The organism is Bradyrhizobium sp. CCGUVB23, assembly GCF_024199885.1.
Classification (GTDB): domain Bacteria; phylum Pseudomonadota; class Alphaproteobacteria; order Rhizobiales; family Xanthobacteraceae; genus Bradyrhizobium.
In genome coordinates, this window is the sequence record NZ_JANADQ010000001.1 from 8,174,702 (window position 1) to 8,401,792 (window position 227,091).

Genomic DNA, 227,091 nt, shown 5'->3' on the forward strand with positions numbered 1-227,091 from the left:
GCGGTGATCAGCGCCGCGCGGATGTTGCCGAGAACGAGAAACAGGACGGCAATGACGAGGGCGGCCCCCTCCAGCAGGTTCTTCTGAACGGTCTCGATCGTCGCTTCCACCAGATGCGTACGGTCATAGACCGCCCGCGCGACGACGCCGTCCGGCAGCGACTTGGCGATCTCGCCAAGCCTGGCCGCGATCCGCTGCGCGACCGAGCGGCTGTTCTCGCCGATCAGCAGCATCGCGGTGCCCAGCACGGTCTCCTTGCCGTCCACGGATGCCGCGCCGGTCCGCAGATCCTTGCCTTCCTGGACGTCGGCGACGTCGCGAACGCGAACCGGCACGCCGCCGCGGGAGCCGATCACGACGTCGCGGATCTCCTCGATCGTTGCGACCTGGCCGGGCGCGCGGACCAGATATTGCTCGCCGTTGCGCTCAATGTAGCCGGCGCCGACATTGGCGTTGTTGGCGGCGAGGGCGCTCAGCACATCCCGGAAGCCGAAATTGTAGGCCATCATCCGGCCGGGGTTTGGAAGCACGTGGAATTGCCGTTCATAGCCGCCGATCGAGTTGACCTCGACCGCCCCAGGAACAGTACGGAGCTGCGGCTTGATGATCCAGTCCTGGATGGTCCGGAGTTCGGTGGGCGTGTATTCGCGGCCGCTCGCGGATTTCGCGCCCGGCTCGGCACTGACCGTGTACATGTAGATTTCGCCGAGACCGGTCGATATCGGTCCCATCGCGACCTCGGTCCCTGCGGGCAGTTGATCCTTCACCTGCTGGATGCGCTCGCCCACGAGCTGGCGGGCGAAGTAGACGTCGGTGCCTTCCTGGAACACGACCGTGACCTGGCTCAGGCCATAGCGGGAGATCGAGCGCGTATAGTCGAGCCTTGGCAGGCCTCCCATGACGGCTTCGATCGGAAAGGTAATGCGCTGTTCGGCCTCGAGCGGAGACAGGCCTGGGGCGTTCGTATTGATCTGGACCTGGACGTTGGTGATGTCAGGGACCGCATCGATCGGCAGACGCGTGAAATTCCAAACGCCGAAGATCGCGGCCACGAGCGAGAGGAGAACCACCAGCCAGCGCTGTTGAAGCGAGAAGGCGAGGCTGCGTTCAATCATGATCGGCGTCTCCCTTGCCCATCTCCGCCTTCACGACGAAGCTGTTTTCGGCAACGTAGCGCTCGCCGGCCGACAGCCCCGCCTTGATCTCGACGTAGCGCGGATCGGACTCGCCGAGCTCGACCGGGCGGGCCTCGATCTTGTCGCCGTCCTCGCGGACGAAGACGATGGTCCGGTTTTCCAGCGTCTGGATGGCGCTGGCTCGAACCGCCACGGCGACGTTACGCGCGGCGAGGATCAGCCGCGCGGTGACGAAGAGGCCCGGCCGCAGGCGTCCGTCGGCGTTCTCCAGCACGACGCGCGCCAGCGCGGTCTGGGTCTCGCTGACGCCGACCGGGGCCAGATAGGAGATCGCGCCCCTGATCTCGCCGCGGCCGTCGTCGGGATCGATCAGCACCTCGTCGCCGAGGCGCACGCGCTTGATGTCCTGGCGATAGATCGAGAGGTCGACCCAGATCGTGGAGAGATCGGCGACGACGAAGGCCGGCTTCTGCTCGGAGGCGTATTCGCCGAGCGAGATCTGCCGGTCGATGATCGTGCCGCCGATCGGCGCCTTGAGATCATAGGCCGTCAGGCTCTGGTTGCTTTCGATCGATGCCAGGAGGTCATCCCTGGCGACGGTATCGCCGATCCGCTTGCGGATCGATTTGGCGATGCCGGGGAAGCGCGGCGTCACCTGCACCACGGCCTCCTGGTTGGCGCGCAGCACACCGTTGAAGGAGAGGGTGTCGGTCAGCGTCGCGCTTGCGGCTTCCGCGAGCGCGACGCCCGCGGCGGCGAGCTTGACGTCGGAGATCCTGATGCGGTCGGCGCCATGCTCGTCCTGCTCGACATGCTCGTTCGCCGGCTTCTTCTCGTGCGCCTGCTCCGTCGTCTCGACCCTGGCGGGTGCGAGCATGGCATAGCCATAGGCGCCGAGCGCGGCGGTGATGAGAGCCACGAGGATGGTTGAGGATGTCTTCATCTGGCGCTCTCCCGGGCGAGCGTGAAGGGATTGCCGACGAGACCTTCGATGGTCGCGACCGCGGCGTGGAAATTTTGCTGCGCTTCCTGCTCGCGCAGCCGCGCCTGCGTCACGCTTGCCTGCGCATCGAGCACCTCGAGCAGCGTGAAGCGGCCCTGGCCGTAGCCCTGCGAGATCGCCTCGGCGGCCTCCTGGGCCTTCGGGATCGCGGTCTCGCGCAATATCGCGAGCTCGCGCAGCGATCCTTGCAGCGAGTCGTAGGCGCGGCCGGCAATCACGATCAACGCGTTGCGATTGGCTTCGCGCTCGGCTTTCGTCCTGGCGAGACTTTCCTGCGCCGAGAGGATGTTGCCCTGGTTCTGGTCGAACACGGGGATCGGCACCGAGACGGTGAGGCGTACCGCGTCGTCATTGGTCTCGTTGAAATGACGCCAGCCGGCGGCGATCCGGACGTCCGGATATGGCTTCAACCGCGCCAGCAGCAGCTCGGCATTTCGCTGGGCGTAGACTGCGGTCCAGCGCACAAGTTGCGGGTTGGCGTCGATCGCGGCAACCACCGACTGAAACGAGGGCGGACGGCCCATGGCGTCAAGCCGTCCGGAGACGTCGGCGAATTTCGGCGTGGGATCGCCCATCAGCAGGGCGAGCTCGCGCCGGGCGCTGGCAAGCGTCGCCTTGAAGCGCTCGCGGTCGGCCTTCACCAGCGCGGAGGCGACCTCGGCCCGGCCGGTCTCTGCGGGTGAAGACGCGCCGGCCTCGACACGGCGGCGGAGCAGGGGTGTCAGGCGATCGATCGCGGCGACCTGCTCGTCGAGGATCTGGATGCGGCGCTGGGCGCCGAGCACACTGAGGAAGGCGATCGCCGTCTCCGACAGCACCTCGAGCCTGACAGCCTTGCGCTGGATCGCGGCGACCTCGACACCGGCGCTACCCGCAGCGATGCGTGCCTCGCGCTTGCCGAACAACTCGAACGCCTGGCTGATCTGGAGCGTGGTTTCGGCCGATTTTGTCCCGCGGTAGATGCCGGAGCCGAAGGAATTGTCCTGCTCGTAGGAAAGCTCGGGATTGAGCAGCGCGCCCGCCTGGATGCGCTGGCCGGTGGCGATGCCGACGTCGCGCTCGGCGGCCGTCAGCCGTGGGCTGGCGGCCAGCGCGCGCGTCAGCGCGCTGCGCATGGTTAGGGTCTGGGCCTGCGCGGCCAGCATGAGCGGCCCGCCGATGAGAATCGCCGTCGCGCACGCCAAGCGCGCGGCAGTTCGCCTGCAAAACATGGAATCGACCTGTGAAGGATGAAGCTAGGAGGCGCGCGAGCGCCCGACCAATCCGTTCAGGCAATAAGTTTGGGAGGCGGGGAGTCCGTATCGAGCACCACGCCGGCGATGGCAGGCAGGCGCGGTGGCTCGGGAGCGGCGACGAGCGCAGTCAGGGTCTCGGCCTGCGCCGGCTGCGCAACCGTCACCGAGAAGCAGCCATGGCAATGATGGCCGGCGAACGCCTTGTTATGGCCGGCGGCCCCGTCCAGCACGGAGGCGATCTCCGCCTTGCTGGAGGGGTTGGTCACATCGAGTTCGTGCGCGCCGTGCAGCAGGCACGACAGCAGGTAGATGGTTGCGACGAGCACGGCCAGCAGCCCGCGCAGATGGCGCGTGCGAAACATCCCGAATGGCCAGCGGATCGCGGACACGAGGTCACTCTCGTTGCGGTTCGTGTCCCGCCTAGCACGCCTGCGGGAACAGTGTCGACCCGCAACATTGTTACGTCCCGAGAATAAACGCCGCAGCGACGACAGCCTGTCGCGATTGGTTCTCACGTGCGGGTGTGATCAGGACCTGCGCGTCAGGCTGATGCGATACGACGGTGTCGGCCGCCGCCGCCAGCTGCGGAACGGTGCAGCCATCACTCGCTTCGACCGTCACCGCGACGTGGCAGCTCGCTTCCATCGCCAGTTCCAGCCATTTGATGGCTTCATCGATCCATTGATCGTGGTGCTCGGGATCGGCGAGCGCCTTTTCCCGGAATGCGTTTGCCTGGTTCAGGCACGCCGTTCTGCGATCCACGCCGCTCTCCCGCTCCTGGAGGTTCCACCCCGACCGCATCTTTGATGATCCGCGCGACGGCGTCGTTAACATAGGAGAGCCAAAGCTGCGCAAAAGCAGAAGTCCCCAGCTTCCCGGGGGTGACCGGGCTCGGGCCTTTGTGCTCACAATCATCTTCCTTGGGACTTGCGCGGATGGCGACCGTGTCGGGCAACCCGCGCCTAGCGCCGTGGGCTCGGGTTTGGCGGGGACCGGCCAGCCTTGATCGTGGATGAATCGAAGGTCAGGGGCCGGCTTCATCGTGCGACGCCGCCGATCGCATGGCCGGTCGGTATCGGAACAGGCGCGGCTCGGCGCCTCTGTTCAGGTTCTGGAGTTAGCAGCGTAGCATCCGCGATATCGATTGGCGGCTGCACGTTTCCGCCGCCGCCGGACGGCAGCCCAAATCCCTTGATCAATCCGAAGATCGCGGGGATCACGATCAGCGTCAGCAGCGTCGACGAGATCATGCCCCCGATCATGGGGACCGCGATGCGCTGCATGATCTCGGAGCCCGTGCCGGTGCTCCACATGATCGGCAGGAGCCCGGCCATGATCGCCACCACCGTCATCATCTTGGGCCGGACGCGCTCGACCGCGCCTTCCATGATCGCCGCGTAGAGATCGTTGCGGGTCATTGTGCGACGCTCGCGGGCGCAGTGCGCCGTGGTTTTAGCGAAAGCCTGGTTGAGATAGATCAGCATGACGACACCGGTCTCGGCGGCCACGCCTGCAAGGGCGATGAAGCCGACGGCGACCGCGACGGAGAGGTTGAAGCCGAGCCACCACATCAGCCAGAGGCCGCCCACGAGGGCGAACGGCAGTGAGAGCATGACGATCATGGTCTCGGTGACCAAGCGGAAGTTGAGGTAGAGCAGGAGAAAGATGATCAGCAGCGTCACCGGCACGACGATCTTGAGCCGCGCAGTGGCGCGTTCCAGATATTCGTACTGTCCGCTCCAGACCACGTAAGAGCCTGCTGGAAACTGGATGCTCGCCTGCACCGCGCGCTGTGCATCAGCGACGTAGCCGCCGAGGTCGCGGTCGCGGATGTCGACATAGATGTAGGTCGCGAGTTGCCCGTTCTCGGTCCGGATCGATGTCGGCCCGCGCGCGGGCGTGGCGCTTGCAACCTCGCCGAGCGGGACGGCGCCGCCGGCCGGCATCGGGACGAGGATGTCGCTCTCGATCGCCTTCGGATTGTCACGAAGATCGCGCGGATAGCGCATGTTGACGGTGAAGCGCTGTCGGCCCTCCACGGTCGTCGTCACGGTTTGGCCGCCGAGCGCGGTCGCGATTGTGTCCTGCACGTCCTGCACCATGATGCCGTAGCGCGACAGCGCCTCCCGGTTCGGCGTGATTTCGAGGTAGTAGCCGCCGAGGCCGCGCTCGGCGTAGGCCGAAGAGGTGCCGGGGACCGCCTTCAGCACCTGCTCGACCTGCCGGGCAAGCTTGTCGATGCCGGCAAGGTCGGTGCCGATGACCTTGACGCCGATCGGCGTGCGGATGCCGGTGGAGAGCATGTCGATGCGCGCCTTGATCGGCATGGTCCAGGCGTTGGATACGCCGGGAAATAGCAGCGCCTTGTCCATCTCGGCGATTAGGCTGTCGATCGTCACCCCAGCGCGCCACTGCTCCTTCGGCTTGAGATTGACCACAGTCTCGAACATCTCTGGCGGCGCGGGATCGGTCGCGGTGGCCGCGCGGCCGGCCTTGCCGTAGACCGAGGCGACCTCAGGGAACGAGCGGATGATCCGGTCCTGGGTTTGCATCAGTTCGGCCGCCTTGGTCACCGAAATCCCCGGCAGGGTGGTCGGCATATAGAGCAGGGTACCCTCGTTTAGGTTCGGCATGAATTCGGTGCCGAGTTGCCGCGCCGGCCAGATCGAGGCGGCGAGCACGCCGATCGCGAGCAGGATCACCACTATCTTGGCGCGCAATACCCCCTTGATCACCGGGCGATAAATGAAAATCAGGAAGCGGTTGATCGGATTTCTGTGCTCCGGGATGATCCTGCCGCGGACGAAAATCACCATGAGCGCCGGCACCAGCGTGACGGACAGCAGCGCCGCCGCCGCCATCGCAAAGGTCTTGGTGAAGGCGAGCGGGCTGAAAAGCCGACCTTCCTGCTGCTCCAGCGTGAAGATCGGCATGAACGACGCGGTGATAATGAGGAGGCTGAAGAACAGCGCCGGGCCCACCTCCGATGCTGCGTCGATGAGGATCGCGACGCGCGAGCGGCCGGGCTCGGCGCGCTCCAGATGCTTGTGCGCATTCTCGATCATGACGATGGCGGCGTCGATCATGGCGCCGATCGCGATGGCGATGCCGCCGAGGCTCATGATGTTGGAGCCGATCCCGAGCAGCTTCATGGCCCCAAATGCCATAAGCACGCCGACAGGAAGCATCAGGATGGCGACGAGGGCGCTGCGGACGTGCAGCAGGAACGCGATGCAGACCAGCGCCACCACGATGCTCTCTTCGACGAGCGTGTGCCTGAGCGTCTCGATCGCCGCCTTGATGAGATTCGAGCGATCGTAGACCGGGACGATCTCGACCGATTTCGGCAGGCTGGTCGCGATTTCCTTGAACCGCTTCTTGACGCTCTCGATCACGTCGAGCGCGTTCATGCCGAAGCGCTGGAGCACGATGCCGCTCGCCACCTCGCCCTCGCCGTTGAGCTCGGCGATGCCACGGCGCTCGTCCGGCCCGAGCTCGACGCGGGCGACGTCGTGCAAGAGTACGGGCGTTCCGTTCTCCGCCTTCAACACGATGTTGCCGAGATCGTTGATACTCTTGAGGTAGCCTTTGCCGCGAATGACATACTCGAATTCGGAGAGCTCGACGGTGCGCCCGCCGACGTCGGCATTGCTGGCGCGGATGGCGTCGCGCATCTTCTGCATGGTGATGCCGAGATCGCGCATGCGCTGTGGATCGAGGATGACGTTGTACTGCTTCACGAAGCCGCCGACGCTTGCGACCTCCGCGACGCCTTCGGCCTTGGCGAGCGCGAATTTCAGATTCCAGTCCTGGATTGTCCTGGTGTCCGCGAGGTTCAGCTCCTTGGACATCACGGCGTATTGGTAGACCCAGCCGACGCCTGTCGCGTCCGGGCCGATCGTTGGCGTAACGCCGGCGGGCAGCCGGGGCGCTGCGCTGTTGAGGAATTCCAGCACCCGCGAGCGCGCCCAGTAGATGTCGGTCCCGTCCTCGAAGATGACGTAAACGAAGGAGACACCGAAGAAGGAGAATCCGCGCACCACCTTCGATTTCGGTACCGTCAGCATCGCGGTGGTGAGGGGATAGGTGACCTGATCCTCGATCACCTGGGGCGCCTGTCCGGGATATTCCGTGTAGACGATCACCTGGGTGTCGGAGAGGTCGGGAATGGCGTCCAGCGGCAGGTGGATCAGCGCATAGAGGCCTGCAGCGGCGGCGAAGCCCGTGCCGAACAGCACAAGGAGCAGGTTGCGCGCCGACCATGCGATGACGCGCGCGATCATGGCTTGCCTCCCACGGTCTTGTCGTCGGAGGGATCGGTACCTTGCGCCTTGCCAGGCTCGGTAAATCCCTTGAGCGCGGCTTTCAGGTTGCTCTCGGCGTCGATCAGGAAGTTGGCCGAGGTGACGACTAATTCGCCTGCGGTGACACCATCGGTGATTTCAACGAAGCCACCCCCGCGACGGCCGAGCTTGACCTCGCGCGGCTCGAAGCGGCCATCGCCCTTGTCAATCAGGACGGCTTGGCGCGTGCCGCTGTCGAGGACAGCACCTTCCGGCACGGCCAGGACCGGGCCGGGTGTGCCAGTTTGAATCTCCGCGTCGACATACATTTCGGGCCGCAACACCTCATCCGGATTTGGTACTTCGACACGGATGCGAGCGGTGCGGGTCTGTGCGTTCAGGTGCGGATAGATCAGCGCCACCACTCCGGTGAAAGTCCGGTCAGCCAGAGCGCGCGGCCTGATCGTCACGTTGCTTCCAACGGAAACCTGACTGAGATCGCGTTCCGCGACGTCGATGACGACCCAGACCAGGCGGTGATCGGCGATCCTGAAAAGAACGTCGCCCGGTCCCGCGCGCATCCCGTTTACCGCGTTACGCTCGAGTATTTCGCCTTCCTGCGGAGCGATCCAGGGGATGGATAGCGAGATTTCGCGCGTGCGTTCGAGCTCCCTGATGGCCGACTCCGGCGTAGCGAGATTTTCCAGTCTGCGGCGGGCACCCTTGAGCGCTTGGCCGGTTGCGCCGGCATTAATGGCGGAAAGATATTCGGCCGCAGCACTGGATAGCGCCGGGCTGTACACGTTCATGAGCGGCTGCCCCTTATGGACATGGTCCCCAGTTGTGACGTTCGCGACGCTTTCGACGAATCCCTCGAAGCGCAGGGCGACCACTGAAACGCGCCGCTCGTCTTCCTGAACTCTTCCCGGTGCGCGGATCACCGACTTGACGGGGTGCTGCACGACCGGCTCGGATTTGACGCCTGTGCGCTGGATCTTGCCCGGCGACAGCTTGACCGTCCCGTCGTCGCTGTCGTCATCCTCGTAGACCGAGATGTAGTCCATCCCCATCGAGTCCTTCTTCGGCACCGGCGAGGTGTCGGGCAGGCCCATCGGGTTGCGGTAATATTTGATCTTGCGATCGCTCGTATGATCGCTGTTGGCGTCGGCAGCCTTCGTGTCCGAAGGCTGATCGGGCTCGTCGAAGCTGATATCCGCGCCGGCAGGCACGGCGCGGTAGTCGCGGCCATCCGGCGTCTTCTTTGGCGTGAGCGAGTAGAACGGCTTGCCGTCCGGATCCCGGAAATAGATCGGTGCGCCCGCATCTGCCGCGCGCGCGGCGGATGAAAGGTGGTCGGCGTCGAACTGCGGGCGCGCACCGATGCCGGCCAACAGCGCGACACCTGCCGCTGCGAGAATCGCAGCGGCAGTGCCCATGGCGGCGAGGCGGGTCATTTCTCGGCCGTAACGACGAGCTTGTTTTCCACCGTGCCGGTTTCGCCCTGCACCTTGGCGCCGAGCGAAAGCTGCCAGCGTCCGGCCATGCCAAAATTGGCCTTGAACCGGTAGGTCCCCGGCTCCGTGCCCGGCATTGCCGTGACCTTGGTGACCATCTCCTGCATGCCGTCCGGGGCCATGTCGAGCCGGCTGGCGAAGATCACCGCGTCGGGCACCGCCTTGCCGGTAGTCTTGTCGACCAGCCGCACCGTGACAATGCGATCGGCGCCGGCCTTGACGGTCGGCTGAACGAGCTGGAATTCGTAGTTCTTGATTTCGGCATGTGCCGTCAGGGTGGTTCCTGCGAAGGCAGCACCGATCAGCGCAGCCTTAGCGGCGCGCGCAACGTTGGAAGTCGTCATGAATTCAATTCCTCGATAGGTCTGGTGAGCCGCCACTGCGACGTGCAGCAAGGCGGCATGCGACGATGCGCGTGCCTCTGCAGGCACGCGTCAGCGATCAGGCGCTTCCGCGCCGGTCAGACGTCGGTTCGAGGAGGATGGTCGGGGGGCTTTGCCGCGAGCCCATCGCGCAGGAGATCATCGCGCGGCGCAAGCGCGTTCCGCCGCGGATGCCGCTCGATAAGCGAGCTCGCTCCGGAAGGAGCGGGGAGCGTGAGGTTCAGCATGCACAGCGCCACGAACGGACAGGTGTCGCAGTTCTTGCTCTTGGTCTGGTCCGGGCAGCAGGGCATTTCTTCGGACACAGCCTGCATGTCATCCGACATCACCTGCATGATATTGCCGGCGCCGCCGGACACCGGCATGGCAGATGCCGGCGTCGACAGCGGCGAGAGCAGAAGCCCGACCGCGACGAGCAGCATAACCAGGCCGTTGATGAACCGTTTTGGGTGCATGCGCGTTTGTTGCACGTCGTTGCGGAACCTGTAAACCGGGGCGACATCACGATGTCGACAAACGTGGTCAGCGCGGCGCTGCCTGCCCTTCATACATGAATGCCATCGGTTTCGGTCCCGGTGCATAGCCGAGATGGAGGTCTTCGACGGCGAATCCGTTGCTGCCGATCAGGTCGGCAATGGCGCGATTGAGATGGCAGCCGCCCGAGAGGCGCTTCCAGGGCGGGGTCAAACGATCCTGCCACCATTGCACGCGCGGCTCCGGCGCGCGGCCATGCTCGACGAACAGGAACTTTCCGCCAGGCCTCAGGACGCGCCGCGCTTCCAACAATGCGCGACTGACGTCCGGGATGCTGCACATGGTCCAGGTCGTCACCACCGTGTCCACGCTCGAATTCTCCAGCGGAATTGCCTCCGCCGAGCCTTCGATCAGCTCGAGCGGTGCCATGCTCTTTCGGCTGGCATCGCGCGCGATCTCCAGAAGCTTTGGTGACGGATCAAGGCCGATGACCTCGGTCACATCAGGCCCGTAGAACGCGAGATTGAGCCCGGGACCAATTCCGATCTCGAGCACGCGGCCGGTCGCGCCGGAGGCAACGCGTGTTCGATACGGCACGAGTTGGGCCTGGCGCATCGCCAGATGCGTCAGCCAAGGCACGATCCTGTCCTGGTAGAAGCCCATGCGAGATCCTCGGACGCTTGGCGCGGTCTAAGGCGCGATGAGATTTGGATGAATCGTCATCGCACTTTAGGTCATTGTTTGAGCATGATAACCGCTTCGCATTTTGCGCTAACGCGGCCCTTCGGGTCCGGATCATGGCTTAGGAACAGCAGTCACCCGCCTGGACGGGTGGACAGGGGACCGATCCGAACGAGCAGAATACGCAGCAATCGCCCACCTTCGGTTTCAGCCTCCTGCCGCAGCTCTTGCAGTCATAGAAGAACTGGCAGGCGTCCGTCGGCATGGCCTCGCGCATGCGATGGCCGCATTCCGGACAGGTGAGAGTCGATTCAAGCTGCATTCGCGATGAACTCCAGGGCCGGTCGTAAGTCCGGTCGTCCCAGCACCCGACAGCAATCGTCGTGGCCGCATCCAAGGCCGAACGGCCTACGCCCGTTCCTCCCAGATCATCGCGAGATGCACGATGGTCTGCACTGCCTTCTCCATGTCCTGCCGGCTGACCCATTCCAGCCGCGAGTGAAACGCGTGCTCGCCGGCAAAAATGTTGGGGCAGGGCAGGCCCATGAAGGAGAGGCGCGAGCCGTCGGTGCCGCCGCGGATCGCTGTGCGCATCGGGCGTAGCCCGGCGCGGCGGATCGCTTCGATCGCGTATTCGAGGATATGCGGGTGACGGTCGATCACCTGCTTCATGTTGCGGTACTGCTCGCGCACCTCGAACTTGTAGGTCGAGCGCGGATAGTCTTTCATGACATCCTTGACGATACCCTCGAGCAGCGTCTCCTTCTCCTTCAACCCTTCCTCGGTGAAGTCGCGCACGATGAAGGAGAGCGTGGCCTGCTCCAGCGCGCCGGAGATGCCGATCGGATGCAGAAAGCCCTGCTTGCCCGAGGTGGTCTCGGGCGAGCAGCCTTCCCTGGGCAGGCGCTCGACGATAGCGGCTGCGATCTTGATCGCATGCTCCATCTTGCCCTTGGCGTAACCGGGATGGGCGCTGACGCCGGTGATGGTGATGGTCGCGCCATCGGCCGAGAAGGTCTCATCCTCGACGCTGCCGGCGCTTTCGCCGTCCATGGTGTAACCGAAGTCGGCCCCGAGCTTCTTGAGATCGACATTGTCGACGCCGCGGCCGATTTCTTCATCGGGCGTGAACAGGATCTTGATGGTGCCGTGCTTCACGTCGGGATTGTTGATGAAGAAATGCGCGGCATCCATGATCTCGGCAACGCCGGCCTTGTTGTCGGCGCCCAGCAGCGTCGTGCCATCGGTGGTGACGATGTCGTTGCCGATCTGGTTCTTGAGCGCGGGATGCTCGGCGAAGCGGATCACCTGGGTGGGATCGGCTGACAGCGTGATGTCGCCGCCGCGATAATTCTTCACGACCTGCGGCTTGACGTCCTTGCCCGAGCAGTCGGGCGAGGTGTCCATGTGCGAGCAGAAGCAGATCACCGGCACCTTCTTGTCGGTGTTGGACGGGATCGTCGCATAGACATAGCCGTAGTCGTCGAGATGGGCGTCTTCGACGCCCATCTCCCTGAGCTCGGTGACGAGCACGCGGCCGAGATCCTTCTGCTTCTCGGTCGAGGGCGATGTGGGGGATTCGGGATCGGACTGGGTGTCGATGGTGACGTAGCGCAGGAAGCGCTCGGTCACGGTGTGGGTAAAGGTGAGGGGCATTTCTTCTCGTAACCGCCGGAGTCGGATGAGCTGGCGGTATACCAGAAAAGCGTCATTCCGGGGACCGCGTGTCGCCGCGCAAGGAGGCGTGATCAGGCTTAATGAAGCGTAGGCCTCGGATCGATTCCAGAAGTTCCCCCGGTGGCGGGCGGCCCGTCCGCGCGGGGATTGGGCGGCTTCCTGCCGCCCGACGATTCGGGACCCGGCTTGACGTTGGCATCCGGGGCTGGATTCGGTGAAGTCTCGCAGAAACACCCGATGTTTACGGGAGAGGCGCAACGTCCTTGACTTCACCAGATCGCGCCTTTAAGTCCCCCTCGTTCCGCATGGCTTTGCCCAGCACGCGGGAGTAGCTCAGTTGGTTAGAGCGCCGGCCTGTCACGCCGGAGGTCGCGGGTTCGAGCCCCGTCTCTCGCGCCATTGAATCAATGGCTTAGCCCTAAATTCTCCACAAAACGCCGCAAACGAAAAAGCCGCCCGGAGGCGGCCTTGGCGTCTGTCCGAAACGGACCTTTTTCCTTACCGGATCTCCGACGTACCCGAGCTCGTCACCACCACCGGCTTGCCGGCCTTGATCGTGTGGGTGGCCTGGGCGGTCTCGCTGAGGTCGACGCTGGTCCGCGCCGCGATCCCGAAGGCTGCCACTGCGATACCGGCCACCAGCGCCACCACCACGATCTTCAGGTGTGTCGCACGATCGGCAGAGTGAATGGAGTGGTTCATCTGGGCCTCCCGACGGGCTTTCCCGCCCGTCTGTTGGCCCACCTTCTAAGGACGATCTGTTTCCGGATGGTTTCGCGCCTTCGGCAAAATGGTTTCATTTGCCAGGTTTCGTCCGGAGGGCCGTTTCAGGCCGCCGCCCGGGCAATATCGGTCCGGATCGTCCGGGCAGCCCGCAGGAAGAGGAGGGCACCCACGGTGGTCGTGACCGCCGCCGACAGCAGGGAGTAGCGGACGGCGTCCGCGCCGAAGCCGGCTTTCAGCGCGTCGTTGATCACGCCGACGATGAGCGGGCCAAGCCCCTGGCCGAAGCAGGTTGCGGTCAGGGCAATGAGGGCCGAGGCGAGCGCCCGCATGCTGGGCTTTGCCACCGTCTGCGCGATCGCAAAGATCGGCCCGAGATGAAAGCCGACCAGGAACGAGGTCAGCGCCAGCATCGCGACCATGGTCGCGAAATCCTGCGTCAGCATGCACAGCGCGAACACGGGGCCGGCCAGCCCCGAAGTCACCGCGGGTGCCCACAGCTTCCAGCGATCGTCGCGGCGGCTGACCTGCGCCACCACGAAGCCGCCGAGCAGCGTGCCCGCCATCCCGGCGAGCCCCTTGAAGGTCCCTGCATAGGTGCCGATCTCGGCGCTCGACAAATGGTGCACGCGCGCCAGGAACGGCGGGATCCACGCCGCGGTTGCGTAATTCGTATAGGTCGTGAGGCAGAAGCCGATCAGCACGACGATGAAGCTCTGCTGGGAGGCGAGAAAGCGCAGCGTCGGTCCGAGCGGCTCGGGCGTGAACGTTTCCTGCATGGCGCCGCGCTTCGGCTCGGAGATCGTCAGCCACAAGACGGCGGCAAGGAGGATGCCGGGCAGGCCCGCGACGTAGAAGGCCATGCGCCATCCATAGTGCTGGTTGACATAGCCGCCGACGAAATAGCCGAGGAACACGCCGAGATAGGTGCCGATGGCATAGATGCCGAGCGCGCGGGGCCGCTCATTCTTGGCAAAGAGATCGGCGACGATCGATTGCGAGGCCGGCGAGCCTGCGGATTCGCCGATGCCGACGCCAATCCTGGCAAGCGCCAGCGAGGTCACGCTCGTGGCCATACCGCACAGCGCCGTCATCGCGCTCCAGAACGCGAAGGCGAGCGCGACGATGTTGCGCCGGTTCAGCCGGTCGGCCATGCGCGCGATGGGAATGCCGAGCAGGGAATAGAACAGCGCGAAGCCGAAGCCAGCCAAAAGACCCATCATGGTGTCGCTGAGTTGAAACTCCTTCTTGATCGGCTCGATCAGGACGTTGAAGATGGTGCGATCGAGGAAGTTCAGCGCGTAGATGATGGTGAGCAGGCCCAGCACGTAATAGCGCCGCGCGGACGGCTTTGCGGCGGCGGCCGCCGGCGTCGGCACGTCTGACGTCACATCGACCATCGCTTCCCCCGATACGTCTATTTTGTTGTCGTTGGTACGTCTCGTCTAGGCGTCGCGGATGTAATTCCCTGCTTCGAATGCGACCGGCGGCGCGCTGCGATCGAAGGAGACTCCGATCGGGTCGCGGCCTGCGGCGAGTGCCTCGAGTTGATCGGTCAGCATGCGCCGGATCATCAGGATGCCGCGGTCGCTCTGGCCAAAATGCTCCTCGGAGTGGATGGTCACCGGGCCCTGGCCGACCTGAGCCTCATAGTCGCCGGGAAACTGCTGGTGCTCGGCCTCACTCATGTCCCACCAGAATTTTCCGTTGAACTTCGAGCGCATGCGGCCGATGTCGCCGGCATTCTTCACTCGGCCGGCGACATAAATGCGGAAAGAAATGTCGTCGATCGGGAGCACCCAGCCGATCGATTCGACGCGGGCGAACTGCGCGACGCGCGGGTTCGGCACGACGCGTAAGGTCGGCAGCGCCGCCTCGCTGACGCGGTAAAACACCTTGCCGTCGTCCTGCTTGCGCTCCGAACGCACGAGGACCCCGCGCGGCGATTTCTCGAACTTCACCTCCGGCATCGAGGCCATCATGTTGGTGAATTGCGGGCCCGAGAACGAGCCGTGCAGCACCGGCACGTGGTAGGGATCGACCACGTTCTCGAAATGCTGGAGCCAGTTGCAGGGGATGATGGCTGGTCCCCCGCCGCCGATCGAGGAATCATCGGCCTCGACGAGTTCACCCTCGTCCATGGTCTCCAGGCATTCATAAGCCGGCAGGACCGGGCGTTTCTCGGCGGGGCCCATATAGGCGAAGATCAGCCCGTAGCGTTCCTGGACCGGATACCAGGGCTGGCGCACCTTGTCCTTGAACTGCCCGCCGTCGGGCTCGCAGGGTTGCTCGAGGCAGTGGCCTTGCGCGTCGAACTTCCAGCCGTGATAGCAGCAGCGGATGCCGTCCTCCTCGACCTTGCCGTAATACAGCGTGGTGCCGCGGTGGCAGCAGCGTGCGTGCAGCAGGCCGGGCCGGCCGTGCTTGTCGCGGAACAGGACGAGGTCCTCGCCGAGCGCGCGGACTTTCCTGGGCGTATGGGTGGCGTCACTAACGAGACCGACGGGGTGCCAGTAGCGGCGGAGCAGTTCGCCCATCGGCGTGCCGCGCGCGACCGAAGTCAGCTCGGTGCGCGTGCTTGCTTCCCGCATCGCGTAGGCCGTGCCGAGATCGCGATCCCGCTGGGTGATGGTCATGATGCTCCTCCCGCCTGCGGCTCGCCGGCCGCCAGGTCGTGTTCTTGCCCGTTGAGGCAGTCAACGATAGATCGATGACAGTGTCAACGATCTTGCGAATGCCTCTGACAATCATTTTAACCACCGGTCCTTGCGCCCCTTGGCAGGCCGTTTGTTTGTTGGCAGAGGTGGCGCATGAGCCAGAAGCCGAGCAGGGGCGGGCGAATGCCGCCTGACGTTGAGGACGAGGCGCCGCCGGCACCGATCACCGTGATGCTGTCGTCGCGGCTGATGGTGCTCGCCAATCTGCTCAGGCGCGGCGCCATCCTCCGCTACAAGCGTCTCGTCGGACTGAATTCGGTGGAGTTCGGTCTCGTCGCCTCGCTCGGCCGGCGTCCGCCGATGAGCGTGGCGCGGCTCGCCGAAGCCGTCGGTCAGGACAAGGGGCAGATCAGCCGCGCACTCGCGGGCCTGTCGTCACGCAAGCTGATCGCGAAAACGGCCAATCCGCACGACAGTCGCGAAGTGCTGATCTCGCTGACCAAGGCGGGACTCGCCGCCCATGACGCGATCGTTGCCAGCGCGCAAGAGCGCAATCGGCGCCTGCTTGAGCAATTGAGCAAGGACGAGCTCGATACGCTGCTGGTGCAGATCGATCACCTGACGGTCACCGCCGAAGCGATGTTAGAGGCGGAAAAGGATCCCGACTGATCGCCGCGCCGATTTTCGAAGCGCCCATTTTGGAAGAGTTCTTGGAGGATCTCTAAGAAATTTTCTAAGAGGTATTCAATTAGGTTTCCCGCACGCGCGCGCTTAAGCGTCGCCGCAACGCATGTCGTCATTCGCACTGACGGCATGGAACAACAAACGTTGCAGGTTGGGGTGGTGCGTTGAACTGTCTTGGAATGCTGCGGTCGGCGGGACTTGCGACCGCGTCCGCTTTGGTGCTGTTGCCGCAAGTTTCGATCGCTCAATCCTCGGGATCCTCGTCGCAGAGCGGTGCGCAAGCCTTGCCGCCGGTTACCGTGGCTTCGCCTGAGCCCCGCCGCCGCGCGGCCGCCGCGGCGCCGCGTCGAACGCCGCGCGCGGCGGCGCAGAGCGCGAGCGAGAGAAAGCCGCAGCCTGAGCGCAACGTCGGATTCGTCGAGACGCCGCGCGGTCCGGTCCACGGCTATGTCGCTAACCGCAGCTCGTCCGGCACCAAGACCAACACGCCGATCATGGAGACGCCGCAATCGGTGTCGGTCATCGGCGCCGAAGAGATCCGCGACCAGAAGCCGAACAAGCTGGATGAGGTGCTGCGCTATTCGGCGGGCGTGCGCGCCGGAACCTTCGGTGCCGACACCCGCAATGACTGGTGGCTGATCCGCGGCTTCAAATCCGACGATGTCGGCCTGTTCCTCGACGGCATGCAGCTCTTCTACACGTCCTATGCAAGCTGGAAGCTCCAGCCCCTCAACATGGAGCGCGTCGAGGTGCTGCGCGGTCCCTCGGCAGTGCTCTATGGCGGCTCGAGCCCGAGCGGCATCGTCAACGTCATCAGCAAGATGCCGCCCAGCGAGCCGATCCGCTACATCGAGACCGGCGTCAACAATTTCGGCAACGCCTATGTCGGCTTCGATGTCGGTGGTCCCGTCGCGACGAGCCCTGAGAACGGAAAGCTGTTCTATCGCGTCGTCGGTCAGGTCCAGAACGGCGGCACCCAGGTCGACTTCACGCCCGACAACAACTACTTCATCGCGCCGTCGGTCACCTGGAAACCGGATGCCGACACGACGTTCACCGTCCTGGCTTCGGCGTCGAAGCAGGATACCCGCGGCATCAACTTCCTGCCGTATCAGGGCACGGTGACCAACGCAGCGTTCGGCCGCATCCCGACGAGCACGTTCCTCGGCGATCCCAGCATCGACAAGTTCACGCGCGAGCAGGAGATGCTCGGCTATCAGTTCGAGCGCAATCTCAACGACAGCCTGACCTTCCGGCAGAATGCGCGGTTTGCGCATGTCGACGTGACCTATCGCGGCCTCGTCGCCAACGGCTATTCCAACGCCACGACGGGCGATATCGCGCGCTACAATTGGTATGCGAAGGACACCGCCAACCAGGCCAATCTCGACAACCAGTTGGAGTATCGTTTCGACACTGGCCTGTTGAAGCACACGATGCTGTTCGGCGTCGATTTGCGGGGCTACCAGATCGACGACTACCAGCAGTTCCAGTTCGGCACCACGCCGTCGATCAATGTCTTCAGTCCGGTCTACGGTCTCAATGTGCCATTTACGAACGGGCCGTTCCGCAACTTCCTAATCACGCAGAAGCAGGCCGGCACTTACCTTCAGGACCAGATCAAGCTCGGCAATTTCACGCTCGTGGTGAGCGGCCGCAATGATTGGGTCGAGACGACCCAGGCCGCTCGCGACACGGGGGCCATAGTCGCCAGCCGCGATGACAGCAGGTTCAGCGGGCGCGCGGGCCTCATCTACAATTTCGACAACGGCCTTGCGCCCTACGTGTCCTATGCGACGAGCTACAATCCGGTCATTGGCCTCAATGCCAACAACCAGTTGCTCCTGCCGGAAACCGGCAAGCAGGTCGAGGTCGGCCTGAAGGTGCAGCCGAAGTGGTTCGACGGTTACTTCACGGTCTCGGCCTTCGACCTGAAGCGTCAGAACGCGCTGACCACCGATCCGTCAAATGCGCTGTTGCAGAACCAGACCGGCGAGGTCACCTCGCGCGGCATCGAGCTCGAGGCGGTAGCCAATGTCACGAAGGAGTTGAAGCTGATCGGCGCCTTCACCAGCTATCATCTCTTCACCAGCAAGGATCTCGATTCATCGCTAATCGGCAAGACGCCGACCAACACGCCTGAGCTCCTGGCCTCGGGCTGGGCCGACTACACGTTCAAGGAGGGACCGCTGGCGGGGTTCGGCTTCGGCGGGGGCGTGCGCTATGTCGGCTCGTCCTGGGCTGACACCGCCAACACGCTCGAGGTTCCCGCCGTCGTGCTCGGCGATCTCGCGCTTCACTACGAATGGCAGAATTGGCGCACCGCGCTGAACGTGATCAACGTGACCGACAAGATCTATGTCGCCAGTTGTGCGTCGGTGACGTCCTGCTTCTACGGCGATCGCCGGCGCGTCACAGCCAGCGTGTCGTACAAATGGTGAGGGCAGGCGAGGGGATCGCGTCGTGAAGGCGCGCACCGTCAGGGTCTGGTCCGTGGTCCACACCTGGACCAGCCTGATCTCGACCGTGTTCCTGCTCCTGCTCTGCCTGACCGGCCTGCCGCTGATCTTCCATCACGAGATCGATGAGCTTCTGGGCTATGCCCCCCGCCCCGAAGCTCATGCGGGCGCGGCGCGTGCGACCACCCAGGAGGTCGCCGACGCCGCGCTTGCAGCCGATCCGGGGCGGGTGCTGCAGTATATCTCCTGGGACAAGGACGAACCCGGGATCGTGTTCGCATTCACCAATAGCGCGCCGGACGGCCCGCCGGACAATGCCACCGTGCGTGCCGTCGATGCGGTCTCGGCCAGGCTGCTCGGACCCGTCGGCGTCGGGCCGATGCTGATCGTGCTCAAACTGCACACGGACATGTTCGCCGGCCAGGCCGGAAAGCTGTTTCTCGGCGCGATGGGGCTCATGTTCGCGGTCGCGATCATCTCCGGCGTGGTGCTGTACTGGCCGTTCACCCGCCGCCTGCGCTTTGCGACCATCCGCGCTTCCGCCGCGCGCCGCGTGGTCTGGCTCGACTGGCATAATCTGATCGGCGTGGTGACGGTTGTCTGGGCGCTGGTGGTCGGGCTGACCGGTGTGATCAACACCTGGGCCGAGCTGATGCTCGATCAATGGAAGGCGACCGAACTGGCGAGCATGGTCGGGCCCTATGCCGGCAAGCCGCCGCCGCTGCGTCTGGCCTCGCTTGACGGCGTCGTCGCCCGCGCCAGGGCGGCCGCACCCGGCATGGACATCGCCTTCATCGCCTTCCCGGGCACCCCGTTCACGTCATCGCACCATTTCGCGGCGTTCATGCGCGGCGATACCGCGCTTACGGCGCGCCTGCTGAAGCCTGTGCTGCTGGACGGGGAGACCGGGGAGGTCGCCGACAGCCGGGCGCTGCCGGTCTATCTCCAGGCGCTCTTGATTTCGCAACCGCTGCATTTCGGCGACTATGGCGGTATGCCGCTGAAGGTGATCTGGGCCGCGCTCGACGTGCTCACGATGATCGTGATCGGCAGCGGCCTCTACCTTTGGCTGGCGCGGCGGCGGAAGCGGGGACCCGCCCGCGCCGACGCATTCGCCAAACGAGCCCCGGTCCCGTCATGATGCATGGCTCGTCCGGCCGCTGGCGTCCGTGGATACGGGTCTTCGGCGCGCCGATTCTGATTGCGGTGGCGACCTCGATCGGCCTGTTGGCGGCGCTGCTCTGGGGCGAGATCGGCAAATATGTCGCTTGGGTGACGGTCGGCTTTCCCGTGCTCGTCATTCCCTGGGCCTGGCTGCGCCGCGGCAGGACAGCAAAGCCGTCCTAGACACCCCGAGACGCGGTCCGACGTGCTCCGCGCGGAGCATCCGCCGACGGCGGGGAGACCGACATGGATGCCCTTGCTGGGGCGGCCGTTCTGCTCCATACCAACCGCGGGGCGATTCCGGGATTACCACTGTTCTGGGGGCGGCAAAGGGCCTAAAAACAGCGCGTCTTGCACCCTTTGGTGCACTGCGCTAAGGCTCAGAACAATTCCAAATTGGGACGAATCCGCGAGCCACCCGAGGCTTGCGGGAAAAAGGGCTCGCCAATGAGCGGCATTCTGCAGAACTATCTTCCACTTGTGGTCTTTATAGGGGTAGCGGGCCTGATTGGCCTCGTGCTGCTGATCGCGCCCTTCATCGTGGCGTTCCAGCAGCCGGATCCGGAAAAGCTGTCGGCGTATGAGTGCGGTTTCAACGCCTTCGACGACGCCCGGATGAAGTTCGACGTCCGCTTCTACCTGGTCGCCATTCTCTTCATCATCTTCGACCTCGAGGTGGCGTTCCTGTTCCCCTGGGCGGTAGCGTTCGGCAAGCTTGGTGCGACAGGCTTCTGGTCCATGGTGGTGTTCCTCGCCGTGCTGACGGTGGGGTTTGCCTATGAATGGAAGAAAGGGGCACTCGAATGGGATTGAACCCTGCCACACAGTCCTCCGGTCCGGTTCTAGCGCCGGCCCCCAAGGGCATTCTCGACCCGTCGACCGGCAAGCCGGTCGGAGCCAATGATCCGTTCTTCCTCGAGGTCAATCACGAGCTGTCCGACAAGGGCTTCTTCGTTGCGGCCACAGACGATCTGATCACCTGGGCGCGCACGGGCTCGCTGATGTGGATGACCTTCGGTCTCGCCTGCTGCGCGGTCGAGATGATGCAGGTCTCGATGCCGCGCTACGACGTCGAGCGCTTCGGCTTTGCGCCACGTGCCTCGCCGCGCCAGTCCGACGTGATGATCGTCGCAGGCACCCTGACCAACAAGATGGCCCCGGCGCTGCGCAAGGTCTACGACCAGATGCCAGAGCCGCGCTACGTCATCTCCATGGGCTCCTGCGCCAATGGCGGCGGCTACTATCATTATTCCTACTCGGTCGTGCGCGGTTGCGACCGCATCGTGCCGATCGACATCTACGTGCCGGGCTGCCCGCCCACGGCGGAAGCGCTGCTCTATGGCGTGCTGCTGTTGCAAAAGAAGATCCGGCGCACCGGCACCATCGAACGCTAAGGTTTTACGTCATGGACGACGGCAAGCTCGACGCCCTTGGGCAAACGATCGTTAGCGCGCTTCCGGGCGCCGCCACCGGTCACGCGGTGGCCTTCAACCAGCTCACGGTGGACGTCGAGGCCGCCAAGATCGTTGAGGTGGTTAAGTACCTCCGCGACGATCCGAACTGCCGCTTCGTCAACTTTACCGACGTGACGGCGGTGGATTACCCGTCGCGCGAGAAGCGCTTCGACGTCGTCTATCATCTGATGTCGCCGACCCTGAACACCCGGATCCGGCTCAAGGCGCAGGCCGATGAGACCACGCAGGTGCCGTCGCTGATCGAGGTGTTTCCCGGCGCCGACTGGTTCGAGCGCGAGACCTACGACCTCTATGGCGTGATCTTCGTCGGCCATCCCGACATGCGCCGCATCCTCACCGATTATGGTTTCGAGGGGCACCCGCTACGCAAGGACTTCCCGCTCACCGGTTTCGTCGAGGTCCGCTACGACGACCAGGAGAAGCGGGTTGTGTACGAGCCGGTCCGGCTCAACCAGGAATTCCGCAAGTTTGATTTCCTGTCGCCGTGGGAAGGGGCGGACTATCCGCTGCCCGGCGATGAGAAGGCGGGGCCGAAGGTCTGATCATGAACGAACAACCTGAGAACCTCCGTAATTTCACCATCAACTTTGGTCCGCAGCATCCGGCGGCACATGGCGTGTTGCGCCTCGTGCTCGAACTGGATGGTGAAATCGTCGCGCGCGTCGATCCCCATATCGGTCTGCTTCACCGCGGCACGGAAAAGCTGATCGAGCAGAAGACGTACTTGCAGGCGATTCCTTATTTCGATCGCCTGGACTACGTCGCGCCGATGAACCAGGAGCACGCTTTCTGCCTTGCGGCGGAAAAGCTGCTTGGCATTGAGGTGCCGCGCCGCGGCCAGTTGATCCGCGTGCTCTATTGCGAGATCGGCCGCATCCTCTCGCATCTTCTCAACGTGACCACGCAGGCGATGGACGTCGGCGCGCTGACCCCGCCGCTGTGGGGCTTCGAAGAGCGCGAGAAGCTGATGGTGTTCTACGAGCGCGCCTCGGGCAGCCGTATGCACGCAGCTTTTTTCCGCGTCGGCGGCGTGCACCAGGACCTGCCGCCCAAGCTGATCAACGACATCGAGGCCTGGTGCGATCCGTTCCTGAAAGTGGTCGACGACCTCGACCGCCTGCTCACCGCCAACCGCATCTTCAAGCAGCGTAACGTCGATATCGGCGTGGTGCCGCTGAAGGAAGCCTGGGAGTGGGGTTTTTCGGGCGTGATGGTGCGCGGCTCGGGCGCGGCCTGGGACCTGCGCAAGGCGCAGCCCTATGAATGCTATGCCGAGATGGAATTCGACGTTCCGATAGGCAAGAATGGCGACTGCTACGACCGCTACCTGATCCGCATGGAAGAGATGCGCCAGTCGGTGCGGATCATGAGGCAGTGCATCGAGAAGCTGAAGGCGCCGGACGGGCAGGGGCCGGTCGCGGTCGAGGACAACAAGGTCTTCCCGCCGCGCCGCGGCGAGATGAAGCGCTCGATGGAAGCGCTCATCCATCACTTCAAGCTCTACACCGAAGGCGTCCACGTGCCGGCGGGCGAGGTCTATGCCTCGGTCGAGGCGCCGAAGGGCGAGTTCGGCGTCTATCTCGTCTCCGACGGCACCAACAAGCCCTACAAGTGCAAGATCCGCGCGCCGGGATTTGCCCATCTGCAGGCTATGGATCACATCTGCAGGGGCCATCTGCTCGCCGACGTCTCGGCCATCCTCGGCTCGCTCGACATCGTGTTCGGAGAGGTCGATCGGTGATGGCGCAGGCGCCAATCCAGTTTGACCGCGGCTCGGGGGCCCTTGAAGGGGCCAACCTGTGGGAGCGGACGGCTGCCTTGGCGCTGGTGACGGGATCGAAGATCTCCTCGCACTTCTCGCATATGGGCTACATCGCCTGCGCGAACCTGCTGCGGAAAACGCTGCCCGACCGCAACATCGCGATCAAGCTCAACCCCGACGCCGTGTTCGAATTCCCTTACGGCGACGGCTATTGGAGCAAGCTGCTCAACCGCTCCTACAATTACGAGGACGAACTGGAGCTGTTGTTCGCGGACTCCGTCGACGTCGATTACACGCTGCTCGATTGCGGCGCGAACTACGGCTACTGGTCGGTGCTGGTGTCGAGCAAGCCGTTCGGCGCGCACAAGGCGATCGCCATCGAGCCGTCGGGTCAGAACTATCCGAAGCTTGCGAACAACGCCCGCATCAACGGCAACCGTTTCGAGACCATGAAATGCGCGATCGGTGCCGAGCGCGGTACCGCGCGGCTGTCCGGCACCAAGCACGAGGCCTTCAGCATCGCCGGCGCCCCCTCGGCGGGCGGCGAGGAAGTGCCGGTGATTGCGCTCGACAATCTGCTCGATGACGGCAAGGTCGAGGCTGGCGGCAAGTATCTGATCAAGCTCGACGTCGAGGGCGTCGAGATCGAGGCCATCAAGGGCGGCAAGCGGCTTCTTGAAGGCGACAGCGTGATCATCTGCGAGGAGCACGGCAGCGACCGTTCGCACGCGGTGTCGCGCTACATCCTCGAACAGACCCCGCTTAAGCTGATTGTCTACGATCCTAGCACCAATCGCATGGAGACGGTGACCGAACTCTCGATCCTCGATCGCATCAAGGTCTCCACCCACGTCGGCTACAACGTTTTCGGCACCGCAAGCGCATTCTGGCAGGACAGGATCGATGCCCTGAATGCGAAGGCTGTGCGCCGTATCCAGTGAGAGATTGAAGAGATGTCCGTTCGCCGCCTAGCGCCCAAGGAAGTCCAGCCCGCGAGCTTTGCGTTCACGGAGGAGAACCTCGCGTTCGCGAAGCAGCAGATCGCGAAGTATCCGGCCGGTCGCCAGGCCTCCGCCGTGATTGCGATTTTGTGGCGCGCGCAGGAGCAGAACGACGGCTGGGTGTCGGAAGCCGCAATCCGCGTGATCGCCGACATGCTCGACATGCCCTACATCCGCGTGCTGGAAGTTGCGACCTTCTACACGATGTTCCAGCTCGCGCCCGTCGGCAAGAAGGCCCACGTCCAGGTCTGCGGCACCACGCCGTGCCGGCTGCGCGGCGCCGAAGACCTGATCCACGTCTGCGAGAGCCGGATCCATCACGAGCCCTTCCACCTTTCCAAGGACGGCAATTTCAGTTGGGAAGAGGTCGAGTGCCTGGGCGCCTGCGTGAACGCGCCGATGGTCCTGATCGGCAAGGACACCTATGAGGATCTGACCAAGGACAGCTTCGGTAAGGTGCTCGACGGCTTTGCCTCGGGCAATCCGCCCAAGCCCGGCCCGCAGAACGGCCGTCAGTTCTCGGCCCCCATCACCGGACCGACCACGCTGAAGGAGACCACCTGATGCGTGATCTAGCGTCACCGGCAGCGGAGAGGAGCGGCGCCGTGAAGAAGTGGGGCATCGCGATGCATGCCGCTGTCGCGGCCGCCTTCATCTTCCTGCTGCAGCGCTTCACCCTGAACGCGTCGCTGGAAACCAGTCTGCTCTGGGCGCTGACCTTCGCTGTCTGCGCCGCCTGGCTTGCCTACAAGCAAGCCAACCGTTGATCGGAAAGCACTGAAATGCTCGAGGACAAGGACCGCATCTTCAAGAACCTCTACGGCCTCCATGATTGGGGGCTCGAGGGCGCGCGGCGCCGCGGCGCCTGGGATGGCACGAAGGCCATCATCGACAAGGGCCGCGACTGGATCATCAACGAGATGAAGGCATCGGGCCTGCGCGGCCGCGGCGGCGCCGGCTTCCCGACGGGCCTGAAATGGTCGTTCATGCCGAAGGAATCGACCGACGGCCGGCCGAGCTATCTCGTCGTCAACGCCGACGAGTCCGAGCCCGGCACTTGCAAGGATCGCGAGATCATGCGGCACGATCCGCATCTCCTGATCGAGGGCTGCCTGATCGCGAGCTTCGCGATGAACGCGCATGCCTGCTACATCTATGTCCGTGGCGAGTTCATTCGCGAGCGCGAGCACCTGCAAGCCGCGATCGACCAGGCCTATGACGCCAAGCTGATCGGCAAGGACAACGTCAACGGCTGGCCGTTCGACCTCTACGTCGCCCACGGCGCCGGTGCCTATATCTGCGGCGAAGAGACCGCGCTGCTCGAGAGCCTGGAAGGCAAGAAGGGCCAGCCGCGGCTGAAGCCGCCGTTCCCGGCGAATGTCGGCCTGTTCGGCTGCCCGACCACGGTCAACAACGTCGAGTCGATCGCGGTGGCGCCAGACATTCTGCGGCGCGGTGCGGCGTGGTTCGCTGGCATCGGTCGTCCCAACAATGTCGGCACCAAGCTCTTTTGCATTTCCGGCCATGTCGAGCGGCCCTGCAACGTCGAAGAGGCCATGGGGATTCCGTTCCGTGAGCTGATCGAGAAGCATTGCGGCGGCATCCGCGGCGGCTGGGACAATCTGAAGGCCGTGATTCCTGGCGGCTCGTCGGTTCGCATGGTGCCGGCTGAGCAGATCATCGACTCGCCGATGGATTTCGACTCCTTAAGCAAGCTGCGTTCGGGTCTCGGCACCGCGGCCGTGATCGTGATGGACAAGTCGACCGACTTGATCCGCGCGATCGCCCGCATCTCCTATTTCTACAAGCATGAGAGCTGCGGCCAGTGCACGCCGTGCCGCGAGGGCACGGGGTGGATGTGGCGCGTCTTGACCCGCATGGCCGAGGGCCGCGCCCACAAGCGCGAGATCGACATGCTGCTGGAAGTCACCAAGCAGGTCGAAGGCCACACCATCTGCGCGCTCGGCGACGCAGCCGCCTGGCCGATCCAGGGCCTGATCGCGCATTTCCGTCATGAGATCGAAGCGCGCATCGACCAGTATTCGCACAAGGCCGACATCGACGATGCCGGCGTCCGCGATCCCGTGAACATGGTCGCGGCGGAGTAGGAAGAATGACAAAGCTCATCATCGACGGCAAAGAGATCGATGTCCCGCCGGAGTACACGCTGCTCCAGGCGTGCGAGGCTGCGGGCGCCGAGATTCCGCGCTTCTGCTATCACGAGCGGCTGTCGATCGCCGGCAACTGCCGGATGTGCCTCGTCGAGGTGAAGGGCGGCCCGAAGCCGGTCGCGAGCTGCGCCTGGGGCGTGCGCGATTGCCGTCCGGGTCCCAAGGGCGAGCCGCCGGAGATCTCCACGCGTTCGCCGATGGTGAAGAAGGCGCGCGAAGGCGTGATGGAGTTCCTTCTCATCAACCATCCGCTGGACTGCCCGATCTGCGACCAGGGCGGCGAGTGCGACCTCCAGGACCAGGCGATGGGCTATGGTGTCGACACCAGCCGCTTCGCCGAGAACAAGCGCGCCGTCGAGGACAAATATCTCGGTGCGCTGGTCAAGACATCAATGAACCGCTGCATCCAGTGCACGCGCTGCGTCCGCTTCTCGGCGGAAGTTGCCGGGGCCCCCGAGATGGGCGCCACGGGCCGCGGCGAGGACATGGAGATCACGACCTATCTCGAGCACGCACTGACGTCCGAGCTTCAGGGCAATCTCGTCGACATCTGCCCGGTCGGCGCGCTGACCTCGAAGCCATACGCCTTCGCGGCGCGGCCGTGGGAGCTCGGCAAGACGCAGTCGGTCGACGTGACGGACGGCATCGGATCGGCGATCCGCGTCGACACCCGTGGCCGCGAGGTGATGCGCATCCTGCCGCGCGTCAACGAGGCCGTGAACGAGGAGTGGATTTCCGACAAGACCCGTCACGTCGTCGATGGCCTGCGGACCCAGCGGCTCGACCGGCCCTATATCCGCGAGGCCGGCAAGCTGCGTGCGGCTTCGTGGACCGAAGCCTTCGCCGCGATTGCCGCCAAGGCGGGCCGCACCGACGGCAAGCGCATCGGTGCGATCGCAGGCGATCTCGCCGGCGTCGAGGAGATGTTCGCGCTGAAGGATCTGCTCGCCAAGTTCGGCTCGGCCAATCTGGCGGTGCAGGGCGGCGATGGCTTCGATCCCGCGCTCGGCCGCGGCTCGTACATCTTCAATCCGACGCTGGTCGGCATCGAGCAGGCCGACGCGCTCCTGATCATCGGCGCCAATCCGCGCAAGGAGGCGGCCGTGTTCAACGCCCGCATCCGCAAGCGCTGGCGCGGGGGCGGCTTCAAGATCGGCTTGATCGGCGCCAAGGCCGATCTGACCTACGACTACGATCATCTCGGTGCCGGTACAGAGACGCTCGCCGACCTCGCAGCCGGCAAGCACTCCTTCGCCGACGTCCTGAAGAACGCCAAGCATCCGGTCATCCTGGTCGGCGCGGGTGCGACCTCGCGTCACGACGGCGCGGCGATCCTCGCGCAGGCGGCCAAGATCGCGTTCGATGTCGGCGCGGTGAAGGACGGCTGGAACGGCTTTGGCGTGCTGCATGAGACGGCGTCGCGCGTCGGCGCGCTGGATATCGGTTTCTCGGCGGGCGCTGGCGGCCTGAACGCCGCGCAGATGACGACCTTCGGCACGCTGGACCTGTTGTTCCTGCTCGGCGCCGACGAGATCAAGGCGCCGGACGGCACCTTCGTGGTCTATATCGGCACCCATGGCGACCGTGGCGCGCATCGCGCCGACGTGATCCTGCCGGCGGCGGCCTACACCGAGAAGTCGGCGATCTACGTCAACACCGAGGGCCGCGCGCAGATGACGGGACGCGCCGCGTTCCCGCCGGGCGAGGCCCGCGAGGACTGGGCGATCGTCCGCGCGCTGTCAGAAGCGCTCGGCAAGAAGCTTGGCTATGACTCGCTCGCAGCCCTGCGCCAGGCGATCTTCAAGGCGGTGCCGCATCTGATCCGTCTGGACCAGATCGAGACGGGCAGTGCCGACCAGGTCAAGGCGCTCGCGGGCAAGGGCGGCACGCCGGAGAAGGCGCCGTTCAAGGCCCTGATCGAGGACTTTTACCTGACCAACCCAATTGCGCGTGCGTCTGCCGTGATGGCGGAATGCTCGCGGCTTGCCTCCGGGCAGATGCTGACCGCAGCGGAGTAAGCGTGATCTGATGGCATTCTTCGAAAGCGCATTCTGGACCGGGTTCCTCTGGCCGCTGATCATCATGGTCGCGGAGAGCGTGTTGGTGCTCGTCGTCCTGCTGGTCGCGATCGCCTACATCCTGCTCGCCGACCGCAAGATCTGGGCGGCGGTGCAGATCCGCCGCGGCCCGAACGTGGTCGGCCCCTGGGGCCTGTTCCAGTCCTTCGCCGACCTCCTGAAGTTCGTGCTGAAGGAGCCGATCATCCCGGCCGGCGCCAACAAGGGCGTCTTTCTCCTTGCTCCCTTGGTATCGTGCGTGCTCGCGCTCGCGGCCTGGGCGGTGATCCCGACCAACCTCGGCTGGGTGATCTCCGACATCAACGTCGGCATCCTCTACATCTTCGCGATCTCGTCGCTGTCGATCTACGGCATCATCATGGCCGGCTGGTCGTCGAACTCGAAATATCCGTTCCTGGCTGCGCTGCGATCGGCGGCGCAGATGGTGTCCTACGAGGTCTCGATCGGCTTCGTCATCATCACCGTTCTGCTCTGCGCCGGCACGCTGAACCTCTCGGCCGTGGTCGAGGCGCAGAAGCTGCACGGCTTTGCGAGCCTGATCGGCCTGCCGCAGCTCACCATCCTGAACTGGTATGTGTGGCCGCTGTTCCCGATGTTCGTGGTGTTCTACGTCTCGGCACTGGCGGAAACCAACCGCCCGCCGTTCGACCTCGTCGAGGCCGAGTCCGAGCTCGTCGCCGGCTTCATGGTCGAGTACGGCTCGACGCCGTACCTGCTGTTCATGCTCGGTGAGTATGTCGCGATCGTCACGATGTGCGCGATGGCGACCATTTTGTTCCTGGGCGGCTGGCTGCCGCCGGTCGATCTGCCGCCGTTCAACTGGGTGCCGGGGATCATCTGGTTCTCGCTCAAACTGTTCTTCATGTTCTTCCTGTTCGCGATGGCAAAGGCGATCGTGCCGCGCTACCGCTACGATCAACTGATGCGTCTCGGCTGGAAGGTGTTCCTGCCGCTGTCGCTCGCGATGGTGATCGTGGTGGCCGGCGTGCTGCATTTCGCCGGCATCGCGCCGAAGTGAGGTCCGCCATGGGTATCAACATCAACGCCACCGCGCGCTCGCTGCTGCTGTCGGAATTCGTCTCGGCGTTCTTCCTCGCCATGCGCTACTTCTTCCAGCCGAAGCCGACGCTGAACTACCCCTTCGAGAAGGGCCCGATCTCGCCACGCTTCCGCGGCGAGCACGCGCTGCGCCGCTATCCGAACGGCGAAGAGCGCTGCATCGCCTGCAAGCTGTGCGAGGCGGTATGCCCTGCGCAGGCCATCACCATCGAGGCCGGTCCGCGCCGCAACGACGGCACCCGCCGCACCGTGCGCTACGACATCGACATGGTGAAGTGCATCTATTGCGGCCTCTGCCAGGAGGCCTGCCCGGTCGACGCCATCGTCGAAGGCCCGAACTTCGAGTTCGCGACCGAGACCCGCGAGGAACTGTTCTATGACAAGGCCAAGCTGCTCGCCAATGGCGATCGCTGGGAACGCGAGATCGCGAAAGCGATCGAGCTCGACGCGCCGTACCGGTGAGGTGAGGGCATGATCCTTCCCGCGCTGTTCTTCTATCTGTTCGCCGGCATCTGCGTCGCCTCGGCGGTGATGGTGATTGTCTCGCGCAATCCCGTGCACTCCGTGCTGTACCTGATCCTGGCCTTCGTCAACGCCTCCGGCCTGTTCGTGCTGATGGGCGCCGAGTTCCTGGCGATGATCCTGATCGTCGTCTATGTCGGCGCGGTCGCGGTGCTGTTCCTGTTCGTGATCATGATGCTCGACGTCGATTTCCTCGAGCTGCGCGAGGGCTTCATCGAGTACCTGCCGGTTGGCCTCGTGATCGGCGGCATCTTCATGTTCGAGCTGTTGCTGGTCGTCGGCGCCTGGGTGATCAACCCGACCGTGTCCAAGACGATCACGGCGGCGATCCCGACCAACGTCTCCAACACCGAGGCGCTCGGGCTCGTGCTCTATACGAAGTACATCCATTACTTCCAGCTCGCCGGCATGGTGCTGCTGGTCGCGATGATCGGTGCCATCGTGCTGACCCTGCGCCACAAGGCCAGCGTCAAGCGGCAGGACATCAACGTTCAGAACGCGCGCACGCCCGACATGGCGATGGCGCTGCGCAAGGTGGCGCCGGGGCAGGGGCTCCAGGATGCCGATGCGGCGGAGTGGGTGAAATGACGATCGGGCTCGGACACTATCTTGCCGTCGGCGCGATCCTGTTCACGCTCGGCATCCTCGGCATCTTCCTGAACCGCAAGAACATCATCGTCATCCTGATGTCGATCGAGCTGATCCTGCTCTCGGTCAACATCAACTTCGTGGCGTTCTCGACCTTCCTCGGCGACATCGTCGGCCAGGTCTTCGCGCTGCTGGTGCTGACGGTCGCAGCTGCCGAAGCCGCGATCGGTCTCGCCATCCTGGTGGTCTATTTCCGCAACCGCGGTTCGATCGCGGTTGAGGACGTCAATCTGATGAAGGGTTAACCCAGCTATGGTCCAGGCAATTGTCTTTCTGCCTCTGCTGGGCGCCATTCTCGCCGGCCTGATCGCCATTTTCGGCGCGCATGCCCGCAACCCCAGTGGCGATACGGTCGAGCATCACGGTGACGATCACGGTCATGGCGACGCCCATGCTGCGGCCGCCCACGATGACCACGCCCACGACGATCACGGCCACGACGACCACCACGTTTCCGAGCCGCCGGCTCAGGGCTCGCGTGCGGCCGAGCTGATCACGACCGGGCTGCTGTTCGTCTCGGCGGCCCTGTCCTGGTTCACGCTGGTCGACGTCGGCTTCATGCACCACGACGCGCGGATTCCGCTGCTGCCCTGGATTCTCTCCGGCGACCTCCAGGTCTACTGGGCGCTGCGGGTCGACACGCTCACCGCCGTCATGCTGGTGGTGGTCAACACCGTGTCCTCGCTCGTGCACCTCTATTCCATCGGCTACATGGACGAGGATCCGTACCGTCCGCGCTTCTTCGGCTATCTCTCGCTGTTTACCTTCGCCATGCTGATGCTGGTGACGGCCGACAACCTCGTGCAGCTGTTCTTCGGCTGGGAAGGCGTGGGCCTCGCCAGCTACCTGCTGATCGGCTTCTGGTACCAGAAGCCGTCGGCAAACGCGGCGGCGATCAAGGCCTTCGTCGTCAACCGCGTCGGCGACTTCGGCTTTGCGCTCGGCATCTTTGCGGTGTTCGCGCTGGTCGGCTCGACCGATTTCGAGACCATCTTCCATGCGGCGCCCGGCCTCACCGGCAAGACCATCAACTTCTTCGGCTGGCACGCCGACGCCCTGACGTTTGCCTGCGTGCTGCTGTTCATGGGCGCGATGGGCAAGTCGGCGCAGTTCCTGCTGCACACCTGGTTGCCGGACGCGATGGAAGGCCCGACCCCGGTGTCGGCGCTGATCCACGCAGCGACCATGGTGACGGCGGGCGTCTTCATGGTGGCGCGGCTGTCGCCGCTGTTCGAGCTGGCGCCGAACGCGCAGGCCGTCGTGATGTTCTTCGGCGCGACGACGGCGTTCTTCGCCGCGACCATCGGCCTCGTTCAGAACGACATCAAGCGCATCGTCGCTTACTCGACCTGTTCGCAGCTCGGCTACATGTTCGTGGCGATGGGCGCGGGGGCCTATTCGGTCGGCATGTTCCACCTGTTCACCCACGCCTTCTTCAAGGCGCTGTTGTTCTTGGGCTCCGGCTCGGTGATCTACGCGATGCACCACGAGCAGGACATCCGCAACATGGGCGGCCTGTGGCGGAAGATCCCGTATACGTTCGCGGTGATGACCGTCGGCACGCTGGCGCTGACCGGCTTCCCGCTGTTCGCGGGCTACTTCTCGAAGGATGCGATCATCGAGTCCGCCTATGCCTCGCACAACCCGTTCGCGACCTATGCCTATCTCCTGACGGTCGCAGCCGCGGCCCTGACCTCTTTTTATTCCTGGCGCCTGATCTTCAAGACCTTCTTCGGCGAGCCGCACGACGAGAAGCACTACGAGGCGGCGCATGAGAGCCCGATGTGGATGCTGGTCCCGATCGGTGTCCTAGCAGCCGGCTCGATCCTTTCGGGCTTCCCGTTCAAGGAGATATTCACCGGACCTCACGGCGTGGAAGAGTTCTTCCGCGAATCCGTGAAGATGAATCCGCATATCCTCGAGGACATGGAGCACATGCCGCCCCTGCTGGGATGGCTGCCCTTCGTGATGATGGTGGGCGGCTTCGTGGTGTCCTACCTGTTCTACATCCGCTGGACCTATCTGCCGGTCGAGCTCGCGAACACCCAGCCGATGCTGTACCAGTTCCTGCTCAACAAGTGGTACTTCGACGAGCTCTACGACACCATCTTCGTTCGTCCGGCGAAGTGGATCGGCTACCAGCTCTGGAAGAAGGGCGATGGCTTCATCATCGACGGCTTCGGCCCGGACGGCGTCTCCGCGCGCGTCCTCGACGTCACCCGCAATGTCGTGAAGATCCAGACCGGCTATCTCTATCACTACGCATTCGCGATGCTGATCGGTGTCGCCGGCCTGATCACCTGGTTCATGTTCGGCTTTGGAGGCCAGTAAATGACAACCTGGCCCATCCTCTCCGTCACCACCTTCCTGCCGCTGGTCGGCGCGCTGCTCGTCTACCTCGTCCGCGGCGAGGATGAAGCGGCCAAGCGCAACTCGCGCTGGATCGCGCTGTGGACCACGCTGATCACCTTCGCGGTCTCGCTGCTCCTGGTCGCCCGCTTCGATCCCTCGATCGCCGACTTCCAGTTCGTCGAGAAGGCCAATTGGCTCGCCGCCGGCATCACCTATCACATGGGTGTGGACGGCATCTCGCTGCCCTTCGTGATCCTGACCACCGCCCTGATGCCGCTCTGCATCATCGCGAGCTGGAAGGCGATCCAGAACCGGGTGCGCGAGTACATGATGGCGTTCCTGATCCTGGAAACGCTGATGATCGGCACCTTCTCGGCGCTCGATCTCGTGCTGTTCTACTTGTTCTTCGAGGGCGGCCTGATCCCGATGTTCCTGATCATCGGCGTCTGGGGCGGTCCGCGCCGGGTCTATGCCTCGTTCAAGTTCTTCCTCTACACGTTCCTCGGCTCAGTGCTGATGCTGCTCGCCATCATGGCGCTGTACTGGAACGGCAACACGACCGACATCCCGACCCTGATGCATACCGCGGTGCCGCGCAGCTTGCAGACCTGGGCGTGGCTGGCCTTCTTCGCCTCCTTCGCGGTGAAGATGCCGATGTGGCCGGTGCACACCTGGCTGCCGGACGCGCACGTGGAGGCGCCGACCGCGGGCTCGGTGATCCTGGCCGCGATCCTCCTGAAGATGGGCGGCTACGGCTTCCTGCGCTTCTCGCTGCCGATGTTCCCGCTGGCCTCGCATGACTTCGCGCCGCTGATCTTCACGCTCTCGACCATCGCCATCATCTACACCTCGCTGGTGGCGATGATGCAGGAGGACATGAAGAAGCTGATCGCGTACTCCTCGGTCGCGCATATGGGCTTCGTCACCATGGGCATCTTCGCCGGCACCATGCAGGGCGTCGCAGGCGGCGTGTTCCAGATGATCTCGCACGGCATCGTCTCCGGCGCGCTGTTCCTCTGCGTCGGCATCGTCTACGACCGCATGCACACCCGCGAGATCGCGGCCTATGGTGGCCTCGTCAACCGGATGCCGCTCTACGCGCTGACCTTCATGGTCTTCACCATGGCCAATGTCGGTCTGCCCGGCACCAGCGGTTTCGTCGGCGAGTTCATGACGCTGCTCGGCACCTTCAAGGTCTCGCTCCCGACCGCGTTCTTCGCCACGACAGGCGTGATCCTGTCGGCATGCTATGCGCTCTGGCTCTACCGCAAGGTCGTGTTCGGGGCGCTGGTGAAGCCGTCGCTGACGACCATCAAGGACCTCACCTTCCGGGAGTGCCTGACGCTGTTTCCACTGATCGCGCTGACGATCCTGTTCGGCGTCTATCCGAAGCCGGTGCTCGACATGTCGGCCGCCTCGGTCCAGCAACTCGTCAACAATTACAACACCGCGGTGACGGCCGTGAAGGCCGCCGCTCTGCTCCAGTGAGCGGGCAGGTCAGGATATCGCCATGAGCTTTGAGACTGCAGGTTATCAACTGGCGCCGGTCGTGCCCGAGCTTGTGCTCGCGGTCGGCAGCATGGCGCTTCTGATGCTGGGTGCGTATCGCGGGCAGGGGACCACGAAGGCGGTCACTACGCTCGCGATCCTCCTCCTGATCGTGACCGGCATATTGGTGTTGCTGGTGCCAGCGGGCAAGCAGGTGACCTTCGGCGGCAGCTTCATCGTCGACGACTTCGCGCGCTTCCTGAAGATCCTGGCGCTGATCGGCTCGGCGGTGACGCTGATCCTGTCGACGGAGTTCCTGTCCGATCCGTCGCGCCGCATCTTCGAATATTCGATCCTCGTCCTGCTCTCCACCCTCGGCATGATGGTGCTGATCTCGGCCGGCGACCTGATCTCGCTCTATCTCGGCCTCGAGCTGATGTCGCTGGCGCTCTACGTCGTGGCGGCCTCGAACCGGGACAACGCAAAGTCCAACGAAGCCGGCCTGAAGTACTTCGTGCTCGGCGCCCTGTCGTCCGGCATGCTGCTCTACGGCGCCTCGCTGATCTACGGTTTCACCGGCACGGTCAGCTTTACCGGCATCGCGGCATCTGCGACGACCGCCAGCGTCGGCCTGGTCTTCGGTCTCGTCTTCCTGCTCGCCGGCCTGTGCTTCAAAGTCTCGGCGGTGCCGTTCCACATGTGGACGCCCGACGTCTATGAGGGCGCGCCGACGCCAGTGACCGCTTTCTTCGCGTCGGCGCCGAAGGTGGCGGCCATGGCCGTCTTCACGCGCGCGACGCTGACGGCGTTCCCCGGCATCGTCTCGCAATGGCAGCAGATCCTGGTGTTCGTGGCGATCGCCTCGATGGCGCTTGGCTCCTTTGCCGCGATCGGCCAGACCAACATCAAGCGCCTGATGGCCTATTCTTCGATTGGCCATATGGGCTTTGCGCTGGTCGGCCTTGCCTCGGGCACGGTCGAGGGCGCGCAGGGTGTGCTGATGTACCTCGTGATTTACATTGCGATGACGCTCGGCTCCTTCGCCGTCATTCTCGCCATGAAGCGCAACGGCCAGGCGGTCGAGCAGATCAGCGATTTCGCCGGCCTCTCGCGCACCAACCCGCTGCTCGCCTTCTTCTTTGCGATGCTGCTGTTCTCACTCGCGGGCGTTCCGCCGCTCGCCGGCTTCTTCGCCAAGTGGTACGTGTTTGTCGCAGCGATCAAGGCCAACCTGTTCACGCTCGCCGTCATCGGCGTGCTGACGAGCGTGGTGGGCGCCTACTACTATCTCGCCATCGTCAAGACGATGTACTTCGACGAGCCTGCCGGGCAGATCGATCCGGTACGCATCGAGGTGAGGGCCGTGCTGGCGGTGGCAGGCCTGTTCACCATCCTGTTTGCGCTGTTTGCGGGACCCGTCGTGAGTGTCGCCAGCGCAGCAGCAAAGTCGCTGTTCTAGGGATGGGCTTCGCGCTCGGTCATCGCGCTCTCAACGCGGGCTACCGCCTCGCAGCCTTCGACCAGATCGGCTCGACCAATACGGAAGCCCTTGAGCGCGCTCGCCAAGGCGAGCGCGGCCCGATCTGGTTCGCGACCTCAGAGCAGACCGCGGGGCGTGGCCGCCGCCAGCGCGCCTGGATCGCGCCGCGGGGCAATCTCGCCTGTAGCATCCTCGAGGTGATGGACGTCGCGCCGGCCGTTGCCGCCACGCTCGGCTTTGCGGCGGGGCTGGCGGAGGAGGCGGCGCTGGAGCGGGTCAGCGTCGAGGCCGCGCTTCGCCTGGGTCCCGACCGGCCCCGATACACCCTGAAATGGCCGAACGACGTGCTTGCCGGCGGCAAGAAGCTCGTCGGCATCGGCCTCGAAGCCGAGGCCATCGACAACCGCCTTGCCATCGTGGTCGGCATTGGCACCAACGTCGTCGCGGCCCCCGAAGGCATGCCGACGCCTGCGGTATCGCTGGCCGCCCTCGGGATCCATATCAGCGCGGAAGAGCTGTTCGCCGCCCTGTCGGACGCCTGGGTTGAATTCCGGGGCATCTGGGACGCTGGTCGCGGCTTTGCGGAGATCCGCCGCCTCTGGCTGGAGCGCGCCGCCGGCCTCGGTGAGAAGGTCGCGATCCAGACCGGGAAAGCGACGCTCGAGGGCATCTTCGACACCATCGACGAGACCGGCTGCCTGATCGTCCGCACCGCCGACGGCCGGCGCGTGCCGGTGGCCGCCGGCGAGGTGTTCTTCGGCGCGGCCGCATCCATGGGAGCGGCATGATGGCAAGGCCCGACGAACTGGTGTTTGCCCCGCTCGGCGGCGTCGGCGAGATCGGTATGAACCTGTCGATCTACGGCCTCGGTAACCGCCACCAGCGTGCCTGGCTCGCGATCGATCTCGGCGTCTCCTTCGGCGACGAGGAGCACCTGCCGGGCATCGATCTGATCATGCCCGACATCAGCTTCCTGGAGAAGGAACGCAAGAACCTGATGGGTCTGGTGCTGACCCATGCCCACGAGGACCATTTCGGCGCGATCATCGATCTATGGCCGAAGCTGCAATGTCCGATCTACGCGACGCAGTTCAGCGCAGCGCTGTTCGAGGCCAAATGCGCGGCCGAGCGCAATCCGCCAAGGATCCCGGTCACCGTGATCCCCTCCGGCGGTCGCGTCGACATCGGCCCGTTCAACGTCGAGTTCATCCCGGTCGCGCATTCGATTCCGGAATCTCATGCGCTGGCGATCCACACCGAGGCCGGCACGGTGCTGCACACCGGCGACTGGAAGATCGATCCGACCCCGATCATCGGCCGTCCCACCGACGAGCGGCGGCTGCGCCAGCTGGGTGAGGAGGGCGTGCTTGCCCTGATCGGCGATTCCACCAACGCGGTGCGCGAGGGCCGCTCGCCCTCGGAAGCCGAAGTCGCCAGGACCATCATCGAGCTCGTCAAGGAAGCCAAGGGCCGCGTCGCGGTGACGACCTTTGCTTCAAACGTCGCGCGCATCAAGGCGGTGGCGGAGGCGGCTCGCGCCGCCGACCGCGAGGTCGTCGTGGTCGGCCGCGCCATGGACCGCGTCGTGCAGGTCGCGCGCGAGACCGGCTATCTCGAGGGCGTCCAGAACTTCCGCTCGCCCGAGGTCTATGGCCATCTTCCGCAGAACAAGGTGCTGGCGCTGTGCACCGGCAGCCAGGGCGAGCCGCGCGCGGCTCTGGCGCGCATAGCCAATGATGACCATCCCGAGATCACGCTGAACCGTGGCGACTGCGTGATCTTCTCCTCGCGCACCATTCCCGGCAACGAGAAGGCGGTCGGCTCGATCATCAATAATCTGGTCCTCCAGGGCGTCGAGGTCATCACCGACCGCGACCACCTGGTCCACGTCTCCGGCCATCCCCGCCGCGACGAATTGCGCGACATGATCGCCTGGACCAGGCCGCAGCTCCTGATCCCCGTCCATGGCGAGGCCCTGCATCTCCACGAGCACGCCAAGCTCGCGCGCGCCGCCGGCGTGCCGCGGGTGCTGGTTTGCCGCAACGGCGATCTGGTCAAGCTCGGCCCGGGCGACCCCGGCATCGTCGGCGAGGTGCCTTCGGGCCGCCTCTACAAGGACGGTACGATCCTGGAGGATTCCAAGTCGCGCGCGGTGGTCGAGCGGCGGCGGATGGCTTTCTCCGGTTGTGCTTTCGTCGCCATCGCCATGACCGCGCAGGGCGAGCTTGCCGACGAACCCGAGGTCGATCTCGTCGGCATCCCCGAGAAGAACAAGGCGGGCGAGCTATTCGACGACCTGGTCTTCGACGCCGTGGTCTCGACGATCGAAGGCCTGCCAAAGCCGCGCCGCCGCGACCCGGACGCATTGGGCGAGTCGGTGCGACGGGCGGTCCGGGCCGTGATCAATGAACATTGGGGCAAAAAGCCCCCCTGTCTGGTACATGTACTGACAGTCTGAATTTTTTGAGCAGATCCCTTCGCAAAACCGCGTCACACTTTGCGCTAACGCGGCCCTTCGGGTCCGGATCATGCTCTAAGGGAGAGAACCATGCTGGGCCGGCTCAACCATGTCGCGATCGCGACCAAGGACGCCGCCAAGGCGGCAAAGATCTATGGCGCGGCGTTCGGCGCGCAAATTTCCGAGGCCGTGGCTCTGCCCGAGCACGGCGTGACCACCGTATTCGTGACGCTCCCCAACACCAAGATCGAATTCATCGAGCCGCTGGGCGAAGCGTCGCCGATCGCAAAGTTCCTTGAGCGCAATGCCGACGGCGGCATCCATCATATCTGCTACGAGGTCGCCGACATCATCACCTCGCGCGACGTGTTGGTGAAGGAGGGCGCGCGGGTGCTCGGCGACGGCGTGCCGAAGATCGGCGCGCATGGCAAGCCGGTGCTGTTCCTGCATCCGAAGGACTTTTCCGGCGCGCTGGTCGAGATCGAACAGGCGTAGGGCAGGGCGATGGCCTACCAGATCTCCACCGCGCTCGCGATCTACTTCGTGCTCTGGTGGGTCACGCTGTTCGTGACCCTGCCGTTCGGCGTGCGCAGCCAACACGAGGACGGCGTCGGCGCCCCCGGCACCGATCCCGGCGCGCCGATCCTGACCGGGATGCGCCGCAAGCTGATCTGGACCACGCTGATCTCGGCGGTCGTCTTTGCGATCGGCATGGCCGCCTATCATGCCGGCTATCTCTCGATCGAACGCTTGTCGAAATTGATGGGAATGCCGTTCTAGAGTTTTCGAGACGACGCTTTGGGGGAAGAAATGACATTTCAACGGATCGTCATTGCGCTCTTGATATTGATCGTCGCAGGGCTTGCCGCGATAGGTTATTTCGAATGGAAGATGGCCGTGCAGGTCCGCACCATGAAGGCCTTCGTCGAGGGCTACGTCTTCAACGAGGCGGTGATGGCTTGTGAGCAGGCGCAGAGCTCGACGCCGTTCAAATGGAACGGCGGCAAGAGCACCGCGATCGCCGGACTGCATTCGATCAAGCTCGACAAATATACGGTCGTTGCGAGCTACACGCTGGTAGCGGACGGCGTCTATTGCGATTACGATCCGATCAAAAGAAAGGCCGATATCGGTTCGAGCTTCCTGGAGCGCGACTGACGATCCGGCCAAAATCATGGGCAGGAATCGTCATGACGCAGGGGCAGGCGGAGAGCTATCGGATTCTGCATGAGGTGGATCTGCGGGACTATCTCGCGGGCCGTCCGAAGCTGGTGACGGTGCTGGGTGGCGCACCGGGCGACTGGTCGATCACGGAAGTCGGCGACGGCAATCTCAATCTCGTCTTCATCGTGAAGGGAGCGCGCGGTGGCGTTGCCGTGAAGCAGGCGCTGCCCTATGTCCGCCTGGTCGGGGAAAGCTGGCCGCTGCCGCTGTCCCGCGCGCATTACGAATACCTGGCGTTGACGCGACAGGCCGAGCTTGCGCCTGGCCTCGTGCCGTCGGTGCTGCATCACAATGACGCGCTTGCGCTCACGGTGATGGAGCTGCTCGAGCCGCACATCATCATGCGCAAAGGGCTGATCGCCGGCACGCAATATCCGCGCTTCGTCGATGACGTCACCACCTTCATGGCGCAAACATTGTTCTTCACCTCCGATCTCGCGCTTACCGCCGCGGAGAAGAAGGAGGGCATCGCGGCCTTTGCCGGCAATCACGCGCTCTGCAAGATCACCGAAGACCTCATCTTCACTGATCCCTATCGCGTGGCCGAGCAGAACCGATGGACCGCGCCCTACCTCGACGCGACGGCCGCGGCCTTGCGCGATGACATGGAGCTGCATGTCGCGATCTCCCGGCTGAAGCTGAAATTCATGGCGAGCCCGGAGGCGCTGATCCATGGCGATCTCCACACCGGTTCGATCATGGTGACGGGGAGCGAGACGCGGGTGATCGATCCCGAATTCGCGTTCTACGGCCCGATGGGGTTCGACGTCGGCGCCGTGCTGGCCAATCTCCTGATGGCCTATTTTGCCTCCGCCGGCCACGAGCGCGCGCCTGGCGAGCGCGCCGCCTTCGAGGCCTGGGTGCTGGAGACGGTCGAAAGCGTCTGGAACGGGTTCGCCCGCAAATTCCTCGACCTCTGGCGCGCCGGCGCCACGGGCGATGCCTATCCCGTCTCGCTGTTCGCTGGCGAGCAGGGCGCCGCGCGGCTGGAGGCCGAGCGGCAAACCTACATGCAGCGCCTGTTCGCCGACACCGTCGGCTTCGCCGCCGCAAAAACCATTCGCCGCATCTTCGGTCTTGCCCACAACATCGATTTCGAGCTGATCGAGGATCCGAAGCGGCGTGCGATCAGCGAAGCCCGCGCCGTCCGTCTCGCGCGCGGAATGATGGTGGAGACGGCAGCGTTTCCTGCTATCGCGGACGTTACCGGCGCTGCGCGAAAGCTGCGCGATTGGCAGGCGGAATTGTCAGGCTAAAGACGTCGCGCGAGGCGCACGCTCCGCTCGCAATGACGGGAGGGGCTGTTGCGGAACGCTAATACAGGCGCATCGGCAGCAGGGCGCCGTCCGTGCCGACCAGCAGACCCCAGGTCTCACTGGCCGCGACCTCGAACTCCCGGCTCTGGACCTTGCCGCCCTCGACCTTGAGGGTGACCTCGTACTTGCCGGGCGGCAGGTCGATCCTTTGGCCGTCCGGCAATTCGCCTGCAGCGGCGTCGGAGTCAGTCAATTTCTCGCCGGCGTGCGCCGCAAGCCTGATCGCCTGCTCGGCAACGGTGATGACTGCCGCTTCATCCGTTTTGTTGCCGAGCAGCAGCCTCACTTGCCCCGGCTTCGGCAGAAGGCCGGCAGTCGCCGGGGCGAATTTGCGCCTCGACAGCTCTGCGACTGTCTTGTCATTCTGACGGGAGAGCCGGAGCAGGACCGGTCGTGCGGCCGTCGTGAAGGTGATCACCGCCCTATCAGGTGCGACGACCGCTCCGTCATTCTCGGCCCAGCCACGCTTGCCGAGTGCGTCGCGGTAGAAGTCGAGCACGGCTGCGAGATCGCGCGGCGTCTCGGCGTAGACCGAATTGATCTGCGGCGAATTCTTCGCCGTCGTGAGGACCCAGCCCTCGGGCAGCGGCAGACCGGTGTCTGCGGAAACCTTGGCCTCGAACCCCCGGCTTGTGGCCTCTGTCAGGACTGAAATGGCGGCGCAGAGCAGGCGCTGGGCGACGTATTCCGGGGTGCAACGGCCCTTGACCGCCCACCACGTCACGTCGCCGTGGTCGTCCGACCCCGATGTGCGGGTCCAGCCCGTGTGGATTTCGCCCGTCGGACTCGCCCCGGCAGGGCTTGGCGTGACTGGGATTGCCAGCACAGCCGTCGCCGCGACCAAGCTGCCGACGAGCGAAATGCCCAGCGTTCGGCTTTTCATCTCCGGATTTCCATCTCTACGAGATCCCTGGGCTAATGGCCCTCGTCCTGAGCTTGGTCGCATCGATCTCGGAAGACGTTCACTGCTCGTATAGCGTTGTTTTTTCAGCGGATTTTGAGTTCGCGCCCGGCCCGGGCCGTCGTTCGGAACCGGCGTCGCTCCTGGCGACTGTCATTTGTCTCCCGAGCTCCGGCTTCAGGAATTCAGGACGGAGCGCGTGCCGCGACTGCGCAAGGTTTGGTCTCGATCAAGACGAAAAGAGGAGCTTGCGTTTGGCGTGCCGCGAATGGTCAACTCGGAATAGGCCTGCAGTGTCGGAGGGGAATATGATGTTCAGGATAATGGCAATCGTCGCGGGTTTAGGGCTGGCGCTCGCCGCCACGGCGGAGGCCCAGACACCGCGCAAGGGCGGAACCATCCGCATGACCGCGCCCTACGGTTCGAGTTTCACCAGCCTCGACATCCACACCACCCAGCGCGCCCAGGACGAAATCTACGCCAAGGCCCTGCATCGCTCGCTCTACATCTGGGACTCCGCGGAAGGAAAGCCGGTTCCTGAACTTGCGAAGGAGGTCATCGTCTCGGGCGGCGGTCTCGTTCAGACCTTCAAGCTCCGCGACGACGCCTATTTCCATAACGGCCGCAAGATGACGGCCGACGATGTCATCTGGTCCTTCAATCGCATCATGGACGGCGCCAAGGCCTATCCCGGCGCGCGCTATGTCCGCATCATCGAGGGCGCGGCCGCGCTGGAGAAGGGGCAGGCCAAGGAGATCTCCGGTCTGAAGAAGATCGACGACTTCACCGTCGAGATGAAGCTGACCGAGAAGGTCGATCCCGGCTTCTATTTCTTCACCGCACTGACGTCGATCTATCCCGCCGACGAGGCCGCCAAGGACAGCTTCATCCAGCATCCGATCGGCCTTGGGCCATTCAAGTTCGTCGAGCACGTGCCGGGATCGCGCATCGTCATGGAGCGGTGGGATAAGTTCTACAAGCCGGGCAAGCCCTATGCCGACAAGGTCGTCGTGTCGATCATGGCCGAGGCGGCTGCGCGCGACGTCGCCTTCCGCAACAAGGAGATCGACACCTCCGTGCTCGGGCCCGCGCAATATGTCGCCTATCAGGCCGATCCCAACCTCAAGGGCACCATCGCCGAGGTCGCCGAGGTCTTTACCCGTTACATGGGGATGAATCCGGCATTCAAGCCGTTCGCCGACAAGCGTGTCCGGCAGGCGATCAACTACGCGATCGATACCGACCTGATCATCAACAAGCTGGTCAAGGGCAAGGCCTATCGCGCTACAAGCTGGCTGCCGCTGACTTCGCCGGCCTACGACAAGAAGATGAAACCGTACGCTTACGATCCCGCCAAGGCCAAGCAGCTGCTCGCCGAGGCAGGCTATCCCCAGGGCTTCGAATTCGAATGGACCACCAGCCAGAATGAAAGCTGGGGCCTGCCGATCGTCGCGGCCGTGATCCCGATGCTGGACAAGGTCGGCATCAAGGCCAAGGTCAAGCAGGTCGAGGCCGCGGTGCTGGCGGAGGTGGTTCGCTCCGGCGACTACCAGGCCTTCATCTATTCCCAGCAGACCGGCCCGGATCCCCAGGCCGCGCTGAAATGCTTCCATTCGTCGACGCCGCAATCGGCCTGCAACTACATGAACTTCAAAAACGCCGACTTCGACAAGATCCTCGACGAGGCCGGGCAGGCCGACGACACCGCCAAGCGCACCCAGCTGCTGCAAAAGGCCAATGCGCTGCTCTATGACGAGGCACCGGTCTGGTTCTTCAACTACAACAAGGCTGTTATGGCCGTGCAGCCCTGGCTCCACGGAATTCAGCTGAACGCGACAGAGCTGACCCACCAGAACGTCGAGGACGTCTGGGTCGACGAGACCTCGCCCGCGAAGTGACACGCGTTCTCGTGCTCCCTCCGTCGCGATGAGCGATGGAGGGAGGGAAGAAAGTGCCGATGCTCTCCTTCCTGATCCGTCGCCTCCTGCAAACCATTCCGACGGTGCTCGCTGTCGTGCTGCTGGTCTTCGTGCTGTTCAGCGTTGTTCCCGGCAGCATCGCCTCGACCATGAGCGACGACGTCGATCCCCAGGTCGAGCTGCGCCTGAAGCAGCAACTCGGCCTGAACGATCCCGTCTATGTGCGCTTTGGCAACTACATCGCCAAGCTCGCGACCGGCGACTTCGGCACGTCGTTCCGGACGCGCGAGCCTGTGACGACGATGATCGCCAAGCGAGCATGGCCGACGCTGCAATTGATCTTCACGGCCATGGCGTTTTCCGTTGTGGTCGGCGTGCCGCTCGGCTTCATCGCCGCATTGCGGCCGGGCGGTCTCGTCGACAGCGCGGCAATGGTCGTGGCGGTGTCGGGGCTATCCATCGCCAAATTCTGGCTCGGACTGGTGCTGATGTATCTGTTTGCGTTGAAGCTCGGCTGGTTGCCGAGTTTCGGCTATGGCGATGGCGGCCTGAAATATCTGCTGCTGCCGGCCGTGACACTCGGCGTCTCACCTATGGCGTTATTTGCCCGGACGACGCGTGCTGCGGTCCTCGAGATCATGACGGCTGATTTCGTCCGCACCGCGCGCTCCAAAGGCATGAGCGAGACCCGGGTGGTGAAGTGGCACGTGATGCGCAACGCGCTTGTCATCATTCTCACCACTGTCGGCCTCCAGTTCGGCGGGTTGATGGGGCAGGCGGTCGTCGTCGAAAAACTATTCTCCTGGCCGGGCATCGGCTCGCTGCTGGTAGACAGCGTCTTGCAGCGAGATATTCCGGCCGTCCAGGGCTCCATTCTCGTGGTGGTGCTGGCCTTTCTCGCGATCAACTTGCTGGTCGACGTGCTCTACGGCGTGATCGATCCCAGGATCAGATACGCATGAAGCTCCGCGCCAATCTCATCATCGGTGGCGCGTTGTTCGCGCTCGCGATTGTGGTCGGGGTACTGGCGCCCTGGCTCGCGCACACCGATCCCGTCCTCGACGCCAATCTGATGAATGCGGAGGAACCGCCGAGCTGGACCTGGTGGTTCGGCACCGACGACCAGGGGCGCGACATCTATTCCCGCGTCGTCTACGGGGCGCGGGTCTCGCTGACGGTCGGCATCGCCTCGCAGCTCATCAACAGCGTCATTGGCGTAGCGCTGGGTCTGAGCGCCGGCTATTGGGGCGGCTGGTGGGACGATTTCGTCAACGCACTGACCAATGTCATGCTCGCGATCCCCTCGCTGATCTTCGCGCTCGCCATCATGGCGGTGCTTGGACCGGGCCTGACCAGTCTCTTGATCGCACTCGGGCTGACCAATTGGTCCTTCACCTGCCGGATCGCACGCGCCTCAGCACTGTCGCTCAGAAGCCAGGGCTATGTGCAGGCCGCCACCGTGCTCGGCTACGGCGATCTGCGCATCATGATCACGCAGCTCCTGCCGAACATGCTCGGGCCGATCGTCGTCATTGGTACGCTTGGCATGGGCAGCGCGGTCCTCTCTGAGGCCGCCTTGTCGTTCCTCGGCCTCGGCGTCCGCCCGCCGTTTCCGAGCTGGGGCAGCATGCTGTCGGATGCCCGCGACCAGATCACGACGGCGCCATGGCTCTCGGTCTTTCCGGGTCTCGCGATCTTCCTGACGGTGCTCGGGCTCAATCTGCTCGGCGACGGCCTGCGCGACATCCTCGATCCCCAATCGCGGAGCCGGCGGACATGACCGGCACACCGCTGATCGAGGTCGAAGACCTCCGCATCGATCTCGACGATGGATCGCGGCGCGTTGCGGCGGCGGAGAGCATCTCCTTCCGCATCGATCGCGGCGAGACGTTCGGCCTAGTCGGTGAATCCGGCTGCGGCAAGAGCATCACGGCGCTGGCCCTGATCGGCCTGCTGCGGCAGCCGCTGCAGATCGGAGGTGGCGTCATCCGGTTCGACGGGCGAGAAATTCAGCACCTTTCGGCCGCCGCCCAACGGGATCTGCGTGGCAATCGCATCGCCATGATCTTCCAGGAGCCGATGACGGCGCTCAATCCGGTCTCGCCGGTGGGACGGCAGATCGCCGAGATGTTCGTGCTCCACAAGGGCAAGAGCTGGCGCGAGGCCAACCAGCTAGCCGTCGAAGCGCTGGCGAGTGTCCGCGTCCCCGCGCCGGAGCGGCGCGTGAACGATTACCCGCACCAGCTTTCGGGCGGCATGCGGCAACGCGTGATGATCGCCATCGCCCTCGCATGCGGTCCGGATCTTCTGATCGCCGACGAGCCGACCACCGCGCTCGACGTGACCGTGCAAGCGGAAATCATCGAGCTTATGCGCAATCTGTGCGCCGAGAGAGGAACGGCTATTCTGATGATCAGCCACGATCTCGGCCTGGTCGCCAACGTCTGTCGCCGCGTTGCCGTCATGTATGCCGGCCGCATTGTCGAGGAGCGCGGCTCGGCCGATATCTTCCGGGCGCCCTCGCACCCCTATACGCAGGGCCTGGTCGACTCGCTGCCGCGGCTGGGCAGCCGCGCGGCGCTTGGCCGTAACAGGCTCAAGGAGATCGCGGGCGTCGTTCCGGCCATCACGAATTTCCCGGCCGGGTGCCGTTTCAATCCGCGTTGCGCGCAGGCGACCGATATTTGCCGGACAGTCGCGCCGGAGGCGACATTGCTGGAAGCGGGCGGTTTCGTCAGGTGCCATCACCATGCATGAGCCACGGGGCAGGCCGAACGACGATATCGTTCTCAGCGTCGAGGATCTCGCGGTCCATTTTCCGGTGGGAGGCGGCTTGCTGGGCCGCGGCCGGCGGCTGCTCCGTGCCGTCGACGGCGTCGATCTCAGCTTGAGGCGAGGCGAATGCCTCGGCCTCGTCGGCGAGTCCGGCTCGGGCAAGTCGACGGTCGCGCTTTCGATCCTTGGTCTGCTGAGGCCGACGCGCGGCCGCATCGTGGTGGACGGACAGGTCGTGACGGGCCGGCAATCCGGCGATCGCAAGGCGCTCGCCCGCATCGTGCAAATGGTTTTTCAGGATCCCTACGCTTCTCTCAATCCACGCCAGACCGTTCGTCGCACGCTCGAAGATCCCCTGCGCGTGCATGGGGTGACCGCCGCAAGCGAGATCGAGGACCGTGTTGCGACGATGCTCCGGCATGTGGGCCTGCGGCCCGAACAGGCCGACCGCTACCCGCATGAATTCTCGGGTGGCCAGCGCCAGCGTATCGGCATTGCGCGCGCGCTGATCCTCAATCCCAGGATCGTCATCTGCGACGAACCGGTGTCGGCGCTCGACGTCTCGATCCGCGCCCAGATTATCAATCTGCTGCTGGAATTGAAGGAAACTCTCGGCCTCTCATACATCATGATCAGCCACGACCTCGGCGTCGTCGAACACATGAGCGACAGGGTCGCCGTTATGTATCTCGGCCGCATTGTGGAGAACGGCGATTGGCGCGAAATCTTCGAACGGCCGGCGCACCCCTATACGCAAGCCCTGATCTCCGCCATTCCCGATCCGCTCCGTCACGCACCGTTAGCTACGACAGGCGGCGACCTTCCCAATCCGCTCAATCCGCCGAACGGATGCGCCTTCAGCCCGCGCTGTCGTCACGCCGAAGCCGTGTGTCGCCGTGAGCCCGGTCCGTCACTTGAAACGCGTCCCGACGGACACTCGGTCCGGTGCTGGCGGAGTGACGAGATTGCCGGTCAGACGGCTTTGGCCTCGAGCGAAAGCGGACATGCTGAGCACGGAGCATCCTGATCTGCGCGGCTCGCCGGTCTGAGGCCATTGTCAGGCCAGTCCCACCACTTTGGATGCGGTGTTGCCGAGGCGCAATGATTTGCACCCCGCGCCCTTACTGGCACGTGACAGCAGGTCAGCAGGACTCTAGACTTTCGGCTAGGACCAAACTGGGCACAGCACGGTCCGGATTAGCAGGTGGATATGCTCTGCTCCCGCTGTGGATTGCGTGTTGCTACTGGCTCAAAGTTTTGCCGTGACTGCGGTATGCCCCTTTCATGGCAATGCGGTTCATGCGGACACCAAAACGCTGCGGGCGCGCGATTTTGCTCTGAATGCGGTCAGACGAGCGCCAAAGAATTCCCCGAAGAACGCGGTGCAGCCGGTGCTCCCGAAGACGGGGCAAAGCCCCAGATTGAGCGGCGTCGGCTAACGGTCATGTTCGTCGACCTGGTCGGGTCGACCGCGCTTGGAACGAGATTGGATCCAGAAGATCTGCGCGAAGTGATCTCCGCTCACCACCAATGTGTTACGAATCTGGTCTCAAAAAATGGAGGATATGTCGCTCGCTACATTGGCGATGGCATACTCGCGTATTTTGGCTATCCACGCGCACACGAGGACGACGCCGAGTGCGCCGTGCGAAGTGGCTTGCTCGCGGTTGAGGCCGTTCATCGTCTGAGCAGCCCGGCGGGGCCTCCCGGTTCGCTTAACTGTCGTGTCGGAATCGCGACGGGTATCGCCGTTATCGGTGCTATCGTCGACGGGGACAGGGATTCTCAAACTGCGGTCGGCGAAACTCCGAATCTCGCAGCGCGACTGCAATCCATCGCCGAGACAGGCGTGGTGGTTATCGACGAGGCGACACGTCGACTTACCGGTGAGATGTTTCAGTACCGACGCCTGGGCCCCTTGGATCTGAAAGGTCTGAAGGGGCCAGTAACTGCCTGGGCGGTGACCAAGGAAAATATCATCGAGAGTCGTTTCAAAGCTCTTCGTTCGAGTGAGACGCCTCTGATCGGCCGCGCGGAAGAGAAGGGCCTGCTTCTGCGTCGATGGGAGCGGGTTATCGCCGGTCAAGGGCTGGTGTGTTTCTTGATCGGTGAAGCAGGGATTGGGAAATCCAGGCTCATTTCAGTCCTTGAAGATGCAAGTCAGGGAGGAGATCGACTTCCTCCGCTGCAGTTTTCGTGTTCAGCCCACCAGCAGGACGCGCCGCTTTACCCAATCATCCGCCACATCGAGCTCGCAGCGAAGATTGAAGGCGGAGATTCCATGCCGGTAAGGTCGGAGAAACTGGCGCTTCTCCTCGAGGAATACGGTGCTACGGAGCTTGATGGTTTCTTGATTGGTGATCTCCTTTCGATTGCCATGCCAACGCCAGGCCTGCCGCTCGATTTATCGGCGCGCAGGAAAAGAGACATGACCTTGGCTTCGATTATTCGGTTGCTAAGAATGCAGACGTCTCAATCCGCCAGGCTGGCTGTCTTTGAAGACCTGCATTGGGCGGATCAAGTTACGTTGGATCTGATAGACAGGCTGATCGATGAAATAGACCAATTTCCTCTGATGTTGATCGCCAGCAGTCGTTTGGAGTTCCGGCCGCCCTGGATTACCCGTCCACAGGTAACCGACTTGATCCTGACGGGGCTTGATCGGCGGCACGCAGCTTTGCTCGTCGATGCCGTATCTGGCGAGCATGCTCTATCGGCAGAGGTGGTCGATGAAATCATATCCCGCTCTGATGGCGTGCCGTTGCATATTGAGGAGCTGACCAAGTCAGTTTTGGAAAGCCAATTAGACTGGCTTAAAGTTGGTGTGAGGCGTTCGGCGCTGGTCCCTCCGTCGCTCCATGCATCTTTGACAGCGCGATTGGATCGTCATCCAAATGCCAAAGAAGTGGCTCAGACGGCATCGGTCATAGGACGGGAGTTTTCATTCGAAGTTCTAAGAAGCATTAGTGACTTGGATGAGAGCATTCTGATTGCGGCGCTCGACGAGCTGACGGCGGCGGGGCTTGTGAATGGTCGCGGGCGCGCGCCCGACAGCTCGTATTCATTCAAGCACGCTTTGGTTCAGAATGCGGCATATGACTCCATTTTGCGTAACCGCAGACGCCACCTGCATCTACGCCTTGCTACGCTTTTGGAAAGAGCCGCTGAACATAGTCCGATGACCAACGCCGAGGTTCTGGCGCTTCATTTTGAAGAGGCCGGTGAGCCGGACCGATCGATAAAATACTGCTTGCTCGCCGCGGAAAAAGCATCCGGTCGCTCCGCGCTGGCCGAGAAAGCCAGCCATTTGAAGAATGCGCTTCGTCAGCAAGACCTGCTTCCATCGGGGGCAGAGAGCGCTGAGCGAGAGCTGTTTTTGCGATTGCAGCTCGGGCGGGCACTCATAGATCTTCGAGGATCGGGCAGCGAAGAGGTCCTGACCTGTTATGAGCGAGCTCGCACACTGAGCCTGCATACCGGTGACACCGTATCTCTCCTGAGAGTCTATGACGGTCTGATCAATTATCATTTCACTCACTCGGATGCAGAGAGCTTGTCTCGCTGCGCCGCTGATATTCGCGAGCTTCACCAGGATGCAAAACTAGCCGACTCCCAATCGAAAATGATGTCGTTCCGGGCCGCCGGATTGGCGCATTTCATTCGTGGACAGTTTGGCGAAACCTGCGACATCCTCTCCAGGTTGCTGACCGACTACGAAGTCGATCGGGATGGCCCTGATGCCAATTTGGCCAGCAGGGACATGAAGGCGTCCATGTATACGATAGTCGGAATGTCGCAGACCGCCATGGGCTATCCGGAATCCGGCTGCGAAACGGCAATGAAAGGCGTAAGGCATGCGGAATCGCTCAAACATGTCATAACGCTGGTGCTTGCCCTAAGGAGGGCTTGCGTACAGCGCATCATGTGGCGAGACGTGGAAGGCTGCGCAGCGCTTTCCGGACGACTTCTGGAAGTAAACAGAGACCACGAGACCTTTCTGGGGACGCGTGAAGGTGGCTTTTTTCACTCGTGGGCATTGTCGCGGGCTGAAGCCTCTGTAAGTCACCTGGAAGCCATGAGGAGCCATATTGAGGAGCTGCATGAGGCTGGTCACTCGGTGATCCTGCCGTTCTTCATGGCAGCAGCTGCGGAAGTGCACCACGAGCAGGGGCAGGGTGCCGAAGCGTTCATGCTGTTGGAGAGAGCGTTCCAGCTGGCGGAGGAAACGGGTGAGATCTGGTGCAAGTCAGAAATCATGCGGATGCGGGCTCTGGTTTGCTCCGCAAATGCCGGTGAAAGAGACCAATGGCTTGCCGAAGCTGCAGCGATGGCCAGGAAGCAGGGAGCAAGGCTCTGGGAGTTGAGGGCCGCCGCCGCCCAGGCAACATGCTGGCATGCGGAAGGCAAAGACGACGCCGCGTACAACGTCCTTTTGCCGGCTCTATCCGGCCTGACCGAAGGTCAATCGACGACGGATTTCAAAACGGCCTCAAAGCTTCTCGCAGATATAACGGCCGTCATTGGCGCACCGCGCTTGTCCAGAAATCCTGCCGAGGATTGAGGCATTCCCATGCTGAAATCGACAGGAGTCATGATCCGCAGCGGCACAGACGCAATCAAGACGTACTACAAGCATCGAGCGTTTGAGTACGATGACATTTACAAACTGCGCCGGCGTCAGGCAGATCTTGCCTGGCTACGGAGATGGGTCACGCGGCACGTCAAGGGGAAGACCGTGTTGGAGGTAGCTGCAGGCACGGGCTATTGGACGCAAGTGTGTTCTCGATCGGCCAGGCAGGTGGTAGCCACCGACTACAACGCCAATACATTGACCGTTGCAGCTGGGCGGCGCCTCGGTTCGCAGGTCTCGTTTGTAACCGCCGATGCATTTCGCTTGCCCGCATTCGAGACCAGATTCGAGGTCGGAATGGCCGTCCTTTGGTGGTCGCATCTGAAGCAACGGGAGCAAGAAAAGTTCATTGCGCAATTCTTGTCGCGGCTTGCGCCGGGCGCAAAGCTCCTGCTGGTTGATGAAGTCTACCGCAGAGGTACGGCGAAGAACCCAATCTCGAGGCTTGATCGCTTCGGAGATAGATACGAGATAAGGGTGGGTAAGGACGATGTTCTCTACGAAATTGTTAAGAACTATCCTGCCGATGATGATCTGAAGCGCGCACTTTCAGATCATTGCGACCAAGTACGCATCACGCGACTAAGACATTTCTGGGCGATCAGTGCACGCGTCAAGGTGCGTCAGTAGGCCCGAGGAGCCTGAGCCGACATCAAAGAGCGCCGCCAGAGACGTGGCCCAACATGTTCATCGCTCTAATCCCACACAGTTTCTGTGTCCTCTCCAGCAGAGTCGGCGTGTCGGTGCAGGGGCCGGTCAGCAGATCCACCGCGAAGCCCAGTTTATCCAGGATACGGAGCCCGCCAAACGCCGCCAATGAGTCCGGCGCGGCGAGCACGAGCTTATCAACGGCCCGCGTTCGCTTGAGACGTTCGAGGAAGATCGGAACGTTTGCGCCCAGGATGTCTCCACCGCACTCAATCAACACGGCTTGAGCGGGCAATCCGAGCATGTACTGAATTGCGCGATCGAATACCGGTGCAATGTCCTTTCTCTCGGAGGGGTAGGTCGTCGGAAGGCCAAAGTCGACGCAATCCAGCGCGCTGTAAGCGCCGAAATCCCGATACGTCAGGAGCTCGACGATGGACGAGGTCCCGGTGGCTTTGAGGACTGCGACCTTTGAATAATCCTGATGAAGAAGCGACCGCAAGATCGTGAGCCCGGCCGTCGTTTTTCCGACTTCTGCGGAAGTGCCGACGATCAGGTAGAGCTCGGCGCCTTTGTCCGAGCTTTCCTCGCTGCTGATTGCCGAGAAATCCCGAATATTTGCTTTGTTCGATCCCAACGTTCCAAGAAATTCGACTTTACCGAGGGGGTTTTTCCTTTGTGAAGACGAGCCGACGAGCTCGCCGATAATTCCGCAGCTCGATAGTATCGAATACTCCTTGTCTGGAAGAAGCCCTTCCTTGGGAACGCCGCCCACGACCCATCGGGTCGACTCTCGATGGCCTGGCGTCGCAAGAAAAATGTCACCCGGCAGGATTGCCATCGACCTGCCGGATGGATGCTCCAAAGAGATGGGCGCTTCACTCGATAGCAGCTTGAACGCGCCAACATCTCCCTCAAAGGCTGGAGACTTTATCCATCGAGACCGTTTGAGAGATCCCGAGCGTCTAAGAACCGAAGTAAGCTTCCAGTCACTCGTCAATTTCGGTCACGCCTACTTCTTTTTTGCTGGTCGCCGTTGCGATTTCTTTTTCGCCGCCGCCTTCCTCTTTTGCACGATGAACACGCTGCCAGCAGCAAAATTGGCCCTATGCTTCTTTGCAATGCCGAGCGCCGTCAGGACCTGGTCCAGTTGAGACGAGGTCACATTGACACGAACTGCAACGAAATCCTTGGCTAGGGGGCTGCCGCCCTCGTCTTTTACCTTCGCCATATTCCCCTCATGGTTGAATGTCGCCTAAAGATACTATGACCTCTGCTCGCAGAGGAATACCCCGTCGTCGACCTAACGTTCGCTGCGCCGCAAAGGTAGTCGTGGCCCAGCTCCGTCTTCGTCGCCCCCGAACCGTACAATCGATAGTGCGGGGCGTTCCTCACAGTGGAGAGGTGAGCACGTATAAGTTGATCTATCTTTATGCGTCATGCTATGCGAGAAGCCAATACATTCGCAACCCTTGAGCGATAATATGCTAGTTTGAGGGAGATTCAAATGACGACGTTGTCTCGGCCTGGCGAACGGTGGGAGCACTGAGAGCCCGACGAATATCGTAGGATGGTCGTGGCCGATGTCCACGCAAGCGCTGATCTCCGCCATCCCCGATCCGCTGCGCCATGCACCGCTCGCGACGACAGGGGGCGACTTCCCAATCCGCCCGCCGGACGGATGTGCGTTCAGCCCTCGCTGTGATTACGTCGAAGTTGTGTCGCCGAGGCCCATCGCTTGAAACGCACCCGACGGGCATTCGGTGAGGTATTGGCGAAGTGAGGAGATTGTCGGTCAGACGGTCATTGGCTTCGAGCGAGGGGAGACGTTTGTAGGAATGAGGGGCGTCCGTTGTGGTGCACTTCCGGACGTTCGACGCCGAATTCCTACTGCCTCGCGGTCGTCTCAACTTCCGACGATGCCCACGAGACGAGGGCCGCGGTGGTTTGCGAGCGGGGCCTTGGCTGGCAGGGCGCGCAGCCATTCGCGGAAGCTGACGATCTCGGGACAATCCGCGGTGCCTTCAGGGGCGATCAGCCAATCGCCCAGACCGGATCCCTCATTGACACGGTCGCAGCGATAGCCCGGATGGTGGCCGAGACCGCGAGCAATCAGCAGGTCGATCTTGCCCTCGACCAACTCGTGCAAGCCGGCAGGCTGCAGCACCTGCAAACCGATGTCCGTATGCGCGTTGCGAAACTCCGCCAATTCGAGGCGGCGCAGGTCGAAGCTGCCATGGACCCCCAACTGCAGTAGCACCGCGCCTGCCGGCTTCAATTGCGAGGTTGCCTCCGCAATGCGACGAAAGCCATCGGATATCCCGGGCAGATAGGCCTGACCGGCCGCGGTCAGGATGAGTTGCTTATGCAATCGCTCGAAGAGCCGTACGCCGAGGCGCGCCTCCAGCGCCTTCACCTGCTGCCCCACGGCGGCGGGCGTGACGTGCAGCTCATGCGCGGCCAGTTTGAAGCTGAGGTGCCGCGCGGCGGCCTCAAATGCGCGGAGCGCGTTAAGCGGCGGAAGGGCGTAGGTCATCGCGCTGCAGTTTGACACGGATGGGCTGTGCCCTTGCAATAGATTTTCTAGTGCTGAACCGCAGCAACAATGCTTTGCCCCACGGCGATATCGCCGGATACGCTGGAATCGTCGAACAGGAGGTAAACGGAGATGGCTCACATCGTCAGCCACAATCCCGCAACGGTCCACGCTCCCGCCGGTGGCTACAGCATGGGACTTGAACTGAAGCAGCATCGCCGCCTGCTGTTCATCAGCGGCCAGGTGCCTGAGACATCCGATGGCACCGTGCCTGAAGGTTTTGAGGCGCAATGTGAGCAAGCCTGGCGCAACGTCATCGAGGTGCTCGCTGGCGCCGGCCTCGGCGTCGAGCATCTGGTGAAGATCAATACGTTTCTGACCGACCGGGATCAGGTGGTGGCCAACCGCACGGTTCGTCGCAAGATGCTCAAGGGACATGAACCCGCGTCGACGGTCATGATCGCTGAAACCGTCGACAGCAAATGGTTGCTGGAGATCGAGGCGATTGCTGCGGAATGAAGCCAGCTCTCGCCGACTTTGCAATAGGCCAATTGTGTCAGGTGTCCGATGACTGAGATCATTCATCCTTTTTACGAGTCGCATCGCGGTGCAATGGAGGCCGCCATGCGCCATCGCCTCGATCTTGCCGAAGCGATGTTGTGCGAGCGTGCGCATCTATCCAATATCGATGGGATTAGGCAGGAGGTGATGGACGAATTCGAGATCGTGCTCACCCAGATGCCCTATGTCGGAGGCGCGGCAAGTCGCATGAGCGATTTTTTCATGCGTCTCATGGGCTTTATGGCCATCAGCCGAGTGCTCCGGCGACACGGCGTGCCGCTGCCCGTGATCGGCGAAATCGAGCGGGAAACCTACAAGGCTCAATTGCTCACAGTACCCGAAGCGGAACGTCTCGCCTCGGGGCGTCAGTTCATGTCGTCAGAGAATCAGGCATTGCTGCGCGAGCAGGCGACAAAAAGCACCACCAATAGCCATCAGGAAGAGTTTCCGGAAGACTTCGTCTACGATTTCGTCGAGCCGGGCCCGGGCGACAACTTTGAATTCGGCATCAACTACAAAGCTTGCGGCTTTTGCAAATTCGCGGCTCGTCATGGAGATAGAGAAATTTTGCCGAACATTTGTGGGCTTGATTTTGACGCCTATGCAACGCGTGGCATCCGCCTGGAAAGGACACAAACGTTGGCTGGCGGCGCGAACAACTGCAATTTCCGATTCTCCCGGCTGACGTGTCAAATGATTTCGTAAAATACGAAATTTGCCTCTACCGTCACTCGCTACTTTGCATGGGGTTGTTTTCGACATTTTGAAGTGACGCCGATCGCGCCGCTACTCCGCCGCTTTCTCCCTGAGCCGCTGCGCGTAGACGTTGATGATAAGCGCCGCCAGGAGGATCAGGCCGCGGATCAGGATCTTCAGGAAGCTGTCGATGTTGACGTGGTCGAGGCCGTTGTTGAGCACGCCCAGCACGAACAGGCCGACGATGGTGTTGCCGATGCCGCCACGGCCGCCGAACAGGCTGGTGCCGCCGACAACGACGGCGGCGATGGAGTCGAGCAGATAGGTGTCGAACTCGTTCTGCTGCGCGCTGCCGAAATGGGCGACGCCGAGCATGCCGCCGATCCCTGAGCAGACCGCCGAAATGACCATCACGACGCCGAGGATCAGCTTGACGTTGAGGCCGGAATATTCGGCCGCCTCGCGGTTTCCGCCGACCATGTAGACGTAGCGGCCGAAGCGCGTGTACGTGAGCACGAGGTGTCCGGCGAGCAGCATCACCGCGGCGACGATGACGATCCAGGGAATGCCGCCGATCGAGCCGGAGCCGAGGGTAGCGATCAGGTCAGGCACCTTGTAGGCGATCTGGCCGCGCACCAGCAGCGCGGAGATGCCGGCCGCGATCTGCATCATCGCAAGCGTCATGATGAAGGAGGGGATGCCGATCACGGTCAGCCCCAGCGCGTTGACGAACCCGAGAGTCGCGCAGAGCAGCAGCGAGAGGAGGATTGCGGCGGCGCCGGGGAGGGGGATGTTGGCGATGTTGACGTAGGATTCCTGCACGGTGAAATAGGCGACCGCAATGCCCGTGACGTTGGCGATGCTGGCGATCGAGAGGTCGATCTCGGCGCAGAGGATCACGAAAGTGAGGCCGACGGCGATGACGCCGGTCACCGAGACCTGCGTGAGGATGTTGCCGAGATTGTCCAGCGTGGCGAAGGAGGGGCTTGCGAAGGCGAAGAACAGGCTGAGGAAGATCAGCGTCAGGAACGGCGCGATGTTGCGCATCTGCGAGCGCAGGAAGGAGCCAATGCCGCGAGGCCGGCGGGCCGCTCCGGAAACTGCTTCACTGCTCGCCATTGTGCTTCTCCGTCACGCCGCCTCCAACAGGCGGTCTTTGCTGACCGGCTCGTTCTTGAATTCGCGCACCACCGTGCCGCGCTTGAGCACGAGGATGCGGTCGGCCAGCGACAGCACCGTCTCCGGCTCCGTCGACAGCACGATGATGGCAAGGCCCTTGGCGCGAAGGTCGCGCACGATGTTGATGACGTCGTTCTTGGCGCCGACATCCATGCCGCGGGTCGGCTCGCACAGCACGAGCAGCCGCGGCGGATAGGTCAGCCATTTTGCCAGCGCCACCTTCTGCTGATTGCCTCCAGAGAGCATGCCGAGGTCGAGGCCGACCACCGGCGGCCTGATCTGCAACTGTTCGACCTGACGCCTGGCGATGTCGCGCTCCTGCGCCGGCTTGAGCAGCATGGCCGAAATGCGATCCAGAATGCTGATCGAGATGTTCTTGTAGACCGGCTCCTGGTGGAACAGCATGGCGCGCCGGCTTTCGGGCACAAGCGCCACGCCCGCGCGCCGCGCGGCCGCGGTCGAGGCAAACGATTTTTGCGATCCGTCGATGATCAGCGCGCCAGAGTCCGGCTTGAGCTTGCCGAACAGGATGCGCGACAGCTCCTGCTGTCCGCAGCCCATGAAGCCGTAGATGCCGAGCACCTCGCCTGAACGCGCCTCGAACGAGACGTCCTGGAGGCTGCGCGCCAGCGAAAGCTGATCGACCTTCAGGACGACCGGGCCTCCGTTCGCGGCCGGCAACATGAGATCGTCGGTATAGCTGTGCTCGAGTGCCTCGCCGCCGCGGCCGATCATCGCTTCAATCAGGGCACCCTTGGTGGTCGCGCTCGCCGCGGTCTCGGCGACCTTCCGTCCGTTGCGGAATACGGTCACCGTGTCGGACACGCGCAAGATGTCCTCGATGAAATGCGAGATGAAGACGATGCCGGTGCCCTCGTCGCGCAATCGGCGGAGTGTCGCAAACAGGCGCTCGACCTCGGGCGGGGAGAGGGCGGAGGTTGGCTCGTCCAGGATGACGATGCGCGCGCCGGAGAACAGCACGCGGGCGATCTCGATGAGCTGCTGGAGGCCGATCGGGAGGTCGCCGAGCCGCGACATCGGGTCGACGTCGATGCCGAAGCGGGCGAGCTGCTCGCCGGCCTCGCGCGCCATCCGCCGCCATTGCACGAGGCCAAGGCGGCTGGTGGGCTGGTTGCCGAGGAAGACGTTCTCGGCGACCGTCAGGTCGGGTGCAACGCTGAGCTCCTGATGCACCATGGCGATGCCGGCCGCGTGCGCGTCGCGGGCCGAGCGAAACCGGGTCTCCTTCCCTTCGACGAGGAAGCGCCCCGAGAATTCCGGGTGCACGCCGGCGATGATCTTCATCAGCGTGCTTTTTCCGGCGCCGTTCTCGCCGACGAGACCATGGATCTCGCCGGCGTACAGCACGAAGTCGACACCACGAAGCGCTTCGACGCCGCCAAAGCTCTTCGTGATGCCCTGTAGTTCCAGAATCGGCGAACGGCCTTGAGGCATGGAGGAATCAGATCAGGAAGTGATCCTCCATCCACTGCATGCCGGCGGCATTCGCCTTGGTCACGACCGGGCCATCCGTCACCACGCTCTTCGGAATGCCCTGGCCGCTCTTCTCCCCGCCGACGACCGCGGCGACGCCAGCGATGATGGCGCCGCCATGGATGCGGCAGGAGGGATTGCGCACGGTCGCGAACATGCGGCCCTCGCTCACCGCCTGGATCGCGGGCGGCATGGCGTCGACGCCTCCGATCAGGATGTTTGCACGGTTGTGCGCCTTCATGATGTTGGCGGCCGCGAGCGCCATGTCGTCATTGTGGAAGAAGGCCGCATCGATCTGCGGGTATTTCGTCAGATACGTCTCCCACAGGCGCGCGGTCTTGGAGACGTCCCAATCGGCCGGCTGGGTGTCGAGCACCTCGATGTTGGGGAATTGCTTGACGACCGAGTTGAAACCCTTGGCACGGCCTTGCGCGCCGGTATGGCCGAGCGCGCCTTGCGTCATGATGATCTTGCCCTTGCCACCCATGGCGTTGCACAGCGCCTGCGTCACGGATGCGCCCATGAACTCGTTGTCCGGCGCCAGGAAGGAATGCACGTTGATCTGATCGAGCGGGGCGATCAGCGTGTCCATGTCGATGACGGGCGTGCCGGCATCGATCATCTTCTGCACGGGCTGGGTGAGCGTGCCGATGCCGAAGGCCTGGATCGCCACGAAGTCCCACTTCTGCGAGGCCATGTTGTCGATCGCCGCGCGCTGCTTCACCGCATCGAGCTGACCGTCGAACCAGGTCACATCGACGTTGAACAGCTTGCCCCAGAATTCCGCTGCCTGCTTGCCCTGCGCACACCATGTGGCCTGCAGGCCTGCATTGGAGAATGCCGCCTTCAACGGCTTCTCCGAACGTCCCATCTCGGCTGCAAGTGCAGGGTTGATCCCCATGCCGCCGAGGATGGCCGCCGCGGCGCCGGCGGTCGTTGCCGCCTGAAGAAGATCGCGCCTGGTTGTCGAGAAATCTTTCGTCTCGGACATCGCTCGCTCCCATAACTTTATCGTTGGCAGCGTCATTGTTTGCGCTACCAAGGCGGGCAGTGTCTCACAATCGACGAGTTCACGCTACCCGTTCTGCAATGGCGACAGCGACGCCTGCCTTGGTGCAACGCAAAGAGAGTTACGCGGGACTGCCGACAAGGCCCGCGATCTCCAAGAGTAGTTTCTTCCAGGCCTCATCCGTATCAGGGGACCATTCGTTGCCCAGCAGCTCGCGCAGCACATCACGGATCACGCGAAAGAACTCGATGAACAACTCTTGGGGTGTGCCGTAGGCGTCGTGCGAGGATAATTCGCACTGGATCATGCGGAAATGTCCACGGCGCTCGCCGGCGAAATCGAGGATCGCCTCGATCGTGAGCGCAAGCATCGATCCCCGGACCAGGTCGCCGCCGTCTTTGCGAAACATCACCTGTGCTTCGGGATGCTCGGCAAACAGCCGCTGATAGACGAGTGGTGTCAGATCGTCGCAGCGCGTCGCTGCAAGTTCGAAGCTTCTCTCGATCGGATTGGCTGAAGCGTTCATCCGCGTTGGGTGCCCGCACAAAAAAAGAGAGCGGGGCCCTAGCCCCGCTCAAAAATTGTGTCGACCCTATTATCCCCGATCTCTGAGATTTGATCTTGATTGACGGGGCGACGCTGCGTTTTGCGCGCCAGGGGCTCCTCCCGAGACTTGGACCACCAGACTTCGACCTCGCGGCCAGCCTGAGCAAAGAGATGCTAGATCAACTTTTCTCACTTGTCATCATTTTCGGCAACGATTGTTCAAAATTCGAGCAGTTCACGAAATGATCGGGCTTTTTGCCCCCCTAAGTATATGACAAATATATGAAATCTGTGGATATAGGGCGGCCTCGCTTCTGCCTCAAACGCCGGACCGTCACCCGTCGGGCGGGCGGAGCGAACACAGTTTTCCAGAAATTTGTGATCGCGCAAGCAGACCGGCGAAGTGACCTCGACTCGGGTTCGGCGCGGTGTTTAGTTGTTAGGCGAACGAATGGTTCTGCAAATGCGCGCGCGGCTGCAAAAATTCCTGCCCCTGGTCCTGCTGGCTCTCGCGATGCAGGTGCTCGCGCCGGTTGCCGCCTGCTGGGCCGCGGATCTTGCGGTCGCCGATCCGCTCCAGAGTGCGGTGATCTGCCACAGCGCTGATGCACCGGGCGCAGGTGCGGCCGGCCAAACCAATGTGCCGGCGACACATGCCGGAAGCTGTTCGATCTGCTGCCTGGCGCAGCCCAATACGTCGCTTGATTCGCCGCAGGCCACGTTCGCGAATCTGTTCCGGCTCGCTGAACCTGTGGTGTGGCATGAGCAGGCTGCACCCGCGGTCACATCGCACGGCGGATCCAACGCACGCGCACGAGCGCCTCCGCAACTGACGTGAGCCTGGCGGCCAACCGGCCGCCGAATTCGCACGTCAACATCGCGGAGATTCTCAAATGTCCATCTGTCTTACACGTGCGGGCCTTCTGGGGCTCGCCCTTGCGCTCGTCCCTCATTCGGGAAGTGTTGCTCACGAGATCGTTGGCAACCGCTTCTTCCCGGCAACGCTGGGCATCGATGATCCCGGCGTCAACGATGAACTGTCGATCCCAACGGTCGACAGCTTCAAGACCGGCGATGTCCCGCCCGTTCGGCAGCACGACATCTCCGGCGAGTTCTCCAAACGCATCACCGAAGATTTCGCGATCTCGTTCGGCTCGACTTACACGTTTCTGAATCCTACCGATCCAACTATCCCCGGAGCCAATGGCTTTCAGAACCTGGAGACGACGTTCAAATATCGAGTCTTCAGGGATCCCACCCATGAGTTCGTGATGTCGGTCGGCCTCAGCGTCGAATGGGGCGGCACCGGCGCGCAAAACGTCGGCGCCGATCCGTTCCACACCTACTCGCCGATGCTGTGGTTCGGCAAAGGCTTTGGCGACCTGCCGGACACGTTCTCGTGGCTGCGCCCGGTGGCTATCACCGGCCAGTTCGGTTACGCGATTCCGGCGAGGAATTTTACGACGACGTTCGGGATCGACCCCGATACGGGCGACCTGACGGCCGATACCGAATTCCACCCCCGCGTTTTGAACTGGGGCGGAACGATCCAGTACAGCATGCCGTACCTGAAATCTTCGGTCATCGATCTCGGTCTTCCGGAATTCATCAATCATCTGATCCCGCTGGTCGAGTTCAACCTGCAAACGCCGGTGGCGAACACGCTCACCTCGGGCACGATGACGACAGGCACCATTAATCCCGGCGTGCTCTGGATCGGCAGCAAGTATCAGGTGGGTATTGAGGCGCTTATTCCGATCAATCGGCAAAGCGGGACGCATGTCGGCGTGATCGGACAGTTGCACTTCTATCTCGACGACATTGATCCTCGCGGCATCGGCAAGCCGCTATTCGGTGGCCCGGTCCAATCTGCCAACCCCTTCGCAAGGAATTGACCGATGCGACGCTCATCTTTCAGTTCAATGATAGTGTTCATGGTCCTCCTGCTGACGCCTGGCCAAGCAAGCGCCCATGCCGAACTCGACCACGCCGAGCCGCGCGTCGGCAACAAGGTGGCAAGTCCCCCGAGAGAGGTCACGCTCTGGTTCACGCAGAAGCTGGAGGCCGCGTTCAGCTCGATAAGCGTCACGGGTCCCTCCGGTCAACGCGTCGAAGCCGGCAAGGCGCGCGTCAGCGGTAACCAGATGTCGATCCCGCTGAAGTCTGGAGGGGCAGGCACGTACCACGTGAACTGGCGCGTGCTGTCCGTGGACGCCCACACGACGGACGGCAGCTTCACCTTCCAGGTCGGTCCATGAAGGCCTGACCGCCGATGGACTGGTCAGCAGCGGAAGCACCGTTGGTCGCGACGCGCGCCGTGCACTTCGCGGCAACCGCGATCACGGTTGGAGACGTCATGTTTCGGACCGTCATCGTTGCGCCCGTCGCCCGCTCGGAGCGGGCCGCGGCCGTGTCGTTCGAGGCTCCCACCTTGTGGGTTTCGTGGCTCGGTCTTGGCTTCGCGGTGATCTCCGGCGCGATCTGGCTATTGCTTCAGGCTGCCTCGATGAGCGGGATGCCGCTCGATGAAGCAATGTCGGCGGATGTGTTGTCGACGGTGATCAACGAAACGCAATTTGGCCTGGTGACGACGCTTCGAGCAGGTCTTGCGATCTGTCTGGCGGCTTGCCTGACCTATGATCGCATGGCGATCGCGCGGTGGGGTGGATTTGCCGCTGCGCTAGCATTTGCCGCAAGCCTCGCCTGGAGCGGCCATGCCGGCTCGACCACCGGCGAGGCAGGGTACCTGCATCTTGCCGCGGATGCGCTGCATTTGGCGGCCAGCGCGGCCTGGATCGGTGGCTTGGCGCCATTCATCCTGTTCCTGGCTGCGGCCTGCCGAAAGAAGGCGATTGCGCTCGCCCGCGACGTCGTGAGCCGATTTTCGATCATGGGCATGGTCAGCGTGGCAACGCTGCTGCTCACGGGATTCATCAATGCTGCCATCCTGGTGGGCTCGGTGCACGCACTGGTCGTCACCGAGTATGGACGGCTGCTGCTGCTCAAGCTTGTCCTGTTCGCGATTATGCTGGTGCTTGCTTTGGTCAACCGGCTTGTGCTGACGCCGCGGCTTGTCCAGGACGGGCACGCGTTGCGCTGGCTTACGGGCAGTAGCACGATCGAGCTTGCTCTCGGCCTTGCCATCCTCACCATTGTTGGGATGCTTGGCACGATGCATCCCGCGATACACCTGGTGAACTGATGGTTGTTCTGCGTCAATCTGGTGAAAGAGCGATCTCGACTCCACGGCGGATCGTGTCTAGGTAGTAAGCGAACGAATGGTTCGGCGGATGCGGGCGCGGCTTCAAAAATACTTACCTATCGTCCTGATCGCCTTGGCGATGCAGGTGCTGGCGCCGATCGCCGCCTGCTGGGCAGCCGGTATTGCGGTCGCCGATCCCCTTCAGAACGCCGTCATCTGCCACGCTAGTGGCGATTCAGGCGCGGGCATTGACCACCGGACCAGTGTGCCCGGCTCACATGCTGGCGCTTGCTCGCTCTGCTGCCTGGCGCAGGCGAGCGCGTCTCTCGATGCGCCGCAGACCGTCTTCGCAGCACCCGTCCGACCTGCCGAACGCGTGGCGTGGCACGACGTGGCAGATCGTGTCGCCTTGCCCCACGCCGGCTCCAACGCGCAGGCGCGCGCACCCCCTCAATTTTCCTGAAGACCCCTCGTGACCGCCGCGGCTCGTCCGCCGGCGATTGATGCCGCCGAAGGGCCGGAGAGAAAGCCGGCGTCAGGAAATTCCCATGTTACCTCGTCATGCCCGCTGTGGTGTGAGTGTCGTTGCCGTTCAGGTCGCGCTGCTCGCGTCGACGGGCGGAGCCGCCGCCCAGAGCAGCGAAAGCGCCCTGCCGCCGGTGACGGTCGATGCGCCAATTGTGGCACCACATAAGCCGCGCAAGCCGGCCGTCCAATCCGCGGCAGCGCGAAACCGGAGCGCGAAACCTGCGAGCTCCGCGGGAGCGCCTCCTGCGGCCGTCGCCACCAGCGGGCAGGGCGCCGGCACCGCGCGTGCCTCGCTGGAGATCCCGCCGGCAGCGGTGCGTTATCAACTGCCTCAGCGTTCGTTCAGCATCACCGCCAAGGAGATCGACGAGACGATCGACCTCAGGGATCCCGAGGATGCCGTCAAATACATGCCGAGCCTGTTCGTGCGGAAACGGCACGACGGCGATAACCAGGCGGTGCTGGCGACTCGAAGCTGGGGGCTGAATTCCAGCGCGCGCACGCTCGTCTACTACGACGAGCTCCTGATCTCGGCGCTGATCGGTAACAACAACTCGGGCGCCTCGCCGAAGTGGAATCTGATCGTGCCGGAGGCGATCGGCCGGGTCGATTACCTCAACGGTCCGTTCGCCGCGGCCTATCCGGGCAATTCGATCGGCGGCGTGCTGCTGATGACCTCGAAGATGCCGGACAAGTCGTTTGCGACGGCCAAGGAAACGGTCTCGGTGATGCCTTGGAGTCAGTACGGCACCAAGAGCACCTACGTCACCAGCCAGACCAGTGCGGCCGCAGGCAACCGCGATGGTGCGCTCTCGTGGCTCATCAGCGCCAACTATTGCGACGGCTATCAGCAGCCGCTGAGCTACGTGACGAATGGCTCGGTCCCGGCCAAGACGACAGGCACCTTCATCGCACCGAGTCGGACCGGCGGGGTGGCTGACGTCGTCGGCGCCGGCGCGGTGGCACACTCTCAGCAGACGTCAGCGAATATCAGGCTGGCTTACGACCTGACCCCGCTGGTGCAGGCGACCTATTCGTTCGCAGTCTGGAATAATCACCAGACCTCGGAGCCGCAGACCTATCTGCGATCGACCGTGACGGGCCAGCCGACATTTGCAGGTCTCTCGGGATTTGCTCCCAACAAATACACCTGGGATGAGCTTCATGTGAGTAACGCGTTCTCACTCCGGAGCGATACCAAGGGCGTCTTTGATTTTGATCTTTCGGCATCGAGCTACAATTACCTCCAGGATATTCTTCTCAATCCGTACACCGTCGTGGCGTCGCCCGGGCTCGGCTACTCGCTGAACGGCAAGGTCACGCGGATGGACGGTACCAACTGGCAGAACGCCGATGCCAAGGGCGTCTGGCGTCCCGACGGGATTGACGGTTCACATGAGGTCAGCTTCGGCGTTCACGGCGACCGCTACAGGCTCGAGAACCCCGTCTACGCCTCCACGGTTTGGTATACGGCTCCTTCGACGGGGAACGGGCTGCTCTACTCAACGGGCGTCGGCGAGACGCGGACCGAGGCACTCTGGGTTCAGGACGCCTGGAAGATCACGCCGAAGGTCAAGCTGACCCTCGGTGGACGATTGGAGACCTGGCAGGCGCTCGACGGCCTAAACGTCAACACGACGGCGACGGGCGCCGGCGCCATCACCTCGGTGACGACGAGGCATCAGCCCTCGCTCTCGTCGACCAATTTCTCGCCGAAGGCTTCGCTGTCGTATGATCCCAACAAGGACTGGAACATCACCGCGAATTTCGGCGAGGCATATCGCTACCCGACGGTGACGGAGCTTTATCAGAACATCTCCGTCAGCAACATCACTTACCTTGCCAACCCGCGGCTCGCGCCCGAGCAGGATTTCACCGGCGAACTCAATCTTGAACGACATTGGCAGGACGGCCGGATCAGGTTCACGGTCTTCGGCGAACGCACGAACGACGCGCTGATCTCGCAGACGACCACCGTGACTGATGTGGCCGGAAACCAGTCGTTCCAGACGGCGGTCAGCAACGTCGCCGCCATTCGCATGCGAGGGGTCGAATTGTCGGCCGACAAGGACAATGTCCTGTTCAGCGGGCTGCAGCTCTTTGGCAGCGTCACTTACGTCGATTCCAGGATCATCTCGGATCCGAGCTGGACGGGAACGACCACCGTCGTCGGCAAGCGCGTGCCGTATGTTCCGGACTGGCGCGCGAAAGTCGGCGTCAGCTATCGTCCGAACGAGGGCTGGGTCTACACCGTTGCCGCGCGCTACACCGGCAAGCAGTATGCGACCCTCGACAATACCGACGTCGTTCCCCACGTGTACCAGGCGTTCGATCCGTTCTTCGTCGTCGACATGAAAATCCACTACAATGCTACGAAGAATTTCTCGCTCGATTTCGGCATCGATAATCTCTTCAACTACCAGTACTTCCTGTTCCATCCGTTCCCGGGACGTACCTTCGTTCTTGCCGGCAAGTACACGTTCTGACGGGTGGGATGGACGCAACGATGAAAAGAAAGACTAGCCACATGAACAAGCTCTCACGCATCCTTGCGCTCGCAGCGCTCTCGGCACTGGCTTTCGCCGCACCCGGCCGCGCCGACGACGTCAAGGTCGGCGATCTCGTCATCACGCAGGCATGGAGCCGTGCCACGCCCGGCGGCGCAAAGGTCGCCGGCGGCTATCTGACGATCGAGAACAAGGGGAGTGCGCCGGATAAATTGGTCGGCGTCTCGGCCGAGATCGCCGGCAAGATCGAGGTCCACGAGATGGCGATGGACAACGGCGTGATGAAGATGCGGCCGCTCGATAAGGGCCTCGCGATCGAACCGGGCAAGACCGTCAAGCTCGCACCGGGCGGCTATCATCTGATGATGCAGGAGCTGAAAGGGCCGCTCAAGCAGGGCGACAGGGTCCCGGTCACGCTTCAGTTTGAGAAGGCCGGCAAGGTGGCCATTACGCTCGACGTCCAGGCCGTCGGCGCGCAGGCACCGGGTGGCGGCGAGCATGGCGGACACATGGATATGAAAAAAATGCCGGATCATTCGGGAATGAAGATGTGATGAGCTTGATCTGCTCTTTCGGGAGACCGAACATGAACATGTCAATGCGATCCTGCCTGATCCTGATTGCCGCGCTGGCCGTATCGCCGGCGGCAGCGCATGTCTCGCTGGAGACCAAGCAGGCAACAGTCGGCGCCTCCTACAAAGCCGTGTTCACCGTGCCGCATGGCTGCGCCGGCTCACCGACAGTGAAGATTCGCGTGCAGATCCCCGAAGGCGTCATCGCCGTGAAGCCGATGCCGAAGTCCGGCTGGAGCGTCGACGTCGTCGAGGGCAAGTACACTGGCGAATACGATTACCATGGCAACAAGGTCTCGTCCGGGCCGAAGGAAGTGGTGTGGTCGGGCGGCAAGCTGCCGGATCACAACTATGATGAGTTCGTGATCAGCACGTTTCTCACCGACAGCCTGAAGCCGAACACCACGCTGTATTTCCCGGTCGTGCAGGAATGCGAGAAGGGCGTCAGCCGCTGGATCGAGATCCCTGAGGGGGCGGCCCCTTCGCATGAGGGCAAATCGCCCGCGCCCGGCGTGAAGCTGCTGCCAAAGTCCTGATGCGTGTCCTCGCCGCGCTTGCGACGCTGCTGCTCTGCATCGGCTTTGCGACCGGTGCGTGGGCGCATGCGGCGCTGGTCTCGGTCGAGCCGGCCAACGGCAGCATAGTTGCGAGCGCGCCGAAGCGTGTCGAGCTGCGCTTCAATGAGGCGGTGACGCCCGGCGCGATCCGGCTGATCGACGGGACCGGAGAGGTGCGCGAGGAGGCCCGCGTCAGCGTGTTCGGCGAGACCATTTCGATCGCAGTGCCGCCGGATCTGCCGCAAGGCACTGCGGTCGTCAGCTATCGCGTGATCTCGCAGGATGGCCATCCCGTGGCGGGATCGGTCATCTTCTCGATCGGCGCGCCGTCCGCGACGCAAGTTCCCGCGGGTGTGGATAGCGGTGTGAACGCGCTGATCTGGCTGACCCGGATAGGGCTCTATCTCGGGCTCTTCGCGGGCGTCGGCGGCGTGTTCTTTGCGATCTGGATCGCGCGATCGACGAATGGAATGGTTTTGCCGCGCACGGCGCTTGTCGTGGGCATGCTGAGTGCGATTGCCTCGCTTCCCCTGTTGGGGCTCGATCTCCTCGGTCTGTCGCTTACCGCACTTCTGACATCAGCGCCCTGGACGATTGCATTCGCGACGAGTGCCGGTCTTGCGCTTCTGGTCGCGATCGCCGCCATGCTGGTCGCCGGCATCGCGCTGCGCGGAGGGCAGGGCGCGCGCATTCTCTCGGCCATCGCACTCGCCGGCGTCGGCCTGTCGCTCGCCGGTACCGGCCACGCCGCGACTGCGCCGCCGGAGGCGCTGACGCGGCCGGCGGTCTTCCTCCACGGCCTCGGCATCGCATTCTGGACCGGCGCGCTGGCGCCGCTGGCCGTTTTGGTGTCGAGGCCTACCTCCGCCACACTGCCGATCCTGAACCGGTTCTCCCGCATTGCGCTGCCGGTCGTCGCCATCCTGGCGCTGACGGGACTGACACTGGCGATCATTCAGCTCGAGAGCTTTGCTGCGCTGGTCGAGACCGGATACGGCATCATCCTATCGATCAAGCTCGCGCTCGTCGCCGCGCTGCTGGCGCTCGCCGCACTGAACCGCTTTCGCCTCACGCCGGCGCTTGCCAAGAACCTCAAGGCAGCCTCCGCTCTCAGGCGCTCGATCCTTGCTGAATGCGTGCTTGCGCTTGCCGTCTTCGCCGTCGTCGCCGGTTGGCGCTTCACGCCGCCGCCGCGCACGATCGTCCCGGAGACGCCGCTTGCGGTCCATATCCACGGTGAGAAGGCGATGTTCCAGGTCCTGGTGTCGCCCGGCAAGGCCGGCACCGACGACTTCGTCCTCCAGCTCATGACAGGCGAGGCGGCGCCGCTTTCCGCCAAGGAGGCGACGCTGACCCTGAGCCTGCCTGAGCGCGGCATCGAGCCGATCGAACATGACGCCGAGATCGGCACTGACGGCTACTGGCACGTGCGCAACGTCGAGCTGCCGTACCCCGGCCGCTGGCATCTGCGTATCGACGCGCTGGTGACCGATTTCGAGAAGGTCACACTCGAGGACGACCTCGACGTCGCGCCGCGCTGAAGACCTCGCCTCCGGGTTCCGAAAACGGCCCCCTGCGTGTTCAAGCGGCACTTCAAGAAAACAGAAAAATGACAGGAATTTCGCCGCGTTAGCGGGTTTTCTTCGAACCCGGTCTTGTGTTTTCGCTCCCAATCCGGTTTCACTGCAACCCCTCACTGATTCTTCGAGTGTATCCATGCGGTTGTCCCGGTTCTTTCTGCCCATCCTGAAAGAAAATCCGAAAGAGGCGGAGATCGTCTCGCATCGCCTGATGCTGCGCGCAGGCATGATCCGGCAGGAGGCTGCCGGCATCTATGCCTGGCTGCCGCTCGGCTTCCGTGTGCTGAAGAAGATCGAGCAGATCGTGCGCGAGGAGCAGGATCGCTCCGGCGCGATCGAGGTGCTGATGCCGACCTTGCAGCTCGCCGATCTCTGGCGCGAGAGCGGCCGCTACGATGCCTATGGTCCGGAGATGCTGCGCATCGCCGACCGCCACAAGCGCGAGCTCCTGTACGGGCCGACCAACGAGGAAATGATCACCGAGATCTTCCGCGCCTACGTCAAGTCCTACAAGAACTTGCCGCTCAATCTCTATCATATTCAATGGAAATTCCGCGACGAGCAGCGTCCGCGCTTCGGCGTGATGCGCGGCCGCGAATTCCTGATGAAGGATGCCTACTCCTTCGACCTCAACGAGGCGGCCGCGCGCGTCGCCTACAACAAGATGTTCGTCGCCTATTTGCGCACCTTCGCGCGGATGGGGCTGAAGGCGATCCCGATGCGTGCCGAGACCGGCCCGATCGGCGGCGATCTCAGCCACGAGTTCATCGTGCTCGCCGAGACCGGCGAGTCCGGCGTCTTCATCAATCGCGACGTGCTCGATCTGCCAGTGCCGGGCGAGGACGTCGACTACGAGAGTGATCTCACGTCGATCATCAAGCAGTGGACCTCGGTCTATGCCGCGACCGAAGACGTGCACGACGCCGCGCGCTTCGAGCAGGAGGTGCCCGAAGCCAAGCGGCTCAACACCCGCGGCATCGAGGTCGGCCAGATCTTCTATTTCGGCACCAAATATTCCGAGCCGATGAAGGCGACGGTGGCGGGTCCCGACGGCGTCGACGTGCCGATCCACGGCGGCTCCTACGGCGTCGGCGTCTCGCGCCTCGTCGGCGCCATCATCGAGGCCTGCCATGACGAGGCCGGCATCAAATGGCCCGAGGCGGTGGCGCCGTTCCGCGCCGTCGTGCTCAATCTCAAGCAGGGCGATGCCGCCGTCGATGCGGCCTGCGAAAAGCTCTATGCCGAGCTCCAGGCCAAGGGCGTCGACGTGCTCTATGACGACACCGACCAGCGCGCCGGCGCCAAATTCGCTGCCGCCGACCTGATCGGCATCCCCTGGCAGATCATGATCGGGCCCAAGGGCCTCGCCGACGGCAAGGTCGAGATCAAGCGGCGCGCCGACGGCTCGCGCGAGACCATGTCGCTGGCCGACGCGGTCGCACGCCTGACCGGCTGAATATTATCCACCGCGCCATTTGCGGGGCAGGCAATCCGGCCACAATTGACCCCGAATCATGGGATTATCGAGCGATGGATGAGACCATGACCGAGCCTGTGCAAACCGCGCCCTTCGCGCCGTTCGAATGGATGTTGTCGGCGCGCTACCTGCGGGCGCGCCGCAAGGAAGGATTCATCTCGGTCATCGCCGGATTCTCCTTCCTCGGCATCATGCTCGGCGTGGCTACGCTGATCATCGTCATGGCCGTCATGAACGGCTTCCGCAAGGAACTGCTCGACAAGATCCTCGGCCTCAACGGCCACATCCTGGTGCAGCCGCTGGAATCGCCGCTGACCGACTGGAAGGACGTCGCCGAGCGCATCAGCCAGGTCGACGGCGTGCGGCTCGCGGCACCCGTGGTCGACGGCCAGGCGCTGGCCTCATCGCCGTTCAATGCCTCCGGCGTGCTGGTGCGCGGCATCCGTGCCGATGACCTGAACAACCTCACCTCGATCGCCAAGAACATCAAGCAGGGCTCGATCGAGAATTTCGACGAAGGGCAGGGTGTGGCGATCGGCCGTCGGCTCGCCGACCAGTTGTCGCTGCATGCCGGGGACAGCGTCACGCTGGTCGCGCCGAAAGGCGCAGTCACGCCGATGGGCACGACACCGCGGATCAAGCCGTACAAGATCGTGGCGGTGTTCGAGATCGGCATGTCCGAATATGACGCCGGCTTCGTCTTCATGCCGCTCCCCGAGGCGCAGGCCTATTTCAACCGCAACAACGACGTCACCGCGATCGAGGTGTTCACCACCAATCCCGATCGCATCGACGCATTTCGCAAGTCGGTGACTGAAGCTGCCGGCCGTCCGGTGTTCCTGGTCGACTGGCGGCAGCGCAACTCGACCTTCTTCAACGCGCTTCAGGTCGAGCGCAACGTGATGTTCCTGATCCTCACCATGATCGTGCTGGTGGCCGCGCTCAACATCGTGTCCGGCCTGATCATGCTGGTGAAGGACAAGGGCAGCGACATCGCGATCCTGCGCACCATGGGCGCCTCGCAAGGCTCGATCATGCGGATCTTCCTGATCACGGGCGCCTCGATCGGCGTGGTCGGCACGCTCGTCGGCTTCTTCGTCGGGCTCGTCATCTGCCTCAATATCGAATCGATCCGGCAGTTCCTGTCCTGGCTCACCAGCACGGAACTGTTCTCGCCGGAGCTCTATTTCCTGTCCCGCCTGCCTGCCGAGATCGATGTCGGCGAGACCACGGCGGTGGTCATCATGGCGCTGACGCTGTCGTTCCTTGCGACGCTCTACCCGTCCTGGCGCGCCGCGCGTCTCGATCCCGTCGAAGCGCTCCGGTACGAGTGAGGGGCTGATGGAGCAGGGGGCGGAAGATGTACCGGTCATTTATCTCCACGAGATAAAGCGGCAGTACGTGCAGGGCGAGAACGTGCTGACCATCCTCGACGGCGCCAAGCTCGCGCTGTGGGCCGGACAGTCGGTGGCGCTGGTGGCGCCGTCAGGTTCGGGCAAGTCGACGCTGCTGCATATCGCTGGCCTCCTCGAGGCGCCCGATTCCGGCGAGGTCTATGTCGGGGGCTCCCCGACCTCGCAACTGCCCGACATCGAGCGCACGCAGCTCCGCCGCACCGAGATCGGCTTCGTCTACCAGTCGCACCGGCTGCTGCCGGAGTTCTCGGCACTGGAGAACGTCATGCTGCCGCAGATGATCCGCGGCCTGAAGCGGTCCGAGAGCGTGAAGCGCGCCAAGGAGATTCTGGGCTATCTCGGCCTCGGCGACCGCATCACCCATCGCCCGGCCGAGCTGTCGGGCGGCGAGCAGCAGCGCGTCGCGATCGCCCGTGCGGTCGCCAACGCGCCGCGGGTTCTGTTTGCGGACGAGCCGACCGGCAACCTCGATCCCGGCACCGCCGAGCACGTGTTCCAGGCCCTGATGCAGCTCGTCAAGGCGACCCATGTCTCGATGTTGATCGCGACCCACAACATGGAGCTCGCCGGCCGCATGGACCGGCGGGTGTCGCTTTCCAACGGCCAGGTGGTCGAGCTCGACTAAAAACCTCGAAAACAACCCCATGCAAAGTAGGGTGACCGCCGGCGCCTTGCTGATTTTGCGAAATCGGTTGACGCGTCGGGCAAATCAGCGCGATAAATCCATCATCGCGGTCGCTGTTCAACGCCGCTCACATTGATAAGGGCGAGCGCCTGATGGCTCATCGCCCCCAGGCGCACGGGCGGCGGGACCGGCACAACGGCGGCCTGTGCTACTGCTTGTTTCGATTCTTGCTGGCGCCTCTGAGCGGCGGTGCGGGGGACAACGCACTTGCCGAGTCCGTCATCTGAATGCAGGTGAGCAGATCGACATAGCTTTGCATTCCACCCGAACTGGCCTCGCCTTCGCAAGCATCGCGGACAGTGGCTCTCGTCGTCGACCATACTGTGCCGAGCTGCTGCTGCGCTGCGGTTTCGTCGCGCATGCAGTCGGCAACACTCTGCGCCAGCGCCAACCCCATGGCCTTGTCCGTTTCGGACGTCGCCTTGCAGAGCGCCTCGACCTTCAATTCGGGAACACGATCGGAGACTGGTATGGGCGCGGTGCTCGCGAGCAGCGCAAGCGACAACAGGGCGGTCTTCATCTGAAGCTCCTTATTATCTCACCGGTCACATCGACGGAGTGCGCCTGTACTTCCTGCAATTGGGCAGGCTGCGCGGGTGCACTATGCCAACGCTTGCTCCACGAAGTTATGGTCAGGCAGCGTGTGAGGAAGGATTCTTGCGCCGGGCTCTTCGCTTTCGCCAACTTTTGCTCGAAAGTCGCGAACAGGCGGGATTGCGAAGTATTGTCTCAACAGCCGGTCGAAAGCAGATTGGGATTCAAGACCAGGTGTCCCGCCGCGGAGATCCTGAACAATCTCACATCGTTGCGTCATGGCCCGCCTCCTCTGAAGCAGAGCATACGAATGCGTTCCTGCCTCTTTAAAGAGGGGGCGGCCGTGCTTGCTTGATCTATCGCAAATGATTCGGACGTTTTGGACGAACAGCGAAACGGCCGCCCGCTCTCTTCGGGCCGGTTTTCGGCAGCGAATTCCGGTACTCGGCTGCGGACTCACCCTGCGTGCTGCGCAATCCGATAGCGCGGCGTGTCGATCTCGTCGAACCTATCAGCATTCCGGAGTAACTCCGTTGGAATGGTTGATCTGTGTCAACGCGTGCGGCACGAAAGGGCTCTTCAGACTGTGTGCGTCCGTGTATCACGGAGGATTTTGCAATGAATATTCGCAAGACCTTTGCCGCGCTGATCCTGACATCAGCCTTGTGTACGCCGGCAATCGCACAGCAAGCACAACCACAACAAGGTGCGCCACCGCCCGGATCTCCCGCGGCGACGATCACCATCCCCGGCGATCAACTTCCGCCGCCACCGCAGAAGTTCGGTGGCAAGATCGAGCGCGATGCCAGAGATTCAAAGCCGTACTGGCCAGCACGCGTGGTGCCCCCCAAGGGCGCACCGAATGTGCTGCTGATCATCACCGACGATGCCGGCTATGGCGTTGCCAGTACATTCGGAGGTGTCATCCCGACGCCCGCGCTTGATCGCATCGCACAAAACGGCTTGCGTTATACCAACTTCCACTCGACCGCATTGTGCTCCCCGACGCGCGCAGCTTTGATCACCGGGCGCAATCATCATTCCGCCGGCTATGGCGTCGTCGCCGAACAGGCGACCGGCTATCCCGGTTACGACAGCGTCATCACCAGGGACAAGGCAACGATCGGCCGCATCCTGACCGACAACGGCTATCACACCGCCTGGTTCGGCAAGAACCACAACACGCCGGAATATCAGGCGAGCCAGGCCGGCCCGTTCGACCAGTGGCCGACCGGCATGGGTTTCGAATATTTCTACGGCTTCATGGGTGGCGACACCAATCAATGGGAGCCCGGCAATCTCGTCCGTAACACCACGCCGATCTATCCCTTCCAGGGAAAGCCAGGCTGGAATCTGGTGACCGCGATGGCGGACGAGGCGATCGATTATGTGAATCGCATGAACGCGCTATCGCCGGACACACCGTTCTTCGTGAAATTCGCCCCCGGCGCAACCCACGCGCCGCACCACCCGACGCCGGAGTGGGTCAAGAAGATCAGCGACATGCATTTGTTCGACCAGGGCTGGAACAAGCTCCGCGATACGATCTTCGAGAACCAGAAGCGGCTCGGCGTCATTCCCCAGAACGCGAAGCTGACGCCGTGGCCAAAGGATCTGATCAAGGAGTGGGATCAACTCTCAGCCGACGAGAAGAAGCTGTTCATCCGTCAGGCCGAAGTCTTTGCCGCGTTTGCCGCCTACGCCGACAATGAAATCGGTCGTGTGATCCAGTCCATTCAGGACATAGGCAAGCTCGACAACACGTTGATCATCTACATTGAGGGCGACAACGGGACGAGCGCGGAAGGCCAGCCGAACGGCACACCGAACGAAGTGGCCATGTTCAACCAGATCAACCCGTCGGTCGAGGAGCAGCTCAAATATTTCTATGATGTGTGGGGCACCGATCGCACCTACAACCACATGTCGATCGGCTGGGCCTGGGCTTTCGACACGCCGTTCTCCTGGACCAAGCAGATCGCCTCCCACTTCGGCGGCACGCGCCAGGGCATGGCGATCTCCTGGCCGGCGGCGATCAAGGACAAGGGCGGCATCCGGACCCAGTTCCATCATGTCATCGACGTCGTTCCGACCATTCTCGAGGCAGCTCAAATCAAGCAGCCGGAATTCGTCGACGGCATCAAGCAAAGCCCGATCGAGGGCGTCAGCATGACGTATACGTTCGATGCCAAGAACGCGAACGCGCCCTCCACTCACACGACGCAATATTTTGAGATGTTTGCGGATCGCGCCATCTACAACGACGGCTGGATTGCGAGCACAAAAGTTCAGCGGCCGCCGTGGGTGACGATTGCGAAGACACCGGCCCCGCAGGATTACCCCTGGGAACTCTATGATCTCCGCAACGACTGGACGCAGGCCGAGGACGTTGCCGCCAAGTATCCGGACAAGCTGAAGGAATTGCAGGCGCAGTTCTGGAAGGAAGCGGAAAAATATCAGGTGCTGCCGCTCGACGCGTCGGTGGCGACCCGGATCATCACGCCGCGTCCGAGTCTCAGCGCGGGACGCACGAACTTCGCGTGGACCCAGCCGATAACCGGCACGCCAAATGGCGATGCGCCCAGCCTGCTCAACTCGTCCTACAACTTCAAGGCCGACGTGGACATCCCGCAGGGCGGCGCCGAAGGCATGCTGGTGACCCAGGGCGGCCGATTCGCCGGCTATGGCCTCTATCTCCTGAAGAACAAGCCCGTGTTTACGTGGAATCTCGTCGATCTCAAGCGCGTGCGCTGGGAAGGGCCTGAGCTGACGCCCGGCAAGCACGTGATCGAGTTCGACTTCAAATATGACGGCCTCGGCGCTGCCACCATGGTGTTCGGAAACTATAGCGGCATCGGACAGGGCGGCACCGGAACGCTGAAGGTCGATGGCAACGTGGTGGCCACGGAGAAGATGGAGCACTCGCTTCCCTTCATCCTGCAGTGGGACGAGGCGTTCGACATTGGTTCCGACACCGGCACGCCGGTCGATGACAACGACTATCAGACGCCATTCGCCTTCACCGGCAAGATCAACAGGATCACGCTGGACATCGATCGGCCAAAGCTGAGCCCGGACGACATCAAGCGGCTGCAGGAAGCCGCGCGTGCGGCCGGCGATGGCCCGTCGACCGACGATGGAAAGACGGCTTCGGCCGAACCGCAGGTGGGCACGGTCGGTGTGAGCCTGGTCGAGAAGATCCAGTTGCGGATCGACAAGCGCGAAGGCTGCCGCAAGCAGGCCGAGGCGCAGGGGCTCGGCATGGTGGACCGCATCAAGTTCGTCCAGCAATGCGTCGGGCAGTGACGCCGGTGCGCGACAATGCGCATCCAATCAACGAGGGCTGGCGTTGCCTCCCCTCGTCTCGACGAGAGCTGCGTCGTTGAACGGCCGCGGCCGGCTGGTTTCATTCCGCGCAGAGCTGTGTCGGCTACGGCCGGATCACCGTCATCTTGAACGGAGCCGCATGGGCCGCGGCATGCGCGACGGCCTCGTTGGCATGGTCGAGATCGAATTCTGTCGTCTCGTAATGGTCGAGCCGCAGCAGCCCGGCGCGCACGAGCGCGACCAGGCGGACCGCCGCATCGGGCGGATACATCCAGACGCCGTGGATGGTGACGCAATTGCGCATGATCCAGGGGTAGGGGAGCTCAAGCCCCACGCCGCCGGCCATGCCGACGCCGCCCATCAGTACGACACGGCCGTGGGCGCGCACCGTCATGATCGCAGCGCGCACCACCGTGGGACTGACCGAGGGCGGCATGATGTCGAACACGCAATCGATCGGGCCGGGTGCGGCGCACTTCATCTGCTCGCGGTCGTCGCTCTCGTTGCCGGAGAGCTTCACGGGCCTCACGCGCGCGCCGAAACGCCGCACGAGATCGGCGAGGATCTTCTCGTTGCGCCCTGGCGCCACGACGCAGGCCGCGCCCATGGCGAGCGCCACCGCCACGGCAGCGCTGCCGAAATTGCCGGTGGCGCCGCTGACCAGCACGGTCTCGCCGGGCTTGAGGTCGGCCGCGAGGAAGCCGCCATAGGGCACGAGCATGGTACCGAGTGCGCACCACCGCGAAGCCTCGGCCGGTGTGATCTCGCCGAGCCGCTTCACATTCTCCGTCGGCACCCTCATCCGCTCGGCGAACGAGCCGTGACGAAAATGCTTTTGCAGCTTCATGCCGCCTTCGTCGCGTGCACTCAGGGCTTGTAGCGTGATGTCGGGCGAGATCGCGTCGTCGCGTGAACGCACGGTCGGATCGCAAAACACCCAATCGCCGACGGCGAGCCTGGTCGCATCCGGCCCGATGGCGCTGATACGGCCGATGCCGCCGGGACCGGGGATCACGGGCAGATCGAGCGCGTAGTTGCGTGCCTCGTTCAGATAAGGCAGCACGCGGGTGGCGACGACGTCGACGATGACCTCACCGGTGCCGAGCACGGGAGCAGGGACATCCTCGATGACGAGCCGTGTTCCCAGGGATTTGAGGATAGCGGCTTTCATGATGTTCACCTCATATTCGAGCTGAACGGAATATGAGCTCGCCTTGAAGGTGTAGGAAGGCCTGGTATTATCCTAGTATTGTGAAGGCCCTGCATAACAAACGGAGAGAGATCATGGCCGATCCCCGACGTGTCGAATTCGGCGATTTCCTGCGTTCGCGCCGCGAAAAGCTGACGCCGAAATCCGTCGGCCTCCCGGTAGGCCAAAGGCGGCGCACCGCGGGGCTGCGGCGCGAGGAGGTGGCACAGCTCGCCGGCATCGGCGTCGACTGGTACATCCGCCTCGAGCAGGGGCGCACCGTCAGCCCGTCGGTCACCACGATCGATGCGCTGGCCCGTGCGCTGCGCCTTTCCAGGACCGAGCACGCGCATCTGAAGGTGTTGGCGCGCGACGGCGCGAGGGGCGCGTTCGCGCGCGAGATCGTGCCGCCGCCGATCCAGCGCCTGATCGAGAGCCTGAACCAGCCGGCCTATATCACCGGGCGGCGCTGGGACGTGCTGGCCTGGAACGATGCCGCCGAGGAGGTCTTCGCGTTCGGTCGGTTACCCGAAGAAGATCGCAACACGATGCTTCTCATGATGACCAACAAGCAGACGCGAAAGGCTTACGGTGCGGGCTGGGCGGACGTGGCCAAGCGCATGGTCGCGATGTTTCGCGCGACCCACGACGTCTGGGCGGGCGATCCGGCGTTTGCGGAATTGCTGACGCGGCTGCGGCAGGGCAGTCCGGAATTCGTCAAATGGTGGGAAGCGCACGAGATCCGCAGCACCGCCTCGGGCCTCAAGACCATGTCTCATCCGACGCTCGGCGTGCTGCATTTCGAGCACACGAGCTTTCAGGCCAATGACGATCCCGCGTTGAAACTTGTCATCTACACGCCGGTCTAGGGCGTAAGGGCAAGCGCTAAGCGTGAAGGCCGAGCGGAATGTTGCGATCAGTCGGAGCGACCCTACGCCGTTGATTTAGATCAAACGAGGCCGATGCGTTGCAGCGATACTTACCGACGAGCGCCGGACAAAGCAGCGGGTTTTCAGGATGTGGGAACAAATTCGCGCCGTCTGGCGGGCATCGTCCGTTTTCATTGTCGGGCTGGCCGTGATTTTCGGCGGGATCTATCTGGTCGGACGCCTGTCTTCATCGACGAACCCGCCGCCTGCCGCAGCCCCCACCTCGGATCAAGCCGCCTCATCGGATCAAGGTCGCAATCGGGGCCAGCCGGCCGTCGCCTCGACCGAGACGCCGTCGCCACAAGGCGGCAGCGCGAAGCAACCTGCTCAGCAGCTCGCTCAATCAGGCAAGGCGCCTGCTCAGTCGCCGGCCGATCAGAACAATCCCGCGCCGACCGCAAAGCCAACCGCGAACGCAGCCGCGTCATCTCCGGCCGTTGCTGCCTCGCCGTCCGCTCATGACCACATGGCGGCGGACACCCTGTCCCCAGGCGCAGCGCCACCACTGCCCGCCAGCCCGTCACCACCCGCTCCTGACCATATGGCACAGGGCAACAGGCCGCAGGCGAGCGCAACGACCGGACAGTCACCTGCGGCGCCCGCGTCCAATGCTGCAACGGCCGCCTCGAACGCCGTGCGGGGAATCGGCGATGCCACGGCAGGTCGTCTGGTCTTCAGGAAGTGCCAGGCCTGCCATTCTACCGAGCCCGGCAAGAACATGCTCGGCCCGTCGCTCGCCGGCGTCATCGGCCGCAAGGCCGGCTCGGAGGCTGGTTACAACTATTCGCCCGCTATGAAATCGGCTGACATCGTGTGGAGTGCGCAGACGCTCGACCAATACCTGACCGACCCGGCGAAGGTCGTGCCGGGCAACAAGATGCCGTTTCCCGGCCTCAAGACCGATCATGACCGCGCCGACGTGATCGCGTATCTCGCAGGCTGCGGCGTCGCCCACGCCACAGCCGGCCCAGACACAGGTGGCGCAAGCCGCACCCGGTCCCTCCGTCACCTACATTCCCGACGCTCGATACACCTTGCGTTCGGGGATCGCGGAAGGGCGGATGGTCTATATCGGCGAGGGCGGCGAGATCGACGGCAAGGTCAATCCGGTCCTGACCGCGGTTGAGGGACAGGTGGTTCAACTCACTCTGATCAATGGCGAAGGGGCACAGCACGATATCGCCTTTCCCGACCAGAACACCACCTCGCCACGCGTTACCGGAAAGGGCGCGAGCACGACGATCGCATTCCGCGCCGATAAGTCCGGAGACTTCGTTTATTTCTGCAGCGTGCCCGGCCATCGGCAAGCCGGGATGGAAGGTCAATTCCTGGTTACCCCGCGCCCGCCGCCTCAGGCGGTGGTGGAAGCCGATATTTCGCGTGAGCCCACTGACGTGCCGCCGCCGATCGGCAAACGCGATCCGCAAACCGTGCGTGTCGACCTCTTGAGCGTCGAGCTCGAAGGCAGGCTCGCGGAAGGAACGACGTTCGGCTACTGGACCTTCAACGGCAAGGTGCCGGGCCCGATGATCCGGGTGCGTGTCGGCGACACCATCGATATTCATCTGAAGAATTCCGCCGACAGCTCGATGATCCACTCGGTCGACTTCCATGCCGCAACCGGCCCGGGTGGCGGCGCGGCTGCTCTTCAGGTCGATCCCGGCCAGGAGAAATCAATGACGTGGAAGGCGCTGGTGCCGGGACTCTATGTCTATCACTGCGCCACCCCAATGGTCGCCGAGCACATTGCAAATGGCATGTACGGCATGATCCTCGTGGAGCCTGAAGGCGGCCTGCCGCCGGTGGATCACGAGTTCTATGTCATGCAGGGCGAAATCTATTCCGACATGCCCTTCGGCCAGCGTGGAAGCGCGGAGTTTAGCGTGGAGAAGCTTCTGAACGAACGCCCGGAATACTTCGTCTTCAACGGTTCAGTCGGAGCGCTGTCCAAGCTCCACCCGCTGCACGCCAAGGTCGGCGAAACCGTGCGCATTTTCTTCGGCGTCGGCGGGCCGAACTACACATCCTCATTCCACGTCATCGGGGAGATACTCGACAAGGTCTACACGTTTGGCGGACTTCAAAGCCCGCCGCATGAGGGAATCCAGACCGTCACCGTGGCCCCGGGCGGCGCGGCTATCGTTGACTTCAAGTTGGAGGTGCCGGGCAACTACACGCTGGTCGATCATGCGATTTCACGATTGGAGCGTGGGCTGTCGGGCATCCTGAGCGTCGAGGGTCCCCCGAACCCCGAAATCTTCAACGGTCAGGTGATGCCGGGCATGGGGCACTGACCACGCCTCTAGTGACGCTTCCACTTAGAAACTTGTGATCCACACGCCGTTGTGAACGGGCTGCATTGTGGAACCGCGCTGGCGCGATTGTGGCGGCAATGCGGAGACAAAAAGTTTGCGCGCCACACTCGCGTTCACACCAAGATGTGAACGCGTTTTCTGTGAACAGAGGATCATGCGATGAACGCTGGAACCACTGCAAAAACAGGGATCAAACGAGCTCCGGTTGCGCGCGAGAAACATCCATTAACGTAGCAGGTCCTTTCGATAGGACTGTTGCGTCATGGCTACAGCAATTCCGTCGATCGCTGTTAAGAGGTGCCCACGGCCCGGGGGCCTTTACGAAGAAACTGGAACGGGAATCAAATGAAGAAGAGTTTGTTGCTTGTCACTGCTAGCCTCGTTGCGCTCAGCGCGGCTGCGCCGGCGGTGGCTGCTGACCTCGCAGCACGGCCTTACACGAAGGCTCCGCCCGCGATGGTCGCCGCGATCTACGACTGGAGCGGCTTCTACATCGGTATCAACGGCGGTGGCGGTTCGGCTCACACGACCTGGGACTTCGTCGGTACGGGCACTGAGGGTTCGCACAACGCGACCGGCGGCACCGTCGGTGGTCAGATCGGCTATCGCTGGCAGACCGGCCAGTGGGTGTTCGGCGTCGAAGGCCAGGGCAACTGGGCCGACTTCTCCGGCGACAACATCAGCGCACTGTTCGCGGATCGCAACCGCACCCGCATCAACTCGTTCGGTTTGATCACCGGCCAGGTCGGCTACGCCTGGAACAACGTGCTCGCCTATGTGAAGGGCGGCGCGGCCGTGGTCGGCGACAAGTTCGATGTGTACAGCACCGCCACCGGCGCGCTGCTCGCCTCGACCAGCCAGACCCGTTGGGGTGGCACGATCGGTGCCGGCCTCGAAGTCGGCTTCGCGCCGAACTGGTCGGTTGGCGTCGAGTACAACCACATCTTCCTGCAGGACAAGGACGTCACCTTCGTTGGTCTCGTGGGTACCGACCGCATCCGTCAGGACGTCGACATGGGTCTCGTCCGCCTGAACTACAAGTTCGGCGGCCCGCTCGTCGCCAAGTACTGATATCGATCGCTCCCTCGGAGCGGTTACGAAAGCCCCGGCCTTGCGCCGGGGCTTTTTCTTTCTGGAATTCATCGAGTTAACCATTGGCTGTGAAGCCGCGCTGCGACTGCCACTGCGCCGCTTGACTCTTAGAACAAAAATAGAACAATGTTCTCTCTATGTTCTAGCGAGGGAGCAAGGCCATGTTGAAGATCTTCGTGGAAGAAGCCGCTGCACTGGCGTCGATCACGCTGTTCGTCGGGATGATCGCGATCTGGGCGCAGGTGATTCCGCAGCTCTGATTCGCCAGCTCTGAGGGGGATCGGTGGCTCCTCTGTTGAAAAGCGGGACGGCGCGAGGAATGTGCGCTCCTGCCGTGGACTCTCCGTAGACTCTTGGGGGCCGAGGCACCACCATTGTCGGGCGAGTCGGGCCAGCGAAGTGCAGCATCCTGCGCCCTGGTCCGGCTGGTGTCCCCACGATGCTGAGAGGCCCTAAGCGACCATGCCGAGCGCCGGATTTGTCCATCTTCACGTTCACTCGGCCTATTCGCTGCTCAAGGGCTCGATCAAGATCGCCAAGCTCGCCGAGCTTGCGAAAAAGGACCATCAGCCGGCGCTGGCGCTGACCGACACCGACAACATGTTCGGTGCGCTGGAGTTCTCCGACAAGATGGCGGGCTCCGGCATCCAGCCGATCGTCGGCTGCGAGCTCGCGATCGATTTCGGCGACCAGGATCCGAATGCGCGCAATGCGATTCTGCCGTCGCGGGTCGTACTGCTGGCGGCGCAGGAGCGCGGCTATCGCAGCCTGATGCGGCTGAACTCGCGCGCATTCCTCGAGACGCCCGACAGCCACGCGCCGTTCATCAAGTTCGATTGGCTCGACGGCGAGACCGACGGCCTGATCGCGCTCACGGGCGGTCCGGACGGGCCGATCTCGCTTGCGCTTGGGGCCGGCCACGCCGAGCTCGCAGCTACGCGCTGCGAGCGGCTCTCGACCCTGTTCGGCGACCGCCTGTACATCGAGTTGCAGCGCCATGGCATCGACAAGGAACGCCGCATCGAGAGCGGGCTGATCGACATCGCCTACACAAAAGGCCTGCCGCTGGTCGCGACCAACGAGCCGTACTTCGCCTCGACCGACGACTACGAGGCCCACGACGCGCTGCTCTGCATCGCCGGCGGCCGGCTGATTGCCGAGACCGAGCGCGAGCAGCTCACGCCCGATCACCGCTTCAAGACGCGCGCCGAGATGGCCGTGCTGTTCGCCGACATTCCGGAAGCGCTGGCCTCGACGATCGAGATCGCCGAGCGCTGCTCGTTCCGACCGATGACGCGCAAGCCGATCCTGCCGTTCTTCACCGTCGGCGCCGCAGGCAGCTCCGATGCGGCCGCGGTCGAGGCGGGCGAATTGAAGCGGCAGGCGGAGGAGGGGCTCGCCAACCGCCTGCGCGTGCACGGCCTGTCGCAGGGCACTACGGAAGAGGACTACAACAAGCGGCTCGCCTTCGAGCTCGACGTCATCACCCGCATGAAATATGCGGGCTACTTCCTGATCGTGTCCGACTTCATCAAATGGGCGAAGTTGCAGGGCATTCCGGTCGGGCCGGGCCGCGGCTCCGGCGCGGGCTCGCTGGTTGCTTGGGCGCTGACCATCACCGATCTCGATCCGATCAAGTTTGGCCTCCTGTTCGAGCGCTTCCTCAATCCGGAACGCGTCTCGATGCCGGACTTCGACATCGACTTCTGCCAGGACCGCCGCGGCGAGGTGATCCAATACGTCCAGCAGCGCTATGGGCGCGACCAGGTCGCGCAGATCATCACCTTCGGTACGCTGCAGGCGCGCGGCGTGCTGCGCGACGTCGGGCGCGTGCTGCAAATGCCCTATGGCCAGGTCGACAAGCTGACCAAGCTGGTGCCGCAGAACCCGGCCGCGCCGGTGACGCTGGCCGCCGCGATCGAGAGCGAACCAAAACTCCAGGCGTTCCGCGATGAAGACCCGGTGGTGGCGCGCGCCTTCGACATCGCCCAGCGCCTCGAAGGCCTGACGCGGCATGCTTCGACGCACGCGGCCGGCATCGTGATCGGCGATCGCCCCTTGAGCGAGCTCGTGCCGCTCTACCGCGATCCCAAGTCCGACATGCCGGTGACCCAGTTCAACATGAAATGGGTCGAGCCCGCGGGCCTCGTGAAGTTCGACTTCCTCGGCCTGAAGACGCTGACCGTGCTCGATGTCGCGGTGAAGCTGCTCAAGCCGCGCGACATCCATGTCGATCTCGCGACGCTGCCGATCGACGATGCCGAGAGCTACCAGATGCTGGCGCGCGGCGACGTGGTCGGCGTGTTCCAGGTTGAAAGTCAGGGCATGCGGCGCGCGCTGATCGACATGCGCCCCGACCGTTTCGAGGACATCATCGCGCTGGTCGCGCTCTATCGCCCGGGCCCGATGGCGAACATCCCGACCTATTGTTCGCGCAAGCACGGCGACGAGGAGCCGGAATATCTCCACCCCGTCCTGGAGCCGATCCTGAAAGAGACGTTCGGCGTCATCATCTACCAGGAACAGGTGATGCAGATCGCGCAGGTGATGTCGGGCTATTCGCTCGGCGACGCCGACCTCCTGCGCCGCGCGATGGGCAAGAAGATCCGCGCCGAGATGGACAAGCAGCGCGACATCTTCGTCGCGGGCGCGGTGAAGAACGGCGTGCCGAAGGCGCAGGCCGAGACCATCTTCGAGTTGCTCGCCAAATTCGCCGACTACGGCTTCAACAAGAGCCACGCGGCGGCCTATGCGCTGGTGTCCTACCACACCGCCTACATGAAGGCGCATTATCCGGTGGAGTTCATCGCGGCGTCGATGACGCTCGATCTCAACAACACCGACAAGCTCTCCGAATTCCGCTCCGAGGCGCAGCGCCTCGGCATCAAGGTCGAGCCGCCGAACGTCAACCGCTCCGGCGCGACCTTCGAGGTCGGCGAGAAGACGATCTATTACGCGCTCGCTGCGCTGAAGGGCGTCGGCCTTCAGGCCGTCGAGCAGATCATCGAGGAGCGCACGAAGAACGGGCTGTTCACTTCGCTTGCCGATTTCGCCGCGCGCGTGTCGCCGCGTGCGATCAACAAGCGCATCATCGAAAGTCTCGCCGCCGCCGGCGCCTTCGACACGTTGGAGCCGAACCGCGCGCGCGTCTTTGCCGGTGCGGATGCGATCCTCGCCGCCTGCCAGCGCGCGCATGAGGCCGCGACCGTCGGGCAGAACGACATGTTCGGAGGCGCAGCCGACGCGCCGACCATCATGCTGCCGCAGATCGAGCCATGGCTGCCGGCCGAGCGCCTGCGCCGCGAATACGATGCGATCGGCTTTTTCCTGTCGGGCCATCCGCTCGACGATTACGCCACTGTGCTGAAGCGCCTGCGGGTGCAGAGCTGGGCGGAGTTCTCGCGCGCGGTGAAAACCGGCGCCACCGCCGGCAAGGTTGCGGCCACCGTGGTCTCGCGCATGGAGCGGCGCACCAAGACCGGCAACAAGATGGGCATCATGGGGCTCTCTGATCCCACGGGCCACTTCGAGGCGGTGCTGTTCTCCGAGGGGCTTGCGCAATATCGCGACGTGCTGGAGCCCGGCGCTGCGGTGCTGCTGCAGTTAGGTGCGGAATTGCAGGGCGAGGACGTCCGCGCGCGCGTGCTGCACGCCGAGCCGCTCGATGACGCCGCCGCCAAGACGCAGAAGGGCCTGCGCATCTTCCTGCGCGACACCAAGCCTCTGGAATCGATCGCGAGGCGGCTTGCAGGTCCGGATGCGGCGCCCTCGAACGGTGGCGCGCCGAAGGTCGGCAGCCCCGGCATCGCGCCGCGCTCCAACGGCGACGGCGAGGTCTCGCTGGTAATGATGCTCGATCTCGAGACCGAGGTGGAGATGAAGCTGCCCGGCCGCTTCAAGGTCTCGCCGCAGATCGCAGGCGCGATCAAGGCGGTCGCGGGTGTCGTCGACGTGCAGCAATTGTAGTCACGGTCGCCCGCGTCTGCGGTGCTCCGCATGGCTCTGCACAGGTGTTGTGCCCGTCCAGTTGCAACCATGCGGTGTTTCTGGCAAGCATGCCCCGGGGATGATTTTGGGGGCGTAATGTTACTGCGTGGGCTGGTGCTGCTCGTGGCCGCGGCGTTGCTGTGCGGCTGCGAGACGGCCGCGAGGAGCGGGGTGGATTATTCGGAGACGTTGCGGAAGGTCGGGCCGCCAAAGGCCGGCCAGGCGCGCATCGTCGTTCTGCGCGAAAAAGGCTATGGCGGCCTCGCCGATGCAGGCTGGGGATTTACCCTGGATGGCAAGCCACTCACAGGGCTGAAGACCGGGACCTATGTCTATGCCGATCGTCCGGCCGGCCCGCATCAGTTCGTCGCGGAGGAGGCGGGCTTCCCCGGCGTCACGCACGTCGATTTCGCCGCGCAATCGGGCCAGACCCTGTTTTTTGTCGCGCGCGTGAGCGAGCGCAAGAATGCGGTGATCGCCAACGCGAGCACGGGACTGCTCGGCTATGGCCTCACCCTCGCGATGACTGCCGGCTACAAGAACCAGGGGCCGGTGGATTTCCTGCCTCTGGATGAGACCGCTGCGAGGACGACGATCGCGGAGCTGAAGCTGGCTGAGTAGGGCGCGCCACGGCTTCATGTTTCGTGACGCTGTCGCAGCCGGCGTGTAAAACAGCGCGTCTGCGCTGATCCGCCAGACTGGCTGAGGCAGGGAACGAACCATGTGCGACCAGTGCTCCAACAATCGCTTCGATCACGTCGTGCCGTCACGGCGATCCGCGATGATTTTTGCCGCCTCCACGCTGGGGCTAGCCTTCACCGGCACAGCGTTCGCCAAAGAGACGAAAACGCCGCCCAAGCCGCAGAACGTGGTGTCTCCCGATGCTGCGCTGAAGCGGCTGATGGACGGCAATGCGCGCTATGTCGACGGTGTGACGCGGCGCCATGACTTCAAGCACGAGCGAGGAGCTCTTGCTGCGGGACAGAATCCATATGCGGCGATCCTGAGCTGCGCGGACTCGCGCATCGCGCCGGAATACGCCTTCGACACCGGCCGCGGCGATCTCTTCGTCTGCCGCGTTGCCGGCAATTTCGCCGGCAACGAGACGATTGCGAGCATGGAATATGCGGTCGCCGTGCTCAACACGCCGCTGATCCTGGTACTGGGCCACGACAGTTGCGGCGCCGTCGATGCGACGCTGAAAGCGCTCAAGGACAACAAGCCGCCGCCGGGACACATTCCCTCGCTGGTCGAGGCGATCGCACCGGCCGCCAAGGCGGCGATGCAAGAGGGCAGTGACGTCCTCGACAAGGCGATCCGGCAAAACGTGATCGACAACGTCGCCAAGCTGAAGTCTGCGGCGCCGATCCTTAATGCGGCGACCGAGCAGGGCAAGCTCAAGGTCGTCGGCGGCATCTACCGGCTGACCACGGGCACCGTCGATTTGCTCGGGCAGAGCTGATTGCCTGCGTCGCGTCCGGAGCTTTCGGGTGGAGGCCGGAAGCAGCCGGACGATGTTGCAACCCCTCCGTGCTTTCGCTATGCAGCATCAGGGCATGTGCGGCGCTTGAGGCCGCCACGAGGTGCCGACGAATGTCGGGGGCTGGGGGACTTGCGTAGCTATTTTGTCGGCGCGCTGTCGCGCGCGATCGGATTATCACTCGCGATCGCCGCGTCCGCATCGGGCACGGTGTGGGCGGCACAGGGCGAGTCGGCGGTGGCCGAGCGCATCTATGCTTCCGCGCCGCCGCGGCTCTTGCAGATCCGCACATTGGTCGCCGATGCCGGGCGCCAGACCTCCAACGGATCGGGCTTTCTGGTCTCCGCCGACGGATTGGCGATCACCAACTATCACGTGGTCTCGTAGGCGGCACTGGAGCCTGCGACCTATCGGCTCGAGTACACCGCCGCCGACGGCAGCCAGGGCGACGTCACCTTGTTGCGGGTCGATCTGCCGAATGACCTCGCGCTGGTCCGCGTCGACAAGAAGGACGCTCCGTTCTTCAGGTTCGACCGGGCCGCGATCGAGGGCAGGCTGGCCAAGGGCGAACGGCTCTATTCGATGGGCAATCCGCTCGACCTCGGCTTCACCATCATCGAAGGCACCTATAACGGGCTTGCCGATCACAGCTACACCGAACGCATCCATTTCTCGGGCGCGCTCAATCCCGGCATGAGCGGCGGTCCGGCGGTCACAGCGGACGGCGACGTCATCGGCATTAACGTCGCAACCCGCAGGGGAGGTCAGCTCGTGAGCTTCCTGGTGCCGGCGCGGTTTGCGGCGGCCCTTTTGCAGGCCGGCGGCGACGAGAAGCCTGCGGACATCAAGGGCGATGTCGGGCGGCAACTGGTTGCCTGGCGCTCGGAACTCTACAAATCGCTGAGTGCGGCGGGTTTCAGGTCGGATGCGCTCGGTCCATACCGTGCGCCCGCGACCCAGGTGCTCTGGTTCAACTGCTGGGCCAGTACAAATGCCGGCGCCACGCCGAAGCCGCGCGCCAGCGTCAATTCGACCGAATGCGGCAGCGACACCAGCGTATTCGTCGCGTCGGATCTCAATATCGGCGCGATCAACATCAATCATTCCTTCGCCAGGACAATCGATCTCAATCAATTCCAGTTTGCGACCTATCTCACGCAACTGAGCCAGCCGCGGCTCAGCGTCGGCGGTCCGTTCAAGAAGTGGTACACGCCGCAACGCTGCCATGAGGACTTTCTCCAGGTCCCGCCGCAGCCGCAGCATCCGCCGCTGCGGGTCGTGTGGTGCGCGCAGGCCTACAGGCAGTTCGAAGGGCTTTACGACGTGTCGCTGATCGTGGTGACGCAGGACCAGGCGCTCGAAGCGCTGGTGTCGCGGCTGAACATGCAGGCCGTCGGTTATGACGATGCCGTCGCGCTCGGCAAGCGTTTCCTCGAAGCTGTGCAGGTCGGCAAATGATCTGGATCGAGATATTGTCGCGGCAGCGCGAGGTCGCCGCACGCTTCCGGATCACCGCTGCGGAGGTGCGCATCGGGCGGGGCTATGACAATGATGTCGTGGTCGATGATCCCTACGTCGCAGCGCAGCATCTGCGGGTGTTTCGGCATGACGATGGCCATCTGGTCGCCGAGGACGTCGGCAGCGCCAATGGTACGTTCATCGACGGCAACAGGACCAGGCTGTCGGGCTTCATCGTGGACGGCAAGCAGCCGATCCGCATCGGGCAGACGTACCTGCGGATTCGCGACGTCAATCACGCGGTCGAGCGCGAGCGGCTGGCATCGCCGGAGCGGCACGTCCTGCCGATCGTCCTCGCCGTCGTTCTCGGCCTGTCGCTTCCGGCGATCGATGCGCTCAAGATCTGGCTGACCCAGACCGGCGAGCCGCGCGCGTCGACCTATCTCTCGCCGCTGCTGATGCTGATTACGAGTCTTCTTGTCTGGGTCGGGATATGGGCGCTGCTGTGCCGGATCTTTGCGGGGCGATCGCACTTTCTGCGCAACCTGCTGATCGCGCTCATCGGCACCGCCGTCTTCACGCTTTACCACGAGTTAGTCCAGTACCTCGCGTTCGCCTGGACCTCGTCGAGCGGCGTCAACTACGAATATGCGGTCATCTGGCTGATCTTTGCAGCCATCTGCTTCTTCCATCTGCGCGAGATCGGTCGAACCCGGCTGTGGCTGAAAGGTGCGGCCATGACCGCCGTGGTGGTAGTCGGAATTGCGCTCCAGGCATTGCAACAGTCCGAGGCTTTCTCCGATTCCGGACGGCAGAGAACCGTGCACTGGCTGATGCCGCCGATGTTGCGCGCGGTTCCCTTGAAGGATCAGAGCACGTTTTTCGGGGCTATCGGCGATCTGAAGGGGCGTCTCGACGGTGATCGCAGCTAGGCCGGCCGGAGGCCCCTCTCGAGCTTTCGTCCTGCGCGTCCGCGTACCTTACGTGAGCCTGACCGCTGGTGCCATTCCGTCGCCTCAATCCAAGCGCTTTCGTTCAAGCGCCGTTCAGCCAGCCGCGCGCCCAATTGCGCGCAAGCGCGCTCAACAACAACAGCGGGGCTAGCAAGCCATGCGTGGGACACCAAGAACGTTCATCTCATTCCTGCTGCCGATCCTGTTGCTCGTCGCGGCCGGGACATTCCCTGCCTGTGCCCAGCAGCAGGAGAAGCGCATCGCGCTCGTCGTCGGCGACGGAGCCTATGCGAAGTCGCCGCTGGCAACGACGGCCAATGATGCCGGCCTGATCGCGCAGACGCTCCAGGCCGCCGGCTTCGACGTCGTCGGCGCCCGCGACCTCGACGGCGACACGCTGCGCAAGAGCTTTCGCGATTTTCTTCAGAAGGCCCAGACATCGGGACCCGGCACCGTCGCGATGATCTATCTCGCCGGCTATGGCGTGCAGCTCGCCGGGGAGAACTACTTCATCCCGGTCGATTCCAACATCACGCGCGATACCGACGTTCCGACCGAGGCGCTGCGCATCAGCGACTACGCCCGCCAGCTCGCGGCGCTGCCGCTGAAGGCGAACATCGTCGTGCTCGATGCCGCCCGGGCGCAGCCCTTTATCGAGGGCGGCCAGCCGATCGCAAGCGGGCTCGCGCTGGTCGAGCCCGACGCGAACATGCTGATCGCCTACAACGCCGCGCCCGGCACCGTGGCGCCGGAGGAGCCGGGGCCCTACGGCATCTACGCCCAGTCGCTCGCCGAGATGATCCGCACCGGGGGCCTGTCGCTGCCGGAGGTCTTCGACCGCGTGCGCCTGCGCGTCAACGACGCCAGCAAGGGCGCGCAAGTGCCCTGGGACGACCAGAAGATCAGCGCGCAGTTCTCGTTCTTCGAGCGTGGACCCGACGCGCCGCCGCCGCAGGCCGCGCCCGACCAGGTCGCTGCGATCCGCAACAAGCCGATCCGCGATCTCGGCGTGCAGGACGCCTATGCGGCCGCGCTCGAGCGCGACACGCTGCCGGCCTATGAGGAATTCCTCGCCGCCTATCCCGGCGATCCTATGTCCAAGCGCGTAATGGCGATCGTCGCGGCGCGCCGCGAGGCGATCACCTGGCGGCGGACCTATCGCGCCGACACGCCGGACGCATACTGGTCCTATCTGCGCCGCTATCCGCGCGGGCCGCATGCTGGCGACGCACGGCGCAGGCTTGCGATCCTGACCGCGCCGCTCGAGCCGCCGCCGAGCTTTGCCATGATGGATTACGACGTGCCGCCGCCGCCGCCGGAAGAGATCGTCTATGTCGACCGGCCGGTCCTGCTGTTCAGTGATCCCGTGTTCGGCTTCGTGCCGCCGCCGCCGCCGCCGATCTATTTCTGCCCGCCACCGCCGCCGGATTTCATCGTGCTGCCGCCGCCGCTGCCCGTGGTCGGACTGTTCGTGCTGCCGCAGCCGGTGTTCGTGCCGATCCCGGTGTTCGTCAGGCCGCCGATCTATGTCGCGCCGCCGCCGAACAACATCATCTACCAGAACATCCACAACACCACGGTGATCAACACCGTCATCAACCGGCCGTCCGCGGCCGCGGCGGGCCTTGCGCCCGGCAGCCTCGCGCCGGCCGTCGCCGGCCGCGCCACGCCGGCGGCACCTGCCGTGCCGCAGGCCGTTGCGCAGCGCGCCGCCTTGATCCAGCAGGGCAAGCTGCCGATGCCGCAGAGCGCCACCATCACGCCGACGGCGAGGCCGGGGATACCGGCCGCGACGCCCGCGAATGTGGCGCCGACTGCCGCCGCGCCGCCGAGCAGGCTGCCCGAGGCCAATACGCTGCCCGTCCCCGGCACCCATGGGACGCCGCCGGCACCCTCGGCTGCCCAGACCCCGAATGGCAGGCTCGCGCCAACTGCGACGGCGCCGGCCAATGGCACGCAAGCAGGCCATCCAAATGCCGCGACTGCAACGGCTCCGCTCACCACCACGCCTGCCGGAAATGCGGCCACGGCGCCGGGCCAAAAGCCGCCGATCGCCGGAACGCCGGCAGGGACGGCTCCGGATAGCCGCGCGAAGTCGGCCATCCGCGAGCAGGGCACCACGCCGCCAGCCGGGGCGGGGACAGGCGGCAAGCCTGCCATCACTGCGGTGCAGCCCACGGGCCGTGAGCCGTTGAAGCCTCAGAATCAGATCGCCCCGCTGCCGCAGGCGGCCAAGCCGGCCGCTCCGCCGCCGCGCCCGCAAGCCATTGCGAAACCGGTGCCCTCGGCACCGCCGCCGCGGGTGGCCTCGCCGCCGCCGCACGCCGCGCCTCCGCCCGTTGCTGCGGCCCGGCCGGCACCGCCGCCGCCAGCCGCGAGGCCGGCCCCACCCCCGCCACCGCGAGTGGCGGTCGCGCCGCCCCCACGTCCAGCCGCACCGCCGCCACCGCGCCCGGCACCGGCCGCCGCGAAGAAATGCCCCCCGAACCAGCCAAGGTGCTAGGGAGGGGCGTGAAACGACGGAAAAAGGGCCTGAAAAAGGGCTTGAAAAAGGGCTTGGGGCAGGGCGCCAAAACGCCCCTCCATGGCCCTTATTTCCTTGCTTCTGGCGGAAATCGCGCTATATAGCGCGCCATCTCACACGGAAACATGGCTCAAAAGGCCGTCCGGTGGCAACCGGGGCGAGAACGCTCCGTTTTGCTCACACGTTTCCGGAGGAACCAACCGGAGAATTATCACTATGGCGCTACCCGACTTCACCATGCGTCAGCTGCTCGAAGCTGGCGTGCACTTTGGTCACCAGTCCCACCGCTGGAATCCGAAAATGGCGCCGTTCATTTTCGGGACCCGCAACAACATCCACATCGTCGACCTCGCGCAGACCGTGCCGATGCTGCACCAGGCCCTCCAGGCCGTCAGCGACACCGTTGCGAAGGGCGGCCGCATCCTGTTCGTCGGCACCAAGCGTCAGGCGCAGGACGGCGTTGCCGATGCTGCCAAGCGCTGCGCGCAGTACTTCGTCAATTCGCGCTGGCTCGGCGGCACGCTTACCAACTGGAAGACGATCTCGGCGTCGATCAAGCGCCTGCGTCATCTCGACGAGGTGCTGTCCGGTGGCGAGGCCAACTCCTACACCAAGAAAGAGCGCCTGACGCTCCAGCGCGAGCGCGACAAGCTCGACCGCTCGCTCGGTGGCATCAAGGACATGGGCGGCCTGCCCGACATGATCTTCGTGATCGACACCAACAAGGAAGACATCGCGATCCAGGAAGCCCAGCGGCTCAACATCCCGGTCGCGGCGATCGTCGACACCAATTCGGACCCCAAGGGCATCACCTATGTGGTGCCGGGCAATGACGACGCGGGCCGTGCGATCTCGCTGTATTGCGACCTGATCGCGCGTGCGGCGATCGATGGCATCTCGCGCGCCCAGGGCGATGCGGGCATCGATATCGGCGCTTCGGTGAAGCCGGCTGCTGAAGAGCTTCCGTCGACCAGCGGTTTCCAGGGCCTTGCCGGTCCGCGCGGCACCGCCGACGACCTCAAAAAGCTCCCGGGCGTGTCGGGTGCGATCGAGAAGAAGTTCAACGACCTCGGCATCTTCCATTACTGGCAGCTCGCCGAACTCGATCACGCCACCGCGCACAAGATCGGCGAAGAGGTCGGCCTGCCCAGCCGTGCGGATGCCTGGGTGGCCAAGGCCAAGGCGCTCACCGCGGAAGCGGAATAACAGTCGAGAGGTGGCCGGATCGCTCCGGCCGCCATTTCAGTTGACGCGACGTCCTGTGATGGACCGCGGTGAGGCGAGACAGCGCCGCGCCGCGGGTCAACCGGCAGGCAAGAAGGATTTTCAACGATGGCTACGATCACAGCTGCGATGGTCAAGGATCTGCGCGAGTCGACCGGCGCAGGCATGATGGACTGCAAGGTCGCGCTCACCGAAAACGACGGCAACATGGAAGCGGCGCAGGATTGGCTCCGCAAGAAGGGCCTGTCGAAGGCCGCGAAGAAGTCTGGCCGCGTCGCGGCCGAGGGCCTGATCGGCGCGCTCACCAAGGGCACCAAGGGTGTCGTGGTCGAGGTCAACTCCGAGACCGACTTTGTCGCGCGCAACGGCCAGTTCCAGGGCCTTGTCAAGATGATCGCCCAGGTCGCATTCGACGCCGGCGCCGATGTCGAGAAGATCAAGGCCACCAAGGTCGGCGACGTCACGGTCGAGGCTGCGATCAATGATGCGATCGCCACCATCGGCGAGAACATGACGCTGCGCCGCGCCGCTGCGCTCGAAGTGAAGCAGGGCGTGGTGTCGAGCTACGTCCATGGCGCCGTCATCGATGGGGCCGGCAAGATGGGTGTTCTCGTCGCCCTCGAATCGTCCGGCAAGGCCGACGAACTCGCTGTGCTCGGCCGCCAGCTCGCCATGCATGTCGCGGCCGCCAATCCGCTCGCGCTCGAACCGGCCGGTCTCGATCCGGCGATCGTGAAGCGCGAGAAGGACGTGCTCGCCGACAAGTACCGCCAGCAGGGCAAGCCGGAGAACGTGATCGAGAAGATCGTCGAGTCCGGCCTGAAGACCTACTACAAGGAAGTCTGCCTGCTCGAGCAGGCCTTCATCCACGACACCGGCAAGTCGGTGGCGCAGGCGGTGAAGGAAGCTGAGGGCAAGGTCGGGGGCCCCGTGAAGATCGCCGGCTTTGTGCGCTATGCTCTCGGTGAGGGAATCGAGAAGCAGGAAAGCGACTTCGCGGCGGAAGTCGCGGCCGCCAGCGGCAAGAAGTAAGCGCCGGGACGTTTCCTTCCGGCGTGCCGCCGGAAGCGGCGCCCGGAGAAGGAAAGTGCTCATGACTGATCCGGTCTACCGTCGCGTGGTGATCAAGCTGTCCGGCGAATATCTCGCGGGACCGCAGGGATTTGGGATCGACCAGCCGACGGTTGACCGGGTTGCCGACGATCTGATCGCCGCCCGCCATCTCGGTGCCGAGGTCGCGGTGGTGATCGGCGGCGGCAATATCGTTCGCGGCGTCGAGGTGTCCTCCCGCGGCGTGTCGCGCCCGACAGGCGACACCATGGGCATGCTCGCCACCGTGATGAACTGCCTCGCGGTGGAAGCGGCGATCGAACGCAAGGGCGCGCCGGCGCGCACTCTGTCGGCTTTCGTCATGCCCGAGATTTCCGAGCTGTTCACCCGCGCTGCGGCGCACAAATACCTCGCCGAGGGCCGAATCGTGCTGCTCGGCGGCGGAACCGGCAATCCGTTCTTCACGACCGACACCACGGCGGTGCTGCGCGCCGCCGAGATCGGCGCCGAGGCCGTCCTCAAGGCGACCAATGTCGACGGCGTCTATTCGGCCGATCCCAAGAAGGATCCGGCCGCCAAGCGCTTCGACCGGCTGACGCACAAGCAGGCGATCGAGGGCGACTATAAGGTGATGGATGCGACCGCCTTCGCGCTTGCCCGCGAGACGTCGCTGCCTATCATCGTATTCTCGATCGCGGAGCCCGGTTCAATCGGCGCGATTCTGCGTGGCGTCGGCCGCGGGACGATCGTCGCTGGCTGACGGCCTAGCGGGCGTCCTCGGTGAGGATGCGGGGCGCGGCGCCAGGTTTTTGAAGGAGAAGCGTGATGACCACGGGTAATTTCGACCTCAACGAATTGAAGCGCCGTATGCAGGGCGCCGTCCAGTCGCTCAAGCACGAGCTCGGGGGCCTGCGCACCGGGCGCGCCTCCGCCTCGATGCTCGATCCGGTCCAGGTCGATGCCTATGGCAGTCACATGCCCCTCAACCAGCTCGCCACTGTCAGCGTGCCGGAGCCGCGCCTGATCTCGGTGCAGGTCTGGGACAAGAGCATGGTCAAGGCGGTAGAGAAGGCGATCGTCGATTCCAACCTCGGCCTGTCGCCCGCCACCGAGGGCCAGGTGCTGCGCCTGCGCATCCCCGAGCTCAACGAGGAGCGCCGCAAGGAGCTGGTCAAGGTCGCGCACAAATACGCCGAAGCGGCCAAAGTCGCCGCGCGCCATGTCCGTCGCGACTGTCTCGACGTGCTCAAGAAGCTCGAGAAGAATCACGAGATGTCGGAGGACGACCAGAAGCGTCACGCCGACGAGGTGCAGAAAGCGACCGATGGCACGATCACCGAGATCGACCAACTGCTGGCGGCCAAGGAAAAAGAGATTCTGACGGTCTAGAGAAGCCTTCATGTCCAACGCCGCCGCGCCCGTCACGGAAGGACCGGAAAGGTCCGAGGCGCCCGCGCATGTCGCCATCATCATGGATGGCAACGGGCGCTGGGCGGCTGCGCGTGGCCTGCCGCGCGCCGAGGGCCACCGCCGCGGCGTCGAAGCGTTGCGCCGCGTCGTCCGTGCCTCGCATGAGCTAGGCATCCGCTACCTCACCATCTTCTCCTTCAGCTCCGAGAACTGGTCGCGTCCGGCAAGCGAGATCGGCGATCTCTTTGGCCTGTTGCGCCGCTTCATCCGCAACGACCTCGCGAGCCTGCACCGCGATGGCGTCAAGGTGCGCATCATCGGCGAGCGCGAGGGACTTGAAGGCGACATCTGCGCCCTTTTGAACGAGGCCGAGGAGCTGACGCGCAACAACACGCGTCTCACGCTCGTCGTCGCCTTCAACTACGGCTCACGGCAGGAGATCGCGAAAGCCGCGCAAAAGCTCGCGCGCGAAGCTGCCGAGGGCAGGCGCGATCCGGCCTCGATCGATGCCGAAACGCTCGGGCAATATCTCGACGCGCCCGAGATTCCCGATCCCGATCTCATCATTCGCACCTCTGGCGAGCAGCGCCTGTCCAATTTCCTGATGTGGCAGGCCGCCTATAGCGAGCTGGTGTTCGTGCCGATTCATTGGCCGGATTTCGACAAGGCTGCGCTGGAAGGCGCGATTGCCGAATTTGCCAGGCGCGAGCGCCGTTTCGGCGGCCTGGTCGCGAAAACCGCCTCGTGACCGAAAACGACGCCGCGCCGGCGGGCTCAACGCCGGCTTCAAGCAACCTGATGATGCGTGTCCTCGCGGCCCTCGTGCTGGCGCCGCTGGCGATCGCGCTCGCCTATGCCGGCGGCTGGATCTGGGCGTTCCTGGTTACGCTCACCTCGATCGGGTTGTTCGTGGAATGGCTGACGGTGGTCGGGGCAGGGCGGGTTGTCCTGACGGCGTGCGGGACGATCGTTCTCGCCATCATGGGGTTCTGTGTCGCCTTCGGGGCGCTCAAGGCGGCGGTCGTGATTGGCGTCGTCGGCGGCGTCGTGATCATGTTGCTGGCGAAAGACAAGTTCATCTGGGCGGCGACCGGCTTCGCCTATGCGGTGGCTGCGCTGCTCGCCTCGATCCTGGTGCGGCAGGATCCGGTCAACGGATTCGTCGCTCTGATGTTCGTGTTGCTGGTGGTGTGGGCGACCGACATCGGTGGCTATTTTGCGGGCCGGAGCATCGGCGGTCCAAAATTGTGGCCGCGCGTGAGCCCCAAAAAGACCTGGGCCGGCGCGCTCGGCGGCTTCGTCGCGAGCCTGGCGGTCGCAGGCGGTTTTGCCGCCTCCGGGTTCGGCAAGGCGGTTCCGCTGCTGGCCCTCGGCGCGATCTTGTCGGTGGTCTCGCAAGCCGGCGATCTCTTCGAATCCGCGGTCAAACGCCGGTTCGGCGTCAAGGATTCCAGTCACTTAATCCCCGGCCATGGGGGGCTGATGGACCGCCTGGACGGCTTCATCGCGGCCATTCTGGTGGCCTGGATTTTCGGCTACCTGCGCCATGGTGTGCATAGCGCGGGAAGCGGTCTTATGGTTTGGTGAAACAATGAGCCCAGTCCCTTTGCGTAACAACAAGCCCGCGGCCTCCGCGGTGCGCAGCGTCACCGTCCTCGGTGCCACCGGCTCGATTGGCGACAGCACGATGGATTTGCTTCGCGCTTCGCCCGAGCGCTATCGCGTCGAGGCGCTGACCGCCAATGGCAATGTCGGCGCGCTTGCAAAGCTTGCGAAAGAGTTTTCCGCGCGCTTCGTCGCCATCGCGGACACCTCAAAGCTTGCCGAGCTCAAGGACGCGCTCGCCGGCACCAAGACCGAATGCGGCGCCGGCGAGAGCGCGGTCATCGAGGCTGGCGCGCGGCCGGCCGACTGGGTGATGGCGGCGGTGAGCGGTGCGGCCGGACTGAAGCCCGCGCTCGCCGCGGTCGATCGCGGCGCCCATGTTGCGCTCGCCAACAAGGAATGCCTCGTCTGCGCCGGCGATTTCTTCATGCAGCGCGCCGCCAAGGCGGGTGCGTGCATTCTGCCCGCCGATTCCGAGCACAACGCGCTGTTCCAGGCGCTGAGCTCGGGCAATCGTGACGAACTCGTGCGCGTCATCATTACCGCCTCGGGCGGCCCGTTCCGCACCTGGAAGAGCACGGACATCGAGCAGGCGACGCTGGCCCAGGCGCTCAAGCATCCGAACTGGAGCATGGGCCAGAAGATCACGATCGATTCAGCCTCGATGATGAACAAGGGCCTCGAGGTGATCGAGGCGTCCTATCTGTTCGCCTTGAAGCCGGACGAGATCGACGTGCTGGTGCATCCGCAGTCGATCATCCACGGCATGGTCGAATTCTCCGACTGCTCGGTCGTTGCCCAGCTCGGCGCGCCCGACATGCGCACCCCGATCGCGCACTGCCTCGGCTGGCCCGACCGCATCAAGGGACCGGCCGCCAAGCTCGACCTCGCCAAGATCGGGCAGTTGACGTTCGAGGCGCCGGACTTCGAACGCTTCCCGGGACTGCGGCTTGCTTACGATTCGTTAAGGACCGGACGCGGCGCGACTACGGTATATAATGCTGCGAACGAGGTCGCGGTGGCGGCCTTCACCGCCGGCAAGATCAGATTCGGCGCCATTGCGCGGCTGGTCGAAGCAACGCTCGAAGACTGGATCAAGGGTGGCAATCTGGCGCCCTTGTCCTCGGCGGATGATGCCATCGCCGTTGACCATAGTGCGCGAAATAAAGCAGCCACCCTATTGCCTCAAATTGCCTTAAAGGCATCCTAGTAGGTTCGGAACCGGGGCCGCGAGGCCCCGGGTTAAGAGGAATCAATGACTGAGTTTTTCCTCCATAGCTTCAATACGTTGAGCCATGGGCTCATCGGTTACGCGATCCCCTTTTTATTCGTCCTGACCATCGTCGTTTTCTTCCATGAGCTCGGCCATTTCCTGGTCGCGCGCTGGGCCGGCGTGAAAGTGTTGACCTTCTCGCTCGGCTTCGGCCCCGAACTCGTCGGATTCAACGACCGCCATGGCACGCGATGGAAAATCTCGGCGATCCCGCTCGGCGGCTATGTCAAATTTTTCGGCGACGACACCGAGGCTTCGACGCCGTCGGCCGAGACGCTGGCTGCGATGTCGGCGGAGGAACGCGCCGGCAGCTTCCATCACAAGAAGGTCGGTCCCAGGGCAGCGATCGTCGCGGCCGGACCGATCGCGAACTTTCTGCTCGCGATCGTGATCTTCACCTGCCTTTTCACCTTTTTCGGCAAGCCATCGACCACGGCGCGAGTCGACAAGATCGAGGCCGGCAGTGCGGCGGCTACGGCCGGCTTCCAGGTCGGCGACGTCGTGACCGCCATCGACGGAACCAAGATCGGAAGCTTCTCCGACATGCAGCGAATCGTCGGCACGCATGCCGGCGACAAGCTGACCTTCACCGTGAAGCGGGGCGATTCCCAGGTCGATCTGGCCGGGACGCCGGAACTGCGCGAGGTGAAGGATCCGTTCGGCAACGTACACCGGCTCGGCGTGCTCGGAATCACCCGGCAGACAGCCGCTGGTGACACCGTCACCGAGCGGGTCGATCCGGCCACCGCGCTGTGGCTGGGCGTGAAGGAAACCTGGTTCGTGATCGACCGGACGCTGGCCTATATCGGCGGGGTCTTTGCGGGCCGCGAGGCCGCCGATCAGGTCGGCGGTCCCCTGCGAATCGCCCAGATCTCCGGGCAGGTCGCGACGATCGGGCTCGCGGCGCTGGTGCATCTGGCCGCAGTGCTGTCGATCTCGATCGGGCTATTGAACCTGTTTCCCGTTCCGCTGCTCGATGGCGGGCACCTTTTGTTCTATGCGGTGGAGGCGGTACGGGGCCGGCCTTTGTCGGAGCGCGCGCAGGAGATGGGGTTCCGAATCGGGCTCGGCTTGGTACTGATGTTGATGGTGTTCGCCACCTACAACGACATCCTTCATCTGGCGGCATCGTGAAGCGGGCTTTTTTGTGACGTTGCTCTTAGGCAACGTCCTGGACTGAAATTGAAATTACGGCGCGCTCGGCCGTTTGCGGCGTCGGTGAAATTAGCTACAAGCGGCATGAAACTTGGGGAATCTCCCAGACCGGCGTTGGGGTTGGGTCTGGCACTGGAATGATAAGGGCGTCGTTGCGCATGATTTTTGGTATGAAGGTCCGGGGGGGCCTGCTCGCCACCCTGATCATGTTCGGCGTGCCGGTGCTTGCCCCGGTCGGGGCCGCTCTTGTGTCTTCGCCTGCTGCGGCCCAGACCGTGGATTCGATTGCGGTAGAGGGGAACCGCCGTGTCGAGGTCGAGACCATCCGTTCCTATTTCAAGCCGGGCCCGGGTGGGCGGCTTGACCAGGCGGCCATCGACGACGGCCTCAAGGCGCTGATCGAGACCGGCCTGTTCCAGGACGTGAAGATCAACCGCGTCGGCGGCCGGATCGTGGTTTCGGTGGTTGAAAACGCCGTGATCGGCCGCGTCGCCTTCGAGGGCAACAAGAAGATCAAGGACGAGCAGCTCACCGCCGAAGTCCAGTCCAAGCCGCGCGGCACGTTCTCTCGCGCCGTGGTGCAGTCGGACACGCTGCGCATCGCCGAAATCTATCGCCGCTCCGGCCGCTATGACGTGCACGTCACGCCCGAGATCATCGAGCAGCCGAACAACCGCGTCGATCTGATCTTCACGATCGAGGAGGGCGCCAAGACGGGCGTCAAGTCGATCGACTTCGTCGGCAACGTTGCCTATTCGAGCTATCGCCTGAGGGACGTCATTAAGACTCGTGAGACGAATCTCCTGAGCTTCCTCGGCAGTGCCGACGTCTACGATCCGGACCGGGTCGAGGCCGACCGCGACCTGATTCGCCGCTTCTACCTCAAGCACGGCTTCGCCGACGTGCAGGTGGTCGCCGCGATCACCGAATACGATCCGGAGAGGAAGGGATTCCTCGTCACCTTCAAGATCGAGGAAGGCCAGCAGTACCGCGTCGGCTCGGTCGACTTCCGCACGAGCATCGCCAACTTCGATCCCAACGTGCTGCGCACCTATTCGCGCGTCAATGTCGGCTCGCTCTACAACGTCGAGTCGGTCGAGAAGTCGGTCGAGGAAATGCAGATCGAGGCCTCGCGCCGCGGCTTTGCCTTCGCCGTGGTTCGGCCCGGTGGCGACCGCAATTTCGATGCGCATACCGTGTCGGTCGTGTTCAACATCGACGAAGGTCCGCGCACCTATATCGAGCGCATCAACATTCGCGGCAACAGCCGCACGCGCGACTACGTGATCCGGCGCGAGTTCGACCTCTCCGAGGGCGACGCCTATAACCGCGCGCTGGTCGATCGCGCCGAGCGCCGCCTGAAGAACCTCGACTTCTTCAAGACCGTCAAGATCACTACCGAGCCGGGCTCGTCCAGCGACCGCGTGGTCCTGATCGTCGATCTCGAGGAAAAGTCCACCGGCGACTTCTCAGTGTCGGGCGGCTACTCCACGACCGACGGCGCGCTGGCCGAAGTCTCGATCTCCGAGCGCAACCTGCTCGGCCGCGGGCTGTTCGCCAAGGCCTCCGTCACCTACGGCCAGTATGCGCGCGGCTATTCGCTGTCGTTCGTCGAACCGTACCTGCTCGACTACCGCGTCGCGCTCGGCCTCGACCTCTATCAGCGTACGCAACTGTCCAACAGCTTCATCTCCTACGGCACCAAGACGCTGGGCTTCAGCCCGCGGCTCGGCTTCAGCCTGCGCGAAGATCTGGCCCTGCAGCTGCGCTACTCGGTCTACCGTCAGGAGATCACGCTGCCGTCCTACCTGACGGACTGTAACAACACGCTGGGCGACCCGAACTTCATGAGCCCGGCGTTTGCAAATGCGAATGGCATCAGTCTGGCGGGCACCACCAACAGCCTCGGCTGTTACGCCAACGGCGAAGCCTCGCTGCCGGTGCGCAAGGAACTCGCTGGTGGCAAGACGCTGACCTCGGCGATCGGCTACTCGCTGAACTACAACACGCTCGACAACAACAAGAACCCGACCGACGGCCTCCTGGTCGACTTCAAGCAGGACTTCGCCGGCGTCGGCGGCGACGTCACCTATCTGAAGTCGGCTGTTGATGCGAAGTACTACCAGTCGCTGGTCTCCGACCTCGTCGGCCTGGTCCACTTGCAGGGCGGCATCCTGAACAAGATCGGCAACAACGACATCCGCATGCTCGATCACTTCCAAATGGGCCCGAACCTCGTCCGCGGCTTTGCGCCGAACGGCATCGGTCCGCGCGACCTCAATCCCTACGGCACTCAGGACGCGCTTGGCGGCACGAAGTACTGGGGCGCTTCGCTCGAATTGCAGATGCCGTTCTGGTTCCTGCCCAAGGAAGTGGGCCTGAAGGGCGCGGTCTATGCCGACGCCGGCGGTCTCTACGACTACCAGGGCCCGACGACCTGGGCGTTCACCGGCGAAACGACGACGACGAAGAACTCGAACTGTACGCCGTCAACCGTCAACCCGGCCACGCCTGGAACTTGTACCGGATTGGTGTATGACAACGGTAACGTCGTCCGCTCGTCGGTGGGTGTTGGTCTGATCTGGCAGTCTCCGTTCGGACCGCTGCGCTTCGACTACGCAGTGCCGCTCACCAAGGGCGCGTATGACCGCGTGCAGCAGTTCCGGTTCGGCGGCGGTACGTCGTTCTAAGCTGATCTCCGGCCGGACCTCGACGGGGTGGAATGGCGCAGCCGACCTTCTTCAAGAAGCCGCCTGCGTCGGCGCTGGCTGATATCGCCACGCTGACGAAGGCGCAGCTGGTCGACCCGGCCCGGGCCGGCCACATCATCACGGGCCTGGCTTCGCTCGACGAAGCCGGCCCGATGCATCTGACGTTCTTCGACAACCTCAAATATGTCGACCAGCTCAAGGCGACCAAGGCCGGAGCTTGCCTCGTCAGCCCGCGCTTCGAGGCGCAGGTGCCGGCCCACGTCGCCGCGCTACGCGCGGCGCAGCCGTTTCGCGCCTTCGTCAGGATCGCCCGGGAATGGCACGGCGATGCGCTGAGGCCGCAATCCTCGGTCGGCAATGACGGCATTGCGCCGTCGGCGATCATCGATCCGACCGCGCATCTCGAGGACGGCGTCGTGGTCGATCCGCTGGCCGTCATCGGCCCCGAGGTCGAGATCGGCAGCGGCACCGTGATCGGCGCCGGCGCGGTGATCGGCCCCGGCGTCAAGATCGGCCGGGACTGCGACGTCGGCGCCCGTACGGCCATCCAGTGCGCCCTGATCGGCAACAACGTGCTGATCCACCCCGGCTGCTCAATCGGCCAGGACGGCTACGGCTTCGTCTTTTTCGGTCCCGAGGGCCATCTCAAGGTCCCGCAGACCGGCCGGGTGCTGATCCAGAACGACGTGGAGGTCGGCGCCGGCACCACCATCGATCGCGGGTCCTTGCGTGACACCGTGATCGGGGAGGGCACCAAAATCGACAACCAGGTCCAGATCGGCCACAATGTGACCATCGGCCGGAACTGCCTGCTGGCGGCCCAGATCGGCCTCGCCGGCAGCCTGACGATCGGCGACAACGTGGCGCTGGGAGCGAAGGTTGGCATCAACAATCACCTCAAGATCGGCGATGGGGCGCAGGTCACCGCGATGAGCGGCGTCAAGGACGACATCCCGGCAGGCGGACGCTGGGGCGGCTTTTTTGCCAAGCCGACCAAGCAGTGGTTCAAGGAGATCATCGCGGTGGAGCGTCTGGTGCGCGACAGCAAGGCCGATAAGGACGAGGGACAGGAGTGATGGAGGAAGCGCCGGTCAGGTTCGAACTCGTGGACATCAATGCGATTCTGCGCACGCTCCCGCACCGCTTCCCGATGCTGCTGATCGATCGGGTGATCAACATCCGCACCGATTACAGCGGTATCGGCATCAAGAACGTCACCTTCAACGAGCCGGCGTTCCAGGGGCATTTCCCCGAGCGGCCGGTCTATCCCGGCGTGATGATGATCGAGGCGATGGCGCAGACTGCCGGCGTGATCGGCATCACATCGGTCGATGGCACCGAGAAGCCGCGGGCGGTGTATTTCCTCACCATCGACAAGTGCAAATTCCGCAAGCCCGTGCTGCCCGGCGACACCATCGAATACCACATGCGTTCGATCGGTCGGCGCAAGGCGATGTGGTGGTTTCACGGCGACGCCAAGGTCAACGGTCAGGTCGTCGCCGAAGCCGACGTCGGCGCGATGCTGACGGACTGAGGCCAGCCGGCCCGCGGCGCTATTTCACTGGCTTTTGCGTCGGACAGTCATAGCGCTCGCCAGAGGCTGGTCGCCGGATCGTCCGGTTGAAGAATTGGCCCATCGACGGCGCGCCCATCAGAGCCGCAACGGTGTCGGCTGGTACGCTGCAATAACGATCATAGGTACCGTTGACGGCGACGATCAGATCGTTCTCCGAGACGTCGTAGCAAACGCGCTGGAGGACGGTGCTGCGGCTGATGTCGCGGCACGCGAACGCCGCGAGATCGACGCGGCCGCATCCTCTGATCTCGACCGTTTCAGATACGATCGGCGCAGCCATCAACTGCGAGAGCAGGATTGCTATGGTCCTGACCACGTTCTGTTCAAGCTCCGTGTGAAGTCGTTAACGAGCCGAGGAGGCTTGCTCCTTCCGAACTTGAAACAAGCCGAGATGATACGTCACTGGACAGATCACGCAAAGTCGCGCTAACCACCGGAAAACCGAACGACTTCAACGGATAGCCAGACCTTCTTAATGAGCAAGATTGATCCCACCGCGCGCGTGGAAGACGGCGCCGTGATCGGCGAGGGCACAGAGATCGGGCCCTACTGCATCATCGGCCCGAACGTCGTGATCGGCAGAAATTGCAAGCTGATCGGGCATGTGCACATCACGGCGCAGACCACCATCGGCGACGATTGCACCATCTATCCGTTCGCCTCGCTCGGCACGCCGCCGCAGTCGCTCAGCTATCGCGGCGAGCTGACGAAGCTCCGGATCGGCTCAGGCTGCACCATCCGCGAATCCGTGACCATGAATGCAGGCACCGTCGCCGGCGGCGGCATCACAGAGGTCGGCGACCGCGGCTATTTCATGAATTGCAGCCATGTCGGGCACGACTGCCACGTCGGCAACGACGCGATCTTCGCGACCTCGGCGACGCTCGGAGGTCACTGTGAACTCGGCGACTTCGTCTTCATCGGCGGGTTGTCTGCGGTGCACCAGTTCACGCGCATCGGTCCGCAGGTGATGGTCGGTGGCGTTTGTGGCGTGCGCGACGACATCATCCCCTTCGGGCTCGTCAACGGCCAGTATGCGGTGCTCGAAGGTCTCAATATCATCGGCATGAAGCGGCGCAAGTTCACCAAGCAGCGGCTCGCGAGCGTGCGCGCGTTCTATCAAAAGCTGTTCCATGGCCCCGGGATTTTCGCCGAGCGGCTCGCTTCGGTGCAGCCGCTTGCGGCCGAGGATCCCGCGATCGCCGAAATTCTCGATTTCATCGGCAAGGGCAAGCATCGCCCGCTCTGTCTTCCCGCGATGGGGCAGTAAGCACGGGGATGGCCGCGAGCATGACATCGGCGGCTCCAGAGATTTCGTCACCGGTCGGCGTCATCGCCGGCGGCGGCGCCATGCCGTTTGCGGTTGCGGAGTCGCTCGCCGCACGTGGCATCGCACCGGTGCTGTTTCCGCTCCGCGGCGCCTGCGATCCTGTCCAGGTGGAAAAATTCCGACATCGCTGGATCTCGGTGGGGCAGCTCGGCCGCGCCATGCGCCTGTTTCGTGAAGAGGGCTGCCGCGACCTGATCTTCATCGGCACCTTGATGCGGCCATCGCTGTCGGAAGTGCGCTTCGATCTCAAGACACTCCGGCTTCTCGGGCACGTCGTCCGCGCGTTTCGCGGGGGCGACGACCATCTGCTCTCCGGCGTCGGTCGCATGCTCGAGCAGGACGGCTTTCGCATGGTCGGGATCAAGGACGTCGCGCCTGATCTGTTGATGCCCGAGGGCTGCATCACCCGTGCCTTGCCGGCAGACAACGCCAGGAGTGATATCGAGCGCGGCCGCGCGGTGCTGGCTGCGCTGAGCCCGTTTGACATCGGCCAGGCCGTGGTCGTGATCGACGGCCATGTGGTCGCGGTCGAGGACATCGAGGGCACCGACGGGCTGCTCCAGCGTGTGGCGCGGCTGCGCAGCGAGGGCCGCATCCGCGCGGCGCGCGGGCGCGGCGTGCTGGTCAAGGCGCCGAAGCGCGGACAAGATCTGCGCTTCGATCTGCCGACGATCGGCCCGCGCACCGTTGAAGGTGTCGCCAGCGCTGGCCTTTCGGGCATCGCCGTGATCGCGGGCAACACCATCGCCGCCGAGCCGCAGGCGATGATCGAGCGCGCCGACGCCAATTACCTCTTCGTCATCGGCCTGCAATCGTGATGTCTGGGCGCGATCCAAAGCGAAGGATTTTTCTGATCGCCACGGAGGAGTCCGGCGACCGGCTGGGAGCTGCGCTGATGAAGGTGCTGCGCCAGCGGCTCGGCGATGGCGTGCAATTCGAGGGCGTCGGTGGCCGCACCATGGCGCGCGAGGGGCTGGTCTCACTCTTTCCGATCGAGGAGCTCTCGATCGTCGGCTTTGCTGCCGTCGTGCAGCAGCTGCCAAAAATCCTGCGCCTGATCCGCAAGACCGCAGATGCCGTGACGGAAGCTGCGCCCGACGCGCTCGTCATCATCGACAGTCCCGACTTCACCCATCGCGTCGCCCGCCGTGTCCGCGCACGCAATCCGGCGATCCCGATCGTCGACTACGTCTCGCCCTCGGTCTGGGCGTGGCGGCCGGGCAGGGCGCGGGCCATGCTGTCATATGTCGATCACGTGCTCGGCCTGATGCCGTTCGAGCCCGAGGAATACCGCAAGCTGCGGGGCCCGCCGTGCAGCTATGTCGGCCATCCCCTGATCGAACAATTGTCCTCGCTGCGACCGAATGCGGAGGAGCAGAAGCGCCGCGATGGCGAGCCGCCGGTGCTGCTGGTCTTGCCCGGCAGCCGGCGCAGCGAGATCAGGCATCATCTCGAGGTGTTCGGCGCGGCGCTCGGCCGATTGGAGGCTAGCGGCCAGCGCTTCGAATTGGTGCTGCCGACCATGTCGCATCTCGAACCAACGGTGCGCGAGGGCACCGCAAGCTGGCCGGTCAAGCCGCAAATCGTGGTGGGCGAAGCCGAGCGGCGAGCCGCGTTCCGGACCGCGCGCGCGGCGCTGGCGAAATCCGGCACGGTGACGCTGGAGCTTGCGCTGTCGGGCATTCCCATGGTGACGGCCTATCGCGTCGGCGCGATCGAGGCCTTCATCCTGCGCCGCGCCATCAGTGTCTCCTCCGTGATCCTCGCCAATCTCGTAATCGGCAAAGAGGTGATCCCCGAGTTTCTGCAGGAGGACTGCACGTCCGAGAAACTTGCGCAGGCACTGGCCGAGGTGTTGACGGACTCGCCGCTGCGCAAGCAGCAAGTCGAAGCCTTCGCCCAGCTCGACACGATCATGTCGACCGGAAATAAGTCGCCGAGCGTGCTGGCGGCGGACATCGTGCTGGCGACGATGCGGAAGGGGCGGGCGGGGAAGCTGGGCTAAAGCGGGATGGGGTTAGGTTGAATCGATTTGGGATTCCCAAATCAGGCTGTTTCTGATTCACCATGCTGGCTGGGCGGAGGCCAGCATGGATGGGCAAGCCTTATTCTCTGGATCTTCGCAAGCGTGTCGTGGCCGCGATCGAGGGCGGGATGTCCCGCAATCAGGCAGCCAAGCAGTTTGGGGTCGCGATCAGCACGGCAATTGGCTGGATGAAGCGGGTCGATGAGACCGGCAGCGTTGCTCCGGGCCAGATGGGCGGTCACAAGCCGAAGGCGGTTTCGGGAGACCACGCGGTCTGGCTGTCGCAACGGATCAAGGACGGCGATTTCACCATACGCGGGCTCGTTGCCGAGCTTGCCGGACGCGGTCTGAAGATCGACTACCACTCGGTGTGGGACTTCGTGCATGCCGAGAAGCTCAGCTTCAAAAAAAAGCGTGGCGGCTGGCGAACGCGATCGTCCCGAGGTCGCGCGGCGGCGAGCCCAGTGGGCAAAGTATCAAGGTCGCGTCGAAGCTGAGCGGCTGGTCTTTATCGACGAGACCTGGACCAGGACCGACATGGCTCCGCTGCGGGGATGGGCCCCACGCGGGCACAGACTTCCGGCCAAGGTTCCTCACGGACGCTGGAAGACCATGACCTTCCTGGCCGCCTTGCGCCATGACCGGATCGATGCGCCATGGTTCATCGAGGGACCAATCGATGGCGTAAGCTTTCGGACTTATGTCGAGAAGGTTCTTCTGCCGACCCTTCGCCCTGGCGATATCGTGGTCATGGACAATCTCGGCAGCCACAAAAGCAAGCTCGTGCGCCAGCTCATTCGCTCCGCCGGCGCCAAACTGTTCTTCCTGCCAAAATACTCGCCCGACCTGAACCCGATCGAACAGGTCTTTGCCAAGCTCAAACATCTGCTCCGAAAGGCCGCCGCCCGAACCGTCGATACGGTCTGCGCCGCCATCGGTGAAGTTCTGACGGCATTCACCCCTGGAGAATGCGCGAACTACCTCGAAAATTCAGGCTATCGAACCTAATGCCATCACGCTTTAGCGGCGATCACAAACAAAAACGGCGCCATCCACAATCGCGCCGTTTCGTTTGGCCTTGGAGCCGACCTTACTTCCGCTGGTCGATCGGCACGTAGTCGCGCTTGGTGACGCCGGTGTAGAGCTGGCGCGGGCGGCCGATCTTCTGCTGCGGATCCTCGATCATTTCGCTCCACTGGCTGATCCAGCCGACGGTGCGCGCGACCGCGAACAGCACGGTGAACATCGAGACCGGGAAACCCATCGCCTTCAGCGTGATGCCCGAATAGAAGTCGACGTTCGGGTAGAGCTTGCGGTCGATGAAGTACTGGTCGCTGAGCGCGATCTTCTCGAGCTCCAGCGCGACCTTCAGCATCGGATCGTCGCCATGGCCCATCTCCTTGAGCACGGCGTGACACATCTTCTGCATGATCTTGGCGCGCGGATCGTAGTTCTTGTAGACGCGGTGGCCGAAGCCCATCAGGCGGACTTCGCTGTTCTTGTCCTTCACCTTGGCGATGAACTCGGGAATCTTGTCGACGGTGCCGATCTGGTAGAGCATGTTCAGCGCGGCTTCGTTGGCGCCGCCATGCGCCGGGCCCCACAGGCAGGCGATGCCGGCCGCGATGCAGGCGAACGGATTGGCGCCGGACGAGCCGGCGATGCGCACCGTCGAGGTCGAGGCGTTCTGCTCGTGGTCGGCGTGCAGGATGAAGATCTTCTCCAGCGCGTCAGCGAGCACCGGGCTGACCTTGTACTCCTCGCAGGGCACCGCGAAGCACATGTTGAGGAAGTTCTCGGCGAAGCCGAGCGAGTTCTTCGGATACACGAAGGGCTGGCCGACGGTGTACTTGTAGGCCATCGCCGCGAGCGTCGGGATCTTCGCGATCATGCGCATGGAGGCAATCATGCGCTGCTTCGGATCATTGATGTCGGTGGAGTCGTGATAGAAGGCGGCAAGCGCGCCGACCGCTGCCACCATGATCGCCATCGGATGGGCGTCGCGGCGGAAGCCCTGGAAGAAGCGGGCCATCTGCTCGTGCACCATTGTGTGGTGCGTGACGCGGTAGTCGAAATCCTTCTTCTGCGCCGCCGTCGGCAAATTCCCGTAAAGCAGGAGGTAGCAGGTCTCCAGGAAGTCGCCGTGCTCGGCGAGCTGTTCGATCGGATAGCCGCGGTATTCCAGCACGCCGGCGTCGCCGTCGATATAGGTAATCTTGGACTGGCAGCTCGCGGTCGAGGTAAAGCCCGGATCGTAGGTGAAGAGGCCGGATTGGCCATAGAGCTTGCCGATGTCGACGACGTCAGGCCCGACGCTGCCGCTCAGGATCGGGAGATCGTAGTTCTTGTTTCCGACCGTCAGCGTTGCTGTTTTTGTGGATTTTGCGTCCATCGTAAGTCCCCGATGAATTGTGAAACGGGCCGGACCTGATCGTCCCCCAAAAGATGGCGGGGCAAGCCGGATATTCCAGAAGGTACGGGTGAGATGGGTATATTATTGCTGTGTGCGCTGCAAGATGGGCACCGCACAGGACTTAGGTCGTAGATTGATCCTTCAGCCGGCCCAGGCTTTCCTGGCGCCCCAGGACGTCCAAAACCTCGAATATACCGGGTGAAGTGCTTCGTCCGGTCAGCGCTGCCCGCAGCGGCTGGGCGACCGCGCCGAGCTTGAGACTATTTTCCTCGGCATAGGCGCGCAGCGCGGCCTCCGCGGTGGCCGCGCTCCAGCTCTCGACATTCTCCAGCGCGGAATGAAGCCGGCCGATCAGGGCCCGGTTCTCCGGCGTCAGCAGGGCTGCGGCCTTAGGATCGAGCTCCAGCGGGCGGTCGGCGAAGATGAAATAGGCACCGTCGATCAGCTCGATCAGCGTCTTGGCGCGCTCCTTGAGGCTCGGCATGGCCTTCAGAAGCTGCGCGCGCGTGGCATCGTTCAGCTTGGCCTTGAGTTCGGCACGTCCCGGAACGTGGTCAAGCACGTCCTCGAACATCCTCACGAGCGATTGATCGTCCGCGTTACGGATGTAGTGGCCGTTGAGGTTCTCGAGCTTGGCAAAGTCGAAACGCGCGGCAGCGCGGCCGACGCTGGCGAGGTCGAACGCGGCGATCATCTCCTCGGTCGAGAAGATCTCCTGGTCGCCATGGCTCCAGCCGAGGCGGACGAGGTAATTGCGTAGCGCGGCCGGCAGATAGCCCATGGCGCGGTAGGCATCGACGCCGAGTGCGCCATGCCGCTTGGAGAGTTTTGAGCCGTCCGGGCCGTGGATCAGCGGGATGTGCGACATGCTCGGCAGCGCCCATCCCATCGCATCGTAGATCTGCTTCTGGCGCGCGGCGTTGATCAGATGATCGTCGCCGCGGATCACATGCGTGACGCCCATGTCGTGGTCGTCGACCACCACCGCGAGCATATAGGTCGGCGTGCCATCGCCGCGCAGCAAGACGAGGTCGTCGAGGTTCTCGTTCTGCCAAACCACGCGGCCCTGCACCTGGTCCTCGATCACGGTCTCGCCGGTCTGCGGCGCGCGCAGCCGGATCGTCGGCTTGACATTGCCGGGCGCGGTTGCCGGATCGCGATCGCGCCACATCCCGTCATAGAGGCGGGTGCGGCCCTCGGCGCGCGCCTTCTCGCGCATCGCGGCGAGCTCCTCGGCGGTGGCGTAGCAATGATAGGCCTTGCCGTCGGCGAGCAGCTGCTCGGCCACCTCGCGGTGGCGGGCAGCGCGGCTGAACTGGTAGATGACGTCGCCATCCCAGGAAAGCTCCAGCCATTTCAGCCCGTCGAGGATGGCGCCGATCGCCGCCTCGGTGGAGCGCTCGCGGTCGGTGTCCTCGATCCGGAGCAGCATCTTGCCGCCATGCTTCTTCGCATAGAGCCAGTTGAACAGCGCCGTGCGGGCGCCCCCGATATGGAGGAAGCCGGTCGGCGAGGGGGCGAAGCGCGTGACGACGGAATCGGTCATGAGTGGAACGGCCTATGCATTGGAGGCGGTGGTGTATAGCAGGAACGGTGCATAACTAAAGCCTGCCGGCGGACCGCATCGGACCGGGCTGAGGGCTTGGCTCAGCCTTCCGAAACTGGCAGAAGGACCGCTGATTTCCCTACAGGATTTTCGGCATGACGACAGAACCGGTGGCGACTGAGGCGGGGCGCGATTTCATTCGTGACATCGTCCAGGCCGATCTCGATGCGGCGAAGTACAAGGAGATTGTGACCCGGTTCCCGCCGGAGCCGAACGGGTATCTGCATATCGGCCATGCCAAGTCGATTGCGCTCAATTTCGGCATCGCCGAGGAATTTCGCGGCCGCTGCCACCTGCGCTTCGACGACACCAATCCGGTCAAGGAAGAGCAGGAATATATCGACTCCATCCAGGCCGACGTGCACTGGCTCGGGTTCGACTGGGGCAAGAACCTGTTCTACGCCTCGGACTATTTCGACCGCCTGTACGAATGGGCGGAGAAGCTGATCCGCGACGGGCTCGCTTATGTCGACGACCAGACCCAGGACGAGATCCGGCTTACCCGCGGCACGCTGACGGAGCCGGGCAAGAACTCGCCGTTCCGCGACCGCACGGTCGAGGAGAACCTCGACCTGTTCCGGCGCATGAAGGCCGGCGAATTCCCGAACGGCGCGCGCGTGCTGCGGGCCAAGATCGACATGGCCTCACCCAACATCAACCTGCGCGATCCCGTGCTCTATCGCATCCTGCATGCGCATCATCCGCGCACCGGCGACAAGTGGTGCATCTATCCGAGCTATGACTACGCGCATGGCCAGTCGGATGCGATCGAGGGCATCACGCATTCGATCTGCACGCTGGAGTTCGAGGACCACCGTCCGCTCTATGACTGGTTCATCGAGAAGCTGCCGGTGCCCTCGGAGCCGCATCAGTATGAATTCGCACGGCTGAACCTGACCTACACGGTGCTGTCGAAGCGCGTGCTGACCCAGCTCGTGCGCGACGGCCATGTCGCGGGCTGGGACGATCCGCGCATGCCGACCATGGCGGGCCTGCGCCGCCGTGGCGTGCCGCCGGCCGCACTTCGCGAGTTCGTCAAGCGCATCGGTGTGGCGAAAGCCAACAGCGTGGTCGATGTCGGCATGCTCGAATTCTGCATCCGTGAGGAATTGAACCGCACGTCGCAGCGGCGCATGGCGGTGTTGCGGCCGCTGAAGGTCGTGATCGAGAACTATCCGGAAGGGCAGGTCGAGGAGCTCGAGGCGATCAACCATCCCGACGATGCATCGGCCGGCACGCGCAAGATCGCGTTCTCTCGCGAGATCTATATCGAGCGCGACGACTTCATGGAAAACCCGCCGAAAAAGTTCTTCCGCCTGTCGCCGGGCAACGAGGTGCGGCTGCGCTACGCCTATTTCATCAAGTGCACCGGCGTGATCAAGAACGACGCCGGCGAGGTGGTCGAGCTCCGCTGCACCTATGATTCCCTGACCAAGGGCGGCAACGCGCCCGACGGCCGCAAGGTCAAGGCGACGATGCACTGGCTGCCGGCGGCGCAGTCGGTGTCGGCGGAGATCCGCCTCTACAACCAGCTGTTCTCGAACCCGAGCCCGAACGCTGCCAATTTTGCCGCCGATCTCAATCCGCAGTCGCTGGAGATCCTTCCCGACGCGCGGATCGAGGTGTCGGTTGCCGAGAGCAATGCGACCGAGCCGATGCAGTTCGAGCGGCAGGGCTACTTCGTGCGCGACAAGGATTCGACGCCGGGCAAGCCGGTGTTTTCGCGGACGATCGGATTGCGCGACACCTTTGCCAAGGAAGTCGCCAAGGGCTGAGAAAGGGCTGACAGAGGCTGAGCTGTCGCATGCAGGAGGAACCCGACGCCATCGTTTCCGCCATCATCGCGAAATGGTCTGCCGGCTTCGCAAGGTTGGATGCGGCGGCGCTGTCGTCGCTGTATTCGAGGAACGCGTTCTTCTATGGCTCCAATCCAACGCTCTATCGCGGCCGCGACGGCGTTGCGGCGTATTTCAAAGGTCTGCCACGCTGGCGAGCGCCGAGCGTTTCGTTTTCGGACGTAGCTTGCGCGCACGTCACGCCTGAGGTGGTCAACATGGCCGCCATCGCTTCGTTCGACCTCGGCGAGGAAGCCCCGCCGCTCTCGGTCAAGATCACCTGGGTCATCGTCCGCGAGGATGGCGACTGGAAGATTGCGTGCCATCACGTCTCCGCGAGGACGGCGCTCATCGCGCAGTAGCGCCTCTCGAAGCTGTTGGCCTTAACGCCTTACGATGGACCCCGAGCGGCCGACGAGGCGGGCGAGCTGCTTGAAGCGGCCGCCGACGCGGTCGGCGACGAGATCGCCGAGGCGGTGCTCGAACACCAGCATCAGCTTGCGGCCCGTGCTGCGGAAATGGGTGGCCGGCAGCACGCCGGGCCGGGCCGCCGAGATCAGATGTGCGACGCGGAACGCGGCGCCCAAGAGCCGGGCGCGCTCGAGATGCGCAGGCGTGAGCAGCTCCTGCATCGTCAGCGGCGGCTGGTTCTCTTCGCTCAAGCCCGCATAACGATAGAACACCGACAGGCCGACGAAGGCGCGGCCTTCATGGCTGACTGCGCCGAAATTGCCGTTGACCACGAGGCTCAGCGTCTGCTCGCCGCGGTGGTCGGGATGGACGCGCCAGCCGATGTCGGAGAGCAGGCACGCGGTGTGGCGCAGCCTGCGGTCCTCCTCGGTCTCCCGTAGCTTCACCACGCGCACGAAGCGATCGGTCCATTCCATCAGCTCGCGGGCATGGCGCGCCGAGCGTGACATCAGCTGGTTCAGCTCTTCCGCGGCGCAGATCAATCCGTCCTTGGCGCGTTCGGCTTCCGACAGCTTCTCGTGCAACAGGCCTTCTCGCACGCCGAAGGTCGAGAACACGATCGTCTTCGGCCGTGCGACGCGGATGATGTGCTCGAGCACCAGCGCGGCATAGGCGAGGAGAGGCCGCCGCGCATCGGCGACCAGTTCGATGTCGGCCAGCATGTTGGACGCAGCCAGGCGCCGCAGGCGTCGCGCGAAATCCAGTGCGTCCGCCGCCGGTATCGAATAGCCGTGCATCACCTGGAGCGGATAGCCGCTCTGGATGATGTGGATGCGGGCGAGTGCGCGCCACGTGCCGCCGACGGCATAGAAGGTGCGTCCGCGCCCGGCCTTGAGCTGCTCCACCGCGTCGAGCTCCTCCTGCACGATGTGGTCGGCGCGCTTCAGCGATTTATGCGCGAGATCCTGCAGGGCGAGCCCGCCGAGGGGCAGCGTCACGCCGCTGCGCACGCTGTTGCGGTGGACCTCGACGAGCTCCAGCGAGCCGCCGCCGAGATCGCCGACGATGCCGTCGGGATGATGGATGCCGGAGACGACGCCGAGCGCCGAGAGTCGCGCCTCGCGCGGGCCCGACAGGATCTCGATCTTTACCGCGCAGATGCGCTCGGCCTTGGCGATGAAGTCGGGGCCGTTCGAGGCGTCGCGGCACGCGGCGGTCGCGATCGCAAAGACGCGGCCGACCTGCATGACGCGACAGAGCGCGCGAAATCGCTTCAGAGAGGTCAGCGCCTTGTCGACCGCGTCGGGCGCGAGCAGACCCGTGCTCTGCACCTCGCGGCCGAGACCGCAGAGCGTCTTCTCGTTGAAGATCGGAATGAGGCTCCGCGCCAGTTCCTCGTAGACGACGAGACGCACCGAATTGGAGCCGATATCAATCACCGCGACGCTTGCGCCACGTTTGCGCGGCCGTGTCACGGCAACAATCTCCGATCAGGACTGATGACGTTCGTTCCGGCGCGTGAGACGCCGCGGCGAGGATTCCTTGAGCGACTTTCCACGGCCAGACAGACTCGGATTTGTCATGAAGTAGTTGTGCACGTTGAAGGGCTCCTCGCCCTTCGCGGCCTTCATACGCGTTGACGATCCGTCGGGCAACAATTGCCAGCTCTGCTCATTGTCCTTCAGGTTGGCGACCATGATCTGCTCGAGAACCTGCTGATGTACCGTCGGATTTTGCAGCGGGCACAACACCTCGACACGGCGGTCGAGATTGCGCGGCATCATGTCGGCTGACGAGATATACACAGCCGCTTTCGCGCTCGGCAGGCCCTGGCCCATGCCGAAACAGTAGATACGGCCGTGTTCGAGGAAGCGCCCGATGATCGATTTGACGCGGATGTTCTCCGACAGGCCGGGGATACCCGGCCGCAGGCAGCAGATGCCGCGCACCACGAGCTCGACCTGGACGCCGGCTTGAGATGCCTCGTAGAGCGCGTCGATGATGTCGGGGTCGACCAGGGCATTCATCTTCATCCAGACCGCGCCGGTCCGGCCGTGCCGCGCATGCGCGGTCTCGCCCTGGATGTGCTCGATGATGCGCTTGCGCAGCGTCAGCGGCGACACCGCCATCTTGTCGAGATCGCTCGGCGCGGCATAGCCGGTGATGAAGTTGAACACGCGCGCAGCGTCGCGGCCGATAGTCGGGTCCGACGTGAAGTAGGAGAGGTCGGTGTAGATGCGCGCGGTCACCGGATGGTAGTTGCCTGTGCCGGTGTGAACATAGGTGGTGAGGCTGCCGCCCTCGCGGCGCACGACCATCGAGAGTTTTGCGTGCGTCTTGAGTTCGAGGAAGCCGTAGACGACCTGCACGCCGGCGCGCTCGAGGTCGCGCGCCCAGCGGATATTGGCCTCCTCGTCGAAGCGCGCCTTGAGCTCGATCAGCGCGGTGACGGACTTGCCCGCCTCGGCGGCCTCGGCCAGCGCACGCACGATCGGCGAGTTGTTGGAGGTGCGGTACAGCGTCTGCTTGATCGCGACGACGTCGGGGTCGCGCGTGGCCTGCTGGAGGAACTGCACGACGACGTCGAAGGATTCGTAGGGATGATGGACGATGAGGTCCTTCTGCCGGATCGCGGCGAAGATATCGCCGCCATGCTCGCGCACGCGCTCGGGATGACGCGGCACGTAAGGGGTGAATTCGAGGTCGGGGCGATCGAGGCGGGTGAGTTGCGACAGCTCGTTCATGGCGAGCACGCCGTCGACCAGGAACACTTCGTCTTCGGCCGCAGAGAGCGCGTGCTGCACGAAGCTGCGCAGTTGTTCAGGCGTCTTGGCGTCGACCTCGAGCCGGATCACCGATCCGCGGCGGCGTCGCTTCAGCGCGGTCTCGAACACGCGCACGAGGTCTTCGGCCTCTTCCTCGATCTCCATTTCGGAGTCGCGGATGATGCGGAAGGCGCCCTGGCCGTGGACGTTGTAGCCGGGGAACAGGCGGTTGATGAACAGGGCCGTCATCTGTTCCAGCGAGATCAATCGCACCACGCCATCCGCGGGCAAGCGGACGAAGCGGTCGATCTTGCCGGGCATGCGGATCAGCGCGTTCATCTGCTTGCCGTCAGCGGCGCGCGTGAGCTGAAGCGCGATGGTGAAGCCCAGGCTCGGAATGAACGGGAAGGGGTGGGCGGGATCGATTGCGAGCGGAGTGAGCAAGGGAAAGACGTTGTGGAGGAAGTGGTCCTCGAGCCAGTTCTTCTCCGCCTTGGTGACGTCCTTGCCGTCGACCAGCACGATGCCGACGTCGGCGAGCGTACCGCGCAGATCGCGCCAGATCGCCTGCTGATCGCTTGCGAGTTGCGAGACGGTGCGGTTGATCAGCGCGAGCTGCTCGGACGGGGTCAGGCCGTCGGGGCTGCGCTCGGGAATGCCCTCGCGGACCTGCGCCTTGATGCCGGCGACACGGACCATGAAGAACTCATCAAGGTTATTTGCCGAAATCGACAGGAATCGCACCCGCTCCAGCACCGGATGGTGGGGATTGACCGATTCCTCCAGGACCCGGCGGTTGAAATGCAGCCAGGAAAGCTCGCGATTGATGAATCGCTCCGGGCTCGTGGCGATCGCAGGCAGGCCTGTCGATTCCGGTTCTTTTTCTTTGATTTCAACAGCTTGCGCGGAGTCCATGAGAAGTCGATCCATCTTCTTTCGCCTTATCTTGCGACTTATGCGCAAAACCGGCGCAGAGCATGTGTTAGTGCGATGACGTTTCGATGACATTGATGTTCCGCCGCCCGGCGCCGTCAAGCGGCTGCGGCGGACCAAGCCTGGAAGGATCAGGCGTCGCGCAGCAATTCGACGGCAAGCGCCCGGGTCACGGGCCGGCCGAGCCGCAGGGCTTCGCTGTCGAGCAGCTCCACGGCCCGCCGCGCCGCGGCGGAGGAGCGCTCCAGGCGGGTCGCCAGATAGCCGACCACGCTCTCATCGACGTTCAATTGGCGGTCGGCGCAGAACTTGACGATCAGGCCGCGGAAGAGCTGGTCGTCGGGGGGTAGGAGCGACACCACCGGCACGGCGCGCAGGCGCGAGCGGAGGTCGCGCAGCTCGATCTCCAGCGCCGCCGGTACCTCGCGGCCGGTGAGCAGGACGTAGGCCCCGTCCTCGCGCGCGAGGTTCAACAGATGGAAGAGCGCGCGCTCGTCGAGGTCCTTCGATTTCAGGTCCTCAACGACCAGTGCGCCCGTGGCGAGCGCTCCGGGCACGGCGGCCGCGGTCAATGCATTGGCGGTGGTGGAACGGGCGCCGGCCTCTTCAGCCCAGATGGCGGCGAGGTGGCTCTTGCCCGAGCCTTCGGGCCCGGCCAGCCACATGACCCGGTTTGGCCATTCGGGCCAGCCGTTGATCAGGGCGAGACCGGCGGCGTTGGCGGGGCCTTCGAGAAAATTGTCCCGGCTCAGGCTTTCCGCATGCGGAAGCGAAAACGCCAGTTGTCGGGGATGAACGCGGCCTGCCACGCTTGCTTTGCTCCATGCCGGGCGAGCCGGCTTCGTTTGAAGAGATTCGACGTATCGAGCGGGAGTTGGCCTTTTGCGGGACCGCATCCCCCTCATTTGGCCTCGATCGTGCTCATGTGCCGCAGCCACTCGACGAGATAGAGCGACACGGAGGAGAGTGTGAAGACCGTGACGAGGCCCATCAGGATTATATCATAGGGGCCGGGCTTGAAGCCGAAGGCGAGGGAGGCCAGCACCAGCGCCGCATAGGCCACCTGGGCTGCAGTGTTGAGCTTCGACACCTTCGACGGCTTCATCTCGACCGGCTTGTCGAACAGCCAGGAGACGATCACGGCGGCGACGATCATGATGTCGCGCGAGACCACCAGAATCACGATCCAGCGCGGGATGTCGCCCCAGATGCCGAGCGCCAGATAGATCGAGACCAGCAGCGCCTTGTCGGCGAGCGGATCGAGCAGGGCTCCGAGCTCGCTCCTCATGTTGAAGCGCTTTGCCAGGAAGCCGTCGACAGCGTCGCTGATGCCGGCGATCAGAAAGACGGCGAACGCCACCTCCATCTGGCTCGACACAATCGCCCAGACGATGATCGGGACCAGCATGATGCGGCCCAGGGTAATGATGTTTGGAATACTCACGCGGCGCTTCCCGGCACCCGGTGTGACCCCGAATCCGGCCCTTTGGAGGCTGAACCGGTTGATATGTCTACATAGTATAGCCTCAGGCCCCTTGCGAGCCATTGCGCGGCCCTCGAATTCGACGTAACCAGCCGCAAATCCACTGGAAATCCGGCATGACCGACCGCAAAAACGGCCTTACCTACGCCGATTCAGGCGTCGACATCGATGCGGGCAATCGCCTGGTCGACCTGATCAAGCCGATGGTGCGCGCCACCGCGCGTGCCGGCGCCGATGCCGAGATCGGCGGTTTCGGCGGCCTGTTCGACCTCAAGGCAGCCGGGTTCAAGGACCCGGTCCTGGTCGCCGCCACCGACGGTGTCGGCACCAAGGTCAAGATCGCCATCGAGACCGGCCTGCATGGCGGGATCGGCATCGACCTCGTTGCCATGAGCGTCAACGACCTCGTGGTGCAGGGCGCCGAGCCGCTGTTCTTTCTCGATTATTTCGCCTGCGGGAAGCTCGATCCCGAGGCTGCCGCGTCGATCGTCGCGGGCGTCGCCGAAGGCTGCCGCGAGTCCGGCTGCGCATTGATCGGCGGCGAAACCGCCGAGATGCCGGGCCTCTACAAGGACGGCGACTATGATCTCGCCGGGTTCGCGGTCGGCGCCGCCGAGCGCGGGACGCTGCTGCCACGAAAGGATATCGCCGCGGGCGATGCCGTGATCGGCCTGGCGTCCTCCGGGGTGCATTCCAACGGTTTCTCGCTGGTGCGCAAGATCGTCGAGCAGTCCGGCTTCAGCTTCGAGGCCCAGGCGCCGTTTGCGCCCGTCATGACGCTCGGGGGCGCGCTGCTCGCGCCGACCCGGCTCTACGTCAAATCCTGCCTGCGCGCGATCCGCGAGACCGGCGCGGTGAAGGGCCTTGCCCACATCACCGGCGGCGGCTTTACCGACAACATTCCGCGCGTGCTGCCAAAGCATCTCGGCGTCGGCATCGATCTCGCGAACCTGCCGGTGCTGCCGGTGTTCAAATGGCTGGCGGCGCAAGGCGGTATCGCCCAGCTCGAAATGCTGCGCACCTTCAACTGCGGCATCGGCATGATCGCGATCGTCGAGCCGGATGCCGCCGACAAGGTGATGCAAGTCTTCACCGACGCCGGCGAGACGGTGGCGCAGCTCGGCACTGTGATCCCGGCCGAGGGCGAGCATCGCGTCGTCTATAACGGCCACCTCGACCTGTCGCTGTAAAACTCATGAAGCGCCGCGTTGCCATCCTGATCTCCGGCCGAGGCTCCAACATGGCGGCGCTGATCAAGGCCGCCGCCGCGCCGGATTTTCCAGCGGAGATTTCGCTCGTCATCTCGAACAAGGCCGACGCGCTGGGCCTGGAGAAGGCGAGGGCGAGCGGCGTGAAGACGCTATTGGTCGAGAGCAAGCCATTCGGCAAGGACCGCGCCGGCTTCGAGGCGGCGCTGCAGGCTACGCTCGACCAGCATGGCATCGAGCTGATTTGTCTGGGCGGCTTCATGCGGCTGTTCACGGCCGAGTTCACGCAAAGCTGGTACGGGCGGATGCTCAACATCCATCCCTCGCTGCTGCCGTCGTTCCCCGGCCTCGACCCGCACGGCCAGGCCTTGCGCGCCGGCGTCAAACTGTCCGGCGCGACGGTGCACTTCGTGATCCCCGCGACCGATGCCGGCCCGATCGTGATGCAGGGCGCGGTTCCAGTCAGTGACAACGACACGCCGGATACGCTGTCCGAGCGCATCCTCGAAGTCGAGCACCGCATCTATCCCGAAGCACTGCGCCTGCTTGCAACCGGCAAGGTCCGGATCGACGGTGACGTCTGCAAGACCGTGGGGAGCGGGGGCTCGGAGAATTTCCTGATCTCGCCGGTGGTGGGCTGAAGCGCCATCCAGGCTTGAGCCACAAATGAAATCCCCCGGGCGGAGCCGGGGGGATTCATGCTTGTCTATGTCGATCGTTGGCAGAAAGTCAGTGAACTCTGAGGTTCTCCGCGGAAGTCTTGCCGCGGTTCTCCACGAGATCGTATTCAACCACCTGATTTTCATTAAGGGTCGTCAGCCCAGCGCGCTCGACCGCGGAGATGTGGACGAACACGTCCTTGTCGCCGCCGTTCGGCTTGATGAAGCCATAGCCCTTTGTCGGGTTGAACCATTTGACGGTGCCTTTTTGCATCGCCAGTCTCCTCCTTTAGACATAAAAAAGACGCGGCCACGTCTTTGCGCGTGCCACGCCACAAACGGGCTTCCGGAAGTCTGTTCGAGTCTTGAGTCTCAATGTCGCGAAACGCACAGTCGAGCGGCCAAATCCGATTGTGCCGGATATTGCAACATGAAAATCGCGCGCTAGCAAGCAGCGTGCAAAATTCAAGTCCCGATCCAAATCGCGGTGGCACAGTTTGCGACCTGTGGCAGCGGTACCACAGCGCGGGTATTCCACCCGTTCAACGCCGCCCAAGCGATTGACCCTTCACGCCGGTTCAGCGCAAATCGTTCCAGGTGCCGCGATGCGTGTTGCATTTTTGCGTGTCGCCATTTGCTTTGGGAATTGTGTCGTTATGCGCTGCCTATCGCAGCCTTCAGGGACATGGCGGACGCGCCGGCCGGGTGTTGTCCGGCGGGCCGCGAGCGTCATGGCGGTCGCCTTTGCGTTCTTCCTGATGATCATGGCTGCCCCGGCGCATGCGCAGTCGCCTACACCGACGCCGACCCCCACGGCGACCCCGACGCCCACCCCGACACCTACACCGTCACCAACGCCGACCGCGATGAACTACGGGCGGTCGACGGGCAACACCACGCTCAACCTCGGCTCCAATTTTCTGGAGCGACTGGGCAACCAGGCTTCGAACGGCTTCGACCGGACCTCCCGCACCAACCCCGGCGGCGGCGGCGCAGCGGAGGCGGCGGAAGGGCCGCGCTACCGGACCTGGTTCGAGGGCTATGGTATTTCGATGCGGACCGAGGCGCAGGGCGACTTCGTCGGCGACAAGCGCAAGACCGTTGGCGGGGTGGCCGGCTTCGGCGCGCGGCTCGCGCCGGGGGTCAATCTCGGCTTCTCCGTCGACCAGAGCCACACCGACATCGATGTGCCCCTGGCGCTGCAATCGGCATCGCTGGATCTGACCCAGCTCGGCATCAACGGCTCGGTCGACAAGGGGCCCTGGACCTGGGCCTTTGCGCTCGTGCATGGCTTCGGCAACGTCCATTCCAGCCGGGACAGCGGCTTCGGCTTTGCGACCGCGGGCTATCGCGCCACCATCGACGGCGCGCTGACCGAGATCAGCTACTACTGGACCCAGGACCAGACCCGCTTCGTCCCCAAAGGTGCGCTGGAATATGTTCGCGCCACCAGCGCCTCGTTCCAGGAGACGGGCAGCCTCTTTCCCCTGACCGTCGGCTCGTCCGCACTCGCACGCGCGCGCGTGATGCTCGGCGCCGAGGTTGGGCGCTACTTCATCTTCGACCAGAAGATTCTGGATCTGTCCGCCTACGGCAAGTTCGTCGACAATTTCTATCAGGACCTGGGATCGATCCAGGTCAGCCTGGGCAGGCAGAGCCTCGTGGTGCCAGGCATCGGCGAGAGCCGCTACGGCCTCGACGCTGGCGCGTCGGCCTCGCTCAGCCTGACCAACACCGCGCGACTCTACGTCAATTATGACGGCAAGTTCCGCAACGAGTTCACCTCGCACCAGGGCACGGTCGGCTTCGAATACAGATGGTAGCCGCTGCCGATCACCTCGGCGTCGTCGCGACATAGCCCGTCAGGCCAAAGCTCTCTCGAGCCGACGCCATCATCGGCACCAGCGCGTTCGGGTGGATGAACTCATCGCGGAAGCAGGGATAGGCACGCGGATCGAAGATCTTCTTCAGCCACTCAACCACGATCTTGTGCCGCTCGGAGGCGCGGAATTCCTTGTGATAGGTGAGCCAGAGATCGGCGTGGTGACTGACGCCGAGATCGACTGCGACGAGCGGCGCGCCGAGTGCGATCGACACCGTCGGCAGAAAGCCGATGCCGGCCCCGCGTTCCACCGCATAGAGCACGCCGACCGATGAATTGGTCTTGATCCCGACGATGCCCTCGAGCGACTTGAGCCCCAGGATGCGGGCATAGGCGGTGTCGTCGACTTGCGGTGCGCTCTGCTTGATGATCCGGTGGTTCTGCAACTCGGCAAGCGTGCGGGGCACGCCGTGCAGGCTCTCGTACTCCTTCGAGACGAAGGGATAGATGTGCAGCCGGCCAAGCTTGGCCACGATCAGATCCGGATTGGTCGGCGGCTCCAGCTGGATCGCGATATCGGATTCCAGGCGCGCAACATCGGCCTGCTCCATTGCGCAGCGCAGGTCGACGGTGATCTTGCGATAGGTCTTTTGGAAGTCGATCAGCCGCGGCAGGATCCAGAAATTGCCGGGCCCTTCAGTGACTGCGACGCGCACGGTGCCCGTCGCATCGCTCGAACTGCGCGAGGCGCGGCGAAACACATTGAAAGCGTGACGCTCCATCAACGTAACGTCGGAGATCATCGCCGTGCCTTCGTCGCTCAGCGTCAATCCACTCTGGTCGCGCAGAAACAGCTTGCAGCCGATGCTCTCTTCGAGCCGGTCGATCCGGCGCATCAGCGTCGTCGAGGTGAGGCCGAGCTCCTCGGCGGCGTTGCGGAAACTTTTATATTTTGCGCAAGCTAAAAACAGCTTCAAATCGTCCCAGGATGCATCGAGGGACTCGTCGCTGCGGTGCTGCGTCATCGCAGCACCCCGGTGCAATAGTTGCTGCATACACTTGTTCCTTACCCGGTAAGCTCCTCATCCTAACGGGATGGGGCGAAACGATAGAGGGGCAAGATGGCTATGGAAAGGGGCTCGTTTGCCGCAAGGCATGAATTTGACGCGCTGCCGCTCAGTCCAGACATCGATGTCCATTGTGCGCAATTTTCCGAAATTGCCGCGCTTGCCGACATGGCGCACCGGTTAGTCCCCGGCGTGCGGATCGGCGAGCAGGAACTTGCGCGCTATTTCACCTTCGATTCCCAATGCCTTCTGACCTTCACCCGTAACGGTGCGCTGGTCGGTGGCATGGCCTTCCTGTTTCTCAATGAGCGCGGCCATGACGCGTTGCTGCTCGACGAGATCTGTCTGACCGAGCCCGACATCCGGCATCTCGCATCCGGCAACGAGGAGGTCTCGGCCACCTACATCTGGGCCATCGCAGCCACCGGCCGCGGCATCGCTGGACTCGGCAAGGCGGCCGCGCATCTGCGGCAGCCGCGGTTACGAAGCGCCGATTGTTTCGCGCAGCCATCGACGGCGGCCGGACGCGACATCATGAAAGCGACGGGTTTCGAGCCTATCGCGAGCTTCCAGCCTGACCTCTGGTGCTACGAGCGGCCATGGAATCGACTGCCTATGCGCAGGCCGGGGGCTAAGATCGAAGCAGGGAGTTTTGCAGATGCACGGCACTAGAATTCCTTTAGCCAAACCCGACTCGCGTGCCATCACGATCCGCATCGCGCGCGATCCCAGCGACCTCATGCTGGTCACGGCCATCCGCTCGGCGGTCTATCTCGCCGAGCAGGACTGTCCTTTCGAGGAAGAGTTCGACGGCAACGATTTGGTCGCCGCGCATTTCATCGGCTTCATCGGCAATGAGCCCGCCGGCTGCCTGCGGGTTCGCTTCTTCGGCGAGTTCGCCAAGGTCGAGCGGCTCGCGGTGCGGCACCAGTACCGGCGCTCGCGCGTGTCGTTCAAGCTCGTCCAGGCGAGCGTCGAATATGTGAAGCGCAAGGGCTTCCGCAAGATTTATGGGCAGGCGCAGGACCGGCTGGTCGACTTCTGGGCCCATTTCGGCGCCAAGCCGCTCGGCCACAATCGCAAGATCACCTTCTCGGATTTTTCCTATACCGAGATGGTGCTCGAGATCGAGCCGGGGCCGGACGCGATCACGCTGGACAGTGATCCTTACGTGATCATCCGCCCCGAGGGCGATTGGGATCGGCCGGGGGTGCTCGATGCCTCAGCTGGACGGGCGGTGACATCGCCGCTGCGTAACCTCTCGATGGCCCGCTGAAATTGGTGCAGCTACGAACAAGAAGATGCCGGACTTCATTCACGACGATCCGCCGATCCTGGTTTGCGCCGATCTGCAGGTCGAATATCTGACCCCCGGGCGTCGCCATGTCATTCTCGACGGCGACGCCACGACCTCGCGCTGCCTGGAGTTGTTGACGCTGTGGCGCGACAATCTCTGGCCGGTGATGCACCTCAAGCGCATTGCGCAGGCCGCCTGGTTCAATCCGGCATCCAAGCTGACCGATTGGATTGTCGAGCTGAAGCCGCGACCGGGCGAGATCACGTTCGAGCATCCGCTGCCGTCGGCCTACAGTTCCGCGCGGTTTGCCGACTACAGCGCGAACATCCGGAACATCCGCTGCGTACTGCTCGGTTTCTCGCTCGACGAGACGATTTTGGCGACAGTGGTCGACGGTTTTCACAGGAGCCATCGCTACCAGGTTGTCACCGACGCCGTCGCCTGCCGCCATCCGGGCCATGGCGATGCAGCCGACTACAAGCAGTCGGTGGTGAACGTGATCAGCAATTTTGCTACACTTCGTCCCAGCGCCGAGCTCATCAGGACCAGCGGCGCCATCGCGGTGTAGACGGGCGCGGTCCGCGACGAGGGTGATTGACGACATTGTCCCGGGGGCAAGAGCTGGAAAGTCTCGTAGGCGATCTGTCGCTCGCCCTTGAAACGGCGCGCCGGCTGGGCCTGTCGACGACCGTCTATCTGCTCTCGATGGCGCTCGTCGAGGTGCGCGAGGCGGCCGAGGCTGCCTCGGATGGCGGCGACGATGACGGAGCCGCCTGAACCCACGCTTTATCCGTTTCCTGCAACGCTGCTGTGCTGCCGACGAATTGACGTTGCAAGTTGAGCCGCGCCGCAATAGCCAAGTGACGATGTAGTCGACAGACGAGCTCCGTTTCGGCGCGCGCCGAAGGCTGAAGGAATGATGTGATGACCATGCTGCCCAATTCGCAAGAAGCCCGGGATGTCGCCTACCAGCTCCATCCCTATACCAACGCGCGCACCCATCAGCAGAATGGCCCGCTGGTGATCGAGCGCGGCGAGGGGCCCTATGTCTTCGACGCCGCGGGCAAGCGCTATTTCGAGGCGATGGCCGGCCTGTGGAGCGTCGGGCTCGGCTTCAACGAGAAGCGGCTGGTCGAGGCCGCGTACCGGCAGATGCAGGCCTTGCCGTTCTATCATACGTTCTCCGCGAAATCGCACGGGCCCTCGATCGATCTCGCCGAGAAGCTCGTCGCGCTCGCGCCGGTGCCGATGAGCAAGGTGTTCTTCACCAACTCCGGCTCGGAGGCGAATGACACGGTGCTGAAGCTGATCGCCTATCGTTCGAACGCGCTCGGACAGCCGCAGCGCAAGAAGGTGATCAGCCGCATGCGCGCCTACCACGGCGTCACGATCGCCTCCGCAAGCCTCACGGGCCTGCCGAACAATCACCGTTCCTTCGATCTTCCGTTGCCGAACATCCTGCACACGGGCTCGCCGCATTTCTACAAGGACGGCCAGGCCGGCGAGAGCGAGGAAGCCTTTGCGACGCGGCGCGCCGAGGAGCTGGAAGCGCTGATCGTGAAGGAAGGTCCGGACACCATCGCGGCCTTCTTCGGCGAGCCGGTGATGGGGGCAGGCGGCGTGATCGTTCCGCCCGCGACCTATTGGGACAAGGTCCAGCAAGTCCTGAAGAAGTATGACATCCTGCTCGTCGCCGACGAGGTCATTTGCGGCTTCGGCCGCACCGGCAAGATGTTCGGTTGCGACACATACAACATCAAGCCCGACGCGATCGTCGTCTCCAAGCAGATCACCTCGAGTTATTTCCCGTTCTCGGCGGTCCTGATGAATGACCGGATGTTCGAGCCGATTGCGGACGAGAGCAACAAGATCGGCGTTCTCGGCCACGGTTTCACGGCAGGCGGTCACCCGGTCGGCGCGGCAGTCGCGCTGGAAAACCTCAAGATCATCGAGGAGCGCGGCCTGGTTGCGCATGCTGCGGAGACGGGAGCCCATCTGCAGGCGCGGCTGCGCGAGCTTTCGAGCCATCCGCTCGTCGGTGAGGTCCGAGGCGTCGGGATGATCGCCGCGATCGAACTCGTGCTCGACAAGCAGCGCAAGACGGCCGCGGCGACGCCGGGCGCAGTCGGCGGCATCGCGGCGCGCATGCTCCAGGAGCGCGGCGTCATCTCGCGCAACATGCTCGAGGCCATCGCCATCTGCCCGCCGCTGATCGTCACCAAGAGCCAGATCGACGAGCTCGTGGGCACCATCGCGGGCGTGCTGGACGACATGAAGACGGAGGCTGCAAAGCTGACGCCGGCCTAGGGGAAGAGCGTCATCGTGAGCGAAGCGCGTTGGTCACGCCTTCGGTGTCGTCCTGGCGAAAGCCAGGACCTCAGACTTGGCAGATTGCCTGTTGCTGCTCCGCCGGCGGTCGGACATCCGCCGCGTGACGCTCCAGTTCTCGAGGTAGCCGATTGAGCACACTTTCCCAGTCCCCGGGGCGATGTTGACGAAACAAGCGAGTAGTCGGGTACCACGGACTATCTTCCCGCTCATAGAACCACCGCCAGTCCAGAATATGCGGCAGCAGAATCCAGGTTGGCTTGCCAAGTGCGCCTGCCAGATGTGCGACCGCTGTATCCACGGTGATTACGAGATCCATTACGCTCGCAGCAGCCACCGTCTCCGCGAAGTTCGTCAGGAGAGGCTCCAAATCAACAACCCTGTCCTTCAGCTGTTCGAGTACCGGACGGTCGCTCGTGCGGACCTCCTTTTGCAGGCTGAAGAGTTGGACGCCGGGAATCAGAAGGTTTGGTAGAAGAGCTTCGGCCGGCAGAGACCGCTTCCGGTCATGCAGATGGCCGGGGTTTCCTGCCCAAACGACCCCGACCTTGAGGCCTGAGTATTTGGCAAGCCTCCGTTGCCAAGCAGAAATTCTTGCCGGCGCAGCCTTGAGATACGGTCGTTCTGCCGGGATCGTCTCGATGCTGGTACCGAGCTCATAGGCGAGGCTCATTAGCGGCACGTGCAGGTCAAACGGTGGCGCTGGCTCGTCGCGCGAGATCACGGTCACGTCGAGACTGTCTCGTAACAACTCAACCAATTGGGGCTGAACCTGCAGAACGACCGGGCCTCCTGTTGCGGCTGCTGCAGATACGAAGCGAGCAAAGTGCAGGGTGTCGCCAAGTCCTTGCTCGGCATGAATCAACAGGGTCCGGCCGTTGCGACATTCTCCCCTCCAGCGAGGGACATCGAATGCGCCAGGCCTGAACCGCGGAGCTGGGTGAGAATGCCTCCACTCGAACTCTCGAAAGCCCGCTTTGAGATCACCAGCCAAGAGGAGAAGCATCGCGTGATTGTAGTGAAGCATCGGGTCGCCGGGCCTAAGCTCAATTGCGCGACGGGACGTCGCTATCGCCGCCTGGCTCAAGCCTAGATTGCTCAACGCCACGCCCAAATTCGTCGAGACTTCGGGCGAATTCGGATCGATGCTGATCGCTTTTCTGTAGATCTCGACTGCGCCTTCGAAATCGTCTCTCTTGCTGTGAACGATCCCGAGGTTGAGATACGCGCCGACGTTTTGCGGGGAGAGTTCAATTGCCTTTTGGCACGCTGCGCTCGCCTCATCCAGCCGTCCCTGCCGGGTCAACGCGGCCGCCAGGCTGGCTTGGACATCGGATCGGCCAGGCGCCGCCAAGGCGGCAAGTTGGTACATGGAGACCGCTTGATCTGTCCGCTCAAGCCTGAGCAACAGGCTGGCCATAATCAGATAGGCTTCGAGATCATCGGGCTGAATCTCTACCGCATGGCGGCATACCGATAGCGCTTCAGCAAGCTCTCCGACCTGTTCGAGCGCCAATGCGAGATTGCGATGTCCCGGACCAAATTGAGGAGCAAGGGTGATCAGTTCGCGATAGGCCTCGATCGCTTTGGCCAACTCGCCCTGATCCATCATGTGATTGCCACGGTTCAGAAGGGCGACCATCGCTTCTGCGCGCGCGGCCTCTCCAGTTTGCCCTTTCATACCTGCCCTTTCCGGTTGGACGGTTTGTTCCGCACCGTGTGTTAAACGGGCGCAAGCCGCGTTTCGGGCAAACGATTATGCTTCGGCGAGCAAATTTGGCTCTGGGGCAGGTGGAGGTCACGGCCGTGGGTAGTGGGTCGCATACCGCCAGTCGCATATCCGCGGCCTGCGGTACCCACCCGAGGTGGGAGCCGTATGTCTCAATCGGGCACGTACGGATCTGTGGGGAGGGCGTCCAGCAAAGGGCTACCTGGCTTTCGCCACGACGACTTTGCGAGAGTCGCCGGCTCCTACGCCCGGGTGACGCCGACCACGCGGCCCTTGTCGATCGCGAGCGCGAGCTGGCCGTGCTTCAGCTTCAGCGCGGCGTCGCCGAACAGCTCGCGGCGCCAACCGCGCAGCGCGGGCACGTCGGCCTCGTCGTCGGCGGCGATCTCTTCGAGATCGTCGACGGTCGCGATGACCTTGCTCGCCACCGCATGGCGCTCCGCGGTCATCCGCAGCAACACCTTCAGCAGCTCGACGATCGCCGCGCCGTTGGAATTGTTGCGCGGCTTCTCCAGTTTCGGCAGCTTCGAGAGGTCGCGCGCCAGCCCGCGCTCGACCGCGGCGATGATGTCCGCGCCCCACCTGGATTTTTCAAACCCCTTCGGCACCGAGCGTAGATGAGCAAGCTTCTCCACCGTGGTCGGGGCGTGGGTCGCGATGTCGCTGATCGCATCGTCGCGCAGCACGCGGCCACGCGGCACGTCGCGGCTTTGCGCCTCCTGCTCGCGCCAGGCCGCGACCTCCATCAGCACCGCCAGATCCTTCGGCTTGCGCACCCGCGTCTTGAGCCGCTCCCAGGCGCGCTCGGGGTGGAAGTCGTAGGTGCGGGGCGAGGTCAGGATCTCCATCTCGATGGAGACCCATTCGTTGCGGCGGCGCTTCTTCAGGTCGGCGTCGAGCGCGGCGAACACCTCGCGCAGGTGCGTGACGTCAGACACCGCGTAGTGCATCTGCTCCTTCGTCAGCGGCCGGCGCGACCAGTCGGTGAAGCGATGGGTCTTGTCCGGCCGGTGGCCGGTGACCTTCTCGACGAGCTGGTCATAAGCGATGCTGTCGCCATAGCCGAGCACCATGGCCGCGACCTGGGTGTCGAACACCGGATGCGGGATGATGTTGGCCTGGTGCCAGATGATCTCGATGTCCTGGCGGGCGGCGTGGAAGACCTTCAGGACCTTCTCATTGCCCATCAGCTCGAAGAAGGGTTTGAGGTCGATGCCCTCGGCGAGGGCATCGATGACCACGGCCTCCTTCGGGCTCGCCATCTGCACCACGCACAGGAGCGGGTAGTAGGTGGTCTCGCGCAGGAACTCGGTATCGACGGTAATGACGGGGTGCTCGGCCAGACGGCTGCAGGCAGCGGCAAGGTCAGCGGTGGTGGTAATCAGATCCATGAACGGCCCATGACACGTACATCAGCCGTTCTGCCGAAAGTGCTGTGATGTCAAGGGGGTTGGAACGAATTCGGGCCTTGAATTCGGGCGGAATCGCTCTGACCGGCTTAAAATCCTACTCGTAGCGGATCCGCTGCGAGGGCTTGCGTCCGCACGGCAGCGCCACCACGACCACGCACATGGCGAGCATCGCCAGTCCCAGAAACTCGAAAACCAACAGATCCACGGCCAAACTCCCCGAAAGATCGCTAGACTTGTCGGGGCCGAATTGACGGTCTGTTAATTGTCGTGGTTACCGGCGGCTGGGCGGGCCGGATGGTGGACGGGGAGTTAACTCAGGGCCCGCACCGGCGCTGCTCCCCAACGGAAAAGCCCCGGACGATGCCGGGGCTTTGATGTTCGAGATGCTGATCGGATCAGTACTTCGCGACCACCGCGCCATCCGAGTTGAAGCGGTAGACCAGCGAGGTGCTGATGGTCTGGACCCAGGGCTTGAAGGTAAGCGCGCTGCCGCCCGGTCGGCCAAATACATCGGTGGTGGGCAAGCTGATGCGATCGTAGAACGCCGAGCGATACTCGGTCTTCATGAACCAGGCGGGGGCAGCGATACCGAAAAGGTTGAGACTGTTCTCCACGCCGCCTCCGACGAACCAGCCGTCACGATGAAACGAAGGCGTGGTGTGGTAGGGCGTGCCGTCGTCGAAGGCGGATAGAGTGGTCCCGGACCACTGCGAGCCCGAGTAACCCGCGTTGACGTAGGACAGTACGTTCGGCGCGACCAGATAACCCAGACGAGCGCCCGCTGCGTAGCTGGTGCGCAGCTTTTCGCGACCTTCCGCGAAAACGATGGTTTCGCTCAACGAACCCCGGATATCGCCGAACTGACCGTCGCCAAAGATACCGGCCACCCAGTTGGAGCTGAACTGCCAATCATAGCCGGCGCCGACCGTACCAAACCAACCGCTGCCGCCCAGTCGCTGGTCGCGCGCTAGCACGGTGCCGGCCGGTCCAAGGCCGCCGGTCGAGGTGGCGACGATGTTGCTGTCAGCATTCCACAGGCCGCCGCCAGCGCCGCCGAAGCCATAGAAGCCGGTCCAGCTCGGCTCGACAACGGCCGCCGGCGCTTTCACATAGGGCCGGGCTGCGAGGTCGGTTGCCGCAACGATCGGGCCGCCCGAGTTGAAGCGGTAGACCAGCGAAGTGCTGATGGTCTGCACCCACGGCTTGAAGGTGACGGCGGTGCCCGTCAGCAGGCCGTTATCGGTCCTGGTCTCAGGCAAAGCGATGCGGTTGTAGTAGGCCGAGCGGTACTCGGTCCTCATGAACCAGCCGGGGGCGTTGATGCCGAAGATATTGAGGTTGTTCTCGACGCCACCACCGACAAACCAGCCGTCACGCCGAAACGACGAGGTCGCCGTAGTGACAGAAGGTACGGGCACTGCGTACAACGTGGTCAGAGTGGCTCCCGACCAATCCGAGCCGGAGTAGCCCCCATTGACATAGGACAGCACATTCGGCGCAACCAGATAACCAAGGCGCGCGCCGGCCGCGTAGCTGGTGCGCAATTTTTCACGGCCCTCCAGGGCGAAGTAAGCGTCGGACAGCGAACCGCGGATGTCGCCGAATTGGCCGTCGCCAAAGATGCCGACCACCCAGTTGCTGGATTGCCAATCGTAACCGGCACCGACAGTACCAAACCAACCGCTTCCGCCGAGGCGCTGATCACGCGTGAGCCTGGTCCCAGCCGGAAATCCGCCAAATCCAGCTCCTACCGCCACTTCATTGCTGTCGGCGGCCCACAGACCACCACCACCGCCGCCAAACACATAGAAACCGGTCCAACTCGGTCCGGCGACGGGCGCCGGTGCTTTCAGATAGGGCTTGGCCGCGAGGTCGGCCGCCGAGGCCGACCCGGTCATTGCCGTGACCGCGCTCAGAGCGAGCACAAGCTTCTTCATTTCAATCCCCAACCCAAATCCGTTTGGCAGGCTCCGACGCGGTCGCGGCCGATTCAGATTCCCCTCGCATGGTCTTGCCGAAGCGCGCGCAGGAAGACCAGTCCGAACAACGAGCGGTCGTCAAATCGGAAAAATCAGGAAGTGAAACAGGAAATCGCGGGAAGGATGCCTGCAACGAAAAAGCCCCGGCTCGGCCGGGGCTTTCGCGATCAGGCGCCGCAGCACGATCAGATCAGCCGCCGAACTTGTAATTCACGCCGACGCGGACGATGTTCGATTTGAGATCGACCGAGTGGGTGAACACGTTGGAGGAGGTCGATGCGCCCGTGATGTTCGTGCTGGTCGTCGTGGCGCGGCCGAGATCGACGTAAAGATATTCCGCCTTCAGCGACCAGCCATTGCCGACCGCATACTCACCACCGACGCCGGCGGTCCAGCCAACACGGGTGTCGCGGATCGTCCCTGATTCGGTTGCAGGATAGAACGTTTCGGTGAAGTTGAAATTGGCCTTCACGTCAGCAATGGCCGCGCCGCCGGTGGCGTAGAGCAGCCAGTTCGGCGTGGCGAGGAAGCCGATGCGGCCGCGGATGGTGGCGAGCCAGTCGGCCGACACCGAGGAATTCACCGTGAAGGTGTCCGGCGCACAGCAGGGATACGTCCCCGTACCGCTCGAGCTGCCCTTGAAGCCGAAATAGTTGATGTCCCCTTCGAGGCCGAACACGGCGTTGTTGACCTGCCAGTTGTAGCCGGCGGTGAAGCCGCCAGTCACGCTCGAGCTGTTGATGTGCTGGGCACCAACGGCATTGATGGCGGGAACGCTGGTGGAGCCGAAGTAGCCCGGCGAAGCGTATATGGTCGAGGTGCTCGGATCCGAGCTGCCCCATTGTCCGCCGGCATTGCCGCCGACGTAAAAGCCCGTCCAGCTATAGACCGCCGCTGGAGCCTTTGTGTAGACCGGCGCGAGGTCCGCCGCCGAAGCCGACCCGGTTATCGCCGTAACTGCGGCCAGAGCGAGCAGAAGTTTCTTCATTTCAAAATCCCCAACCTCAATCTATTTGGCAGGCTCTGCCGCGGTCGCGGCCGATTCAGATGTCTCTCGTATGGTCTTTGCCGAAGTGCGCGCAGGATGAACAGGCCAAACGACGGGCTGTCGCGAAATCGGAAAAGACAGGAAGTGAAACAGGAAGGCGCGGGAAAGGGAGGCCTGCCTGTCCACCGATCACGCGCAAGCCCCTTGGGCGGCATCCCTGTCACCACTGATACCGAACCACTCCCTTACCCGCATAGGAGCGGGTCACGTTCGAGAACTCGCCTTCGAACGTTGCCGCGGCTGCCCAGCCGTTCAGCCACTTCTTCTCCGCCGCGGCCGTGACCAGCGCAGCATCCGTGGCCTGCGCGGCGCCGTTCACGACGAAGCTTGCACCGGGCAGCGCCTGGAACGTCGCGGCCACCGAGCGGTCCGGATTGAAGTCGTGCGCCCAGGCGAAGCGGCTGCGCAATGTGAGGACACCGTCCTGCGCGGCGAACGACTTGTCCATGCGTACGCCGAGCTCGCTACGGGCATCCGTGACGCTCTTCGCCGCGTAGGTGAGGGCGGAGGTGCCGGTGCCGACCAGGACCGTCTCGGCGTAGCCGGGCAGGTCGAACATCGTGACCTGCGCCGCGGCATAGGGCGTGATGCCGATGCCGCCCGTCCATGGGGCGATGACGCGATAGCCGCCTTCCACGCGGCCCGAATAGGCATTGGCTTTGAAGTTGGCTTGCAGGCGATCGATGCCCGCGACGGTCACGGTGCGATCGGTGGTGATATCCTGCCAGCCATAGGCGAGCGCGGCCGTGACGTAGGCTGGCCCGTTGGTGTGACGCACATAGGCGCCGGCCTGGAAGAGATCCGAGCGGCCGTAGCCCGATCCGGTGACGCTGAAGTTGGTGCCGCCGCCGGCGAGCGCGAAACCGGCATACGTGTTCGGCGAGAACAGATAGTCCGCGCCGACCGCGCCGCCGAAGATGCGGCTGGTGGTATCGTTGGAGCCGATGGTCGCGCGGCCGTCCGTCGACTGCGAGCCGCCGAATGCCGAGGTCCAAACGCTCCAGCGCGGCTCGTACAGAGCTCGCGACGTCGGATTGAGCGCCATGGCGAACGCGTCGCCGGTCCGGCGTCTTGCCGCATCGCCGGCTTCGTCGGCATATCCGGTAGCGACTGGCGCGGCAGCCACGCCGCCGTCGCCTCGTGCGACCGGATCGGTCAGGAGACCCAGGAACAGGCCCATCGCGTTGAAGGTGGCCTGCTGCGAGCCGGTCGCGACTTCACCGGACAATTGCGTCAGCCCGGCCGGCGTCAACCCGCCGAACGCGATCGGCACGCTGCCGCCCGCGTTGAAGAAGTTGGTAATGGACGTGGCGACGTTCTGCTGGTTGACGTTCAGTCCCGACGTGGAGGGCAGCGCGAAGTTCAGGGTCAGATTGAGATATGCGTTGGTCGCGTCTTGGCTCAGGCTGCTGGTGAAGCCCGACGGCAGGTTCGTGTTGACCAATGTCGCGAAGGTGCCGCTGACGCCGCCGGCCGCGTGGACGATGGTGTACTGCTTCGTGACGTAGGAGCCGGCTGCGAAAACCGCATTCACCGTCGCGCCGCCAAGATCCGCGGTGCCCGTGACGTTGGTGAGATTCGCGCTCGTCGGCGAGACCTGGACCAGATAGGTCGCGGCCGCCGAGAGCACGAGATTGCCCTGCACGGTCAGCGTGCCGATCGAACTGATCGAATTGCCCGGCGCCAACGTGCCGCTGTTGACCGTCGTATCTCCGACCGTGCCGAACCCTCCCAGCGTACCGCCGTTGACCGTCGTCGTGCCGCCGAGCGTTCCGTTTACCAGCAGCGTGCCGCCCGATACGTTGGTCGTTCCGGTGAAGCCGGAGGAATCGCCCGTCAGAGTGGTTACGCCGCCGCCATGCTGGATGGTGCCGCTGCCGCTGATCGCGGGGCTGAACACGTAGTTCGTGCCCGTGTGATTGAAATCGAGCTCCGCGGTACCCGCACCCATCGTCATGGTCGCCGCGTTGATCGTTCCAGGCGCCGACGCGGGGGAGCCAATGTCGTTGCCGATAATGAGCGTACCGAAAGAACCGGCGTTCTGGGCCAGGGTGATGTCGCCTGTACCGTTATTGATCGAAAGCGATCCGCCGGACAAGTAGAGAGAGGCAGAGCCGCTCGCACCGACAGTCAAACTCTGGGCCGTCAAGGTAGAGCCCGGGAGAGAGATGAAGACGGTGCCAAAGGAGCCAGCTTGCGAGGCGACGACAATTCCGGCGGAGGAGCCGACCGTGACACTGCCACCGTTAACGACGGACAGCTGGCCCGTGCCGGCATCGCCGACAACGAGGCCGTTATTGATCTGGGCGCTTGATCCGCTTCCAGCAACGGAAAGCGTGTTGAGTGCAAAACTAGTCGACTGAACGCCGAGGTCAATCGTGTCGCTTGTCAAGCTGCCTCCGCCGGACACGTTGACGGTGCCTTGACCAAAATAGCCGACATACATCGCGCCGCTGTTCACCCAGCTTGTACCGGGATCGCCGATGTTAATAACGCCCCGACCACCTGAACCAAGCCCGACAGTCGTCGTCCCGGTTTGAACGGAACCAGCATTGAAGAGCGAAAGAGTCGCTGAGGTTAGTGAGCCAACAGTGATGCCGGTGCTCGTTAGGCTGGCGCCATTGACGGTGAGGATGCTGTTGGCGCCATTGCTCGTTTTGCCGACTATGATGTTGGCTGCGGTTGCGACCCCGCCCACGATATCGGCCGGCTTCGAAGAGCCAGTGTCGATGGTCACGATGTCGCCCGAATTCGGCAGCGCGGTATTTGGATTCCAATTGCCGGTGTCGTACCAGTCCGAGGAATTGGTCCCGGTCCACACCGGAGTTCCGGCCTCAGCCGGTTGCGCCGCGATCAAGGCGGTCAGCGCCGTCGATGCCAGCAGCAGCGAAAGCGCATGCGAGCGCTTCATCGACCGCGGACGTGGCGATCCCGGGATGAAGCGGGAGAAGGGATGGGCTGGCTTTCGCGCGCGTCCTGTCGAGATCATCTGCAATTCCGTCATTCATTCCGCAGGCACGACTGTGGCCTGTCTCATGTCTGTTTGACGGAAGGCGAGCAGAAAGGACAGATTGAGTAACGAATTGCCGCGAAATCGGAAATGACAGGAAATGAAAAAGGAAATTAAGGGAAGAGGACAGCGCGCATATTGCCTTAGGGGATGGCGAGCAATCGTGCGCGACGAGATCTGGATTGAAGCAGCGATTCCGCGCGTGGCGCTGCAAACATGTTCTCCTCGATTCATGTCGCGGCGGGCCGCAACTATTGCGGTGCAGTCGCGGGGCTTGGCGACCCCGTCACTTCAGGCCTTTGATCCAGTGAGCCCAGTCTGCGAGCCTGCTGTCCGGTGCTGACGGCAGGGCTTGGCCCTCGTGCGCCAGTGTGCGCACCTCGCGTGGCGTAAGACCGAACTGCCGCTGAAAGGCGAGAGCAAAGCTGCGGTAGTGGTTGAAACCATGCGCTTCGGCGATCGCCTCGATCGACTGTGCCTTGTGCGCCGGATGCGCCAAGGCCATACGGATCAGGGACAGGCGCTTGCGTCTGATATAAGCGGCAACGCCACCATGAGACTCGAAGAGATAGCCGAGATTGCGCCGTGTCATCCCAAATCGGCCGGCAATGGTTTCCGGATTGAGGCCGGGATCACGGATGTTGGCATTGATGTACGAACTGATCTGCTCGGTCATGGCCATGCGCACGGGTCCGGCCTGTTCCTCCTGAACCGTGCCGTTGAGCGTCGCGGCGATCAGTTGCACGGTCGTGGGTATGAGCGCCTGGGCCTGATCCAGCGACATTGCAGGCAAAAGGGAGTGAAGCTCGGTGAGATGGGTCCTGAGCAGCGTCGCGAGCGGGTCCATCGACGACAGCACATGGTGGTTGTGTTCGTCCGGCGCCTTGAGGTGAGGGCCGAGCAGATTGCGCGGCAGCATCAGGATGAGTGCCTGGTTGTCGGCGCCACGTCTGTCTATCGGCTGCGCCATGTCATAGACCATGATGTCGCCGGCGCGAACCATCCCCCCGCCGTCCCGTTGGAGATTCCAGCCCTTGCGAAGAAGCTGCACCATGAACAGATCCATTCCATCGCGAGCGATAGACGCGCGGGAGCGGCTCCAATCCTGGGCGGGTACGTGGACATCGCCGATGAGAACGTTGCCGACTTGCCAGGCGTCCACGCGCACGTCGTAGGCCTGCGGATACTCTTTCGGTGTGCGCACGTCGTAGATGACGCTTGCGTGCTCCTGCCAGAGGGTGAGTGCCTGTTTTCCCGGGAGACCGCGCGTGTCGAGAATCGAGCGGGGTATGTGTTTGTCCTGCTGCTCTGCCATCACGGTCTGTTTGACGGAAGGCGTGCGGAAAGGACAGATCGAGCAACGAATTGTCGCGAAATCGGAAATGACGGGAAACGAAAGAGGAAACGGCGGGAAAAAGCGCGCAGCTAATCACTGACAGAAGAGAGGCGACTCGTGCGCTACGTGCGGGAGCCAAAGATCGGCTGACGCATGCGTGACGCGTTGCGCGTGGTCTCTCCGGTTCATGGCGCGGCAAACAAATGCATTGCGCGCCCGCGACGACCGTCTGCTCGCTTCAGAGTCAGTATAGGCCAGCACCGCAAACCGAAGCCGGTTGGCGAAGGTAGCGCTCGCACCCGCACCGAGCGCGGTTGCACCGACGCCTGTCGCGCTCGCTGTCGTGCCGATTGCGGTCGCATTGTCGGCGCCGGCGATGCTGCCCGCGCCGAACGCAGCGGCGCTCACGCCGCTCGCCTGGCTTGCTTGGCCGACGGCGGTTGCGCCGACGTTGGTCGCGCTCGCAGTCATGCCGACAGCGGTCGTATAGTCGGCACTGGCGACGCTGCGGGAGCCGTATGCACTGGCTTCCACGCCGTTCGTGCTGCTTGCTATGCCGGAGGCAATTGCGCCGAGGCCGGTCGCAGAGGCTCTGGCACCAACAGCGATTGAGCCGGCCGAAGCTGCGACCGCGGAAGTGCCCACGCCGATCGCGCCGGTGCCGTTGGCGGCCGTATTCTCGCCAATCGCGGTCGAGGAGACCCCACTCGCGGTGCTCCCTGCTCCCACGGCGATCGTTCCAGCGGCGGTTGCAGATGAGTTGACCCCGACGGCCGTACTCGAGGCTCCGCTAGCCGTGTTCAAAGTTCCGACAGCAGCACTGAACTGACCGCTTGCCGTGTTGGCGCTGCCAATGGCCACACTCTGTTGGCCGAGCGCCTGGTTGCCGGCGCCAACAGCCACGCTGCTCGGGCCGAAAGCGGTCTGGGAAACGCCGCAAGCCATGGCACTGGTTGCCGCGGTTGATCCGCCATTCGAGGCTGATCCGTCAACGCAAATGAACTGCGCGGAGGCCGTGCCGGGTGCGAGGAGCAGGAAGAGTCCGCCGAGGGCGGCCCCAACTGTAGGCAGGCACCCGCGCCTCAATTGCAGTAGACCAGAGCTTGCGACAGCCGCGGATGCGGCTTGGCATGTCCGTATGCGTTTCAACATTGTCGTCTCCTCATGTCCCTCAGACAGCAAGCTCGCATCATTGCCAGGGACGCATCACGCTCGTTCGCGTGCGCAGCCTGACTCGTGCTTCTTCTTTGGCGGAAGGCGTGGGGAAAGACAGATCGGGTAACGAATTGTCGTGAAATTGGAAATGACAGGAAATGAAACACGAAATTGAGGGAAGACACGGCATCCCTGCTCACCGTAGATCTACCGGAGAATCGCGCGCTGCATGAGCGCGGCAGAAGTCAGCTATCGTGCGCGTGGCGTCGCGAACATAACCGTTCCGATTCATGTCGCTATAGGCGCATCTTCATGCGGCTGTTCGGCCGACAGCTCACTTCAAGTCCCTGATCCAGCGCGTCCACTCCGCGAGCCCTAAGCGTCAGCTCGCGCGGTAGATCGCCGCGCGAATATCAGACGGTTTCGTGCCGTAGGCCCGGCGGAAACTCCGGTTGAAGTACGAGATGTCGCTGAAACCGCAATCGAACGCGATGGCCCTGATCTCATGACCCGCAAATTCGGGGTTCTTCAGCATCTCCAGTGCACGTTGAAGACGGAGCGCCAGCACGAACTGCGACAAGCTCGTGCCGTCACCTTCGAACAGCTTGCGCACGTAGCGCGGCTTGACACCGTGGCGAGCCGCGATCGTCGTGGACGACAGGGTTCGATCGCCAAGACAGTTGCGGATGTCGGCCTTGATGGCCCGCAGGCGCGCCGCGCCATCCCAGCGCTGCCGGGGCTCGTGCGCGACGTCTGCGCCAGTGCCGATTGCAAGCCCGACGAGATCGATGATCTGGTTTGCGACGGCCTGCGCGAGCGCCGCGTCGTCGAGCGGACCGTCGTCATGCAGCATTTTCACGTAACGGATGAGGAGCTGAAGGGCGTTGTTGTCGGCAGCGATCTGACTTGGATAGGGTGAATCGAGAACCTGCACCAGCGCCGGGAGACTAGGCCCGGCGAGCACGATCGTCAGGAAACTCCAGTGGCTGTGCATCGTATTGGTGGACGGTTCGATCCCGGAGATGGCGGCCGATTGGAAGCGAGTGACGAACTCGGTGCTCGGCAAAGCCTGGAACGTCACGCTGGCACGAAACGGCTCGTCGTCGATCAGCTTGATGTCTACTCCAGCGATGCTGCGGCCGTAGATTTTGCGCCACTGGATGAGGCGCTGGTGGGGCGGGATATCTTCCGTCGAGATCGCGATGGGGGAGGAGGTCGGCTTCGTCGCAGTCATGGACGGTTGTTACGATCAATCTATGCCGGATCATTCCGATCCGATTTCAACGCCGGTCTCATGGTTCTGCCGGAGCGCGCGCAGGATGAACAGATCGAATGACCTGCCGTCGCGAAATAGGAAAAATCGGGAAGTAAAATGGGAAGGGGCGGGAAAACGATGGGCCTGGGCATGCAGCGTTTCAGCCGCCAGCTCACTTCAAGTCTCTGATCCACTGCGTCCAATCCGCAAGCCTGCTGTCCGATACTGGCGGCAGGGCTTGCCCCTCGTGTGCCAGGGCGCGCACCTCGCGTGGCGTGAAACCAAACTGCCGCTGGAAGGCGAGGGCAAAGCTGCGATAGTGATTGAACCCATGCGCTTCGGCGATCGCCTCGATCGACGCTCCCTTGCGCGCCGGATCGACCAGGGCCGTGCGGATCAAGGACAGGCGCTTGCGTCTGATATAAGCGGCAACGCCACCGTAGGATTCGAAGAGATAGCCGAGATTGCGCCGGGTCATGCCAAATCCGCTGGCGATGGCTTCCGGATTGAGGTTCGGATCGAGGATGTGAGCGTTGATATGCGTGCAGATGCGCTCGGTCACGGCCATGCGTACGCTGCCAGCCTGCTCTTCGCGAACCGTGCCGTTCAGTGCTGCGGCGACCAGTTGCACGGTGGCAGGCATGACTGCCTGAGCCTGATCCAGCGACATACTGGGCAGACGCGCGCGAAGACCTATGAGATGTTCCCCGAGCAGGCTGGTCAGCGGGTTGCCTACCGCCAATTGGTGGATGCTGTGCTCGTCCGGCGCCTCGAGATGAGGCGCGAGCAGATTGCGCGGTAGGATCAGGCTGAACACCTCATTGTCGCCTCCGCGGCTGACGGATGGTTGTGCCAGGTCATAGATCATGATGTCGCCGGTGCGCGCCGTCGCGCCGCTGTCGCGCGCGCCGCTCCAACCTCTGCAAACGATCTGAAGCATGTACACGTCCGCCCCATCGCGTCCGATACACGCGCGAGAACGGCTGTAATCCTGGCCAGGCACCTGAAAATTGGCGAGCAGAACGTTGCCGAGATGCCAGGCATCCACGCGTACGTCGAAGGCTTGCGCATGTTCCTTGTGCGCGCGCAGGTCGTAGTACAGGCCTCCATGCTCCTGCCAGAGCTCAAAACCCTGCTTTCCCGGGAGACCGCGGGTGTCGAGGACCGAATGGGGGATGCTAATGTCTGTGTGCTCTGTCATGCCTGAACGAATTTCTAACCTGCCGCGAGCAGTTGGTCTCTATCCAATCGAGCAAGGTTCGTGTGGGGCAGCCGTTCGGTCGCCAACTCACTTCAAGCCTCTGATCCATTGCGTCCAGTCCGCCAGCCTGCTGTCGGGCGCTGACGGCAGCGCATGGCCCAAGTGCGCCAGTGCGCGAACCTCGCGTGGTGTGAGACCAAACTGTCGCTGAAAGGCGAGGGCAAAGCTGCGATAGTGATTAAATCCATGCGCTTCGACGATGGTTTCGATCGACGCTCCCTTGCGCGCCGGATCGGTCAGGGCCGCGCGTATCAAGGACAGGCGTTTGTGTCGGATATAAGCGGCAACGCCGCCATAGGATTCGAAGAGATAGCCGAGATTGCGCCGGGTCATGCCAAATCGGCCGGCGATGGATTCCGGATTGAGGTTCGGCTCGAGGATGTGGGCGTTGATGTGCGTGCAGATCCGCTCGGTCATGGCCATGCGTACGCTGCCAGCCTGTGCTTCGCGAACCGTGCCGTTCAGTGCTGCCGCGACCAGTTGCACGGTGGCAGGCATGGCCGCTTGAGCCTGATCCAGCGACATACTGGGCAGATTCGCGCGTAGGCTTACGAGATGCTCTCCAAGAAGGCTGGTAAGAGGGTCGCCCGCCGGCAATTGCCGCAGACTATGCTCGTCCGGTGCCTTGAGATGAGGCGCGAGCAGATTGCGCGGCAAGAGCAGGGCGAACAGCTCATTATCGCCCCCGCGGTTGGCCGATGGCTGCGCCATGTCATAAATCATGATATCGCCGGCGCGAGCCATTGCGTCGCTGTCACGCGAAGCGGTCCAGCCTTTGCGAATGATCTGCAGAATGTAGGCGTCCGTCCCATCGCGTCCGATACACGCGCGAGAACGGCTGTAATCCTGCGGAGGCAGCTGAAAATTGGCCAGCAGAGCTTTGCCAAGATGCCAAGCATCCACACGCACGTCGAAGGCTTGCGCAGAGTCCTTGTCCGCGCGCAGGTCGTAGTACAGACCCATATGCTCCTGCCAGAGCTCGAATCCCTGCTTTCCAGGCAGGCCGCGCGTGTCGAGGACCGAATGGGGGATGTCGCCGTCTGTGTGCTCTGTCATGCCTGAACGAAGTCCCAATCACCCCCGAACGATGAGTGCCTTTCCGATTGAGACCGGCAGCGCCGCCGTTGGCACGATATGGGACAAGCTGAGACGCGACAAGAAATCAGAAATTGCACGACGTGAATCAGGATATCGCGAGGACGGGAGCGTCTTCGCCGCGCAGGTTCGCCAGCCCGTCACGTCATGCTCCTGATCCAGCGCGCCCACTCCGCAAGCTTGTCGCCCGGTGTTGACGACAGGGCTTGGCGCTCGACCCCTCGCGCGCGCACCTCGCGTGGCGTGACACCAAACTGCCGCTGAAAGGCGAGAGCAAAACTGCGATAGTGATTGAATCCATGCGCTTCGGCGATCGCTTCGATCGATTGTCCCTTGTGCGCCGGATCACTCAACGCCGCACGGATCATCGACAGGCGCTTTTGCCGGATGTAGGCGGCAACGCCGCCCTGGGATTCGAAGAGATAGCCGAGGTTGCGCCGTGTCATGCCGAAGCGGGCGGCGATCGTCTCCGGATTGAGGTCGGGGGCGAGGATATGGGCGTTGATGTAGGAGCCGATCCGCTCGGACATCGCCATCCGTACGCCGCTGGCCTGTTCCTCGCGAACCCTGCCGTTGAGGGCCGCGGCGGTCAATTGCACGGTGGCGGGGAGAACCGCTTGAGCCTGGTCAAGCGACATCTCGGGCAAGCGTGCGTGAAGGCCTACGAGATGATCGCGGAGAAGCGCGGCCAGCGGGTCGCGCGATGACAATAGCTGCAGATTGTGTTCATCGGGCGCCTTGAGATGCGGGCCGAGCAGGCTGCGCGGCAGGAACAGAGTGAGCGTGTCGTTGTCGCCGCCACGCCTGTCCGATGGCTGCGCCATGTCGAAGATCAGGATGTCGCCAGCGCGGGCCATCGTTCCGCTGTCGCGCGGGCCGTTCCAGCCTTTGCGATAGAGCTGCACCATGAACAGGTCCATCCCGTCGCGTCCGATGCAGGCGCGGGAGCGGCTCCAGTCCTGGGAAGGCACCTGAAAATCGCTGAGGAGAACGTTGCCGAGCTGCCAAAAGTTCGCGCGGACGTCGAAGGCCTGCGGATATTCCTTCTGCGCGCGCAGGTCGTAGTGCCGGCTCAGGTGCTCCTGCCAGAGGGTGAATGCCTGCTTTCCCGGGAGACCACGCGTGTCGAGGCCCGAATGGGGGATGCCGCTGTGTGGGTGCTCTGCCATGTCTCGACGTTTTTCCGATCTGCCACGCGCGCAGTTGGTGCCCTTCCGACGTAACCAGGTTCGCGTGCGACAAACCTGCCGCTAGCACGATATGGGCCCAAACGAGCAGGCGACAGCAGAAAAGGAATTTTTGGGAAGAGCTGTCGGAAGTTTTGGGAAATGCGCGGTCGGGCCCACTTGACCATGTTCAGGGGCTCAGGCTCAAGACCGGCTGTTACCGGGGGCCGGAATCAGTACGGCGCCCCAGGTCCTGGGGCGCCGATGTCTTCTGTTTCGTGCTCGCTGAAGTTTACGGCAGCTTCAGCGCGGTCTCCGCGTTGTAGGGCTTGAGCAACTCGTCGGCGGCTTTCTGAGCGGCGGCGAGCGCGTCCTTCGGCTGCTTCTTGGCGTTCAGGACCAGCATCACCTCGTCCTCGAGGGTCTTGCGGACCGGCACGGTCTTGTACGTCGCGAACCAAGGTTTTGCGACTTCGAGCTGGTCGACCGCGGTCTTCGCGTCCGGATTCTTGCCGAGGAAGTCGAGCATCTCCGGCGTCTTGTAGGCGGCCATGTTCGGGGCGAAATAGCCCGTGGCGCGGCTCCACCAGCCGCTCTTCTCCGGCGAGGTCATCCATTTGATCAGCGTCCAGGCTGCCTTCTGCTTGTCGGCCTCGAGGCCCGCCGGAATGATCAACGAGGCGCCTCCGATCGGCACGGCATTGCGGACGTTGCGCGGGATGAAGGCGACCTTGTAGGGGAATTTGGCGTTGTCGCGCACGTAGGTGAGCGAGCCCGTCGAGAGCATCATCATCGAGGCGTTGCCGGAGATGAAGGCGGTGCTCACGGCCGGGCCGGGCGTTGCGCCCGGCGGATGCACCTTGTGCTTGGCGATGAGGTCGTTCCACCAGGAGAGCGCGCCGAGCATCGAGGGCGTGTCGTAATAGACCTCGCCGCCGAACTCCTCGTTGTAGTAGCGCCCGCCATTGGACATGGTGAGCGTCTCCATCATCCAGCCGCAATAGTCGTAGGCGCAGGGAATCTCGATGCCCCAGCGCGTGACCTTGTCGCCCTCGCGCTTGGTGAGCTTCTTGGCCCACTCGGTGACCTCGGCCCAGGTCTGCGGCGGCTTGTCCGGATCGAGGCCGGCTTCCTTGGCGTGCTCGGCGTTGATGTAGAGCAGCGGCGTCGAGTTGTGAAACGGCACGCCATAGACCGAGCGGTTGATCACGGCATTGCCGTGCAGCGCGGGGAAGAACTGGCCGAGAAATTGCGCCTTGGTGGTGCCGTCAGCTGCGATCAGGGAATCGAGATTGGTGAGCTCGTTCTCGATCTGCATGTCCAGGAGGAAGTTCGCCGACATGATCACGGCCGCCGGCGGCTTGCCGGCCTTGATCGCGGCGCGCGTCTTGATCAGCGTGTCGTCATAGGAACCGGTATAGACCGCGGTCGCCTTGACCTCGGGATGGGTCTCGTTGAATTCCTTGATCATTGTGCCCATGTCGCGGGCGAGCTTGCCGTCGACGGGGACGGGGAAGAACAGGTCGATCTCGGTCGGGCCTTCGGCAAAGGCCGGAAAGGCGAGGGCGCCTGCGATGGTGAGGCCGAGCGCAAGCCGGCGGGAGAGCAGCATCGAAAATCTCCTATTTGATGCCTGAGGTGACGAAAGAGCTGATGAAGCGCTTCTGGAAGATCAGGAAGGTGACGAGCAGCGGCGCGATCACGATCAAGGTGCCGGCGGCGATCGTGCCCCAGGCCTGGGTGCCTTCCGCGGTCTTGGTGAAGACGGAGAGTCCCACGGTGAGCGGCCGCTTGTCCGGCGAGTTGATCACCATCAGCGGCCACAGGAAGTCGTTCCAATGGCTGGTGACGGAGACGATGGCAAACGCCGAGAAGCTCGGCAGGGACAGCGGCACGTAGATGTGGCGGATGCGGGCGAACACGCCGGCGCCGTCGATCAGGGCTGCGTCCTCCAGCTCGGTTGGAATGGCCTCGAAGGCCTGGCGCATCAGGAAGGTACCGAAAGCCGAGGCGAAAAACGGCATCATCACGCCGGTCAGCGTGTCGTAGAGCCCGAGCTTTGCGACCAGCGTCAGGTTCGGCACGATCAGCAGCACCGGCACCAGCATGAGCTGGAGCAGGAAGAGATAGAAGATCAGCGACTTTCCGGCAAAGGAGAGCCGCGCAAAGGCGAAGCCCGCCAGCGTCACCGTCACGAACTGCACCAGCAGGATGCCGGTGCAGATGATCGTGGTGTTGAGGAAGTAGCGCGGGAAGTCGCCGATGTCCCAGGCGTCTTTGATATTGTCGAGCGTGGGTTTCAGGCTCGGCATCAGCTCGGCCATCGCGTTGATGCCGTCCGAGGGCGGTCGCAGCGTCGCCACTACCATCCAGAGGAACGGGATCAGCCAGACCAGCGCGAGCAGCACCACGAGGACGAAGCCGAGCTTCGGCGTGATCTCGTCGCGGGTCGCGAGCGGGGCGTCCTTGAACAGTTTCATGGCCCGCCCTCGCGGTTGGCAAGCGTACGGAAGGACAGCGCGGTCAGTCCCATCAGCACGCCGAGCGAGAGCAGTGTCGCCGCCGACGCCTTGCCGACATCGTAATGCTCGACCGCCTGCTCGTAGATGTAGAACAGCACGAGATTGGTTGCGTTCGACGGCCCGCCCTGGGTCAAGACGAAGACGTGGTCGACCTGTGTCACCGCGTTGAGGCCGGCGATCACGGTGACGAACAGAAAGGTGGGCTTAAGCTCCGGCAGGATGATGTAACGCAGGCGCTGCCACGGGCCGGCGCCGTCGAGATAGGAGGCTTCCATCGCGTCCTCCGGCACGGCCTGGAGGCCGGCGAGGAAGAACAGCATGTAGTAGCCGGCGTTCTTCCAGATCGTGATCACCATGATCGCGACGAGTGCGATGTCGGGATCGCCGAGCCAGTTGGGCAGTACCGGAAGCAGGCGGCCGATATAGTGGTCGAGCAGCCCGACGTTGGGCAGGAAGATGAACAGGAACAGCGCCGATGCCGCGACCATCGGGATCAGCACCGGCAGGAACAGCGCGGCGCGCAGTGCGCTGGTCACCGCATTGGTGCGCGACAGCGCCAGCGCAAAGAGGAAGGCGAGCGCCATGCTCGGCACCACGGTGCCGACTGCGTAGAGGAGATTGTTGATAACAGCGCCTGTGAACGCGGGGTCGGCGAGCACGGCCACCAGATTGTCCAGCCCGACGAAGCGGCTTGGCGCCCGCGGCGTGGCGCGCTGGTAGAGCGCATCGACGATCACCCGTCCCACCGCGCCATAGGTGAAGGCCGCGAGGAAGATGAGCGACGGCAACAGCAGGAGGTAAGCCGGAAGCGAGGCTTTGAAGCCGGCGATAAACCTTTGGAGGACGTTGAGGCGCGGTGGCCCTGATCTGGTGACGGCGAGAGGTGCTGGTTCGGCCAGGCTCATCTCACCGCGCCGGAAAGTTGAGCGCATAGTCGCGATCGTCCATTCCCTCTGGTGGGGAGAAGGGGAAGCGCAGGCTGGTGTCGAGGAAGTCGTGGCTGTGCACGACCAGGTTCTCCTGGTCGATCAGCGCCACGCCATAGGCCGGCGGCTCGTGGCTTGCCAGATGGGGAGCGTTCGCATCGAGCTCGAACCAGACCTGGTGATTGGTGCCGCGCAGGGTGGAGAAGGGGATCTTGCCGTAGCTGCCCGAGATCGGCCGGTGCACATGGCCGAAGAACAGGTGGCGGATGCGGGAACGATAGGGCGCGATCACATCGGCAAATTCAGCGCTCTGCTTCAGCGCGATCTCATCCATCGCGTGAACGCCGACCGGGAAGGGCGGATGATGCATGAAAAAAACGAACGGCACATCAGTCGGCGCCTTGGCGAGCGTCTCCTCCAGCCAGCCGAGGCGCTTTGCGCACATCTCGCCGGCGTCGCTGGTCTCGTCGAGCGTGTCGAGGAAGACGAACAGTCCGTGATCCGTGGTCCGCGTGCCCTGCACGAAACCGTTGGCATCGCGCGGCGCGGCCTTGAGCCCGTCGAGGCAGGCGACGCGCCGGTCATGATTGCCGACCATGGCGACGTGGGGAATCCTGAGCGGGGCCATCGCAGCTGCGAAATCCGCATAAGCCGCGGCGTCACCCCAATGGGTGAGATCGCCGGTCACGACCGCGAAGGCGGCGTCGGAATGGTGCTTGTTGATGTCAGCGATGGCGGCGTCGAGGCGGGCACGCGGATCGAGGCCATAGAGTTTCAGGCCCGGGCCCGCAAGATGCGTGTCGGTGAGGTGGATGAATTTGAAAGGCATGGCGCGTGTGTCAGGTCTCTGGGAGGACGGTCGCCTCCGGCAAGACGGCCCGCCAGCCGGTTAGAGTGCGAGTGTTTCAGTTTGATGACAGTGGTTGCCGACGTCGCAAATTGTTGGGCAGAACGGCAGACCGGGTCAACCGGGTCGTCTCGCGGTGCGGTAGGGAGTGGATCGCGCGAAGCGTAGCAGCGAGCGCCCGCCGCTCACGTCCCGCAGAACGTCCGCAGCACGCGCTGGTCCGGCAACGGCGGGTCCTGGTAGGCGGCGTACTCCGGCTGATCGTCGTAGGGCTTGGCCAGCACCTTCACCAACTCTTCGAACGGCGCGTAGTCGTCGTTGTCAACGGCGGCGCGGATCACCGCTTCGACGCGGTGATTGCGCGGGATGAAGGCGGGGTTGACGGCGTGCATGGCGGCCTGCCGCTCGGATGCGGACTGCGGCTCTGCGGCGATACGCTCGCGCCAGCGCTTGGCCCATTCGTCGAAGGCGGCCGGGTCGATGAACTGCGCGCGGACGTGCTCGTCGGCGGCCGCATCGCGCGCGGCATCGCCCAGCTTGCGGAAGGTGAGGGTGAAGTCGGCGGCGTTCTTCGCCATCGCGTCCAGCAGGTCCTGGATCAGCGCCTCGTCGCCGTCACGCTCGGTGAACAGGCCGACCTTCATGCGCAGGCCCGCCTGATAGGCTCTGGTGAAGGCGTCCGGGAACGCGCCAAGAATTTCCTGCGCCTGTTCGATCGCCTTCTCCTGGTCATCGGAGAACAGCGGCAAGAGGCATTCGGCGAGCCGCGTCAGGTTCCATAAGCCGATGCGCGGCTGGTTGGCATAGGCGTAGCGGCCCATCTCGTCGATCGACGAGAACACCTGCGCGGGATCGTAGGAGTCCATGAAGGCGCAGGGGCCATAATCGATCGTCTCGCCCGAGATCGAGGTGTTGTCGGTGTTCATCACGCCGTGGATGAAGCCGACCAGCAGCCAGCGCGCGACGAGATCGGCCTGGCGTGCGACAACGCCCGCGAGCAGCGCGTGATAGGGGCGCTCGGCCCCCGACAGCTCGGGATAGTGGCGGGCGATGACGTGATCGGCGAGGCGGCGGATCGCGTCGGTGTCGCGGCGCACGGCAAAATACTGGAAGGTGCCGACGCGGATGTGGCTCGCGGCCACGCGGGTTAGGACTGCGCCGGGCAACGCGGTCTCGCGGATCACATGCTCGCCGGTGACGACGGCGGCGAGCGAGCGCGTGGTCGGGATGCCGAGTGCGTACATCGCTTCGCTCACGACGTACTCGCGCAGCACCGGACCGAGCGCGGCGCGGCCGTCGCCGCGGCGAGAGAATGGGGTGGGGCCCGACCCCTTGAGCTGGATGTCGCGGCGGACGCCGTCCTTGTCGATGACCTCGCCGAGCAGGATCGCCCTTCCGTCACCGAGTTGGGGCACGAACTGCCCGAACTGGTGCCCGGCATAGGCCATGGCGATGGGGTCCGCGCCGGCAGGAACCGTTTTGCCGGCCAGGATCTCCGCCCCCTCCGGTGTCTCGAGGAGGTCCGGATCCAGCCCGAGATGGACGGCAAGCGGCCGGTTCAGCTTGATCAGCCGGGGCGCAGCGACCGGGGTCGGCGCCACGCGGGCGAAGAAGGTGTCCGGCAGTGCCGAATAGGAGTTCTGGAACGGGAAATGGACGGTCATGGCGGTAAATGTAGGGCTGGAACGCCCATCAGCAAAGGCTCAGGCCCAGCTTGAGCAAAAATGGACGGTTCGGGCCCAAAACAGGCCGTTCCCTTGGTTGCCGCACCCGGCCTCGTCGGGTAAACCCACCCGCAACTTCGGACCGGCCTTTTGGGTCGTCCGATTCGATCCTCCGACATCATTTTTGGGACTACCATGCATCGCTACCGGTCACATACATGCGGCGCGCTCCGCGAGAGCCACATCGGCGAGACGGTCCGCCTTTCCGGCTGGGTCCATCGCGTCCGCGACCATGGCGGCGTGCTGTTCATCGACCTGCGCGACCATTACGGCCTCACCCAGTGCGTGGTGGACCCGGACTCGCCGGCGTTCTCGCTGGCCGAGAAGCTGCGCTCGGAATACGTCGTGCGGATGGACGGCAAGGCCCGCCGCCGCCCGGAAGGGACCGACAATGACGATCTGCCGACCGGCAAGGTCGAGGTCTACGTCAGCGAGATCGAGGTGCTGGGACCGGCCGGCGACCTGCCGCTGCCGGTGTTCGGCGACCAGGAATACCCTGAAGACATCCGCCTGAAGTACCGCTTCCTCGACCTGCGTCGCGAGAAGCTGCACCAGAACATCATGACGCGTGTCGCGATCATCGATTCCATGCGCCAGCGCATGAAGGCGCAGGGCTTCTTCGAGTTCAACACGCCGATCCTGACCGCGTCCTCGCCGGAAGGCGCGCGCGACTTCCTGGTGCCCTCGCGCATCCATCCCGGCAAGTTCTACGCGCTGCCGCAGGCGCCGCAGCAGTACAAGCAGCTGCTGATGATGTCGGGCTTCGACCGCTACTTCCAGATCGCGCCCTGTTTCCGCGACGAGGACCCGCGCGCCGACCGTCTGCCCGGCGAGTTCTACCAGCTCGACGTCGAGATGAGCTTCGTCACGCAGGACGACGTCTTCGCGGCGATGGAGCCGGTGATCACTGGCGTGTTCGAGGAATTCGCCAAAGGCAAGCCGGTGACCAAGGGCTGGCGGCGGATTCCGTTCGCGGAAGCTCTTCGCAAATACGGCAGCGACAAGCCGGACCTGCGCAACCCCATCGAGATGCAGGACGTCTCCGAGCACTTCCGCGGCTCCGGCTTCAAGGTGTTCGCGCGCATGCTCGAAGACCCCAAGAACCAGGTCTGGGCGATCCCGGCCCCGGGCGGCGGTAGCCGCGCCTTCTGCGACCGCATGAATTCGTGGGCGCAAGGCGAGGGCCAACCCGGCCTCGGCTACATCATGTGGCGCGAAGGCGGCGAGGGCGCAGGTCCGCTCGCGAACAACATCGGGCCGGAACGCACGGCTGCGATCCGCACGCAACTCGGCGTGAAGGAGGGCGATGCCGCCTTCTTCGTCGCCGGTGATCCCGACAAGTTCTGGAAGTTCTCAGGCCTTGCCCGCAACAAGGTCGGCGAGGAGTTGAACCTCACTGACAAGGAGCGGTTCGAGCTCGCCTGGATCGTCGACTTCCCGATGTACGAGTACAACGAGGACGACAAGAAGGTCGACTTCTCGCACAACCCGTTCTCGATGCCGCAGGGTGGTCTGGAGGCGCTGAAGGGCCAGGATCCGCTGACCATCAAGGCGTTCCAGTACGACATCACCTGCAACGGCTACGAGATCGCCTCGGGCGGCATCCGCAACCACGTGCCGGAAGCGATGGTGAAGGCATTCGAGATCGCAGGCTATGGCGAGCAGGAAGTGGTCGAGCGTTTCGGCGGCATGTACCGCGCCTTCCAGTACGGCGCGCCGCCGCATGGCGGCATGGCGGCGGGCGTCGACCGCATCGTCATGCTGCTCTGCGGTACCACGAACCTGCGCGAGATCTCGCTGTTCCCGATGAACCAGCAGGCCATGGACCTCCTGATGGGCGCGCCGTCGGAAGCCACGACCAAGCAGCTTCGCGAGCTCCACGTCCGGGTGAACCTGCCGCAGAAGTGATTTGGTCTCGTGCCCCGGACGCAGCGCAGCACGCAGTGGTGCGCTGCTGAGCCGGGGCCCATGTCTCGGCAAACACAGGCTTTCTGGGTCCCGGCTCTGCGCAGCAACGCTCGCGCGTTGCAGCGCGTCCGGGACACGAGACCGCAACCGCCCGAGTTAAAGCCCCGTCGATGCCTCGATGCGGAATTGCGCCAGCGCGCTCTGCGGATCGGTTTGCAAAAGCTGCATCAATTGCATCAGCGGCACCTTGGCGCGGGGCGTGAGCTTGATGACGAGCGTCTGACCCGGCGTCCCGACAAAACTTGCGATCGCATCCACGGCCGTGCCCGCATCCGGATTGGCGGCGGCGACTTCCTCGCGGTGCACCCTGACGCTGTCGGCGAGCGCCTGACGGGCGGCCTCGCGGCTGACATTTTGCCCCCGTGCGTACTGCGCCGCCGCGGAATCGACGCCGCCATTGTCGCGCAGCGAGAACTCGATGGTACCGGCCTCGATTTGAGCCGCCTGGCCCATGACCTGCGCCAAGTCGGCAGAGAACAGCCCACGCGGCACGTTGCCGAGTGCGATGCGCAATTGCGCTTTTGCGATTCCTCCGATGTCGAGCGTCGCCGGCGCCAGCGCGAAACTGTTGGACTGCTCGGTCCAGGTTGCGCCGAGATCGAGGTCGATTGGAAGCTTGTCGATCCCGCCGAGAACCAACGGAAGCTGCTTCGGATCGGATGGATCGGTAGGCGTGACGAACTTCGCAACCACATGCGCCTTGCTCGGGATCGAGCCGATCAGCTGCCCCCAGTCCAGGCTCAGCGTGTCGATCGTGACGAGCTTTTTGGAGTTCTTGAAGGGCGCGGCCACGCCCTTGACCTCTGCGCCTGCGAGCACACCGAACAGCCCGAGCATCTGGTCGGGCGAGGGCGCCCGCCCGGGAGTGGTCAGACTCGCCGCCCAGCGCATCAGGTTCGTCACGCTGAAGGACTTCAGCGCGAAGCGTTCCATCTTGAATTGCCCCTGTGGAGATGGCGTGTCGACGCCTTCGACCGCGAACTCGCCGTCCTTGAACCTGACCACATTGATGCTGCCCGTTCCTTGCGGCGTCGCGATCGACGTCTTGCCGATCTCGAGCCTGCCGACGTGGAGGCCTTCATAGAAGCCGGCAAGCTTCTCCATCATCTCTCGCGCCTGAGCCGGCGTTGGCGGCGCCGACTGATCTTGGGGCAGCATCGCAAGCATCTCGGCCATCCGGAACTTCGACGGCTGCACTCCAATATCGTCGACGGCGAAGCTGTCGATCTGGAGACGAACATCCCCGGACGTCACCGTGTAAGGTCCCGCCGAAACCTGCCTGTACATCTGATGGGTGCCGTCGTCATTCGCCTTTTCCGGGTCAAGCGCGGCGAGCATGCTGCCTGCATCGAAATCGCTCATGACCAGGTTCGACAGTTCTCCCGTGAACTGGCCGGACTTGCCCGGCTGCGCCGTCTTGAACGTGAAGGCAAACCGGTCCGCCTTGGTCGCTTCGACCTTGCCGTGCCTGAGATTTTTCATGGCAAGGCCCGAATAGGTGAGATCGCCACCCTCGGGTTTGGCAGTATCTGGCTTGGTGACGATGGTTGCGGCAATAGTCGGCACCTCAATTGCGGATGCCAAGACGCTGGTGAACTGTTCGAGGCCAAATCGATAGAGGTCGGTGATGGCGTTTGACGGCGGCAAGGCCCGAGCCCCGATCGCTCCGGTGTAATCCCGTATCGTGGCCTGTGCGATCTTGTAGGCGGCCTTCATCTGCGAGGGGCCGACAGCACTGTCGATCGCAAACTCGATGCCCGAAAACTCGATGGTATCGGCAGAAAACTGCCCCTGGTCGGCTTGGCGCATACCGGTCGCCCTGACGCCGGCAATCTTGATATGCATCTGCGACTGCTGGCCCGGCTCGACGGCGATGTCCTCGACCGTCAGGGTCCGCGTCATCAAATCGAACGCCACTTTGCCGTGGCTCGCTTTGCCGCCGCGGCTGCGGATCTGGTCGAACGCGGCCTCGACGTCGGCCGTGGCGCGGTGCTGAGCGTAGAGATTGAAGCCGAGCCAGCCGCCGCCTGCGAGCAACGCAAGCGCGATCAGGCCGATCAGGATTCGTCTCATGCGGTTAGCTCCAGTTGCTGGCTCGGGGCGGAACAACCTGCCATATTCGCGAAACGCCGCGCGGTCCAGGGAAAGCTATGGTTTTCAAATGTTTGACGGCGCCGTCTGTTGATGGGGCCGCAATCGGATGTTGCCACCAAGCCGCCGGCCGTGCTTGATCCCGTTTCCATGATCCGGAATACCGCCTTCGGGCCGGGGCGGGTCCGGGGGAAGAAAGTTTTGAGGCCGCAAAACGCGAGGCGAGGCAGGGCATGTCGTCTTATTCTGAAGATCTCCACCAGGCGGCGCTGGCCTATCACCGCCTGCCGCGTCCCGGAAAGCTAGAGATCCAGGCGAGCAAGCCGCTCGCCAACCAGCGCGACCTCGCGCTTGCCTATTCGCCGGGCGTCGCCGCCGCCTGCACCGAGATCGCCAAGAACCCGGCGGAGGCCGCCTCGTTGACGACCCGCGCCAACCTGGTCGCCGTGGTCTCCAACGGCACCGCGGTCCTGGGCCTCGGCAATATCGGCCCGCTGGCCTCCAAGCCCGTGATGGAAGGCAAGGCGGTGCTGTTCAAGAAGTTCGCCGGCATCGACGTCTTCGACATCGAGATCGCCGCCGATACCATCGAGCGCGTGGTCGAGACGGTGGCGGCGCTGGAGCCGACCTTCGGCGGCATCAATCTCGAGGACATCAAGGGCCCAGAGTGTTTCGAGATCGAGGCGCGGCTGAAGGAGCGCATGAAGATCCCGGTCTTCCATGACGACCAGCACGGCACCGCGATCATCGTCGCCGCCGCGATCACCAACGGCCTGCGGCTGAACGGTAAAAAGCTCTCGGACGTCAAGATCGTGGCGTCGGGGGCAGGGGCGGCTGCGCTCGCGACGCTGAACCTCCTGGTTTCGATGGGCGCGCAGCGCAAGAACATCTGGGTCTGCGACATCGACGGCCTCGTCTATGACGGGCGCAACACGCTGATGGACCGCTGGAAGGCGGTCTACGCCCAGAAGACCGACAAGCGCACGCTCGGCGACGTGATCGGCGGCGCCGACATCTTCGTCGGGCTCTCGGCACCGGGCGTGCTGACGCCCGACATGGCCAAGGCGATGGCCGACCATCCGCTGATCATGGCGCTTGCGAACCCGACGCCGGAGATCATGCCGGAGGAGGCGCGGAAAGCGCGCCCCGACGCCATGATCTGCACCGGCCGATCCGACTACCCGAACCAGGTCAACAACGTCCTGTGCTTCCCCTTCATCTTCCGCGGCGCGCTCGATGTCGGCGCCACCGCGATCAACGAGGAGATGAAGCATGCCGCGGTCGACGCCATCGCGCAGCTCGCGCGCGAGGCGCCGTCGGATGCGGTCTCGCAAGGCAGCTTCGACAGCGGCGAGGCGGGCGGCTTCGGCCCGGGCTCGCTGATCCCGAGCCCATTTGATCCCCGCCTTATCCTGCGCATCGCTCCGGCGGTCGCCAAGGCCGCGATGGAATCGGGCGTCGCAACGCGCCCGATCACCAATTTCGACGAATATGCGGCCCAGCTCATGCGCTTCGCCTTCCGCTCGGGCATCGTCATGAAGCCGATGTTCGCCAAGGCCAAGACCCAGCCGGTGCGCGTGATCTACGCCGAGGGCGAGGACGAGCGCGTGCTGCGTGCCACGCAGGTCGTGCTGGAAGAGAAGCTGGCGCGTCCCATTCTGGTCGGCCGCCCGTCGGTGGTCGAGGCGCGCATCAAGCGCTTCGGTCTCTCGATCAAGGCGGGCAAGGATTTTGACCTCGTCAACCCCGAGGACGATCCGCGCTACCGCTCCTATGTGCAGTCCTATGTCGAGGTTGCCGGCCGCCGCGGTGTTACCCCGGAGGGAGCGCGCACGGTGGTCCGCACCAACAACACGGTGATCGCGGCGCTTGCCGTGGGGCGCGGCGAGGCGGATGCGATGCTCTGCGGCGTCGAGGGGCGCTACATGAGCCATCTGCGCCACGTTCGCGAGATCATCGGCTTCTCGAGCGGGATCAGCGACTATGCGGCGCTGGCGCTGATGATCACCACCAAGGGCGCGTTCTTCATCGCGGACACCCAGGTGCGGCCCAATCCCAGCGCGGAGGAGCTGGCCGAGATCGCGGCGCTCGCGGCAATCCACGTGCAGCGCTTCGCACTGAAGCCGAAGGTCGCCTTCGTGTCGCATTCCGACTTCGGCAGCTATGACACGGACACCTCGCGCAAGATGCGCCGGGCGACGCAGCTGCTGAAGGAGAAGCATCCGGAGATCGAGGCCGATGGCGAGATGCAGGCCGATACCGCGCTGTCGGGCGCGGCGCGCAAGCTGGTGCTGCCGCACTCGAACCTGGAAGGTGAGGCCAACATCCTGATCATGCCGACGCTGGACGCGGCCAACATCGCCTACCAGACCATCAAGGTGTTGGCCGACGCGCTTCCCGTCGGGCCGATCCTGATCGGACCGGCGCGCCCGGCGCACATCCTCACGCCGGGTGTCACGGCGCGGGGCATCCTCAACATGACGGCAGTCGCGGTGGTGGAGGCCCAGGAACGCGCGGCACGGCAGCAGCCGAGTTTGTTTACGTAAGCTCGTAGTCTAGCCGCATTGAAGCTGCAAATCCTCTCCCCTTGTACAAGGGGAGAGGGGAAGACATTTCCCCGTTTGAAAACCGCGGGCGGAATCTTCATAATCGCTTCGTGTCCCGCCCTTAAAGCATTGCCAAGAGGCCGACCATGCCAGCGTTCGTGACTTTCGGGCGAATCCTGTTCGCCGTGCTGTTCATCTATACGGGCGCGACGAAGCTGTTCGCGATACAGACGACTGTCGATTTCATCGCCAGCAAGGTCACTGTTCCAGAGATGATCGCGCCCTATGCCCAGCAAGTGGAGCAGGCCACCAGCATGACGACGCCGCAGTTGCTTGCGATCGCGGTCGGCGGGCTCGAGATCATCGCAGGGCTGATGATCGCGCTGAATTTCGCCGCGCGCTTTTTCGCGATGCTGCTGGTCATCTATGTCGCGGCCGCGACCTTCCTGTTCTACGACTTCTGGAACCAGACCCCGCCCGAGAACGGCAAAATGCTGGTGGACGCGCTGAAGAACCTCTCGATCATCGGCGCGCTGTTCATGATCATGGGCTACGGCCGCGCCACCCGTCCGGCCGAGGCGGCCTACGGGGACGTGTAGTCCAGTTAGCGGCGTTGGCTGCGGACAGACGTCCTGCTCTCCGACATGAGTCGGAGGCTCGCAGCGCGAGCTGACCATTCTCGCGGTCTGTGATGATCGCGTGAACCGTCATTCACACATTATGGCTTTGGGATCACAGGGTTTCTGCAAAATCGCGACCGCTGTGAAGCAAGCGCATCTCTCGGCTTGTCGGAGTGCGCCGGCGCCGAATACTACCGGTTGTGCGGTTGTGAAGGGGCGGCCGTCGTGGTTCGAGGCAATTGGGGGCGGGCTTGGTTCATTCGAAGCGAGGCGCGGCTGCGCGCGCGGCCGTGGTTTTCTGTGTGGCACAGGTCTTGGGTTTTGCCGCGCAGCCGGCAAGTGCCGCCGATCTGCCCGTCAAGGCGCGGCCGCAAGTGAGGCCCCTCGTTCACTGCGCAGGAATCGACGCTGACGTCGCATGGTTACACGGTCGGTGCCGGCGCTGAATATCGCCTCGCTGACAACGTGTCGCTGCGCGGCGAATACCGCTACGTCGCGCTCGGCCGCAACACGACGGTCGATCCGCTTGGCGCGGTCTGGACCACGGACCTGTCCGAGCATGTGGTCCGGATCGGCGCGGCCTATCGTTTCGGCCAGTTCGGCGGGCCAGTGACCGCATCGGCGGCGCCGGTGTTGAGTCCGACATGGACAGGCCTCTACGTCGGTGCGGGCTTGGGGGGCGATGTCATCGCGCCTCATGTCGCGGGCTCGTTCGCAGGCGTGCTGGATTTCAACGCGTCCGGTCTCGGTGGCGCCGATGTCGGCGGTACTTTCACGATCGGCTACGATCGCCAGATCGCGCCGAAATGGGTCGTCGGCGCGTTCGGATTGATCGATGCCGGAACGAATGGCGGCGCCAAGGTCAGTGCATCGACCGGGGCAGGTGGTGTGGCGATCTCCTCGGATCTCGCTGCGATGAAGTGGGGTTGGACCGTCGGCGGACGTGTCGGCTATCTCGTTGCGCCGGAGACGCTGGTCTATCTGCTCGGCGGCTACAGCGGAACGACCGCGCAGTCGATCACGTACAACTTCCTGGGATTTCCCGGCACCGCTCCGACGCGGGAATATCACGGCGCGACCTTCGGCGGCGGCTTCGAGCGCTTCTTCAGCGACAGGATCTCCGCCCGTGCAGAGTATCGCGTGACGCATCTCGAGGCGAGAGACGATTTGGCGTCTGATTTCATGACCAGCTTGAGCGCTGGCGGTACGGTGCACACGCTGCGCGGCGTGCTGGCCTATCACTTTCCGACGCCGTAACCGTTCCTTGCGGTCGGCGGTGGCCTGGGGCTTGAATGGCGCACGCGGAATGTCTCGCTGTTTTCGACAGCCGAGTACCTCGCGTTGTCGGACAACAGCTCGCTCGTGAGTGGGCGCGCGGGGCTGCGCGTCGGTTTCTAGCCTAAGGCACTTGTTGCAAAATCGAAAAAATTGGGAAGCGAAACCAGAATTCCTGAGAAAAGGAAGCGAACTAGTTCGCTTCAGGCACAGTATCTGTCATGCAGAGATATTCTCGCTCCCCGAGAATGGGTGCAGGTGAATCGACGAAGGCGCAAGCCCGCTCGGTTCGCCTTCATCAGCATCCGTCCTCAGGAGAACTGCGAATGTCTGCCTCCTCAAGCTTTGCTCGCGTAGCTGCGGTATCCCTCTTGTTCGTCGGCATCGTCTCGGCCGCGCATGCCGCGATTACGGGCAACACACTCACCACGAATTCCCTTACTCAGAATTCACTTAGTCAGAATGGACTGTTGACCTCGGGTACGCTCCACGACCTGAACGGCGTTCAGGTCGAATTCGTCGTCGTCCCGGAAGGCAAGACTCGTTGAGACGAAAGACGCTTCGCTCACGTCGCAGCGCGGTGCGTCGCGTCGCCGGCACCGCCGCGCTGCTGGCGCTTGTTGGCCTGTTTCCGTCGTCGAGTTGCGGTGGCGAGGTCGGCGAAGCAGTCCGCGTGCAGGGCGTCGCAGTCGATGGAACGCGCTTTCGCGTCATGCTCTCCGATGGCCGGATCATGGCGCAAACTGACTTGCCCGGTACGATTCTGGCGTTAGGTGACCGGACTGGAGCGCGTCGTCTGGTTCGTATCGACGCGGTGGAGCACGATCCCAAGGACCAAAGCGGAGAGGTCGTTCTGTACCAGCTCTCGGAACAGGAGCCTGCGAGCGGAGAATGGCGCAATCTCTGCCAGCCCGATCCGGAGGGAAGGCGGCTCGGATTCCCGCTTGCCGGTTCGTTCACCCAGGACGGGCGGTACCTGCCTCCCTCGGGAGAAGCCGAACGAAGCCGGCTGTTGATCACCTGTACCGGCGGCGCCGAAGGCAAATGCGTCCGTCTTGGCTATAAGCCCTGGGGCTCGACGCCCGATGGCTCTTCGCTTGCGCCTTATTATCAGGCTTGCGTTCGGCTGATACGGGCCGATTACTGCGGTGACGGGCAGGGGCATACGCGCAACGGCACCGCGATCGACATCTTCGACAAGATCGGTATCGTCGCCGACGGGAAAGTACCGGAGATGACCTTCGAAGCGGCCTGGGCGCCTGCGGGCGGTCTGTGTGCGACATACGAGGCTGCCTGACATCCTGGACAACGCGATGCTCGGCAAAGCGTGCCCGCGTCTTGCCGACCAGATCGGCGAAAGTTGCGACGAGACGAAGCCGGCCTTGTTGTTCAATCGCTCCGTGGCGCGTTGAGCTGCCTGCGGTGCATTGAGGGCCCGAGCGTAGTCTCGATCGGCAATTGGTGCCCTTGTAGCTGGAATCCCAAGATCGTAGCAGAAATCGCGGGTTGGCTACTTCTGACGCGTGGACGCGCGTGGTGCGTCCCAGCTTCGCGCAAGGTCGTTGCTGTAGAATGATGGGGAGCGAGGCGTCAGGCAAATTCGAGAGTTGCTCAGCGTTCTGGCGGCTTGTCTGGCTGTGCAGTTCGTAGGGGGACTCAGGCGCGTTTCATAGAGTCTGCATGAGCGGCAAACGCACGAAGGGGCATCTGTCTCGCACCCTACGTAATCGCATCGATGATGGGGCCCATCGTAATGTTTGCTGATAAGTCGTCAGGTTCTGTAGCATTCGAGGCCGGTCTTGCGCACCATTGCGCAGGCCGCTTGCCGCAAGCAGAGGCGATTTATCGGCAGATACTGGCATCCGAGCCGGATCATGCGGACAGTCTTCACCTCCTGGGCCTTGTTTCGCTCCAGGCTGGTCACCCCGACAGGGCGCTCGATCTCATCATCCGTGCCGTCAAGCTCCAGCCTCGCGACAGCGTGTATCATAGCAGCATGGCTGCCACTCTGCGCGCTCTCGGACGAAGGGGCGAGGCCATCGCGAGCTACCGGGAAGCGCTGCTGCATAAGTCCGACGATCTGGATACGCACATTCAGCTTGGTATCCTGCTGGGTGAATGCGAAGACGTCGCGGGTGAGGAAGCCCACTACCGGCGCGCGCTGCAATATGCTCCCGATCATGTCGATGCTCGTTTCCATCTCGCCAATCTGCTGATGAGACGGAAGCATTTCGATGATGCGATCAGCGAGTTTCGGCAGGTGCTGCGGCAAAGACCGGATTTTGCGGCGGCCCACTGCAACCTTGGGGCAGTGTTATTCAATCTGTCCGCTTTCGAGGAATGCGAGCGTTGCTATCGTGAGGCCCTGCGCCTCAACCCGACATTTGCGGAGGCCCATAACAATCTTGGTGGTCTTCTCATCAAATTGGGGCGCCTCGACGAGGCGGAGGTCAATCTTCGCGAAGCTTGCAAACTGAACTCATGTTTCCCCGAGGCATTGAACAATCTCGGTGACTTGCTGCGACTGCGGGGCCAGCTGGAAGAGGCGGAAGCATGCTGCAGGGAAGCTTTGCGTCTGAAGCCGGACTATGTTCCGGCGTACCTGATCCTGGGCAACGCCCTTCGCGAGTCCGGCCGCTTCCACGAAGCGGAGTCTTGCTATCGGGCAGCTCTTGATCGCAATCCGACCTGGCTGGAGGCGCTCAACAATCTTGGCACCCTGCTGTTTGATCTCGGGCGGCCTGAAGAAGCCATCCAGAGCTTCCGAACGGCGGTGTCGCAAAAGCCGGATTATGCCCACGCGCATTTCAACCTTGGGATCACGCTGTTGCTGGCCGGCCAGTTCGACGAAGGATGGCGGGAATATGAGTGGCGGTGGAAGCAGGACACGAAAAAGCAGCATCTGCGCGGCTTCAGCCAGCCTCTCTGGGATGGAGGAGATATCGGTGATCGGGTCCTGCTGCTGCATGCGGAGCAGGGCCTGGGCGACACGCTCCAGTTCTGTCGCTTCGTGCCGGCAATTGCGGCGGGGCGGCGGGTCGTTCTCGAGGTTCAGCGGCCGCTGGTGCCGCTGCTGGCGGGGCTGCCGGGAATTGAGAGCATCGTTGCCCGCGGCGATCCCCTGCCGCCGTTCGACCTGCAATGTCCGCTGTTGAGTCTGCCGCGGGTCCTTGGCACCACAATCGAAACCATCCCGCAGCAGGCATCCTATCTCCGGGCCGATCCGCAAGGCGTGGCGGCCTGGCGCCATCGCGTCCGGCAAATCGATGGCGTGCGGGTCGGCCTCGTCTGGGCCGGCAATCAGACGATGAGCGGCGACCGGCGCCGATCCATTCCGCTTGAACGATTCTCGGAGCTGGCGGACCTGCCGGGGGTGAGTTTCGTCTCATTGCAGAAGGGATCGGGAGCCAGGCAGTCGCCGCCGCCTGGTCTGTCCTTGCATGACTGGACGGAAGATCTCCACGACTTCGGTGAAACCGCGGCGCTGATCGAGGCACTGGATCTGGTCATCAGTGTCGATACCGCGGTGGCGCATCTTGCAGGAGCGCTTGGCCGCCCGGTCTGGCTGCTCAATCGCTTCGATCGGTGCTGGCGGTGGTTGCTGAACCGCGACGACAGCCCCTGGTATCCGACGCTGCGGCAATTCCGGCAACCTCAGCCCGGCGATTGGAGCAGCGTTCTCCACGACGTGCGGGCCGAACTCGAGAAGTGCAGTTTGCCCCGATCCACCGTCCAGTAGCGCCACGTACTCTCGAATATCACACGCTCTTATGTGGGTGAGGGCGTCGTTATGCCGGTAAAGGCGCGTCGTTCGTTATGCGTGGCAAACGCATGCGCAGGTATTAAAACACCGGTACTGTGCATGGGGTTGTCTTTCGAGTTTTATTGGGACCCTCTCGCGGGCCGCCACGGGGTCACAGTCACGCCATGCGCCGCGTCAAGCAAATACGGTGTGCCCGGATTCATCCCGTGTGAGGTCAGCACCTCCTGCGGCGTTCGCTTTGGCACACCGACGAAACAGCCTTCGCCGCCAGGCAGGCGCACCTTTGGGGCTTCCGAGAGCCAGAAGGTGTCGTAGCGGTCCATGAACATGTCGAACACGACGGGGCCGCCGATGATCGCGACCGTGCCGGAGGCAACGTCGGCAAAAGAGCAGGCTTCCTCGAAGCTCGCGCCGAGCGGATTCCACAGTGTCGCGTTCGGCATCTCCGGATCGACCACGAGCGCTGCGATCTTGCGGGTCAGGATCAGCCGCTTGCGCTTGGGTGAATTCGGCTGTCCCTCATGCGAGTGCCGGCCGTGCACGATCAGCGCAGTGCGATCGAGCGCCTGCTCGAAGAACCTCTTGTCGCCCTCGAACTTCAGGCTGTCGGGCATGACGTGCCGCGCGTCGGCAAGCATGCCGTCGGCGGAGACGATGACGTAGCCTTCGAAACGGAAAGACAACGGCGCGACTATTCCGAGACCGTCGTCACCACGCTGTTGACCGGGCGCTGGCTCACAGTCGGCAGCTTGACGTCCTTCAGCAGCTCCTGGTCGTACTCGGGCAGCGTCGACACCGGGCTCTTCGCGCGCATCGCCACGACCTTGTAGCCGCCGGCCTTGAGCTGCGCGAGCAGCGCGGGCAGGGCCTCAGCGGTGTGCTTCTGGAAGTCGTGCATCAGGATGATGCCCTTGCCGAGCTTGGTGAGCTTCTTCATCACGGTGTCGATCACCTTCTCCGGCTTGGAGGCCTTGAAGTCGAAGGAGTCGAGGTCGCAGGAGAAGATCGCGATGTTGCGGTTGCCGAGATAGGTCACCATCTCCGGCGGGTGCTGGAGCGCCGGGAAGCGGAAGAACGGCGAGGGCGAGATGCCGCCGAGCGCCCATTTCACCGCTGAGAAGCCCTTCTCGATCTCGTCCTTCTTCTGTTGATCGGTGAGCTTCTTGTTGTTGAGGTTGGCGTGCGACCAGGTGTGCGCACCGATGGTGTGGCCGGCGGCATAGACCTTCTTCAAGATCTCCGGCTCGTAGGTCGAGTGCTTGCCGATCGGGAAGAAGATGCCGGTGGTGCATTCATCGGCGAGCGCCTTCAGCACCGCAGGCGTGTTGTTCGGCCACGGGCCGTCGTCGAAGGTCAGCACGACCTCGTGGTCGCGCAGGAAGTCGAGCTCCTTGAAGTGCTCGAAGCCGAAGCCTGGACCACCCGTGGTGTCGATCTCGACGGTGCGGGCGACGCCGAGCGCACTGGGATTGCTGCAGGCGGCGCGTGCCGGCTGCGCGCCCTGTGCCGCTGCTGGCGGGCTGGCGGCCGCGGCAGGGGCCGCTGCCGGCGCTGCGGCGGGGGCGGCCTGCGCGGCTGCCGCGGGCTTCGCGGCTGGGGTCTGCGACCATGCGGCGCTCGCCATCGCAAGAGAGATCGCGCTCGCCAAAATCAGTCCTGCCGCAACACGCATGATGTTGTCCTCGATAGATTGATCCCGTTGTTCGGCCGTAGCTTTTTTGCCCCTGTCCGAACCTGTCCGCCCCAGACAATCCTAGCCTAGTTGGTGGGCCATCACCAATGCAACGGCTGTTTGGCTCAGCTAGGCAATTGTGCCCAGGCGCGTGAGACCAGCTCAGCTATCCGCGAGCGCCTTCGCGACCGCGGTCTTGACCCGCGTGTCGGTCGGCTCGACAGCAGAGGCGAAAACCTCGGCGATATAGCCGTCGCGGCCGATGAGGTATTTGTGGAAGTTCCAGCGCGGAACTTCCTTCGGCCGGGCTTCCGCCGCCCATTTGTAGAACGGATGGGCCTTGGGACCGACCACGACGGCCTTGGCGGCGATCGGGAAGGTAACGCCGTATTGGTGATGTGCGGTCTCCGAAATCTCGGTTACGCCGCCCGGCTCCTGGCCGCCGAAATCGTTCGAGGGCACGCCGATGATGGTCAGTCCGCGTTCGCGGAACTCGTTCCAGAGTTCCTGAAGACCAGCATATTGTGGAGTGTAGCCGCACAGCGAGGCTGTGTTGACGATCATCAGCGGTCGGCCGGTAAACGCGGCAAGCCGGATATCGTCGCCGGAGAGCGCGGGGAAGGAGAAGGCGTAAGCCGAGATCTTGCTCATCGACGCTTGCGCAAGGGCGCGAGTCGCGACGGGGCTGGTGATCGCGGCAAGCGCCGCGGTGAGCATTGTCCTGCGGTTCAGCATGGCGATGTCCCCGAAGGTGATCCGGGGACGATGATACTCCGCGCGCGCGACCAAGCGCGCTCAACACCGCGTTATGCGGAGGCCTAGCGCAAGCGGACGATGAAATCCGTGCCTTCGCCGGTTTCGCCCTGATTGATGCCCTGGTCGGAGACGATGATCGAGCTGCCGGTGGTCAGCATCTCGCCGATCTTCGCCATGGTGTCGGCGGGGATGGAGATGCGGTCGAGCGCCTCGGCCGGACTGTCCGGTGTGATCACAGGCTTTGCGGCGATCGGGATGACGCCGGCCATGCGCTGGCGGCGAGTCATGCGGCTGTCGTCGTCACGCTCCACCGAGCGGACGGCGACGGGCACCGACACCACCGACCAATGCAGCGCGTTGGCATCGCTCTTGTCGGCTTCCGCGGTGAAGACATGCGTGCCGAGCGGACGGTCGCTGGCCGCGATCGTCACGGGCGCATCGAACAGCGGCGAAAAGTTCTGCCGCACATAGATCTTGGAATCCTTGCGGCTGATGAACACCGCGATCTGGCCGGTACGCTTCGGCGGTTCGGGCTTTGCGGCTGGCGCGGGCTCGGTGATGCGGGTCTGATCCTTTTTCGCATCGGCGGCGGGCTGTGCTGCAGGCGTCGGCGCCGTCACGGTGACATCGGGCTTCTTGGCCTCGGTCGCTTCGGCCTTTGCCGGTTCAGGCTTGGCAACGTCAGCCTTAACAGCTTCGGGCTTGGTGCTCGCGCTCGCAGCAGGCTTGGCGGTCGCTTCGTCCGTTTGCGGTTTTGCCGGCTCGGATGCGTCAGCGATTTTCGCACCGTTCGTCTTTGCGTCTTCGTTCGGAGGGGCCTTGTCAGCGGGGGCCTCCTCGCGCGCCATCGCGTTGCCAATGGTTGCGTCCGACATCACGGTATGGCCGACGGTCGAGCGCAGCTCCATCGCCGGCTCGGCGTTCACACTCTTGACCTCAGCAGCCTTGACCTCCGCGGCTTTGCTCTCTTCGGCCTTGCTCTCAGGAGACATGGCCTCGGGGGCGCCCTTGTCCGCCTTGTCGGCGACGGTTGTCGCAGGCTGCTCCAGGCTCGCCGTCGGCTGCGGCGGGACGCGCAGGCTCGCGAGCAGGGGATGCGAGAAACTGTGCGGGGTCATCTCGCCGGGCGTCACGATCACGCGCGCGCCCATCTTGGTCCAATTCCACATCTTCACCGCGAACGCCATCGGCATGCGGATGCAGCCATGGGAGGCGGGATAGCCGGGCAGCACGCCGGCATGCATGGCGACACCCGACCAGGTGATGCGCTGCATATACGGCATCGGTGCGCCGCTATAGATGTTGGAATGGTGGAATTTGTGTTTCTGGATGACGCTGAACACGCCCATCGGCGTGGGATGCCCCTTCATGCCGGTCGACACCGGCGATTCCGCGAACACGCCGTTGGAATCGTAGACCGTCACCCTCTGCCGGTCGATCGAGATGGCGATGACCAGAGGCCCTTGCGGCTTGGCGCCGGTCTCCTTCTCGCCGCTCTCTTTCTTTTTCTTGCCCAGAACAGTGGCGCGCTTGCGCGGATTCGCACGCTCGATCCGCGGCTGCGGCTGGTGATAGTAAGAACCGTCGGTGTAGTCCGACCAGTAATACATCGCGGCTTCCGCATGGGTCGTGGTGCCAATCGCACCCGCCGCCGTCAAAATGGCGACCCGCCACAACCGCGCCCTTGCGCCAGAAGAACCGGTCACGCTCACGCTATTCATCCTCGAATCCGTCTTCCAAATCAGTAGTTAGTCTCGCAAAGGGGATACGCGTTCACCACTATAGCGGTTCTGATATCAGCCAATTTTGTCGAAGCCGTAGCAAAAAAGCCTCACAGACCGGTAAACGGAGGCTGCGCGGGTCAGCCGGTCGCCTTCCTGATCAGCTCTCGCATCCCTACATTGCGGGGACTTGTTACCGGAGAGCTTCATGTCATCTCGTTTCCCCGGTCTTTCTGGCATGCACTTGAAAGGCCTCGCTTTATTCCTCCTGCTCATGGCCGTGCCGGCCAGCTTCGCCCAAGCCGCCGATGAGCCCGATCTGATCTTCCGCCGCTCCACCGTGTTCAAATGGCTGAGCCCGAACGACAAGCTCGCGACCTATGGCCTCGACGATCCCGAGGTCGAGGGCGTGGCCTGTCATTTCACGGTACCGGAGAAGGGCGGCTTCAAGGGCTGGTTGGGGCTCGCCGAGGAGGTCTCTGACATCTCGCTCGCCTGCCGGCAGGTCGGTCCCATCAAGTTCAAGGACAAGCTGGAGCAGGGCGACGACATGTTCCGAAGGCGCCGTTCGCTGTTCTTCAAGAAGATGCAGATCGTGCGCGGCTGCGATACCAAGCGCAACGTGCTGGTCTACATGGTCTATTCCGACAAGCTGATCGAGGGCTCGCCGAAGAACTCGACCTCGACCGTGCCGATCATGCCGTGGGGGCCGACGGATACCAGCATTCAGAAGTGCGGCGACTTCTTCACTCAGTGACGAGTTTGCGGCTGGCGCGCGGCCTTGCGAGAAGCGAGCCGGTCAGCCGCACGAACGCCTGCGGTGCCGCCTCATAGCCGCGGTCTGATTGCAGCGCCATCGCGCCGGTGGCGCCGCACTGCCTCTGTCTCTTATTGGCGCGGTCCGAACCCTGGTCCGCATCGCGCGCCATTGCGCGATCTAAAGCCATCATGATGGCCATCCCTCAACCCTGAGCCTCGGTTTGATGCCGGGCTTATCGATGTTCGAAGGCGTCGGTCGTCGCTGGAACAACCCCGGTTCAGCGGAACTTCGCGCTTCTTTGCGCTCCTGTTCAGCAGAGAAACGTAAAATGCGTGTGAAGCGGCTGCTTCGGGACGGTGACCGCAAGCGCGCGCGGGCAGCTGCGGGAACGCCGGAGAGGGCCGCGAAGCAGCCGTCGGCCACGAGGCGACTTCACTGAAATAATTGGGGTTTTTGACTTAATGTTTCGTCGCATCGGCGCCGACGAAACAATTCTCACGAAGATGAAACCATTTTCCGCATTTGGCGCATCACGGACGAAACCGCCCATGGTTATCACCCCCATCAGCGGTAGCGACGCACAGCCGCGGGAACTGGAGACTTCACATGTGGGCGCTCCGCTTCATCCTCGCTTTCGGCTTCGTCCTCGCCGGATCCTCGCTGGCCGGAACGAGCGACAGCGGACTGCCGGGCGTCGGGACCTTTGCCTATAGCGGCTCGCCGGTTGGGGCCAAGGCGCCTCAGCCGATCGTGATGGCCGCGCGTCTCTGATCGCAGAAAAAAAGACCGGTAGGATCAAGAAAAGCCATCATGTTTCGCATCTGCGCCGCAGCTTTCCTCGCGTCCGTCCTCACGATCACCGCTGCCCAGGCTCAGGTGCGCTCTCCCAACAGGTTGCCGGATCCGCGCACCGATTTCGTGCGCCAATGCGCGCCGCACATGCTTGGGCGTTGGGCGCACCCGGAGGAAGTCTGTGGCTGCCTGCATGATCATGCCGCCGCCGTCGTCGAGGACCGCGACCTGCGCGAAGCGCTGCTTCGCGGCATCAGCGAGACCGGCGTGCCGACCATCGAGAACGAATGGGTGCCGGCCGCCAAGCAGTCCGAGATCGGACCGACCTTCACCAAGATCGCCAAGCCGACCCTTCAGTGCATGTTCGACCCGGCGAAGTAGACCGCACGCTATTTCGACTTCGGTCCAAACCGCGGCACGCAGGTGCGTGTCGCCGTGATGCCGCTTTCGGTCATCTTAGCACCGCGCACTTCCTTGATCTGCCCGGCGGGGCAGGTGCCGTCATCGACCATCACGCGCTGGCCAAGCCGCAAGCCGACGATATTCTGCTCGCGCCCGACCGTGTCGGCGCGCGCCAACGTTATTGTTGCTGCGGCAAACAGCGCGCACAGGCTCATCGCGCGAAAATGGGTCATGACGAAAAATCCAAACCTCGATGCGGCGATGTTAGAAAGCCGCGCGCGATTCTCATAGTGAACCTTCGTCACGCGCGCCGTGCCGGCATGTCGCTGCCGCGAAGCGCGGCCAGCGATTGCGTCGCGAGCTTTTCGGCTGACGCCACCAGTTGCGGAACGGAATGGCCGGAAAAGCCGAGGACGAAACCGGGCAGGGGACGGGCGCGCGCATAGGTGTCGGCCAGCAGCCAGCCTTCCGCGCCGGCCGCGTGCTTGGCCTGCGAGGCGATGCGCAGATCCACCGACGGCTCGAACCGCGCGACCAGATGCAGGCCTTGCGAGGGCACGGGAACAGACAGCCGGCCGTCGGACGCGGCCTGAAGCGTCGCAGCCAGTGCATCGCGCGCCTCACGATAGAGCTTTCGCACGCGCTTCAGGTTCGCAGCGAAGGCACCGGAGTTGAGCATGTCCGCGACCGCGCCTTCCATCAGCGTACCGGGAAAACGGTCGAGCGCGGCCCGCGCAGTCGCGACCGTGCCGATCAAGCGCTCCGGCAGCGCGCAATAGCCGATGCGCAGGCCCGGAAACAATGTCTTGGCAAATGTGCCCATGTAGATCACGCGCTCGAGCTGATCGATGCCGGCGAGCGACATCAGGGGTGCGCCGTCATAGCGGAACTCGCTGTCGTAATCGTCCTCCAGCACGAAGGCGCCAGCCTCCCTCGCCCAGTCCAGGAGCTCGAGCCGGCGCGGCATCGACATCTGCACGCCCAGCGGAAATTGATGCGACGGCGTGACATAGGCCGCGCGCGCCCTTGGTGCCGCCGTCCGGCCCTTGGCGACACGCAGGCCGTGCTCGTCGACCGGCGCGGAGACAGCGCGATATCCGCAATGGAGGATCGTCGCGCGCGCGGTGGGGTAGCCCGGATCCTCGCACCAGATCTGGTCGTTGGTTTTGAGGATCGCGCCGAGCACGATGCGCAAGGCGTGCAGCGTGCCTGAGGTCAGCATGATCTGGTCGGGATCACAGCGCAGGCCCCGCGCCGCGAGCAAATGATCGGCAACCGCAACGCGCAACTCGCGGCTGCCGCGCGGATCACCATAGTGCAGATGTTCACTTCCGAAGGCGCGCATGCGCCGGCCGACGAAGCCGCGGAAGCGTTGCAGTGAGCGCTCGTCGATGTGGGTGCAGCCGAGTGCCAGCGTGCCCTGCCGCGGCGCCTCGACGATGATCTTCGCCTTGCGCGCATCGCTCACGCGCGCGGGAATTTTTGCAGAGACGAACGTCCCGGAGCCGACGGTTGCTTCCGCAAACCCGTCGGCGATCAGCCGCTCATAGGCCGTGACGACGGCGTTGCGCCGGAAACCGGTTTGCTTCGCCAGCGTCCGCGATGGCGGCAGCGGCTCGCCCGGCCTGACCAGGCCTTCCACGATCGCGTGGCAGAGCGCCTGGTAGAGCCGGTGCGCCGAGGGAGCGCTCGCCGTAATGTGCGCTCCCGAAAAATCGAGCGGCAGCTCGGCCCTGCGCGGCGCGGCTTTCGGGGGCGGTTTTGAATTGGTCGGAATTTTTCGCATGGAATTGGCACTATCGCAGACCAAATGGGGCGCTACAACTCCTTCCAGATTCAATTTCACGACAGGAGCCGCCGTGTCCGACGGTATCGCCACCACGTCCTATCCGGTCTCGTCCCGCAACCAGGTGAAGCGCCGCCATGATCGCGGGTCCTATGATCACGCCACCGTTCACCGCATCCTGGACTCCTCGATGCTGTGCCACGTCTCCTATGTGATCGACGGCCAGCCCTATTGCACGCCGACCTTCTTCTGGCGGGAAGGGACCAAGCTCTATTGGCACGGCTCCAGCGCGAGCCGCATGCTGCGCAACCAGTCGAGCGGGCAAAGGGTCTGTCTCACCGTTGCGCATCTCGACAGCCTCGTGCTGGCGCGCTGCGGCTTCAATCATTCGGCGGATTATCGCGCGGTGATGGCCTTCGGGACCGCTTACCTCGTGACGGACGCGGAGGAGAAGCAGCGCGCGCTGGTCGCCATGGTCGACCGCTTCTTCCCGGATCGCACTGCGGGCTTGCGCCCAAGCAGCACGCAGGAGGCCAAGGCGACGTCCTTCATCGCGATGGAGATCGAGGAAGCCTCCGCCAAGGTTCGCACCAAGGGCCTTGCAGACGACGATGAGGACTACGCACTGCCAATCTATGCGGAGCGGATCCCCGTGCGCACCGTGCTTGGCGCGCCGGAACCTTGCAAGCGCCTGCTCGACGGCGTCACGCGGCCAGCGACGTTGAATGGTTATTCGGAGGGCCGACTGCTCGAAGATGCATTGCTGGATGCCTATTTTGAGGAGTACCCGGAGGGCTGAAATCGGCTAGCTTCGCGGCGCTCTTGGGAATGCCTGACGGAGTTGCCAGCATGAATGCCGATACGCAGCAGAGGATTCTCGACGCCGTCGATGCCGGCTTCGAGGCCCAGCTTGCGACCACCCGCGATTTCGTTGCGATCCCCTCGACCCGCGGCGCTGAGGGGCCCTGTCAGGACATGATGGGTGATCTGCTCCGCGCGCGGGGTTATGAGGTCGACGACTGGCACATCAATGTCGACGAACTCAGGGATCTGCGCGGCTTCGGTCCGATCGAGCATGATTTTTCCAAGGCGCGCACGGTGGTCGGCACCTACCGCCCGCAAACGAGTGGCGGCAAATCACTGATCCTGCAAGGCCACTGCGACGTCGTGCCGGCGGGACCGCTGGAGCTCTGGGACACCCCGCCATTTGCGCCGGTCATCAAGGACGGCAAAATGTACGGCCGCGGTGCCTGCGACATGAAGTCCGGCACCATCGGCGCACTCTATGCGCTCGATGCGATCAAGGCCGCAGGCCTTCGGCCCACGGCGCGGATCCATTTCCAGTCCGTGATCGAGGAGGAGAGCACCGGCGTCGGCGCGCTCTCGACGCTCCAGCGCGGCTATCGCGCCGATGCCTGCTTCATTCCGGAGCCGACGGGCGGCAAGATGGTGCGCTCGCAGGTCGGCGTGATCTGGTTTCGTCTGCGCGTGAAGGGCCATCCGACCCATGTGGCGTTTGCCGGCTCCGGCGCGAATGCGATCATGGCCGCCTATCATCTGATCCAGGCGTTGCAAAAGCTCGAGATAGAATGGAACGAGCGCGCCAAGAGTGATCGTCACTTCAAGACGCTCAACCATCCCATCAACTTCAACCCTGGCATCATCAAGGGCGGCGACTGGGCCTCCAGCGTGCCGGCCTGGTGCGACGTCGATTGCCGTATCGCGGTTCTGCCGGGCTGGTCCATCGCCGATCACCAGAAGGAGATTCTGGCCTGCGTCGCGGCCGCGGCGCGAAACCACCGCTTCCTCGCCAACAATCCGCCCGAGGTCGAATGGTCCGGCTTCCTGTCGGAAGGCTATGAGCTGACCAACGCGGCTGCGCCCGAAGCCGCCTTCGGCAAGGCCTTCAACGCCGTCTATGGCGGCGCGGTCGAAGACCTCGTCTTCACCGCGCTCACCGACACCCGCTTCTACGGCCTCAACCACGGCATCCCCAGCCTCTGCTTCGGCCCGAGCGGCGGCGAGATCCACGGCTTCAATGAATATGTCGATCTGGAGTCGCTGAAGAAGTCTACCAAGGCGATGGCGCTGTTCATCGCGGAATGGTGCGGGGTGGAGAAGGGGTAGCCCTTTGCCCCCTCCGCCGTCGTTGCGAGGAGCGAAGCGACGAAGCAATCCAGACTGGTGCCACGGAAAGAACTCTGGATTGCTTCGCTGCGCTCGCAATGACGGAGTGTGGTGGCACTCCCTCACCTGAGGAGCTTGCGAAGCAAGCGTCACGAAGGATGACGGCGCGGCCGGTGGCCCCGCCCTTCGAGACGCGCGCCAGGGCGTGCTCCTCAGGGCGAGGAGCGGTGCCCGATATAGGTGCGCCTTTAAATGCTTTAAGCTTAAAATAAAGACTAGGATGGCGGCGCGGCCGGTGGCAGACTGGCGACCTGTCGCCTGCGAGTCTGGGAGTAACGATGCGCGATTGGGATGATGCGTATGCCAACTCGGCTCATGTGCCGGGATCGGACACACTGCCCGCGCTCTGGGCCGAGCGCGCCGCGTCCTATCGCGCGGGGCTCAGGGCATTTCGTCCGGACATCGCCTATGGCTCAGGCGAGCGCCAGTGTCTCGACCTGATCCTGCCCAATGGCGACACAAAGGGCCTCGTCGTCTTCGTCCATGGCGGCTACTGGATGCGGTTCGACAAATCGTCGTGGACCGACCTTGCTGAAGGCGCGCGCCACCATGGCTTTGCCGTCGCGCTGCCGAGCTACACGCTGACGCCGGCCGCGCGCATCTCCGACATCACGGCCGAGATGGCGGCTGCCATCGCCACCGCGGCCGCGCTCGTCGCCGGACCGATCCGGCTTGCCGGCCACTCCGCCGGCGGCCATCTCGTCACCCGTATGCTCTGCAAAGACAGCCGGCTTGAGCCTGCAGTCTACAACCGCATCGCCGGGACGCTGTCGATCAGCGGTCTGCACGATCTGCGCCCGCTGCTGAAGACCAAGATGAACGCCACGCTTGGCATGACTCTGGAGGAGGCGACGCTCGAAAGCGCCGCGCTGCATCTGCCGCGCGGACACGTGCCGCTCACGGCCTGGGTCGGCGGCGCCGAGCGGCCCGAATTCGTCCGCCAGGCCGAGCTGATGGCAAACGTCTGGACCGGTTTTGACGTGCCGACGCGTCTGGTGGTCGAGCCTGGCTACAACCATTTCACGGTCGTCGACGGGCTCAAGGATCCCTCGTCGAAAATCACCGCGAACCTGGTTGGCCTGGACTGACGCAGATCTGAGAGGGGATGTCATGACCAGCAACGACTACGATCCCACCGCCGAGGGCGCCGAGACCGATTTCGCTCGGCGGATGTCCTACGGCGACTATCTCCAGCTGGATGCGATCCTTGGCGCGCAGCATCCGCTGTCGGATGCGCATGACGAGATGCTGTTCATCATCCAGCACCAGACCTCGGAGCTCTGGATGCGCCTTGCCATTCACGAGCTCAGCGCCGCCCGTCGCGCCATCGCGCGTGACGAGGTATCGCCGGCGATGAAGATGCTGGCGCGCGTCTCCCGCATCTTCGAGCAGCTGAACAGCGCCTGGGACGTGCTGCGCACGATGACCCCAAGCGAGTACACGCATTTCCGCTCCAAGCTCGGGCAATCCTCGGGCTTCCAGTCGAGCCAGTATCGCCTGATCGAATATCTCCTCGGCAACCGCAATCACGCGATGCTGAAGCCGCATGCGCATGACGCCGAGGTCACGCATCTTCTCGAGGCGGAGCTGGCGACGCCGAGCCTATATGACGAGGTGCTGCGCCTCGCCGACCGCAAGGGGCTCGCGATGCCGCCTTCTGTCCTGGCGCGTGACGTCCGCGAGACACACAGCCTGAACGAAGGCGTGCTGGAGGCGTGGCGGGAGGTCTATGAGGCGCCGGAGACGCATTGGATGCTCTACGAGCTCGCCGAAAAACTCGTCGACTTCGAGGATTATTTCCGCCGCTGGCGCTTCAATCACGTCACCACCGTTGAGCGGGTCATCGGCTTCAAGCGCGGCACCGGCGGCACCGGCGGGGTCAGCTATCTCAAGCGCATGCTGGAGGTCGAGCTGTTTCCCGAACTTTGGCGCGTCCGCACCATTCTTTGAGCCAGCCATGACCAAGACCCGACTTCGCGTCTACGACGACACCAGAGCGCTCTTCCATCTGCCCGAGGGCGTGATCTATCTCGACGGCAATTCGCTCGGCGCGCTGCCGCTGGGCGTTGCCGAAAAGGTTGACCGCGTGATCCGGCAGGAATGGGGCGATGAGCTCATTCGCGCGTGGAACACGGCGGGCTGGTACGTGCAGCCGCGCAACGTGGGCAATCGCATCGGCCGGCTGATCGGCGCGGAGGCGGGCTCGGTGATGATGGGCGACACGCTCTCGCTCAAGGCCTACCAGGCGCTCGCCGCCGCGCTCGATATGAAGCCTGAGCGCAAAATCGTGCTCTCCGACACCGGCAATTTTCCGACTGATCTCTACATGGCCGAAGGCCTGATCGCGACGCTCGGGCGAGGGCACCAGCTGCGCCTCGTGGCGCCGGAGGCGGTCCAGGCCGCGCTGTCGGAGGAGATTGCGGTGCTCTACCTCACGGAGGTCGACTACCGCACCGGTCGCCGCCATGACATGGCGCAGCTCACTGCAAAGGCGCATGCGCTGGGCATCGTGACCGTCTGGGACCTCGCGCATTCGGCCGGCGCACTGCCGGTCGATCTCGCCGGCGTCGACGCCGACTTCGCTGCGGGGTGCACCTACAAATATCTCAACGGCGGTCCCGGTGCGCCGGCCTTCCTTTACGTCGCGCCGCGCCACGCCGATCGGGCGCGCGCCGCGCTCTCGGGCTGGATGGGCCACGCAAAGCCGTTCGCCTTCGATCTCGGCTATGCGCCCGCGGGCGGCGTGGAACGCATGCGCGTCGGCACGCCGCCGGTGCTCGCGATGGCTGCGCTGGAGGCTTCACTCGACATCTGGGACCGCGTCGATCTTGGCGAAGTGCGGGCCCGCTCGCTGGCGCTCGGCGATCTCCTGATCGCGGAGGTGGAGCGCCGCTGCCCGGAGCTTAAGCTCGTGACGCCACGCGCGCACGAGATGCGTGGCTCGCAGGTTTCCTTCGCCTTTGACGGCGGCTACGCCGCCATGCAGGCCCTGATCGCCCGCGGCGTGATTGGCGACTTCCGCGCCCCCGACATCATGCGCTTCGGCCTGACGCCGCTGTATATCGGGGAGGACGAGGTGATGAAGGCGGCCGAGATCATCGAGGAGGTGATCGTTGGCGAAGTATGGAGGCGACCGGAATTCCAGGTCGTGAATGCGGTGACGTAGCCCGCGCTGTCTCCACAACGTCATTGCGAGCGCAGCGAAGCAATCCAGACTATCGCCGCGGTGGGATTCTGGATTGCTTCGTCGCTTCGCTCCTCGCAATGACGAGCTTGTGGCAAGCGCTATCCACACTGTCGTATCCCAATTGTTCAAGCCAGGGCATGACTGAGATTGTGTATCAACCCGCCTTGCGCGCTTTCGTGCGCGCTGCCGGCGCTTTCTTCTTCGCCTTGCCCTGATTGTATTCGATCGCTGCACGCACGAGCTGTTTCAGCGCCCGCGCGTTGATCTTGTCACCTTCGAGGAAATCGATTGCGCGGCGTTCGTTGCCATCGAGGCCGGCGTTGAAGAGTTTTTCGGGATCGGCGAGACGCGCTCCGTACATGAAGGTCAGCTTCACCTTGCCCTTGTGGGCATTGGCGACCGCGATGATGCCGTCGCGCTCCCACACCGGACTGCCCATCCACTTCCATTCCTCGACGATCTCGCTGTCGGCCTCGAGGATGGCGTTGCGCAGGTTCGCAAACATCTTGCCGCGCCAGTCGGTGATCCCGGCGATCAGTTGGTCGATTTTTTCCGATGGAGTCATTTGAGGTTCTGTGCTCCCAATTCTGGTCCTGTTCTACGTCGGGCGAGCGATCGCCGTCAGCCACTTCGCCATTTGGTGGCATAGGGCAGGGCGAACAGATAGAGGCCGGAGAGCAGAAGCAGCATGAGCGGGAACAGCGCCAGGAGGCCGATCCAGACCGCCTGCATCTCCAGCCCCATGGCGAGGACATTGACGATGACGGCCACCGTGAAGCCAATCGACAGCCAGCGGTGAACCTGCCGAATCCACATGTTCCAGTTCAATGAGACCTCCTGTCCTAGAGTGCAACGGCGGCGTCAGTCTGCCTGCGGCAGGACCTCTTCCAGCTTCGCCAAGAACTGCTTCCATCCGGCATGCGCGCCGCCATAGGCCTGCTTCTGGTCCGGGCGGAATCCCACCTGCTCGACGCGGAGCAGAGTTCCGCCGCGCGTCGGGGTGAGGGTAAAGGTCACCACGCTCTCCAGATTGTAGGCCGCATCCTGATGCGCAAAGTTCCAGGTGTAGGCGAGCGCCTTGTTCGGCTCGATCGTGAGGACCTCGCAGTCGAGCACGCCGCCCCACTCGCCGGTGAGCTTGAAACGATGGCCCGGCACCGGCACAAAATCGTTCTTCATCAGCCACTCCGAGATCAAATGCGGCTGCGTCAGGGCCCGCCAAAGCTTCTCGGGCGGATGTGCGAACTCGCGCTCGACGACGACGGAACGGGTCTCGGTCTTGTTCATTGGTCCATCCTCTTGAGAAGATCCTCGAGGTCATCGAACCGGCTTTGCCAGAAGCCGGTCATCTTGCTGGTCCAGTCGATCAGCGGGGCGAGCGCGCGAAGCTGCGCGCTGTAATGCGTCTGGCGGCCCTCGTGGCGGTCGCGCACGAGGCCCGCTTGTTTCAACGCCATCAGATGCTTCGAAACGGCTGGTTGCGACACGCCGGCCCGCGCTGTCAACGCGCCAACGGTCTGCTCGCCGTGGCGGCACAGCCGTTCGAAGATAGCCCGCCGGGTCGGATCGGCAAGGGTCCGGAACAGCACATCGTGGGTGTTGGCCATGTGAGATTGATAACTCGTTGGTTATGAATGATCGTATAACCCGATAGTTATGAATTCGTCAAGCGGGGATGCGCCTGACGTCGCTCGCGCCTGGACGGAACGCCTCTAGCTTGAATCAATTCAAGCCAGGCGCGACAGCTCCAATCGCACCTCCGCTCGTGCCGGATGGCTGGGCTGCATGTTTCCGTATGGGTTGTAAGTTGACTTGCTCCACACGCCGGCGCTGAGTCAGTCCCAAGGCATCGCTGCCGGGGAACGAGCAGACGTGCCGGCAGGAGGGCGGAAATGTTCGAAGTGCGCAAGCCTGGTGGCATCTTCATCGTCTTTGTGTTGCTCGTCGCAATTGGCGTGAGCCTTGTTGCTTCGCGGCCTGCGCAGGCGCAACAGAACTCCGCGGTCCTTTTCCAGAACGTCCGCATCTTCGATGGCCGGAACAGTGCGCTCTCGTCGCCATTCAATGTGCTCATCCGCAATGGCAAGATCGAGAAGATCTCGGCCGCACCGCTGACCGCGGATGCGCGGGCGATCGATGGCGGCAATCGCGTGCTGATGCCCGGGCTGATCGACGCGCATTGGCACGCGATGCTGGTGCGCCCGACGCCGGCGGCTGCGATTGCGGGCGACGTCGGCTACCTGAATCTGCAGGCGGCCACAGAAGCCACCGCCACACTGATGCGAGGCTTTACGACGGTGCGCGACATGGGTGGTCCGAGCTTCGGGCTCAAGCGCGCCATCGACGAGGATCTCGTGGCAGGTCCCCGCATCTATCCCTCCGGCGCCATGATCACCATCACCGGCGGCCATGGTGACTTCCGGCAATTGTCCGACCTGCCGCGGACCATCGGCGGCATGCTGAGCCGCATGGAGCTGATTGGCGGCAGCATGGTCGCCGACAGTCCGGACGAGGTCCGCGTGCGCGCCCGCGAGCAGCTCATGCAGGGCGCGACGCAGGTCAAGCTCACGGCGGGCGGCGGTGTGGCCTCGCCGTTCAGCCCGCTCGACGTCTCCACCTTCACCGAGACCGAGCTGCGCGCGGCGGTCGAGGCGGCCGAGAACTGGGGCACTTATGTGGCCGTGCACGCCTACACGCCGGTGGCGATCCAGCGCTCGATCGCGGCGGGCGCGAAATGCGTCGAGCACGGCCATCTCATGGACGAGGCCTCGGCGCGTCTGATGGCCGAGAAGGGCATCTGGCTGAGCACGCAGCCGTTCCTCGATCTCGCCGGTGCCGCCGCGCTGGGGCCCTCGGAGCAGGACAAGATGCAGCAGGTGGTCACCGGCACCGACAGGGTCTATGCACTTGCCAAGAAGTACAAGATCAAGACCGCCTTCGGCACCGACGTCCTGTTCTCCAAGGCGCTCGCCGAGCGGCAGGGCGCGATGCTCGCCGACCTCACCCGCTGGTACACGCCGGCCGAGGCGCTGGCGATGGCGACATCGGCGAACGGCGAGCTCCTGAGCCTGTCCGGTCCGCGCAATCCCTATCCCGGCAAGCTCGGCGTGGTCGAGGAAGGCGCCTTGGCGGACCTGCTGCTGGTCGATGGCAACCCGATCGAGAACATCAAGCTGGTCGCAGACCCCGCGAAGAATTTCGTCGTCATCATGAAAGGCGGAAAGATCTACAAGAATACGCTGGCCGGCGACAGCAGAAGATAGCGACGTCGATAGTGTGGTGCGCCTGCGCCCACACCCCGTCATTGCGAGCGCAGCGAAGCAATCCAGGCTGTCTCCGCCGAGGCAGTCTGGATTGCTTCGTCGCAAGAGCTCCTCGCAATGACAGCGTTGATAGAGCTGCGCGCCTAACCTCGACGCTCGTAGGGTGGGGTAGCGAAGCGTAACCCACCATGTTGGCCGTAACCACCCCTAGCCCCCATGTCGCAGCACCTCGATGGGATCGAGCCGCGCGGCGCGCCAGGATGGGTAGAGCGTTGCGAGAAACGAAAGCGTCAGCGCCATGATCACGACTGCCGAGGTTTCTCCGACCTCGATGTCCGCCGGTAGCTTCGAAAGAAAGTAGAGCTTTGGCGGAAACAATTCGGTCCTGGTCAGCCAGGACATGAATTGCCGGATCGACTCGATATTGAGGCAGGCCAGAAGCCCGACTACGAAGCCGATCAGCGTACCTGCGACGCCGATCGAGGCGCCGGTGATCAGGAAGATCCTCATGATCGAGCCCTGCGAAGCACCCATGGTTCGCAGGATCGCAATGTCGCTGCTCTTGTCCTTCACCAGCATGACGAGGCCCGACACGATGTTCAGGGCAGCCACGAGGACGATCAGGGCCAGGATCAGGAACATCACGTTGCGCTGGACCTGAAGCGCGCTGAAGAAGGTCGAGTTGCGCTGTCGCCAATCGACCAGGAAGATCGGCCGGCCGGCCGCCTCCATCACGTTCCTGCGAAACATGTCGATGCGATCAGGGTCGGTCGTGAACACCTCGATTGCCGTGACATCGCCGCTGCGGTTGAAGTAGGACTGCGCCTCCGCGATCGGCATGAAAACCATGCTCGCGTCGTACTCCGACATGCCGATCTCGAACACGGCCGTGACCTTGTATTTCTTGATACGCGGCATGACGCCCATTGGCGTCACCGCGCCGTGCTGCGCGACGAGAGTGATGGCGTCACCGTCATGCAGCGAAAGCTGATCGGCGAGGCCCTGGCCGATCGCAACGCCCTGATCGTCGTCAAAATGCTCGATCGACCCCTGCTTGATGTTGCCGGCGACCGAAGCGAGCTTGTTGAGATCGACCCCTCGGATCCCGCGCACCAGAACGCCGGAGGCGTTTGCGGATGATGCCAATGCCGTCCCGTCGACGACGGGCGCCGCCAGTCGAACCCCCTTCAACTGGTTGATCCGTTCGGTCACGTCCTTCCAGTCGGTCAGAGGCGATTCCAGCGGCTGAACCAGAACATGCCCGTTGAGCCCAAGGATCTTGTCCAGAAGCTCTTTGCGGAAGCCGTTCATGACCGCCATCACGATGATGAGGGTCGCGACGCCCAGCATGATGCCGAGAAACGAAAACCCAGCGATGACCGAGACGAAGCCTTCCTTGCGCCGCGCGCGCAGGTAGCGCGCAGACAGCATCCATTCGAACGGCGCAAAGGGAGCGGTCTTCCGCGGCGCTGTCATGATCCTCAAGGCTCGTCAGCCTCGTCATTCTGTCCGGTTGCAGCCGGTTTGGCGACACCCGAGTCCTCGGGCAAAAAGTGGCGCGTGGGAGCGGCATCGATATCATCGCGGCTATGACCTCGGACGTCATTGCTTTGCGCCGCGGGACAATTCACGTTGAGAATTCAAGACACTGGGAGGAGATCCGATGACGCCGCTCGAAAGACTTCATGCGATGAAGATGCCGTTCGCCGAGCTCAAGGGTGTGGAGTTCGTCGCGGCTGAGCCGGATCGCGTGGTGGCGAGAATGACGGTCAGGCCCGACCTTTGCACGCTCGGCCACATCGCGCATGGCGGCGCCATCATGGCCTTGGCCGATTCGGTCGGGGCGGCCGCGACCGTGATCAATCTGCCGGCGGACGCCAAGGGCACGACGACGCTGGAGAGCAAGACCAATTTCATTGGCGGGGCGATGGAGGGGGCGACGGTGGTCGCCACGGCGACTCCGATCCATCGGGGGCGGCGGACGCAGGTCTGGCAGACCCGTCTCGAGACCGAGGACGGCAAGCTGGTGGCGCTGGTGACCCAGACCCAGATGGTCCTCGTATGATTACGGGGCTTTGATTTTGTTAACGAATTGGTCGTTTGCCATGCCTCTAACTTGGGCAGGTTCCCGTCTTGCAAACCATGCTGCGACGCACAATATAGGAGGCCTAGGGATTCGAACGCCTCCTCGAGGGACACCAAGAGGAGTTTTGACGTGGCACTTGAAGAGACCATCCACACAGAGTCGGTTCGGGGCTATGTGCGGACCCTGATCCAGCAAGAGGAATTGCCGCTCCTGCGCGATCATCTGCTGAGGCTCGATCCCGAGAGCCGGCACGACCGCTTCAACGGTTTTCTCGACGACAGCTTCATCGAGCGTTACGCCGCGCGCTGCGCGGACGACGGTACCGTGATCGTCGCCTACATCGTCGAAGGCGTGGTCCGCGGCGCGGCCGAGCTGCATCCGCCGGAAGGCGATTCGCTGCCCGAAGTGGCGTTCAGCGTGGAAGCCTCCGCGCGCCGCCAGGGCGTCGGGACCGTGCTGTTCCGGCGGCTGATCGCGGAAGCGCGCTGGAAGGGTTTTGGTCGCCTGCGCATCACGACGGGCGCGGAGAATCACGCGATGCGGGCGCTGGCGAAGAAATTCGGCGCGCATCTGGCATTCCGGCACGGCGAGTCGACCGGCACGATCGATCTCACCAAGACGCCGGAGGCGGAGCTTGCGGATCTCGCTGCTGCGCCATTCAAGGCCGGCCGCGCGCTGCTGAGCTTCAACAGCACGTGGTGGAAGCTGTTTTCCAGCATGTACGGCAATCGCGCTGCCTGAGCACGATTCGCAAAAGTGCGCGGCGGTTTTGCCTCGCGACAAACGCGAAGTGTTTGCACCGAGATCGTGCGCAGACAAAGAGAATCAAAAAGCGGACCGGCGAGGCCGGTCCGCTTTCGTATCTTCAAAGACTAGAGCGCTTCAGGTGCCAGTACGCTTGTCGTTGCCGAAGCGGCGCACGACGCGGCGCTCGACCACCACCGAGCGCTGCGCGCCCTGTTCGCCGGCGATGACGCGCGTGGCGGTGATACGGCTGTTGGTACGGGCCTGCTTCTTCACCTCGGCCTGTACGACGTCGAGCGGCATGCCCATCAGGGACGCGGCGATCTCGGCCTGCTGCTCCTGATCGTCGGTGATGCCGATCGCGGCGAAAATCGCCTCGTCCAGGGTCGGCGGATCGTGGCGGACGCGCCGCGTGCCATATTTGGTATTCCAGTCTGCGCTCATGGTAGCCTCATTTCGATCCGGGATACCTAGTGCCGCCTATGTTGCATTGCAATATGAATTTGGTGTGGCATCTCAGTTATTCGCCTCTTGCATTGATCCCATGTCAGGGCGGTGACGGCTGACCGGCGTCGAGCGCGATCTTCGGCTGCGGCCAGCGTTTAAGTGCTGCATGTCCGGCGTCGGTCAATCCGTAGATTCCCCGCTCGGCCCGTGCGAACCAGCCATAGACGTTGTGCAGCAGGATCTTGCCGGCATCAGGACACCGCGCGCGCAGATCGCGCACCGCCCGTGGGCCGTCGGCGAGTGCCGAGGCACAGGCCAGCGCCTGCTGGCGATAGGCAGTCATGATCGGCGCGCGCGTGCTGCCGCCGAGGACTGGATCGCCGTGGCGGCGCTGATGTTCGGCGACGAGTCGCGAGCGCTTCTTCGGCTCGCGGCGCGGCGCCGCGGTCGGCGGCTTCACCAGCACCTCGACCTGGCCGCGCTCGGTGACTCCAAGCATGCCGAAGCCGAGGCGGCGGCAAAGATTGCGATAGCGCGCATCGCTCTCGCGCCCCTTGCCGCGCGCGGACATTTTTGCGGCGATCCAGATCTCATCGCCGGCCGGGGCGCGATCGACCGCCTGCAAGATCAGCTCGAGATTGAAGGCGAGCTTGAGCTCGCCGATCACCACGACCGGCGGATCGCCGGCGCTGAGACCAACGAGATCGCAGCCGCCGATCTCGCCCTTCACGGTGAAGCCGAGCTCTTCGAGAAAGCGTTTGACAGGCAGATAAAGCGCGGTTTCCAAAGGCCGTTCCGTCGGAGAATCAGTTGCGGTCAGTCTAGCCCGGATCTGAGGCGCTTCTCGCGCCATTTGATCGGGGGTGGATGGGCCGGCTATCTTGCCAGCGGGACAGTCGGGTGCTTTGCAGAAGATGACAATCAGGAACGGGCTCTATCACATCCGGATCGAGATGCTGGATGGCGTGCAGGGCGGCAATCAAGGCGTCATGGTGCTGCGCGACGGCGCCATGCGGGGCGGCGATTCTTTTTTCTTCGCCTACGGCAGCTACACCTCGGCCGACGGCAAATGGAAGGGCGAGTTGACTAACGAAGAGCATTCGCACTCGTTCGACGAGCGGCCGGTGTGGGGCCGCAAGGTCGTGACCATGGGCTTCAGCGGCACCTACGCCGACGAGACCGCCTGTGGCGAAGGCATCGCGCTCGCCGGCAAGCAGAGCATCCGCTTCAAGGGCAATCTGCGGCTACTGGTGCCGGATTAAACCCGTCCGCTCACCGGGATCAGTGCGCCCGTCACGGCGCTTGCGGCGTCGCTTGCGAGGAACAGGATCACCTCGGCAAGTTCCTCAGGTCGCACCCATTTGGAAAAATCAGCATCCGGCATGCTGGCGCGGTTGGCCTTGGTATCGATGATCGAGGGCAGCACCGCGTTCACTGTGACCTTGCCTTTCCACTCGTTGGCGAGTGCCTCTGTGAGGCGGTGCACGCCGGCCTTCGAGGCTGCGTAGGGACCCATGCCGGAGCCGGCCTGGAGCGCGCCCATGGCGCCGACATTGACGATGCGCCCGGCCTTCGAGGCCGCGAGATAGGAGAGCGCTGCGCGCGAGGTGTTGAGCGCAGTCAGCACGTTCAGCGCATACATGCGCTGCCAGGTCTTGATGTCGCCGTCGGCGACGGTCTCGAAGGCAAAGCCGCCGGCGATGTTGATCAATGCATCGAGGCGGCCGAAATGTTTTGCCGCCGCCGAGACCGCCGTCTTCGCCTGCGCCTCGTCCGAGAGATCGACGCCGCCGAGCTCGATATGCTGCGCTGTCGCGGGCGCCTGCGAAGGTGCGTAATCGATGCCGGCGACGCGCGCTCCGCGCGCCAGCGCCGTCCCCGCCACCACCTTGCCCAGCGCCCCGAGCGCACCGGTCACGACAATGACTTTTCCCTGCACGATGCTCTCCGTCGGTTTAGTTCCCGCCGACTATTGCGCCGAGCGAATTGGACTTGCAATGACGGCGGCTTCAAGACTGGCTTAGATGCAACGTTAGATCGTGGAGGAGGTTGTTTCATGTCTGACAATTTGCCGGCCATCGAGTTTCCCGCAGCGATCGTCGACCTAAAATACCCGCTGATGCGGCTTCGGCAGGCGTTGGACGGGAAGGGCCAGGTGCGCATCGTGGCCATGGGATCATCCTCGACTGCCGGACGAGGCGATGTCGTCCCGTATCCTTATCGGCTCGAGATGTATCTGCGACAATACTTCAAGGATGTTGTCCACCGGCCGGACATCCGGATTGACGTGCTCAATCGGGGCAGGGGCGGAGAAGAGGCAAACGAAGAACTCGGACGCTTCGACACCGATATTTTCCATGATGATCCGGCACTGGTCATCTGGCAGGTTGGAACGAACGCGGTCTTTCACAACGACATATACGACGTGGACGTCGTTGCCGGGAACATCAGGAAGGGCCTGGCGCAATTGCGCGCTCGCGGCTTCGAGGTTCTGGTGATTGATCCGCAGTATACGACGAAGATGCTCTGGGATGATCGAGCCGAGCTCTCGGACAAGATGGTCCGGCTGATCCGCGATGCGGCCAATGAGGCCGAGGTCAGTCTGTTTCAGCGCTGGGCGCTCATGCGGCATTGGCACGTGCAGGACAACGTGTCGTTCGAGCAATTGATAGACACGAGCGATCCTGACAAGCTGCATCAGGGCGACTGGAGCACTCAGCAGATCTCTTTCGCCCTCAAGAACGCCATCATCAAGGCGACCGGGCTGATGGCTTGAGAGGGCCGCTGTGGCTCACGCTTGCAGATAGCGCTCCTTCAGTGCGATGCGCTCGGCGGTGCCGAGCCTAAGGCCGTCGCGCAAATAGGTTTCGAGATCGCCATAGTCAGCGCGCACGGCTTCGAAGCCGGCCTCGAGATAGGAGGCCTCCACTGAACCGATCGCGTCGCGGACGTCCTGCGGCAATTCAGATGCCGCCGACGCATCGCGGCGGTAGAACCGATTCGTCAGCAGATAGTCTTCCGCGATGGTCTCCTCGGGCACGCCGAGCGCATGAAGGATCAGCGCGCAGGCAAAGCCGGTGCGGTCCTTGCCGGCGGTACAGTGGATGACGAGTGGCGCGCGGTCCTCCAGGAGATGACTGAACAGCGCGCGAAAACTGTGCGTGTTGTGGCGAACATAGTTGCGGTAGGACTCGCGCATGATCTCGAGCGCAACGGGCGCGGTCAACGTGCCCTCGGCCATCTGCGCCCTGAGCGCTGCTACAACTGTCGGCTCGATCGGCAGCGAATGCGTGGTGATCTCGCGCACACCGCATAGCGCGTCGGCGCGCTCCTCGACGCCGCGGAAATCAAACGCGCTTCTCACACCCAGGCCGCGGACGATCTCGACATCGGCCTCGGTCAGCAGGCCAAGATGATTGGAGCGGAAGAGGCGCCGCCAACGCGTCTGCCGGCCGTCGGCGGTGGGATAACCGCCGAGGTCTCGAAAATTGCTGGCGCCTTGCAAGGCGAGGTGGCGGGCAGGGGAGTCTGACATAAGATCAGCCTGGGCTATGTTGCCGGCAGAATCGGTCGCCCGGCTCGTGCGCGATATACTTGAGCTCTACTACAGGGGACGAACATGGACCGGCACAAGGCCATTATTTTGGCTGTCGCCGTCTCGGCAGGCGGAACCTTCCTTGCGACCGGTGCGAACGCGCAGACGTTTCAGGGCTACCGTTGCGCTGACGGTACGCAGTTCATCGTGGCATTCTACGCGGACGACAAGCGCGCCTTCATGCAGATCGATGGTGGTGCCATTCCGCTCGCCAAGCGACCGACGCTGTCGGGGGCGCGTTACTCGGGCGCCGGGATCACACTCAAGATCGGCAAGACCGGTACCACGGTCAAGCATCTGAAGCGGCCGGTCACAGCCTGCGAACTGAGCTGAGCGCAAGAATCAAACACGAATCAAAAAGGGCCGAAACGATTTCGTTTCGACCCTTTTTCAAACTTCCGCCGGACGCTTGCGAGCGCGGGGCGGTACCGAAGGCAGCGCAGGCATCAGCGATCCCATTTCGGCTTGGCTTCCTCGATCGCCTCCTGGTGATACCAGCTGCCGCTGCAGATCGTCTCGACGACGGGAGAAGAGACGTGATCGGCCGGCAGACCGGCCTCGCCGTAGCGGCGACCGCCGAGAGCCGCACGGCCCCCGACGGGGAATTGGTAGATCGTAGCCGACCCTTGGCCCAAGTTACTGTTCATCATTGCGGTATCTCCTTCAGCCGGAGCGCTTGACCTCCATGGTGCGCCCGACTCGTTCGCTTATGGTTACTGGGTCACCCCATATTGGCCCTGCTTGTCGAAATGCAAAGTGCCGAAAACGACATCATTATTGGCCTAATTTGTAGGCAGTGGCGCGTCTGCACCCTGCAAGGCAGGTTCCGTGTGATGAACGCGTGGGCCATTGCGAAGGTTGCGAGGAGATGGCCAAGGGCTTCGCGAAAATTGCGGGCAATTGGCGCTGCTTTAGCCGGTGGCCGGGTGCAGCGCGGCACATGCTGTCAAATCGGGCGTTTTCTGCAGTTTTTTACGGTGCGCGGTAACGTAAAGGTGCGCTGCTTTGACGCACGCATCCGTGAATCGCCGCCGAGGTTTGCAGCCTGACGGCTGGCGGTGGAAAACCTCCCGCAGTGCGGCGTTTTGGCACGCGAAATGCTTGTTAAGCGCCGGCCGATGGTGGCCGGGTACAACGTGCGGGGGCCACTGGTCCCCACCTTTCGCATCATCTACAGAGAGGCTCAATGACCAAGTACAAGCTCGAGTACATCTGGCTCGACGGATATACGCCGACTCCGAATTTGCGCGGCAAAACTCAGATCAAGGAATTCGCGTCGTTCCCGACGCTCGAGCAGCTTCCGCTCTGGGGCTTCGATGGCTCCTCCACCCAGCAGGCCGAAGGCCACAGCTCCGATTGCGTGCTGAAGCCGGTCGCGGTGTTCCCGGATGGCGCCCGCACCAACGGCGTGCTCGTGATGTGCGAAGTCATGATGCCCGACGGCAAGACCCCGCATGCGTCCAACAAGCGCGCCACCATCCTCGACGACGCCGGCGCCTGGTTCGGCTTCGAGCAGGAGTATTTCTTCTACAAGGACGGCCGTCCGCTCGGCTTCCCGTCGTCCGGCTATCCGGCGCCGCAGGGCCCGTACTACACCGGCGTCGGCTTCTCGAACGTCGGCGACGTCGCGCGCAAGATCGTGGAAGAGCATCTCGACCTCTGCCTCGCGGCCGGCATCAACCATGAAGGCATCAACGCGGAAGTCGCGAAGGGCCAGTGGGAATTCCAGATTTTCGGCAAAGGCTCCAAGAAGGCCGCTGACGAAATGTGGATGGCCCGCTACCTGATGCTGCGCCTGACCGAGAAGTACGGCATCGACATCGAGTTCCACTGCAAGCCGCTCGGCGATACCGACTGGAACGGCTCCGGCATGCACGCCAACTTCTCGACCGAGTACATGCGTACGGTCGGCGGTAAGGAGTATTTCGAGGCGCTGATGGCGGCCTTCGATAAGAACCTCATGGACCACATCGCCGTCTACGGTCCGGACAACGACAAGCGTCTGACCGGCAAGCACGAGACCGCGCCCTGGAACAAGTTCAGCTATGGCGTGGCCGACCGCGGTGCTTCGATCCGCGTTCCGCACTCTTTCGTCAACAACGGCTACAAGGGCTATCTGGAAGACCGTCGTCCGAACTCGCAGGGCGACCCATACCAGATCGCTTCGCAGATCCTGAAGACGATCTCGTCCGTGCCGACCGACAAGAAGGCGGCCGCCTAAAATCCTTCCGGCCCGGACCTTGGGGGCTTGGTCCGGGTTGGCTCTCAAATCCGCCGAGGCCGAGAGGCTTCGGCGGATTTATGCATTTCGATGACAGTTGGCGATATCGAGCGTTGGGTCCGGGTGCACGAAACTTGTCTGTCACGGCCGAAAGCGGGATAGACTGGCGCCTCGGATGCGCGCAGGCCGGGGACACGGCTGGTGTTGGAAGGTTTCTACAAGGTACGGTTTCAGCTCGGCGAAGCTGTTGGCCGCAGCGTCATGCATGTCGGCGGCGGCAAGATGCTGGGCGGCAACTCGGCCTTTGCCCATATCGGCACTTATGAGAAGACGGGCGAGGAGGTCGCGATCGTCATCAAGACCGTGCGCCATAATCCCGATCCGAATTATCGCGCGATGGCCGGCACTGATGATGCGACCCTGATAGCGAAGGGCTGGCCGGACGGCGATCTCTTCCGTTTCAAGGGCGAGCTGAAGGAATTGCCAGGCGTGCCCTTCCAGTCGGTGATGATGCCGATCAGGGAGGACGAGATCGCCGGCGGCGTCGGGGAGGGCGGCATCGCCAATGGCCTCTATTCGATCCATCTGCGGATGCTGGACGGCATCGAAGGGGGCCTCACCGGCGTCATGCTGCTCAACCAGGGGCGCATCCTCGGCGGCGATGCCTCGTTCTACTATCTCGGCAGCTACACGGCTGCGAACGGCCGCTGGAAGGGCCAGATCCTGAACCAGGAGCACACGCCGGCCCGCGATGAAAACCCGGTGTTCGGCGGCCATGAGGTCGGCATCGGCTTCTCCGGCACCTATGACGACGAGCAGGCGGTGCTCGAAGCGACGGCGCTCGCCGGTAAACGCAGCCTGCGGCTGACCGCGACGCTGAAGCTGATGCATCGCGCCTGATTGATCGACGGGGACCATGGAAAACACCGTTCGCATGCTCTCGACGCTCGGCCTGATGGGGGCGATGCGCAGCCTGTCCGCCGCTTACGAAGCCGGGACCGGTGTCCACATCGACGCCGACTTCGCGCCGACCCAGGCGCTGCTCAAGCGTTTGCGGGATGGGGAGGCCGCCGATCTCGTGATCCTGACGCGTGAAGGCCTCGACGAGGTCATCGCCGAGGGCCGCGTGGTGGCGGACAGCGCGGCTGACCTCGCGCGCTCCTATGTCGGCATCGCCGTGCGGGCAGGCGAGGCGCATCCTGACATTTTCAGTGAAAGCGCCTTGCGCAAGACGCTGCTTGCGGCGCGATCCGTCGCCTATTCGCGGCTGGGCGCGAGCGGGATCTACTTTGCCGAGCTGATCGGACGAATGGGCATTGCGGCTGAGATCACCGCCAGGGCGACCATCGTGCAGCAGGGCTTTACCGCGCAACGGCTGGTCAGTGGCGAGGCCGATCTCGCCGTGCAGCAGATCAGCGAGTTGAAGCAGGTCGAAGGCATCGAAGTGGTCGGGCCGATCCCGCTCGACCTGCAGACGCCGGCGCTGTTCTCGGCCGGCCGCATGGCGAGCGCGAAAAATGCTGAGGCCGCCGATCGGCTGTTGCGCTATCTGGCCTCGCCCGAGGTTGCGCCCGTGCTGCGGCAGTCGGGCCTCGAGCCTTGAATTCGCCAACGCCCGGACGCAACCTTCTGGCCATGCGGAAAGCTCTCTGCGCCTTTTTCCTGACGTTCGCGGCACCGCTCGCCGCACATGCGCAATCGGCCGATCTCGTGCTGTGTGATCGGCTGGCGGCCGATCCCAGCGATCCGGATAAGCCGGCCGACGTGAAGGGGGTGGCCGAGGTCGCGAGCGCCGACATCGCGACTGCGATCAAGTTCTGCAAGACGGCCGCAGGCGGCTCGCGCCGCGCGATGTACGAGCTCGGGCGCGCCTACGCCGCCAATCGTCAGGCGGGGGAGGCGATGGCAGCGTGGCGCAAGGCGGCCGACAAGGGCTCGAGCGCGGCAATGGTCGAGCTTGGCGTGCTCTACGGCACCGGCGCAGGCGTCGCCAGGGACGAGGCGCAGGCGCGAAAGCTGTTCGAGAAGGCGGCGCAGGCCGGCAATCCCCGCGGCGTCAGCAATCTTGCCGCGCTTGGCGGTTCGCCCGGGGCAGCTCCGGCCGATCCGGCGCGGGCGCGCGAACTGCTCGGCAAGGCCGCCGAGACCAACGCGGAGGCGCAATATCAGCTTGGCCTGATGCTCGCGAGCGGCGATGGCGGTCAAAAGGACGATGTTGCGGCGCGCGCTCTGTTCGAGAAGGCGGCCGCGCAAAACCATCCGGGCGCGCTGGAGCGGATGGGCGCGTTCGCACAGGAAGGTCGCGGCGGTCCGAAGGATGCGACCGCCGCGAAGGCCTATTATGAGCGCGCCGCCGCGCTCGGCGATGAAGACGCCAAGAAGGCGCTGGAGCGGATCCGCTGTCCCTATGCGATCAAGAACAAGCAGGGCCAGCTCGTCACCACTCTGTGCTTCTGATCGCGGCACGCGTGTGACGCGTGCAATCCCGCAAGGTTGATCGAGCGCAACGAAATGCGACGACACGCCACGATAGGCTGTGCCGCAAGGCGGCCGGTCGCGCCGACCGCTGCCGCAAGAAGAACAATGGAGTTAGCAAATGCGACGGCGAAGCTGGGCGCTGGCCTTGGCGTTGATGGGCACTTCGGTGGTGCCGGCAATGGCGCAGGACCTGAAGTCTCCAACCGCTGGCGACTATGTGCCGCGGCTCGGCGACATCATGGGCGCGGCACAGACGCGGCATCAAAAGCTCTGGTTGGCCGGCAAAGCGCAGAACTGGGAGCTCGCCGCCTATGAGCTGCGCCAGCTGAAGGCCAGCCTGGTCGAGGCCGCGTTGCTCTACTCCGGCATTCCCGTCAGCAACGTCACGACGCTGGAAGCGCCGTTGCAATCAGCGTCGGATGCGATCTCCGCGAAGGACGGCCGCAAATTCGCGAAGGCCGTCGGTGATCTGACCGAGGGCTGCAATTCCTGTCATCGGTCCATGAACCGCAGTTTTGTGGTGATGAGAGTTCCGACCGATCAGCGACCCTACGGAAATCAGCAGTTCTCGCCGCAGGGCAGGCCGTGACGGAACCTCGTTCGCGCCCCCGTCGTTGAGACCTGAACGAACAGGAGTCGCGACATGATCCGCAAATTGGCGTCCGGCGAATACCGGCTCTACTCACGCAAGGTGAACCCGAAGACCGGCAAGCGCCGCAACCTCGGAACGTTCAAGAGCCGCGCGGCGGCCGAGAAGCACGAGCGCGAGGTGCAGTATTTCAAGCGGCACTAGAATGCCGTCCCGGACCGGGCAACAAAAAGATCGAAAACAACCCCATGCAAAGTAGCCGGCACAACGCTGGCGGAATGCGGATTTAGCGAAATCTGTTGACGCGTCGGGCAAGTCAGAGGCATGATGGCATCATCGGAGCGGAAAGCGCCTCTCCAACGGAGCGGCCTGCGCGGAAAAGCCGGATGGCCTCGGCGAGGCGGCGGTGCTAGATAACCCGCGAGTAGAAATCGCTTTCCGGGATTTCCTTCGTTGCTGAACGGGCTCTACAAGGTCGAATACGGCGTCAACGACGCGTTCGGCCGCAGCATCATGTGCATGCACAACGGCAAGCTGCTGGGCGGTAATTCCGCCTTCGCGCATCTCGGCACCTATGACGAGCGTGGCGGCGAGATCATCGGGGAGGTGATCACCGAGCGTCACAACAACGATCCCTACTACAAGCCGCTGATGGGCACCGATGTCGCCGCCATCAGCGTGCGCGGCCGGACCACCGGCAATGGCATCCGTTTCGAGGGCGAAGCCGCTCCGGTGCCGGGCGCGATGTTCTGGGCCGAGCTGACGCGGCTCGATGACGATGCGTTGCCGCCGCGGGGCATCGTCGGAGCAGGCGGCATCGCAAACGGGCTCTATGCGATCCATTTGCGCGCGCTCGACGGGGTCGATGCCGGGCTCTCGGGCGTGATGCTGCTGATGGACGGCCGCATCCTCGGTGGCGACGCGTTCTTCTATTATCTCGGGTCCTACTCCTCAGCGGATGGCCGATGGAAGGGCGAAATCGTCAACCAGGAGCATACGCCGGCGAAGGGCGAGAATCCCGTCTTCGGCGGTTACGAGGTCGGCATCGGTTTTTCAGGGAGCTGCACCGCGGACAGCGGTGAGCTCGAAGGCATCGCGCTCGCGGGCAAGCGCAGCCTGCGCCTTGCGGCTTCGCTCAAGCTGATGCGGCGGGCCTAAGGCATGATCCGGAAAAGTGTGAAACGGTTTTCCCTCGCGACAAACGCGGAACGCGTTTGCGTGGAGATCATGCTCAAACAACAACCTAAAGCGCGATGACGATTCAGACTAATCTCATCGCGCTTAAGGGCGTGCACTCATAAATTCGTCGTGTCCGCTTTGCGGTTTGAAGGCGACGTTGAAGCCGATGCGCCTGCATGTCGGCCTTGGCCATGAGCCGACAGTCCCGCGCTTGATCAGACGCGGTTGGCAGAGGAACTGATTGTTCGTTTCTTGCCGAGTCCTGCTCACGATGCCACGCGCAGGAATGATGGTCGGGCTTCGTTCAGTTCAGCCATCCAGTAGCGCGGCCATCCGATGTCGATCGATGAGGCTGGGGTCTTGCGGCAATTGATGACCGTCCAATTCGGCGAGTTTTGCGGCTATATGCGGTCTAGCGATGACTTCCTGAGGCAGCGCAAGGCACATCGCGATTTCAATGATGCCACGGAGGACGTCTGCGTCTTGGGATGATGCAAAAAGAAGCTTGGCCATGACTGGGTTGGGTGCGGGGACCGGCATGCCCTCTTCCAGTGCGCTCATTTCAGCGATCCGCGCGCGGTCCGCGGCGATCTGATTTCGATAGAACGGTCCGACTTGCCTTTCGGTCTCAGCGTCGTATTCCCGGGAGAACGCTCCGGGGTCGTCGATGTGTCGGCGGGCAACATTACGGAGCACCTGTGCATGCAGAAGGCCGACGCTCAAGCCCCTTCCTGCGGATGGGTTGGTACATGCCCATGCATCACCTACAGCGGCGAATCCGGTGATGACGGGCTGACCATCGACGACAAACCGTCGGTACCGGTCGATAACCCCCGCCATCAGAAGGACGGGTGTTATTGGCTCGCCATCGAGCCAATGGGCTTGCCGCGGGCACGCGGAGACGACGCGATGGAATGTCGCCGTATCACGCAAGGCTCGCATCGCCTTGTTCTTCGCCGAGGTATACAAGGTAATTGACCAAGTATCATTGTCCCCGTCCAAGGTAAGGATCGAGAACAAGCCCATCGGCGTGAGCGCGCGACCCATCCTACGGGGCCGCTGCTGCCCGGAGAAATATCGCGTAAAATAAGCGAAGTTGCTGTCTTCGGCTTCCTCGATCGGGCTGCGGGCTCCCGCGCTGACGATCCAATCGCAAGCCGGGCTTCGCCGTCCCATGGCGTCGATTACCAGATCGGCGCGAATTTCTTCGCCAGACGTCGTACGTACCCCTGCAACGTGCGGCACACCAGGGATCGCCGAAGCGCCCGTAATCAATTCGCGAACCTTGGTCCCCCGACGGATCCTCACGTTAGGCGCGGCTTGCGCCATTGCAGCCACGGCCCACTCTACGATGGGTCTCCGACCAGTGACGAAGCGTATGGTCTCGTCGCCCGGACGCGGTGTCCGGTCCGTTATGGATCTGGGAAGAGATTGGCTGTCGAGATAGTCCACCCAAACGCAGCCGGCTCGAAGCAGATCATCCGTCAAGCCCGGCAATTCTTGATCGCTGATCATCCGAAATCGCGAACTGAGGTTATGAGGTTGCCTGAATTGGGCAACTCCGGGGCGTTCCCACGAATCCCATCCCTCGGCAGATGCCATGGGTTGACCTGTCGGGTCAGCCTCCAGGACTGTGACGTGGTGGCCGTCGCGACCAAGCATCATCGCTGCGCATAATCCAATCACGCCTCCACCGCAAAACAGGATTTTGCTCATCCCTCTCTCCCTAGAGGTCGGCCGACGTGGAAGCGGACGGAATCCTCATCGTTTCCCGCGGCGAAACGACAACGACCGCCAATCACGCGGGCAGGACCGACTCAAGACATAGGTCTATATGGAGAACCGGAGGTTCAAAGCCCTCGTCAGCTCACCTTCGTGGAAACCGCCTTTCTTGGGCGGACTTGAATGCCAAACCCCAGGTACGATTGTTTCTTGAGCGGATCGTCTGCGAATGGCACAGGTCTTCGCCAACAACGGAGCTCTCGCATGACCATGAACAGTATCGGTATTCCCGAAGGTTTCGAGCCTCACTTCCGCAAGAGCCCTTTCACCGATCCTTGGGAACCGCTCTATTCGAAGCGGACGGATAAAGCCGTGATCATCGGATTACGGCTAGCCAAGCCGCACACCAACGCGCGTGGCAACGTTCATGGCGGGCTGATCTCAGCGCTTGCTGACAACGCGATGGGGTATAGTTGCGCACAGGCGATTGGCTGGGCATCGTCGCTAGCGACGATCACTCTTGCGGTCGACTTCACTGGCATCGCCCAGATCGGGCAATGGCTCGCTGTGGACAGCGAGGTGATCAAAACCGGCAGAACGGTCTGCTTCGCGCAAAGCCTAATCAAGGCCGACGACAGTATAATCGCTCGGGCAAACGCCACGTTTCGAGTGGTGCCGAAGCATGAGGGTGACACTCATCCCCGTTAGCCGTTGACGCCCGCGCCAAACAATCGGTCTGAGAGAGCTTTTAGATCGATCCAGATCTGCTCCGGTCAACATGCGAAGAACTCAATATGAGCAGCTCGGGTCCGCTATACACCGCCGTCCGGACTTCAACGAGGCGCGCAACCACGTCGCTGATCGGCCATCACCGGACTCATGTGCCGCAGCAGTCCGACACGCATTGTGGTCCAGCGGCGCCTGCGATGAAGCAACCAAACGAAGGCACTTCAGACTGCGAACAAAAGCGTCATATCCCGATTTAGAAAGCCTTAAGGTCTCTCCTTCATATCGCGGGTTCGATGGTGCCACCGGCACGGCGGATGCCCGGTACCGTCTGGATGCCTATCCAACGCTCTCGAATAGAGCACTCTAACAAAGCCAGCGCGACTAACCGAAGACCTTCGGGGGACCTGCCTCATGGGGCGAAGACGCGCGTCGACTTACCATATCCAACGCAAACTGCTGATTACTCGCGAATGGCGGCGTTGGCTTCAGACTCATTCGATCGATCGCGGGGCAGCCACCGCCCGCGATACGTTGAGGTTCTTTTGCGAACTAGAGGACAAGCGCTCCCCGCTCCTGAAATTCCAAGCGAGGGGGCGAGACAAGTGGAAAATTATCAGCGGCTGGTTGCTCGCTTGCGGCCAGCATGGGGACGGACAATGCCCGCAGTCTTAGACCCCGAAGAGATTGTTGTCTTGGCCAACCACGGAGTGATGAGACTGCGCTCTGCAGTCGCGAGAGCGATGGCGATGCTGCCCGAAGATCGCGATGTGGCGACAATAGTCCGAAAAGGCCAGCTGTCGCAGTCGATCCTTGGTTTCGAGCAAATCAAGCAGCTTGCGGCGCAGTGGGAGCGAGCGGAGCAGCCTGCACCTCCGGAGACTGCCTCAGCGGGTCCGTAGCCATCTGGCGGCCTCGCTGCTGAAGAGGAAGCTTCCGGGGCCCACCAGGGATGATGCGTTCTCGTAAGTCGAGACTGCCGTGCGTCCTGCTCAATGTCCGCTAGGCCCCCGATAGCGAACCAGCTTCCGCATCGCCGCGAAATGACGCGATGGGCCATCAGTCGACATTTCGGCAGGGCTGCTCAACGTCCGCTGTCGCCAACAGCGGACATTAAGCAAACGTATCATTACCCTCGCCATGGCCGGATGCTTCCGGTTCTTTACCGTCACCCGGTGCTTCGACCGTTCGCCCCAATAGGAGGGCGGTCGCGGTGCTTCGACACTAAACTCTAAAGGCCGAAACCTGCACGCGTTGCAAGATGCTTCCGGGAGAATGGTTGTTAAACCTTAGTGCTTGTTCGAATGAATTTTCGTGGGAATCACTCGCGCAAAATCAATGCATCATTGGCGCGATTCTATAGATAACTTGTAAACGTTCGGATCGAATTTGTCGCCGCGCTCTCTACCAACGACTGGACGGCGGAGCTGGATGGATGCCATTTTTTCCTGAGCCGTGGGATCCGCGCACCTTCATCCCAAGACCAGTGTCGAGCGGAACCAAGGCAGAGGCGTTCGAAGTTGCTGCGTTAGTGTTCACGGGGGATCGCGATGATGAGACGAGCAATCCCGGCTTTTGTAGCATTGATTGCGCTCAGCCAAACGGCCACAGCCGGTGTCTCTTGCGCCGTTGTCCGTTTCTATGTCGCCAAATACTCGGAAGCGGCCGCTGAGACCTGGGCACGAAGTCACGGCGCCAGCGATGCCGAAATCGAAACGGCGCGTCGTTGTCTGCATCATAGCGCTAACGTGCAGACTGCAACCTCGGCTGCGAGGTCACAGGTGCTCGCTCCTGTAACCGAGCAGGAGCGGGCCCGGCGCGAACCAAACGAACGCGATCCAGATCAGGAAGCGTCGCTCGTCGTATCTGTACAGGATCAGCGCGCCGACCCCGAGAAGGATAGTCATGACGACAAACCACGCGTTCAAGGCATCATCAGTCCGAAGGATATCGAGGATCCTTCCGCCGGGCATGTGAGCCACGAGGTCAAGGATCTCGTTCCCTCCGATAGAAAGACTATCACGTTGCGTCCACGCGTGGGCTCTATGCATCGCGCCGACGGTAGGGGAGTGTCGGGCCATGTGGCATGGTTCAAGCGACTCTGGGGTCACCTAGTTGGGCAGCGCCGATCCAGCATCGCTTTTTTTGCATTTCCTCGATGGGGATCGAATAAGGTACGGCGTCATCTCAGCGGGACCGTACCAGGCCGTCGCGCTTGATCGATGCCAGACGATGATGCGTCGGTCGAACTCCAGGATTTGGGCCTTCAGCGCCCGCAATTGACTGCCGACAGCTGCAAGACGTGCGCGGGCCACCTCTGGGAGCCGGCGGTCGGCTGTATCGGCGACGACTTCCAGCAATTGCTCGACACCCCGGCGCCCGACGAGAGCGACAATCCCGAATTCGGCAAGATAGGCGCGGATTGAATTGATGACCGCAGTCTGCTGGCGGATGAAGAGATGGCGCGCTCGATGCAGCATCAGGCCGCTCTGTTGCTCGACCGTCTTGGTCGGCACGAACCGCATGTTGGGTCTTGTGACCGCCTCGCAAATCGCCTCCGCATCGGTGGTGTCGTTCTTCTGCCGCTTGACGTAGGGCTTCACATAGGCCGGAGGCATCAACCGCACCGTATGCCCCAACGCCTGCAGTTCGCGGGACCAATAATGGAATGACGCGCAAGCCTCGATCCCTACCAGGGACGGCGACAACTTCTCAAAGAAGGACAGCACGAAACGGCGCTTGAGCTGGCGGCGGATCACCACCTGACCCGTTCCATCGACGCCATGCACTTGAAAGACCGACTTCGCGATATCCGGACCAATCGTCGAAATTGACTGCATAGGCTGCTCCTCCGAATCGTGGGAGCCTCAAACGGCGCCCACTCCTTGGCACTCTCGTGCCCGTGGAGGAGCCGTCCACAGCATCAAAACCGGAACTCAGCCAGGCAGTCACGGGGCGAGGCCGCTAGGCGGGCTTGCTACGCTTCGCCGTCTCGCACTGCTTGTTGCAGCCGGCATCGAGCCGCTTGCAGCGATTCCTTTATGCGGCTCGCCATGGCGTCAACCGCGGAATCCAGCGCGGCACATTAGTCCGAAAGCTCTCGTACTCCGTGCCGAATGTTTGCTTGAGCGTCGGTTCTTCGTACATCACCACAAAGAGATGAAAAAACAGCCAGAGTAGCGCGCCGTACCAGAGGAGACGCCAGTCACCAAACAAAAGGGCCTGACCAAAAATGATTGCGACGACCGCGATGTAGATCGGATTTCGCACGTAGCGATAAAGGCCAGTCACTACGAGCTTTTGTGTCGGCGCGATCGGGGCGGGCGTCCCCAGCCCCTCCAGCGCAAAACGGGCAAATGAATCCACAAGTCCGGGCACTCCGACGATGATCAATATACCGCCGAGGATGCGGGTTAGATCGACGCCGAAAAAAGCTGGCCGAAATTCCCACTGCGTGACCCACCAGGGGACGAAGCCTGCCAGCACCAACGGCGCAATGACGAAGAACAGAGCGGAGCCCAAGATAGCAATCGCTTTCGACATTGCGTACTCCTACGACCCGACAAGAATAGCTCAGCAAATCACTTTCTGCTTCGAGCGTTGAACGTGGCTCCACAATTAGTTGTGCCGGCCGTCGAGTTCTACAGCAGCCGCTCCCAGAGCCCTCAGGAGTCCGCCGGGAGCCTTTCCCTCCACCAGTTAGGGGGCCTCGATCCACACAAACGCACCCATGGACTCCGCTGGGTCACTGAGAGGCATCGTAGTCGGAAACTACCCAGCATCCCGCACTTAGACCCGGCTCGCGATCTGGAGGCGAGGGGGTTAGGTCATGATGGCCTATCCGAGCGGCAGCGGATTACGACGCCTGGCGTGAGAAGCGCGACGGGACCGCCTGGAAGGATCGGATGCACGAACTTGCGATGCCGCTGCCGACGCAGAGGCTCGACGGAACGGCGCGCTGCTTCTGTGGCGATGCGATCACAAACGCCACGGTCGGCGCTCATGTCCGCGCCGCGCACTCCGCAATCGGCGAGCGGTAATACGTTACTGGATCAAGGATGAAGAACGCACGATGAGGTGTGATGGTTCGGTCAAATGAAGAGTAGCGCGAGCGCCATCAGTGCCGCCGTTAGCACGGACAGCGAGGTGACAGACACGATGAACGACCAGTCATTGTCCATGCCCGCACGCTACTCGTTTCCGAGAGGCGCTGGATTCACATGCGATAATGCGCAGGGGCCGTGAGTAGGCAATGGTTTGCGTGACCAGTGCCACTAGCAGCCTCGGCCTAACCAAGCCTCCAGCCGGTTGCCGGGGCTGCTAGCCCTTTGGGCCGATTCGCGTTTTCCGCCGGAGTGCCTATCTTCCGCTCATGCGTAGCGCCTTTCAGCTTTGCCTGGCGACCGCCGGGAAGCAGGTCCCCTCGGGGCCGGAGTGGTTTCACGAAGTCAAACACGACGGCTACCGGATGCTGGTGATCCGGGAGAACGCGCGCGTGCGCCTGCTGTCCCGCAACGGCAGCGACTGGACGAAACGTTATCCGTGGATCGCCGAAGCCGCGCTGAAGAACCGGCAGAGGCACTTCGTCATCGACGGCGAGGTCGTGATCCTCGGCGTTGACCGCATTTCCGACTTCAATGCGCTGCACTCCCGCAAGCACGATCACGAGGTCCAACTCTACGCCTTCGATGTTCTGGCCATCGGCGGCGACGATCTGCGCGATTTGCCGCTGCATCTGCGCAAGACCAAACTGGAGACACTGTTGGCACACAGGCCGGACGGGATCACCGTTGCCCCGTTCGAGCGCAGCGAGATGACCGGCCTTACCGGGGCGGGCGACAGAAGCACTGGATCAAGGTGAAGAACCGCAGCCATCCGGCGATGGAGCGAGAACTATGACCGTCTTCGTCTACGTCAACGCCGCCAACCAGGTCGGCGACAAGGAGCACATCAAGGTGTTCACCAATGTGGATGCCGCCGAGAAATGGTTCGAGGAGAACGACCCCGAGGGCATCGCGTTCGAGTACGAGGTTCTGGAGTGAGAGCTGCCGCTACTGTGGCGCTGGATCGCGCCCAGCCGAGGAAAAGTCGTAGCAATTAGGTGGGGTCAAGAAAATAAGCGTCAGTAACCTGTACCAGTACCTGATCGCACTCGATCCCGGCTGGCCGGGGCGGGGACCCGCCCCCCTTGTGATTTCGCGGTGGCGCTGTGTGTTCCGCTTCGCCGTCCAGCACGAATTGCTTCTGGCGGAGCTTGCGCGCCGACTCCAGGATCGACGGATAGTATCTGCCGCGCATGATCAGGCATGCTTCAGGATGCCAGTAACCCGCATCGTTTCCAGTGCATCCTCCCTATTTTGGTCACCTTTTGATCGCGATGTGAGTAGTCCAGATTGCGCGCAGCTAAGGTGTCTGTGATTTCAACAGCGAAGCGGATTGCAGAATGCGATTGAAAAGCGCTGCATTATTTGGCCTCGGTTCGTTGTTTGTCAGTTTTTGGCTGCATGGCGGCGCTCGATGTCAAACCTCGCTGGCCCCGCCGCCCTTGGCGACCGACCAAGGTTCGCCACCAGCGGCTACGTGTCACTGGGGCGGTCTCAATATGTGCAGCACCCGGGCGACAGCCAAAGGTTCGACACCTCCGCCGACAATGGCGCCAGAAGTCCCGATGTATCCGCCGCCCGTTATCCTTGCCTCGCCGCCATCGGCGACCGCCAAAGGTTCGCCGCCACCGGCCACCAAAAACGTTTCTCCACCAATGGCGACCGACGACGCTCCAGCGCGAACAGCGACCGCCAAAGGTTCGCCACGATCCGCAGCCGCCAAGAACTCGCCACCGCCTGCCAATGACAAAGACGCGCCGGCACCGGCCATCGAGAACATTTCGCCCACGCCGGCCATCGACGATATTTTGCCCAGGTCGCGCATGGGCAAGCTGTCTCCGGCACGGGAGCCCGGTCCCGATGGCTTTACCGTAGGTATCGACGATGGCGAGGAGACAGGCGAGCCGCTGCCCATTAGACCTCGCCCAAAAAAGTCCAAGGTCAGGCAAAAGGCCGACGTTGCCGAGAGACCATCGGCGATACAGTCGCTGGGCGATCAAGAAGAAATTGAGAAACTGAAGCCCAATCTCTCGATCTGCCGAGGCTGCTAAAGGGTAAGGTGCTGTCGCAGGGCACGCCATCTGGGCGCGCCGCCGCCATTAGCGATGAACGCCCAGTCCGTTGTCGCGCCGCCGCCCCAAGAGCTTCCACTCGCGACCGAAGATGACCTCCGGCAGGCGGAGGCCCGAGCATCAACGCCATCGCGCCTCAGAACTGCATCGTCGAACCTTGAACGCTCGGCCAGCGGCGTTGCCTCCGCAGTCACAACATTCGCACGCGCCATCGTGACAGCACGATCTAGCTCCCAGAAAGGCAACAAAGATCATTGAACTCCACGCACGGCGTCGCTGACCCTGACAAGGCCGTCCCGCATAATCTTGCAGTACAGCCCACCGCGATTGATCAGGTGTTTGGAGATCTTCTTGCCGGTGATTTTCTCGACGTGCCCACACGGGTCCACAAGCCCGGCCCCTTCCAACATTGTCTCGCCGAGCCAGAAGCGACCGCCCACAAGGTGGTTTAGCGGAACGCCCTCGACTGTCACGTTGCGCCGGTGCTCCTCTGGGCCGAGTTCGATCCCGGCCTCGTGCTTGAGTGCAATCAGCGTCTCAAACTCGAACAAGGTGATCTGGTCGCCCTCCTTGCGAAGGGGTGAATAAAACCCTTCCTTCATCAAGTAGCGATCGCCCTCAATGCCTTTGCCAGCGATCAAAGTAACCTCGGACACAGAGCGCATTGGCAGAAACGCGCGCGAAGTGATGTGGATGAAGCGGGCTACGCTGGTCCATCCGAGTTTGACAGATGTCTTCGCCGGTCCGTCGGTGGTCTTGTCCAGCATCGCAACGTCCCCTCAGAACAGTAGCTTACGCGCAGCCGCCACCAGCGCAGAGAAAATAGGTATGCGGCACCGGCGCGTCGGGTTGTCTCCTTCCCGGCGCGCTGCTGCCTGTGGAGGACCCGCGCAGACGTACCGGCCGGAACCACGACCTCCTTCGATGCGACGAAACAGGGATGAAACCATTTTCCGGCTTTCACGAAGCCAAGGTGAAATCTTCGGCAATTAGGGAAGACGACGGGCCAAGGGCGCTGCGTAGATGGCGACAAATCGCCATCGAGCGAGGGACAGAATGTCACAGCTTCGTAAAGCTCTCTTAGGCGCTGTCGCGATCACATTGACAGTCGGCGCTGTGCAGTTCGCTTCAGGTCACGACCTCGTAGACCGCTGGCAGGCCGAACGGCCAAGCGACGTCGTCAACCGCGCCAGCAAGACAGATCGCCTCGGCGACCTCAAGCGGCTTGCAGTTCCGATGGAAACGGTTTCCCTGCGCCCGAACGATCTCGCCGATACCTCGGTCCTGCTGCGCCTTCCGTCTGCGCAGACCCGCGTCACCAAGCCAACGCGGAATCAAAGCAGCAAGCCGACACTCGCCTGCGAGCCCATGGTCAGCGTGCTCACGGAAGTCGCGAGGATTCTGCCGCCCGGCCGCTGCGTGACCTGATCGGCGGCATTGCGCGCTGCTTCTGCGGCGAGACGCTCACCAACATCACGATCGATAGGCACGTTCTCGCTGCCCACCGCCATTGGCGCATAACTGGCCGGTGCGATGTACTATTCTATGTCCGCTTTCGCTCCACAAGCCGTCGATGACGACCAAGCGGGGCGACTTCCGCTTTACCCTCGGAAGTCGACGTTTATGAGTACTCGCCCTGGCGCCTTGTCACGGTGTGGGGCATGCAGCACCCGTCTTCACCCAGGCTTCGACCAGCGCACCGGCCTGCGCCTGCTTGCCGGGCACCGGCGAGCGGCCGAAGCCGGGCTTCCAGGCCCAGCCGACCAGAGTGTCCTTGCCGATATGGTCGATCAGCGCCTCCACCTTGCGCCCGCCGTTGCGCGCGGGATCCCTGATCTGCTCGCAGATCTCGCCGAGCGTCTTGCCCTCCCAGGCCATCTCGCGCGGCGCAAGATGCCATTCGGGATGGCCGGGCACGCGGCCGGGCTCGAAATTGGCCTTCTGGTGACAGGTGTGGCAGCGCATCGACTCCAGGCCATGGCCGTCGGCACCGCGTGTGACCGGCGGCTGATGGAGATGCGGATTGTCGCCTTGCCGTGGGCTGTCGCCGGCGGGATGGCAGTTGGTGCAGCGCGGATGCGTCAGCACCTTGCCGAGCTCGGTGAAGATCGCGGCCGAGCGCTTCTCGGTGTCGGCAATGTTGGCGAAGCTCTCGGGCGAGGCCAGGGCATGGCTCGCCGTCTCGGAGGCTGCGTAGCCCGCGCAAAGGCCGCTGGCGAGCGCCGCGATCACGGCCATCGTCTTGAAGCGCGCGTCGGAGATCATGGCTCGTGTCCTTCGCGCGCTTACTTGGTCGCGATGAGGTAGCGGTTTGAATCGGCGAGGATCACGTCGCGCACCGCCTCGTGATACTTGATGTAGCCGGTGCAGCGGCAGAGATGGCCGTCGAGTGCGTCGGAGATCGTCTGCTCCAGCGCCTCGCGGGGGACCGGCTTGTGCGCCAGGCGCTCGAGCAGGACCTGTCCCTCGTTGAGGAAGCCCGCCGTGCAGTAGCCGCACTGAAACGCGAAATGATCGATGAAGGCCTTTTGCAGCGCGGAGAGCTGGCCGTCCCTGGCGTGGCCCTCGACGGTGCGGATCGACTTGCCGTCGAAATTCACGGCCGGAGCGATGCAGGTCGGGCTGGTGTAGCTGGTGCCGTCGGGCTCGTCGACGATGATGGCGCAGCTCAAACATTGCGCGGCGCCGCAGCCGAATTTCGTGCCGGTCATGCCGAGCATCTCGCGCAAGAAATCGTTCATCGAGAGGTCGTCGCGCACCTCGACCGGACCATGCTTCTGGCCGTTGATGGTGAGGCTAAGTGTCGTCACGCGAGCACTCCCTTCAAAAGGCTTGGCGTCACCGGCAGCGCGCGGAAGCGGTGGCCGGTGGCATCATGGATGGCGTTGATGAGCGCCGGCACGATCGGGATCATGACGACCTCCGCCATGCCCTTCGGCTCTTCGTCCGGCGTCAATGGTTTCAGCATCTCGATCTCGAGATCGCGCAAGGGTAGGTCCGAGCCGCGCGCGACGAGGTAGCGTCCGAGATTCCATTCGCCGTTGCCCGGACCGCCCTCGAACGGCGGCAGCGTCTCGAGCAACGCATAGCCGACGCCCATCGCGAAGCCGCCATGGGCCTGACCCATGACGACTTCGGGCACGAGCGCCGTGCCGCATTCGAACACGCTGTAGGCCTTGGCGATGCGCAAGGCGCCCGTCGCGCGCTCGATCTCGACACGGACGAGCGTGCCGCACATCGAGGTGTAGGCGGTGCCGATGCGATTGTTGTCGGTCGGGGGAAATTTGACGCTGGTGCGGGTGATGCGCTCGAACTTGCCGTTACCCCGCCGGATTGCGAGGGCATCGATCTCGGCGCGATATTGCTCGCCGAACAGCGGGAAGCCGGCGCGCGACCAGGCCCAGCGGGAAAAGCTGTGCGCGACCGCGCCGGTGACGAAGCCGCGCGCATGGGCGGTTGCCGCCAGCGCCGGCAGCGCAAGTGGTTCGAGGCCGGGCATGACGAGCTGGCCGTTCTGCCAGTGCGCGCTGGCCCATTGCCTTGCACGAGCGTCGGTCTTCGGGATGCGCCAGAGCTCCAGTGCTGCCGGCCACAGGCCGAAGCGGAAGATGACGCGGGCGGCTTCCGCAGACGAATGCGTGCCGACATGCGCGCCGATCGAGGCTGATGTCGCCGAGCTGATCGCCGGCACCCAGCGCGGATTCCTCGCCGCCGCATCCTGGGTCTTCTGATCCATCGTGTAGGGATCGCCGGAGCTGACGAGGCCGAGGGCGTCGTAGCTGTCGACGCGGGCGACCGAGACCTCGTCGGCGATCGTGCCGAGATGGCTCGCGACCCGGTTCGCCAGCGCCGTGCCGATGCCGTTGCCCATCTCGACGTGGTCGCAGAAGATCGCGATCTTGCCGTCTGCGGTCAGCTCGACACGGCCAAGCGAGCAGTCCGCGCCGGAGCCGTAGTCCTTGGTCACGCAGGCGACGCCGGTGCCGACCAGCCGGTCGGATGCGCCTTGCTTGAACTTTGCGCGCTGCTGCCAGATTGGATGCTTTTCGAGCTTGTCGAGGATTTCGGGCGTACGGACCGAGACGATGTAGGGATTGCCCGTCATGGTGCGGCCGTTTTGCTTGAGCGCATTGCGGCGTCGGAATTCGATCGGATCGAGCTTCAGTTCGCTTGCCGCCTCGTCGATCAGCACTTCCAGCGCGGTCATGGTTTGCAGCGTGCCGTAGCCGCGCATCGAGCCTGCGGTGACGCCGCGCGAATGCAATGCCACGGTCGTGACGTCGACCTTTGGAATGTCGTAGATGCCGATCGCGCCGGTGGCGGCGACGACCGCGACGTTGGCCGAGAAATTGGCGAGACCGCCGCCATCGAGCACGTGATCGGCGGCAAACGCCTTGATCGTCCCGCTCGCGCGATCGATGCCGATGCGCGAGCGCATCTTGATCGGATGGCGCTTGATGCCGCCCTGGAACTGCTGGTAGCGGTCATGCGCGAGCCGCACCGGCTTGCCCGGGAAGCAGATCGCCGCGAGCGCGACATAGAGAATGAACGGCGTGTGATCGCGGCCGCCGAAGCCGCCGCCGACATGGGCGAACTGCGCATTGATATGCGCGGGCTTGTAGGGCGCGCGGGCTTTGGCGAGCAAATGCGCGATCGACTCGGCGGCCTCATAGGGCGACTGAACGCCGAGCACGAGCTCGAGATTGCCGCCCTTGTTGTTGTGCCAGGCGAGCCCGCATTCCGGTTCGAGGAACATCGGGTCGACCGACTGTGTCTCGAACTCGCGGTCGAGCACCAGCAGCGAAGCATTCTCCGCCGCAAGCTCGGCGCGGATCTGCTCGCCATGTTTGGCGGCCTTGGCGTAGTCGGGCGGCATCTCCTTGGCGAGCGGCGACCACACCGGCAGCGCGGCGTTCTGGACCTTCTTGGGTGAAACCCAGCCGGCCTGGATCGGCGAATAGATATCCGGCTTCTCAGGCGCGCTACCTGCCACGCGGGTGAAGCGGAACGAGCCGTAGTCGGGCGCAATCACCGGCCCGGTTTCCTCTCCAAATTTGACGAAAGTCCCGTCGCGCAGCACGAGGCGCGCCTGGTCGAAGGCGTCGAACTTTTCGAAGACGAGGAGCGCAACCGGCTGACCCAGATAGAGCGGCGACTTGCCGACGGGGCAGAACAGATCGCCGGCGTAGAATTCGGGCACCTGCGTGCCGATGCGGTCGAGATCGGCGGCGGTGATGACGACGGAAGGCTTCAGTGCGCCCGACAGGCGCGCAAGATCCAAGCCGGTGTAGACATGGGTGGCGTCGTTGGCGCGGACCAGGATCGCGTGCGAGGTGGCTTGTGGCCAGCCCGGAAGGTCGTTGGCGCGGAAATCGGAGGCGTACAGCTTTGCGCCCGTCACCTTGGCGACGCCGTCGACGCGGCCGGCGCCTTTTGTCGCGGGATTGAAATTGCCGCGTCCGGGAAGCGTCTCGTGCGCGGCGAAGGGAGCCTCCTTCGCCAGACCGAGATGCGACAGGCTGACCGAGATGCCGCCTGCCGACAACCACTTCACGAGCTCGCGTCGCGAAGGCCGCATGTTCTGATCCTTGTACAAGATTTCGAGCACATCATGATGCTGACGGCATCGGTGCCCGGAGGGTACGCGCCAACGCTCGCGTGAACCTGTCATGATTCGTCATGCAGGAATAGAAACGGGTAGGGCGTTTACATCAGATGAAGACGGTGCCTGTCGCGCGTGCGCGGATTGAGAATTTCGTTTCCGCTTGCCTTGCAGTCGAATCAAATTGATTGAGGGGATGGGATCACGAGGGGCGGGAACTCACATGCAGCAGGATTCGAACGATCTCTTTCCGGTCAGCACGTCGACCGGAATGACAAGGCGCCAACTGCTCGATCGCGGTCTCAAGATGGGCGCGCTGTCATTGTTTGCCGGCACCGCGAAGGCTCAGCATGCCACGCACGATCATGGCGGCGCCGCGCACACCGCGGATATGTCGCCTACGATGGGCATGGTGCCGGAAACGCCGGTTCCCACCATGGATCAGTCCTTGGTCGAGCCCGAGGTGCGGAGGTCCGTCAATGGCGTATTGAGCACGACTTTGCGCTGCGGCTACGCGTATCGCCAGATCGGCGGCGTCAGGCTCTATGTCAGATCATACGAAGGTGGCAGTCCGGGACCGACCTTGCGCATGAAGCCCGGCGAGACGTTGCGGATCAAGATGATCAACGATTTGCCGCCGAACCGCGACGGACTGCCTGCCGACATCAGCCACCCGCATCAATTCAACAACACCAATTTCCATTTCCACGGCGCGCATGTCAGTCCGAGCGGCATTGCCGACAACGTCATGCGCTCGATGGCGCCCGGCCACAGCTACAACATCGAGATCACGCTGCCGGCCGACCACACCACAGGCACCTACTGGTATCACCCCCACCACCACGGCAGCGCCGACATCCAGATGTCGAGCGGCATGGTGGGGGCCGTCATCATCGAGGGCGATTTCGCCGACGTTCCGGAGATCGCGGCAGCGCGCGAGCGCCTGCTCGTGCTGAGCCAGGTGGTGTACGATGCCAACGGCATGATCGAGAATTTCGAGACGCTGTTTCCGGAGACGGCGACGCGTTTCCTCGCGATCAACGGCCAGCGGCGGCCGGTGATCGAGATGCGCCCCGGCGAGGTGCAGCGCTGGCGCATCCTCAATGCGGCCTATCAGGACGACATGCTGCTCGACCTGGAGAAGCACGATCTGCATGCGATCGCCTATGACGGCATCCAGCTCGGCGCCGTGCAGCCGCTGAAACAGCTTTTGATCGCGCCGGGGCAGCGCGCCGACATCCTGGTGAAGGCCGGTAGTCCCGGCACCTATGCCTTCAACGCGGCGCCCTACGATCAGGGGCATCCGTCCCCGGTCGGCCCGCTGGCGCGGGTCGTGGTGTCGGGTGCGCCGATGGACATGAAGCTGCCGCGCGCGCTTCCGCAAGCACCGCTCGCGACCATCAAGGACGCGGAGATCACCAACCGCCGCAAGGTGGTGCTGTCGGCGACCGCGCCGGAGGCCGATGCCGCCGGCCATTGGCAGGAGTTCGGCTTCTTCATCGACGGCAAGAAATTCGATCCCACCCGTATTGATCATCGGGTCAAACTTGGCGCGGTCGAGGAGTGGACCATCGTCAATACGCACGAGCATGACGACCACGTCTTCCACATCCACACCAATCCGTTCCAGCTGGTCTCGGTCAACGGCAAGGCGCTGGCGACGCCGGAATGGCGGGATTCCGTGATTGTCGAGCGCAAGGGCGGTGAGGTCGTGTTCCGCTCGCGCTTCCTCGATTTCACCGGTGTCTTCATGCTCCACTGCCACATGATGAACCATGAGGAGATGGGCATGATGCAGACGGTCGAGGTCTATAAGCCCTAAGCCTCGGGGAAAATTGCAGGAATTTGGCGTTTGACGGGGGAATCCCGGTGCGGCCGGGCTTCCCCTGAAGGCCGGCATGGCCTATGACGCTGCAACGCAAAATTCCACCAAAGACCCATGATCCGCCTCGACAACGTCAGCAAGCAAGCCGGCCACCAGATCCTGTTCATCGAAGCCTCCGCCGCCCTCAACAGGGGCGAGAAGATCGGGCTTGTCGGCCCGAACGGCGCCGGCAAGTCCACGCTGTTCCGGATGATCGCCGGGCAGGAGCTGCCCGATGAAGGCCAGGTCTCGATCGATCGCGGCATCACCATCGGCTATTTCAGCCAGGACGTCGGCGAGATGAGTGGCCGCAGCGCCGTGGCTGAAGTCATGGATGGCGCGGGCCCAGTCAGCGTGGTCGCGGCCGAGCTCCGCGAGCTCGAGGCCGCGATGGCCGATCCGGACAAGGCCGACGAGATGGACGAGATCATCGCGCGCTATGGCGAGGTGCAGCATCGTTTCGAGGAACTCGACGGCTATGCGCTCGACGGCCGGGCGCGCGAAGCACTGTCCGGCCTCGGCTTCAGCCAGGAGATGATGGATGGCGATGTCGGCGCGCTCTCCGGCGGCTGGAAGATGCGCGTGGCGCTGGCGCGTATCCTGCTGATGCGACCTGACGTCATGCTGCTCGACGAGCCGAGCAACCATCTCGATCTCGAAAGCCTGATCTGGCTGGAGAAATTCCTGCACGATTACGAAGGCGCGTTGCTGATGACCTCGCACGATCGCGAGTTCATCAACCGCGTGATCTCCAAAGTGGTCGAGATCGATTCCGGCTCGCTCACCACTTACACAGGCGATTACGAGTTCTACGAGCAGCAGCGCGCGCTGAATGAAAAGCAGCAGCAGGCGCAGTTCGAGCGCCAGCAGGCGATGCTCGCCAAGGAGATCAAGTTCATCGAGCGCTTCAAGGCGCGGGCGTCCCATGCCGCGCAGGTTCAGAGCCGGGTCAAGAAGCTCGACAAGATCGAGCGGGTCGAGCCGCCGCGTCGCCGCCAGACCGTCGCTTTCGACTTTCTGCCCGCGCCGCGCTCGGGCGAGGACGTCGTGGCGCTGAAGAATGTCCACAAGGGTTACGGCAGCAAGCGCATCTATGACGGGCTCGATTTCATGATCCGCCGCCGCGAGCGGTGGTGCGTGATGGGCGTCAATGGTGCCGGCAAGTCGACCTTGCTCAAGCTCGTGGCCGGTGCAAGCGATCCCGATCAGGGCACGGTGGCGCTGGGGGGCAGCGTCAAGATGGGTTATTTCGCCCAGCATGCGATGGACCTGCTCGACGGCGACCGCACCGTGTTCCAGTCGCTCGAGGATGCATTCCCGACCGCGGGGCAGGGGTCCTTGCGCGCGCTCGCCGGCTGCTTCGGTTTCTCCGGCGACGACGTCGAGAAGCGCTGCCGCGTGCTCTCAGGCGGCGAGAAGGCGCGCCTCGTGATGGCGAAGATGCTGTTCGACCCGCCGAACTTCCTGGTGCTGGACGAGCCGACCAACCATCTCGATCTCGCCACCAAGGAGATGCTGATCACGGCGCTGTCGGATTTCGAAGGCACCATGCTGTTCGTCTCGCACGACCGGCACTTCCTCAGCGTGCTCTCCAACCGCGTGCTGGAGCTGACGCCCGAGGGCATCCACCAATATGGCGGCGGCTACACCGAATACGTCGCCCGCACCGGCCAGGAAGCGCCGGGATTGCGGAGCTAGCATTCCCGTACGTGCCTTGACGCGTCGATGCGTCTCGCTACGCTCGCCGCGCTTTTTGGAATGCGGGAGTTGCGAGAATGGGCGGCTTGGTAATCACGGGTGGCCGGGTGGTCGATCCGGCCAGCGGGATGGATGCCGTCGGCGACGTGGCTGTGATGGACGGCCGGATCGTCGCGGTCGGCACCGGACTTGGCGGCGCCGAGCGGACGATCGATGCGACTGGCCTCGTGGTGGCGCCCGGCTTCATCGACCTGCATGCACATGGCCAGTCGATTCCCGCCGATCGCATGCAGGCGTTCGATGGCGTGACGACGACGCTGGACCTCGAGGCCGGTGTGCTGCCGGTCGCGGCCTGGTATCGCAAGCAGGCGGCGAAACGGCGTGTGCTCAACTACGGCGCCTCCGCCAACTGGGCTTTCGCGCGCATCGGCGCGATGACGGGCTCCAACTCGGAAAGCTCGCTGGAGGCGTTCGGCAATGCCATGCGTGATCGCCGCTGGATCGACAACGTCGCGAGCGACACGGAGGTGCGCGGCATCCTCGATCGTCTCGCCGGTGGGCTCGACGAAGGCGGCATCGGCATCGGCATCCTCAACGCCTACGCTCCCGGCGCCGGCGTGCAGGAGCTCACCGCGGTTTGCCAGCTGGCGGCCACCCATGACGTGCCGACCTTCACCCACGTCGCCTTCATGTCGCGCATCGATCCGGAAAGTGCGGCTGAGGCCTATATCCGCCTGATCGGCTATGCCGGCGCTACCGGGGCGCATATGCACATCTGCCACTTCAACTCCTCAAGCAAGACCGACATCGAGCGTTGCGTGGAGCTGGTGGCCAAGGCGCAGGCGCAGGGGCTTCCGATCACGGTCGAGGCTTACCCTTACGGCACCGGTTCGACGGTGCTTGCGGCGGCGTTCTTCAGCGACCCCGAATTCGTGGCGCGCAACGGCACCGGCTACGACTCGGTGCAGCGGGTCGCCGATGGGCGGCGCTTCCGCGACCGGGAGGAGCTGCTGGCGGCGCAGGCCGCAGAGCCCTCCACGCTGGTGCTCTGGCACATCCTCGATATCGAGAACAACGCACACCATCGCGATCTCCTCGACATGTCGGTGCTGTATCCCGGCGGCGCGATCGCGTCCGACGCCATGCCCTGGACGCTTTCCGATGGCCGCACCTACACCGGCGATGCCTGGCCGCTGCCCAAGGATGCCACCTCCCATCCGCGCTCGGCGGGCTGCTTCACGCGTTTCATCCGCGAGTGGGTGCGCGAGCGCCGAACGGTGTCGCTGCTGGAAGGCATCCGCAAATGCGCGCTGATCCCGGCGCAGATTCTCGAGCACAGCACGCCCGCGATGCGGGCCAAGGGACGGCTCGCAGCCGGCGCTGATGCCGACATCGTGGTGTTCGACTACGAGACACTGACCGACCGGGCGGAGTTTTCGGCGATGAATCGTGCCGCGGAGGGCGTACGTCATCTCGTGGTGAGCGGCCATCCGCTGATCACGGACGGTGTGCTGGATGTGGCGGCAAGGCCCGGCCGGCCGGTACGCCGGCCCGTCGTTGAGGACTAAAGCCTGTGCCCGTTCCGGTTCTGCTCGTGGCCGGCTTCCTCGGAGCGGGCAAGACCACGGTCGTGAACCACCTGTTGGCGCATGCCGAAGGACGTCGGATCGCGGCCGTCGTCAACGATTTCGGCGCGATCAACATCGACGCCGAGCTGATCACGGGCGCCGCCGACGGCGTGGTGAGCCTCGCCAATGGCTGCATCTGCTGCTCGCTGGAAGGCGATCTCCTGCGCACGCTTGCCGTGCTGCTCCGGCGTGATCCGCGCCCGGACGTCATCGTGATCGAAACCAGCGGTGTAGCCGATCCGGCGGATGTCGTGCGCAACCTGATGGATCCCCTGATCTTTCGCGAAGCGCCGCTGGAAACCGTTTTGTGCGTGGTGGACGCGACGATGCAGGTGGCCATGCTGGACGACGCGTTGCTGCGGTCGCAGCTGCGGGCGGCCGACGTGATCGCGCTGAGCAAGGTGGATCTGTCCGACGCGGCCGGCGCCACGCAGATGCGCGATGCCATCCGCGCGATGCGCCCCGCAGCCGTCCGGGTTGACGCTGTCCATGGCGAAGTGCCCGCGGCGCTGCTGTTTTCGCCCGACGTCGACCGCGCGCTCGTGCCGCGCGAGCCGGGGCCGAAACGGCCGGCCGCAGAGCGGTTCGAGACCATGAGCTGGATGTCGGACAGGCCGGTGTCGCTGCCGCGATTGCAGGCGGCGATCGGCCGGATCGCGCCGAACCTGGCGCGGGCGAAGGGGCTGTTCGAGACTGTCGAGCAGCCCGGGCGGCTAATGGTGTTTCAACTCGCCGGCGGCCGGGCAACGCTGGCCGCGGGCGGGACGCTGCCAGCGGGGACGCCGCGAACGCGGATCGTCTTCGTTGCCGAGATCGGCGTCCTCTCGCGCGAGGAGATCGATCGGACCATGGAAGGCTGCATCGAGGCTGGCGCGGCGTGAAAGCCTTCCGTTTCAAGCAATGGCCCGTTCCAAAGCAAGATACGCCCGCGGTGAGCGGGCGTATCTGGATCGAAGGCTAATTGCGCTGCGCCTTAGGCGCTCGTCTCGCACTTCTTCATAAAGCTGTTCTTGGCGGCGCCGGCGAGCGGCTTGCCGTCCGAGCCGAGCGCCTTGGGCGCGCAGGCGTCTTCCTTGCATTTCTTCATGAACGAGGTCTTGGCGGCGCCGGCCAGCGGCTTGCCGTCCTTGCCGACGGCCTTGCTTTCGCAGGTATCCTCCGCGAAGGCCGAGCCGGCCGCGAAGGTGGCGACGACGGCAGCCAGGAAAATCCGCTTCATCATGGGTGTCTCCTCAACAATGGTTCGGGAATTGGAACTCCGAATCGTGGCGCAATCAAGCAAGATCGGCGCGCGGCGCGGCGATCATTTCAATTTTTCCAGCGTGCAACTGCGGCAATCGCCTTGGCCTGCACGTCGTTCCGCGCCGCCTGGTTCGCGGCGACCGACTGGTGCCGCGGCGAGGGATCGTCGAAATCGTGGGTCGCGCCGGGATAGACCGTGACGTCGATCTTGCTGCCGGCCTGGCGCGCCCGGTCGGCGGCCTGCTGGCAGAACGCGGGCGACACCTGGTCGTCGTCGGCGCCCAGGAACATGGCGATTGGCGCGGTCGTGGAGATCGTCGGCTGCAACAGCGCCTTCGGTCCGCAACCCGGATAGAACGCCAGTACGCCGCGAAAGCCGGCTGCCAGGTTTGCGCCTTGCCGGATCATCACGTTCAGCGCGGTGCTGCCGCCATTCGACCAGCCCTGGAGGAAGATCTGGTTGCCGATCACATCGCCGCGGCCGCGCAAATAGGCAAGCGCCCCTTCGGCATCGAGCGGGCGCACGGTCTTCTCGTTCACGTCATCGCGATCGGGATCGTCATGGGTGAAGCGGCCGAAACCGTAGGCCTTGCCGCGTGGACCAAAACTGTCCGGCAGCAGCGCGAGGTAGCCGCGCGCGGCCCAGTATTGGCCCCACATCGCGTGCCGTTTCGCCAGGGTCGTGGCGTTGCACGGTGAGGAGATCTTGGGGCCAACGACGGTGCAGTCCGCGTTGACGTTGCTGGAATAGGGCCCGCCGCGGCCGTGCAGCAACACGATGGCCGGAGCGGGACCCGCCGCCTGCGGCCGGAACAGGTAGCCGACGAGCTGCGTGCGGCCGTCGGCGCTGCGGAAATAGACCGTCTCTGGTGCGGCCGCCGCCTCGGAGATGAGCCATGTCAAGGTGATCACGGCTAAGACAATACGGAAGAAATGGGCTGGCATGCTCGTCGAGAATCGCGGGTCTGCCGACAGGAGACACTGGCGGAGGCGAAGATTCAACCCGGCTTGCTGCACCGCGCGCTGACCGGCCGCTGCGAACCTGTTAGCCTCGTTCATAATCCAGCAGGAATGGAGCATTGCGATGGACGCCTCGACAGGCCCGCAAACCGCCGACCGGCATTCCCACCTGGTTCAACCCCAAATCATGGACTGGCAGAAGACGCGCTTTCCGGGCTGCGAGGCCAAGACGTTGCTGTTCGATCGCAGAACGGGACTGATGACGGCCCTGATGCGCTTTGCGCCCGGGGCGGTGCTGCCCGATCACGAGCATGTCGGCATCGAGCAGAGCTACGTGATTGAAGGGGCGTTGGTCGACAAGGAGGGGCCCGCCAAGGACATCGCGTGCGGGGCCGGCGAGTTCATCTGGCGCGAGGCCGGTAGCCGTCACGCCGCCTGGTGCCCGGAGGGAGCGCTGATCCTTGCGATCTTCCAGGTGCCCAACAAGTTCTTCGAGGCGGACGGCCGGGTGGTCGACGCCTCGGGTGCGGATTGGGACGAGGCCTGGGGCCACAGGGCTGCGCAACGGGCGCGCCGCAGCTAACCGCTCCTCACGGCGCCGCGGGCGAGCAATGCCTTGAAATCGGCACGTGCGCGCTGAGCCTCGAGGCGCGCAACCTCGGAGGCTTCACCCATGCTGAAATAGCCGTGGATCAGGCCGGCGCCCTCGTGATGCCTGACGGGAACGCCGGCGGCTTCCAGCGCCTGCGCATAGGCCGCGCCCTCGTCGCGCAGCGGATCGAACCAGGCCGTCGTGACCACGGCCGGCGCAACGCCGGCGAGCGATTTGGCCCGCAGCGGCGAGACGCGCCAGTCCTGCCCGTGCGAGGGATCGGCGAGGTAATGGCCGGCAAACCACTCCATCACCGCGCGCGACAGGAAGTAGCCCTCCGCGTTTTCGCTGCGCGAGGGGAAGCGCGCGTTCTCGGTCGTATCAGCATAACTGCCGACCGTGTCGGTCGCGGGATAGACTAGAAACTGCCCGGCGAGTTCGATGCCGGCGTCGCGGCAGGCAATTGCCGTGACTGCCGCGAGATTGCCGCCCGCGCTGTCACCGGCGACGCCGACGCGCTTTGCGTCGCCGCCAAATTCCGCGATGCGGTCGAACACGTCGCGTGCCGCGGCAAAGGCATCCTCGAATGCGCCGGGAAAGCGCGTCTCGGGCGGGCGCCGATAGTCGATGGAGATCACGACCGCGCCGGTCTCGATCGCAAGAAAGCGCGCCTGCCGGTCATGGGTGTCGAGATCGCCTGCAACCCAGCCGCCACCGTGGAAGAAGACGACCGTCGGCGATGGGGCCGAGCCGACGCGATAGACGCGCGCAGCGAGCGGTCCCGCGCCGCCCTTCACCTCGATATCCCGGACCTCGTCCACGGGCGGGGGCGGCACGGCGGCGCGCGCGGCAGCAAGTGCGCGCAGGGACTCGCGGGCGCTTTGCGGTGTCATCGTCGCGGGATCGCGCAGCGGCAGCGTCGGAATGATCTCTGCAATGACGGGATCGAGCGGCGCGGCCATCGGCGGGGTCCTTCCAGGTTCTTGGTTTTGCTTGCGCGCTAGCATAGGTTCCGAGCGCCGCTTGGGCAACCGGCGGCCGCGTCTTGCCGAATTGCGTGGCACGGAAAGCAGCAGAAGCAGGGGGAAAAGGTGGATTTCGAAACGCTGGTGCAGTCCCGTCGTAGCGTGCGCGGTTTCAAAAAGGACCCGGTGCCGCGTGCGGAGATCGAGGCGATCATCGATGTGGCCAAGCGCGCACCGTCCTCGATGAACACCCAGCCCTGGCACGTTCACGTGCTCACCGGCACGCCGCTCGAAGAGGTGCGCCGGCGCAACATGGAAGAGATGGTCGCCGGCGCCAAGGTCAAGCGCGACATCGTCAGCCATGGCGAATACCAGGGCATTCACCGCACGCGTCAGGTCGATATCGCCAAGAAATTGTTCGGCGCGATGGGGATCGCGCGCGACGACAAGCCGATGCGGCAGGATTGGGTGTTGCGCGGCTTCCGCCAGTTCGATGCGCCGGTCTCGCTGGTGCTCACCTATGACCGTGTGCTCGACCCCGGTGCGGTCTGCCACTTCGATCTCGGCGCGCTCTGCTACGGCATCGTGCTCGCGGCATGGGATCGCGGGCTCGGCTCGGTGATCAACGGGCAGGGCATCATGCGCTCCGACATCGTGCGCGGGGTCGCAGATATCCCCGACGACGAGGTCATCATGACCTGCGTTGCGATGGGATATCCGGACGACACGTTTGCCGCCAACGCCGTGCGATCGGATCGGGAGGAGAACAGCGAGTTCGTGCGCTTCGTCGGATTTGCCGACTAAAGCGCGATGAGATTGGGGTGAATCGTCGTCGCGATTCAGGTTATTGTTTGAGCGTGATCTTTTCGGAAAACCGCTTCACACTTTTCCGGATCATGCTCTAAAGGTTGCATACTCAAGGTGCGCGTTGCGGGTTACGAACGAAGTATTTTTCCGCCGAAATTTTTAGTGCGGACTCCCAACCGGCTCTTGCAATCTCGACTCGTCAGGAGGAACAATAAGCGCGGTGAAAGGTTTGTTGCTGGCGCGAGGGAATTGACATGCGGCGGCTGGCTAGCCTGGTGCGTTGGTTGTTCGGGCCGCGAGTGCGGTATCCGGTTGATGATGATCCAAGCCTTCCCTTCACTCCCGAAGAGTTTGGCCGGCTGATCAGCAGCGGCAAACATGAAGACATGAAGCGGCTGGCGGAGCGCTTGGCGTGCCGGTCGATCCCGCGCCGCGCCAAATACCGCGCGACGCATTAAGGCCAACGCATTGAATGCACGATCAGCGGGTCAGCGCGACCTGCTTGAATGAGGCGACCAGCGCCTTTTCCAGCTTGCCCTGCATTCCCAGCAGAATGCCGTAGGCCTCCTCGCGCGGCATTGTCGGTCGGTACGACCGGTGCTCGATCAGCGCGGCGAAGATGTCGGAGATGGTGAGAATTCGAACGACATCCGCAATGCTGTCGGCGCAAAGCGCGTCCGGATAGCCGCTGCCGTCGAGATATTCGTGGTGGTGACGCACCGCATCGAGGATCTCGGGCGAGATGTTGGCATAATCCTTCAGAACCTCGTATCCCGCGATCGGATGCGTCTCGATCAGCGTGCGCTCCTCGGCGTCGAGGCGTCCCGGCTTGTCGAGGATCGCCAGCGGAATCTTTGCCTTGCCGATGTCGTGGAACATGGCCGCCGAGTACAGTCGTTCGAGGTCGTCTTTCCTGACACCCAGACTCAAGCCAAAATCGATGGCGACGCCGGTGACCAGCAGGCAATGCTGGTAGGTTCCCTCGTGATGACGCCGCACAGTCGTGAGCCATTCCGACAGGCCGTGCTCGGCGATGCGGTTGGCGATCTTGCGGCCGGCCTCCTTCGTTCCGTCGACGTCGATGGTCTCACCGAGCATGACCGAGTTGAACATCGAGCCGATGGCGCTCGCGCCCGCCTCGACGGCATCGTCGGGTTGCGACTGTCCATCCGCGGATGTCGCATCCGGGTTCGGCGACCCGAATAGCGCCGCCAGGAGCTTGGTCTGGTTGGGCGCGCCCGGCAGGACGTGCGTGGCGCCGAGGGCGTAGGCCTGCGAGATGCAAACGTGAGTGGGCGGCTCGACCAGGAAGATGCGCTTGCCCGCCTTGGCCAGCCGTGCAGCCCGTTTCTTCAGCGCAGCAATGTTGCCGACGTCGCGAAGGTCCGCGCGCACGACGACGGCAAGCGGGGAGTGCGGCAGGCGTGCCTCGGCATCGAGCCGCTCGCCAGCTACGGCGAATTTCCGTTCGACGATCGAGCAGACTCCGGACAGCTTGTCAGAGCTGTCAGCCAGCACATGCACGAACGCGTGCGCGGCCCGAGGCTCCGGGACGCTGCTTTGAGCTCTGACTGATGCGACGAAACTGGAACTTGGCACGACTGTGGCTTTCGGCGACGGCTACTTGCTCGCGTTCTTATGCGTCGCTTGTTCGTTATCGGCTTTCGCTGACCCTTTCTTGGTTCCCGCCTTGACGAAGTGAATCCCTGCCATCGTTCCGTCGATCCAGACCAGTTCGCAGCGGCGATAGGCGAGGCCCGTCGAGGACAGCAGCATGAAGAATTCCCTCGCTTGTAGCACGTCGAGAGTTCCTTCAACCTCGATCTTGGCGCCGCTATCCGAAACATCGAGCAGCACGCAGGCGCGGCGCCAGGTGCCATCCGCCCCCATCAGATTGACCGGCTGCTTGTGATCCATCCGAACGCGGTGTGCTTTGCGACCGTTAAATCTCATCGGCTGCCCCCGGATTTCCCGCGCTTGTTGTTATTGTCAGCAGTAACGGCGCCGCCGCTGGCGGCCATTTCGCCCCAGCGCACCGCCCACTGGCTTGTTGAAAGATAGAGCTCGTCGAACAGCTTTTGGGCCCGCTCGCGCTGCTCGTAGGAAAGGCGCGGGCCGCCGCGATTGCAGAGGATGGCAAGCGTCGTCTGCCAGTTCAGGCGGGAGGCGCGGCAGGCCATGACCAGTGCTTCGCAATCCTCGTCTGCGATGATCTTTTCAATCACGTCGATCGGCGTACCCGACAGCACCGAGAGCGAGGCGATCAGATTGGCTGCCTCGCCCCGGATCGCGAAGCGGTTGACGGTTGAGTCGTTGAGCTTGCCGACGCGGTTGAGCGCGACGACGGAGAGCCGGGCTTCCGCATAGTCGATCGATGATGGAAGCTTCGGCCGTGCCGCGGCCGGTGTGGGACTGAGCACGGTCTCGATCCGATGGCGCAAAGCGGGGGCGGCAGCATCAAGTATGGTGGCCCTCGCGTCCGGCGTCAGCCTGGGGAAGAGCCCGCGGACAATTTTGTCGGGCGTGTCGGGGCGGAATGCCAGCGCCCTCGCGATCTCGCCGTCATGTTCGGCCCTGGCGATCAGCATGGCATAGCCTGCGGCGGAAAAAGCGGCGCCCGGATTGTTCACCAGCGCGCGACCGACATTCTTGCCGCCGCGCTTCAGCAGGATGTCCGTCAGGGCCGGATCAACCGGGTTCCTTCCTGAGATCGCCAGCAGATGCTGCTCCCCGCGCGAGGTTGCAATCGTCTCGAGGTCATTCGCCGAAATCGTGCGCGATTTGAGAAGGAGCGGGCCCGCAACCATCGGGTCTTCATGGAAAGCAAGACGGCGCGACGTTTCCCTCGGTGCCAAACTCAGATCGACCAGCGCTATGCTCAGCTGCGCGAGGGCCTTCGGCTCAATGCGTTCCGCAATGCGAAGCAGGACCTGGTCCAGCGCACTGATCTCGGGCTCCTGAAGACGATCGCGACCTGCAACGAGCAGATCGGTCGTCCGCCGGAGCATGCGGACGCGGCGCTCATAGGCGCAGCCTGCGATGGTGCTCTCGAGCTCGGCAACAATATCGGCAGGCAAAATGGCATTCATGGCGGGCCTGGTCCGCAAAAAAACGACTGTGTTTCTACGGAATCAATTGCGCGCCAAAGTTGTTAAACATCGGTTATAGCTGAGTTGTCGGTGGTGCCATCGCACCGTCCTCCGAATTTGAATCGATATCGAAATTCGGCAAAGCGACTGCGGGATTTTTTCTATTTTTGCGCGCTCAGACAAGCGCTCCCGACGGAACCGAAGATACAGTTGAGCTGATGGCCGGATTGGGTGACCGTTGTTGAACCGATTTCTTGATTCGCGATGAATGACATTTTGGGATGCCGATGTCGGCGCCAAAGATATTTAGATTTGACGATGTTGATGAATTTCGCAGTGCGATACGAACCCTTGACGTAGAGTTCACGCCGCTCGTGCGGAAGATCGCGGCCGAGCAGACCATCCTGAATCTGCCGGGTTGCGACGTCAATTTCACGAAATCCTTTCCACGTATCGTGGATGCGCAGCTCGTGAAGAACTGCACCGCGGTCGGCTTCACGATGGACGATCACGAGGTTCCCATCCGTTTCAACGGAGCGCAGCGGGATCGGGCGGCCATCATCATCGGCGGCGGTGGTGCTGCCTTCAACACGGTCGAGGAAGTCGAGCGGCAATACGCCTCGGTGATGTTCACGCCGGAGGTGACGGGGCGCGGCTGGCCGGAGACGAGAGCGAATTTCCGGATCTATGAAACGAGCGCGCTAACACTGAGCTGGCTGCGCAAGCTGATCAGGGAGGTGATCAGTGCTGCCTCGGAACCCGTCGATGCCGTTGAATGGCCGATGAAAGCATCGGCGATGAGGGAATCCCTGCTCGCCGCGATCGATGCGGCGTTTGCTGGCGTCGTTCCGGCGCGCTGGACCGCACGGGCCAACGACGAGCGGCACTTCAGGACATTCCAGGACATCCGCGCACTTCTGTTGGATGACCTCGCTCAGCCCATCTACAGCGAGGAGTTGGCCAGCAAGCTTGGCCTGTCCGTGCGCAGCATGCACGATGCGGTCCAGCGCTATCGCGGCATGAGCCTGCACCGCTATTTGCGGCTCTGGCGGCTCTGGCTCGTGCGCAAACGACTGCTGACGGGCCCCGAGAGCGTGAAGGCCGCCGCACTCGCCTTCGGCTTCTGGCACCTCAGCGACTTCTCGAGAAGCTATCGGCACCAGTTCGGCGAAACGCCGTCGCAGACGCTGGAGCGAGCCCGAAGGGCCTGACCTTTCGTCGCGGCTTTCGTGAATAGGTCGGCATCACGCTTCATGCTAAGATGGGCCCATCATGGGCAATCGCATCCTCGTCTTCTACGGCTCCTACCGCTCAGACCGCATGGGCATTCGCCTCGCGCATTTCGTCGTGGACGGGTTGCGGAGCCGCGGCGACGAGGTCACCTTGATCGACGCCAAGGCGGTCGGCCTTCCCATGCTCGACCGCATGTACAAGGAGCATCCCAAAGGGGAGGCGCCGGAGGCACTCGAGAGGCTGGCGACGCAGATCCGCGATGCCGACGGCTTCGTGTTCGTCTCGGGCGAATACAATTGGGGGATTCAGCCGGGACTAAAGAACCTCACCGACCATTTTCTCGAGGAGTGGTTCTGGCGCCCGGCCGCAATCGCCAGCTACTCCGCCGGTCGCTTCTCCGGCGCCCGCGCCGCAACCGCATGGCACGGCACGCTGTCGGAAATGGGCATGGTGGTGATCTCGAGCACGATCGCGGTCGGCCCGATCGCGCAGACGCTGTCGGCCGAGGGCGAGCCGACGGGCGAGGGCGGCAAGGCGCTGGAACGCTCGTTCCCGCGTTTTGCCGACGATCTCACCTGGTGGGTCGAGGCTGCCAAGGCCCAGCGCGCGCGCAAGCAGCCGCCGTACTGACGTTACGCGGCCCTGACTTCGCTGAGGAAGCGGTTGACCTGGCCGGCAAGGTCGCGTGACTGCGAGGAGAGCTGCTCGGCCGCTCCCAGCACCTGATTGGCGGCAGCTCCCGTATCGTCGGCGGCGCGCTGCACGCCTGTGATGTTGGAATTGACCTCCTGGGTGCCGCGCGCGGCCTCCTGGACGCTGCGGGAGATCTCCTTGGTCGCCGAACCTTGCTCCTCGATCGCTGCGGCGATCGCGGTGCCGATCTGGTCGATCTCGGCAATAACGTCGGCGACGTTGCGGATAGCGGCGATCGTCTCGTCGCTCGCGGACTGGATCGCGGAAATCTGCTCAGAGATTTCGGTCGTGGCCTTCGCGGTCTGTCCGGCCAGCGATTTGACCTCGGAGGCGACTACGGCAAAGCCGCGGCCGGCGTCACCGGCGCGCGCCGCCTCGATGGTCGCGTTCAGTGCAAGCAGGTTGGTTTGCTCGGCGATGCTCTGGATCAGCGTGACGACGTCGCCGATCTTCTGCGCGCCCTCGGCAAGGGTGCGAGCGGTGTCACCGGTGCGGCGCGCATTGTCGACGGCGCGCGCCGCGATCTCGGTGGACTGGGCGACCTGGCGGCCGATCTCGGCGATCGAGGAGCTGAGCTCCTCGGTCGCGCTTGCGACTGTCTGCACGTTGGTCGAGGTCTGTTCGGAGGCGGCCGCGACGACCGCGGCCTGGCTATTGGTCGCGGACGCCGTCGAGGTCATCGACTGCGCCGTGCTCTCCATCGTGGCCGACGCCGAGGACAGGCCGCCGACGAGCTCGGAGACCTTGGCCTCGAAGGCGCGGGTGAGCTCGTCGAGGATCTGGGCCCGCCGCATCTTGCCGTCGTTCTCGGCCTGCTTCTCGGCCGCGAGCTGCTCGGCCTCGATCATGTTGTCCTTGAAAACCTGCACGGCGGCCGCCATCGCGCCGATCTCGTCGGAGCGTGCGGCGCCCGGAATTTCGTCCGCCATCTCGCCGGCGGCAAGCCGCGACATCCGCGTCGTCAGGTTGACGATCGGCGCGCAGACGCGGCGGCGGACCATGACGATCAGGCCGATGCTTGCGACGAGCACGGCCGCCAGGCCTGCCAGCGCGACCATGAAGCTCAGCCGCGCGGCGGCCGAGGCAGTGCCGAGGATCTGCTCGGCATTCTCGTAGAAGGCCTCGCGCACGCCGATGACGGCGCCCAGGCCGCGCTGCGAGCTCGCATACAACGTGTCGACGTCGATGTCGTATTTGCCGCTCGCGCTGCCGTCCTTGATGAGCTTGAGGTCGCGGCCAAAGCTCTCGACATAGTCGGCATTCATCTTCTCGAGCGCGGCCGCGACGTTCGCCGGCGTCGTCGGATTGCCGCGCAACTCCTGGAGCGACATCAGGATCTGGTCGTTGCGGCCCTGCGCGCGGCTGATGTCGATCTTCTCGGCCTCGCTCGCCACCTTCTTGGAGCCGACGAGGTTCTTGTACAGGCTGGCATTGAAGCCGCCGACGTCACGCAGCGCCCAGGCGATATTGGCGTAGCTCGCCTGGCGATAGGCATCACCATTGAGGATCGCCATGCGGCGAACCTGCTCGTTGAGCAGCGCGGTGATGCCGTTATTGAACACGGCATTGTCGGCGACGATCTTGCGCGCCGCGTCCTTGCGGGCCTCGGCCGGCCCGTCGATCGCCTTGTCGATGGCCTCGCGCAGGGCGGAGAACTTCGCATTCAGCGCATCGATGCTGCTCGCGATGGTGTTGCCGTCGTCGAGACCGCCGGGAAGCTGCTCCTTGCGCAGTGCGTTCATCTTGTCGCGGGCGCCATCCGTCAGCTTCCGCAGCTTCTCGTGCTCGGTGCGCATGGCGGGATCGACCGTCGCCGGGCCATAGAGGATGTTGGTGGCGTAGCCGCGCTCGGGATTGAGATAGCGCGGGATATCGCCGACCGTGCGCACGATCTGAAGCCGACTCTGGGCCTCCGCGACCCGGTCCATGGTCTGATATTTGGTCACCGCGACAAAGACGGCGAGTCCGCCGCCGACGGTCGACAGCGAGACGATGGCGGCAGTCAGAAGCGTACCAATTTTCATGGGTTGTCCGGCAATGGTCGCGGGTAAAAATCGCTCCAAAGGATATGCGGGGCCGCTTAATCCGGGGTTTACGATGGTAGGCGCAGGCCTCAGCCGGTCAGCCCGTGCTGCGGTCCATTGCGGCAAGGATCTCGAGCGTCGCACCATCGCGCGCGCCGGCAAAATAGCGGGCAAGCGCCTGGCCGAAGATCGCCTCACCCGATACGGCTTCGAACAGCGTCATCGATGAGCGGAACTTGGCGTCGTCGGGCGCGCCGAGGATCGCGTTGATGCTGCGATCCTTCACCGCGAGCACGAGGCCCGTGCATTCGACGAGGCGCGGCCCGAGCACGGGGTGGGTGAGGTAGGCCTCGGCCTCTGCCCGAGAGGCGATGGCATAACGCTGCGACATGGCACTGAAGCCGAGTCCCGCCACTTGCGGGAAGATGAACCACATCCAGTGGCTGCGCTTCCGCCCAGCCGAAAGCTCCCCGACGACCCCCGGATAGATGGCGTTCTGGGCCTGAATGAAGCGTTTAAGGTCAAAAGGATCGCTCATTAACCGCCTCCAGCTACCGCCCCGGCCGCGATTATGCCTAACTTTTGGCTCCTGATGTGGTAGCTACTATAGAGTCTCGACGGGGTTGGGCACCCCAAGGGGTTCGAGACGGGGTTGAGCGGGTCGATTTGGGGATCTGATGGTTTCCGACGCAGCACGGGCCAACAAGCTCTTGTCGCGCCGCCGTATCGGGCGGTCGGAAACACTTTTGCTGTCTTTGGCCGCAGTAGCGCTATCGGTCGGCGCGGCTGCCTGGATCGCCTGTGGCAACGACAGCGCCTCGCTTGCCTCTGCCGCTTTGCCGCCCAGCGGCCCAACGACATCCTTTGAGGACCGATTCCAGCCCAGTTCGCCGGCGCGTGACGCCAGTGTACGCCCCGTCGAGCGCTCGGCGGTCAGCATGCTCCAACTCAAGCTCCGCGATGCCAAGGCGCTGCTCGCCCAGCAGCTCGTCCGTGACGACTGGCGCTCGACCCTGACCGAAGACGATAAGCAGGTGGCCGAGGCGGCGCCGCCGTCATCGCAGAAGCCTGACGTCCCGATGCCCCGGTCGCGCCCGGTCCAGGCCGATCTCGCCTCCCAGGTCGCCTCCAGCCAGGCCTTCGCCGATTCCCTGCCGAAGGGCGACAACCGCAGCCTGCTGCAAAAATTCTCCGACATGTTCCCGGGCAAGATCAGGCTCGCCTCGCTGACGCCCGACAGCGGCCTGTTCCGCCAGGGGCCTGACCTCGCCGCGCTCGGCTACAGTTCGCAGACCGCGGTATACGACATCTCGGCGAAGGCAGTGTACCTGCCCAACGGCGTGGCGCTGGAAGCGCATTCGGGCATGGGCTCCATGATGGACGACCCCGACCATGTCGACCAGCGCATGGTTGGCGCGACCCCACCGGCGACCTACGAGCTGAAGCCGCGCGAAAAGCTGTTCCATGGCGTGCGCGCGCTGCGAATGACGCCGGTCGACGGGACCAGCGCTCTTGGCCGCGTCGGGCTGCTCACGCACAGCTACATGCTCGGACCGCGCGGCGACTCGAACGGCTGCGTCTCGATCAAGTTCTATGATCGTTTCCTGAAGGCCTATGACGACGGCGAGATCAACCGGCTGATCGTGGTGCCGAACCTGAAGGGCGCCACGTCGGTGTCGCAGCGCGCATCGGCCTCGGACTCCTAAAAGTCTGAACAAACGGCGGGGGCGGCCGTTTTCCCTTCGTTAAGCCGTTCTCGTGCAGAAGCAGCCCATGACCGATCCATCCAGCTCCGACACTCCGCTGCGCACGACGTTCAAGATTCGCCTGAACGGCAACACGCTGGCGATCGCGACCGTCGGGCAGGCCTATCAATTCCTCACCAACTACAATTCGATGGAGTGGATGGAATTTCGTTCGCTCCATGAGGAGGCCGTCGCCGCGCTCGAAGGCGCCGCGGACAACGCGATGCTTGCCGTGCAGGCGACGAACGCCGTGCGCGCGCTGTTCGTGAGCGCGAAGCTGTTGTAGCGCGGATCTACAAGAGCAGTCGACCGTCGAGCTGCTCTCGCTCCCATGCCCTCAGGAATTCACCCTCGCGGGCGACCCACTTGGTCAGCTCGGTGCCCCATTCCCGCGTGCGGCTTGCGTACTCGCCCATCAGCCAGAAGTGCCTGACGATGACGAACGCATGCGCGGCCTCGAAATCGCTTTGCGTGATGGGACGAACGCTTCGATAGCCATCGACGAAGGCGTGCCACACAGCGTGAAGCTTGCGGCCAAAGGACACCTTTGCCCACAGGAAGACCGAGAGGTCGTAGGCAAGATAGCCCGGGCCGCCATCGTCGAAATCGAAGAAGTCCGCTTCGCCCGCCTCGGTGATGAATGCATTGGAGCCGTGGCAGTCGCCGTGACAATGGGTCCAGGTCAATTCGTTATGGGCTTCGATCCGCTCAGTGGTTCGTGTCGCGATGGCCTCGAGATCGGCGGCTTCGGCGCTCGCGTCCTCCAAGAGTCCGCTCTTGCGGATTCTCGCAAGCGGCCGGCGCAACAAATGATCGAGATCGAGTCTGTAAAGTGGCGCAGGCGCGCTGTAGGAGTCCGCGGCGTTGTGCAGCTTGGCCAGTGTCACGCCGTTGGCGCGCGCATCGGCAAGGGATGTTGCTTCAGGCGCGCGCCCCTGGAGTTCATGGAAGAGCACGCCTTCGCGCTGGCCCTCGCGCGCTTGTGCCCGAACGAAGAGAGCGCCATCAGGTGTTCGGACGGCCGCAGCGACCGGCACGCCGGATCGGGCGAGGTGAGCCAGGAAATCCGTTTCCGTCCCCACGTCGGCAGCCCCGCGTGCGCGATGATGCGACAAGCGGAAGATGTAGCGCTCGTCGCTGGCCGTAACGATGCGGTAGGTGTCGTTGAAGCCGCGCCTGACCATGCGGCACTGAAGGGGCGCTGCCAGCGCATAGCGCTCGGCGAGGAAGCGCGCGACCGCCTTCGCTGGAGATATCGTGTAGATGGGTTCGAAATCGACCAAGACTGAAGCTCAAGCGGGGACCGGCGGCGATCCTAATGCGGGCTCTTCAGCGAGGGAAGGCGGAGCCTCGAAAACAGCGATGCCGCGCCGCGTTGGATGGAGCGCGGCATCTTTGTCGTAGCGTCAGCGACTGAGACGATTACTGCGCGTTCTGGCCGCGACCGTCGTCGTCATCGAAGAAGTCTTGATCGCCGCCCGGATCGACGCAGGCAAAGTTCGCTGCGTCGTTGGTCATGCCGCTGCCCTCGTAGGCCGGAATCTTCGGATAATCCGCAGATCAAAAAGTTCGCCAGTCGGGTAGGGCGAGGAACGGTGCCCAAGGCGCGCACTCCGGGAGATGTAACCCAATGGGAAATTAACCGGCCGTTAACCAAATCCGCCGCATCGTTAACCATTCAATAACAAGGACGAGTCGGCAGCCATGGAGGCAGCAGCAGCAAGACCACAACGCCAATTGGTGCGCCTGCGCGGCCGATCCTACGTCGCCTTCGTCTTCGTGCCGACGGTTCCGATCGTCGACTGGCTCCAGGAGATCGACGCCACGATCGCGCGCTCGCCGGGATTCTTTGCCGGTCGGCCGGTGGTGGTCGACCTGTCCTCGGTCGATCTCAGCCAGTCCGGCATCACGCATCTGCTCGGAAGCCTCCAGGAGCGCGGGATCCGCGTGCTCGGCCTCGAGGGGGTGGAGGAGGCGCGGCTCACGCCGAACATGCCGCCGTTGCTCTCGGGCGGACGGTCTTGCGGGCTCGAGCCGAGCGCGCCGAAGAAGGTCGAGGTCACGAAGCAGCCGAGCTCGCTGCTGCTCGAAACCCCCGTACGGTCGGGCCAGACCGTGATCTTCCCCGACGGTGACGTGACGATCCTTGGCTCGGTCGGCTCCGGGGCCGAGGTCGTCGCAGGCGGCTCCATCCACGTCTACGGCGCGCTGCGCGGGCGCGCCATGGCCGGCGT

Annotated in this window: 215 protein-coding genes, 1 tRNA gene and 1 pseudogene (2 of these 217 only partly in view); 131 read left to right on the forward strand and 86 right to left on the reverse strand. The window is 63.6% G+C overall.

The annotated features are described in order from the left end of the window. From NLN62_RS38075 to pepT, 12 genes are all read right to left on the reverse strand, one after another. A protein-coding gene (locus NLN62_RS38075; protein ID WP_254112152.1) for an efflux RND transporter permease subunit crosses the window boundary here: on the reverse strand, positions 1-1,115 show its 5' portion. 2,104 nt of this gene lie to the left of the window's left edge; only the first 1,115 of its 3,219 coding nucleotides appear in the window; its start codon is at positions 1,113-1,115; its stop codon lies off the left edge, out of view. Then, entirely contained in the window at positions 1,108-2,079 is a 972-nt protein-coding gene (ihpB, locus tag NLN62_RS38080) for a divalent metal ion exporter adaptor subunit IhpB (RefSeq protein ID WP_254112153.1), read from the reverse strand. The genes NLN62_RS38075 and ihpB overlap by 8 nt, the downstream gene beginning before the upstream one ends. Beyond that, on the reverse strand, positions 2,076-3,350 hold the full coding sequence (gene ihpA / locus NLN62_RS38085) for a divalent metal ion exporter subunit IhpA (protein ID WP_254112154.1): 1,275 nt from the start codon (positions 3,348-3,350) through the stop codon (positions 2,076-2,078). The genes ihpB and ihpA overlap by 4 nt, the downstream gene beginning before the upstream one ends. Positions 3,351-3,406: 56 nt before the next feature. Further along, positions 3,407-3,763, reverse strand: a complete 357-nt coding sequence (locus NLN62_RS38090) for a hypothetical protein (RefSeq protein WP_027527437.1) — start codon at positions 3,761-3,763, stop codon at positions 3,407-3,409. Between the two features lie 70 nt (positions 3,764-3,833). Further along, a complete protein-coding gene (locus NLN62_RS38095; protein WP_063621826.1) occupies positions 3,834-4,136 on the reverse strand; it encodes a hypothetical protein in 303 nt (100 codons plus the stop codon). A 275-nt stretch (positions 4,137-4,411) separates the two neighbouring features. Then, positions 4,412-7,657: an efflux RND transporter permease subunit gene (locus NLN62_RS38100; RefSeq protein WP_254112155.1), complete on the reverse strand. Its 3,246-nt coding sequence runs from the start codon at positions 7,655-7,657 to the stop codon at positions 4,412-4,414. Continuing rightward, positions 7,654-9,111, reverse strand: a complete 1,458-nt coding sequence (locus NLN62_RS38105; RefSeq protein WP_027527436.1) for an efflux RND transporter periplasmic adaptor subunit — start codon at positions 9,109-9,111, stop codon at positions 7,654-7,656. The genes NLN62_RS38100 and NLN62_RS38105 overlap by 4 nt, the downstream gene beginning before the upstream one ends. Beyond that, positions 9,108-9,515: a FixH family protein gene (locus NLN62_RS38110; RefSeq protein WP_027527435.1), complete on the reverse strand. Its 408-nt coding sequence runs from the start codon at positions 9,513-9,515 to the stop codon at positions 9,108-9,110. The genes NLN62_RS38105 and NLN62_RS38110 overlap by 4 nt, the downstream gene beginning before the upstream one ends. A gap of 116 nt (positions 9,516-9,631) precedes the next feature. After that, positions 9,632-10,009 (reverse strand): hypothetical protein, encoded by a 378-nt coding sequence (locus tag NLN62_RS38115; RefSeq protein WP_254112156.1) that lies wholly within the window; start codon positions 10,007-10,009, stop codon positions 9,632-9,634. A gap of 67 nt (positions 10,010-10,076) precedes the next feature. Next, on the reverse strand, positions 10,077-10,691 hold the full coding sequence (locus NLN62_RS38120) for a class I SAM-dependent methyltransferase (RefSeq protein WP_254112157.1): 615 nt from the start codon (positions 10,689-10,691) through the stop codon (positions 10,077-10,079). A gap of 139 nt (positions 10,692-10,830) precedes the next feature. Further along, positions 10,831-11,031, reverse strand: coding sequence for a GDCCVxC domain-containing (seleno)protein (locus tag NLN62_RS38125; protein WP_254112158.1), 201 nt, complete (start codon positions 11,029-11,031; stop codon positions 10,831-10,833). Positions 11,032-11,117: 86 nt separating this feature from the next. Beyond that, positions 11,118-12,365, reverse strand: a complete 1,248-nt coding sequence (gene pepT, locus NLN62_RS38130) for a peptidase T (RefSeq protein ID WP_027527432.1) — start codon at positions 12,363-12,365, stop codon at positions 11,118-11,120. A 343-nt stretch (positions 12,366-12,708) separates the two neighbouring features. On the opposite strand from pepT, the gene NLN62_RS38135 reads away from it, so the two are divergent. Next, a tRNA-Asp gene (locus tag NLN62_RS38135) sits at positions 12,709-12,785 on the forward strand. A gap of 99 nt (positions 12,786-12,884) precedes the next feature. Here NLN62_RS38135 and NLN62_RS38140 read toward each other — a convergent pair. From NLN62_RS38140 to NLN62_RS38150, 3 genes are all read right to left on the reverse strand, one after another. Continuing rightward, entirely contained in the window at positions 12,885-13,088 is a 204-nt protein-coding gene (locus NLN62_RS38140) for a hypothetical protein (RefSeq protein WP_254112159.1), read from the reverse strand. Between the two features lie 125 nt (positions 13,089-13,213). Then, on the reverse strand, positions 13,214-14,509 hold the full coding sequence (locus NLN62_RS38145) for an MFS transporter (protein WP_027523790.1): 1,296 nt from the start codon (positions 14,507-14,509) through the stop codon (positions 13,214-13,216). 45 nt (positions 14,510-14,554) lie between these two features. Next, positions 14,555-15,745 (reverse strand): aromatic ring-hydroxylating dioxygenase subunit alpha, encoded by a 1,191-nt coding sequence (locus NLN62_RS38150; RefSeq protein WP_254112160.1) that lies wholly within the window; start codon positions 15,743-15,745, stop codon positions 14,555-14,557. 174 nt (positions 15,746-15,919) lie between these two features. On the opposite strand from NLN62_RS38150, the gene NLN62_RS38155 reads away from it, so the two are divergent. The 26 genes from NLN62_RS38155 (at position 15,920) to mtnK (ending at position 41,047) form a co-directional block, all read left to right on the forward strand. Then, positions 15,920-16,435, forward strand: coding sequence for a MarR family transcriptional regulator (locus NLN62_RS38155; protein WP_027523792.1), 516 nt, complete (start codon positions 15,920-15,922; stop codon positions 16,433-16,435). 194 nt (positions 16,436-16,629) lie between these two features. Next, positions 16,630-18,891, forward strand: coding sequence for a TonB-dependent siderophore receptor (locus NLN62_RS38160; RefSeq protein ID WP_254112161.1), 2,262 nt, complete (start codon positions 16,630-16,632; stop codon positions 18,889-18,891). 22 nt (positions 18,892-18,913) lie between these two features. After that, complete coding sequence (locus NLN62_RS38165; RefSeq protein ID WP_254112162.1) at positions 18,914-20,050, forward strand: PepSY domain-containing protein; 1,137 nt, start codon at positions 18,914-18,916, stop codon at positions 20,048-20,050. After that, entirely contained in the window at positions 20,047-20,256 is a 210-nt protein-coding gene (locus tag NLN62_RS38170; RefSeq protein ID WP_254112163.1) for a hypothetical protein, read from the forward strand. The genes NLN62_RS38165 and NLN62_RS38170 overlap by 4 nt, the downstream gene beginning before the upstream one ends. Positions 20,257-20,520: 264 nt before the next feature. After that, positions 20,521-20,886, forward strand: coding sequence for an NADH-quinone oxidoreductase subunit A (locus NLN62_RS38175; protein ID WP_008136158.1), 366 nt, complete (start codon positions 20,521-20,523; stop codon positions 20,884-20,886). Continuing rightward, a complete protein-coding gene (locus tag NLN62_RS38180; protein WP_027523794.1) occupies positions 20,877-21,467 on the forward strand; it encodes an NADH-quinone oxidoreductase subunit B family protein in 591 nt (196 codons plus the stop codon). The genes NLN62_RS38175 and NLN62_RS38180 overlap by 10 nt, the downstream gene beginning before the upstream one ends. An 11-nt stretch (positions 21,468-21,478) precedes the next feature. Next, a complete protein-coding gene (locus tag NLN62_RS38185) occupies positions 21,479-22,090 on the forward strand; it encodes an NADH-quinone oxidoreductase subunit C (RefSeq protein ID WP_027523795.1) in 612 nt (203 codons plus the stop codon). A gap of 2 nt (positions 22,091-22,092) precedes the next feature. After that, on the forward strand, positions 22,093-23,289 hold the full coding sequence (locus NLN62_RS38190; protein ID WP_254112164.1) for an NADH-quinone oxidoreductase subunit D: 1,197 nt from the start codon (positions 22,093-22,095) through the stop codon (positions 23,287-23,289). Beyond that, positions 23,289-24,251 carry an FkbM family methyltransferase gene (locus NLN62_RS38195; RefSeq protein WP_254112165.1) on the forward strand — a complete coding sequence of 321 codons (963 nt, stop codon included), beginning with the start codon at positions 23,289-23,291 and terminating at the stop codon, positions 24,249-24,251. The genes NLN62_RS38190 and NLN62_RS38195 overlap by 1 nt, the downstream gene beginning before the upstream one ends. 12 nt (positions 24,252-24,263) lie before the next feature. After that, positions 24,264-24,875 (forward strand): NADH-quinone oxidoreductase subunit NuoE, encoded by a 612-nt coding sequence (gene nuoE, locus NLN62_RS38200; RefSeq protein ID WP_027523798.1) that lies wholly within the window; start codon positions 24,264-24,266, stop codon positions 24,873-24,875. Next, positions 24,875-25,078 (forward strand): hypothetical protein, encoded by a 204-nt coding sequence (locus NLN62_RS38205; protein ID WP_254112166.1) that lies wholly within the window; start codon positions 24,875-24,877, stop codon positions 25,076-25,078. Before nuoE ends, NLN62_RS38205 begins: the two co-directional genes overlap by 1 nt. A 15-nt stretch (positions 25,079-25,093) precedes the next feature. Then, positions 25,094-26,419 carry an NADH-quinone oxidoreductase subunit NuoF gene (gene nuoF, locus NLN62_RS38210; RefSeq protein ID WP_254112167.1) on the forward strand — a complete coding sequence of 442 codons (1,326 nt, stop codon included), beginning with the start codon at positions 25,094-25,096 and terminating at the stop codon, positions 26,417-26,419. A gap of 5 nt (positions 26,420-26,424) precedes the next feature. Beyond that, complete coding sequence (gene nuoG / locus NLN62_RS38215) at positions 26,425-28,500, forward strand: NADH-quinone oxidoreductase subunit NuoG (RefSeq protein ID WP_254112168.1); 2,076 nt, start codon at positions 26,425-26,427, stop codon at positions 28,498-28,500. A 10-nt stretch (positions 28,501-28,510) separates the two neighbouring features. Then, on the forward strand, positions 28,511-29,578 hold the full coding sequence (gene nuoH / locus NLN62_RS38220; RefSeq protein ID WP_254112169.1) for an NADH-quinone oxidoreductase subunit NuoH: 1,068 nt from the start codon (positions 28,511-28,513) through the stop codon (positions 29,576-29,578). A gap of 14 nt (positions 29,579-29,592) precedes the next feature. Beyond that, the gene (gene nuoI / locus NLN62_RS38225; protein WP_026232873.1) at positions 29,593-30,081 is read left to right on the forward strand and encodes an NADH-quinone oxidoreductase subunit NuoI; all 489 of its coding nucleotides are present in this window, start codon (positions 29,593-29,595) and stop codon (positions 30,079-30,081) included. Between the two features lie 9 nt (positions 30,082-30,090). Beyond that, positions 30,091-30,729: an NADH-quinone oxidoreductase subunit J gene (locus tag NLN62_RS38230; RefSeq protein ID WP_027523803.1), complete on the forward strand. Its 639-nt coding sequence runs from the start codon at positions 30,091-30,093 to the stop codon at positions 30,727-30,729. Beyond that, positions 30,726-31,034, forward strand: a complete 309-nt coding sequence (gene nuoK / locus NLN62_RS38235) for an NADH-quinone oxidoreductase subunit NuoK (protein ID WP_027523804.1) — start codon at positions 30,726-30,728, stop codon at positions 31,032-31,034. Before NLN62_RS38230 ends, nuoK begins: the two co-directional genes overlap by 4 nt. 7 nt (positions 31,035-31,041) lie before the next feature. Further along, on the forward strand, positions 31,042-33,120 hold the full coding sequence (gene nuoL, locus NLN62_RS38240; protein ID WP_027523805.1) for an NADH-quinone oxidoreductase subunit L: 2,079 nt from the start codon (positions 31,042-31,044) through the stop codon (positions 33,118-33,120). After that, positions 33,121-34,629: an NADH-quinone oxidoreductase subunit M gene (locus NLN62_RS38245; protein ID WP_027523806.1), complete on the forward strand. Its 1,509-nt coding sequence runs from the start codon at positions 33,121-33,123 to the stop codon at positions 34,627-34,629. 22 nt (positions 34,630-34,651) lie between these two features. Continuing rightward, positions 34,652-36,088, forward strand: a complete 1,437-nt coding sequence (gene nuoN / locus NLN62_RS38250) for an NADH-quinone oxidoreductase subunit NuoN (RefSeq protein WP_027523807.1) — start codon at positions 34,652-34,654, stop codon at positions 36,086-36,088. A 2-nt stretch (positions 36,089-36,090) separates the two neighbouring features. Further along, positions 36,091-36,897, forward strand: a complete 807-nt coding sequence (locus tag NLN62_RS38255) for a biotin--[acetyl-CoA-carboxylase] ligase (protein WP_254112170.1) — start codon at positions 36,091-36,093, stop codon at positions 36,895-36,897. Continuing rightward, the gene (locus NLN62_RS38260) at positions 36,897-38,567 is read left to right on the forward strand and encodes a ribonuclease J (protein ID WP_254112171.1); all 1,671 of its coding nucleotides are present in this window, start codon (positions 36,897-36,899) and stop codon (positions 38,565-38,567) included. The genes NLN62_RS38255 and NLN62_RS38260 overlap by 1 nt, the downstream gene beginning before the upstream one ends. A 90-nt stretch (positions 38,568-38,657) precedes the next feature. Continuing rightward, positions 38,658-39,062 (forward strand): methylmalonyl-CoA epimerase, encoded by a 405-nt coding sequence (gene mce, locus NLN62_RS38265; protein ID WP_027523810.1) that lies wholly within the window; start codon positions 38,658-38,660, stop codon positions 39,060-39,062. Positions 39,063-39,071: 9 nt separating this feature from the next. Then, positions 39,072-39,347, forward strand: coding sequence for a DUF1467 family protein (locus tag NLN62_RS38270; RefSeq protein WP_027523811.1), 276 nt, complete (start codon positions 39,072-39,074; stop codon positions 39,345-39,347). Positions 39,348-39,377: 30 nt separating this feature from the next. Continuing rightward, positions 39,378-39,725 (forward strand): hypothetical protein, encoded by a 348-nt coding sequence (locus NLN62_RS38275; protein WP_254112172.1) that lies wholly within the window; start codon positions 39,378-39,380, stop codon positions 39,723-39,725. A gap of 32 nt (positions 39,726-39,757) precedes the next feature. Beyond that, positions 39,758-41,047 (forward strand): S-methyl-5-thioribose kinase, encoded by a 1,290-nt coding sequence (mtnK, locus tag NLN62_RS38280; protein ID WP_027523813.1) that lies wholly within the window; start codon positions 39,758-39,760, stop codon positions 41,045-41,047. 58 nt (positions 41,048-41,105) lie between these two features. On the opposite strand, the gene NLN62_RS38285 is transcribed toward mtnK, so the two are convergent. After that, positions 41,106-41,990 (reverse strand): hypothetical protein, encoded by an 885-nt coding sequence (locus NLN62_RS38285; RefSeq protein WP_254112173.1) that lies wholly within the window; start codon positions 41,988-41,990, stop codon positions 41,106-41,108. 326 nt (positions 41,991-42,316) lie between these two features. Between NLN62_RS38285 and NLN62_RS38290 the strand changes: the two genes are divergently transcribed. The 8 genes and pseudogenes from NLN62_RS38290 (at position 42,317) to NLN62_RS38320 (ending at position 51,962) form a co-directional block, all read left to right on the forward strand. Beyond that, complete coding sequence (locus NLN62_RS38290; protein ID WP_027523815.1) at positions 42,317-43,906, forward strand: ABC transporter substrate-binding protein; 1,590 nt, start codon at positions 42,317-42,319, stop codon at positions 43,904-43,906. Positions 43,907-43,965: 59 nt separating this feature from the next. Then, positions 43,966-44,889, forward strand: a complete 924-nt coding sequence (locus NLN62_RS38295) for an ABC transporter permease (protein ID WP_027523816.1) — start codon at positions 43,966-43,968, stop codon at positions 44,887-44,889. Continuing rightward, positions 44,886-45,707, forward strand: coding sequence for an ABC transporter permease (locus NLN62_RS38300; protein WP_027523817.1), 822 nt, complete (start codon positions 44,886-44,888; stop codon positions 45,705-45,707). Before NLN62_RS38295 ends, NLN62_RS38300 begins: the two co-directional genes overlap by 4 nt. Next, positions 45,704-46,684, forward strand: a complete 981-nt coding sequence (locus NLN62_RS38305) for an ABC transporter ATP-binding protein (RefSeq protein ID WP_027523818.1) — start codon at positions 45,704-45,706, stop codon at positions 46,682-46,684. Before NLN62_RS38300 ends, NLN62_RS38305 begins: the two co-directional genes overlap by 4 nt. Then, positions 46,677-47,729 carry an ABC transporter ATP-binding protein gene (locus tag NLN62_RS38310; RefSeq protein ID WP_035662732.1) on the forward strand — a complete coding sequence of 351 codons (1,053 nt, stop codon included), beginning with the start codon at positions 46,677-46,679 and terminating at the stop codon, positions 47,727-47,729. The genes NLN62_RS38305 and NLN62_RS38310 overlap by 8 nt, the downstream gene beginning before the upstream one ends. 183 nt (positions 47,730-47,912) lie before the next feature. After that, positions 47,913-48,038, forward strand: a pseudogene (locus NLN62_RS53720) (zinc-ribbon domain-containing protein); the annotation flags it as partial. Between the two features lie 108 nt (positions 48,039-48,146). Then, on the forward strand, positions 48,147-51,263 hold the full coding sequence (locus NLN62_RS38315; protein ID WP_027523819.1) for an adenylate/guanylate cyclase domain-containing protein: 3,117 nt from the start codon (positions 48,147-48,149) through the stop codon (positions 51,261-51,263). Between the two features lie 9 nt (positions 51,264-51,272). Then, positions 51,273-51,962, forward strand: a complete 690-nt coding sequence (locus NLN62_RS38320; RefSeq protein ID WP_027523820.1) for a bifunctional 2-polyprenyl-6-hydroxyphenol methylase/3-demethylubiquinol 3-O-methyltransferase UbiG — start codon at positions 51,273-51,275, stop codon at positions 51,960-51,962. Between the two features lie 22 nt (positions 51,963-51,984). On the opposite strand, the gene NLN62_RS38325 is transcribed toward NLN62_RS38320, so the two are convergent. The 3 genes from NLN62_RS38325 to NLN62_RS38340 form a co-directional block, all read right to left on the reverse strand. After that, positions 51,985-52,821 carry a hypothetical protein gene (locus tag NLN62_RS38325; RefSeq protein WP_027523821.1) on the reverse strand — a complete coding sequence of 279 codons (837 nt, stop codon included), beginning with the start codon at positions 52,819-52,821 and terminating at the stop codon, positions 51,985-51,987. Positions 52,822-52,992: 171 nt separating this feature from the next. Continuing rightward, entirely contained in the window at positions 52,993-53,211 is a 219-nt protein-coding gene (locus tag NLN62_RS38330) for a hypothetical protein (RefSeq protein WP_254112174.1), read from the reverse strand. A 675-nt stretch (positions 53,212-53,886) separates the two neighbouring features. After that, positions 53,887-54,516, reverse strand: a complete 630-nt coding sequence (locus NLN62_RS38340) for a LysR family transcriptional regulator (protein WP_254112175.1) — start codon at positions 54,514-54,516, stop codon at positions 53,887-53,889. Between the two features lie 132 nt (positions 54,517-54,648). On the opposite strand from NLN62_RS38340, the gene NLN62_RS38345 reads away from it, so the two are divergent. Continuing rightward, on the forward strand, positions 54,649-55,035 hold the full coding sequence (locus NLN62_RS38345; RefSeq protein ID WP_254112176.1) for a RidA family protein: 387 nt from the start codon (positions 54,649-54,651) through the stop codon (positions 55,033-55,035). Positions 55,036-55,083: 48 nt separating this feature from the next. Further along, entirely contained in the window at positions 55,084-55,782 is a 699-nt protein-coding gene (locus NLN62_RS38350) for an L-2-amino-thiazoline-4-carboxylic acid hydrolase (protein ID WP_254112177.1), read from the forward strand. Positions 55,783-55,863: 81 nt separating this feature from the next. On the opposite strand, the gene NLN62_RS38355 is transcribed toward NLN62_RS38350, so the two are convergent. The 4 genes from NLN62_RS38355 to NLN62_RS38370 all read right to left on the reverse strand — a co-directional run bounded on the left by NLN62_RS38355 (position 55,864) and on the right by NLN62_RS38370 (position 59,981). Continuing rightward, a complete protein-coding gene (locus tag NLN62_RS38355; protein ID WP_027523826.1) occupies positions 55,864-56,892 on the reverse strand; it encodes an ABC transporter permease in 1,029 nt (342 codons plus the stop codon). Positions 56,893-56,904: 12 nt separating this feature from the next. After that, the gene (locus tag NLN62_RS38360) at positions 56,905-58,407 is read right to left on the reverse strand and encodes a sugar ABC transporter ATP-binding protein (RefSeq protein ID WP_254112178.1); all 1,503 of its coding nucleotides are present in this window, start codon (positions 58,405-58,407) and stop codon (positions 56,905-56,907) included. Positions 58,408-58,414: 7 nt separating this feature from the next. Next, positions 58,415-59,437, reverse strand: coding sequence for a sugar ABC transporter substrate-binding protein (locus tag NLN62_RS38365; RefSeq protein WP_027523828.1), 1,023 nt, complete (start codon positions 59,435-59,437; stop codon positions 58,415-58,417). 139 nt (positions 59,438-59,576) lie between these two features. Beyond that, entirely contained in the window at positions 59,577-59,981 is a 405-nt protein-coding gene (locus NLN62_RS38370; RefSeq protein ID WP_254112179.1) for a globin, read from the reverse strand. A 483-nt stretch (positions 59,982-60,464) separates the two neighbouring features. On the opposite strand from NLN62_RS38370, the gene NLN62_RS38375 reads away from it, so the two are divergent. From NLN62_RS38375 to NLN62_RS38430, 12 genes are all read left to right on the forward strand, one after another. Beyond that, complete coding sequence (locus NLN62_RS38375; RefSeq protein WP_254112180.1) at positions 60,465-60,839, forward strand: DUF2946 family protein; 375 nt, start codon at positions 60,465-60,467, stop codon at positions 60,837-60,839. Positions 60,840-60,894: 55 nt separating this feature from the next. Continuing rightward, positions 60,895-61,896, forward strand: coding sequence for a hypothetical protein (locus NLN62_RS38380; protein WP_254112181.1), 1,002 nt, complete (start codon positions 60,895-60,897; stop codon positions 61,894-61,896). Between the two features lie 39 nt (positions 61,897-61,935). After that, positions 61,936-62,259 carry a copper resistance CopC family protein gene (locus NLN62_RS38385; RefSeq protein ID WP_245288039.1) on the forward strand — a complete coding sequence of 108 codons (324 nt, stop codon included), beginning with the start codon at positions 61,936-61,938 and terminating at the stop codon, positions 62,257-62,259. A gap of 14 nt (positions 62,260-62,273) precedes the next feature. Further along, positions 62,274-63,203, forward strand: coding sequence for a copper homeostasis membrane protein CopD (copD, locus tag NLN62_RS38390; protein ID WP_051389789.1), 930 nt, complete (start codon positions 62,274-62,276; stop codon positions 63,201-63,203). Positions 63,204-63,291: 88 nt separating this feature from the next. Beyond that, complete coding sequence (locus NLN62_RS38395) at positions 63,292-63,666, forward strand: DUF2946 domain-containing protein (RefSeq protein ID WP_254112182.1); 375 nt, start codon at positions 63,292-63,294, stop codon at positions 63,664-63,666. 85 nt (positions 63,667-63,751) lie between these two features. Next, entirely contained in the window at positions 63,752-66,217 is a 2,466-nt protein-coding gene (locus NLN62_RS38400) for a TonB-dependent receptor (RefSeq protein WP_254112183.1), read from the forward strand. A gap of 41 nt (positions 66,218-66,258) precedes the next feature. Beyond that, entirely contained in the window at positions 66,259-66,792 is a 534-nt protein-coding gene (locus tag NLN62_RS38405; protein WP_254113824.1) for a copper chaperone PCu(A)C, read from the forward strand. 38 nt (positions 66,793-66,830) lie between these two features. Further along, positions 66,831-67,346, forward strand: a complete 516-nt coding sequence (locus tag NLN62_RS38410) for a YcnI family protein (RefSeq protein ID WP_027523836.1) — start codon at positions 66,831-66,833, stop codon at positions 67,344-67,346. Next, complete coding sequence (locus NLN62_RS38415; RefSeq protein ID WP_254112184.1) at positions 67,346-68,908, forward strand: CopD family protein; 1,563 nt, start codon at positions 67,346-67,348, stop codon at positions 68,906-68,908. The genes NLN62_RS38410 and NLN62_RS38415 overlap by 1 nt, the downstream gene beginning before the upstream one ends. A gap of 175 nt (positions 68,909-69,083) precedes the next feature. Continuing rightward, complete coding sequence (gene proS / locus NLN62_RS38420; RefSeq protein ID WP_254112185.1) at positions 69,084-70,403, forward strand: proline--tRNA ligase; 1,320 nt, start codon at positions 69,084-69,086, stop codon at positions 70,401-70,403. Between the two features lie 74 nt (positions 70,404-70,477). Further along, complete coding sequence (locus NLN62_RS38425) at positions 70,478-71,758, forward strand: lipoprotein-releasing ABC transporter permease subunit (RefSeq protein WP_027523839.1); 1,281 nt, start codon at positions 70,478-70,480, stop codon at positions 71,756-71,758. Between the two features lie 4 nt (positions 71,759-71,762). After that, complete coding sequence (locus tag NLN62_RS38430; protein WP_027523840.1) at positions 71,763-72,464, forward strand: ABC transporter ATP-binding protein; 702 nt, start codon at positions 71,763-71,765, stop codon at positions 72,462-72,464. Positions 72,465-72,672: 208 nt separating this feature from the next. Here NLN62_RS38430 and NLN62_RS38435 read toward each other — a convergent pair whose 3' ends face one another. After that, positions 72,673-73,044: a hypothetical protein gene (locus NLN62_RS38435; RefSeq protein WP_254112186.1), complete on the reverse strand. Its 372-nt coding sequence runs from the start codon at positions 73,042-73,044 to the stop codon at positions 72,673-72,675. 632 nt (positions 73,045-73,676) lie between these two features. On the opposite strand from NLN62_RS38435, the gene NLN62_RS38440 reads away from it, so the two are divergent. Continuing rightward, entirely contained in the window at positions 73,677-76,364 is a 2,688-nt protein-coding gene (locus NLN62_RS38440; protein ID WP_254112187.1) for an arylsulfatase, read from the forward strand. Between the two features lie 124 nt (positions 76,365-76,488). Here the strand turns inward: NLN62_RS38440 and NLN62_RS38445 are convergent, their stop codons facing one another. Continuing rightward, the gene (locus NLN62_RS38445; RefSeq protein WP_254112188.1) at positions 76,489-77,556 is read right to left on the reverse strand and encodes a zinc-binding alcohol dehydrogenase family protein; all 1,068 of its coding nucleotides are present in this window, start codon (positions 77,554-77,556) and stop codon (positions 76,489-76,491) included. A 113-nt stretch (positions 77,557-77,669) separates the two neighbouring features. Here NLN62_RS38445 and NLN62_RS38450 point away from each other — a divergent pair, with 113 nt between their 5' ends. The 22 genes from NLN62_RS38450 (at position 77,670) to fabZ (ending at position 104,274) form a co-directional block, all read left to right on the forward strand. Continuing rightward, positions 77,670-78,443 carry a helix-turn-helix transcriptional regulator gene (locus NLN62_RS38450; RefSeq protein ID WP_254112189.1) on the forward strand — a complete coding sequence of 258 codons (774 nt, stop codon included), beginning with the start codon at positions 77,670-77,672 and terminating at the stop codon, positions 78,441-78,443. A 148-nt stretch (positions 78,444-78,591) separates the two neighbouring features. Next, positions 78,592-79,629 carry a cytochrome c family protein gene (locus NLN62_RS38455; RefSeq protein WP_254112190.1) on the forward strand — a complete coding sequence of 346 codons (1,038 nt, stop codon included), beginning with the start codon at positions 78,592-78,594 and terminating at the stop codon, positions 79,627-79,629. Then, positions 79,565-80,797 carry a copper-containing nitrite reductase gene (nirK, locus tag NLN62_RS38460; protein WP_254112191.1) on the forward strand — a complete coding sequence of 411 codons (1,233 nt, stop codon included), beginning with the start codon at positions 79,565-79,567 and terminating at the stop codon, positions 80,795-80,797. The genes NLN62_RS38455 and nirK overlap by 65 nt, the downstream gene beginning before the upstream one ends. 366 nt (positions 80,798-81,163) lie before the next feature. Next, positions 81,164-81,889 (forward strand): outer membrane protein, encoded by a 726-nt coding sequence (locus tag NLN62_RS38465; RefSeq protein WP_254112192.1) that lies wholly within the window; start codon positions 81,164-81,166, stop codon positions 81,887-81,889. Positions 81,890-82,372: 483 nt separating this feature from the next. Beyond that, the gene (gene dnaE, locus NLN62_RS38470) at positions 82,373-85,876 is read left to right on the forward strand and encodes a DNA polymerase III subunit alpha (RefSeq protein ID WP_254112193.1); all 3,504 of its coding nucleotides are present in this window, start codon (positions 82,373-82,375) and stop codon (positions 85,874-85,876) included. A 117-nt stretch (positions 85,877-85,993) separates the two neighbouring features. Next, positions 85,994-86,518 carry a hypothetical protein gene (locus NLN62_RS38475; protein ID WP_027523847.1) on the forward strand — a complete coding sequence of 175 codons (525 nt, stop codon included), beginning with the start codon at positions 85,994-85,996 and terminating at the stop codon, positions 86,516-86,518. A gap of 100 nt (positions 86,519-86,618) precedes the next feature. Continuing rightward, the gene (locus tag NLN62_RS38480; protein WP_254112194.1) at positions 86,619-87,359 is read left to right on the forward strand and encodes a carbonic anhydrase; all 741 of its coding nucleotides are present in this window, start codon (positions 86,619-86,621) and stop codon (positions 87,357-87,359) included. A gap of 150 nt (positions 87,360-87,509) precedes the next feature. After that, positions 87,510-87,764: a hypothetical protein gene (locus NLN62_RS53725; protein WP_371933069.1), complete on the forward strand. Its 255-nt coding sequence runs from the start codon at positions 87,510-87,512 to the stop codon at positions 87,762-87,764. 6 nt (positions 87,765-87,770) lie between these two features. Beyond that, positions 87,771-88,835 carry a trypsin-like peptidase domain-containing protein gene (locus tag NLN62_RS38485; RefSeq protein WP_371933144.1) on the forward strand — a complete coding sequence of 355 codons (1,065 nt, stop codon included), beginning with the start codon at positions 87,771-87,773 and terminating at the stop codon, positions 88,833-88,835. Continuing rightward, positions 88,832-89,767, forward strand: a complete 936-nt coding sequence (locus NLN62_RS38490; protein WP_027523850.1) for an FHA domain-containing protein — start codon at positions 88,832-88,834, stop codon at positions 89,765-89,767. Before NLN62_RS38485 ends, NLN62_RS38490 begins: the two co-directional genes overlap by 4 nt. Before the next feature lie 178 nt (positions 89,768-89,945). Continuing rightward, on the forward strand, positions 89,946-92,291 hold the full coding sequence (locus NLN62_RS38495; RefSeq protein ID WP_027523851.1) for a caspase family protein: 2,346 nt from the start codon (positions 89,946-89,948) through the stop codon (positions 92,289-92,291). 237 nt (positions 92,292-92,528) lie between these two features. Continuing rightward, a complete protein-coding gene (locus NLN62_RS38500) occupies positions 92,529-93,518 on the forward strand; it encodes a 30S ribosomal protein S2 (RefSeq protein ID WP_027523852.1) in 990 nt (329 codons plus the stop codon). Between the two features lie 126 nt (positions 93,519-93,644). Then, complete coding sequence (gene tsf, locus NLN62_RS38505) at positions 93,645-94,568, forward strand: translation elongation factor Ts (protein ID WP_027523853.1); 924 nt, start codon at positions 93,645-93,647, stop codon at positions 94,566-94,568. A 61-nt stretch (positions 94,569-94,629) separates the two neighbouring features. Then, positions 94,630-95,346: a UMP kinase gene (gene pyrH, locus NLN62_RS38510; RefSeq protein WP_027523854.1), complete on the forward strand. Its 717-nt coding sequence runs from the start codon at positions 94,630-94,632 to the stop codon at positions 95,344-95,346. A gap of 65 nt (positions 95,347-95,411) precedes the next feature. Next, on the forward strand, positions 95,412-95,975 hold the full coding sequence (frr, locus tag NLN62_RS38515; RefSeq protein ID WP_254112195.1) for a ribosome recycling factor: 564 nt from the start codon (positions 95,412-95,414) through the stop codon (positions 95,973-95,975). A 10-nt stretch (positions 95,976-95,985) separates the two neighbouring features. Further along, positions 95,986-96,744 carry an isoprenyl transferase gene (locus NLN62_RS38520; protein ID WP_027523856.1) on the forward strand — a complete coding sequence of 253 codons (759 nt, stop codon included), beginning with the start codon at positions 95,986-95,988 and terminating at the stop codon, positions 96,742-96,744. Further along, entirely contained in the window at positions 96,741-97,583 is an 843-nt protein-coding gene (locus tag NLN62_RS38525) for a phosphatidate cytidylyltransferase (RefSeq protein WP_254112196.1), read from the forward strand. The genes NLN62_RS38520 and NLN62_RS38525 overlap by 4 nt, the downstream gene beginning before the upstream one ends. Before the next feature lie 4 nt (positions 97,584-97,587). Then, positions 97,588-98,811 (forward strand): 1-deoxy-D-xylulose-5-phosphate reductoisomerase, encoded by a 1,224-nt coding sequence (gene dxr, locus NLN62_RS38530; protein ID WP_027523858.1) that lies wholly within the window; start codon positions 97,588-97,590, stop codon positions 98,809-98,811. Between the two features lie 45 nt (positions 98,812-98,856). Then, positions 98,857-100,008 carry an RIP metalloprotease gene (locus tag NLN62_RS38535; protein ID WP_254112197.1) on the forward strand — a complete coding sequence of 384 codons (1,152 nt, stop codon included), beginning with the start codon at positions 98,857-98,859 and terminating at the stop codon, positions 100,006-100,008. Positions 100,009-100,187: 179 nt separating this feature from the next. Next, the gene (bamA, locus tag NLN62_RS38540; protein ID WP_254112198.1) at positions 100,188-102,719 is read left to right on the forward strand and encodes an outer membrane protein assembly factor BamA; all 2,532 of its coding nucleotides are present in this window, start codon (positions 100,188-100,190) and stop codon (positions 102,717-102,719) included. Between the two features lie 32 nt (positions 102,720-102,751). Then, complete coding sequence (gene lpxD / locus NLN62_RS38545; protein ID WP_254112199.1) at positions 102,752-103,816, forward strand: UDP-3-O-(3-hydroxymyristoyl)glucosamine N-acyltransferase; 1,065 nt, start codon at positions 102,752-102,754, stop codon at positions 103,814-103,816. Next, entirely contained in the window at positions 103,816-104,274 is a 459-nt protein-coding gene (gene fabZ / locus NLN62_RS38550; RefSeq protein ID WP_027523862.1) for a 3-hydroxyacyl-ACP dehydratase FabZ, read from the forward strand. Before lpxD ends, fabZ begins: the two co-directional genes overlap by 1 nt. 19 nt (positions 104,275-104,293) lie before the next feature. Here fabZ and NLN62_RS38555 read toward each other — a convergent pair whose 3' ends face one another. After that, positions 104,294-104,632 carry a KTSC domain-containing protein gene (locus tag NLN62_RS38555; RefSeq protein ID WP_027523863.1) on the reverse strand — a complete coding sequence of 113 codons (339 nt, stop codon included), beginning with the start codon at positions 104,630-104,632 and terminating at the stop codon, positions 104,294-104,296. A 159-nt stretch (positions 104,633-104,791) separates the two neighbouring features. Here NLN62_RS38555 and lpxA point away from each other — a divergent pair, with 159 nt between their 5' ends. The 4 genes from lpxA (at position 104,792) to NLN62_RS38575 (ending at position 108,680) form a co-directional block, all read left to right on the forward strand. Then, the gene (lpxA, locus tag NLN62_RS38560) at positions 104,792-105,586 is read left to right on the forward strand and encodes an acyl-ACP--UDP-N-acetylglucosamine O-acyltransferase (RefSeq protein WP_254112200.1); all 795 of its coding nucleotides are present in this window, start codon (positions 104,792-104,794) and stop codon (positions 105,584-105,586) included. Positions 105,587-105,606: 20 nt separating this feature from the next. Continuing rightward, complete coding sequence (locus NLN62_RS38565) at positions 105,607-106,464, forward strand: LpxI family protein (RefSeq protein ID WP_035662772.1); 858 nt, start codon at positions 105,607-105,609, stop codon at positions 106,462-106,464. After that, entirely contained in the window at positions 106,461-107,651 is a 1,191-nt protein-coding gene (gene lpxB, locus NLN62_RS38570; protein WP_254112201.1) for a lipid-A-disaccharide synthase, read from the forward strand. Before NLN62_RS38565 ends, lpxB begins: the two co-directional genes overlap by 4 nt. An 89-nt stretch (positions 107,652-107,740) precedes the next feature. Continuing rightward, positions 107,741-108,680 (forward strand): IS630 family transposase gene (locus NLN62_RS38575; RefSeq protein WP_371932905.1). Its coding sequence is split into 2 segments (ribosomal slippage): positions 107,741-108,076 and positions 108,078-108,680, totalling 939 coding nucleotides; the frame shifts between segments, so codons are not numbered across the junction. An 82-nt stretch (positions 108,681-108,762) separates the two neighbouring features. On the opposite strand, the gene gltA is transcribed toward NLN62_RS38575, so the two are convergent. After that, positions 108,763-110,064, reverse strand: coding sequence for a citrate synthase (gene gltA / locus NLN62_RS38580; RefSeq protein ID WP_027523867.1), 1,302 nt, complete (start codon positions 110,062-110,064; stop codon positions 108,763-108,765). 142 nt (positions 110,065-110,206) lie between these two features. Further along, a complete protein-coding gene (gene gltX, locus NLN62_RS38585) occupies positions 110,207-111,631 on the reverse strand; it encodes a glutamate--tRNA ligase (RefSeq protein ID WP_254112202.1) in 1,425 nt (474 codons plus the stop codon). A 155-nt stretch (positions 111,632-111,786) separates the two neighbouring features. Here gltX and NLN62_RS38590 point away from each other — a divergent pair, with 155 nt between their 5' ends. Beyond that, positions 111,787-113,466: a glutamine--tRNA ligase/YqeY domain fusion protein gene (locus tag NLN62_RS38590; protein ID WP_254112203.1), complete on the forward strand. Its 1,680-nt coding sequence runs from the start codon at positions 111,787-111,789 to the stop codon at positions 113,464-113,466. Between the two features lie 29 nt (positions 113,467-113,495). Next, positions 113,496-113,888 (forward strand): nuclear transport factor 2 family protein, encoded by a 393-nt coding sequence (locus NLN62_RS38595; RefSeq protein WP_254112204.1) that lies wholly within the window; start codon positions 113,496-113,498, stop codon positions 113,886-113,888. Positions 113,889-113,909: 21 nt separating this feature from the next. Here NLN62_RS38595 and ppx read toward each other — a convergent pair whose 3' ends face one another. The 4 genes from ppx to NLN62_RS38615 form a co-directional block, all read right to left on the reverse strand. Further along, the gene (gene ppx / locus NLN62_RS38600) at positions 113,910-115,412 is read right to left on the reverse strand and encodes an exopolyphosphatase (RefSeq protein ID WP_027523871.1); all 1,503 of its coding nucleotides are present in this window, start codon (positions 115,410-115,412) and stop codon (positions 113,910-113,912) included. Between the two features lie 15 nt (positions 115,413-115,427). Further along, a complete protein-coding gene (locus NLN62_RS38605; RefSeq protein ID WP_027523872.1) occupies positions 115,428-117,617 on the reverse strand; it encodes an RNA degradosome polyphosphate kinase in 2,190 nt (729 codons plus the stop codon). A gap of 149 nt (positions 117,618-117,766) precedes the next feature. Then, positions 117,767-118,444 carry a DnaA ATPase domain-containing protein gene (locus NLN62_RS38610; RefSeq protein WP_027523873.1) on the reverse strand — a complete coding sequence of 226 codons (678 nt, stop codon included), beginning with the start codon at positions 118,442-118,444 and terminating at the stop codon, positions 117,767-117,769. Between the two features lie 92 nt (positions 118,445-118,536). After that, positions 118,537-119,079, reverse strand: a complete 543-nt coding sequence (locus NLN62_RS38615) for a CDP-alcohol phosphatidyltransferase family protein (protein ID WP_027523874.1) — start codon at positions 119,077-119,079, stop codon at positions 118,537-118,539. Between the two features lie 155 nt (positions 119,080-119,234). Here NLN62_RS38615 and purM point away from each other — a divergent pair, with 155 nt between their 5' ends. Continuing rightward, positions 119,235-120,308 (forward strand): phosphoribosylformylglycinamidine cyclo-ligase, encoded by a 1,074-nt coding sequence (purM, locus tag NLN62_RS38620; protein WP_254112205.1) that lies wholly within the window; start codon positions 119,235-119,237, stop codon positions 120,306-120,308. Between the two features lie 5 nt (positions 120,309-120,313). Then, complete coding sequence (purN, locus tag NLN62_RS38625; RefSeq protein ID WP_027523876.1) at positions 120,314-120,967, forward strand: phosphoribosylglycinamide formyltransferase; 654 nt, start codon at positions 120,314-120,316, stop codon at positions 120,965-120,967. Between the two features lie 88 nt (positions 120,968-121,055). Here the strand turns inward: purN and NLN62_RS38630 are convergent, their stop codons facing one another. Then, complete coding sequence (locus tag NLN62_RS38630; protein WP_027523877.1) at positions 121,056-121,259, reverse strand: cold-shock protein; 204 nt, start codon at positions 121,257-121,259, stop codon at positions 121,056-121,058. Positions 121,260-121,641: 382 nt separating this feature from the next. Here NLN62_RS38630 and NLN62_RS38635 point away from each other — a divergent pair, with 382 nt between their 5' ends. Continuing rightward, positions 121,642-122,808, forward strand: coding sequence for an autotransporter outer membrane beta-barrel domain-containing protein (locus NLN62_RS38635; protein WP_254112206.1), 1,167 nt, complete (start codon positions 121,642-121,644; stop codon positions 122,806-122,808). Between the two features lie 10 nt (positions 122,809-122,818). Here the strand turns inward: NLN62_RS38635 and NLN62_RS38640 are convergent, their stop codons facing one another. Continuing rightward, the gene (locus NLN62_RS38640) at positions 122,819-123,862 is read right to left on the reverse strand and encodes a LysR family transcriptional regulator (protein WP_254112207.1); all 1,044 of its coding nucleotides are present in this window, start codon (positions 123,860-123,862) and stop codon (positions 122,819-122,821) included. Positions 123,863-123,928: 66 nt separating this feature from the next. On the opposite strand from NLN62_RS38640, the gene NLN62_RS38645 reads away from it, so the two are divergent. The 5 genes from NLN62_RS38645 (at position 123,929) to NLN62_RS38665 (ending at position 127,478) form a co-directional block, all read left to right on the forward strand. Further along, positions 123,929-124,546, forward strand: a complete 618-nt coding sequence (locus NLN62_RS38645; protein WP_027523880.1) for a hypothetical protein — start codon at positions 123,929-123,931, stop codon at positions 124,544-124,546. Further along, a complete protein-coding gene (locus NLN62_RS38650) occupies positions 124,533-125,150 on the forward strand; it encodes a GNAT family N-acetyltransferase (protein WP_027523881.1) in 618 nt (205 codons plus the stop codon). The genes NLN62_RS38645 and NLN62_RS38650 overlap by 14 nt, the downstream gene beginning before the upstream one ends. A 25-nt stretch (positions 125,151-125,175) precedes the next feature. Then, positions 125,176-125,739 carry a cysteine hydrolase family protein gene (locus tag NLN62_RS38655; RefSeq protein WP_027523882.1) on the forward strand — a complete coding sequence of 188 codons (564 nt, stop codon included), beginning with the start codon at positions 125,176-125,178 and terminating at the stop codon, positions 125,737-125,739. A 26-nt stretch (positions 125,740-125,765) separates the two neighbouring features. Beyond that, a complete protein-coding gene (locus NLN62_RS38660) occupies positions 125,766-125,948 on the forward strand; it encodes a hypothetical protein (protein WP_156944386.1) in 183 nt (60 codons plus the stop codon). Between the two features lie 147 nt (positions 125,949-126,095). Further along, a complete protein-coding gene (locus tag NLN62_RS38665; protein WP_027523883.1) occupies positions 126,096-127,478 on the forward strand; it encodes an aspartate aminotransferase family protein in 1,383 nt (460 codons plus the stop codon). 70 nt (positions 127,479-127,548) lie between these two features. Here the strand turns inward: NLN62_RS38665 and NLN62_RS38670 are convergent, their stop codons facing one another. From NLN62_RS38670 to NLN62_RS38745, 16 genes are all read right to left on the reverse strand, one after another. After that, positions 127,549-129,180 (reverse strand): tetratricopeptide repeat protein, encoded by a 1,632-nt coding sequence (locus NLN62_RS38670; RefSeq protein ID WP_254112208.1) that lies wholly within the window; start codon positions 129,178-129,180, stop codon positions 127,549-127,551. A 290-nt stretch (positions 129,181-129,470) separates the two neighbouring features. Next, positions 129,471-130,619, reverse strand: a complete 1,149-nt coding sequence (rnd, locus tag NLN62_RS38675; RefSeq protein ID WP_027523884.1) for a ribonuclease D — start codon at positions 130,617-130,619, stop codon at positions 129,471-129,473. Between the two features lie 416 nt (positions 130,620-131,035). Beyond that, entirely contained in the window at positions 131,036-132,577 is a 1,542-nt protein-coding gene (locus tag NLN62_RS38680) for an outer membrane protein (protein WP_254112209.1), read from the reverse strand. Positions 132,578-132,809: 232 nt separating this feature from the next. Continuing rightward, the gene (locus NLN62_RS38685; protein WP_254112210.1) at positions 132,810-133,607 is read right to left on the reverse strand and encodes an outer membrane protein; all 798 of its coding nucleotides are present in this window, start codon (positions 133,605-133,607) and stop codon (positions 132,810-132,812) included. A gap of 220 nt (positions 133,608-133,827) precedes the next feature. Beyond that, the gene (locus tag NLN62_RS38690) at positions 133,828-136,656 is read right to left on the reverse strand and encodes an autotransporter domain-containing protein (RefSeq protein ID WP_254112211.1); all 2,829 of its coding nucleotides are present in this window, start codon (positions 136,654-136,656) and stop codon (positions 133,828-133,830) included. Positions 136,657-136,963: 307 nt separating this feature from the next. Continuing rightward, the gene (locus tag NLN62_RS38695) at positions 136,964-137,992 is read right to left on the reverse strand and encodes a helix-turn-helix domain-containing protein (protein ID WP_254112212.1); all 1,029 of its coding nucleotides are present in this window, start codon (positions 137,990-137,992) and stop codon (positions 136,964-136,966) included. A gap of 114 nt (positions 137,993-138,106) precedes the next feature. After that, positions 138,107-139,165 carry a hypothetical protein gene (locus tag NLN62_RS53730; protein ID WP_371933070.1) on the reverse strand — a complete coding sequence of 353 codons (1,059 nt, stop codon included), beginning with the start codon at positions 139,163-139,165 and terminating at the stop codon, positions 138,107-138,109. A 385-nt stretch (positions 139,166-139,550) separates the two neighbouring features. Further along, on the reverse strand, positions 139,551-140,402 hold the full coding sequence (locus tag NLN62_RS38705) for an AraC family transcriptional regulator (RefSeq protein ID WP_254112214.1): 852 nt from the start codon (positions 140,400-140,402) through the stop codon (positions 139,551-139,553). Between the two features lie 193 nt (positions 140,403-140,595). Beyond that, positions 140,596-141,624 carry a helix-turn-helix domain-containing protein gene (locus NLN62_RS38710; RefSeq protein ID WP_254112215.1) on the reverse strand — a complete coding sequence of 343 codons (1,029 nt, stop codon included), beginning with the start codon at positions 141,622-141,624 and terminating at the stop codon, positions 140,596-140,598. An 87-nt stretch (positions 141,625-141,711) separates the two neighbouring features. After that, positions 141,712-142,740, reverse strand: a complete 1,029-nt coding sequence (locus NLN62_RS38715) for a helix-turn-helix domain-containing protein (RefSeq protein ID WP_051389794.1) — start codon at positions 142,738-142,740, stop codon at positions 141,712-141,714. Between the two features lie 179 nt (positions 142,741-142,919). Then, entirely contained in the window at positions 142,920-143,948 is a 1,029-nt protein-coding gene (locus tag NLN62_RS38720; RefSeq protein WP_254112216.1) for a helix-turn-helix domain-containing protein, read from the reverse strand. Between the two features lie 289 nt (positions 143,949-144,237). Beyond that, positions 144,238-145,557 (reverse strand): ABC transporter substrate-binding protein, encoded by a 1,320-nt coding sequence (locus NLN62_RS38725; RefSeq protein WP_027523889.1) that lies wholly within the window; start codon positions 145,555-145,557, stop codon positions 144,238-144,240. Between the two features lie 10 nt (positions 145,558-145,567). After that, positions 145,568-146,425 (reverse strand): carbohydrate ABC transporter permease, encoded by an 858-nt coding sequence (locus tag NLN62_RS38730; RefSeq protein WP_027523890.1) that lies wholly within the window; start codon positions 146,423-146,425, stop codon positions 145,568-145,570. Beyond that, positions 146,422-147,372 (reverse strand): carbohydrate ABC transporter permease, encoded by a 951-nt coding sequence (locus tag NLN62_RS38735; RefSeq protein WP_027523891.1) that lies wholly within the window; start codon positions 147,370-147,372, stop codon positions 146,422-146,424. Before NLN62_RS38735 ends, NLN62_RS38730 begins: the two co-directional genes overlap by 4 nt. A gap of 1 nt (position 147,373) precedes the next feature. Further along, entirely contained in the window at positions 147,374-148,222 is an 849-nt protein-coding gene (locus NLN62_RS38740) for a phosphodiesterase (RefSeq protein WP_027523892.1), read from the reverse strand. Positions 148,223-148,425: 203 nt separating this feature from the next. Then, the gene (locus NLN62_RS38745) at positions 148,426-149,904 is read right to left on the reverse strand and encodes a YdiU family protein (protein ID WP_027523893.1); all 1,479 of its coding nucleotides are present in this window, start codon (positions 149,902-149,904) and stop codon (positions 148,426-148,428) included. Between the two features lie 195 nt (positions 149,905-150,099). Here NLN62_RS38745 and aspS point away from each other — a divergent pair, with 195 nt between their 5' ends. Further along, positions 150,100-151,872, forward strand: coding sequence for an aspartate--tRNA ligase (gene aspS, locus NLN62_RS38750; RefSeq protein ID WP_027523894.1), 1,773 nt, complete (start codon positions 150,100-150,102; stop codon positions 151,870-151,872). Positions 151,873-152,028: 156 nt separating this feature from the next. Here the strand turns inward: aspS and NLN62_RS38755 are convergent, their stop codons facing one another. Then, positions 152,029-154,005 carry a hypothetical protein gene (locus NLN62_RS38755; RefSeq protein ID WP_254112217.1) on the reverse strand — a complete coding sequence of 659 codons (1,977 nt, stop codon included), beginning with the start codon at positions 154,003-154,005 and terminating at the stop codon, positions 152,029-152,031. Positions 154,006-154,256: 251 nt separating this feature from the next. On the opposite strand from NLN62_RS38755, the gene NLN62_RS38760 reads away from it, so the two are divergent. From NLN62_RS38760 to NLN62_RS38790, 6 genes are all read left to right on the forward strand, one after another. Continuing rightward, complete coding sequence (locus tag NLN62_RS38760) at positions 154,257-156,569, forward strand: NADP-dependent malic enzyme (RefSeq protein ID WP_027523896.1); 2,313 nt, start codon at positions 154,257-154,259, stop codon at positions 156,567-156,569. A gap of 146 nt (positions 156,570-156,715) precedes the next feature. Beyond that, complete coding sequence (locus NLN62_RS38765; RefSeq protein WP_254112218.1) at positions 156,716-157,168, forward strand: DoxX family protein; 453 nt, start codon at positions 156,716-156,718, stop codon at positions 157,166-157,168. A 429-nt stretch (positions 157,169-157,597) separates the two neighbouring features. Next, positions 157,598-158,446 carry an outer membrane protein gene (locus tag NLN62_RS38770; protein WP_254113825.1) on the forward strand — a complete coding sequence of 283 codons (849 nt, stop codon included), beginning with the start codon at positions 157,598-157,600 and terminating at the stop codon, positions 158,444-158,446. 344 nt (positions 158,447-158,790) lie between these two features. Further along, positions 158,791-159,012, forward strand: coding sequence for a hypothetical protein (locus NLN62_RS38775; protein WP_254112219.1), 222 nt, complete (start codon positions 158,791-158,793; stop codon positions 159,010-159,012). After that, entirely contained in the window at positions 159,009-159,761 is a 753-nt protein-coding gene (locus NLN62_RS38780) for an ADYC domain-containing protein (RefSeq protein ID WP_254112220.1), read from the forward strand. The genes NLN62_RS38775 and NLN62_RS38780 overlap by 4 nt, the downstream gene beginning before the upstream one ends. Before the next feature lie 456 nt (positions 159,762-160,217). Further along, positions 160,218-162,203 (forward strand): tetratricopeptide repeat protein, encoded by a 1,986-nt coding sequence (locus NLN62_RS38790; protein WP_371933071.1) that lies wholly within the window; start codon positions 160,218-160,220, stop codon positions 162,201-162,203. 143 nt (positions 162,204-162,346) lie between these two features. Here NLN62_RS38790 and NLN62_RS38795 read toward each other — a convergent pair whose 3' ends face one another. From NLN62_RS38795 to NLN62_RS38810, 4 genes are all read right to left on the reverse strand, one after another. Beyond that, positions 162,347-162,910 (reverse strand): dihydrofolate reductase, encoded by a 564-nt coding sequence (locus NLN62_RS38795; protein WP_027523899.1) that lies wholly within the window; start codon positions 162,908-162,910, stop codon positions 162,347-162,349. Between the two features lie 8 nt (positions 162,911-162,918). Then, on the reverse strand, positions 162,919-163,899 hold the full coding sequence (locus tag NLN62_RS38800; protein WP_027523900.1) for a polysaccharide deacetylase family protein: 981 nt from the start codon (positions 163,897-163,899) through the stop codon (positions 162,919-162,921). 162 nt (positions 163,900-164,061) lie between these two features. Then, entirely contained in the window at positions 164,062-164,634 is a 573-nt protein-coding gene (locus NLN62_RS38805; protein WP_254112221.1) for a glutathione peroxidase, read from the reverse strand. A gap of 83 nt (positions 164,635-164,717) precedes the next feature. Beyond that, positions 164,718-166,376 (reverse strand): L,D-transpeptidase, encoded by a 1,659-nt coding sequence (locus NLN62_RS38810; protein WP_254112222.1) that lies wholly within the window; start codon positions 166,374-166,376, stop codon positions 164,718-164,720. Between the two features lie 208 nt (positions 166,377-166,584). Here NLN62_RS38810 and NLN62_RS38815 point away from each other — a divergent pair, with 208 nt between their 5' ends. Next, complete coding sequence (locus tag NLN62_RS38815) at positions 166,585-167,133, forward strand: CreA family protein (protein ID WP_254112223.1); 549 nt, start codon at positions 166,585-166,587, stop codon at positions 167,131-167,133. Here NLN62_RS38815 and NLN62_RS38820 read toward each other — a convergent pair. Then, complete coding sequence (locus NLN62_RS38820) at positions 167,123-167,326, reverse strand: hypothetical protein (protein ID WP_027523904.1); 204 nt, start codon at positions 167,324-167,326, stop codon at positions 167,123-167,125. The genes NLN62_RS38815 and NLN62_RS38820 overlap by 11 nt on opposite strands. Before the next feature lie 416 nt (positions 167,327-167,742). Between NLN62_RS38820 and NLN62_RS38825 the strand changes: the two genes are divergently transcribed. Next, complete coding sequence (locus NLN62_RS38825; protein WP_254112224.1) at positions 167,743-167,907, forward strand: hypothetical protein; 165 nt, start codon at positions 167,743-167,745, stop codon at positions 167,905-167,907. 36 nt (positions 167,908-167,943) lie between these two features. Further along, on the forward strand, positions 167,944-168,309 hold the full coding sequence (locus tag NLN62_RS38830) for a hypothetical protein (RefSeq protein ID WP_027523905.1): 366 nt from the start codon (positions 167,944-167,946) through the stop codon (positions 168,307-168,309). 8 nt (positions 168,310-168,317) lie between these two features. On the opposite strand, the gene NLN62_RS38835 is transcribed toward NLN62_RS38830, so the two are convergent. Continuing rightward, on the reverse strand, positions 168,318-168,563 hold the full coding sequence (locus NLN62_RS38835; RefSeq protein ID WP_027523906.1) for a DUF6719 family protein: 246 nt from the start codon (positions 168,561-168,563) through the stop codon (positions 168,318-168,320). Positions 168,564-168,631: 68 nt separating this feature from the next. Further along, positions 168,632-170,116: a PLP-dependent aminotransferase family protein gene (locus NLN62_RS38840; RefSeq protein WP_254112225.1), complete on the reverse strand. Its 1,485-nt coding sequence runs from the start codon at positions 170,114-170,116 to the stop codon at positions 168,632-168,634. Positions 170,117-170,189: 73 nt separating this feature from the next. Between NLN62_RS38840 and NLN62_RS38845 the strand changes: the two genes are divergently transcribed. The 5 genes from NLN62_RS38845 to kynU all read left to right on the forward strand — a co-directional run bounded on the left by NLN62_RS38845 (position 170,190) and on the right by kynU (position 175,469). Then, entirely contained in the window at positions 170,190-170,915 is a 726-nt protein-coding gene (locus tag NLN62_RS38845; RefSeq protein WP_254112226.1) for a pyridoxamine 5'-phosphate oxidase family protein, read from the forward strand. A gap of 50 nt (positions 170,916-170,965) precedes the next feature. After that, positions 170,966-172,243: an ArgE/DapE family deacylase gene (locus NLN62_RS38850; protein ID WP_254112227.1), complete on the forward strand. Its 1,278-nt coding sequence runs from the start codon at positions 170,966-170,968 to the stop codon at positions 172,241-172,243. A gap of 338 nt (positions 172,244-172,581) precedes the next feature. Next, a complete protein-coding gene (locus NLN62_RS38855) occupies positions 172,582-173,391 on the forward strand; it encodes an alpha/beta hydrolase (RefSeq protein WP_027523911.1) in 810 nt (269 codons plus the stop codon). 22 nt (positions 173,392-173,413) lie between these two features. Continuing rightward, entirely contained in the window at positions 173,414-174,253 is an 840-nt protein-coding gene (kynA, locus tag NLN62_RS38860; RefSeq protein WP_027523912.1) for a tryptophan 2,3-dioxygenase, read from the forward strand. Between the two features lie 7 nt (positions 174,254-174,260). After that, on the forward strand, positions 174,261-175,469 hold the full coding sequence (kynU, locus tag NLN62_RS38865) for a kynureninase (protein WP_254112228.1): 1,209 nt from the start codon (positions 174,261-174,263) through the stop codon (positions 175,467-175,469). A 175-nt stretch (positions 175,470-175,644) separates the two neighbouring features. On the opposite strand, the gene NLN62_RS38870 is transcribed toward kynU, so the two are convergent. From NLN62_RS38870 to NLN62_RS38885, 4 genes are read right to left on the reverse strand one after another with little or no spacing between them, the layout of a single operon-like run. Continuing rightward, positions 175,645-176,055 carry a DUF1801 domain-containing protein gene (locus NLN62_RS38870; protein ID WP_027523914.1) on the reverse strand — a complete coding sequence of 137 codons (411 nt, stop codon included), beginning with the start codon at positions 176,053-176,055 and terminating at the stop codon, positions 175,645-175,647. Positions 176,056-176,111: 56 nt separating this feature from the next. After that, a complete protein-coding gene (locus tag NLN62_RS38875; protein ID WP_027523915.1) occupies positions 176,112-176,318 on the reverse strand; it encodes a hypothetical protein in 207 nt (68 codons plus the stop codon). A gap of 33 nt (positions 176,319-176,351) precedes the next feature. Further along, complete coding sequence (locus NLN62_RS38880) at positions 176,352-176,777, reverse strand: SRPBCC domain-containing protein (RefSeq protein WP_027523916.1); 426 nt, start codon at positions 176,775-176,777, stop codon at positions 176,352-176,354. Continuing rightward, on the reverse strand, positions 176,774-177,097 hold the full coding sequence (locus NLN62_RS38885) for a helix-turn-helix transcriptional regulator (protein WP_027523917.1): 324 nt from the start codon (positions 177,095-177,097) through the stop codon (positions 176,774-176,776). Before NLN62_RS38885 ends, NLN62_RS38880 begins: the two co-directional genes overlap by 4 nt. A 285-nt stretch (positions 177,098-177,382) precedes the next feature. Here NLN62_RS38885 and NLN62_RS38890 point away from each other — a divergent pair, with 285 nt between their 5' ends. Beyond that, positions 177,383-178,753, forward strand: a complete 1,371-nt coding sequence (locus tag NLN62_RS38890) for an amidohydrolase family protein (protein WP_254112229.1) — start codon at positions 177,383-177,385, stop codon at positions 178,751-178,753. Between the two features lie 207 nt (positions 178,754-178,960). Here the strand turns inward: NLN62_RS38890 and NLN62_RS38895 are convergent, their stop codons facing one another. Next, positions 178,961-180,229, reverse strand: coding sequence for a lipoprotein-releasing ABC transporter permease subunit (locus tag NLN62_RS38895; protein ID WP_027523918.1), 1,269 nt, complete (start codon positions 180,227-180,229; stop codon positions 178,961-178,963). Positions 180,230-180,416: 187 nt separating this feature from the next. Here NLN62_RS38895 and NLN62_RS38900 point away from each other — a divergent pair, with 187 nt between their 5' ends. Together NLN62_RS38900 and NLN62_RS38905 are read left to right on the forward strand one after the other, a co-directional pair. After that, positions 180,417-180,818: a PaaI family thioesterase gene (locus tag NLN62_RS38900; RefSeq protein ID WP_027523919.1), complete on the forward strand. Its 402-nt coding sequence runs from the start codon at positions 180,417-180,419 to the stop codon at positions 180,816-180,818. A 150-nt stretch (positions 180,819-180,968) separates the two neighbouring features. Continuing rightward, positions 180,969-181,580, forward strand: coding sequence for a GNAT family N-acetyltransferase (locus NLN62_RS38905; protein WP_254112230.1), 612 nt, complete (start codon positions 180,969-180,971; stop codon positions 181,578-181,580). 141 nt (positions 181,581-181,721) lie between these two features. Here the strand turns inward: NLN62_RS38905 and NLN62_RS38910 are convergent, their stop codons facing one another. Then, positions 181,722-182,027: a hypothetical protein gene (locus NLN62_RS38910; protein ID WP_027523921.1), complete on the reverse strand. Its 306-nt coding sequence runs from the start codon at positions 182,025-182,027 to the stop codon at positions 181,722-181,724. 103 nt (positions 182,028-182,130) lie between these two features. Further along, complete coding sequence (locus NLN62_RS38915; protein WP_254112231.1) at positions 182,131-182,817, reverse strand: DUF2161 domain-containing phosphodiesterase; 687 nt, start codon at positions 182,815-182,817, stop codon at positions 182,131-182,133. Positions 182,818-182,944: 127 nt separating this feature from the next. Between NLN62_RS38915 and NLN62_RS38920 the strand changes: the two genes are divergently transcribed. Further along, positions 182,945-183,292 (forward strand): GrlR family regulatory protein, encoded by a 348-nt coding sequence (locus NLN62_RS38920; RefSeq protein ID WP_254112232.1) that lies wholly within the window; start codon positions 182,945-182,947, stop codon positions 183,290-183,292. On the opposite strand, the gene NLN62_RS38925 is transcribed toward NLN62_RS38920, so the two are convergent. Further along, on the reverse strand, positions 183,289-183,969 hold the full coding sequence (locus NLN62_RS38925; RefSeq protein WP_254112233.1) for an SDR family oxidoreductase: 681 nt from the start codon (positions 183,967-183,969) through the stop codon (positions 183,289-183,291). The two genes, NLN62_RS38920 and NLN62_RS38925, sit on opposite strands and share 4 nt — an antisense overlap. Positions 183,970-184,086: 117 nt before the next feature. Here NLN62_RS38925 and NLN62_RS38930 point away from each other — a divergent pair, with 117 nt between their 5' ends. Further along, positions 184,087-184,806 (forward strand): SGNH/GDSL hydrolase family protein, encoded by a 720-nt coding sequence (locus NLN62_RS38930; RefSeq protein WP_027523925.1) that lies wholly within the window; start codon positions 184,087-184,089, stop codon positions 184,804-184,806. A 15-nt stretch (positions 184,807-184,821) separates the two neighbouring features. On the opposite strand, the gene NLN62_RS38935 is transcribed toward NLN62_RS38930, so the two are convergent. Next, a complete protein-coding gene (locus NLN62_RS38935; RefSeq protein WP_254112234.1) occupies positions 184,822-185,565 on the reverse strand; it encodes a tyrosine-protein phosphatase in 744 nt (247 codons plus the stop codon). Positions 185,566-185,649: 84 nt separating this feature from the next. Between NLN62_RS38935 and NLN62_RS38940 the strand changes: the two genes are divergently transcribed. Beyond that, positions 185,650-185,958 (forward strand): MliC family protein, encoded by a 309-nt coding sequence (locus NLN62_RS38940; protein WP_254112235.1) that lies wholly within the window; start codon positions 185,650-185,652, stop codon positions 185,956-185,958. Positions 185,959-186,071: 113 nt separating this feature from the next. Here the strand turns inward: NLN62_RS38940 and NLN62_RS38945 are convergent, their stop codons facing one another. Then, positions 186,072-186,275: a DUF2735 domain-containing protein gene (locus NLN62_RS38945; protein WP_254112236.1), complete on the reverse strand. Its 204-nt coding sequence runs from the start codon at positions 186,273-186,275 to the stop codon at positions 186,072-186,074. A gap of 536 nt (positions 186,276-186,811) precedes the next feature. On the opposite strand from NLN62_RS38945, the gene NLN62_RS38950 reads away from it, so the two are divergent. The 7 genes from NLN62_RS38950 (at position 186,812) to NLN62_RS38980 (ending at position 192,071) form a co-directional block, all read left to right on the forward strand. Continuing rightward, positions 186,812-187,846 carry a glutamine synthetase beta-grasp domain-containing protein gene (locus NLN62_RS38950; protein ID WP_027523929.1) on the forward strand — a complete coding sequence of 345 codons (1,035 nt, stop codon included), beginning with the start codon at positions 186,812-186,814 and terminating at the stop codon, positions 187,844-187,846. Between the two features lie 201 nt (positions 187,847-188,047). Next, positions 188,048-188,746, forward strand: a complete 699-nt coding sequence (locus NLN62_RS38955) for a GrlR family regulatory protein (protein ID WP_254112237.1) — start codon at positions 188,048-188,050, stop codon at positions 188,744-188,746. Between the two features lie 16 nt (positions 188,747-188,762). Further along, positions 188,763-189,449 carry a substrate-binding domain-containing protein gene (locus tag NLN62_RS38960; protein ID WP_254112238.1) on the forward strand — a complete coding sequence of 229 codons (687 nt, stop codon included), beginning with the start codon at positions 188,763-188,765 and terminating at the stop codon, positions 189,447-189,449. A 32-nt stretch (positions 189,450-189,481) separates the two neighbouring features. Beyond that, positions 189,482-190,303, forward strand: coding sequence for a tetratricopeptide repeat protein (locus NLN62_RS38965; protein ID WP_027523932.1), 822 nt, complete (start codon positions 189,482-189,484; stop codon positions 190,301-190,303). Positions 190,304-190,442: 139 nt separating this feature from the next. After that, a complete protein-coding gene (locus NLN62_RS38970) occupies positions 190,443-190,913 on the forward strand; it encodes a hypothetical protein (RefSeq protein WP_254112239.1) in 471 nt (156 codons plus the stop codon). 54 nt (positions 190,914-190,967) lie between these two features. Further along, positions 190,968-191,117, forward strand: a complete 150-nt coding sequence (locus tag NLN62_RS38975) for a hypothetical protein (RefSeq protein ID WP_007609497.1) — start codon at positions 190,968-190,970, stop codon at positions 191,115-191,117. Between the two features lie 249 nt (positions 191,118-191,366). Next, complete coding sequence (locus tag NLN62_RS38980) at positions 191,367-192,071, forward strand: GrlR family regulatory protein (protein WP_254112240.1); 705 nt, start codon at positions 191,367-191,369, stop codon at positions 192,069-192,071. A 330-nt stretch (positions 192,072-192,401) separates the two neighbouring features. On the opposite strand, the gene NLN62_RS38985 is transcribed toward NLN62_RS38980, so the two are convergent. After that, positions 192,402-193,808: an NAD(P)/FAD-dependent oxidoreductase gene (locus NLN62_RS38985; RefSeq protein ID WP_254112241.1), complete on the reverse strand. Its 1,407-nt coding sequence runs from the start codon at positions 193,806-193,808 to the stop codon at positions 192,402-192,404. Positions 193,809-194,084: 276 nt separating this feature from the next. Here NLN62_RS38985 and NLN62_RS38990 point away from each other — a divergent pair, with 276 nt between their 5' ends. Further along, entirely contained in the window at positions 194,085-194,522 is a 438-nt protein-coding gene (locus tag NLN62_RS38990) for a PaaI family thioesterase (protein WP_035662806.1), read from the forward strand. 1,793 nt (positions 194,523-196,315) lie between these two features. On the opposite strand, the gene NLN62_RS53070 is transcribed toward NLN62_RS38990, so the two are convergent. The 3 genes from NLN62_RS53070 to NLN62_RS39005 form a co-directional block, all read right to left on the reverse strand. Beyond that, the gene (locus NLN62_RS53070) at positions 196,316-196,447 is read right to left on the reverse strand and encodes a hypothetical protein (RefSeq protein ID WP_256375283.1); all 132 of its coding nucleotides are present in this window, start codon (positions 196,445-196,447) and stop codon (positions 196,316-196,318) included. Between the two features lie 204 nt (positions 196,448-196,651). Further along, positions 196,652-197,380 carry an IS110 family transposase gene (locus NLN62_RS39000; protein ID WP_256576040.1) on the reverse strand — a complete coding sequence of 243 codons (729 nt, stop codon included), beginning with the start codon at positions 197,378-197,380 and terminating at the stop codon, positions 196,652-196,654. Positions 197,381-197,579: 199 nt separating this feature from the next. After that, the gene (locus NLN62_RS39005) at positions 197,580-198,083 is read right to left on the reverse strand and encodes an isoprenylcysteine carboxylmethyltransferase family protein (RefSeq protein ID WP_254112242.1); all 504 of its coding nucleotides are present in this window, start codon (positions 198,081-198,083) and stop codon (positions 197,580-197,582) included. A 362-nt stretch (positions 198,084-198,445) separates the two neighbouring features. Between NLN62_RS39005 and NLN62_RS53075 the strand changes: the two genes are divergently transcribed. The 3 genes from NLN62_RS53075 to NLN62_RS39015 all read left to right on the forward strand — a co-directional run bounded on the left by NLN62_RS53075 (position 198,446) and on the right by NLN62_RS39015 (position 199,582). Beyond that, positions 198,446-198,580, forward strand: a complete 135-nt coding sequence (locus NLN62_RS53075) for a hypothetical protein (protein WP_256576041.1) — start codon at positions 198,446-198,448, stop codon at positions 198,578-198,580. Between the two features lie 428 nt (positions 198,581-199,008). Continuing rightward, on the forward strand, positions 199,009-199,401 hold the full coding sequence (locus NLN62_RS39010) for a hypothetical protein (protein ID WP_254112243.1): 393 nt from the start codon (positions 199,009-199,011) through the stop codon (positions 199,399-199,401). A gap of 34 nt (positions 199,402-199,435) precedes the next feature. Next, a complete protein-coding gene (locus NLN62_RS39015) occupies positions 199,436-199,582 on the forward strand; it encodes a hypothetical protein (protein WP_254112244.1) in 147 nt (48 codons plus the stop codon). A 541-nt stretch (positions 199,583-200,123) separates the two neighbouring features. Here NLN62_RS39015 and NLN62_RS39020 read toward each other — a convergent pair. Beyond that, complete coding sequence (locus NLN62_RS39020; protein WP_254112245.1) at positions 200,124-200,468, reverse strand: hypothetical protein; 345 nt, start codon at positions 200,466-200,468, stop codon at positions 200,124-200,126. A 498-nt stretch (positions 200,469-200,966) separates the two neighbouring features. Next, positions 200,967-201,482: an MOSC domain-containing protein gene (locus tag NLN62_RS39025; RefSeq protein WP_254112246.1), complete on the reverse strand. Its 516-nt coding sequence runs from the start codon at positions 201,480-201,482 to the stop codon at positions 200,967-200,969. A gap of 289 nt (positions 201,483-201,771) precedes the next feature. Here NLN62_RS39025 and NLN62_RS39030 point away from each other — a divergent pair, with 289 nt between their 5' ends. Then, positions 201,772-202,143 (forward strand): hypothetical protein, encoded by a 372-nt coding sequence (locus NLN62_RS39030; RefSeq protein ID WP_084801713.1) that lies wholly within the window; start codon positions 201,772-201,774, stop codon positions 202,141-202,143. Between the two features lie 219 nt (positions 202,144-202,362). Here the strand turns inward: NLN62_RS39030 and NLN62_RS39035 are convergent, their stop codons facing one another. Genes NLN62_RS39035 through NLN62_RS39045 form a run of 3 tightly spaced genes read right to left on the reverse strand, consistent with a single transcriptional unit; the run spans position 202,363 to position 206,293 of the window. Then, entirely contained in the window at positions 202,363-202,980 is a 618-nt protein-coding gene (locus NLN62_RS39035) for a hypothetical protein (protein WP_027526748.1), read from the reverse strand. 20 nt (positions 202,981-203,000) lie between these two features. Then, positions 203,001-203,525 (reverse strand): (2Fe-2S)-binding protein, encoded by a 525-nt coding sequence (locus NLN62_RS39040; protein WP_254112247.1) that lies wholly within the window; start codon positions 203,523-203,525, stop codon positions 203,001-203,003. Then, on the reverse strand, positions 203,522-206,293 hold the full coding sequence (locus tag NLN62_RS39045; RefSeq protein WP_254112248.1) for a xanthine dehydrogenase family protein molybdopterin-binding subunit: 2,772 nt from the start codon (positions 206,291-206,293) through the stop codon (positions 203,522-203,524). The genes NLN62_RS39040 and NLN62_RS39045 overlap by 4 nt, the downstream gene beginning before the upstream one ends. Before the next feature lie 247 nt (positions 206,294-206,540). Here NLN62_RS39045 and NLN62_RS39050 point away from each other — a divergent pair, with 247 nt between their 5' ends. From NLN62_RS39050 to NLN62_RS39065, 4 genes are all read left to right on the forward strand, one after another. Beyond that, positions 206,541-208,139 carry a multicopper oxidase family protein gene (locus NLN62_RS39050; protein WP_027526751.1) on the forward strand — a complete coding sequence of 533 codons (1,599 nt, stop codon included), beginning with the start codon at positions 206,541-206,543 and terminating at the stop codon, positions 208,137-208,139. Positions 208,140-208,256: 117 nt separating this feature from the next. Next, a complete protein-coding gene (locus NLN62_RS39055) occupies positions 208,257-209,879 on the forward strand; it encodes an ABC-F family ATP-binding cassette domain-containing protein (RefSeq protein WP_027526752.1) in 1,623 nt (540 codons plus the stop codon). Between the two features lie 77 nt (positions 209,880-209,956). Further along, on the forward strand, positions 209,957-211,447 hold the full coding sequence (locus NLN62_RS39060; protein WP_254112249.1) for an amidohydrolase family protein: 1,491 nt from the start codon (positions 209,957-209,959) through the stop codon (positions 211,445-211,447). 5 nt (positions 211,448-211,452) lie between these two features. Further along, positions 211,453-212,388, forward strand: coding sequence for a GTP-binding protein (locus NLN62_RS39065; RefSeq protein ID WP_254112250.1), 936 nt, complete (start codon positions 211,453-211,455; stop codon positions 212,386-212,388). Between the two features lie 92 nt (positions 212,389-212,480). Here the strand turns inward: NLN62_RS39065 and NLN62_RS39070 are convergent, their stop codons facing one another. Then, complete coding sequence (locus NLN62_RS39070) at positions 212,481-212,729, reverse strand: hypothetical protein (RefSeq protein WP_035664370.1); 249 nt, start codon at positions 212,727-212,729, stop codon at positions 212,481-212,483. A gap of 86 nt (positions 212,730-212,815) precedes the next feature. Next, positions 212,816-213,694 (reverse strand): dienelactone hydrolase family protein, encoded by an 879-nt coding sequence (locus tag NLN62_RS39075; RefSeq protein ID WP_051390083.1) that lies wholly within the window; start codon positions 213,692-213,694, stop codon positions 212,816-212,818. 139 nt (positions 213,695-213,833) lie between these two features. Here NLN62_RS39075 and NLN62_RS39080 point away from each other — a divergent pair, with 139 nt between their 5' ends. Then, a complete protein-coding gene (locus NLN62_RS39080) occupies positions 213,834-214,292 on the forward strand; it encodes a cupin domain-containing protein (RefSeq protein WP_254112251.1) in 459 nt (152 codons plus the stop codon). Here NLN62_RS39080 and NLN62_RS39085 read toward each other — a convergent pair. Continuing rightward, complete coding sequence (locus tag NLN62_RS39085; protein ID WP_027526757.1) at positions 214,289-215,263, reverse strand: alpha/beta hydrolase; 975 nt, start codon at positions 215,261-215,263, stop codon at positions 214,289-214,291. The genes NLN62_RS39080 and NLN62_RS39085 overlap by 4 nt on opposite strands. A 129-nt stretch (positions 215,264-215,392) precedes the next feature. Here NLN62_RS39085 and NLN62_RS39090 point away from each other — a divergent pair, with 129 nt between their 5' ends. Beyond that, positions 215,393-216,070 (forward strand): nitroreductase, encoded by a 678-nt coding sequence (locus tag NLN62_RS39090; RefSeq protein WP_027526758.1) that lies wholly within the window; start codon positions 215,393-215,395, stop codon positions 216,068-216,070. A 257-nt stretch (positions 216,071-216,327) separates the two neighbouring features. Continuing rightward, positions 216,328-216,531, forward strand: a complete 204-nt coding sequence (locus NLN62_RS39095) for a hypothetical protein (protein WP_027526759.1) — start codon at positions 216,328-216,330, stop codon at positions 216,529-216,531. 22 nt (positions 216,532-216,553) lie between these two features. On the opposite strand, the gene NLN62_RS39100 is transcribed toward NLN62_RS39095, so the two are convergent. The 3 genes from NLN62_RS39100 to NLN62_RS39110 all read right to left on the reverse strand — a co-directional run bounded on the left by NLN62_RS39100 (position 216,554) and on the right by NLN62_RS39110 (position 219,162). Next, positions 216,554-217,597 (reverse strand): HD-GYP domain-containing protein, encoded by a 1,044-nt coding sequence (locus NLN62_RS39100; protein ID WP_027526760.1) that lies wholly within the window; start codon positions 217,595-217,597, stop codon positions 216,554-216,556. A gap of 96 nt (positions 217,598-217,693) precedes the next feature. Next, complete coding sequence (locus NLN62_RS39105; RefSeq protein WP_027526761.1) at positions 217,694-218,026, reverse strand: PilZ domain-containing protein; 333 nt, start codon at positions 218,024-218,026, stop codon at positions 217,694-217,696. Beyond that, the gene (locus NLN62_RS39110) at positions 218,023-219,162 is read right to left on the reverse strand and encodes a DUF2336 domain-containing protein (protein WP_254112252.1); all 1,140 of its coding nucleotides are present in this window, start codon (positions 219,160-219,162) and stop codon (positions 218,023-218,025) included. The genes NLN62_RS39105 and NLN62_RS39110 overlap by 4 nt, the downstream gene beginning before the upstream one ends. Positions 219,163-219,449: 287 nt before the next feature. Between NLN62_RS39110 and NLN62_RS39115 the strand changes: the two genes are divergently transcribed. Both NLN62_RS39115 and NLN62_RS39120 read left to right on the forward strand, forming a co-directional pair. Continuing rightward, on the forward strand, positions 219,450-220,373 hold the full coding sequence (locus tag NLN62_RS39115) for a helix-turn-helix domain-containing protein (protein WP_371260543.1): 924 nt from the start codon (positions 219,450-219,452) through the stop codon (positions 220,371-220,373). A 61-nt stretch (positions 220,374-220,434) separates the two neighbouring features. Then, positions 220,435-221,025 carry an NADPH-dependent FMN reductase gene (locus NLN62_RS39120; protein WP_027526764.1) on the forward strand — a complete coding sequence of 197 codons (591 nt, stop codon included), beginning with the start codon at positions 220,435-220,437 and terminating at the stop codon, positions 221,023-221,025. A 2-nt stretch (positions 221,026-221,027) separates the two neighbouring features. On the opposite strand, the gene NLN62_RS39125 is transcribed toward NLN62_RS39120, so the two are convergent. Then, on the reverse strand, positions 221,028-223,112 hold the full coding sequence (locus NLN62_RS39125; protein ID WP_254112253.1) for a methyl-accepting chemotaxis protein: 2,085 nt from the start codon (positions 223,110-223,112) through the stop codon (positions 221,028-221,030). Between the two features lie 97 nt (positions 223,113-223,209). Continuing rightward, a complete protein-coding gene (locus NLN62_RS39130) occupies positions 223,210-223,650 on the reverse strand; it encodes a DUF1810 domain-containing protein (protein WP_027526766.1) in 441 nt (146 codons plus the stop codon). Positions 223,651-223,789: 139 nt separating this feature from the next. On the opposite strand from NLN62_RS39130, the gene NLN62_RS39135 reads away from it, so the two are divergent. After that, complete coding sequence (locus NLN62_RS39135; protein ID WP_027526767.1) at positions 223,790-224,818, forward strand: DUF2778 domain-containing protein; 1,029 nt, start codon at positions 223,790-223,792, stop codon at positions 224,816-224,818. Between the two features lie 67 nt (positions 224,819-224,885). After that, positions 224,886-225,143, forward strand: coding sequence for a hypothetical protein (locus NLN62_RS39140; protein WP_027526768.1), 258 nt, complete (start codon positions 224,886-224,888; stop codon positions 225,141-225,143). Between the two features lie 7 nt (positions 225,144-225,150). On the opposite strand, the gene NLN62_RS39145 is transcribed toward NLN62_RS39140, so the two are convergent. Next, complete coding sequence (locus NLN62_RS39145; protein ID WP_254112254.1) at positions 225,151-226,140, reverse strand: phosphotransferase enzyme family protein; 990 nt, start codon at positions 226,138-226,140, stop codon at positions 225,151-225,153. Positions 226,141-226,561: 421 nt separating this feature from the next. On the opposite strand from NLN62_RS39145, the gene minC reads away from it, so the two are divergent. Beyond that, a protein-coding gene (minC, locus tag NLN62_RS39150) for a septum site-determining protein MinC (protein ID WP_027526770.1) crosses the window boundary here: on the forward strand, positions 226,562-227,091 show its 5' portion. Its footprint extends 166 nt past the window's final position; the window shows 530 of its 696 coding nt (coding positions 1-530); it begins with the start codon at positions 226,562-226,564; the stop codon falls past the right edge of the window.

Excerpts from the sequence above, each read along its gene's own strand:
- ihpB (WP_254112153.1), bottom strand. The coding sequence starts at position 2,079 with ATGAAGACATCCTCAACCATCCTCGTGGCTCTCATCACCGCCGCGCTC.
- ihpA (WP_254112154.1), bottom strand. The coding sequence starts at position 3,350 with ATGTTTTGCAGGCGAACTGCCGCGCGCTTGGCGTGCGCGACGGCGATT.
- NLN62_RS38100 (WP_254112155.1), bottom strand. The coding sequence starts at position 7,657 with ATGATCGCGCGCGTCATCGCATGGTCGGCGCGCAACCTGCTCCTTGTG.
- NLN62_RS38105 (WP_027527436.1), bottom strand. The coding sequence starts at position 9,111 with ATGACCCGCCTCGCCGCCATGGGCACTGCCGCTGCGATTCTCGCAGCG.
- NLN62_RS38110 (WP_027527435.1), bottom strand. The coding sequence starts at position 9,515 with ATGACGACTTCCAACGTTGCGCGCGCCGCTAAGGCTGCGCTGATCGGT.
- NLN62_RS38115 (WP_254112156.1), bottom strand. The coding sequence starts at position 10,009 with ATGCACCCAAAACGGTTCATCAACGGCCTGGTTATGCTGCTCGTCGCG.
- NLN62_RS38120 (WP_254112157.1), bottom strand. The coding sequence starts at position 10,691 with ATGGGCTTCTACCAGGACAGGATCGTGCCTTGGCTGACGCATCTGGCG.
- NLN62_RS38125 (WP_254112158.1), bottom strand. The coding sequence starts at position 11,031 with ATGCAGCTTGAATCGACTCTCACCTGTCCGGAATGCGGCCATCGCATG.
- pepT (WP_027527432.1), bottom strand. The coding sequence starts at position 12,365 with ATGCCCCTCACCTTTACCCACACCGTGACCGAGCGCTTCCTGCGCTAC.
- NLN62_RS38140 (WP_254112159.1), bottom strand. The coding sequence starts at position 13,088 with ATGAACCACTCCATTCACTCTGCCGATCGTGCGACACACCTGAAGATC.
- NLN62_RS38145 (WP_027523790.1), bottom strand. The coding sequence starts at position 14,509 with ATGGTCGATGTGACGTCAGACGTGCCGACGCCGGCGGCCGCCGCCGCA.
- NLN62_RS38150 (WP_254112160.1), bottom strand. The coding sequence starts at position 15,745 with ATGACCATCACCCAGCGGGATCGCGATCTCGGCACGGCCTACGCGATG.
- NLN62_RS38155 (WP_027523792.1), top strand. The coding sequence starts at position 15,920 with ATGAGCCAGAAGCCGAGCAGGGGCGGGCGAATGCCGCCTGACGTTGAG.
- NLN62_RS38160 (WP_254112161.1), top strand. The coding sequence starts at position 16,630 with ATGCTGCGGTCGGCGGGACTTGCGACCGCGTCCGCTTTGGTGCTGTTG.
- NLN62_RS38170 (WP_254112163.1), top strand. The coding sequence starts at position 20,047 with ATGATGCATGGCTCGTCCGGCCGCTGGCGTCCGTGGATACGGGTCTTC.
- NLN62_RS38175 (WP_008136158.1), top strand. The coding sequence starts at position 20,521 with ATGAGCGGCATTCTGCAGAACTATCTTCCACTTGTGGTCTTTATAGGG.
- NLN62_RS38180 (WP_027523794.1), top strand. The coding sequence starts at position 20,877 with ATGGGATTGAACCCTGCCACACAGTCCTCCGGTCCGGTTCTAGCGCCG.
- NLN62_RS38185 (WP_027523795.1), top strand. The coding sequence starts at position 21,479 with ATGGACGACGGCAAGCTCGACGCCCTTGGGCAAACGATCGTTAGCGCG.
- NLN62_RS38190 (WP_254112164.1), top strand. The coding sequence starts at position 22,093 with ATGAACGAACAACCTGAGAACCTCCGTAATTTCACCATCAACTTTGGT.
- NLN62_RS38195 (WP_254112165.1), top strand. The coding sequence starts at position 23,289 with ATGGCGCAGGCGCCAATCCAGTTTGACCGCGGCTCGGGGGCCCTTGAA.
- nuoE (WP_027523798.1), top strand. The coding sequence starts at position 24,264 with ATGTCCGTTCGCCGCCTAGCGCCCAAGGAAGTCCAGCCCGCGAGCTTT.
- NLN62_RS38205 (WP_254112166.1), top strand. The coding sequence starts at position 24,875 with ATGCGTGATCTAGCGTCACCGGCAGCGGAGAGGAGCGGCGCCGTGAAG.
- nuoF (WP_254112167.1), top strand. The coding sequence starts at position 25,094 with ATGCTCGAGGACAAGGACCGCATCTTCAAGAACCTCTACGGCCTCCAT.
- nuoG (WP_254112168.1), top strand. The coding sequence starts at position 26,425 with ATGACAAAGCTCATCATCGACGGCAAAGAGATCGATGTCCCGCCGGAG.
- nuoH (WP_254112169.1), top strand. The coding sequence starts at position 28,511 with ATGGCATTCTTCGAAAGCGCATTCTGGACCGGGTTCCTCTGGCCGCTG.
- NLN62_RS38230 (WP_027523803.1), top strand. The coding sequence starts at position 30,091 with ATGATCCTTCCCGCGCTGTTCTTCTATCTGTTCGCCGGCATCTGCGTC.
- nuoK (WP_027523804.1), top strand. The coding sequence starts at position 30,726 with ATGACGATCGGGCTCGGACACTATCTTGCCGTCGGCGCGATCCTGTTC.
- nuoL (WP_027523805.1), top strand. The coding sequence starts at position 31,042 with ATGGTCCAGGCAATTGTCTTTCTGCCTCTGCTGGGCGCCATTCTCGCC.
- NLN62_RS38245 (WP_027523806.1), top strand. The coding sequence starts at position 33,121 with ATGACAACCTGGCCCATCCTCTCCGTCACCACCTTCCTGCCGCTGGTC.
- nuoN (WP_027523807.1), top strand. The coding sequence starts at position 34,652 with ATGAGCTTTGAGACTGCAGGTTATCAACTGGCGCCGGTCGTGCCCGAG.
- NLN62_RS38255 (WP_254112170.1), top strand. The coding sequence starts at position 36,091 with ATGGGCTTCGCGCTCGGTCATCGCGCTCTCAACGCGGGCTACCGCCTC.
- NLN62_RS38260 (WP_254112171.1), top strand. The coding sequence starts at position 36,897 with ATGGCAAGGCCCGACGAACTGGTGTTTGCCCCGCTCGGCGGCGTCGGC.
- mce (WP_027523810.1), top strand. The coding sequence starts at position 38,658 with ATGCTGGGCCGGCTCAACCATGTCGCGATCGCGACCAAGGACGCCGCC.
- NLN62_RS38270 (WP_027523811.1), top strand. The coding sequence starts at position 39,072 with ATGGCCTACCAGATCTCCACCGCGCTCGCGATCTACTTCGTGCTCTGG.
- NLN62_RS38275 (WP_254112172.1), top strand. The coding sequence starts at position 39,378 with ATGACATTTCAACGGATCGTCATTGCGCTCTTGATATTGATCGTCGCA.
- mtnK (WP_027523813.1), top strand. The coding sequence starts at position 39,758 with ATGACGCAGGGGCAGGCGGAGAGCTATCGGATTCTGCATGAGGTGGAT.
- NLN62_RS38285 (WP_254112173.1), bottom strand. The coding sequence starts at position 41,990 with ATGAAAAGCCGAACGCTGGGCATTTCGCTCGTCGGCAGCTTGGTCGCG.
- NLN62_RS38290 (WP_027523815.1), top strand. The coding sequence starts at position 42,317 with ATGATGTTCAGGATAATGGCAATCGTCGCGGGTTTAGGGCTGGCGCTC.
- NLN62_RS38295 (WP_027523816.1), top strand. The coding sequence starts at position 43,966 with ATGCTCTCCTTCCTGATCCGTCGCCTCCTGCAAACCATTCCGACGGTG.
- NLN62_RS38300 (WP_027523817.1), top strand. The coding sequence starts at position 44,886 with ATGAAGCTCCGCGCCAATCTCATCATCGGTGGCGCGTTGTTCGCGCTC.
- NLN62_RS38305 (WP_027523818.1), top strand. The coding sequence starts at position 45,704 with ATGACCGGCACACCGCTGATCGAGGTCGAAGACCTCCGCATCGATCTC.
- NLN62_RS38310 (WP_035662732.1), top strand. The coding sequence starts at position 46,677 with ATGCATGAGCCACGGGGCAGGCCGAACGACGATATCGTTCTCAGCGTC.
- NLN62_RS38315 (WP_027523819.1), top strand. The coding sequence starts at position 48,147 with ATGTTCGTCGACCTGGTCGGGTCGACCGCGCTTGGAACGAGATTGGAT.
- NLN62_RS38320 (WP_027523820.1), top strand. The coding sequence starts at position 51,273 with ATGCTGAAATCGACAGGAGTCATGATCCGCAGCGGCACAGACGCAATC.
- NLN62_RS38325 (WP_027523821.1), bottom strand. The coding sequence starts at position 52,821 with ATGGCAATCCTGCCGGGTGACATTTTTCTTGCGACGCCAGGCCATCGA.
- NLN62_RS38330 (WP_254112174.1), bottom strand. The coding sequence starts at position 53,211 with ATGGCGAAGGTAAAAGACGAGGGCGGCAGCCCCCTAGCCAAGGATTTC.
- NLN62_RS38340 (WP_254112175.1), bottom strand. The coding sequence starts at position 54,516 with ATGACCTACGCCCTTCCGCCGCTTAACGCGCTCCGCGCATTTGAGGCC.
- NLN62_RS38345 (WP_254112176.1), top strand. The coding sequence starts at position 54,649 with ATGGCTCACATCGTCAGCCACAATCCCGCAACGGTCCACGCTCCCGCC.
- NLN62_RS38350 (WP_254112177.1), top strand. The coding sequence starts at position 55,084 with ATGACTGAGATCATTCATCCTTTTTACGAGTCGCATCGCGGTGCAATG.
- NLN62_RS38355 (WP_027523826.1), bottom strand. The coding sequence starts at position 56,892 with ATGGCGAGCAGTGAAGCAGTTTCCGGAGCGGCCCGCCGGCCTCGCGGC.
- NLN62_RS38360 (WP_254112178.1), bottom strand. The coding sequence starts at position 58,407 with ATGCCTCAAGGCCGTTCGCCGATTCTGGAACTACAGGGCATCACGAAG.
- NLN62_RS38365 (WP_027523828.1), bottom strand. The coding sequence starts at position 59,437 with ATGTCCGAGACGAAAGATTTCTCGACAACCAGGCGCGATCTTCTTCAG.
- NLN62_RS38370 (WP_254112179.1), bottom strand. The coding sequence starts at position 59,981 with ATGAACGCTTCAGCCAATCCGATCGAGAGAAGCTTCGAACTTGCAGCG.
- NLN62_RS38375 (WP_254112180.1), top strand. The coding sequence starts at position 60,465 with ATGCGCGCGCGGCTGCAAAAATTCCTGCCCCTGGTCCTGCTGGCTCTC.
- NLN62_RS38380 (WP_254112181.1), top strand. The coding sequence starts at position 60,895 with ATGTCCATCTGTCTTACACGTGCGGGCCTTCTGGGGCTCGCCCTTGCG.
- NLN62_RS38385 (WP_245288039.1), top strand. The coding sequence starts at position 61,936 with ATGGTCCTCCTGCTGACGCCTGGCCAAGCAAGCGCCCATGCCGAACTC.
- copD (WP_051389789.1), top strand. The coding sequence starts at position 62,274 with ATGGACTGGTCAGCAGCGGAAGCACCGTTGGTCGCGACGCGCGCCGTG.
- NLN62_RS38395 (WP_254112182.1), top strand. The coding sequence starts at position 63,292 with ATGCGGGCGCGGCTTCAAAAATACTTACCTATCGTCCTGATCGCCTTG.
- NLN62_RS38400 (WP_254112183.1), top strand. The coding sequence starts at position 63,752 with ATGTTACCTCGTCATGCCCGCTGTGGTGTGAGTGTCGTTGCCGTTCAG.
- NLN62_RS38405 (WP_254113824.1), top strand. The coding sequence starts at position 66,259 with ATGAACAAGCTCTCACGCATCCTTGCGCTCGCAGCGCTCTCGGCACTG.
- NLN62_RS38410 (WP_027523836.1), top strand. The coding sequence starts at position 66,831 with ATGTCAATGCGATCCTGCCTGATCCTGATTGCCGCGCTGGCCGTATCG.
- NLN62_RS38415 (WP_254112184.1), top strand. The coding sequence starts at position 67,346 with ATGCGTGTCCTCGCCGCGCTTGCGACGCTGCTGCTCTGCATCGGCTTT.
- proS (WP_254112185.1), top strand. The coding sequence starts at position 69,084 with ATGCGGTTGTCCCGGTTCTTTCTGCCCATCCTGAAAGAAAATCCGAAA.
- NLN62_RS38425 (WP_027523839.1), top strand. The coding sequence starts at position 70,478 with ATGGATGAGACCATGACCGAGCCTGTGCAAACCGCGCCCTTCGCGCCG.
- NLN62_RS38435 (WP_254112186.1), bottom strand. The coding sequence starts at position 73,044 with ATGAAGACCGCCCTGTTGTCGCTTGCGCTGCTCGCGAGCACCGCGCCC.
- NLN62_RS38440 (WP_254112187.1), top strand. The coding sequence starts at position 73,677 with ATGAATATTCGCAAGACCTTTGCCGCGCTGATCCTGACATCAGCCTTG.
- NLN62_RS38445 (WP_254112188.1), bottom strand. The coding sequence starts at position 77,556 with ATGAAAGCCGCTATCCTCAAATCCCTGGGAACACGGCTCGTCATCGAG.
- NLN62_RS38450 (WP_254112189.1), top strand. The coding sequence starts at position 77,670 with ATGGCCGATCCCCGACGTGTCGAATTCGGCGATTTCCTGCGTTCGCGC.
- NLN62_RS38455 (WP_254112190.1), top strand. The coding sequence starts at position 78,592 with ATGTGGGAACAAATTCGCGCCGTCTGGCGGGCATCGTCCGTTTTCATT.
- nirK (WP_254112191.1), top strand. The coding sequence starts at position 79,565 with ATGGTCTATATCGGCGAGGGCGGCGAGATCGACGGCAAGGTCAATCCG.
- NLN62_RS38465 (WP_254112192.1), top strand. The coding sequence starts at position 81,164 with ATGAAGAAGAGTTTGTTGCTTGTCACTGCTAGCCTCGTTGCGCTCAGC.
- dnaE (WP_254112193.1), top strand. The coding sequence starts at position 82,373 with ATGCCGAGCGCCGGATTTGTCCATCTTCACGTTCACTCGGCCTATTCG.
- NLN62_RS38475 (WP_027523847.1), top strand. The coding sequence starts at position 85,994 with ATGTTACTGCGTGGGCTGGTGCTGCTCGTGGCCGCGGCGTTGCTGTGC.
- NLN62_RS38480 (WP_254112194.1), top strand. The coding sequence starts at position 86,619 with ATGTGCGACCAGTGCTCCAACAATCGCTTCGATCACGTCGTGCCGTCA.
- NLN62_RS38490 (WP_027523850.1), top strand. The coding sequence starts at position 88,832 with ATGATCTGGATCGAGATATTGTCGCGGCAGCGCGAGGTCGCCGCACGC.
- NLN62_RS38495 (WP_027523851.1), top strand. The coding sequence starts at position 89,946 with ATGCGTGGGACACCAAGAACGTTCATCTCATTCCTGCTGCCGATCCTG.
- NLN62_RS38500 (WP_027523852.1), top strand. The coding sequence starts at position 92,529 with ATGGCGCTACCCGACTTCACCATGCGTCAGCTGCTCGAAGCTGGCGTG.
- tsf (WP_027523853.1), top strand. The coding sequence starts at position 93,645 with ATGGCTACGATCACAGCTGCGATGGTCAAGGATCTGCGCGAGTCGACC.
- pyrH (WP_027523854.1), top strand. The coding sequence starts at position 94,630 with ATGACTGATCCGGTCTACCGTCGCGTGGTGATCAAGCTGTCCGGCGAA.
- frr (WP_254112195.1), top strand. The coding sequence starts at position 95,412 with ATGACCACGGGTAATTTCGACCTCAACGAATTGAAGCGCCGTATGCAG.
- NLN62_RS38520 (WP_027523856.1), top strand. The coding sequence starts at position 95,986 with ATGTCCAACGCCGCCGCGCCCGTCACGGAAGGACCGGAAAGGTCCGAG.
- dxr (WP_027523858.1), top strand. The coding sequence starts at position 97,588 with ATGAGCCCAGTCCCTTTGCGTAACAACAAGCCCGCGGCCTCCGCGGTG.
- NLN62_RS38535 (WP_254112197.1), top strand. The coding sequence starts at position 98,857 with ATGACTGAGTTTTTCCTCCATAGCTTCAATACGTTGAGCCATGGGCTC.
- bamA (WP_254112198.1), top strand. The coding sequence starts at position 100,188 with ATGATTTTTGGTATGAAGGTCCGGGGGGGCCTGCTCGCCACCCTGATC.
- lpxD (WP_254112199.1), top strand. The coding sequence starts at position 102,752 with ATGGCGCAGCCGACCTTCTTCAAGAAGCCGCCTGCGTCGGCGCTGGCT.
- fabZ (WP_027523862.1), top strand. The coding sequence starts at position 103,816 with ATGGAGGAAGCGCCGGTCAGGTTCGAACTCGTGGACATCAATGCGATT.
- lpxA (WP_254112200.1), top strand. The coding sequence starts at position 104,792 with ATGAGCAAGATTGATCCCACCGCGCGCGTGGAAGACGGCGCCGTGATC.
- NLN62_RS38565 (WP_035662772.1), top strand. The coding sequence starts at position 105,607 with ATGACATCGGCGGCTCCAGAGATTTCGTCACCGGTCGGCGTCATCGCC.
- gltA (WP_027523867.1), bottom strand. The coding sequence starts at position 110,064 with ATGGACGCAAAATCCACAAAAACAGCAACGCTGACGGTCGGAAACAAG.
- gltX (WP_254112202.1), bottom strand. The coding sequence starts at position 111,631 with ATGACCGATTCCGTCGTCACGCGCTTCGCCCCCTCGCCGACCGGCTTC.
- NLN62_RS38590 (WP_254112203.1), top strand. The coding sequence starts at position 111,787 with ATGACGACAGAACCGGTGGCGACTGAGGCGGGGCGCGATTTCATTCGT.
- NLN62_RS38595 (WP_254112204.1), top strand. The coding sequence starts at position 113,496 with ATGCAGGAGGAACCCGACGCCATCGTTTCCGCCATCATCGCGAAATGG.
- NLN62_RS38605 (WP_027523872.1), bottom strand. The coding sequence starts at position 117,617 with ATGGACTCCGCGCAAGCTGTTGAAATCAAAGAAAAAGAACCGGAATCG.
- purM (WP_254112205.1), top strand. The coding sequence starts at position 119,235 with ATGACCGACCGCAAAAACGGCCTTACCTACGCCGATTCAGGCGTCGAC.
- purN (WP_027523876.1), top strand. The coding sequence starts at position 120,314 with ATGAAGCGCCGCGTTGCCATCCTGATCTCCGGCCGAGGCTCCAACATG.
- NLN62_RS38630 (WP_027523877.1), bottom strand. The coding sequence starts at position 121,259 with ATGCAAAAAGGCACCGTCAAATGGTTCAACCCGACAAAGGGCTATGGC.
- NLN62_RS38635 (WP_254112206.1), top strand. The coding sequence starts at position 121,642 with ATGCGCTGCCTATCGCAGCCTTCAGGGACATGGCGGACGCGCCGGCCG.
- NLN62_RS38640 (WP_254112207.1), bottom strand. The coding sequence starts at position 123,862 with ATGCAGCAACTATTGCACCGGGGTGCTGCGATGACGCAGCACCGCAGC.
- NLN62_RS38645 (WP_027523880.1), top strand. The coding sequence starts at position 123,929 with ATGGCTATGGAAAGGGGCTCGTTTGCCGCAAGGCATGAATTTGACGCG.
- NLN62_RS38650 (WP_027523881.1), top strand. The coding sequence starts at position 124,533 with ATGCACGGCACTAGAATTCCTTTAGCCAAACCCGACTCGCGTGCCATC.
- NLN62_RS38655 (WP_027523882.1), top strand. The coding sequence starts at position 125,176 with ATGCCGGACTTCATTCACGACGATCCGCCGATCCTGGTTTGCGCCGAT.
- NLN62_RS38665 (WP_027523883.1), top strand. The coding sequence starts at position 126,096 with ATGACCATGCTGCCCAATTCGCAAGAAGCCCGGGATGTCGCCTACCAG.
- NLN62_RS38670 (WP_254112208.1), bottom strand. The coding sequence starts at position 129,180 with ATGAAAGGGCAAACTGGAGAGGCCGCGCGCGCAGAAGCGATGGTCGCC.
- rnd (WP_027523884.1), bottom strand. The coding sequence starts at position 130,619 with ATGGATCTGATTACCACCACCGCTGACCTTGCCGCTGCCTGCAGCCGT.
- NLN62_RS38680 (WP_254112209.1), bottom strand. The coding sequence starts at position 132,577 with ATGAAGAAGCTTGTGCTCGCTCTGAGCGCGGTCACGGCAATGACCGGG.
- NLN62_RS38685 (WP_254112210.1), bottom strand. The coding sequence starts at position 133,607 with ATGAAGAAACTTCTGCTCGCTCTGGCCGCAGTTACGGCGATAACCGGG.
- NLN62_RS38690 (WP_254112211.1), bottom strand. The coding sequence starts at position 136,656 with ATGATCTCGACAGGACGCGCGCGAAAGCCAGCCCATCCCTTCTCCCGC.
- NLN62_RS38695 (WP_254112212.1), bottom strand. The coding sequence starts at position 137,992 with ATGGCAGAGCAGCAGGACAAACACATACCCCGCTCGATTCTCGACACG.
- NLN62_RS53730 (WP_371933070.1), bottom strand. The coding sequence starts at position 139,165 with ATGTTGAAACGCATACGGACATGCCAAGCCGCATCCGCGGCTGTCGCA.
- NLN62_RS38705 (WP_254112214.1), bottom strand. The coding sequence starts at position 140,402 with ATGACTGCGACGAAGCCGACCTCCTCCCCCATCGCGATCTCGACGGAA.
- NLN62_RS38710 (WP_254112215.1), bottom strand. The coding sequence starts at position 141,624 with ATGACAGAGCACACAGACATTAGCATCCCCCATTCGGTCCTCGACACC.
- NLN62_RS38715 (WP_051389794.1), bottom strand. The coding sequence starts at position 142,740 with ATGACAGAGCACACAGACGGCGACATCCCCCATTCGGTCCTCGACACG.
- NLN62_RS38720 (WP_254112216.1), bottom strand. The coding sequence starts at position 143,948 with ATGGCAGAGCACCCACACAGCGGCATCCCCCATTCGGGCCTCGACACG.
- NLN62_RS38725 (WP_027523889.1), bottom strand. The coding sequence starts at position 145,557 with ATGCTGCTCTCCCGCCGGCTTGCGCTCGGCCTCACCATCGCAGGCGCC.
- NLN62_RS38730 (WP_027523890.1), bottom strand. The coding sequence starts at position 146,425 with ATGAAACTGTTCAAGGACGCCCCGCTCGCGACCCGCGACGAGATCACG.
- NLN62_RS38735 (WP_027523891.1), bottom strand. The coding sequence starts at position 147,372 with ATGAGCCTGGCCGAACCAGCACCTCTCGCCGTCACCAGATCAGGGCCA.
- NLN62_RS38740 (WP_027523892.1), bottom strand. The coding sequence starts at position 148,222 with ATGCCTTTCAAATTCATCCACCTCACCGACACGCATCTTGCGGGCCCG.
- NLN62_RS38745 (WP_027523893.1), bottom strand. The coding sequence starts at position 149,904 with ATGACCGTCCATTTCCCGTTCCAGAACTCCTATTCGGCACTGCCGGAC.
- aspS (WP_027523894.1), top strand. The coding sequence starts at position 150,100 with ATGCATCGCTACCGGTCACATACATGCGGCGCGCTCCGCGAGAGCCAC.
- NLN62_RS38755 (WP_254112217.1), bottom strand. The coding sequence starts at position 154,005 with ATGAGACGAATCCTGATCGGCCTGATCGCGCTTGCGTTGCTCGCAGGC.
- NLN62_RS38760 (WP_027523896.1), top strand. The coding sequence starts at position 154,257 with ATGTCGTCTTATTCTGAAGATCTCCACCAGGCGGCGCTGGCCTATCAC.
- NLN62_RS38765 (WP_254112218.1), top strand. The coding sequence starts at position 156,716 with ATGCCAGCGTTCGTGACTTTCGGGCGAATCCTGTTCGCCGTGCTGTTC.
- NLN62_RS38775 (WP_254112219.1), top strand. The coding sequence starts at position 158,791 with ATGTCTGCCTCCTCAAGCTTTGCTCGCGTAGCTGCGGTATCCCTCTTG.
- NLN62_RS38790 (WP_371933071.1), top strand. The coding sequence starts at position 160,218 with ATGTTTGCTGATAAGTCGTCAGGTTCTGTAGCATTCGAGGCCGGTCTT.
- NLN62_RS38800 (WP_027523900.1), bottom strand. The coding sequence starts at position 163,899 with ATGCGTGTTGCGGCAGGACTGATTTTGGCGAGCGCGATCTCTCTTGCG.
- NLN62_RS38805 (WP_254112221.1), bottom strand. The coding sequence starts at position 164,634 with ATGCTGAACCGCAGGACAATGCTCACCGCGGCGCTTGCCGCGATCACC.
- NLN62_RS38810 (WP_254112222.1), bottom strand. The coding sequence starts at position 166,376 with ATGAATAGCGTGAGCGTGACCGGTTCTTCTGGCGCAAGGGCGCGGTTG.
- NLN62_RS38815 (WP_254112223.1), top strand. The coding sequence starts at position 166,585 with ATGTCATCTCGTTTCCCCGGTCTTTCTGGCATGCACTTGAAAGGCCTC.
- NLN62_RS38820 (WP_027523904.1), bottom strand. The coding sequence starts at position 167,326 with ATGATGGCTTTAGATCGCGCAATGGCGCGCGATGCGGACCAGGGTTCG.
- NLN62_RS38825 (WP_254112224.1), top strand. The coding sequence starts at position 167,743 with ATGTGGGCGCTCCGCTTCATCCTCGCTTTCGGCTTCGTCCTCGCCGGA.
- NLN62_RS38835 (WP_027523906.1), bottom strand. The coding sequence starts at position 168,563 with ATGACCCATTTTCGCGCGATGAGCCTGTGCGCGCTGTTTGCCGCAGCA.
- NLN62_RS38840 (WP_254112225.1), bottom strand. The coding sequence starts at position 170,116 with ATGCGAAAAATTCCGACCAATTCAAAACCGCCCCCGAAAGCCGCGCCG.
- NLN62_RS38850 (WP_254112227.1), top strand. The coding sequence starts at position 170,966 with ATGAATGCCGATACGCAGCAGAGGATTCTCGACGCCGTCGATGCCGGC.
- NLN62_RS38855 (WP_027523911.1), top strand. The coding sequence starts at position 172,582 with ATGCGCGATTGGGATGATGCGTATGCCAACTCGGCTCATGTGCCGGGA.
- kynA (WP_027523912.1), top strand. The coding sequence starts at position 173,414 with ATGACCAGCAACGACTACGATCCCACCGCCGAGGGCGCCGAGACCGAT.
- kynU (WP_254112228.1), top strand. The coding sequence starts at position 174,261 with ATGACCAAGACCCGACTTCGCGTCTACGACGACACCAGAGCGCTCTTC.
- NLN62_RS38870 (WP_027523914.1), bottom strand. The coding sequence starts at position 176,055 with ATGACTCCATCGGAAAAAATCGACCAACTGATCGCCGGGATCACCGAC.
- NLN62_RS38880 (WP_027523916.1), bottom strand. The coding sequence starts at position 176,777 with ATGAACAAGACCGAGACCCGTTCCGTCGTCGTCGAGCGCGAGTTCGCA.
- NLN62_RS38885 (WP_027523917.1), bottom strand. The coding sequence starts at position 177,097 with ATGGCCAACACCCACGATGTGCTGTTCCGGACCCTTGCCGATCCGACC.
- NLN62_RS38890 (WP_254112229.1), top strand. The coding sequence starts at position 177,383 with ATGTTCGAAGTGCGCAAGCCTGGTGGCATCTTCATCGTCTTTGTGTTG.
- NLN62_RS38895 (WP_027523918.1), bottom strand. The coding sequence starts at position 180,229 with ATGACAGCGCCGCGGAAGACCGCTCCCTTTGCGCCGTTCGAATGGATG.
- NLN62_RS38900 (WP_027523919.1), top strand. The coding sequence starts at position 180,417 with ATGACGCCGCTCGAAAGACTTCATGCGATGAAGATGCCGTTCGCCGAG.
- NLN62_RS38910 (WP_027523921.1), bottom strand. The coding sequence starts at position 182,027 with ATGAGCGCAGACTGGAATACCAAATATGGCACGCGGCGCGTCCGCCAC.
- NLN62_RS38920 (WP_254112232.1), top strand. The coding sequence starts at position 182,945 with ATGACAATCAGGAACGGGCTCTATCACATCCGGATCGAGATGCTGGAT.
- NLN62_RS38930 (WP_027523925.1), top strand. The coding sequence starts at position 184,087 with ATGTCTGACAATTTGCCGGCCATCGAGTTTCCCGCAGCGATCGTCGAC.
- NLN62_RS38935 (WP_254112234.1), bottom strand. The coding sequence starts at position 185,565 with ATGTCAGACTCCCCTGCCCGCCACCTCGCCTTGCAAGGCGCCAGCAAT.
- NLN62_RS38940 (WP_254112235.1), top strand. The coding sequence starts at position 185,650 with ATGGACCGGCACAAGGCCATTATTTTGGCTGTCGCCGTCTCGGCAGGC.
- NLN62_RS38945 (WP_254112236.1), bottom strand. The coding sequence starts at position 186,275 with ATGATGAACAGTAACTTGGGCCAAGGGTCGGCTACGATCTACCAATTC.
- NLN62_RS38950 (WP_027523929.1), top strand. The coding sequence starts at position 186,812 with ATGACCAAGTACAAGCTCGAGTACATCTGGCTCGACGGATATACGCCG.
- NLN62_RS38960 (WP_254112238.1), top strand. The coding sequence starts at position 188,763 with ATGGAAAACACCGTTCGCATGCTCTCGACGCTCGGCCTGATGGGGGCG.
- NLN62_RS38965 (WP_027523932.1), top strand. The coding sequence starts at position 189,482 with ATGCGGAAAGCTCTCTGCGCCTTTTTCCTGACGTTCGCGGCACCGCTC.
- NLN62_RS38970 (WP_254112239.1), top strand. The coding sequence starts at position 190,443 with ATGCGACGGCGAAGCTGGGCGCTGGCCTTGGCGTTGATGGGCACTTCG.
- NLN62_RS38975 (WP_007609497.1), top strand. The coding sequence starts at position 190,968 with ATGATCCGCAAATTGGCGTCCGGCGAATACCGGCTCTACTCACGCAAG.
- NLN62_RS38985 (WP_254112241.1), bottom strand. The coding sequence starts at position 193,808 with ATGAGCAAAATCCTGTTTTGCGGTGGAGGCGTGATTGGATTATGCGCA.
- NLN62_RS38990 (WP_035662806.1), top strand. The coding sequence starts at position 194,085 with ATGAACAGTATCGGTATTCCCGAAGGTTTCGAGCCTCACTTCCGCAAG.
- NLN62_RS53070 (WP_256375283.1), bottom strand. The coding sequence starts at position 196,447 with ATGACTATCCTTCTCGGGGTCGGCGCGCTGATCCTGTACAGATACGAC.
- NLN62_RS39000 (WP_256576040.1), bottom strand. The coding sequence starts at position 197,380 with ATGCAGTCAATTTCGACGATTGGTCCGGATATCGCGAAGTCGGTCTTT.
- NLN62_RS39005 (WP_254112242.1), bottom strand. The coding sequence starts at position 198,083 with ATGTCGAAAGCGATTGCTATCTTGGGCTCCGCTCTGTTCTTCGTCATT.
- NLN62_RS53075 (WP_256576041.1), top strand. The coding sequence starts at position 198,446 with ATGCACGAACTTGCGATGCCGCTGCCGACGCAGAGGCTCGACGGAACG.
- NLN62_RS39010 (WP_254112243.1), top strand. The coding sequence starts at position 199,009 with ATGCTGGTGATCCGGGAGAACGCGCGCGTGCGCCTGCTGTCCCGCAAC.
- NLN62_RS39015 (WP_254112244.1), top strand. The coding sequence starts at position 199,436 with ATGACCGTCTTCGTCTACGTCAACGCCGCCAACCAGGTCGGCGACAAG.
- NLN62_RS39020 (WP_254112245.1), bottom strand. The coding sequence starts at position 200,468 with ATGCGCGACCTGGGCAAAATATCGTCGATGGCCGGCGTGGGCGAAATG.
- NLN62_RS39025 (WP_254112246.1), bottom strand. The coding sequence starts at position 201,482 with ATGCTGGACAAGACCACCGACGGACCGGCGAAGACATCTGTCAAACTC.
- NLN62_RS39030 (WP_084801713.1), top strand. The coding sequence starts at position 201,772 with ATGTCACAGCTTCGTAAAGCTCTCTTAGGCGCTGTCGCGATCACATTG.
- NLN62_RS39035 (WP_027526748.1), bottom strand. The coding sequence starts at position 202,980 with ATGATCTCCGACGCGCGCTTCAAGACGATGGCCGTGATCGCGGCGCTC.
- NLN62_RS39045 (WP_254112248.1), bottom strand. The coding sequence starts at position 206,293 with ATGCGGCCTTCGCGACGCGAGCTCGTGAAGTGGTTGTCGGCAGGCGGC.
- NLN62_RS39050 (WP_027526751.1), top strand. The coding sequence starts at position 206,541 with ATGCAGCAGGATTCGAACGATCTCTTTCCGGTCAGCACGTCGACCGGA.
- NLN62_RS39055 (WP_027526752.1), top strand. The coding sequence starts at position 208,257 with ATGATCCGCCTCGACAACGTCAGCAAGCAAGCCGGCCACCAGATCCTG.
- NLN62_RS39060 (WP_254112249.1), top strand. The coding sequence starts at position 209,957 with ATGGGCGGCTTGGTAATCACGGGTGGCCGGGTGGTCGATCCGGCCAGC.
- NLN62_RS39070 (WP_035664370.1), bottom strand. The coding sequence starts at position 212,729 with ATGATGAAGCGGATTTTCCTGGCTGCCGTCGTCGCCACCTTCGCGGCC.
- NLN62_RS39075 (WP_051390083.1), bottom strand. The coding sequence starts at position 213,694 with ATGCCAGCCCATTTCTTCCGTATTGTCTTAGCCGTGATCACCTTGACA.
- NLN62_RS39080 (WP_254112251.1), top strand. The coding sequence starts at position 213,834 with ATGGACGCCTCGACAGGCCCGCAAACCGCCGACCGGCATTCCCACCTG.
- NLN62_RS39085 (WP_027526757.1), bottom strand. The coding sequence starts at position 215,263 with ATGGCCGCGCCGCTCGATCCCGTCATTGCAGAGATCATTCCGACGCTG.
- NLN62_RS39095 (WP_027526759.1), top strand. The coding sequence starts at position 216,328 with ATGCGGCGGCTGGCTAGCCTGGTGCGTTGGTTGTTCGGGCCGCGAGTG.
- NLN62_RS39105 (WP_027526761.1), bottom strand. The coding sequence starts at position 218,026 with ATGAGATTTAACGGTCGCAAAGCACACCGCGTTCGGATGGATCACAAG.
- NLN62_RS39110 (WP_254112252.1), bottom strand. The coding sequence starts at position 219,162 with ATGAATGCCATTTTGCCTGCCGATATTGTTGCCGAGCTCGAGAGCACC.
- NLN62_RS39115 (WP_371260543.1), top strand. The coding sequence starts at position 219,450 with ATGTCGGCGCCAAAGATATTTAGATTTGACGATGTTGATGAATTTCGC.
- NLN62_RS39120 (WP_027526764.1), top strand. The coding sequence starts at position 220,435 with ATGGGCAATCGCATCCTCGTCTTCTACGGCTCCTACCGCTCAGACCGC.
- NLN62_RS39125 (WP_254112253.1), bottom strand. The coding sequence starts at position 223,112 with ATGAAAATTGGTACGCTTCTGACTGCCGCCATCGTCTCGCTGTCGACC.
- NLN62_RS39130 (WP_027526766.1), bottom strand. The coding sequence starts at position 223,650 with ATGAGCGATCCTTTTGACCTTAAACGCTTCATTCAGGCCCAGAACGCC.
- NLN62_RS39135 (WP_027526767.1), top strand. The coding sequence starts at position 223,790 with ATGGTTTCCGACGCAGCACGGGCCAACAAGCTCTTGTCGCGCCGCCGT.
- NLN62_RS39140 (WP_027526768.1), top strand. The coding sequence starts at position 224,886 with ATGACCGATCCATCCAGCTCCGACACTCCGCTGCGCACGACGTTCAAG.